Consider the following 223,321-nt stretch of genomic DNA (forward strand, 5'->3'; position numbering starts at 1 on the left):
CCATGCTCACCTCCGATAACGGAAGGGAAGCACGCACCAGCCCCTCAGGGAATCCCCTTTATGGGTTCAGAACCTAGGCCTCAGGCCAGTCCCGGCAAGCTCTGGTCCTCGGCGGGCAAGACCCCCTCGTGGCGCAGCAGATAGGCCTTGGTGGCAAGGCCGCCGCCAAAGCCGGTCAGCGCCCCGGTCGCCCCCAGAACCCGGTGGCAGGGCAGGATGATCGGCAGCGGGTTGCTGCCGTTCGCGGCGCCCACGGCCCGGCTGGCGCGTGGCCGGCCCAGCGTCGCCGCGATCTGGCCATAGCTGCGGGTCTCGCCGAAGGGGATGCCGGCCAGATAGCGCCAGACGCTGACCTGAAAGGCGCTGCCGGACAGATGCAGGGGCAGCGAAAAGCTTTGCAGCCGGCCGGCGAAATAGGCGTCGATCTGGCGGCGAACCTCTGCGAAGGGGGCATCCGAGGGCGACCAGCCCGGTTGCGGGCCAAAGGATTTATGCCCGGTTGGAAAGCTGAGGAAATGCAAGGCTGAGGCATCGCCCGCGACCAGCAGACGGCCGACCGGGCTGTCGATATAGGAATAGCAGAGCGTCATTGCGGCGCCCGCCTGCGGATCGAGGAGGGCGGTCGGCCATAAAGCTTGGAAAAGGCGGTGTTGAACTGCCGGACGCTGCCGAAGCCGGCCCTGAAGGCGATCTCGGTGATCGGCAGGGCGGTGCTGTCGAGCAGCCGCTTGGCCCGACCGATGCGCAGGGTCTGCGCGGTCTGCAGCGGCGAGGCGCCGACATGTTCGGCAAACAGCCGCGACAAATGCCGTGCCCCGATGCCCAGACGCTCGGCCAGCAGATTGACGGTGCCGTCGCCATCCAGCGCGCCCGCCTCGATCAGCCGCAGGGCGCGTTCGACGGTGGTCCGGGTGCCGTTCCAGGCGGCGCAGAACGGGGCGGTCTCGGGCCGGCAGCGCAGACAGGGGCGATAGCCGGCGCGCTCGGCCGCCGCCGCGGTCGGGAAATAGCTGACGTTCCGGGTCAGCGGTTGCCGCACCGGACAGACTGGCCGGCAATAGATCATCGTGGTCCGGACGGCGGTGAAGAACTTGCCGTCAAAGGCCGGGTCGCGCCGCAGTCGCGCATCATTGCAGGTGTCGAAATCTAACATGTAGATAATCTAGCGCAGCGGCCCGCGGCGGGCGAGGCTGTGCAGAGGATGAGGTCCGAAAATGGCCAGCACGGCGACGGCCGCGGTGTTAGGTCTGCCGGCGAAGGCAAGCGTTCCGGAGGGTGCAATGCGTATGACGGCTCAGGACTGGGCGCTTCTGTTTCTGCTGTCGCTCCTGTGGGGCGGCTCTTTCTTCTTTGCCGCCGTCGCGGTGCGCGAACTGCCGCCACTGACTGTCGTGGCCCTGCGCACCGGTCTCGCCTCGCTGACGCTGATGATGATCCTGCGGCTGCGCCGAGAGAGCTGGCCGGTGACCCGCAGCGCCCTGCCGGCCTTCCTGGTCATGGGGCTTTTGAACAATCTCTTGCCCTTCAGCCTGCTGTTCTGGGCCCAGACCACGATCCCCAGCGGCCTGGCCGCGATCTTGAACGCGACGACGCCGATCTTCTCGATCGTGGTGGCGCATTTCCTGCTGGCCGACGAACGCATGGCCGTGAACAAGGCGGTCGGAATCCTGTTCGGCTTTCTGGGGGTGGCGGTGCTGATGGGGGGGAATGTGCTGACCGGGGGCGGGATTGCCACGCTGGGGATGCTCGCCTGCCTGGCGGCGGCGCTGTCCTATGGGGTCGCCGGGGTCTATGGCCGCCGGTTCAAGGCGATGGCCCTGTCGCCGACCCAGGTGGCCCTTGGGCAGCTGGTGGCGACGACGCTGATGATGCTGCCGGTGATCGTCCTGGTCGACCGGCCCTGGGCGCTGCCGGTCCCCAGCCTCCGCGTCGTCGCGGCGGTGGTGGCGCTGGCCGTGGTCTCGACCGCGATTGCCTATGTAATCTTCTTCCGACTGCTGGCCTCTGCCGGGGCGGTGAACACCGCGCTGGTGACCCTGCTGATCCCGGCTAGCGCCATCCTTCTGGGCAGCCTGTTTCTGGGCGAGGCACTGGCGCCGCGCCATTACGCCGGCTTGGCGCTGATTACCCTGGGGCTGATCGCCATCGACGGACGCGTCATCGACCGGCTGCGGCGCTGATCGCCCCCACAGGGCAGGCGACCGGTCAGATCGCCGAGCTGTGGCCGGCCTTGCTCAGGTCATAGGCGTCGAAGGCGCGGGCGATCATCCGGGTCAGCGGATGCGCTTCGTGCCGGATCGCCAGCGCGTCGGGGCCGATGTCCAGCATGCCCGGAAAGGCGCGGGTGACACCGGCGAACATCGCCTGCAGCGCGGTATCCGAAATGCCGAAGTCGGCGCGGATTTCGGCGGCGTCGATGCGGTGATCGCACATCAGCATCTCGATCATCCGGCCCCGCATCAGATCCTCGCCCTGGAAGATATGGCCCCGGTTGGTCGAGAATCGCCCGTCGCGGATTGCCGCGGTATAGGCCGAGGTCGCCGGCGCGTTCTGCGCATAGCCCTGCGGGAAGCGCGAGATCGAGGAGGCGCCGACGCCGATCAGAACCTCGGCCTGATCGTCGGTATAGCCCTGGAAGTTGCGACGGAGCGTACCGCTGCGCAGCGCTTTGGTCAGCCCGTCCTCGGGGCGGGCGAAATGGTCGATCCCGATCTCGGCATAGCCGTCCCAGAGGAACAGCCGCCGCGCGGTGTCGAACAGATCGAGCCGCGCCTCGGGCGTGGGCAGCGCGTCGGAGGGGATCAGTTGCTGCCGCTTGGCCATCCATGGCACATGGGCATAGCCATAGAGCGCCACCCGGTCCGGGTTCAGTGACAACAGCTTCTGCACGCTCTCGGTCATCCGCGCCTTGCTCTGATGCGGCAGGCCGAACAGGATATCGGCGTTCAGGCTGTGAATGCCGCGGGCGCGGATCATCTCCACCGCGCGGCGGGTCACGTCATAACCCTGGATGCGGCCGATGGTCTTCTGAATCTCGGCGTCGAAGTCCTGCACTCCGATCGACGCACGGCTCATCCCTGCCGCCGCCAGCGCGTCGAGCCGCGCTTCGTCGATCTCGTTCGGGTCGATCTCGACCGAGAACTCGGCATCCGGGCCGAGCGGGGCAACGGCGAAGATCGCCTGCGTCAGCTCGGTCATCAGCGCCGGGCTCAGCAGTGTCGGCGTGCCGCCGCCCCAATGCAGCCGCGACAGAGTCACCCCCGCCGGCAACCGGTCGGCCAGCAGCGCCAGTTCGGCCTTCAGCGTTTCCACATAGGCGGCGACCGGTGCATCGGTCTGGGTGCCCTGGGTGCGACAGGCGCAGAACCAGCACAGCCGCCGGCAGAAGGGCACATGGACATAGAGCGAGATCGCGCCACCTTCGGGGATGGCGCCGATCCAGTTGGCATAGGTATCAGGACCGACCGCAGCGCTGAAATGCGGTGCGGTGGGATAGCTGGTGTAGCGCGGAACCCGCGCGTCAAATAATCCCAGCTTGGCCAATTGAGGTTTTACGAACATGCGACTAAGCTAATATAGACCTGAGGCTCCGTGCCTTGACGCAGATCAACTGAGGCCCTGATGTCCGTTCAGACCCACGCATTTGCCGGCAATTGTTCGGAATGCCCGATCCGCCATCGGGCGGTCTGCGCGCATTGTGAAATCCCCGAACTCGAAGAACTGGAGAGCATCAAGTTCTATCGCAGCTTCGAGGCGGGGCAGACCATCATCTGGTCCGGCGACAAGATGGGGTTCGTGGGCTCGGTGATCGCGGGCATCGCGTCGCTGACCCAGACGATGGAGGACGGGCGCACCCAGATGGTGGGGCTGTTGCTGCCGTCGGATTTCGTCGGACGCCCGGGGCGCGACGGCTCGGCCTATGACGTCACCGCGACCACCGATGTGGTGATGTGCTGTTTCCGCAAGAAGCCCTTTGAAGAGCTGATGGCGCGCACCCCTCATATCGCCCACCGTCTGCTGGAGATGACGCTCGACGAGCTTGACGCCGCCCGCGAATGGATGCTGGTGTTGGGCCGCAAGACCGCGCGGGAAAAGATCGCCTCGCTGCTGTCGATCATCGCCCGCCGCGACGCTTCTCTGACGCCGAACGGGCCTTCGGGTCTGGTGGTCTTCGACCTGCCGCTGACGCGGGAGGCGATGGCGGATTATCTCGGCCTCACGCTCGAAACCGTGAGTCGCCAGATGTCGGCGCTGAAGAAGGACGGGGTGATCCAGCTCGAAGGCAAGCGGCATGTCATCGTGCCGGACATGGGCCGGCTGATGGAAGAGGCCGGCGACGACAGCGACGGCGGCCTGATGGCCTGAGCCGCGGCTCCTTCCGCGTTCCCCATATTTCAGATGCTCCCTGCCCGGAGGTCCGCGCCGCCTGCGCGGCGTCGAAGGCCGTCGATCTCACCCGCCCCGAATGCGGGTTCGCCCTGAATGCGGGCGGCCATATCTGTGTCACATGGCAAGACAAAAACGCCCCGCCGTCTGGGCGACGGCGGGGCGGTCTGAGGTCATCTTGTCACGACGCTCAATGCGCCATGAAGATCGGCACCTTTGCCTGTTCCAGCATGTTGCGGGTTGCGCCGCCGAGGATCGCCTCGCGGAAACGGGAATGGCCATAGGCGCCCATCACGATCAGATCGGCGCTGGTATCGGTGGCGTGGCGGTTCAGGATGTCCGAGATCCGCGGCATCGTCTTGCTCAGCACGTCGATCTCGCAGTTCACCCCGTGGCGCGACAGCATTTGCGACAGCAGGCCGCCCGGATCGGACCGTTCCGGCCCGTGCTGCGGCGGGTCGATCACCACGATGCGCACCTGTTCGGCGGCCATCAGGAAGGGCATCGCCTTGCGGATCGCCGCCATCGCCTCGACGCTTTCGTTCCAGGCGACCAGAACGTTGGGGAAGCTGCCCTTGGCGACATTCTTGTCAGGCACCACCAGAACCGGCGCGCGGCCTTCGAACAGCGCGGCTTCGACGATCGGCTCGGCCTCGGCGCCACGGTCTTCACCATAGGGCAAAGGCAACACCACCAGGTCCGAGAACCGTGCGCGATAGGCGACGTGCCGGCCAAGATCGGCGATCTGCGCGACACCGTCCTCGACCGACCAGCGGACATCGGAAAGCCCAAGTTTCTCTTTGGCGTAGGCGAGTGTCGCTTCCGCCTCTGCGCTGGCGCGCTCCAGGGTCTCCTGAAGGATCATCGCGTTGGCGCCGGCATAGTAGTAACCGGTCTGGGTGCGGTCTACGCCCAGGCAGAGCGCCTCGGCGTGGGCATCCTGTGCCTCCGCCAGCGCGACAAGCTGCGCCATGGTGGCGTCTGACACCTTGGGGTCGGTCAGAACGGTCAGCAGGGATTTATAAGCCATTGTAACCTCTTTGCATTCGGCCCTTCCAGAATGAGCAACCTGGAAGCCTCCGGAACTTAGTTTCGATGCCTGCCACGAAAATGGCAAGGGTGTCTTGATGCAGATCAATGCGTGCAAGCTTGACCTCTTGCAGGTAGGCTTAAGTCTGAACCCGTCTGACGCGGCGGCAGAATCGCGTGGGACTAGGCAAAGGGACGAGGAATGTCTAATACAATCAAGCTTATTGCGCTTGGTTTGATCACATTGTTCGCAGCAATGGCGGCAAACTACGCGCGAGACATGGCCTATATGGTCCACGCCATCATCGTGATGCTTGTGGCTGGCGGCCTGTTTCTCTACACATTGCGGAGCACCGGCGAGCCGGTGGTTGCCGCGCCGAAAACCGAATATTTCGACAGCGTCGTACGCGCCGGCGTGATCGCGACCTGCGTCTGGGGCGTTGTCGGGTTCCTGGCGGGCACGTTCATCGCCTTTCAGCTCGCCTTTCCGCATCTGAATTTCGAATGGCTTCAGGGGCATGGCAACTTCGGGCGGCTGCGGCCGCTGCACACGTCGGCCGTGATCTTCGCCTTTGGCGGCAACGCGCTGATCGCCACCTCCTTCTATGTCGTCCAGCGGACCTCTGCGGCGCGGCTTTGGGGCGGCAACCTCGCCTGGTTCGTGTTCTGGGGCTATCAGCTTTTCATCGTTCTGGCCGCGACCGGCTATCTGCTGGGCTCCACCCAGTCCAAGGAATATGCCGAGCCGGAATGGCACGTCGACCTGTGGCTGACGATCGTCTGGGTTGCCTATCTGGCGGTCTTCCTCGGCACGATCATCAAGCGCAAAGAGCCGCATATCTACGTCGCCAACTGGTTCTATCTGTCCTTCATCGTCACCGTGGCCATGTTGCACGTGGTCAACAACATCTCGATCCCGATCTCGATCTGGGGGTCGCGTTCGGTTCAGGTGATGTCGGGCGTGCAGGATGCCATGACGCAATGGTGGTATGGTCACAACGCGGTGGGCTTCTTCCTGACCGCGGGCTTCCTGGGGATGATGTACTATTTCATCCCGAAGCAGGCCGAACGCCCGGTGTTCAGCTATAAGCTGTCGATCATCCACTTCTGGGCACTGATCTTCCTGTATATCTGGGCCGGTCCGCACCACCTGCATTACACCGCGCTGCCCGACTGGGCCTCGACGCTGGGGATGGTGTTCTCGATCATGCTGTGGATGCCCTCCTGGGGTGGCATGATCAACGGTCTGATGACGCTGTCGGGCGCCTGGGACAAGCTGCGCACCGATCCGGTGATCCGGATGATGGTGATCTCGGTCGGCTTCTATGGCATGTCCACCTTCGAGGGGCCGATGATGTCGATCCGCGCGGTGAACTCGCTGTCGCACTACACCGACTGGACCATCGGTCACGTCCATTCCGGCGCTCTGGGCTGGAATGGCATGATCACCTTCGGCGCGCTCTACTTCCTGGTGCCGGTGCTGTGGAAGCGCGAGCGGCTCTATTCGCTGCAAATGGTGTCCTGGCACTTCTGGCTCGCCACCATTGGCATCGTGCTCTACGCCGCCTCGATGTGGGTGACCGGGATCATGGAAGGCCTGATGTGGCGCGAAGTGGATGCCAACGGCTTCCTGGTGAACTCCTTCGCCGATACCGTCGCGGCCAAGTTCCCGATGTACGTGGTGCGGGCTCTGGGTGGGGTGATGTACCTGACCGGTGCGCTCATCATGGTCTATAACCTGTTCATGACTGTCCGCAGGGCGCCGGCCAAAGAGGCCAGCCTCGCGGTCACGGTTCCCGCCGAATAAGGGAGGAGGGAACAATGTCCATTCTTGCAAAGCACAAGATCCTTGAAACCAACGCGACCCTGCTGCTGGTGTTCAGCTTCTTGGTCGTGACCATCGGCGGCATCGTCGAGATCGCGCCGCTGTTCTGGCTGCAGAACACCATCGAGAAGGTGGATGGCATGCGCCCCTACACTCCGCTGGAGCTGGCGGGGCGCGAGATCTACGTCCGCGAGGGCTGTTATGTCTGCCACAGCCAGATGATCCGTCCCATGCGGGACGAGGTCGAACGCTATGGCCATTACAGCCTTGCGGCGGAGTCGATGTACGACCACCCGTTCCAATGGGGGTCGAAACGGACCGGGCCGGACCTGGCCCGTGTGGGCGGGCGCTATTCTGATGAATGGCACGTCGACCACCTGACCAACCCGCAATCGGTGGTGCCGGAATCGGTGATGCCGAAATACGGCTTCCTCAAGCACAAGATGATTGAGGGCGAATACATCGAAGACGTGATGAAGACCCACGCTTTCGTCGGCGTGCCCTATACCGAGGACGACCTGGCGAACGCCCAGGCCGATTTCCTGGCGCAGGCCGATCCGGACAGCGATTATGACGGGCTGGTCGCGCGCTATGGCGAAGCCAGCGTTAACGTGCGCAACTTCGATGGCCAGCCCGGTGTATCGGAAATGGATGCGCTCATCGCCTACCTGCAGATGTTGGGCACGCTGGTCGATTTTTCGACCTTCACGCCCGACGATAGCCGCTGAGGAGTGTCAAGATGGAACTTTACACGCTTCTAAGGCAGTTCGCGGACAGTTGGATGTTGCTGTCGCTCTTCGCCTTCTTCGTCGGGGTGATCCTCTGGGTGTTCCGCCCGGGCAGCAGCAAGACCTATCGCGATACGGCAGAAATTCCCTTCCGGCACGAGGATAAACCCGCGACGGATAAGGAGGCGCGGACATGAGCAAGGCACCCCAACATCAAAAGGGCGACCCGCAAACCACCGGCCATAACTGGGACGGGATCGAGGAATTCGACAACCCGATGCCGCGCTGGTGGCTGTGGACATTTTATGCCTGTATCATCTGGGCGATCGGCTATTCCATCGCCTATCCGGCCTGGCCGGGGATCAAGAGCGCCTCGGCTGGTCTGCTGGGCTGGTCCACGCGTGGCGATGTCGCCCGCGAGATCGAGGCGGCCAACGAGGCCAATGCCGCGATCAATGCGCGGCTGGTGGCGGCCGACCTGACCCAGATCGCCAATGATCCGGAGTTGAACAGCTATGCGGTGTCCGCCGGGGCCGCCGTCTTCAAGACCTGGTGCGCCCAGTGCCATGGCTCCGGCGCCGCCGGCGCCAAGGGCTATCCCAACCTGCTGGACGACGACTGGCTCTGGGGCGGCGACATCGAGACCATCCATTACACCGTTACCCATGGGGTGCGGAACGAGGATGACCCGGATGCGCGCTTTTCGCAGATGCCTGCCTTCGGTCGTGACGAACTGCTGACCGGCGAGCAGATCGACCAGGTGGTGAACTATGTCATGTCGCTGTCCGAGACGCCGAAGGACGCGTCCTTGGTCGCGGCGGGCAAGGTGGTATTCGAGGAGAATTGCGTTTCCTGCCACACCGCCGAGGCCACTGGCGACCGGACCCAGGGCGCACCGAACCTGACCGATGCGATCTGGCTCTATGGTGGGGATTACGACACCATCAAGCAGACTGTCACCAACAGCCGCGGCGGCGTGATGCCGGCCTGGGGCCTGCGGCTGAGCGAGGATCAGGTCCGCGCTGCCGCGATCTATGTCCACCAGTTGGGCGGCGGCGAATGATCTGCTGAAAGAATACCTGCGGGCCACTCGTGGCTCGGAGGGGCGGCGCCGGCTTTTCGATCTGTTCGCGCGTTTCCTGAAAAGCCGGCGCCGATTTGATACATGTGTTACTCAAGTTTCGAGGGCCCGTCCACAGCCTGTGCCGTGGGCGGGCCCTTTGCCGTTCAGCGGCGCCGTAGATTCGGGCAGTCCCGGCGCTGGAGCCACCAGTGCCCCTCGGGCAACCAGCGTTGGCGCCGGGGCGAGGGGGGCCGAGCGCGTCCGGTGCGTGGCGTGTCGGTCTCACCCCCGTTCCGGGTGGCGATAATGAAAGTTCTTGCGAGAATTCCAAGCATGGCTGCATCCTTCCCTGCGTGCGGATCATGCAGCTATTCTTGCGTCTCTGGGGATTCCATGCCATTCATTTCCCTATCCAACATGTAAGCCTGAGTTTCATATGAACTGGCTCTCCATGCCGCCGCTCGCCGCCCTCAGGGCCTTTGCCGCCTTTGCCGAAACCGGCAATCTCGCGCAGGCGGGGGCGATGCTGAACGTCAGCCATGCCGCGATCAGCCAGCAGCTCCGCGCGCTCGAGGCGCATCTGGGCCTGGCGCTGGTGGATCGTGCCGGCCGGGCGCTGGTGCTGACGGCCGAGGGCCGGCAGCTTGCCGATGCGCTGGCGCTGGGGTTCGGCGCCATCTCGGCCGCGGTGCAGGAACTGACGGGGCGGGCCGCCGACAGGCCGCTGCATGTCTCGGTCACGCCCAGCCTGGCGGGCTATTGGCTGCTGCCGCGGCTGGCGGGGTTTTCCCGCGCGCATCCCGGGATCAGCCTGAGGGTCGATCCCACCCCCGATCTGATCGAGCTCGGCCCCGGCGGCATCGACCTGGCGCTGCGCCATGGCGTAGGTGGCTGGCCCGGGGTGGAGAGCGAACCCTTGCTGCCGGCGCCACTGGTGATCGTGGCGGCGCCGCAGCTTGTGCAGGGACGCAGGGTGGCGACCCCGGCCGATCTGGCCGACCTGCCCTGGATCGAGGAGCTTGGCACCAACGAGGCGAGCGCCTGGCTGGCTGCCCAGGGGGGCGCGATCGGCATGGGGCGGAGCACGCAGCTGCCGGGCAACCTGACGCTGGAAAGCGCGCGCTCGGGGCAGGGGCTGTTGCTGATCGTGCGCCTTTTCGTCGAGGCCGACCTGGCGGCCGGGCGGCTGGTCGAGCTTTTCGCCACCCGACAGGAGAGCCAGTATCACATCGTCACCCGCCCCGGCAGCCTGCGCCCGGCCGCCCGCGCCTTCATCGCCTGGCTCAGGCGCGAGGCACGCGCAGGCAGCCCGGGCTGAGCCGGTCTTGAGAACTTGCCCCCGGGCGCCGCGATCGGGGCAAAGTGCCGCGCCCGGGGGGCGGATCCCCGGGAACTCGATCATGGGCAAAGATGTCTGCCCAATGCTATGATTGACCCAAATCAATGTGAACGCCTGTCCGCGATGAGACAAGGCGTGAAACCCAGAGCCAGACCCCGGAGTGAGTTCGTGACCGAAACCAATCCTGCCCCCAGCCTCTACTCCGCCAGGGAGCCGATCTTTCCCCGTCGCGTTTCAGGTAAGTTCCGCAGCCTGAAATGGGTGCTTTTGGCCCTGATGCTGGGCATCTACTACATCACCCCCTGGATCCGCTGGGATCGTGGTCCGGCGCTGCCGGATCAGGCGGTGCTGCTCGATCTGGCGAACCGGCGGTTCTATTTCTTCTGGATCGAGATCTGGCCGCACGAGTTCTATTTCGTGGCGGGCCTGCTGATCATGGCGGGGCTTGGGCTGTTCCTGTTCACCTCCGCTCTGGGCCGGGTCTGGTGCGGCTATGCCTGCCCGCAGACGGTCTGGACCGACCTTTTCATCCTGGTCGAGCGCTGGGTCGAAGGCGACCGCAACGCGCGGTTGCGGCTGCATCGGCAGAAAAAGCTCGATTTCCACAAGGTTCGGCTGCGGCTGACCAAATGGGTCATCTGGCTCCTGATCGGCCTCGCCACCGGTGGCGCCTGGGTGTTCTATTTCGCCGATGCGCCGACGCTGCTGCATGATCTGGTCACCGGCCAGGCGCATCCGGTGGCCTATTCGACCCTGCTGGTGCTGACCTTCACCACCTTCTTCTTCGGCGGGTTCGCGCGCGAACAGATTTGCATCTATGCCTGTCCCTGGCCGCGCATCCAGGCGGCGATGATGGACGAAGACACCCTGGTGGTCGGCTATCGGGAATGGCGGGGCGAGCCGCGCGGCAAGCACCGCAAGGCCGAGGGGGCGGAAGAACTGGGGGATTGCATCGACTGCAACGCCTGCGTCAACGTCTGCCCGATGGGGATCGACATTCGCGATGGTCAGCAATTGGCCTGCATCACCTGCGCGCTCTGCATTGATGCCTGTGACGACGTCATGGCCAAGCTCGGCAAGCCGCGCGGGCTGATCGACTATATGGCGCTCAGCGACGAGGCGAACGAACGGTCCGGCCAGCCGCCGCGCAGCGTCTGGAAACACATTCTGCGGCCGCGCACCATTCTCTATACCGCGCTCTGGTCGCTGGTGGGCTTCGGCCTGATGTTCGCGCTGTTCATCCGGCCCGACATCGACCTCACGGTCGCCCCGGTGCGCAATCCGACCTTTGTGACCCTGTCCGACGGCACCATTCGCAATACCTATGACATGCGGCTGCGCAACAAGCATGGCGAACCGCGAAATTTCAAACTGACGGTGGTGGGCGATCCGCTGATGAAGATCCAACTCGAGGGTGTCGATGGCAACGAAGTCCAGGTGCCCGCGGATACGGCCTATCTGCAGCGGGTCTATGTGACCGCGCCGAAGGAGACCGGCCCCGCGGCGGTCGAGGCGACGCCCCTGCGCTTCTGGGTCGAGGATGTGGCAAGTGGCGAGCGGGCGCATAAGGACAGCACCTTCAATGGCAGGGGGAAATAGGTCGTGGCAGAGCGTGAACTCACTGGCCGTCATGTGCTGATGATCTTCGTCGGCGCCTTCACGGTGATCATCGGGGTGAATATCGCGCTGGCCTATAACGCCGTACGCACCTTTCCGGGGCTCGAGGTCAAGAACTCCTATGTCGCCAGTCAGGAGTTCAACACCCGCCGCGCCGCGCAGGAGGCCTTGGGGTGGAGGGTCGATCTGCGCCATACCGGCGGGTTGGTGATCATGGCCATCCGCGACGCCGCCGGCGCCCCGGTCCGGGTCGCGGGGATGGAGGCCACGATCGGCCGCGCCACCGAGCGGCAGGACGATTTCGTCCCGGCCTTCGAATTCGACGGTCAGGCCTATGTCGCGCCGGCGGAACTGCGCCCCGGCAAATGGGATCTGCGGCTGAAGGCGCTGGCCCAGGATGGCACTGAATTCACCCAGCGTTTGGTCTTTCATGTGAACGAATAGGATGTGCGGGTCGCGTTTCTCTGATGTGGGGGGCTGCCCCCGCCGGACCACCGTCACGGGGCGGCGGGCAGCAGGCATGTCGCTCCGTCCGAACCCGGTGGTGACCCGATGACGGCAGAGCTTCGCCCGCCCTCGGCCGCGGCCTGTCCCGGCTGTCTCGCCACCCCGGTGCAGCCGGTGGAAGAGGCGCCGAAAGACGCCCGTATCGCGCTGTCGCTGCCCGGCGTTCATTGTCAGGTCTGCATCACCACGGTCGAACATGCGTTGAACGCGCTGCCCGGGGTGCATTCCGCCCGGGTCAACCTGACCCTGAAACGCGCGCTGGTCGAGGCCGACCCGCAACTGCGCGCGGCTGATCTGATCCCGGTGCTGGAAGGTGTCGGATACGAGGCGCATGAACTCGATCCCGGCGCCCTGCAGGCGACCCAAAGCGATCGCGCGGGCCGCGATCTGCTGATGCGGCTGGCGGTGGCGGGCTTCGCCTCGATGAACGTGATGCTGCTTTCGGTCTCGGTCTGGTCCGGGGCGACCGATGCGACACGCGACATGTTCCACTGGATCTCGGCCGCGATCACCCTGCCGGCGATCGCCTTCGCCGCGAAACCCTTCTTCATGAACGCCTGGAACGCGCTGCGGGTTGGCCGGCTGAACATGGATGTGCCGATCGTGCTGGCCATCGTCCTGGCGCTGGTCACCTCGATCTGGGAAACCTCGCTGTCCGGCGAGCACGCCTATTTCGACGCGGCCCTGACGCTGACCTTCTTCCTGCTGGCGGGCCGCTATCTCGATTACCGCACCCGCGCCGTCGCCCGGTCGGCGGCCGAGGAGCTTTCGGCGCTGGAGGTGCCCCGGGCCCTGCGGGTGACCGAGGCGGGCAGCGAAGAGGTGGCCGTCGCCGAGCTGAGGATCGGCGATCTGATCCTGGTACGCCCCGGCGGCCGGATGCCGGTCGATGGCGAGATCACCAAGGGTTGCTCGGAACTCGACCGTTCGCTGCTGACCGGGGAGACCCTGCCGGTCTTCGCCGAGCCGGGGCTTGTCGTCAGCGCCGGAGAGGTCAACCTGACCGGTCCGCTGACCATTCGCGCCACCGCGGTCGGCAAGGATACCTCGCTGCACCGGATGGCCGATCTGGTGGCGATCGCGGAATCGGGTCGCTCGCGCTATACCTCGCTGGCCGACAGCGCCGCCAAGCTCTATGCGCCGGGGGTGCATATCCTCGCGGCGCTCAGCTTCCTCGGCTGGTATCTCTATTCCTGGGACGTGCGCACGGCGCTGAACATCGCCGCCGCCGTGCTGATCATCACCTGCCCCTGCGCGCTGGGGCTTGCGGTGCCGGCGGTCACCACGGCGGCCTCTGGGCGGCTGTTCCGCAAGGGCATGCTGATCAAGGACGCCACCGCGCTCGAACGTCTGGCGGGGGTCGATACCGTGGTCTTCGACAAGACCGGCACGCTGACCGCGGGCACGCCGGAGTTGACCAACCTGCAGGACCACACCAGCGCCGATCTTGCCGTCGCGCTGGCCCTGGCCGAGGCTTCTTCTCATCCGCTGTCGGTGGCGCTGTCCCGGGCGGCCCGGGCTGCCGGGATCGTCCCGGCCGAGCTGACCGAGCTGACCGAAGTGCCGGGTTATGGCACTCAAGGTCAGTGGCAGGGCCGTCTGGTTCGTCTGGGCCGCGCCGCCTGGGTTGGTGCGCCGCAGGGCGCCCAGACCGCCGCCTGGCTTTCGGTGGGGCAGGGCGAGGCGCGGCCGTTCCTCTTTTCCGACGCGCTGCGTCCCGGCGTGGCCGAGGCGGTGGCGGCGCTGCAGGCGGCGGGCAAGGAGGTTCTGCTGATCTCCGGCGACACCACCCTGGCGGTGGAGGCGCTGGCGCAACGGCTCGGCATCTCGCGCTGGGTGGCAGAGGCGCTGCCGCAGGACAAGTCGGCCCGCATCGCCCAACTTGCCGAAGAGGGCAAGAAGGTGCTGATGGTGGGCGACGGGCTGAACGACACCGCCGCGCTCACCGCCGCGCATGTCTCGATCTCGCCCGCCTCGGCGCTCGATGCGGCCCGGGTCGCCTCGGACATCGTGCTGTTGGGCCAGGACCTGACCCCGATCGCCGAGGCCTGCGAGGTGGCGCTCAAGGCCACCCGCCGCATCCGCGAGAACTTCCGGATCGCTACCATCTATAACATCATCGCGGTACCGCTGGCGGTGGCCGGGCTTGCCACGCCTCTGATGGCGGCGCTGGCGATGTCCTCCTCCTCGATCACCGTGTCGCTCAACGCGCTGAGGCTGAGGTAACCCGATGGATGTGCTGGTCTTCCTGATCCCGATTTCGCTGTTTCTGGGCGGCATCGGCTTGTTCGCCTTCATCTATACGGTCAAATCGGGCCAATATGATGATCCGGAAGGCGACAGCCAGCGTATCCTCAGCGATGAATGGGACGATCATCCCAAGCCCTGAGAGCTTTTCCTGGCGCCTTTTTCTAGCTTCAAATATCCCCGCCGGAGGCACGCCCCGAAGGGGCGTCCGGTTTCGATCCCCACCTACGGTTTCTTTGGCTAGGCCCAAAAGAAAAAGGGAGCGGTTCTTCCGCTCCCTCTCGACACTCCGGGTCTTGTCGGACGATCAGCTCGGACCGATCAGGTTGCAGGTGACATTGCGTGCCTTCAGCCGGCGGCAGGCCATATCCGCCTTGCCTTCGGTCATGCCGAGAAAATTCGCGTCGAAGCCGCGCGGTCCGTTCACCACCTTGCGAACGGTGCCATCGAGGGTTTCCATCTCGGACAGCGCGGTACGCAGCAGCACCTTTTCGGCGTCATAGCGGTTGGTATAGCGGCCGACGTTGATGCCCCAGTGCCGATCGCCCGAGCCCGAGACGCGGCTGACGACCTCAAGCTCTTCCGGCTGTTGCTCCGCCTCGGCCCTGGCCGCGATCAGCTCGTTGCGCAGGGCACCCGGGCGCATTTCGGGGCGTGGCGCCTGGGCCGGGGCCTCGCCATCCGAAGAGCTCAGGATCGCTTCGGCCACGGCGGCGGCGATGATATCGGCATCCGGCGCGGTATCGGCGCGGGCCACCAGTTCGGTATCGCCCGAGGCGTTGGCGCTTCCCGGGCGGGGCATCGGGCGCAGGCTGGCCACCACCGTGCCTGCGACACGGACGGTCTTGCCGGCGGGAATGCTCTCCTTGTCGCTGTCGCCACCGGCATAGGCAGGGGGGGCCGGCTTGCGCAGCGGCGCCGAGTTCGGCGCATCGCGGAAGCCGAGATCCAGAAGCTGGGCCACCTTGGCATTGCGCGCGCTGGAGGATTTGCCGCCGAAGACGGTGGCGATGATCCGAGTGTCACCACGCTGGGCCGAGGCCACCAGATTGAATCCGGCTGCCTGGGTATAGCCGGTCTTGATGCCGTCGGCGCCGGAATAGCTGTCGAGAATCCGGTTGTGCGAGGTCACCGTCTTGATGCCGGCATTGGTGCTGCGCCGCGAGAACAGATTGTAATATTCGGGATAATCATAGAGCAGATGCCGCCCCAGGATCGTCATGTCATGGGCGGAGGACAGATGCCCCGATTCGGTCAGCCCATGGGCGTTCTTGAAGGTGCTGTTCTTCATCCCCAGCGCCCGGGCGGTCCGGGTCATCCGCTGGGCGAAGGCCGGTTCCGACCCGCCGATCGCCTCGGCGATGGCGGTGGCCGCGTCATTGGCCGATTTCACCGCTGCGGCGCGGACCAGATAGCGCAGGGCGATCTGTTGCCCTGCCTTCAGGCCCAGGCTCGACGGCGGCTCCGAAGCGGCGTGTTTCGAGACGCGGACCATCGTGTCCAAGCTGATCTCGCCGTTCCGCACCGCTTCGAAAGTGACATAGAGCGTCATCATCTTGGTCAGCGAGGCGGGGTGAAGCGGGGTGTCGGCATTCCGGGCAAACAGGACTTGCCCGGTGCGGGCATCCATCACCATTTCGGCCGAGGGTACGGCGCGGGCCGTACCGGGGCTGAGCATAATCAGAAGGGCGCCGCAAAGCGCCGCCATGAGGAGTGCGGAGATGAGATTCAGCCCTGACCGGGCCAACCGAATACGCCGGACCTGCACGATATTGCCTCTGTCTGCCTCGTCGGGCTCGGCTGGTTCCGACCCCGTATTGTGGATTTTCTTTCGGTCAGGCTAACACAGCAAATAGTCAAAATAAACCCGGAGGTTGCGGGGGCATGTTAAATTGCTGCTCCGGCGGATTTCAACATCTTGGGGGGGATGGTGCCTCAGCCTCAACACCGGCCATGAGGGCATTTCGACTGGGCGAAGACCCGCTCAGTTTTATTCAATCTGTGCCGATAATTTATTCAATCTGTGCCACGAGATTCGCCAGTTCACCGAGGTCGGCGATGCTGTGATAGCGTGGCGAGGCAGCGGGGGCCTCGGCGTGCTCGATCTCCCAGACCAGCCCGTGCGGGACATAGACCCCCCAGCCGCCGGCGGCGATCGTTGGCACCACGTCCGAGCGCATCGAATTGCCCACCATCATCGCGCGCTCGGCGCCGTCGCCATGGCGGGCGAAGATCCCGGCATAGACCTCCGGCGTCTTTTCCGAGACGATTTCGACGCCATGGAACAGCTCGCCCAGACCCGATTGCGCCAGCTTGCGTTCCTGATCCATCAGATCGCCCTTGGTGATCAGCACGACCCGATGGGTCGCCGCCAGGGTCTCGACCGCCTCGCGGGCATGCGGCAACAGTTCGATCGGATAGGCCAGCATCTCCTGCCCGGCGCCAATCAGTTCGCGGATCACATTGGCGGGCACGCGGTCCTCGGTCACCTCGAGCGCGGTCTCGATCATCGACAGGACGAATCCCTTCACGCCAAAGCCATAGCGTTGAATATTGCGCCTTTCGGCGGCCAGAAGTCGCTCCGACAGGTGGTCGGCCTCGGCGAAATCCTTCAAAAGTTCGGTAAATCGAGCCTGGGTCAGGCGGAAAAAGCGTTCATTATGCCACAGGGTATCGTCAGCGTCGAAGCCGACCGTCGTCAATTTGCCCGCCATGGCTTGTCTCTCCGCTTACCCTTTTCTAAACCGCCTGGAACGTTATATGTAGGGGAACCAGAAATCTCCATACTCCGGATTAGAGCTTCGCGATGCTGCTACAGCCATTGAGGATGTCGGACAAGCAGGATGACGACGGCGAAACCTCGATCCTGCTCAAGACCCGGCCCAAGACCCAGCGCCCGCCATTATACAAGGTGCTGCTGTTGAATGATGATTATACGCCGATGGAATTCGTCGTTCATGTGCTGGAACGTTTCTTTAACATGACCCACGCTCAGGCCTTCGAGGTGATGCTGACCGTGCACAAGAAAGGTGTCGCCGTCGTGGGAGTCTTTAGCCATGAGATCGCCGAGACCAAAGTGGGGCAGGTGATGGATTTCGCCCGCCGGCACCAGCATCCGCTGCAGTGCACCATGGAAAAAGAGGAATAGGGGCGCCTTGTCTATGCGTCTCGCACTCGCTGCCGGAGAGGGGGGGCTGGCCCTTCCCGAGACCGGCCCGTTGGTGGTGTTCCATCCCCGCGCCGGCACCGATCTGATGGTGCTGCCGCGGGATCGCTGCCTGTTGGTGCAACCTTTCCGCCCGGATTACGAGACCTTCGCCACCGCCGGCTGGACGGTCGACTGGCACCTGCCCGCGGGGCAGCGTTGCGCGGCGGCGCTGGTCTTTGTGCCCCGTGCCAAGCGTCAGGCCCAGGCGCTGATCGCCCAGGCGGCCGCCTGTTGTGACGGGTTGGTGGTGGTCGATGGCGCCAAGACCGATGGCACCGACAGCCTTTGGCGCGAGGTGCGCAAACGGGTGCCGGTGCTGGGCAGCCTGTCCAAAGCGCATGGGCGGATTTTCTGGTTCATGGCCGATGCCGAGGCCTTCGCCGATTGGGTCGCACCCGAGGCTCAGGCCATCGAGGGGTTCGTGACGGCGCCGGGGGTCTTCTCCGCCGACGGCATCGACCCGGCCTCGCGCCTGCTGGTCGAGAGCCTGCCGCCGCACCTGGGCGCCCATGTGGCCGACCTGGGGGCCGGCTGGGGCTATCTCTCGACCCATCTGTTGCAGGACGACCGGCTGAAGTCGCTGGAGGTGGTCGAGGCCGACCGCATCGCGCTGAGCTGCGCCGAACAGAACATCCACGATCCCCGCGCCCGGTTCCACTGGGCCGATGCCACCCGGTTCAAGCCCGACCAGCCGCTTGACGCGGTGGTGATGAACCCGCCCTTCCATACCGAACGCAGCGCCGATCCCGGTCTGGGCCAGGCCTTTATCACCGCCGCCGCCCGTATCCTGTCGCCGCGCGGGCAGCTCTGGCTGGTGGCCAACCGCCATCTGCCCTATGAGACCGTTCTGGCCCGGGCTTTTGTCGAACATCGGGAAGTCGCCGGCGACAACCGGTTCAAGATCCTCCAGGCCGCGCGCCCCGTGCGGTCGCGTGGCTGAACGACCTGCAGGAGAGCACAGATGTCCTTTTCCATCGCTGGCAAGACCGCCATCGTCACCGGCGCCGCCAATGGCATCGGCCTGGCCATTGGCCGGCAGTTCGCCGAGCAGGGCGCCAATGTGATGTTCGCCGATATCGACGAAGCCGGGTTGGTTGGCGAACTGGGTCACCACGTCGAAGACAGCAACATCCGTTATTTCGTTGGTGATCTGCGCGAAAAGCTGACCATCGCCAATCTGCTGTCGGCCACCATCGACGCCTTCGACCAGGTCGATGTGCTGGTCAACGGGGCGCGGCAGGTGGTGTCGTCTGATCCGCTCGATGCGGACGACGATTCCGTGATCGCGCTGCTCAATCAGAACGTGCTGCCGGCGATGCGGCTCAGCCAGCTTGTCGCCCGGCGGATGATCAAGCAGGCGAAGGAACGCCCCAGTCAGGGCAGCGCCGGGTCGATCATCAACCTCAGCTCGATCGCGGCTCGGCGGACCCATCCCGATCTGATGGCCTATTCGGTCAGCTCGGCGGCGCTCGATCAGCTCACCCGCTCGCTCGCGGTGGCGTTGGCACCGCATCGGATCCGGGTCAACGCGGTGGCGATCGGCTCGGTGATGAGCGCATCGTTGAAAACCACGCTGAAGGACAATCGCGAATATCGCCAGGCGATCGAGGATCACACGCCACTGGCGCGCATCGCCGCGCCCTCGGAACTGGCCGATACCGCGCAATTCCTGGCCTCGGACGCCTCGGGTTTCATGACCGGGCAGATCCTGACGCTCGACGGCGGGCGGACGCTGCTCGACCCGGTGAGAGCCCCGGCGCACTGACACAGGCCCCTTTTCCAGCCTGCCCCCCGGTCCAGGCGGGGCACAGCAAGACATCCATCGGGGACAAGACCATGACAGACCCGCTCGACCGCGAAAAAGCCCGCGCCGCGGCCTGGTTCCGCGATCTGCGCGACCAGATCGTCGCCGCTTTCGAGGCGCTGGAAGACAGCCATGCCGAGGGCCCTTTCGCGGACGAGCCGCCGGCGCGGTTCGAGGTGCGGCAGACCCGGCGCAGCGCCGAGGATGGTGGCGATGCCGGTGGCGGGCTGATGAGCGTGATGTGCGGCGGCCGGGTGTTCGAGAAGGTCGGCGTCAATGTCTCGACCGTCTATGGCCGGCTGGCGGAGCGGGCGCAGGCCGCGATGATGGCGCGCAAGGGGCTGCCCGGGATGCAGGACGACCCGCGGTTCTGGGCCTCGGGGATTTCGCTGGTGGCGCATATGCGCAACCCGCATGTGCCGGCGGTCCACATGAACACCCGGATGTTCTGGACGCCGCATGCCTGGTGGTTTGGCGGCGGGTCGGATCTGAACCCCTGCATCGAATATGCCGAGGATACCGCCCATTTCCACGCCACCCAGCAGGCGCATCTCGACCCGCATGGAGCGGGTCACTATCCGCGGCTGAAGGCCTGGGCGGACGAGTATTTCTATATTCCCCACCGCAAGCGGGCGCGCGGCGTTGGCGGCATCTTCATGGATGATTACTGCTCGGGCGACTGGCAGGCCGATTTCGCGCTGACCCAGGATATCGGCCGCGCCTTCCTGCCGGCCTTCCTGCCGCTGGTGGAAAAGCGCCGGGGCCAGAGCTTTACCGAGGCCGACCGCGACACCCAGCTCGTCTATCGTGGCCAATATGCGGAATATAACCTGGTCTATGACCGGGGCACCAAATTCGGGCTGGAAACCGGCCATGACCCCGAGGCCGTGCTGATGAGCCTGCCGCCATTGGCCAAATGGCCGTGATCGGCATCATCGGTTGAGCTGCCGCAGCCTCTCCCCCCGGTCGGGGAGAGAGGGGTTTCGGTCAGTCGAAGGTGCCTGCCACCCGGCCCACCAGCATGAAGGCGCGGGCGGTGCGGGTCTCGGCCAGGGCCGTGATCTCGGCATCGGTGGCCTCTTCGGCGAAGGCGGCGAACATCTGGTCGAACCGACGCAGGAAATGATGCACCGCATCGCGGAAGATCGGATCCTGCTTCATCCGGGCCGCCGTCAGCGCCAGCGAGGATCGGTCGCGCACGCCGCCAAGGGCGGCGACCTCCCTGCCTCGGACGCCTTGCGCGAATTGCCGCCAGACCTCGGGGCGGGCGCGGTCGGGGTGCAGGTCATCCATATAGATGCCGTCCTGGCTGAGCAGGGTCAGAACGTCCTGCGCCGCCTGGATCAACTGGGCTGCCTTGCGGTCCTTCAGCGCCCGGCGCAGCGCGTTGAATCCGACTTCGTCCTCGGCGGTTTCAGGGAAGTGCAGGGCGCGGATGAAATCCTCGTGGGCGAGCGGCGGCGACAACGCCTCGGCCGGGGTGCCCAGTTCAAGTGCGCCTTGGTCGCCCCCGCGCTCTTGCCCTGCGGCGGGGGCCGCCGGGACTGCCGGACGCGGTTCCGCGCCGCGAATGGTGTGGAAGGTCGCCAGCGCGGTTTCGGTTTTCTTCGCGGTCTCGGCGATTTCGTCCAGCTTCTTCTGGATCGTCCCGTCGAGCGGTATCGCGCCGCGTTGCGCCTGGGCGATCTGCGCCTGACGGATCGCATTGAGCGCCGCCTGCAGGCGCTGACTGTCCTCGCGCACCATCCGCGCGGTGCGCGCAGAGGTGGCCGCGACCCAGATCATCGCCACCGGCATGAAGATCGCCACCACACTCACAAGGAAACCGGGGCCGCCGGCAGTCTCATCCGCCGCCGGAAGGCTCAGGAAATAGACCGCGGAGCCCACCAGCCACAGCACACTGAAGGCGGCGGCGATCATTTCGCCGCCGGAGAGCTGCGGCTTGCTCGGGCGATCGTACATGCCCAACGGCGTGCTGCGGGCGCGGCCGGTCTGTGGATCAGGACTGGGGCCGGACATCGCGGGCGACTCCGTTAGATATAGACAATCTTGAGAACCTCGTAGGACCGCTCACCGCCGGGCGTGCGGACTTCGACGCTGTCGCCTTCATCCTTGCCGATCAGGGCGCGGGCGATGGGCGATTTGATGTTCAGCAGGCCGCGTTCGATATCGGCTTCATGCTCGCCGACGATCTGCCAGGTCTTTTCCTCGTCGGTATCCTCGTCCACCAGCGTGACGGTGGCGCCGAACTTGATCGGCCCGGACAGCTTCGACGGTTCGATGACATCGGCCAGCGACAGCACGCCCTCAAGCTCCTTGATGCGGCCCTCGATGAAGGACTGCTTTTCCCGGGCCGAGTGATATTCGGCGTTCTCCGACAGGTCGCCATGCTCGCGCGCTTCGGCGATCGCCTTGATGATCGCGGGGCGCTCGATGGACTTGAGCTGTTTCAGTTCGGCTTCGAGCGCAGCGAAACCGGTCGGCGTCATCAGGATTTTTTCCATGTCTTTCGCTTCCACGCATGAATTTCGCCCCGCCGCGCGAGGCGCCGGGGCGATTGGTAGGTTGTCAGATACCTGACCCAAACGCAGGGCAGAATGCAAGAGGGCTGCGCGGCCGGGGCGGCGAGATGCCTATCGCCGGTACTCCGGCGGCGGCGGGGAAGCGGGAGGCGGACCCCAGCAGAAAGGGGAGGTGGCCAGTGGCAGAAACTCAGTCATCATAGGCCACTATCTCGAATTCGATGCCATTGTCGTCGTCGAAATAGAACCGTTTTCCGGGCTCGTAAGCGGCATGGCTGTGGGGGGTGAAGCCTGCGGCCTTCACTTGGGCCTCGGCCGCGTCGATATCGCGCACGACGATTCCCAGGTGATTCAGCCCGCCTTGGCGGGAATAGCGCGGCTCGCCCGGTTGCAGCGGCGTTGTCGGCCGGTAAAGCGCCAGATAGCTCGTCTCGCTGCCCACATGGACGGTATAGCCGCCATTGAGCGCCGGGCCAGACCAGCGCTTTGTCCAGCCGAACACCTGTTGCAGCCAGGCGGCCGTGGCGTCGGGATCCGCGACGGTGAGGTTGGTGTGTTCCAGTTCAGAGGTCATTGGCCTGTCCTTTCCGTTTTGCCTTGACCTGATCCGGTCTAATTTCTCAACCTAACTTGAGGTCAAGAGATTTCTGAGAGGGATGGCATGCCACAGCAGAACGAGCCTCGGGCAGGGGTGTCGATCGGGGTCCTTGCCGGGCGTACCGGCCTGGCGGTCTCGGCGATCCGCTATTACGAGGATCAGGGGCTGATCACCCCCTGGCGCAATGCCGGCGGTCAGCGGCGGTTCCTGCGCGCCGATATCCGCCGGCTCAGCTTTGTGCGGATTGCGCAGCAGCTCGGGTTCACCTTGCCCGAGATTCGCGATCTGCTGGCCGAATTGCCCAATGGGCGCACCCCGACGCCGGCGGATTGGAGCCGCATGGGCGACCGGTTCCGGGCCCGTCTGGACGCGCGAATCGAAACCCTGCAACGGCTGCGCGACGATCTGGATGGCTGCATCGGCTGCGGCTGTCTGTCCCTGCCGAAATGCGCCCTGTACAATCCCGGCGACCGGGCGGCGCAAAAAGGCGAGGGGCCACGCTATCTTATGGGAGACAGACCGGAAATCTGACCGGATGTGCGAAATCCTCGCCGCCTTTGCTGACGCGGTGTTGCGATTGACCGAAGGGGCTGCCAAAAGGTAACGAGCCACGAAAGATTGTTGCCCCTGACGCGGGCACTTGAAGAAGATCTAGCCAGGGAGCCGCTCAATGGCCGAAATTGAACGCGAAGCGATGGAATATGACGTTGTGATCGTCGGGGCCGGCCCTGCTGGTCTCTCCGCCGCCATCCGCCTGAAACAGCTCGACGCCGATCTGAACGTGGTCGTTCTTGAAAAGGGCTCTGAAGTCGGCGCGCATATTCTGTCGGGGGCCGTGCTGGATCCGGTCGGTCTGACCGCGCTGATCCCGGACTGGAAGGAAAAGGGCGCGCCGCTGAACACGCCGGTGATCGAGGACAACTTCCTCATGCTGGGCGAGGGCGGCAAGATCCGCGTGCCGAACTGGCCGATGCCGCCGCTGATGAACAACCACGGCAACTATATCGTCTCGATGGCCAATGTCTGCCGCTGGATGGCGGAACAGGCCGAGGAGATGGGCATCGAAATCTTCCCCGGCATGTCCTGCTCGGAGCTGGTCTATGGCGACAACGGCGAAGTGAAGGGCGTGGTCGCGGGCGAGTTCGGCAAGAACCCCGATGGCACCCCCGGCCCGTCGTATGAGCCGGGCATGGAGCTGCACGGCAAATATGTCTTCCTCTCCGAAGGTGCCCGCGGGTCGCTGTCGAAAGAGGTGATCGCGAAATATGACCTGTCGAAGGGTCATTGCCCGCAGAAATTCGGTCTCGGCATGAAAGAGATCTGGGAGATCGACCCGGCCAAGCACAAGCTGGGCTCGGTCACCCATACGATGGGCTGGCCGCTGGGATCGAACGCCGGCGGCGGGTCGTTCATCTATCACCTTGAGAACAATCAGGTTTACATCGGTTTCGTGGTTCACCTGAATTATGAGAACCCCTATCTCTTCCCCTATATGGAATTCCAGCGCTTCAAGCATCACCCGATGATCGCCGAGCTGCTGGAAGGCGGCAAGCGGGTGGCCTATGGCGCGCGTGCCATCACCGAAGGCGGCTGGCAGTCGATGCCGAAGATGGTCGCCCCCGGCGTGGCGCTGCTGGGCTGCTCGGTCGGCATGGTCAACGTGCCGCGCATCAAGGGCAATCACAATGCGATGCTGTCGGGCAAGGCCGCGGCCGAGGCGGCCTATGAGGCGATCCAGGCCGGTCGTTCGGCTGACGAGCTGACGGCCTATGAAACCGAAGTGCGCACCGGCGCCATCGGCCAGGATCTGAAGAAGGTCCGCAACGTCAAGCCGATGTGGTCGAAATGGGGTCTGCTGCCGTCGCTGGCCTTTGGCGGGCTCGACATGTGGACCAATACCTTCGGCTTCTCGTTCTTCGGTACGCTGAAGCATGGCAAGAGCGATGCGGCGGCCACTGGCGAGGCGAAGAATTTCAAGCCGATCGACTATCCGAAACCGGATGGCAAGATCAGCTTTGACCGGCTCACCAACGTGTCGTTCAGCTTCACCAACCACGAGGAAAGCCAGCCCTGCCACCTGCAGCTGAAGGACCCGTCGATCCCGCTGAAGGTGAACCTGCCGAAATATGCGGAACCGGCGCAGCGCTATTGCCCGGCCGGGGTCTATGAGGTGGTCGAGGAAGAGGGCAAGGAGCCGCGCTTCGTGATCAACTTCCAGAACTGCGTCCACTGCAAGACCTGCGACATCAAGGATCCCAGCCAGAACATCAACTGGACCACGCCGCAGGGTGGGGACGGCCCGAACTATCCCAATATGTAACCAAGCAATGACAGAACGCGCCCGGAAACGGGCGTGTTCTTGCCCTTGTCTGCGGTTCAGCCTAGCTTGGGGCTGTCGCATGAAGAGAGGCAGATTTCCGGTGACAACCCTTTTTCGTCGCATGGCCACCGCCCTTTTGGCCGTGTCGGTCGCATTCCCGGCGCCACTCTGGGCGCAAACCGCCGAGACGTCTCCGCAACAACCCCTGCTAGAGGTCGGCGCTGGCGCCTATCTCGCCGGGCGATATGCGTTGTTCGAAAGCAATTTCGCCGCCTCGGCAGAATATTTTGCCCGTGCCCTGGCGGATGATCCCGACAATCCGGGGCTGATGGAAAGCCTGGTGCTGTCGCAGCTCGCGCTGGGGCGGGTCGATCTGGCCCTGCCGGTGGCGGAGCGGATGACGGCCAGCGGGCTGCAAAGCCAGGCGGCGCGGATGGCGATCGCCGCCGACCGGATCGAGCGTGAGGATTTCGGGCCGCTGATCACGGCCAACAGCGACAAGGATGGCATCGGCCCGCTGATCGACGGGTTGCTCGCGGCCTGGGCCTATATGGGCACCGGCTCGGTCTCCAAGGCGCTGGAGCGGTTCGATGCGGTTGCCGATGAAAAGGGCGTGCGCAGTTTCGCGCTTTATCAGAAGGCGCTGGCGCTGGCGCTGGTCGGCGATTTCGAGGGGGCCGAGGCGATCTATGCCGACGAGACCACGGGCCTGTCCGGCCTGTCGCGTCGGGCGGTGATCGCGCGGGCCGAGATCCTGTCGCAGCTTGGTCGAGACGAGGCGGCGCTCGAGGCGATCAGCGAGGCCTTCGGGGCGACGCTTGATCCGGCGCTGATGGCGATGGCCGAGCGGCTGAAGGCGGGCGAGGTGGTGCCCTTCGATCAGGTGACCAGCATCCGCGACGGCATGGCCGAGGTGTTCTTTACTATCGGCGCGGCGCTGAAGGGCGAGGCGTCAGAGGACTACGCGCTGATCTATGCCCGCATCGCCACCTATCTGCGCCCCGATCATATCGACGCGCTGCTGCTCTGCGCCGATCTGCTGGACAAGCTGGGGCAATACGATCTGGCGGAGGAGACCTTCAAGCAGGTCCCGGCCAATAGCCCCGACTATCATGCCGCAGAACTGGGCCGGGCCGAGGTGCTGCGCCGCGCCGGCAGAATCGAGGCGGCGATCGAGGTATTGGAGCGGCTGGCGCGCGACTATCCCAGGCTGCCGACGGTCAACAGTGCGCTGGGCGATCTGCTGCGGCAGCAGGAGGATTACAAGGGCGCCGTCGCCGCTTATGACAAGGCGCTGGAATATACCGACGAAGGCGCTCCGGGAGAGTGGTTCCTGCTCTATGCCCGCGGCATCTCGCATGAGCGTCTGAAGCAGTGGGACGCGGCCGAGGCCGATTTCCGTCATGCGTTGCAGCTCTATCCCGACCAGCCGCAGGTGCTGAACTATCTGGGCTATTCCATGGTCGAGCGGAAGGCCAACCTGGACGAGGCGCTGGCGATGATCCAGCGCGCCGCCGAGGCCCAGCCAGACAGTGGCTATATCGTCGATTCGCTGGGCTGGGTGCTTTATCGCATGGGCCGCTATGACGAGGCGGTCAGCCAGATGGAACGCGCGGTCGAGCTGATGGCGGTCGATCCGGTGGTCAATGATCACCTGGGCGATGTCTATTGGGCGGTGGGCCGCAAGCGCGAGGCGGAGTTCCAGTGGAAGCGGGCGCTGTCCTTTATCAAGTCCGACGACAGCGACAACGAGGCCGACCCGGCCCGGATCCGGCGCAAGCTGGAGGTGGGGCTCGACAAGGTGCTGGAGGAAGAGGGGGCGCCGCCCCTGCGTGCCCCCCATGGCGATTGAGCTTGGCGCCCCGGTCAAGATCAACCTGACGCTGCATGTCACCGGCCAGCGCGATGACGGCTATCACCTGCTCGATTCGCTGGTGGTCTTCGCGCCCCTGGGCGATCGGCTCTGGGTGGAGCCGGCCTGTCGGATGGAGCTGGAGGTAACCGGCCCCTTCGCCGCAGGCGTGCCCGAGGATGGGCGCAATCTGGTTTGGCGGGCCGCCGATCTGGCCGGGCAGACCCTGCGGATCCGGCTGGAAAAGAACCTGCCCCATGGCGCCGGCATCGGCGGGGGCTCCTCGGACGCGGCGGCGATCCTGCGGACCTTCGACGCGCCCGAGCGGGCGATCGAACTGGGCGCCGACGTGCCGGTCTGCCTGTCGTCCCGGCCGCAGCGGATGGAAGGCATGGGCGAGCGGCTGAGCCGCGCCACGGGGGTGCCGGCGCTGCCCCTGGTGCTGGTGAATCCGGGCGTGTCCCTGCCGACGCCGGCGGTGTTCACGGCGCTGACGGCGAAGGAAAACCCCGGCATGGAGCGGCTGGGGGACTGGCCCGACAGGGCGGGCTTTGTGGAATGGCTGGGGGCGCAGCGCAACGATCTGGAACCGCCAGCCCGCGCCCTGGCCCCGGTGATCGGCGATGTGCTGGCCGCCCTTGCGGCGGCGGGATGCGATCTGGCCCGCATGTCGGGATCGGGCGCCACCTGCTTCGGCCTCTTCGCCTCTGACGCGGCGGCGGCACAGGCCGCCGAGCGGCTGGCCCGCGCCCATCCCGGCTGGTGGGTTCGCAGCTGTGAGACCATCCCCAGCGCCGACATCTGACCGGCCTGGAGGGAATGTGGCCGGATCGTGGTGCCAAGCCCGATGCGCCCCGTCGGGGCGCAGCCTCCGGCGGGGATATTTTCAGCTAGAAAAAGGGCTCAGGACAGGCGCGAGACCACATAGGCCGCGAGATCGTGCAGCATGGTGCGGAGCTCGTGGTCGGGCAGGGTGGTCAGCGCCGCCTGCGCCTTTTGCGCCCAGGCCTCGGCGTCGAGCCGGGTGGCTGTCAGGGTGTCGTATTTTGCCATCAGGGCCAGCGCCCGGTCGAGATCGCCGTCCTGCTGCTGCCCCTTCTCGATGGTGCGCTGCCAGAAGGCATATTCTTCGTCGGTTGCCTTGGCCACGGCCTTGATCACCGGCAGGGTCAGCTTGCGTTCGCGGAAATCGTCGCCGACATTCTTGCCAGTGGCCGAGCTGTCGCCCTGATAATCGAGCAGGTCGTCGGCGATCTGGAAGGCAATCCCCAGCGCGTCGCCATAGTCGAACAGCGCCCGCACCTGCGGTTCGGCTGCGCCGGCGATGACACCGCCGGCCTCGGTCGCCGCCGAAAAGAGCGCCGCGGTCTTGCCGCGGGCCACTTGCAGATAGACCTCTTCATTGGTCTTCAGATCGGTCGCCGCGGTCATCTGCAGCACCTCGCCCTCGGAAATCGTGGCGGAGGCGTTCGAGAGGATCTCAAGCACCCGCAGGCTGCCGGTCTCGACCATGAGCTGGAAGCTGCGCGAGAACAGATAGTCCCCGACCAGAACGCTCGACTTGTTGTCCCACAACAGGTTGGCGGTGGGACGGCCGCGTCGCTTTTCGCTTTCGTCGACCACGTCGTCGTGCAGCAGCGTCGCGGTATGGATGAATTCCACCGCCGTGGCGAGGCCGATGTGGTGGTCGCCCTGATAGCCTGAGAGTTTGGCGGCGGCCAGCGTCAGCATCGGACGCAGCCGCTTGCCGCCGGCCCCGACGAGATGGGCCGTGATTTCGGGAATGCGGGGGGCGTGATCGGAATGCATCCGCTGCCGGATCAGCCGGTCGACCCCAGCCATTTCGTCAGAGAGCGCGGCCGCCAGGCGGTCATGGGGTTTCGTGACGATACTGATATTCATGGCGCTTTCATCCCCAAGGCTCGACATCCTGCGCGGCTTGCCCTTACATCCCGTGTTATGAAGGAACTTTTGCGCAGCACCGATCCGACCGTCATGGCATTTGCCTCGGCCCTTCTCGAGGGTGAGGGTATAGACTGCTTTCAAATGGACGTAAATATGAGCGTTCTCGAGGGCGGCATCGGCATCTTTCCCCGTCGCATGATGGTGCGGGAGGAGGATTACGAGGAGGCGCTGCAGGCGATGCGGGACAATGGCATCCCGCTGGGCCGGTGAGCCGATTTGCCGAAACGGAGCTGAGCTGTGACGCCTTTCTGGGCGGGCGGCTGCGGCTGTTCCAGCCGAAGGCGGGCTATCGCGCCGGAGTCGATCCGGTGCTGCTGGCGGCTGCGGTTCCGGCCAGGCCCGGGCAGGCGGTGCTGGAGCTGGGCTGTGGCGCGGGGGCGGCGATCCTGTGTCTTGGCGCGCGGGTGGCGGGGCTTGGTCTGACCGGGGTGGAGCTGCAGCCGGCCTATGCCGATCTGGCGCGGCGCAATGCGGCGCAGAACGGGCAGGCGCTGGAGCTTTATTGCGCCGATCTGGTGGTCCTGCCCGAGGCGCTGCGGCAACGCCAGTTCGATCATGTAATCGCCAATCCACCCTATTTCCGCCCCGGGGCGCATTCGCGGGCCGAGGATCCGGGGCGCGCCACCGCCTTGGGTGAGGCGGAGACGCCGCTGGAGCTGTGGATTGCCACCGCGGCGCGGCGGCTGATGCCGAAGGGCTATCTGCACATGATCCAGCGCGCCGACCGCCTGCCTGAGATGCTGTCGGCCTGTCAGGGACGACTCGGATCGCTCGAGATCCTGCCGCTTGCGGCACGCACGGGGCGGGCGCCGGATCTGGTGATTCTGCGCGCCCGCAAGGGGGGGCGTGCGGCCTTCCGTCTGCATGCGCCGGTGGTCCTGCACCAGGGCGGGCGGCATGTGCGGGATGGGGAAAGCTATCGCGCTGAAATTTCTGATGTTTTGCGCGATGCTGCGGGTCTGTTCTGGCCTGCCTGAGCAGTTTGTGAAGAATCGTCACCAAATCGTTTGGGGCAAGATGTCGCTTTTATGACGTTCTCGCGCGTCTGCAGCGTGACAGGTGGGAAAACTTGTGCTCCACTATCTAGGCATCACTGTCAGAGGAGGATTGCCATGAGCGTTAGTTCGTACCTGTCGGAACTGAAGCGGAAGCATGAAAGTCTGAGCTGCGAGGTGGAGCAGGCGCAGCGCGCGCCCGGAATGGATGCGCTGCATTTGGTCTCCCTGAAGAAACGCAAGCTGAAACTGAAAGAAGAGATCGAACGCCTGTCGAACTGATCCCGCGCTGAAAGGCGCTGGATGATTTGACACGCGCAGAGCCCTTCGCCGGGCAGGGGATGTGAACCGCTGTGACGCCGCTCAGATGGGCGTATGGTGCTACTCTCCCTCTCGGCGGGTGGAAGATTTTCGCCCAAAGGGATGGCGATTTCCACCCGTTTGGGTGACCTCTCCAGCAGAAATAACCAGGGCCGGCTTGTGCCGGCCCTGCAAGGACTAAGGTTTTCGGGAACTCGGTCGCAGAGACTCGGTCGTGGCGCCTTGCGCTTCAGACGAAGAACTGGCCACCGTTCGCCGTGAGGGTCGAGCCGGTGATGAAGCCCGCATCGTCAGAGGCCAGGAAGGCGACGCAGCGGGCGATTTCCTCGGGCTCTCCCAGCCGGCCGACGGGGATTTGCGAAATGATCGCCTCGCGAACCTTCTCCGGCACAGCCATCACCATATCGGTGGCGATATAGCCCGGGCAGATCGCATTGGCGGTGACATTGAACCGGGCCCCTTCCTGGGCGAGCGACTTGACGATGCCCAGATCCCCGGCCTTGGTCGCGGCATAGTTGACTTGGCCGAACTGCCCCTTCTGCCCGTTGATCGAGCTGATCACGATGACGCGGCCGAACTTGCGGTCGCGCATGCCGGGCCAGATCGGATGGACGGTGTTGAACACGCCGGTCAGGTTGGTGTTGACCACCTCGTGCCATTGCTCGGGCGTCATCTTGTGGAAGGGGGCGTCACGGGTGATGCCGGCATTGGCCACCACAACGTCGATCGGGCCCAGATCGGCCTCGACCCGGGCGATGCCGGCCTTGCTGTCCTCATAGTCGCCGACATTCCACTTATAGGTCTTGATGCCGGTCTCTGCGCTGAATTTCGCTGCAGCTTCATCATTGCCGGCATAAGTGGCGGCGACGGCATAGCCCTGGGCCTTCAGGGTCTGGGAAATCGCCGCGCCGATCCCGCGCGAGCCGCCGGTGACGAGTGCTGTACGTGCCATTGAGGTTTCCTCCGCTTTCAAATTCTCTTGGTAATGCTGTTACATATTTTGCTTTGTATTCGCAATAATATTTCGCAATGAAATCCCCCGCTTCGGGGGGAATATGTCGCCCGATGAGCAAAACCTTGCTGGACAAAAGAAAAGGGCGCCCGGAGGCGCCCTGTCCGAATTTTGTCTCAGCCGTCGCGTTACGGGCGCTCAAGGCACAGAGCCACGCCCATGCCGCCGCCGATGCAAAGCGTGGCGAGGCCCTTCTTGGCGTCGCGGCGCTTCATTTCGAACAGCAGCGTGTTCAGGATACGGCAGCCCGAGGCGCCGATCGGGTGGCCGATGGCGATGGCGCCGCCGTTGACGTTGACGATTGCCGGATCCCAGCCCATGTCGGCGTTGACCGCCAGCGCCTGGGCGGCGAAGGCTTCGTTGGCCTCCACCAGGTCGAGGTCGGACACGCTCCAGCCGGCCTTCGCCAGCGCCTTGCGCGAGGCGGGAATCGGGCCGGTGCCCATCAGCGCCGGATCGACGCCGGCGGTTGCCCAGGAGGCGATGCGGGCCAGCGGTTCGATGCCGCGCTTCTCGGCTTCCTCGGCGGACATCAACAGCGCGGCGGCAGCGCCGTCATTGATGCCCGAGGCATTGCCGGCGGTGACGGTGCCGTCCTTCATGAAGGCCGGGCGCAGCCGCGCCATCGCGTCCAGCGTGGCGCCGGCGCGAACGTATTCGTCCGTATCCATCACCGTCTCGCCCTTGCGGCCCTTGATGATGAAGGGGATGATCTCGTCGGCGAACTTGCCGGCCTTTTGCGCGGCTTCAGCCTTGTTCTGGCTGGCGACGGCGAACTCATCCTGCATCTCGCGGGTCAGTTGCCATTTGGCCGCGACGTTCTCGGCGGTCTGGCCCATGTGATAGCCGTTGAAGGCGTCCCACAGCCCGTCCTTGATCATCGTGTCGATGAAGCTCATGTCGCCCATCTTGTGGCCGGCGCGCAGCGCGGCGGCATGGGGGCTGAGGCTCATGCTTTCCTGGCCGCCGGCGGCGACGATCGCGGCGTCGCCCAGTTGGATCTGCTGCGCGGCCAGCGCCACCGCCCGCAGACCCGAGCCGCAGACCTGGTTGATGCCCCAGGCAGCGCTTTCGATCGGCAGGCCCGCGTTGATATGGGCCTGGCGGGCAGGGTTCTGGCCCTGAGCGGCTGTCAGCACCTGGCCAAGGATGGTTTCCGAGACCTCCTCCTTGGCGATGCCGGCGCGTTCGACCACCGCTTCGAGAACTGCCGCACCCAGCTCATGCGCCGGGATATTGGCGAACGATCCGTTGAAGCTCCCGACGCCGGTACGCGCCGCCGATGCGATAACTACATTTGTCATGTGATCCGGTCCTTTGCCATCCAGAGGGCGGTATCCTCCTGATCCGGCCACTGGGGCGAACAACGCCGCCACCCGGGGGCCGCCGCCCCGATATGTCAGGTGATACCGGATTGCTGCATCCGCAGCAACAACAGCCGTGCTGCTGCGGCATTCGTTGGGATCAGCCGGCGGCGCGGACCCCGTCCTTTTCGGCCCAGTCGGGCCGCAGCGTCGGGGCGCCGAACAGATAGCCCTGCATGCAGTCGATGCCGAGCGTCATCAGATATTCGGCATCCTCGCTCTGTTCCACCGATTCGGCGATGATCAGCATGTCGAACTCGCGGGCCATGGCGATCAGCGCGCGCAACATCGCCTGGGTGTCGCGGTCGCGGTGCACGCCGCGAATATACTGGCCGTCGATCTTCACCGCGTCGAAGAAGAAATCGCGGAAATGCCGGATGTTAATGGCGCCGGAGCCGAAGTCGTCCAGGGCGAAGGCGATGCCATGGCCCTGCAGCCGATCCATGAAGTCGATCACCAGTTCCGGCACCGTCATGGCAGAGGTTTCGCTGATTTCCAGGGTCAGCCGTTCGCCCAGCCGCTCGTCCCGGCGCAGGGCGCTGTTCAGCGTCTGCATCCAGCGGCTGTAGCCGATCGACCGGGCCGACATGTTCACCGACAGCCGCAGTGTGGGATGCTGCATCAGCGCCTGCAGCCCGGTGTCGAGCGCGAGGCAGTCGATTTCGCGGCCAAGCTCGGTGTTTTCCACCACCGGCATGAAGTCGCGGGCGGGGATCACCCGGCCGGTTTCGTCGAGGATGCGAATCAGCCCCTCATAGAAGGCGACGTTGTGCGGGGCGCGAGCCTGGACCACCGGCTGGAAGGCCAGCAGGCATTGTTTATGACGGACGGCCTGGGCCACCATGTCGAGCGTGGAGCGATCGCGTGCCGCGAGCGCGGCGTTCAGCGGGCTGTCGAAGCCTTCGGACTGTTCGGCAAAGCGGGTGCGGGTGCTGTTCATTCCGGTCTCTCGGATTCTGGTTTAAGGATCAGTTCAAAGAGGAGCGTCCGCGAAATTCCTTTAGGGGCTATTAACGCTGTCGCGATTTGCATGTGGTCGAAGGGAAATGTCATGGACACAACGGGGGAGCGCTGCGGCTGGGTCGGGACGGAGCAGATATATCTGGCCTATCACGACACCGAATGGGGGGTGCCGGAGTGGAACAGCCGGGCGCTGTGGGAAAAGCTGATTCTCGACGGGTTCCAGGCCGGGCTGAGCTGGATCACGATCCTGAAGAAGCGCGACAATTTCCGCGCCGCCTTCGCGGGGTTCGACCCGAATGTGATCGCCGCCTGGGGCGAAGCCGAGGTGGCGCGGCTACTTGCCGAGCCCGGCATCGTGCGCCATCGCGGCAAGATCGAGGCGACCATCGGCAATGCCCGCGCCTGGCAGAAGATCGAGGCAGAACAGGGCTTTGACCGCTATCTGTGGGAGTTCATCGGCGGCGCGCCGATCCAGAACCGCTGGACGACGCTGGCCGAGGTGCCGGCCTCGACCCCGCTGTCCGAGGCGCTGTCGAAGGATCTGAGAAAACGCGGTTTCCGCTTCTGCGGCCCCACCATCGTCTATGCCTTCATGCAGGCGGTGGGGATGGTGAACGATCATCTGGTGGGCTGCCCTTGCCACGCCCGGGTGCGCGATCTGGGCGTGAACGCCTAGCCTGCGTCCAGCAGGTTCAGCCAGCGGGGGCGTTCGAAATCGTCGAGCGTCAGCAGTGCCTCGGGCGTGTCGAAGTCGTGGAAGACGATGCGAAGCGTTCCGCCCTCGTCGAGAAGGTCGAAATCCAGCAGTCGGCGCACGATGATCTCTCGCCCGGAACTCCAGACCAGCGCCGGCCCCTCGTCACTGAGAATCAGGGCGGCGTGGCGATCATGCGACAGGGTGATCTGACGGATGATTTCGCCCGCCGCGGCATCAAGCCAGGCCTCGCGTGCGCTTTCCTCGTCCAGCAGGGCGCGGCGGGGGCGGCTGGCCATATTCAGCATCACCGCCAGAACCGCGACGGCAAGCGAGACCAGGATCACGATAAGATAGGTGGGCATTCCATTCCCCTTTGTGCGGATATAACCCCGGGCAAAGGGCTGCTGTCAAAAGGGAATGGCCGGTTCCGGGCCCATCTGTCCGCCTGCCGTTGCGGCGATCGGCGCTCTGGCTGCGGCCGGCTCAGGCGTCGTCCAGCAGCAGCGCCGCGATGATCGCCTTGGCGCTGTCCGATCCCCAGTCGGCATCTCCCATCAGCCGGCCGATCTCGCGCCCCTCGGGGTCGATGATGACGGTGACCGGTAGCCCCAGCACCGCCATGTCCCGCGCCAGCGCCTGTTTCGGATCCTGGAACCGGGGCAGGTCGGTCACGCCGATTTCGTCGAAAAACTTCTTGATCCCGGCGGGGGTGTTGCGGCCGGTGGCGATGGTGACCACCTGGAAGCGGTCGCCGCCGAAATCCTCCTGCAGGGCGGCGAGCATCGGCATCTCCTTCCGGCAGGGGGCGCACCAGGTGGCCCAGAAGTTCAGCAGGACATATTTGCCGCGGTAATCCGCCAGGGTTCCGGTGCCCGCCCCATCGGCAAGCTGGAACGGCTGATCCGACACCGGTTTCGCGTCGCTGTGCAGGGTCAGCTTCTTCATGTCGCCCTCGCGCAGCCCTTCGAGATCCGAGATGTCGGCGGCAAAGGCTGCGTTTGCACCCAGAAGCAGGGCCATATAAAGGGTCAGGGAACGGAACAGACGCATATTATCCTCGGTGCAGCCATGACAGATCAATCCTCGAACCAGATGTGGGGCGGCCGCTTTGCCGCCGGACCGGACGCGATCATGGAGGCGATCAATGCCTCGATCGGGTTCGACAAGCGGATGGCGGCGCAGGATATCGCCGGTTCCAGGGCCCATGCCGCCATGCTGGCCGCGACAGGCGTCATCAGCGATAGCGATGCCGAGGCCATTCGGGAAGGGCTTCTCACGGTCTTGTCAGAGATCGAGGCCGGAACCTTTCAATTCTCTACCGCGCTGGAGGACATCCACATGAATGTGGAAGCCCGGCTGAAGGAGATCATCGGCGAACCCGCCGGCCGTCTGCACACCGGCCGGTCGCGCAATGACCAGGTGGCGACCGATTTCAAGCTCTGGGTCCGCGATCAGTTCGACGCGGCGGAGGCGGGGCTCATCGCGCTCATTCACGCGCTCCTGGCCCAGGCGGAGGCCGGCGCCGATTGGGTGATGCCGGGCTTTACCCATCTGCAGACCGCGCAGCCGGTGACCTGGGGTCATCACATGATGGCCTATGTCGAGATGTTCGGCCGCGACCTGTCGCGCGTGCGTGATGCCCGCAAGCGGATGAACGAATGCCCGCTGGGCGCCGCCGCGCTGGCCGGTACCTCCTTCCCGATCGACCGCCACATGACGGCCGAGGCGCTGGGGTTTGACCGGCCGTCGGCCAACAGCCTCGATGCCGTGTCGGACCGCGATTTCGCGCTGGAGTTCCTGTCAGTCGCCTCGATCAGCGCCATGCACCTGAGCCGCTTTGCCGAGGAGCTGGTGATCTGGTCCTCGGCCCAGTTCCGTTTCGTGGCGCTCAGCGACCGCTTCTCGACCGGCTCGTCGATCATGCCGCAGAAGAAGAACCCCGATGCGGCGGAACTGATCCGTGCCAAGATCGGCCGCATCTTCGGCGCCAATACCGCGCTGATGATGGTGATGAAGGGGCTGCCCTTGGCCTATTCCAAGGACATGCAGGAAGACAAGGAACAGGTCTTCGATGCCGCCGACAACTGGATGCTGGCGCTGGCGGCGATGGAGGGCATGGCCAAGGACATGACCGCCAACCGCAAAAGCCTGGCCGCCGCCGCCGGCTCCGGCTTCTCCACCGCCACCGATCTGGCCGACTGGCTGGTGCGGGTGCTGAAGGTGCCGTTCCGCGACGCCCACCATGTCACCGGCACCCTGGTGGCCATGGCCGAGAAGAAGGGCTGCGATCTGCCCGATCTGACCCTGGCGGAGATGCAGAGCGTCTATCCCGGTATCACCGAGGATATTTTCACCGTGCTCGGCGTCGACAACTCGGTCAATTCGCGGCTGTCTTATGGCGGCACCGCCCCCAAGCGGGTGCGCGAACAGATCGCGCGGTGGAAAGAGGCGCTGGCATGATCCGGGTGGTTCTGCTGACGCTGGTGGCCTGCGCCGGGCTGGCCGCCTGCGGCGTCGATGGCGCCCCGATCCCGCCCAGCCGGGCGGCCCATTCCGGACCGGCGGCGGCGTTCTGATCTCCCTATCCCTCTGGCCCCGCCCGGGGCCGGAGGCTATCCTGCGCCGGAGCGAGAGAAGGAACCACCGATGTCGCCCCTGCGCATGATCTATCTGGCCCTGGCGATCTGGGGGGCCGCCCATCCGATGGCGCATCTGGCGCGCTGGGCGTCGCAGAACGGTTTCTCCCCCTCCGGGCTGATCGCCGAATGGCTGTCCTCTCCCGCCAGCGCGGCGCTGACCTGGGATCTGGTGATCTCGGCCATCGCGCTGACCGTCTTCATCCTGGCGGAGGTGTCGGTGCGGCGGAATTGGATCGCGCTTGTCGCCATCCCCGCGACCTTCCTCATCGGGGTGAGTTGCGGCTTGCCGCTCTATCTGTTCCTGCGCAGCCGCCCGGTGGTCTGACCTCGGGTCACTTTTTCTCGTTTCTTAACCGGGAAGAGCCAAAAGGCTGCAAGCCGCAGCGGCGGAAAGATCCCGGCGCGCGTTTGCAATTGAACTGTGCTGCGGATTCTCTTAAGCGCGCGGTATGGATCATTTTCTCTACAGAGATGGCGCTCTCTACGCCGAAGATGTCCCGCTGACCGAAATCGCGGCCGCGGTGGGGACGCCCTTCTATGTCTATTCGACCGCGACGCTGCTGCGTCACTTCAACCTGTTCGATCAGGCGCTGGCGGGGATGGACCATCTGGTCTGCTACGCGGTCAAGGCCGCGTCGAATCAGGCGATCCTCAAGACCCTGGCCGAGGCGGGGGCGGGGATGGATGTGGTCTCTCAGGGGGAATACCGACGCGCCAAGGCCGCCGGCGTCCCGGGCGACAAGATCGTCTTTTCCGGCGTCGGCAAGACCGCCGATGACATCCGCACCGCGCTGATCGGCGGCATCCGCCAGTTCAACGTCGAATCCGAGCCGGAGCTTGAGGTGATCAGCGCCGTGGCGCAGGAGCTCGGCGTGGTTGTCCCGATCACCGTCCGGGTCAACCCGGATGTAGACGCCAAGACCCACGCCAAGATCGCCACCGGCAAGTCCGAGAACAAATTCGGCATCCCGATCGCCCGCGCCCGCGCCGTCTATGCCCGCGCGGCTGAGCTGCCTGGGATCGAGGTGATCGGCATCGACGTCCACATCGGCAGCCAGCTCACCCAGCTCGACCCCTTCGAACAGGCCTATAAGAAGGTTGCCGAGCTGACCGAGCAATTGCGCGCCGATGGCCACAATATCCGCCGGCTCGATCTGGGGGGCGGTCTGGGCATTCCCTATACCCGCTCGAACGATGCGCCGCCGCTGCCGTCGGATTATGGCGCGCTGATCGAGCGCACGCTGGGCCATCTGGGCTGCGAGATCGAGATCGAACCGGGCCGGCTGATCGTCGGCAACGCCGGGCTGATGGTCTCCGAGGTCATCTATGTCAAACACGGCGAGGGGCGCGATTTCCTCATCGTCGACGCGGCGATGAACGATCTGATCCGCCCGGCGATGTACGAGGCGCATCACGACATCGTGCCGGTTGTTGAACCTGCCCCCGGGGTCGAGGCGAAGCCGATCGACATCGTGGGGCCGATCTGCGAGACCGGCGACACCTTCGCGCGGCAGCGCCCGATGCCGCCGCTGGCCGCCGGTGATCTGATCGCCTTCCGCAGCGCCGGCGCCTATGGGGCCGCGATGTCGAGTGAATACAACAGCCGGCCGCTGATCCCCGAGGTGCTGGTGAAGGGGGACCAGTTCGCGGTAATCCGCCGACGGCCGACCTTTGACGAAATGATAAATCGCGATACCATCCCGGAATGGCTCTGACCCTCCCGGGGCCGTGATGGAGTGTGATCGCCTATGGCTCGGGCGCCTGATGCCGACCCCGTGATGAAGTCTTTGCGTCTGCCGCTCGCGCTGACGCAGGCCGGCATGCTGGCTGAACGTCTGTTGCGGGCCTTCTGGCCGGTGCTCTCGATCGTCATGGCGGTGCTGGCGGCGCTGATGCTGGGGCTGCACGAACTTGCCCCGATCGAGGTGGTCTGGGTGTTGGGCGTCATCGCCAGCCTGGCCACGCTCTGGTTCACCTTTCGTGGGGCGCGGCGGTTCCGCTGGCCCCGCCGGGCAGAGGCGCTGGCACGGCTTGACGAAACCCTGCCGGGGCGGCCGATCCAGGCGCTGTTCGACAATCAGGCGATCGGTGCGGGCGATGCGGCCTCGGCGGCGGTCTGGCGGGCGCACCAGGCCCGGATGGCGGCCAGGGCGGCCCAAGCGCGGGCGGTTCGACCCGATCTGCAACTGGCCCGCCGCGATCCCTATGCGCTGCGCTATGTGGCGCTGCTGGCGCTGCTGGTCGGGCTGCTCTTCGGATCGATCTGGCGGGTGGGTTCGATCACCCAGATGACCCCGGGCGCGACGCCTGTCGCCGGCGGCCCATCCTGGGAGGGCTGGGCAGAGCCGCCGCGCTATACCGGCCTGCCGACGCTCTATCTGAACGACATCACCGACGACGAGCTGCGGCTGCCCGAGAACAGCAAGATCACCCTGCGTTTCTATGGCGAGATCGGCGCGCTGACCCTGGCGGAGACCGTCTCGGGCCGCACCGGAGAGGTGCCCTCGGCCTCGGATCCTCAGCAGGATTTCACCGTGACCCGCAACGGCACCCTGAGGATTGACGGACCGGGCGGGCACGAGTGGAAGGTTTCGGTCATCCGCGACGCGGCGCCGGTGATCGGCATCACCGGCCCGGCCGAGGTCGCGGCCGAGGGGGCGATGTCGCTGCCCTTCCGCGCCCGTGACGATTATGGCGTCGTTTCGGGCCAGGCGGTGATCGATCTCGACATGGATCAGATCAAGCGCCGCTATGGTCTTGCCGTGGCGCCGGAACCGCGCGAGCCCATCACGATCGATCTGCCGATGCCGATCACTGGCGAGCGTAAGGATTTCAACGAAAAACTGATCGAGGATTTCTCAAAACACCCCTGGGCCAACCTGCCGGTGATCATCACGCTCAGCGCGATGGATGCCGCCGGGCAAAAGGGGATGTCGGAACCCTATGCCACGCCGCTGCCGGCACGACGGTTCTTTGATCCGCTGGCCGCCGCCATCGCCGAACAGCGGCGCGACCTGCTGTGGTCGCGCGAGAACGCGGCGCGGGTGGCACAGGTGCTGCGGGCGATCTCCTACCGCCCGGACGAGGTGTTTCGCTCGCAGACCGCCTATCTGCGGCTGCGCGTCGTGCTGCGTCGGTTGGAGAATTACACCGCCCATGGGCTGACCGTGGCCGAGCGCGATGAGGTGGCCGAGGCGCTCTGGACCCTGGCGATGCTGCTGGAAGAGGGCGATCTGAGCGATGCGCTGGAGCGGCTGCGCCGGGCGCAGGAACGGCTGACCGAGGCGATGAAAAACGGTGCCAGCGATCAGGAGATCGCCGAGCTGATGCAGGAACTGCGCGAGGCGACCGACAATTATCTGCGCCAACTCAGCCGGCAGGCGCGCGAGAACGGCGAGGAGAACGATCAGAACAGCCCTTCGGAAAACTCGCTGGAGATGACGCAGGACGATCTGCAGCGGATGATGGATCGAATTCAGGAGCTGATGGAACAGGGGCGCATGGCCGAGGCGCAGCAGGCGCTGCAGGAGCTTCAGCAGATGATGGAGAACATGCGTGTCACCCAGGGGCAGGGGCAGAGCGGCCCCTCGGACGGGCAACGTGCGATGGACGGGCTGGCCGACACCCTGCGCAATCAGCAGGGGCTGAGCGATCAGGCCTTCCGCGATCTGCAGGAACAGTTCAGCCCCGGCTCCGGCATCGGTCAATCCGAGCAGAACCAGGGCCGCAACGGCGGCCAGGGGCGTGGGCAGAGCCACGAGGGCCAGCAGGGCCAGGGCGGTGGCGAGGGCAACGCGCAGCAGGGCACGCCGGGGCAGCAACCGGGCGAAGGCTCGCTCGCTGATCGGCAGCAGACGCTCCGGCACGAGCTGGAGCGGCAGCAGGGCAACCTGCCCGGCGCCGGCACCCCCGAAGGCGATGCCGCCCGCGATGCGCTTGACCGCGCCGGGCGCGCGATGGACGGCGCCGAAGAGGCGCTGCGCCAGGATGATCTGGCCGAGGCGATCGACAAGCAGTCCGAGGCGATCGAGGCGCTGCGCGAGGGCTTGCGGTCCCTGGGCGAGGCGATGGCGCAAGAGAGCCGGCAGGGCCAGCCGGGGCAGGGAATGGCCGAGGGCGGCGCCCAGGGCAGCGCCCGCGATCCGCTTGGGCGGGACGCCGGCGCCAATGGCGCGGTCGGATCGGATCAAGGCATGCTGCAGGGCGAGGATGTCTATCGCCGGGCGCGCGACCTACTGGATGAAATCCGCCGCCGCTCGGGCGAGGGCACGCGGCCGCCGGTTGAACTCGACTACCTGCGCCGGCTGCTCGACCGCTTCTGAACATTGTCCTGAACGAAAACACCCCCGGAGATCGTCAGGAGCTCCGGGGGTGTCATTGTTCGGTGGTCGGCTTGGCCGGGCGGGCGGATCACTCCGCCCCTTGGCCGCCCAGCTTGGCGTCGATCCAGTAACGCGCCTGGTCGATCATCGCCACATAGGCGCTGAGCGCCGGATCGGCCTGCGGCACGGCGCGGGCGATGCGCGGGGCATTGGCGTAGACGATCAGCAGGAAGGCCCCGAGGATCAGTGCCACGGCGAAGCCGCGCATGAAGCCGCTGCGGGGGCGGTCCTCTGCCTCCATCGCGTTGTCGGCCATCGCGGCGCGGGTCGCGGCGCCGCCGGCGCGCAGGGTCGAGTTGATCTCTTCGATATCGGGGAGCAGATCGCGGCGCGAGACAGCGGGTGACGGGGCTGGGGCGTTGTCTTCGTCCTCATCCTCGAACTTGTCATAGCTGCTGCGCCGGGCCCGGAGCGTCGAATCTGCTGCCTGTCGCGGCCCCAGGTCCTCATCTTCGTAATCATAGCTGTCCAGCCCAAGATCCGGCTGGCTTTCCAGCCCGACGGCTTCCTTGGCGCGCAGCCGCACCTCGCGCTCGGCCTCCTGGCGCAGGATGTCCGAAATGGAGGTATCGAGCGCCGACCGGGCCGGGGCTGCCGGCGGTTCGGCCGCAGGTTCCTCTTCCGCCTCCTCGTCGGGGGGCAGGTCCGGCTCCGGCTCCGCCTCGGGGGCGGTGGGCTCCGGCGGTGTTGGCTCATGGTCCTCGGCGGCCTCGAAGCCCAGCCATTCCTCCTCGTCGGTGATGGCGGTGCGCAGCTCCTCCTCGGCGGAGGTTTCGGCGGCCCAATCGTCCTGTTCCGCCTCGTCGATCGGCGGGGCGGGATTGGCGGGGTGATCCTGGAACCAGGTGTGGCTGCAGGCCGAACATTGCACGTCGCGCCCGTCGAGGGGGATCACCTCGTCCGGCACTTCGTATTGTGCTCCGCAATTCGGACATGTCAGACGCATGCAGCCCTCCTGGCCCCGGCGAAATTCCCTAACGTTTGCCCGATCATAGGGCGCAACTGCGATCCGGGGAAGAGAGGAAACCCGCCCGTTTGGCACTCTGGCCCCGGTCGCGACGCGCTTCCCATTGAAAACAGGTCTCCGCTAGGGCACAAGACCGTGTGGAAACCAGGGGGCAGCGCGTGATCGAGCTGGAGGATGTCGGCTACAGCTATGGCGGTGGTGAGCTGCTGAGCAATGTCTCGGTCAAGCTGGCGCCGGGGTCGTTCCATTTCCTGACGGGCCCTTCCGGGGCCGGCAAGACGACGCTGCTGAAACTCTGCTACGGGGCGTTGAAGCCTACGTCGGGCCGGATTCTGGCCTTTGACGCCGACATGCGCGGGCTCGACCGCGATCAGATGGCGCTGCTGCGCCGGCGGATCGGCGTGGTGCATCAGGATTGCCGGTTTCTCGACCATCTGCCGCTGGCCGACAATATCGCCCTGCCGCTGGTGGTCTCGGGCCGCGACATGCTGCGCGAGGCAGAGAACCTGCGCGAACTGATTTCCTGGGTGGGGCTGTCGGCGCGGGCCGACGCGCTGCCGCCGGAACTGTCGGGCGGCGAACGCCAGCGCGCGGCGCTGGCCCGCGCCGTGATCATGTCGCCCGATGTGGTGCTGGCGGACGAACCCACCGGCAACGTCGATTGGGACATGTCGATGCGGCTGCTGCGGCTGCTGGTCGAACTGAACCGGATGGGCAAGACCGTGCTGATCGCCAGCCATGACCTGTCGCTGATTCGCGCCGCCAAGAGCCAGGTTCAGGCCCGGGTGTTGCGGATTTCCAACCGGCGACTGCAACTGGCGGGGGCGGATCTGTGAATCGGGGAACGATCCGCAGCTATTTCATCGGCGACGCCCAGGCCGACCGTGTGGTGCCGCCCTCGGGCTTTACCGCGCAGCTGACGCTGTTCGCTGCCGGAGCCATGGCCTTTCTGGCGGTCTTCGCGCTGGCGCTGTCGCTGGCCTCTGGCCGATTGGCGCATCGCTGGGCGAGTGAGCTGGCGCGCAGCGCCACGCTCCGGATCACCGCACCGCAAGACCAACTGGCCGATCAGACCGCCATGGCGCTTAAGATCCTGCGCCAGACGCCGGGGGTGGCCCGTGCCCGCGCGCTCTCGCCCGAGGAACAGGCGACGCTGCTGGCGCCCTGGTTCGGCCCGGGGCTGGATCTGTCGACCCTGCCGATGCCGCAGTTGATCGAGGTGACCGAGGACGAGACCGGCTATGACGCGCAGGGGCTGCGGCTGCGGCTCGCGGCCGAGGTGCCGGGTGCCGTGCTGGATGATCACACCCGCTGGCGCAAGCCGCTGGTCGAGGCGGCGACCTCGCTCAGGCGGTTGGGACTGATCTCGATCCTGCTGATCGGCGGTGCGATGGCGGCGATGATCACCCTTGCGGCCAATGCGGCGCTTGCCGCCAACGCCCAGGTGATCGAGGTGCTGCGCCTGGTCGGGGCCAAGGACGCCTATATCGCCAGCGCCTTCGTGCGCCGCTTCACCATTCGCGCGCTGATTGGCGCCGCCATCGGGACCGTGCTGGGGCTGGGCGGTGTCCTGTTGCTGCCGGCCGCCTCGGACGAGGGCGGTTTTCTCACCGGTCTGGGCTTTCAGGGGCTCGACTGGCTGTGGCCGCTGCTGATTCCCCTTCTCGGTGCGCTGGTGGCCTTCGGCGCCACCTGGGCCGCCGCCCGCCGTCGTCTCAAGGAACTGACGTAATGCGCAAGCTGCTGCAACCGTTGCTGTCGCTGATCTATATCGTGCAGGTCTACATCGCCATGGCGGTGCTGGGGCTCCTGTTCACCCCCTGGGCGATCCTGTCGAAACGCGGCGCGCTGGTGGCCTGCAAGTTCTATGCCCGCTACGCGATCTGGACCGCGGGCTGGATGCTGGGGCTGCGGACCGAGGTGCGCGGCACCGTTCCGACCGGCGAGGTTCTGGTCGCGGCCAAGCATCAGTCGTTCTTCGACATCCTGGTGATCTTCAAGGCCCTGCCGCATGCCAAGTTCATCATGAAGAAGGAACTGATGTGGACCCCCTTCATCGGCCTCTTTGCCAAGCGGCTGGGCTGCATCCCGGTCGATCGCAAGAAGCGGGGCAGGGCGATCGCCAAGATGGTCAAGGATGTGGCCGCCGAGTTTTCGGAACCCGGGCAGCTTGTCATCTATCCCCAGGGCACCCGCGTCGCCCCGGGAGAGCATCAGCCCTATAAGGTCGGGCCGGCGGTGCTCTATGAGGGCACCGGCTATCCCTGCGTGCCGGTGGCGACCAATGTCGGACTGTTCTGGCCGCGCAAGGGGATCATGCGTTATCCTGGTCTGGGCGTGGTCGAATTTCTCGACCCGATCCAGCCGGGGGTGGAACGGCATGAGTTCATGACCCGGCTCGAACAGGAGATCGAGACGCATTCGGATGGGCTGATGGCCGAGGCGAGGGGCGGCAATGGAGTTCATTGACGAGATCGAGGCGCTTGAAGCGCATTATGGCGAGCCGCCGGAGGCGGCGATCATCAAGGTCGCCAAATGGCTGACCCCCTGCTACCGGCAATGGATCATGGCCTCGCGGCTGTGCATCCTGAGCACGGTCGGCCCCGAGGGCACCGATGGCAGCCCCCGCGGCGATGATGGCCCGGTGGTGATGGAGCTTGACCCCGAAACCCTGGCGCTGCCTGACTGGCGCGGCAACAACCGGATCGACAGCCTGCGCAACATCGTGCGCGATCCCCGCGTGTCGCTGCTGTTCCTGGTACCGGGGTCGGACAATGTCATCCGCGTCAACGGCACAGCGAAGATCACCGTGGATGACGATCTGCGGGCGAAGTTCGAAAAGAACGGGCGCCTGCCCATCGCCGTGATCGTGATCCGGATCGAAGAGGTCTATGCCCAATGCGCCCGCGCGCTGGTGCGGGCAAAGACCTGGCGCTCTGGCGATGAGAGCCACCTGGTGCCCAGCGTTGGCCAGATGCTGAGCGAGATGACCAAGGGCAGCTTTGACGGCGTCGCCTACGACAAGGCCTGGCCGGAACGACGGGACCAAAACCTCTGGTGAGACATACCTTTCCGGTCCGGTCGGAGAGGTGGGAGCGGGTAGAGGCGCGGGGGCTTTCGCGGGCGCATCCAGACGGCCTTCGGCCTGTCCCTGACCCGGCCGAGGTCGTCTTCCGCAAGATGCAATCCCGGGTCTTCGCACAGCGGGGCGGCGGAGGCGGGGTCATCGGTGATCTCGCTCGTTGCCCCCCCCTCGGGCCCCTCGCGGGGGGCCGTGCGGTTGAACAGGCCGTTCCCAGGGTCATCATCGAAGCCCGTCAGCATCAGGTTGCCGAAACCGGCGACCGTCGCCTTGCCCCGGGCGAGAGCTGCCCTCGGGGTGCGGGGGGATGCATCAAGCTCTTTGAAAGGGACCATCGGAAACGGTGGCGGAGAACAATCCTGATTTGTGGGATCAATGCCTCAGGGTTGTATTTTAAGTTTCCTGTGAAATAAAATTTCTAGCCTCTCTTCCTTCTCTGTTGCGCGTCCGACGGGTAAAAGAGGGTGCCTAATGAAGAAAATCTCCGCCGTAATTCTTTCGCTTTCCGCATTTTTCCTATCGGGTTGTGCGAAAAAAGCAGAAGACATTCAAGCTTCCTATATTTCCCCTTTGGCTTACAAATCTTTCAGTTGTCGGCAGATTCAGGAGGAAAGAACCAGGATCAGCCAGAGAGCCGGGCAAGTCGCCGGAGTTCAGAACAAAAAGGCGCGCGACGATGCCGTTGCGACGGGTGTGGCGATTGTTCTGTTCTGGCCTGCGGCTTTCTTTATCAAAGGCGATCAGGAAACGGCCGGAGAACTCGCGCGTCTGAAGGGCGAGCTGGATGCGCTTGAGCAGACGAGTATTCAAAAGAACTGTGGCATCGTGTTCAAGAAAGAGCCTGCTCCGGAAGAATAACATGGGGCCTGGGCCTCGGGGGAGCTGTTCTGAGGATCGGTCACGATTGGAAACAGGTTCCAAAATAGAACAGGCGAGCACTCTCTGCAGAGTGCCCGCCTGTTCTATTTTTAATGCACCACAGCCCCGAGGCTTCGGTCGATGCTGAACACCCGCCGCGGCGATGCGCGGCGGGCGAAAGGATCAGACGTGGATCAAACGTGGATCGGACCGTCGCCGCAGGCCAGCGCCGCTTCGCGCACCGCTTCCGAATAGGTCGGGTGGGCGTGGCAGGTCAGCGCGATATCCTCGGCCGCGGCGCCGAATTCCATGGCGACGCAGATCTCGTGGATCAGTTCACCGGCCGACGGGCCGATGATGTGGCAGCCGAGGATGCGGTCGGTCTCCTTGTCGGCGAGGATCTTGACGAAGCCCTCGGTCGAGAAGGTCGCCTTGGCGCGGCCGTTGCCCATGAAGGGGAACTTGCCGACCTTATAGGCGCGGCCCTCTTCCTTGAGCTGTTCTTCGGTCTTGCCGACGCTGGCGACCTCGGGGGTGGTGTAGATCACGCCGGGGATCACGCCATAGTTCACATGGCCATGCTTGCCGGCGATCTGCTCGGCCACCGCCATGCCCTCGTCCTCGGCCTTGTGGGCCAGCATCGGGCCGGGGATCACGTCGCCGATGGCATAGATGCCCTTGACGTTGGTCTGCCAGTCGGCGCCGACCTTGATCTGGCCGCGCGGCAGCATCTCGACGCCGAGCGCCTCCAGACCCAGGCCTTCGGTATAGGGCTTGCGGCCGGTGGCGACGAGGACCGCGTCGGCCTCGATCTCATGCTCGCTGTCGTCCTTGCGCAGCTTGTAGGTGACCTTGGCCTTGCCCTTGGCGATCTCGGTCTTCTGCACGGCGGCGCCCATGATGAACTCCATGCCCTGCTTCTTCAGGATGCGCTGGAAGCTCTTCTGCACCTCGCCGTCCATGCCGGGGGTCACGAGATCGAGGAATTCGATCACGGTGACTTCGGCGCCGAGGCGCGAATAGACCGAACCGAGTTCCAGCCCGATGACGCCGGCGCCGATGATCACCATCTTCTTCGGCGTCTTGGCCAGTTCCAGCGCGCCGGTCGAGGTCACGACGGTCTTTTCATCAATCTCGACGCCCGGCAGCGCGGCGGGTTCCGAACCGGTGGCGATGATGATGGACTTGGCTTCGTGCACTTCGTCGCCGACCTTGACCTTGCCGGCCTCGGGGATCGAGCCCCAGCCCTGCAGCCAGTCGACCTTGTTCTTCTTGAACAGGAACTCGATGCCCTTGGTGTTGCTCTCGATCACCTCGTCCTTGTAGGCCAGCATCTGTTTCCAGTCGACCTTGGGCGCCGGACCCTTGAGGCCCATCTTGGCGAAGTTGTGCTCGGCCTCGTGCAGCTCGTGGGTGGCGTGCAGCAGCGCCTTCGACGGGATGCAGCCGACGTTCAGGCAGGTGCCGCCAAGGGCGCCACGGCCTTCGACACAGGCGGTCTTCAGCCCGAGCTGGGCGCAGCGGATGGCGCAGACATAGCCGCCGGGGCCGCCGCCGATGATGATCACGTCATATGTTGCCATGGGTAGGCTCCTTTCGTTGAGGGGGGAGGGGGGCCTTGCCCCCCGGCCTGCGGCCGCCCCCCGGAGTATTTCGACAGAGAAGAAGGGTCATATCAGCGCTGCCAGCAGCATGAAGATGGTGGCGAGAAAGCCAACCGTCCAGATGATCGAGCGCCCCGGCGTCCAGCCACGCGCATAGGCCGGGATATAGAGGACGCGGGCGGCCAGGTAGAGCCAGGCGCAGGCGGCGGTGAAGCGAGAGGATTGGCCCGAGAGGGTGATCACCACGCAGGCGATGGTGAAAAGCACCAGCCCTTCGAAATGGTTGTCAAGCGCGCGCTGCAGCCGTCCGGCCACGCCGGTGAGCTGCTTGGGCTCGTCCCGCGGCGAGGCGGCATAGGCGCCACCGACCTGTTTCTGCGCGCTGACGGCGAAGAGACCGATCTGGACCACCTGCAGCAGGGCGGCGAGGGTGAGAGCGGTGAGTTCCGGCGTCATGGTTCAATCTCGGTCGTTCGGAGGTCCGTCACCGTCTTGGAGAGGTCTTGGCAAGCCATGTTGTCTCCTAACCAATCCGAGGCGCGAGGCGGGAGAGAGCCCGCCTCGCATCGACCGGGCGTTGCCCGGCTCTCTGGTCTTACAGATCCATCAGCAGGCGACGGGGATCTTCCAGCGCTTCCTTGACCCGCACCAGGAAGGTCACGGCGCCCTTGCCGTCGACGATGCGGTGGTCATAGGACAGCGCCAGGTACATCATCGGGCGGATCTTGATCTCGCCGTTGATGACCATCGGGCGGTCCTGGATCTTGTGCATGCCGAGGATACCGGATTGCGGCGGGTTCAGGATCGGCGAGGACATCAGCGAGCCATAGACGCCGCCGTTCGAGATGGTGAAGGTGCCGCCCTGCATTTCCGCCATGCTGAGCTTGCCGTCACGGGCGCGCTTGCCCTTTTCGGCGATCGCCTTCTCGATCTCGGCGAAGGACATCTGGTCGGCGTCGCGGATGACCGGAACCACCAGGCCTTGGGGCGTGCCCGCGGCCACGCCCATGTGGACGTAGTTCTTGTAGAGGATGTCGGTGCCGTCGATCTCGGCGTTGACTTCCGGGACTTCCTTCAGCGCGTGGCAGCAGGCCTTGGTGAAGAAGGACATGAAGCCCATGCGGACGCCGTGCTTCTTCTCGAACTCGTCCTTGTACTTGTTGCGCAGCGCCATCACCTCGGTCATGTCCACCTCGTTGTAGGTGGTCAGGATGGCGGCGGTGTTCTGCGCGTCCTTCAGGCGGCGGGCGATGGTCTGCCGCAGGCGGGTCATCTTCACCCGTTCCTCGCGGGCGGCGTCATCGGCCGGAACCGGGGCGCGCGGTGCGGCCGGGGCCGGCTGTGCCGGAGCGGCGGCGGAGATGCCGGCGGCCAGCGCCTTTTGCACGTCTTCCTTCATCACGCGACCGTCGCGGCCGGTGCCGGTGACCTGCGCGGCCGAGAGGCCGGCGGCAGCCATCGCCTTTTGCGCCGAGGGGGCGTTTTCCACGTCCTTGGCGCCGGAAGCGGCGGCGGCGGCGGCCGGCGCCGGGGCTGCGGCGGGGGCAGCGGCGACACCGGCGGCGGAGCCCGAGATCACCGCGAGCTTGGCGGCGGCGTCGACGGTGGTGCCTTCGGGCGCCAGGATCTCAGCCAGGACGCCGGCGGCGGGGGCGGGAACCTCGACCGAAACCTTGTCGGTTTCCAGCTCGCAGAGCATCTCGTCCTGGGCGACGGTATCGCCGACCTTCTTGAACCAGGTGGCGACGGTGGCCTCGGTCACGGATTCACCCAGGGGGGGGACCATGACGTCGACGCTGCCGGGGTCGCCCGTGGCCGCACCGGCGCCTCCGGCGATGGTGGCGAGCAGGGCGTCGACGCCGACGGTTTCGCCCTCGGCGGCGACGATTTCGCCCAGGGTGCCGGCGGCCGGGCTCGGCACTTCGACGGTCACCTTGTCGGTTTCCAGCTCGCAGAGCATCTCATCGACCGCGACGGCATCGCCGGGCTTCTTGAACCAGGTGGCCACGGTGGCCTCGGTGACGGATTCGCCAAGCGTGGGGACGCGAACTTCGATAGTCATTGTTCCGTTATCCTTCGATCGTCAGCGCTTCGTTCACGAGCGCCTCTTGTTGGGCTTTGTGTTGGCTGGCCAGACCCGTGGCGGGCGAGGCCGAAGTGAGGCGGCCGACATAGCGCGGCCGCTGGTGCTTGGCCCCAATGCGGGTCAGCGCCCATTCGATATTGGGCTCGATGAAGGTCCAGGCGCCCTGGTTCTTGGGCTCTTCCTGGCACCAGATCATCTCGGCCCCCTTGAACCGCTCCAGTTCCTTGACCAGCGAGATCGCCGGGAAGGGATAGAACTGTTCGATCCTGAGCAGATAGACATCGTCGATGCCGCGGGCGTCGCGTTCTTCCAGCAGGTCGTAATAGACCTTGCCCGAGCACATCACGACGCGGCGGATCTTGTCGTCGGTCGCCAACTGGGTGGTCGAGTTGCCGCGTTCCGCATCATCCCACAGGACACGGTGGAAGCTGGACCCGGTGGTGAAATCCTCGGCCTTGCTGATCGCCAGCTTGTGGCGCAGCAGCGACTTCGGCGTCATCAGGATCAGCGGCTTGCGGAACGAGCGGTGCAGCTGCCGGCGCAGGATGTGGAAGTAGTTCGCCGGGGTCGAGCAGTTGGCGACGATCATGTTGTCCTGACCGCACATCTGCAGATAGCGCTCGAGCCGGGCAGAGCTGTGTTCCGGGCCCTGACCTTCGAAACCATGCGGCAGCAGGCAGACCAGGCCCGACATCCGCAGCCATTTGCTTTCGCCCGAGCTGATGAACTGGTCGAACATGATCTGCGCGCCGTTGGCGAAGTCGCCGAACTGGGCTTCCCACAGGGTCAGCGCGTTCGGTTCCGCCAGCGAATAGCCGTACTCGAAGCCGAGCACCGCATATTCCGAAAGCATCGAGTCGATGACTTCGTAATTCGCCTGACCCGCGCGGATGTGGTTCAGCGGATAATAGCGTTCCTCGGTGTCCTGGTTGATCAGGCCCGAATGGCGCTGGCTGAAGGTGCCGCGGGTGGAGTCCTGGCCGGCCAGGCGCACGCGGTAGCCTTCGGTCAGCAGCGAGCCGAAGGCCAGCGCCTCGCCGGTCGCCCAGTCGAAGCCTTCACCGGTCTCGAACATCTCTTTCTTGGAGTCGAGCAGGCGGGCGACCGTCTTGTGCAGCGCGAAGCCATCCGGCACGGCGGTCAGGCCACGGCCGACCTCCTGCAGGGTTTCCGGAGCGATCGCGGTTTCGCCGCGAACGTATTCCTCGCCCTCGCGGTTCAGGCCCGACCAGCGCCCATCCAGCCAGTCGGCCTTGTTGGGTTTATAGTCCTTGCCGGCCTCGAACTCTTCATTCAGGTGCGCCTGGAAGGCGGCCTTCATGTCCTCGATCTCGCCCTCGGGGATCAGCCCGTCCTTCACCAGCGTCTCGGTATAGAGGCTGAGCGTGGTCTTGTGGGTCTTGATCTTCTTGTACATCACCGGGTTGGTGAACATCGGCTCGTCGCCTTCGTTGTGACCGAAGCGGCGATAGCAGAACATGTCGATGACCACGTCCTTGTGGAACTTCTGCCGGAATTCGGTCGCCACCTTGGCGGCGTGAACGACGGCCTCGGGATCATCCCCGTTGACGTGGAAGATCGGCGCCTCGACCATCAGGGCGATATCGGTCGGATAGGGCGAGCTGCGCGAGAAATGCGGCGCCGTGGTGAAACCGATCTGGTTGTTGACGACGAAGTGGATGGTGCCGCCGGTGCGATGGCCGCGCAGACCAGACAGGCCGAAGCACTCCGCCACGACGCCCTGGCCGGCAAAGGCCGCATCACCGTGCAGCAGCACGGTCAGCACGGCGGTGCGGGTTTCCTGATCGTTCAGCTGGTCCTGCTTGGCGCGGGCCTTGCCCAGGCAGACCGGGTTCACCGCCTCGAGGTGCGAGGGGTTGGCGGTCAGGCTGAGGTGGACCTTGTTGCCGTCGAATTCGCGGTCCGACGAGGCGCCGAGGTGATATTTCACGTCGCCCGAACCGTCCACGTCATCCGGCTTGAAGCTGCCGCCCTGGAATTCGTTGAAGATGGCGCGGTAGGGTTTGCTCATCACGTTGGCGAGCACGGAAAGCCGGCCGCGGTGCGGCATGCCGATGATGATTTCCTTCACACCCAGCGCGCCGCCGCGCTTGATGATCTGTTCCATCGCCGGGATCAGCGCTTCGCCGCCGTCGAGGCCGAACCGTTTGGTCCCCATGTATTTCACATGCAGGAATTTCTCGAAGCCCTCGGCCTCGACCATCTTGTTCAGGATCGCCTTGCGGCCCTCGCGGGTGAACTGGATTTCCTTGCCCAGCCCCTCGATGCGCTCTTTCAGCCAGGCGGCTTCCTCGGGGTTCGAGATATGCATGTATTGCAGCGCGAAGGTGCCGCAATAGGTGCGCTTCATGATGTCGACGATCTGCCGCATCGAGGCGAGCTGGAGGCCCAGCACGTTGTCGATGAAGATCGGCCGGTCCATGTCGGCCTCGGTGAAGCCATAGGTCTTGGGATCAAGCTCGGGGTGCGGGTTTTCCTCGCGCATGCCGAGCGGGTCCAGATCGGCGACCAGATGGCCGCGGATGCGATAGGCGCGGATCAGCATCAGCGCGCGGATCGAATCCAGCACCGAGCGTTTCAGTTGTTCGTCAGAGACGGTGACGCCCTTGGCCTCGGCCTTCTTGGCGATCTTTTCGCCGGCGGCCTTGGCCTCGGCCACCGGCCATTCGCCGGTCAGCGCCGCGGTCAGGTCGTCGGTCGGCATCGGCGGCCAGTCGCTGCGCGCCCAGGAGGGGCCCTTTGCCTCGGCCTTCACGTCGATCTCGCTGTCGCCGAGCTGGCGGAAGAACTCGGCCCAGGCGGCGTCGACCGCATTGGGGTCGCCGGCATATTGGGCGTAAAGCTGGTCGAGATATTCCGCGTTCTGCCCCTGCATGAAGCTGGAAGCGTGGAAGAAATCGTTGGGGGAGTGCTCTGTCATTTTGTTACCTCTGAGCGTCTAGCGCACGGATATCTGAATGGGCGGGGTCGGATCGGTCACGCGGCCGGTCCCGGCGGAGCCGGGACTGAACCCTGCGGTCCAAATCCGAACGGTCGTAGCGGAAATCTGGTGGCGGACGCGAATCTCCCCTAGGCTGGGGGCAGTTCCTTGTCCGCAGAGAAGACGGGCCATGACGCTGGCCGGAGCGGGGGCGGGGCGGCCCTGAGGGCCGGCATCGCACCGTGGGGGGAGGGGAACGCTCATGCCGACACCGCGCGCGGGCATGCACGACCGGCAGCGCGTCCTGCGCCTGGCCGGAGGTTGGTCCGTTCCTGCGACATGTCGACTGGCATCAGCCAGGCCTCCAGTGGATTGCGCCGCCCTTTGCCGGGGCGGCGCCAGTCATACAGAACCGTCTCGTCGGGCGATATGCGACCGCCCGACGCTCTTAGTCTTTGTTCAGCCGATTGCCTTCAGCACGGCTTCGCCCAGTTGGGCGGGGCTGTCAGCAACGACGATGCCGGCCGAGAGCATGGCTTCGATCTTGCTTTCCGCGTCGCCCTTGCCGCCCGACACGATCGCGCCGGCGTGGCCCATGCGGCGGCCCGGAGGGGCGGTGCGGCCAGCGATGAAACCGGCGACCGGCTTCCAGCGGCCCTTCTTCTTCTGTTCGGCGAGGAATTCAGCGGCTTCCTCTTCGGCGGAGCCGCCGATTTCGCCGATCATGATGATCGATTGGGTTTCCGGATCGTCCAGGAACATGTCGAGCACGTCGATGTGTTCGGTACCCTTGATCGGGTCGCCGCCGATACCCACGGCCGAGGATTGGCCCAGACCCACGTCCGAGGTCTGTTTCACAGCCTCATAGGTCAGGGTGCCGGAACGCGACACCACGCCGACCGAACCGCGCTTGAAGATATTGCCCGGCATGATGCCGATCTTGCAGGCGTCGGGGGTCATGACGCCCGGGCAGTTCGGCCCGATCAGCCGCGACTTGCTGTCGATCAGGGCGCGCTTCACCTTCATCATGTCGAGCACCGGAATGCCCTCGGTGATGCAGACGATCAGCTCGATCTCGGCGTCGATGGCCTCCAGGATCGAGTCGGCCGCGAAGGGCGGCGGCACATAGATCACGGTGGCATTGGCTTCGGTCACGTGCTTGGCTTCGTGCACCGAGTTGAAGACCGGCAGGCCGAGGTGGCTGGTGCCGCCCTTGCCCGGGGTCACGCCGCCGACCATCTTGGTGCCGTAGGCGATTGCTTGTTCGGTGTGGAAGGTGCCTTGGGACCCGGTGATCCCTTGGCAGATGACTTTGGTATTTTCGTCGACGAGTACGGACATTTTAATGTTCCTCGAAGTGCGACCTGACAAAGTCCGCGACTTCGGACTCTATCGAGGTGATCTTGTTGAGTGCGTGTGTGTAAAGGAGTTTGCCAGGCATGGTCTCCGGGATCATCTCGTCGCTATCGCGACGCGGAGTGATCTGATCGAGCGTCAGCGCACGCGCAGGAGCCGCGCCGACGATCTTTACATCGAGCACAAGTTCCTTGTGCCCGCCGGGGCCAGTCTTGTTGGGGAAGCTCTCGATCCGGGCATCCAGGACCGTGCCGCGTGCGGCAAGCCCGTGCCCGCCGGACATCTGGGATGTCCAGACGAACATCTCCTCTCCGGTCCGGACCGTCGACGCCTTGTAGGGGCGCGCATAGATCTGCGCGACACCGTTTTCAGCGACGGTCAGCGGAGGGTCGATTTTCGCGATCAGCGCCATTCCTCAGCCCTTGACCGCTTTCACGATCTTCTCGGCGCCGTCCTTCAGGTCGTCCGCGGCGATCACGTCGAGGCCGGAGGTGTTGATGATCTCCTTGCCCTTCTCGACGTTGGTGCCTTCCAGACGCACCACCAGCGGAACCTTCAGCCCGACTTCCTTCACCGCGGCGACTACGCCCTCGGCGATGACGTCGCAGCGCATGATGCCGCCGAAGATGTTCACCAGGATGCCTTTGACGTTCGGGTCCGAGGTGATGATCTTGAAGGCTTCGGTCACTTTCTCTTTGGTGGCGCCGCCACCGACGTCGAGGAAGTTGGCCGGTTCGGCACCGTAGAGCTTGATGATGTCCATCGTGGCCATCGCGAGGCCCGCGCCGTTCACCATGCAGCCGATCTCACCATCGAGCGCGATGTAGTTCAGATCGTACTTCGAGGCTTCCAGCTCTTTCGGGTCTTCCTCGGTGGTGTCGCGCAGCTCGACGATGTCGGCATGACGGTAGAGCGCGTTGTTGTCGAAGCCCAGCTTGGCGTCGAGCACCTTGAGGTTGCCGTCGGTCATCACGATCAGCGGGTTGATTTCCAGCATCTCCATGTCCTTCTCGATGAAGGCGCGATAGAGATTGCCCATCAGGGCGACGCACTGTTTCACCTGCGCGCCGGTCAGACCCAGCGAGAAGGCGACGCGGCGGCCGTGGAACGGCTGGTAGCCGGTGGCCGGATCGACCGAGAAGCTCAGGATCTTCTCGGGGGTGGAGGCGGCGACCTCTTCGATGTCCATGCCGCCTTCGGTCGAGCAGACGAAGGAGACCCGGCTGGTGCCGCGATCCACCAGAAGCGCGAGATACAGCTCACGCTCGATGTCCGACCCGTCTTCTATGTAGATCCGGTTCACCTGCTTGCCGGCCGGGCCGGTTTGGTGAGTCACGAGGGTCTTGCCCAGCATCTGCTTGGCCAGTTCGGCGGCTTCTTCCACCGATTTGGCCAGGCGCACGCCGCCTTTCTCCCCCGCTTCCGGTTCCTTGAACTTGCCCTTGCCACGGCCGCCCGCATGAATCTGGGCTTTGACGACCCAAAGCGGACCGTCAAGCTCTCCCGCTGCGGTCTTGGCGTCTTCGGCCTTCAGAACGGCACGGCCGTCGGACACCGGCGCGCCGTAGCTGCGCAGAAGCGCCTTGGCTTGGTATTCGTGGATGTTCATGGATAGAATGTCCCGTCTGGCTGCGATTTAGGGTGTATAGGCACGTATTCCCAGCGTAGATAAAGGGTTTTCAGATCCGGGAAAAGGTTTTGCGGCGAAAATCCGCCGTCTGTGATCACACCCTAAAAGCATGTGATCACAAATGAGATTCCGGTTCTAAACACGAACGCGTGATAAGGAATCAAACGCCGTGAAAGGGCCTAGTCATTGCTGCGCTGCGGCAAAGTCGCACCCCGCAGACAAGAAAAGAGCCGGCCATTGCTGGCCGGCTCTTCTTGCAACCGATTTCTCTGTCAGGCTTACGCCAGCGAGCTGTCGATGCCCTTGCAGGCCTCGACCAGGCCTTTGACGGCCGCGACCGACTTGTCGAACATCTCTTGCTCTTCTTTGTTGAGCTTGATGTCGACGATCTTTTCGATGCCGCCGGCGCCGATCACGGTGGGCACGCCCACATACATGTCTTTCACACCCAGCTCGCCGTCGCAGTAGGCGGCGCAGGGCAGAACGCGCTTTTGGTCTTTCAGATAGGCTTCGGCCATTTCGATGGCGCTGGTGGCCGGCGCATAGAAGGCCGAACCGGTCTTCAGCAGGCCGACGATTTCGGCGCCGCCGTCACGGGTGCGCTGCAGGATGCTGTCCAGCTTCTCTTGCGTGGTCCAGCCCATCTCGATCAGGTCGGGCAGCGGGATGCCGGCGACGGTCGAGTAACGAACCGAGGGAACCATGGTGTCGCCGTGGCCGCCCAGAACGAAGGCGGTGACGTCTTTCATCGACACGCCGAATTCCAGCGACAGGAAGTGGCGGAAGCGGGCCGAGTCCAGCACGCCGGCCATGCCGCAGACCTTGTTCGCCGGCAGGCCGGAGAACTGTTGCAGCGCCCAGACCATCGCGTCGAGCGGGTTGGTGATGCAGATCACGAAAGCGTCGGGCGCGTGTTTGCCGATGCCTTCGCCGACCGATTTCATGACTTTCAGGTTGATGCCCAGAAGGTCGTCGCGGCTCATGCCCGGCTTGCGCGGCACACCGGCCGTCACGATGCAGACGTCGGCGCCGGCGATGTCCTCATAGGACTGGGTGCCCTTCAGCGAGGCGTCGAACCCTTCAGAGGGGCCGGATTCGGCGATATCGAGGGCCTTGCCTTCCGGCGTGCCTTCCGCGATGTCGAACAGGATGACATCGCCGAGTTCTTTCAGAGCGGCGAGGTGGGCGAGCGTGCCACCGATCTGACCTGCGCCGATCAGCGCAATCTTGGGTCTGGCCATGGAACTAATCTCCGGTCGGGTTGGAATTTCGCGTTGCCTAGTGCCAATCGAGCCCGCGCGCAAGGCTCCCGCATGTCGCCCCGCTGTGGGACGGTGGCGCGAAAACCCGCGAGATGACGGGAAATCTGCCGGAATTTCGAAGGGTTAGGGACAGGGGTGTCAGGCGAGGCCGGGCTTTTCTTTTTCACGCGCCGTCTCGCAGCTGTGATCTTTCTGGGCATCTTTGAGCCTTGCCGCCGTCTTGCGGGGGCAGGGGGCAGGTGCACGATTCTGGAATTTTCATCCCGGTTTGGCGGCGGCACCGGTCATTTGTTCCCCGGTTTGCCGCAGCGCTTCGCGCTGCAATGCGGCGATTTCCTCTTGAATTTTCCGGAAAAGAATGCCCCTTTCGCGCGCAACATTATGACCCGAGGAGAGATTCATGGACCCCCGCTCGCGCCCCTACCGTTCCGTCCTCTATATCCCCGGCTCCAAGCCGCGCGCGCTGGACAAGGCCCGCGGCCTGCCGGTCGATGCGATCATCTTCGACCTTGAGGATGCCGTCTCCGCCGATGAGAAGGACAATGCCCGCGACACGCTGAAAGAGGCGCTGGCGCAGGGCGGTTATGGTCAGCGGATCAAGATCGTGCGGATCAACGGGCTCGACACTCCCTGGGGTCACGATGACGCCCGCGCCGTGCGCGAGATGGACGCCGATGTGGTGCTGCTGCCCAAGGTGGGCTCTGCCGCCGATCTCGACGCGCTGGCCGCCATCACTGGCGATCTGCCGATCTGGGCGATGATGGAAACCCCGCGCGGCATGCTGAACGCCGCCGAGATCGCGGCGCATCCGGTGCTGACCGGCATGGTGATGGGCACCAACGACCTCGCCAAGGAACTGCAGACCCGCTTTCGCGCCGACCGCCTGCCGATGATGGCGGGGCTTGGCCTGTGCCTGCTGGCCGCCAAGGCCGAGGGGCTGATCATCGTCGATGGCGTCTATAACGCTTTCAAGGATGACGAGGGGCTGGCCGCCGAATGCGCTCAGGGCCGCGACATGGGCTTTGATGGCAAGACGCTGATCCACCCGGCACAGGTGGATGTTGCCAATGCCGCCTTCGCCCCCTCGCCGGAAGAGGTCGATCTGGCCCGTCGCCAGATCGCCGCTTTTGAAGAGGTCGAGGCCTCGGGGCAGGGCGTTGCGGTGGTCGACGGCAAGATTGTCGAAAACCTGCATGTTGCCACGGCGCGGGAGACTCTGGCAAAAGCGGCTGCAATCGAGGCGTTGCAAGCGGGGTAAGCCGGCATGGGCTTTGCACTTTTGATTCTCGGGCTGGCTCTGTGGTGGGCCGCCCATCTGTTCAAGCGGGTGGCGCCGGCGCGCCGCGCCGCCATGGGCGATAAGGCCAAGGGCGTTGTCGCGCTGCTGCTGGTGCTGGCCGTCGTGCTGATGGTGATCGGCTTCCGCGCGACGCCCTTCATTGCGGTCTGGACGCCGCCGGCCTTCATGATCCACATCAACAACCTGTTGGTGTTGATCGCGATCTTCCTGCTCAGCCCGGCTGGCAAGAAGGGCCGTATCCTGCATGGGGTGCGTCACCCGATGCTGGGCGGGATTCACGCCTGGTCCGTCGCGCATCTGTTGGTGAACGGCGATCTGGCCTCGATCATTCTCTTCGGCGGCATCTTCCTCTGGGCGCTGGTCGAGATGAAGGTGATCAACCGGGCCGAGCCGAGCTGGACCCCGGGACCGGTGGGCACCTATGCCAAGGACGCGATGTTCTTCGTCGCCTCAATCGTGCTGATGGGCATCATCGGCTATATTCACGGCCTTCTGGGCTATCCGGTGTTTGGATCATGACCACACTTTATCGTTTCCTGACCGAGGATGACACCTCGGCCTTCTGTCACAAGGTCAGCAAGGCACTGGCCCAGGGCTGGGTGCTGCAAGGGTCGCCGACCTATGCTTTTGATGCGGCGCGCGGCGTGATGCGCTGCGGTCAGGCCGTCACCAAGGAGGTGGAGGTCGCCTATACCCCTGACCTGAAATTGGGAGAGCAATGATGGCCGCCAAGACCAATCCGGGCCGGTTTTTCGAAGATTACGCCGTCGGCGACGTGCTGAAGCATGCGGTGCCGCGCACCGTCTCGGGCGGCGAGCGGGCGCTGTACCATGCGCTCTATCCGGCGCGGCATGCGCTCTATTCCTCCGACACCTTCGCGCAGGATTGCGGTCTGCCGAAATCGCCGATCGACGATCTGGCCGCCTTCCACGTGGTCTTTGGCAAGACGGTGCCGGATGTGTCGCTGAACGCGGTGGCCAACCTCGGCTATGCCGAAGGCCGCTGGCTGCTGCCGGTCTATGAGGGCGATACCCTGCGGTCTGAATCCGAAGTGATCGGGCTGAAGGAAAATTCCAATGGCAAGACCGGCGTGGTCTATGTCCGCACCCGTGGCCTGAACCAGCGCGACGAGGTGGTGATGGACTATGTGCGCTGGGTGATGGTGCGCAAATCCAATCTCGACGCGCCGGCGCCGGAAACCGTGGTGCCCGCGCTGAAAAAGGCACTGGCACCCGCCGATCTGGTGATCCCGGAAGGGCTGGATTTCAGCAACTACGACTTCACGCTGGCCGGAGAGCCGCATCGCTGGGGCGACTACGCGGTGGGCGAGATGATCGACCACGTCGATGGCGTCACCATCGAGGAGGCCGAGCATATGCTGGCCACGCGCCTGTGGCAGAACACCGCCAAGGTGCATTTCGACCTGACCTTCCGCCCCGAGGGCCGGTTGATCTATGGCGGTCACGTCATTTCGATGGCCCGCGCGCTCAGCTTCAACGGTCTGGCGAATGCGCAGATGATCGTCGGGCTGAACGGCGGGGCGCATGCCAACCCCTGTTTCGCCGGGCAGACCATCAAGGCCTGGTCCGAGGTGCTGGACAAGGCCGAGACCGCCGCGCCGGGCGTCGGCGCGATCCGGCTGCGGCTGGTGGCGACCAAGGGCGGCGCGCCCTTCGAGCTGAAGGGCGAGGACGGCAAGTACAAGCCCGAGGTTCTGCTCGATCTCGACTATTGGGCCTTGATGCCGATGTAAGCCTTTGGCGGCGGGGCTCAGGCCCCGCCGTTATCCTTCTGCCACTTGGCGATGATCGGCCAGGCCTCGGCCAGGGTATGCGATCCCATGAACAGGCCGATATGGCCGCCGGGCACCAGCTTTTCGACGATGTTCTTCTTCGGTGTTCCGATCAGATCGCGGGCGGCGAAGACCTGTTCCTTGGTGGTGATGTCGTCGGATGCGCCAGCCAGCAGATAGGTGGGGCAGGTGATTGATTTCAAAGACAGCTTGCGGCCCAGTGCGGTGAACTCTCCCTTGGCGAAGAGGTTCTGTTTGAACAGCATGTCGATCGCCTGCATGTAATAGACCCCCGGCAGATCGACCGGGTTCTCATACCAGCTCTCGAAATGCTCGGTCCGTTTCAGATAGCTGGGGTCGTCGACATGTTCGTAAAGTTCGACGTATTTTTCCACATACTGCTTGTCGGGATGCATGTTCTTCCAGCCCGCCAGCATGTTTTTGCCCAGCATTCGGCCGCCGCCCTGCTTGACCAGCTCCTTGTAGAAATCAAGCGGCAGGCTGTGGGCCATCTCGCGGATTGGCCCCTCGCCGGCATTGGTGTCGATGGGGGAGCCGGCGAGCACCAGGCTCGCCACCTTGTCGGGGAAGCGGCAGGCGTACATGGCGGACATCCAGCCGCCCTGGCAGAGACCGACCAGGTTCACCCGGCCGCCCAGATCGTCGACCGCGACATTGATCTCGGCCAGATACTTGTCGATGTCGAAATCGCGCATCTCGGGCGTGGCGCTTTTCCATTCGGTCACCAGGACACGACCGATGTCATGGTCGAGCAGGGTCTGCGCCAGGCTCTGACCTTTGGCGAAATCGGCGATGGTAGAACTGTGGCCGGCGAAGGGGGCGTCGATCAGCACTGGCACGCCGGAGGCGCCGGGGGCTGAGAAGTCTCTCAGCCGCATGGTGTCGGTTGCCAGAATCACCGTGTTGGGCGTCGCCCATTCCGGTTCCGGCGGATGATCGACCTTGGTGGCGAGGCCTACGAATTTCATGTTGCGCTGGAACATGTCCAGGGCGGTTTCGCCAAGCTCCACGCCGGCCGCCATCGGCCAGAAGAATGGAACGCTGATCTCATGGGCTGTTTTCTTCTCGTCTGACCGCGTCATCGGAAATCTCCTTTTGGACCGCGCAGCTCCTCCGCTGACAGATTTGGCTACGATCCCCCAGGATGCAAGCGCTGCGTCCTGGTTGCAGCGGAACGCCGCGGGCGAGGGCGGGGAGAGAGACTCAGCCCCTCGTCAGATTCAGCCCGCCGTCGCCTCGGTCGGCGGGTGGGAATGTCGGGAATTTGTGATCACGGCCATGTTTCATGTGATCACGTTGGGAACATTCTGCATTGCCGCGCCAAAAAACCATGGATTTTGATACGGCTCGCGCGTGACAGTTGCCGCAAAAAGAGTAAAAACGGCGCAGCCAACCGGAAAGGAGCCACTATGGCCGATGTCAATCGGGGCAATCGCCCGCTTTCGCCATTCATGCTGGGCAAGTACTACAGGTTTCAGTTCAATTCCGTTACCTCGATCCTGAACCGGATCACCGGCAACGCGATGATCGTCGCCACGTTGCTGATCGTCTGGTGGTTCCTGGCCGCCGCTACCGCACCGGAATATTTCGATGTGGTGGATTGGGTCATTACCAGCTGGCTCGGTGATCTCGTGATGTTCCTGTCGGTCCTGGGCATGTGGTACCACCTGCTCGCCGGCATTCGGCACCTGATCTGGGAAAACGCGAAGGGGCTGGACATGTCCACCTCGGACAAGATGGGCTGGATCGCGCTGATCGGCTCGGTCGTGCTTACCCTCGTCACTGTCGCGGTTATCTGAGGAGACTCCAATGCGTTACCTGACGGACCGCAAACGCGTCGACGGGCTGGGCACTGCCAAGTCCGGCGTTCATCACTTCTGGGCGATGAAGGTCAGCTCCATCGCCCTGATCGTGCTCATCCCTCTGTTCATCTTCACCTTCGGCCCGGCGCTGGGGCAGCCCTATGAAGTGGTCCTCGACTACTATTCGCGGCCCTTCCCGGCGATCGTGGCGGCGCTCACCCTGGTGGTGGGGCTGCGCCACTTCCATCTGGGCGCGCAGATGGCGATCGAGGATTACGTGCACGGCTGGAAACAGCGTGGGCTGATCATCGCGGTGATGTGCCTGAGCTATGCCGCGATGGCGGTTGGGCTCTTCTCCATCGCCCGCATCGCGCTCTAACCCCGAACGGGAGACTATAAGCAATGGCTGCTTACCAATACGAGACGCATAATTATGACGTCGTTGTTGTCGGCGCCGGTGGTGCGGGGCTCCGCGCCACCCTCGGCATGGCAGAACAAGGCCTCAAGACCGCCTGCGTGACCAAGGTTTTCCCGACCCGTTCGCATACCGTCGCCGCCCAGGGGGGCATCGCCGCCTCGCTGTCGAACATGGGCCCCGACAACTGGCAGTGGCACCTTTACGACACCGTGAAAGGCTCTGACTGGCTGGGCGACACCGACGCGCAGGAATATCTGGTGCGTGAGGCGCCCAAGGCGGTTTACGAGCTGGAACACTACGGCGTGCCCTTCTCGCGGACCGAAGAGGGCAAGATTTATCAGCGGCCCTTCGGCGGCCATACCACCGAATTCGGTGAAGGCCCCCCCGTGCAGCGGACCTGCGCCGCGGCCGACCGCACCGGCCACGCCATCCTGCACACGCTCTATGGCCAGTCGCTGAAGCAGAAGGCGGAATTCTATATCGAGTATTTCGCCATCGACCTGATCATGTCCGAAGACGGGCAGTGCCAGGGCGTGGTCTGCTGGAAGCTCGACGACGGCACCATGCATGTGTTCAACGCCAAGATGGTCGTTCTGGCCACCGGCGGCTATGGCCGTGCCTATTTCTCGGCGACCTCCGCCCATACCTGCACCGGCGACGGTGGCGGCATGGTGGCACGTGCGGGTCTCGCGCTGCAGGACATGGAGTTCGTCCAGTTCCACCCCACCGGCATCTACGGCTCCGGCTGTCTGATCACCGAAGGGGCGCGCGGCGAGGGCGGCTATCTGACCAACTCGGAAGGCGAGCGGTTCATGGAACGCTATGCCCCGACCTACAAGGATCTGGCCTCGCGCGATGTGGTGTCGCGCTGCATGACCATCGAGATCCGCGAAGGCCGCGGCGTGGGCGAGCACAAGGATCACATCCACCTGAACCTGTCGCACCTGCCGAAAGAGGCTCTGGCCGAACGTCTGCCGGGGATTTCGGAATCGGCGCGCATCTTCGCCGGTGTCGACGTCACCAAGGAACCGATCCCGGTTCTGCCGACGGTGCACTACAACATGGGCGGCATTCCGACCAACTATTGGGGCGAGGCGATCAACCCGACCGCTGACAACCCCGATGCGATCGTGCCCGGCCTGATGGCCGTGGGCGAGGCCGGTTGTGCGTCTGTCCATGGGGCGAACCGTCTGGGCTCCAACTCGCTGATCGACCTCGTGGTCTTCGGTCGCGCCGCCGCCATCCGCGCCGGCAAGGTCGTCGACCCCGAAGCGCCGAACCCCGAGCTGAACCAGGCCTCGGTCGACAAGGCGTTCGAACGCTTCGACAGCCTGCGTTATGCCAAGGGCAATATCCCGACTGCCGAACTGCGGCTCGAGCTGCAGAAGACCATGCAGGCCGATGCCGCCGTCTTCCGCACCGAGAAGTCGCTGGCCGAAGGGGTGGAGCGGGTCAAGGCCGTGGCCGCGAAGATGGAGGACATCCATGTGACCGACCGCTCGCTGATCTGGAACTCCGACCTGATGGAGACGCTGGAGCTGACCAACCTGATGCCCAACGCTCTGGCCACCATCGTCGGCGCCGATGCGCGCAAGGAATCCCGCGGGGCGCATGCCCATGAGGACTACCCCGAGCGTGACGACGCGGAATGGCGCAAGCACTCGATCATGCATGTCGAAGGCAACCAGGTGGAGCTGACCTATCGTCCGGTTCACATGGACCCGCTGACTGCGGAAGAAGATGGCGGGATCTCGCTGAAGAAGATCGCGCCGAAGAAACGGGTCTACTGATGATGCACCCCGGTTCCCAATCGCTCGGGCTTCGGCCGGCGGTCTGCCCTGTGCAGATCGTCGCCCGGTGCCGGTGCGGCGGGGCCGGGGGCTCCATCAGCCCCAGCGGGCGCGCCCTGATCGGGGCGCCCCTTGTGCGGGGGGCCGTGGCATGACCCGGCTCGTCCTGCATTGCGGTCTGCAGAAGACCGGCACCACGTCGTTCCATCACTTCGTGCAGAAGAACGCCGGCGCCTTGCCGGACGGTCTGCGCATCCTGACGCCGGAAAAGGGCACGGTGACCCGGACTGTCGGGCGCAAGTCGGTTCTCTGGACCAGCGCGCCGGAGGACAAGACCCGGGATGAGTTCATCGCCGCCGTCATCGATCTGCGCCAAGCCGTCGCGGCCGAGGCGGAGGCCGGCGCCGAAACCGTTCTCGTCTCGCACGAGAACCTGCCGGGTGCCATGCCGGGGTATTGGGGCGAGACCGGGCTTTATCCGCATCTGGAAGAGGTCATCGACCTTCTCGACACCCACCTGGCGCCCTTCGTGCCGGAGTATGTGTTCTATGTGCGGGAAATGGCAGGCTGGAAGCGCAGCGTGCATAACCAGGCGGTCAAGTCGGACGGCTATACCGGCGACTGGGACCTGTTCCTGACCGAGACCGCGGCCTATCCCGACTGGGCCAGCCTGCGGACCCGGCTGGAGCGCGCCCTTGGCGATCGTCAGCGCGTCTTCCGGTTGGAGGACGAGGCCGACGCCAGCCGCCCCGGGACGCAGCTTCTGCACCATGTGGGATGCCCCGAGGACGCCCTTGGCGCCATGACCTTCAAGCCGGCGCGGCTGAACCAGAGCCTGAACGCCGGCGCGCTGGAGTTCATGCGCCAGATCAACGCTCAACACCTGGATCGCGTGGCGCGGCGGAAGGTTGCCCAGCTCGTCCGTGACAATCAGGCACTTTTCAAGACGGTAGATCCGTAGAGCACCGCCAACCGTAGAGGAAAGCTCAAAATGGTACAATTCTCGCTACCCAAGAACAGCCGGGTCACCACCGGCAAGACCTGGCCGAAACCGGAAGGCGCCAAGAATGTGCGGACCTTCAAGATCTACCGTTGGGATCCCGATACCGGTGAAAACCCCCGGGTCGACACCTATTTCCTCGACATGGACAAGTGCGGCCCGATGGTTCTGGACGCGCTGATCAAGATCAAGAACGAGGTCGACCCGACGTTGACCTTCCGCCGCTCCTGCCGCGAGGGGATCTGTGGCTCCTGCGCGATGAATATCGACGGTCACAACACCCTGGCCTGCATCTTCGGCCTGGACGAGGTGAAGAAATCGGTGGTGACGATCTATCCGTTGCCGCACATGCCGGTGGTCAAGGACCTGATCCCCGACCTGACGCATTTCTATGCCCAGCATGCCTCGATCATGCCCTGGCTGGAAACCAAGACCAACCGCCCGGCCAAGGAATGGCGCCAGTCGATCGAGGACCGCAAGAAGCTCGACGGTCTTTATGAATGCGTGATGTGCGCCTCCTGCTCGACCTCCTGCCCGTCCTACTGGTGGAACGGCGATCGGTATCTCGGCCCGGCCGCGCTGCTGCACGCCTATCGCTGGATCATCGACAGCCGCGACGAGGCCACCGGTGAGCGTCTGGACGGGCTGGAAGACCCGTTCAAGCTCTATCGTTGCCATACCATCATGAACTGCACCCGCACCTGCCCGAAAGGCCTGAACCCGGCCAAGGCGATCGCGGAAATCAAGAAGATGATGGTCGAACGCGCGGTCTGACCTGACCCGTCGTCATGCTTTCATCAGCGCCCCGGGCCCGGTTAGGGTTCGGGGCGTTTGTTTTTCGGCACATCTTAAATGCTGCAATGCAGAAAACGCATGGCGAGGTTGCGGTTTTTCCGGGGTGTGCCGGGGCCCCCGGCCCATTAGGTAGCCGCTCAGGGAGGACATTGCCCTGCAACGGAGTGTCCGATGGAACGTCGCACCGAAAACACCAAGGTCTCCGCCGAGGCCGCACTGCACATCCTGGAAGAAGCCTGGGCGTATTACACGCCGCTGCCGCTGCCGGCCGAGGCCGAGCATGTGGCTGATCAGGAAGAGCTCTTCCATTATCACAACGCGGCTTGATCTGGCCGCGGTGAGGGCGCTGGGGTAGGTAGGGCATATGGTCTTCCTGCTTCCCCTGCTGATCCTCGCCCTTGTCGCCTATTTCACCTGGCGGCATTTCACCTCTTCGCTGACAAGAGATTGCCGGTGGCGCCTGGATCGCGCCAGCGGCCTTTGGCGTTGTGCCGCCTGCGGCGCGGAGGTGCCGGCAAAGGCCGGGGCGGCGCCGCGATTCTGCGCCAAGGCGCGGGGGTGAAACGCGGCCTGAGTTTTGATCATATTGACATTTAAGCTTTTGATCATATTGGTTTTTCGCGGCTTTCCGGGCCGGTGACGTGCCTGAATTGGAGTATTTCCGCCTGCACGCCTAAAAAAATGACTCGGATGCAAATTTCCTCTTGATCGACTCGTCATTCGCGATGATATGCGCGCTTAAGACGCCAACGCACGCGCCTCTGGCGAGAGGGGGAAAGTCCCCTGCGGTTACGTAGCGACGGTAACGTCTCCCGTGGAAGTGAGCGGCCACTACTGGCCGGGTCTATTGGAGATGACCATGAACGCATACGTGACCGGTTTTCCGGTGGCGCAAGAACTGCGCCCGCAATCCCGCATCGAAAACTTCATTCGTTCGACCCAGTTCGACCGTCCGACGCTGGTTCTGGACGTCGATCGCGTCGCCGATCAATATCATGCGCTGAAGGCCGGCCTGGGCCGGGCGCGCATCCATTACGCCGTCAAGGCCAACCCGGCGCGCGAGATCATCGAGCGTCTGGTGAATCTCGGCTCTGGCTTCGACGCCGCCTCGCGCGCCGAGATCGAGCTCTGCCTGTCGCTGGGCGCGCAGCCGGATCACATCTCTTTCGGCAATACCGTGAAAAAGCCGCGCGACATCGAATTCGCCTGGCATGCCGGTGTCACGCTCTTTGCCGCCGACGCGGAGGAAGAGCTTGAGAAGATTGCAGAGTTCGCCCCCGAGTCGCGTGTCTACATCCGTCTGATCGTCGACGCCTCGGAAGCCGACTGGCCGCTGAGCCGCAAGTTCGGCTGCGCCCGCGACAAGGCGATTGCCCTGATGGATTACGCGGTCGAACTGGGGCTGGCGCCGGTGGGCATGTCCTTCCATGTCGGCAGCCAGACCAAGCGCGCCGAGATGTGGACCACCACGCTCGACCAGGTGGCCGCCGTCTGGCACGCCGCCCGCGAGGCTGGCCATGACCTGAGCCTGCTGAACATCGGCGGCGGTTTCCCGGCCTATTATGGTGAAGAGATCCAGGGCCCGACCTCCTATGCGGCGCGGGTGATGGAACTGGTGGCCGAGCGCTTTGGCGATGTGGCCGAGATCATGGCCGAACCGGGCCGTGGCCTGGTTGCCGAGGCTGGCATGATCGCCGCCGAGGTGCTGCTGGTGTCGCGCAAGTCGAACAATGATCTGCATCGCTGGGTCTATCTGGATATCGGCAAGTTCTCCGGCCTGGCCGAAACCATGGATGAGGCGATCCGCTATCAGTTCGTCACCGACCACGATCACGACGCGATGGGCCCCTGCATCCTGGCCGGCCCCTCCTGCGACAGCGCTGACGTGCTTTATGAAAAGCGCCCCGTCGAGCTGCCGCTGGGGCTGAAGGCCGGCGACCGCATCCTGATCCGCAACTGTGGCGCCTATACCTCGACCTATGCCAGCGTCGGTTTCAACGGCTTCCCGCCGCTGGATGTGATCACCATCTGAGCGACCCAGGTCCAGAGACAGAGCAGCGCCCGGTCCTCCCTCGGCCGGGCGTTGATCGTTGGGGGGAGGGGGGCTCTGCCCCCCACGGCCTGCGGCCTCCCCCCGGGATATTTGTGGCTAGAAAAAGCTGGGTGCTTGCGCTGGCCTGCCGGTCGCGGTTTGCTGTGGGAAAGTCCCACTCGAGGTCGCGATGACACAGCCGCCCCCAGATGCCGATGCCCGCCGCGCCGTGGCGCCGGTGATCTGTTATCCCGCCGAGGGGCTGCCTGCGCCCGATCTGGCGCTTTATGCGCGCGCGCGGAGCGGGGCGCGCAAGCTGGCCGAGGTGATTGCGCCGCCGCGCGAGGCGGTCTGTTTCGAGGTGGCGGCGGGGCAGTTCTTTCGGATCACCTGCACCGAAGGGTCGCAGGTGGGCGATCTGAACCTGTGGAACGCCCAGGATCTGAGCGAGCGGTTCTATTCCGGCAAGACCCGGGCGCTGCATGGCACCCATGTGAGACTGGGGGATCGGCTGTGGAGCAGCTTTCCGTCACTGCGGCCGATGGCGACGATCACCGGGGATACGCTGTCCTGGTATGGCATCGACCCCCATGGCGGCGCCGTGCACGACGTGATCGGAACCCGCTGCGACCCCTATACCCATAATCTGCTGTCGGGCGGCCAATATCACCAGTGCTGTCATTCGAACCTGATCCGTGCCCTGGCAGATCACACCGGGATGAGCTTGGCAGAGGCGGAGCCGCATGTGCACGATGTGCTGAATGTCTTCATGTGTACCGGCTTCACCCGCGACACCGGGCAGTATTTCATGAAGGCGAGCCCGGTGCGGCCGGGTGACTATCTGGAGCTTTTTGCCGAGATCGACCTGCTCGGTGCGCTCAGCGCCTGTCCGGGCGGGGATTGTTCGTCAGAGCATTCCAGCGATGCCGCCGCCTGCCATCCGCTGCGGATCGAGGTTTTCGCGCCGGAAGACGGGGCGCTGGAGGGCTGGGTGTAGCCGCCCGTGAACGGCTATGATCGCAGCCACGGAGGGTAGCGGTCAGCCCGGGAAGGCGGCGTGGAGTGCGATGTCCACCATGTCGGAGAAGCTGCGTTCGCGATGGTGCGAGTGCAACGCCTCGCCGGTTCCGAGGTGGTCCGAGACCGTCAGCACCGCCAGTGCCCGGCGGCCATAGCGGGCAGCCAGCGTGTAAAGCTCGGCCGCCTCCATCTCGACCCCAAGGATGCCGTGGCGGACCATCTGGTCATTCAGATCGGGGCGTTCGTCATAGAAGGTGTCCGACGAATAGATGCCACCGACATGGGTGGGGATGCCCTTGGTCTCGGCTGCCATGGCCGCGGCGCGCAACAGTGACCAGTCAGCGCAGGGGGCGAAGTTCACCTCGCGGAAGATGCTCAAGGAGGGGGAGCTGATCGTGGTTGCGGTCATCGCCAGGATCACGTCGCGCAGACCGATGTGCGGCTGCATCGCGCCGCAGGAGCCGATGCGGATCAACGTCTGCGCGCCATAGTCGCGGATCAGTTCGTTCACATAGATCGACAGCGAGGGCATGCCCATGCCGCTGCCGTGGATGGTGACGCGGTTGCCATGCCACAGGCCGGTAAAGCCCAGCATGCCGCGCACGTCGTTGACCTGCCGGACATCGGAGAGAAAATGTTCCGCCGCCCATTTCGCGCGATAGGGATCCCCCGGCAATAAGACCGTTTCGGCAATATCACCGGGTTCAGCGCCAATATGGATCGTCATGTCCGGCAGTTTCCGTTCAGATTTCCAGATCGGTGATATCGGCGCCACTGCTCAGCGCCTCATGCACCCAGCGCGGCTTGCGACCACGGCCCGACCAGGTTTCTTCCGGATTGTTCGGGTTGTGGTATTTCGCCGGCGCTTTTGATTGCTTCGAGGCCAGCTGAATTTTCCCGTCCCCGGACAGTTCGGCGAGGGAAAAGCCGTATTCGGCGGCAGCAAGCTCTGCCGCTTTCAGAGCTTCGCGACGTTCTCGAACCTCTGCATCCTTGAGAGCCTTTTCCACATTGACGCGCAGTTCCAGAAGTTCCTTGCGGGAAAAGCCCGAGAGGTCGATCGCCATTTGCATCTCCAATATATCGAAAGATGCGTCGGTGGATAACACCGGCGCAATGTTGGCACAATAGCGATCATGGTGACGCTGATCAGCGTCAAATTGTACAGTTACCTATTCCGCTGCAATTTTTCGTGGATCAACCAGGGCCACAATGTCGCTCATAATTACATTTAGCTCAAAATCCTTTGGCGTATAGATTTTCGCGACTCCCATGGTTTTCAATTTCTGAGCATCGCTTTCGGGAATAATTCCGCCAACGATCACAGGAATGTGATCCAATTCGGCATTCTTTAGGCGCTCCATCACCTCTTCGACCAAGGGAATATGGCTGCCGGAGAGAATCGAAAGCCCGATCACATGCGGGTTTTCGGCCTGGGCGGCGGCAATGATTTCCTCGGGGGTGAGGCGAATCCCCTCATAGCTGATCTCCATGCCGCAATCGCGGGCGCGGAAGGCAATCTGTTCGGCGCCGTTGGAATGGCCGTCGAGCCCCGGTTTGCCGACCAGGAATTTCATCCGGCGGCCAAGCCGGTCGCTGACCGCATCGACGGCGGCGCGCAGATCGTCGAGCCCTTCGGTCTTGTTCGAGACCGAGCGCGACACGCCGGTCGGGCCGCGATAGGTGCCGTGCACGGCACGCATCTGTTCCGCCCATTCACCGGTGGTGGCGCCGGCCTTTGCCGCGGCAATCGAGGCCGGCATGATATTGGTGCCGCTCTTCGCCGCCTCACGCAGATCGGCCAGGGCAGTTTGCACCGCCGCTTCGTCCCGCGCGGCGCGCCAGTCGTTCAGCCGGGCAATCTGCTCTTCTTCCACCGCCGGATCGACGACCATGATGCCGCCGTCCTCGGTCTGCAGCGGCGAGGGTTCGCCCTCGGTCCATTTGTTGACGCCGACGACGATGGTTTCATTCCGTTCGATCCGATTCAGCCGATCGGCGTTGGAATCGACCAGCCGCGCTTTCATATAGTCGATCGCGGAAATCGCCCCGCCCATGGAATCGAGGTTGGCCAATTCGGCGCGCGCGCCCTCTTTCAGTTCCTCGACCTTGGCGTCGACCACCGGATTGCCGTCGAACAGGTCATCGTATTCGAGCAGGTCGGTTTCATAGGCCAGGATCTGTTGCATCCGCATCGACCATTGCTGGTCCCAGGGGCGCGGCAGGCCCAGGGCCTCGTTCCAGGCCGGTAGCTGGACGGCACGGGCGCGGGCCTTTTTGCTGAGCGTCACGGCAAGCATCTCGATCAGGATGCGATAGACGTTGTTTTCCGGCTGCTGTTCGGTGAGCCCGAGAGAGTTCACCTGAACGCCATAGCGGAAGCGGCGGTATTTGGCATCCTCGACGCCATAGCGGTCGCGGCAGATTTCGTCCCAGAGGTCGACGAAGGCGCGCATCTTGCACATTTCGGTGACGAAGCGGATGCCCGCGTTCACGAAGAAGGAAATGCGGCTGACCATCTCCGGGAAATCGGCGGCGGCAACCCGGGGGCGCAATTCGTCCAGAACCGCGATTGCTGTGGACAGGGCGAAGGCCAGTTCCTGTTCGGGCGTCGCGCCGGCCTCTTGCAGGTGATAGGAACAGACGTTCATCGGGTTCCATTTCGGCACGTTGCGATAGCAATATTCGGCAACGTCAGCGATCATCTTCAGCGAGGGCTTCGGCGGGCAGACATAGGTGCCGCGGCTCAGGTATTCCTTGATCAGGTCGTTTTGCACGGTGCCCTGAAGCTTGGAAATATCGGCGCCCTGTTCTTCGGCCACCGCGATATAGAGCGCCAGCAGCCAGGGGGCGGTGGCGTTGATCGTCATCGAGGTGTTCATTTGCTCCAGCGGGATCTGGTCGAACAGCATCCGCATGTCGCCCAGATGGCAGACCGGCACGCCGACCTTGCCGACTTCGCCATGCGCCAGCTTGTGGTCGCTGTCATAGCCGGTCTGGGTCGGCAGGTCGAAGGCCACCGACAGGCCGGTCTGACCTTTGGCCAGGTTGCCGCGGTAGAGCGCGTTCGAGGCCTTCGCGGTGGAATGGCCGGCATAGGTGCGGATCAGCCAGGGGCGGTCTTTCTGCGTCTGCGTCATCGGGAGCCTCTTGAATCGGGGTCGCAACAATATTTCGCGTCTGAGTTCTAAATCGTAATTTTCGGCCCCTGTCAATTCGCCGCATCGCGGCATTAGGGGAAGATGCCGCGACGGCGCGCGGCTGTGTCCAGCTTGCCGGGATCCGGTCGCCTTGCCAAAGGGAATCCGCGCGCGGTGCCGGGCTGTTCGGGGACATCGGGTGGGGTGGATCACGGGATAAACTGAAGAAAAATCGGGCACTTCGCAGGTGCGGCGTCAAATCTTGCGGAAATTCTGCATCTGCGAGGTCATAAAATTACAAAATCACAACATAATGTATTGCATTGTTGCGTGGCCATTAGTATCTCCCCCTCAGGGCTGCGATTCTGCGTCGCGGCAGAGAGGATATCTAAGGAGGCCGGCATGGCTCTGGACACCAACGGTGGGATTGCGCCGTATGAGGCGCCCGAAAAAGACCTGTACGAGATGGGCGAGATGCCTCCGCTCGGTTACGTGCCGAAGAAGATGTACGCCTGGGCCATCCGCAAGGAACGCCATGGCGAGCCCGACACCGCCATGCAGCTCGAGGTGGTGGATACGCCGACGCTCGACAGTCAGGAGGTGCTGGTTCTGGTGATGGCCGCCGGCGTCAACTACAACGGCGTCTGGGCGGCGCTCGGCAAGCCGGTCAGCCCCTTCGACGGCCACAAGCAACCCTATCACATCGCCGGGTCGGATGCCGCCGGCATCGTCTGGGCGGTCGGTGACAAGGTCAAGCGCTGGAAAGTCGGCGACGAGGTTGTGATCCACTGCAACCAGGACGACGGCGACGACGAGGAATGTAACGGCGGCGACCCGATGTTCTCGCCCTCGCAGCGGATCTGGGGCTACGAGACGCCCGATGGCTCCTTTGCCCAGTTCACCCGCGTGCAGGCGCAGCAGTTGATGCCGCGGCCCAAGCACCTGACCTGGGAGGAATCGGCCTGCTACACGCTGACGCTGGCCACCGCCTACCGGATGCTGTTCGGCCACCACCCGCACGAGCTGAAGCCGGGTCAGAACGTTCTGGTCTGGGGCGCCTCGGGCGGTCTGGGCTCCTATGCGATCCAGCTGATCAACACTGCCGGCGCCAATGCCATCGGGGTGATCTCGGACGAGGACAAGCGCGAGTTCGTCATGGAACTGGGCGCCAAGGGCGTGATCAACCGCAAGGACTTCAACTGCTGGGGTCGTCTGCCCACGGTCAACACGCCGGAGTACAACGACTGGCTGAAAGAGGCGCGCCGCTTCGGCAAGGCGATCTGGGATATCACCGGCAAGGGGGTGAGCGTCGACATCGTCTTCGAACACCCGGGCGAGGCAACCTTCCCGGTCAGCTCGCTGGTCTGCAAGAAGGGCGGCATGGTGGTGATCTGCGCCGGCACCTCGGGCTTCAACTGCACCTTCGACGTGCGCTACATGTGGATGCATCAGAAGCGGCTGCAAGGCTCGCACTTCGCGCATCTCAAGCAGGCGGCGGCAGCCAACCGGCTGATGCTGGAACGGCGGCTCGACCCGTGCATGTCCGAGGTCTTCACCTGGGAAGACCTGCCGACCGCGCATATGAAGATGCTGCGCAACGAACATAAGCCCGGCAACATGTCGGTGCTGGTGCAATCGCCGAAGACCGGCCTGCGCACTTTTGAAGAGGTTCTGGAGGCCGGCCGGCGCGCCTGAGCCGGACCCGAACGGATTGAAACTCTTGAAACCGCGGAGCCGATGGCTTCGCGGTTTTCGCATCTGGATTGTGATCCTGGGATTGGATATTACTTAAAGTTGTTTTAAGTCAAAACAGCTTCAACCTCAGGGGGTTTCATGCCCAGGGCTCATTGGATCTTGGCCGTTCTACAGGATTTGCGGCGCTATGCGGAGACCAATGGGATGGTTGTGCTCACCTCGGAACTGGAAGCCGCGATCGAGGCCGCGATCGAGGAGTTGCCTCTGGCAGAGGAGCCGCCGGCCACCTTGGAGCGCGGCATCAAGGAAGAGGGCGGGAAGGGCTGAGCCAGCGGAGCCCGCCGTGGTCGGTGCTTGTCTCTGGTGCCGGCAGGAGGCTCGGGGTAGGGTCACGCCATGAGCAAACCGACCGTCATTTTTTCAGAAGATCAGGCTGCCGCCTTCGATCACGTGGCTGAAATGCTGCGCCAGTCCGGTGTCGATCTTGAGGACAGCCTGCTGATCCCCCCGCGTGAGGCGGGCAGCGGGGTAATGGCGGTGATCGGCAAGGCCGGGTCGGGGAAGACGCTTTTGCTGTCAGAGCTTTACAAGGCCCTGCAGCAATCCGGCGTGGATATTGTCTCGGGCGACTACGAAAGCCGCAAGCGGCGGGAGGAACGCCGCACGCTGGCGATCCTGGCCCCCACCAACAAGGCGGCGAGCGTGCTGCGCTTTCGCGGCGTGCCGGCGACCACCATTCACCGCATCCTCTACACCCCGGTCTATGATCCCGAATACGAACGCATCGCCGAATGGCTGGCCGGCAATGACGAGCGGCCCGAGATCGAGGGGCTGAGCGATCTGGCGCTGGATCGCGCCTTTGCCTTCTATCAGAACAACAAGTCGATTCCGGGCGCCCTGGCCGCCGCCGGCCTGCGCGGGTCGGATTTCATCACCGGCTGGAAACGCCGCGAGGATCCGCTGGATATCGGCTTTGTCGACGAGGCTTCGATGCTCGACAACCGGCAGTTCGAGGATCTGAAGGAGATCTTCCCGAACCTGCTGCTGTTCGGCGATCCGGCGCAGCTCGCGCCGGTGAACCAGTCGGGCGCCATGGTCTTCGACGCCCTGCCAGAGGATCGCAAGCTGATCCTCCACCGCATCCACCGGCAGGAGGCGGATAACCCGATTCTCGATCTGGCCCACGCGCTGGCCGATCCCGCGCTTACCTTTGAGGATTTCGAGCGCATGATCGAGGAGACTTCGCGCCGCGACGATCGTGTTGTCTGGGGTCAGCGGGTGGAGGTCGATCTGATGGCACGCAGCCCGGTATTGGTCTGGCGCAATGCCACCCGCATCCGGCTGATCACCGCCTTCCGCAATGTCTATGGTGCGCCGGAGGACGACCTGCTGGAAGGCGAGCCGCTGATCTGCGACGGGATCGAGCTGCCGTTGAAGCACCGCAAGAAACGCCTGGACCTTGAGGCGCGCGGGCTGATCAAGGGGGCGCAGGTGATCTATCTGGGGCCTGGTCGCAAGCCGGGGTTCTCGCGGCTGCATGTGATCGGCGCCGAGGACCCGCAGGTCTCGGCCGCCTCGATCATCAAGATCGAGAAGCCGGACGAGGAAGAGCCGTTCATTCCCTTCGCCGCCCGCATGGGCGCGGCCTTTCTGCATGGGGCGGCGGTGACCATCCACAAGGCGCAGGGCAGCCAGTGGGACACGGTGCAGGTCTTTGCGCCCGATCTCTATGCCGCCGCCCGAATGGGCCGGGTCGAGGCCGGCCAGCCGCTGTGGAAGCGGCTCGCCTATGTCGCCATCACCCGGGCGCAGGAGCGGCTGATCTGGGTGGTGCGGAACCGGCTGTCGAAACCCAGCCAACCGCTCACGGTCGACGATTTGCGGGCCGCACCGGCGGCCACGCTGCAATTGGAGGCGGAAGAGATATGAAGACCATTCTGATCACCGGCGCCAGTTCCGGTATTGGCCGCGCCACGGCAGAGCTGTTCCTGGCCGAGGGCTGGATGGTGGGGCTGTTGGCCAGGCGGGCCGGGCGGTTGGAGGAAATGGCAGTCGGTCAGCCGAATGCCGTGCCGCTGCCCGCCGATGTGACCGATCCGCCGGCGGTGGAGGCGGCCTTTGCCGATTTCATCGACCGCGCTGGCCGGATCGACGTGCTGTTCAACAATGCCGGTATCTTCACTCCGCCGGCAACCATCGACGAGATGCCGCTCGACGATTGGTATCGTTCGGTCAACGTCAACCTGAACGGCATGTTCCTGGCGGCGCGTGCCGCCTTTGCCGCGATGCGGGGACAGTGCCCGCAGGGCGGGCGCATCATCAACAACGGCTCCATCGCCGCCCATGTGCCGCGGCCGGGGTCGATGCCCTATGCGGCGACCAAGCACGCGATCACCGGGCTGACCAAATGCCTGTCGCTGGACGGGCGGCCCTTTGACATCGCCTGCGGCCAGATCGACATCGGTAACGCCCGCACGTCGCTGGTCGAGGATATGGCCGAGAAGCTGAAGGCGGCCGACCCCGATCTGCCCGAGCTTGAGACCATGGCGGTCGAGGACGCGGCGCGTTCGGTCCTGCATATGGCGAACCTGCCACTTGAGGCGAACGTCCAGTTCATGACGGTGATGGCGACCAAGATGCCCTATATCGGCCGCGGCTGAGGCGACCGCCCGGCGCCCCTTGCGGAGCGTCTGCGGTCAGCGGTTCCTGAGCAGGGTGAAGCCTGCCGAGGCGCCCCAGCCGGCGAGGATCGCGATCGCCAGTGACAGCAGCCCATAGAGCACCGCATGCTGTCGCGACAGGATATAGAGCCAGCGCTCCAGCCCCTCCTTGCGGACATTGATCGTGGTCTCGTATTGGGACACCACCTCACCGTTGCGGGTCAGGAAGATGCGGGTGGAATAATCGCCCTCGGTCAGGTTGGCGGGCATGTCGATGGCAGTGCGGAACAGCGTCTGCTGATCCAGCGCCACCTGGCCGTCCAGCTCCTGATAGAGACCGCGCTCTTCGCGGATGCGGATGAGGGCTTCGGTGAAACGGGCGGAATCGGTGATGTTCGCCGGCGCCCCGACCGATCGGATGGCGCGCTTGATGCTGATCTTGTGACGCAGGTCCTCGGTATCCGTCAGCACCTGCTTCAGCGGGCCGGTGGTGGCCACGGCATAGAAGCTCGGGGCGGAATCCACCGTCACCGCCTCGGTATTGATCCAGATGCCATAGCGATGCGCCTTGCGCCGGACCAGCACCGGATGCGACGGGCCGGCGACGGTGATCACGATTTCCAGCGGCTCTTCCTTGATCGGCTCTTCGCGCTTGACCGCGCCGAAGATCAGGATCTCCGATCCGTTGAAGCTGGTGGTGATGGCGACCTTGTCGGTGGACAGGCCCAGCACCACCTCTTCCGCGCAAAGGGGCAGGCTGGTCAGGCACAGCAGCCAAAGGGCAAGGAGGGGGCGCATCATTCCACCACGCCCCCGGTCACCGTGGTCAGGTTGTAAAGCTCGGACGGCTCGATCAGCAGTTCCAGCGCCAGCTTGCCGCAGACCGCCAGCACCAGCGCCGCCAGCAGCACGCGCAGTTGCTCGGCCTTCAGCTTCAGTCCGATCTGGGCGCCGATCTGTGCCCCGATCACCCCGCCCAGGATCAGGTAGACTGCCAGCACGATATCGACCGTCTGGTTGGTGACCGCATGCAGCATGGTGGTGAAGGCGGTGACGAAGATGATCTGGAACAGCGAGGTTCCCACCACCACCTTGGTCGGCATGCCGAGCAGGTAGATCATCGCCGGCACCATGATGAAGCCGCCGCCGACCCCCATGATCGCCGACAGCACCCCCACCGCGAAGCCGACCAGCAGCGGCGGGATGACCGACATGTACTGGCCCGAGGCGCGAAAACGCATCTTGAAGGGCAGCGCGTGGATCAGCGTACGCGACCGTCGCCGTACCGGCTGCGCCGGCCCCTGGCGTCGCGACTTGCGCAGGGCGTTCAGGCTTTCGATGAACATCAGCCCGCCGATGACGCCCAGGAAGACGACATAGCAGAGGCTGACTAGCAGATCGACCTGGCCCAGGCTTTTCAGATAGTTGAAGACCCAGACGCCAAGCGCCGATCCGATCAGCCCGCCGATCAGCAGCACGGTTCCCATGCTCAGATCGACAGTGCGTCTTCGGAAATGCGCCAGCACCGCCGAGAAGGAGGAGGCGACGATCTGGTTGGCGCCGGTCGCCACCGCGACAGAGGGCGGCACGCCGATGAAGAACAGCAGAGGCGTGATCAGAAAGCCGCCGCCGACGCCGAACATGCCCGACAGAATGCCCACAATCCCGCCCAGCCCCAAAAGCAGGACCGCATTGACGGAAACTTCGGCGACCGGCAGGTAGGTTTGCATAAGGGTTGTTAGGATCCCGTGTTCATTGCGTCAATTCACAATCCTGGCTGCCCGGGGGAGGGATGGGAAATTCTCATCGCTCCTTCACATAGGCCTCGCCGCCGGCACGCGGCGGGATCGCCTTGCCGACGAAGCCGGCCAGAATCACCACCGTGAGGATATAGGGCAGCGCGTCCATCGCCTGCACCGGGATCGTCACGCCTCCGATATCGATGTTCTGATACCGCAATGCGACAGCCTGCAGAAATCCGAACAGCAGGCAGGCCCAAAGCGCGTGCCAGGGGCGCCATTTGGCGAAGATCAACGCGGCCAGCGCGATGAAGCCGCGGCCGGCGGTCATGTCCTTGACGAATCCCGCCTGCAGCGCGGTCGCCAGATAGGCGCCGGCCACACCGCAGAGAAGCCCGCAGATCGCCACCGCTGCAAAGCGCAACCGCACGACCGAGACGCCGGCGGTATCGACCGCGGCGGGGTTTTCCCCCACGGCGCGCAGGCGCAGGCCGAAGCGGGTGCGATAGAGGATCCACCAGCTTGCCGGAACGGCGAGAAAGGCGACATAGACCAGGATCGAATGGCCCGACAGCAGTTCGGAATAGACCGGCCCGATCACCGGCACCGGGGCGAGGGTCTGGGCAAGGGGCAGCTCGATCGGGGTGAAGCGGGCTCCGCCGATCAGCGACGGGGTTCGGCCGCCCTGCTGGAACCAGTCCTGGGCGATCAGCACCGTCAGCCCGGCGGCCAGGAAGTTGATCGCGACGCCGGAAATCAACTGATTGCCGCGGAAGGTGATCGCCGCCACCCCATGGAGCGCCGCCAGCATCATCGAGGCGGCCATCCCGGCCAGCAGCCCCAGCCAGACCGATCCGGTGACCGAGGCGATCGCGGCCGAGAAGAAGGCTGCCATCAGCATCTTGCCCTCAAGCCCGATGTCAAAGACCCCGGCGCGCTCGGAAAAGAGCCCGGCCAGACAGGCCAGCAGCAGCGGGGTGGAGAGCCGGATGGTGCTGTCGAGCACCGGGATCAGCGAAAGGAGGTCCATCATGCGCGTCCTTTCCTGAGGCTCAGGAACAGTTTCTCGATCGGCATCCGCACCATATTGTCGAGCGCCCCGGTGAACAGGATCACCAGCGCCTGGATCACCACGATCAGCTCAGCCGGGATCTTGGTCCAGAGCGCCAGTTCGGCGCCCCCTTGATAGAGAAAGCCGAACAGGAGGGCGGCGAGGAAGACACCGAAGGGATGACTGCGGCCCATCAGCGCCACCGCGATGCCGATGAAGCCGGCGCCCTCGGTGGCGTTCAACATCAGCCTTTCGGCCTCTCCCATCACGTTGTTGATCGCCATCATGCCGGCGAGCCCGCCCGAGATCAGCATGGCGACCATGGTGATCCGCACCGGCGAGATGCCGGCATAGAGCGCGCCGGTCTCGGAATGGCCATAGGCGCGGATCTCGTATCCGAGCCGGGTGCGCCAGATCAGCAGCCAGACCAGCACGCAGGCGGCCACGGCGACCAACAGGCTGACGTTCGCAGGCGCGGCCTTGGAAAAGTGGATGCCGATCGGTGCCAGCAGCTCGTGCAGGGTGGGCAGGTGCACGGTGCCGGGAAAGCGCGCCGTGGCGGTGTCCATCGACCCCTTGGGGCGCATCAGGTTGACCAGCAGGTAATTCAGCACCGCCGAGGCGATGAAGTTGAACATGATGGTGGTGATCACGATGTGGCTGCCGCGCTTGGCCTGCAACCAGGCCGGGATCGCCGCCCAGGCCGCGCCAAACAGCGCGGCAAGCGCGCCGGCACCGATCAGCGCCAGGGTCCAATGCGGCCAGGGGATATAGAGACAGGCAATCGCCACGCCCAGCCCGCCCAGCATCGCCTGACCCTCGCCGCCGATGTTGAACAGCCGGGCATGGAAGGCCACCGCCACTGCCAGCCCGGTGAACATGAAATTCGTCGCGTAATAAAGCGTGTAGCCCCAGCCATTGGTCGACCCCAGCGCGCCGGAGACCATCATCTTGACCGCCGCCACCGGATCTTCGCCAATGGCGAGGATCAGCAGGGCCGACAGGATTGCGGCAAGGATCAGGCTGATCAGCGGGATCAGCACCACATCGGCCCATTTGGGCATCTTGTCCATCACGGGGCCTCTGCAAGTGTGTGCGGGTCTGCGGCCTGGTCAAAGAGTTGTCCAATGCGCATCAAGCGGCCTCCCCCGACACGCCGGCCATTAGCAGGCCCAGCTCCCGTTCATCGGTCCGGTCGGGCAGCCGTTCGCCCATGATGCGGCCGTCGAACATCACCGCGATGCGGTCCGACAGCGACAGGATTTCGTCCAGCTCGACGCTGACCAGCAGGATCGCCGCCCCCTGGTCGCGCAGCGCCACGATCTGCTTGTGAATGAATTCAATAGCGCCGATGTCGACACCACGGGTCGGCTGACCCACCAGCAACAGGGCGGGGTTGCGCTCGATCTCCCGCGCCACCACGATCTTTTGCTGGTTGCCGCCCGAGAAGTTCTTGGCCGCCAGCGCCGGATCGGGCGGGCGGACGTCGAATTTCTTCATCTTGGCTTCGGTGTCGCGGATCAGCGCGGCGTTGTCCATCAGCGGCCCGCGCCGATAGGCCGGATCACGATGATAGCCGAAGGCGACGTTTTCCCAGGCATGGAACTCCATGATCAGCCCCTCGCGCTGGCGATCCTCGGGCACATGGGCGATGCCGGCGGTGCGGCGCGCCTGGCCGTCCGAGCCGCGGCCGTCCAGCGCAAGGGCGGTGCCATTCAGAAAGATGCTGCCGGTGCCGGGGCGCATGCCGCCCAGAACCTCCAAAAGCTCCGATTGACCATTTCCGGCCACCCCGGCGATGCCGAGGATTTCGCCCGCCCGCACCGTCAGGTCGATACCCTTGACCCGCTCCACCCCCTGGCGATCGCTCACCCGCAGGCCCTTCACCTCGAGCATGGTTCTGCCGGGGGCGGCGGGGGTCTTGTCGACCCGCAACAGCACCTTGCGGCCCACCATCAGCTCGGCCAGGTCCTCGGGGTTGGTCTCGGCGGTCTTCACCGTCGCCGTCATCTCGCCGCGGCGCATCACGCTGACGGTATCGGTGATCTCCATGATCTCGCGCAGCTTGTGGGTGATCAGGATGATCGTCTTTCCCTCGGTCCGCAGGTTGTCGAGGATGCGGAACAGGTGGTCGGCCTCGGCCGGGGTCAGCACGCCGGTGGGCTCGTCCAGGATCAGGATATCCGCCTGGCGATAGAGCGCCTTGAGGATTTCGACCCGCTGCTGCATGCCGACGCCGATCTGGTCGATCCGGGCGTCCGGATCGACGTTCAGTTCGTACTCCCGCGCCAGATCGGCCAAGACTCTGCGCGCCTTGGCCAGCGACGGACGCAGCAACCGGCCATCCTCGGCCCCGAGCACGATGTTTTCCAGCACGGTGAAATTCTCCACCAGCTTGAAGTGCTGGAACACCATGCCGATGCCGGCGGCGATGGCCGCCTGGCTGTCGTGAATTTCGGTCTTACGGCCGTGGATGAAGATCTCGCCCCTATCGGCCTTGTAGAAGCCGTAAAGGATGCTCATCAGCGTCGACTTGCCGGCACCGTTTTCGCCGATGATGCCGTGGATCGTCCCGGGCATCACCTGGATCGAGATATCCTTGTTGGCCTGCACGGGGCCGAAGGCTTTCGAGATCCCGCGCAGTTCGATGGCCGGAGCAGCAGTCGCCCGCCGCTCCGCTGCGGCTGTGCCGGCCATGCTCAGAAGCTCAGCACCGGGCAGCTGTCGTCGGACATATAGTCATGCACTTTCAGCTCGCCACTGGCGATCTTGGCGGCGGCGGCGTCGACGGCGGATTTCATCTCGGGGCTGATCAGCGGCGCATTGAAGTCGTCGAGCGCATAGCCGACGCCGTCATTGTCGACACCCATCACCATCAGGCCGGTCTTCATGTCAGGACCGTCCTTGAAGGCGTCATAGACCGCATTGTCGACCCGTTTGGTCATCGAGGTCAGAACCTTGCCGGGGTGCATGTAGTTCTGGTTGCTGTCCACCCCGATCGACAGGATCCCCTCGTCGGCGGCGGTCTGCAGCACGCCCACGCCGGTGGCGCCGGCGGCGGCATAGATCACATCGGCACCCTGGCTGATCTGCGCCTTGGTCAGCTCCGATCCCTTCACCGGGTCGTTCCAGGCGGCCGGCGTGGTGCCGGTCATGTTGGAGATCACCTTGGCATCCGGTTTCGCCGCCAGCACCCCTTCGGCATAGCCGCAGGCGAATTTGCGGATCAGCGGAATATCCATGCCGCCGATGAAGCCGACGGTGCCGGATTTCGACGCCATCGCCGCCAGCATGCCGACCAGATAGGAGCCTTCGTTTTCGTTGAAAATGACCGAGCGGACGTTCGGTGCGTCCACCACCATGTCGATGATGACGAATTTGGTATCGGGGTAATCGCCGGCGACTTGCCCCAGAGCATCGGCAAAGGAGAAGCCCGCCATCACGATCGGATTGGCGCCGGCCTCGGCAAAGCGGCGCAGCGCCTGTTCGCGCTGGGCCTCGGATTGCAGTTCGATATCGCGGAAGCTGCCGCCGGTTTCCTTGGCCCAGCGTTCGGCGCCATTATAGGCCGCCTCGTTGAAGGATTTGTCGAATTTGCCACCGAGATCGTAGATCAGCGCCGGCTCTGCAAGCGCGGCGCCGGCCATCAGGGCAGAAGCGGCGGCGGCGCTGAGAAAGGATTTCATGAAAGTCATAAGAGGTGCTCCCGGTTCGATCTTCTTTGGTGGGGCGATGGGGCAAAGCCACAGGCCCGGTCTCGGCGCCTAGGCCGGCCAAGAGCAATTAAGCCCGGAGCCCCGGGAGAGGGTCAACAGGTTTTTGACCGGGTGGTGGAGGATCACGCGGGAGTTTCGCGCAGCAGCGCCCGGCCCATCAAAATCGCATCACTCGCAGGGGCTTGCGGTCGCGGATAATAGCCACACCGCAGCCCGATCCGCTGGTATCCGCAGGCCTCATAAAGCGCGATGGCACCCGGATTGTCGGCCGCGACCTCGAGAAAGGCGCGGGCGGCGCCGCGGGCGGTGGCCTCGGCCTGCCAGACGGTCGTCAGGGCGCGGGCCAGGCCCTGACGCTGGTGGTCCGGATGGGTGGCGATGGTCAAGAGCTCCGCCTCGTCGGCGATCACCCGGATCAGCGCGAAACAGCGGGTATCGCCGCAGGCGAAGGCGCCCGACATCGTGAGAAGATCGGCGAATTCGTCGCTGCGCCAGGGGCGGGATTGGGTGAAGGCGGCGGCATGGGTGGCCGCCATATCCTCGGGCCTCATCAATCCAGCAGAACCGGCGGCGCGTCGCGCGGCGGCGCCGCATCGGCGGGACGCAGGTAGAGCGGGCGGGGCAGGGGGGCGTCGCCGCCCAGGCGCGCCGCTGCAGCGCGGGCGATCGCCTCGGCCAGGGGCCAATGGGGCGGCAGGGCGCAGCCGCCGGTCAGCCTTGCCAGCGCTTCGGACTCGGCGCCGACGACGGCAAGGCCGCTGCGGCGCAGATCGGCGGGAAGCTCTTCGGGCAGGAGCGGGCCCAGCGGTGTCCCGCCGGGGGCCTGCAGATAGACCGCCCCGCGCGGGGCCGTGACCGAGGCCAGCACCGGTTCGGCCAATCCGGTGCCGAGCGCCTCGAAGGTCGATACCCCGATCGCCGGCACCTTCAGCCCCAGCGCCAGCCCGCGCGCGGCGGCCACCGCGATGCGGATGCCGGTGAAATTGCCGGGGCCTTCGCCCACCGCCAGCGCGGTCAGATCCTGCCAGCCTTGGCCGGCCTCGGCCAGCAGCTCCTCAAGGAGCGGCAGCAGCCGTTCGGCCTGGCCGCGCCCCATCTCCTCGGTCCGCGCGGCAACCAGCCGGTCAGCCGAGACGAGCGCGGCCGCGCAATGCGCGGCCGATGTATCAAACGCCAGGATCAGCGGGGCTTGGGTCATGCCGGGCAGGTTCAGGCCGAGACCGAGCGCACTTCGATCACTTCGGGGATGTAATGGCGCAGCAGGTTCTCGATCCCCATCTTCAGGGTCAGCGTGGAAGAGGGGCAGCCGGCGCAGGCGCCCTGCATGTGCAGATAGACCACGCCGCGATCGAAGCCGTAAAAGGTGATGTCGCCGCCGTCCTGAGCCACCGCCGGGCGCACCCGGCTGTCCAGCAGTTCCTTGATCTGGCCGACGATTTCCTCATCCTCGCCGCTGAACTCGGCATGGCCGGAGGCGTTGGAGCCTTCGCCTTCCATCACCGGGGCGCCGGACTGGTAATGTTCCATGATCGCGCCGAGGATCGCCGGTTTCACGTGATCCCATTCGACCGCCTCATCCTTGGTCACGGTGACGAAGTCATTGCCGAAGAACACGCCGGTCACGCCCTTCACGGCGAAGATGCGCGCCGCCAGCGGCGATTTCGCGGCGGCGTCGGCCGAGGGGAAATCGGCGGTGCCGGCCTCAAGCACGGCCTGGCCGGGCAGGAATTTCAGCGTTGCCGGGTTCGGGGTCGATTCGGTTTGAATAAACATCTTTTGCACACCTTTCCTCGGTTGCAATCTATATGCGCTCCGCCCCTGATCGCGTCAAGCTTTGGAACGGTTCTAAATACGTGGCATGGTGCCGCTCGCCGTGCCCTCCGAGCGCGTCGCGTGGGGCCGGTCAGGTGATCGCTTCGAGCTTTTCCTTGCTCAGATCGCCGGGCACGATGGTGATCGGGATCGGCAGGCTGCCCGAGTTCTTCGACAGCTGGGTGACCAGCGGGCCTGGTCCCTTGCGGCCGGTCCCGGCCCCCAGAACAAGCACGCCGATGCTGGGGTCTTCCTTGACCTGTTCGATGATTTCATCGACCGGCTGGCCTTCGCGGATCACCAGCTCCGGATCGACATTCTGCTTGTCGCGCATCCACTTGGCGAAGACCTCGAAATGGGCGTGAATACGCTCCCGGGCCTCTTCGCGCATGACTTCACCGACGCCGATCCAGTGGTTGAACTCATCCGGCGGGATGACCGACAGGATGATCACCCCGGCACCGGTATGGGCAGCCCGCATCGCGGCGAACCGCATGGCATTCAGACACTCGCGGCTGTCATCCAGGACGACCATGAATTTGCGCATCGGGGCAGTTCTCCTTCCGGCGGATCATGCCGCAAGGAGATCGGCCAAGCAAGCGGCAGCGCGCTCAGCGGGTCGAAGCGGCCCAGTCCCAGTACAGTTCGCGCGCGCGGCGGGTGACCGGGCCGATCTGGTAGCTGGTGTCGTCGAAGCCGATCACCGGGGTCACCTTGGTCAGGTTGCCCGAGAGGAAGACCTCGTCGGCGGCATGGAAATCCTCGAAACTCAGCACCGCCTCATGCACGGTGAAGCCATCGGCGCGCAGGTTCTTGATATGGCGCGCGCGGGTGATGCCTGACAGGAAGGTGCCGTTGGCGGCCGGGGTGAAAACCTCGCCGTCCTTGACCATGAAGACATTGGCGGTGGCGCTTTCGGCGACATTGCCCATCGCATCGGCCACCAGCGCGTTCGAGAAGCCCTTTGAGCGCGCTTCGGCCAGCATGCGGGCGTTGTTGGGATAAAGACAGCCGGCCTTGGCGTTGCAGACCGCGTTTTCCAGCACCGGGCGACGGAACCGGGTGCGGGTCAGCGTGGCACCGGCATCGGCCGGCGGCATCGGGATTTCCTCGAGACTGATGGCAAAGCCGGTCCGGTCGGGGCTGGGGATGATGGCGGTCGGATCGCCGTCGATACCCCAGTACATCGGCCGGATATAGACCGCGGCATCGGGGGCATAGGCCTTCAGCCCCTCCTTGACGATCTCGACCATCTCGGCGTCGCCCACCGTCGGGGTCAGCATCAGCGCCTTGGCCGAGCGGTTGATGCGGGCGCAATGCAGGTCGAGGTCGGGGGTCATGCCGTTGAACAGCCGCGCCCCGTCGAAGACGGTTGAGCCGAGCCAGGCGCCATGGTCGGCCGCCTGCATGACCGGAACATCGCCATCATGCCAGGTGCCGTTGAAATAGGTGCGGATATTGGTGCCGGTCGCCATATGCGTTCTCCCTTGGATCGGGCCCTTCAGTGGGGGCGACCCTAGGCCAGAAGACGCCGCAAGGTCCAGACCCCCCGGATGGCGCGGCCGGAGAGGGGGGCGGCCCGCCGGAGCAGGCCGCCGATTGGCTTCAGAGTTCGACCGGCCCGACCATGCCGATGATCTCGTAGGTTTTCTTCAGGATCGGTGCGGTGATCTCGCGGGCACGCTCGGCGCCGCGGGTCAGGATGCGGTCGATCTCGTCCTGATTGTCCATCAGCCGCGACATCTCGGTCGACACCGGGGCGAGTTGAGCGACCGCGAGATCCGCCAGAGCCGGCTTGAATTCCGAGAACGCCCGGCCACCGAAATCGGCCAGCACCTGATCGACGGTCTGATTGTTCAGCGCCGCGAAGATATTGACCAGATTGCGCGCCTCGGGCCGGTCCTCCAGCCCCTTGGCCTCGGAGGGCAGCGGCTCGGGGTCGGTCTTGGCCTTGCGGATCTTCTTGGCGATGGTGTCGGCATCGTCGGTCAGGTTGATCCGGCTGGCGTCCGAGGGATCGGACTTCGACATCTTCTTGGACCCGTCGCGCAGGCTCATCACCCTTGTGGCGGCGCCTTCGATCACCGGCTCGGTCAGCGGGAAGAAATCGACGCCATAATCGTGGTTGAACTTGGTGGCGATGTCGCGCGTCAGCTCGAGGTGCTGCTTCTGATCCTCGCCCACCGGCACGTGGGTGGCGTGATAGACCAGAATGTCGGCCGCCATCAGCGACGGATAGGCGAAGAGCCCGAGCGAGGCCGCCTCGGCGTTCTTGCCGGCGGTCTTGTCCTTCCACTGGGTCATGCGACCCATCCAGCCCATCCGGGCGACGCAGTTGAACACCCAGGCCAGTTGCGCGTGCTCGGGCACCTGGGACTGGTTGATCAGGATGGATTTCTCCGGGTCGATGCCGCTGGCGATGAAGCCGGCGCAAAGCTCGCGCGTCGAGCGGCGCAGATCGGCGGGGTCTTGCCAGACGGTGATCGCGTGCAGATCGACCATGCAATAGATGGTCTCGGTGCCGCGCTCTTGCCACTCGGCAAAGCGCTTCAATGCGCCAAGGTAATTGCCAAGGTGCAGGTTGCCCGAAGGCTGGATGCCGGAAAACACGCGGGGCGTGAACTCGGTCTCGGTCATCAGAGACAACTCCCGTCTGGTAAAAAGACCCTGTGTCGCTTACCCATGCGCCCAGGTGGCGTCAACAGGCGCCATGGTGTCGGCATGCAGGGCCGGCATGATCGACAGGCAGGACAGAGAAGCCAAGGAGCCCGAGCGATGCAGCCAAACGAAAGACACCCCGCGGTCAATCCGCTGCCGCCGGTGGTGGTGGCGCTGTTCCTGGTGATCATGGGGATCGAGATCACCTTCTGGCTCGCCTCGCAGGGGATGATCGGCGGCCCCTCGGCGGTGGGGTGGCGGCTCGAGGCGATCCAGCGCTATGCATTTTCGGCCCAGATCCTTGGCTGGATGATGGAAAGCGGCCATTGGCCGATGCAGCATCTGCTGCGCTTCGTCTCCTATGCCTTCGTGCACGTGAGCTTTACCCAGGCGCTGTTCGTCGGGGTCTTCGTGCTGGCGATGGGCAAGATGGTGGCCGAGATCTTCGGTAGCCTGGCGATGCTGCTGATCTATGTCGCCTCGGCCGCGGGCGGGGCGTTGATCTATGGGCTGATCCTGCCCGATCCGCTGCCGCTGATCGGCGGGTTCCCGGCGGTCTACGGGCTGATCGGCGCCTTCACCTATATCCTCTGGCGCCGGCTGGGCGCGGTGGGGGCGAACCAGCTGCGGGCGTTTTCGCTGATCGCGATGCTTCTGGGCATCCAGCTTCTGTTCGGGTTGATCTTCGGTGGCAATGTCGACTGGATCGCCGATCTGGGCGGCTTCCTGACCGGCTTTGCATTGTCTTTCGTCGTGGCGCCGGGCGGCTGGGGGCGGATCCGCAACAAGATCCGCCACGACTGATCCGCGTTGATCCTGCCAATGCCCGCCCGGCTGCCGTCGGGCGGGGGAGTGATCAATATTCCGGCAGTCGCCTCAGGCGTTCACTTCCTGCTCGGGCAGGTGTTCATCCCGAGGATCTGGTAGAGCGGGCAGTAGCCCACCAGCCCGGTCAGCAGCGGGATCAGGCCGATCAGCCCCCACATGGTCTTGGGGCCGACGAAGACCAGCGCCAGCAGGACCAGGCCGACGATGATCCGCAGGGCGCGGTCCAGGGTTCCTTCGTTACGTGGCATGACGTTCTCCTTGTGATGAGACTCAGGCGGTATGCTTCCGGATGATAGTCTGGATTTGCGCTGCCGTCTCGACCCTCGGCCCCACGCGGCTATCAGCCGCGGCGGCGCCTGAGAGCGCCGGCGAATTCCGCCAGTCGCACGCCGCCGATCACCTGGGCGACGCCGAAATAGACCACCACCCCCAATACGATCAGCCCTGTCAGCGCCAGATAGCGCAGCCCACCGGTATGCAGCGCGGTATCGAACAGCCGCGCCGCGGCCCAGAGGGTCGCGCCCATGATCGCGGCGGCCAGGCAGATACGCCAGATACGGGTGCGGAACCGCGCGTCGAACCGGGCGACATCGCCGAAACGCCGGCCGCCGATCACCAGCAGAACCACCATCGCCCAGCCGGCGGCGGTGGTGGCGATCGCCGGGGCGATCCAGCCGAGGAAGGGCGCGAGGCCGATCGCCACCACTGCGTTCAGTGCCATCGCCGCCAGCGCATAGTGGAACGGGGTGGTGGTATCCTCGCGGGCGAAGAACAAGGGCTGCAGGATCTTCTGCAGCACGAAGGCCGGCAGGCCGAGCCCGTAGACCGCCACCGCCAGGGCGATGGCCCGGCTGTCCTCGGCGGTCATCTCGCCACGCTGGAACAGGACCGAGACCAGCGGCAGCGGGATCGCCACCAGCGCCACCGCCGAGGGGATGGTCAGCGCCAGCGACACTTCGCCGGCACGGGAAAACGCATGGCGGGCGCCGTCATGATCCTCGGCTGACAGCCGGCGCGACAGATCGGGCAGCAGCACCACGCCGATGGCGATGCCGACCACGCCGAGCGGTAGCTGATAGAGCCGGTCGGCGGCATAGAGCCAGCCCACCGCATCCTCGAAATAGCTCGCCACCTGCTGGCCGACCAGCAGGTTGATCTGGACCACGCCGCCGGCCAGGGCCGCCGGAACCGCGATCTTGACCAGCCGGGCCAGTTCCGGCGTCCAGCGCGGCCGCTTGAAGCGCAGCGAAAATCCGGCGCGGGCGGCAGCAAACCAGACCAGCGCCAGCTGCGCCGCGCCCGACACCGGGATCATCCAGATCAGCGCCCGGGCGACATCGCCGCCGAAGAATTGCGCCGCCATCATGCCGCCGATCAGAAAGATGTTCAGCACCACCGGCGCGGCGGCGGCGGCGGCGAACCGGCCGGTGGCGTTCAGGATGCCGGAGAACAGCGCCGCGAGCGAGATGAACAGCACATAGGGAAAGGCGATCCGGCCGAATTCGACCGACAGGGTGAATTGCTCCTGACCGCTGAACCCGCTTGCGGTGGCGAAGATCAGCCAGGGCATGCCCACCTGGGCGATCAGCGTCAGCACGATCAGCACCGAGGCCAGGCCGCTCAGCGCATCCTCGGCAAAGGCGCGCGGGTCTTCCTCGCGTTCGAACTTTTTCGAGAACATCGGCACGAAGGCCATGTTGAAGGCGCCCTCGGCGAAGAAGCGGCGGAACATGTTGGGCAGGCGGAAGGCCACCACATAGGCCTCGTACAAGGGGCCGGGGCCGACCAGTGCCAGGATCATGGCATCGCGGACAAAGCCGAGTATCCGGCTGCCCAGGGTCCAGATGCCGACGGTGAAAAAGCCGGCCATCAGGCGGATCGGTTTCATGAGGTTCTCATCCTACGCGGGGCGCGCGCACGCGCCTGTGCTCAGCGCATGGCCGGCGGCGCCCCTTCTGTTCCTGCTCCACCCAGCAATAGCTGGCCGCCGCGCCCGGGGGAAGGGGCGGCGCAGCCTAGCCGTCGGCGCGCTCCGCCCCTTCGGCAATCGCCTGCCTGAGCTTGGCCTCAAGCGACTTCTGCTTCGATTGCGAATGGTACTTCAGCCCGAACATGTCCTTGACATAGAAGCTGTCGACCACCTGCTCGCCATAGGTCGCGATCACCGCATTGGCGATATAGACGTTGGCCGAGGCCATTGCGCGCGCCAGGTCATACAGCAGCCCCGGCCGGTCGCGGGTCTCGACCTCGATGATCGTGTAGATATCCGATCCCTCGTTGTCGAAGGTGATATGGGTCGGCACGTTGAAGGCCTTTTCCCGCTTCTTGATCTTGTCGCGGGATTTCAGCGCCTCGGTGGTGACGACCTCGCCCTTCAGCGTCTTGTGGATCATCTGGGTCAGCCGCGGCAGCCGGTTGGCCTCATAGGGGTGCCCCTCGGCATCCTGGATCCAGAAGGCGTCGGTGACATAGCCGTCCTTGGTGGTATAGCTGCGCGCGTCGACCACATTGGCGCCGACCAGCGCCAGTGCCCCGGCAATGCGCGAAAAGATGCCCGGATGGTCGCCCATCACAAAGCTGGCGCGGGTGGCATCGCGGTCCTCGTCCGGATGCAGCCGGATGACGATGCCGGCGGGATCGCCCCTTTCCTCCAGCTCGCGCAGCATTTCGGCGAAATCCACATGGGCGGTGACATGCAGCCCCTGCCAATAGGGGGCGTAGTGGCGCGAGGTTTCGGCCTTGAGCATCGCCTTCGGCCAGTTGGGCAGGGCGGCGCGCAGGGCGCGCTTGGCCTCGACCCCACGGTTCTCGCGGGTCAGATCCTCCATGCCGCCCTGCAGCGCCCGGCGGGTCTGATTATAGAGCGCCCGGATCAGCGCCGCCTTCCAGTTGTTCCAGGTCGACGGGCCGACGCCGCGGATGTCGCAGACGGTGAGCACGGTCAGCAGTTCAAGCCGCTTGGTGGTCTGCACCGCCTTGGCGAAGTCGCGCACCGTGCGCGGGTCGGAGATATCGCGCTTCTGCGCCAGATCGGACATCAGAAGGTGATAGCGCACCAGCCATTCGACGGTTTCGGATTCCGACTTGTTCAGCCCCAGTCGCGGCGCCACCTGACGGGCGATCTTGGCGCCGAGGATGGAATGATCCTCGGGTCGGCCCTTGGCGATATCGTGCAGCAGCAGCGCGACATAGAGGATGCGCCGGTTCACCCCGCGCTTGAGGATGGTGGTCGAGACCGGCAGCGCCTCTTTCAGCTCGCCCTTCTCCAGCTTGGCAAGCTGGGCGATGCACTGGATGATATGCTCGTCCACCGTATAGCTGTGATACATGTTGAACTGCATCATCGCCACGATCGGTTCGAATTCGGGGATGAAGGCGGCCAGCACCCCCAATTCGTTCATCCGTCTCAGCGCCCGTTCGGGGTTGCCGTGCTTCAGCAACAGATCAAGGAAGATGCGCTGCGCCTCCTTGTCGTTGCGCATCTCGTCGTCGATCAGATCGAGGTTGGCGGTCACCAGCCGCATGGCATCGGGGTGGATCAGCATGCCGGTCCTCAACCCCTCTTCGAACAGCCTCAGCAGGTTCAGCTTGTCCGACAGGAAGGCCTTGGGGTCGACGATGGCGAGACGGTTGTTGATCACCTTGTAGCCGGCCCGCACCTGCGGCCGGCGGCGGAAGATGCGTTCCAGCAGCGGTTCGCTCTTCAGGTGGATCGCCTCCAGCTTGGTCAGGAAGATCCGGGTCAGATCCCCCACCGCGGTCGCCTCGCGGAAATAGCGCTGCATGAAGATTTCCACCCCGCGCCGGCCGGCCCGGTCGCGATAGCCCATGCGCTCGGCCACTTCGACCTGCAGATCGAAGGTGAGCTGCTCGGTCGCCCGCCCGGTCAGCAGGTGCATATGCGACCGTACCGCCCAGAGGAAATCCTCCGCCTGCACGAAGCGGGCGAATTCGTCGGGACGGAACACGCCCAGCGGCACCAGTTCGGCCGCGTCCTCGACCCCGTGGATATATTTGGCGATCCAGAACAGCGACTGCAGATCGCGCAGGCCGCCCTTGCCCTCTTTCACGTTGGGCTCAACCACATAGCGTTCGCCCTGCTTGCGATGGCGCGCCTCGCGCTCCGACAGCTTCGCCTCGATGAAGGCGCGGGCGCCGTCCGAGAACAGCTCCTGCTTCAGGGTCTTGTTGAACTCAGCCGCCAGCGCCTTGTCGCCGTCGATGAAACGATGTTCCAGCAGCGCCGTGCGGATGGTGAAATCGCCATGCCCCAGCTTGACGCAATCGCGGATGGTGCGGCTGGCGTGGCCGACCTTCAGCTTCAGATCCCACAGCATGTAGAGCATCGCCTCGATCACCTTCTCGGCCCAGGAGGTGATCTTGTGCGGGGTCAGGAACAGCAGGTCGACGTCGGAAAACGGCGCCATCTCGCCGCGGCCATAGCCGCCGACGGCGATCACCGCGATCCGTTCCGAGGCGCGCGGCGCCGGTTCGGGTTGCAGGTGGTTGATCGCGATATGCAGCGCCGCGGTGACCAGATTGTCGGTGAGATAGGTATAGGAGCGCGTCAACGGTCGGGCGGCGAAGGGATGCGCCGCAAAGGCCGCGGCGATCGCCGCGCGGCCCTGGTCCTTGGTCTCGCGCAGGATGTTCAGCGCCTCCGCCCGGAACGCGGTGGTGTCGGGCGCAGAGCGGGCGGCCTGGTCGATGCGGGCATGTACCCTGTCCGTGTCGAAGACGGCCTGCGGATCGCAGATCAGCAGGCCGTCGGGATCAGGGCTGGGCAGGGCGGGGTCGGGCGCTGGTTTAGAAACCAGCGCCGGAGAAGCTTGCGGGAGCCGGGTCAATCACAACCACCTGTTTGTTCTGGATCATGGCCACCGCGAGGCCACGTTCGTTGGTGCCGTCGGACCGCAGGCGGAAGATGCCGCCGACGCCCTTGAAACCGGCGTTCTGGGTGAGCGCTGCACTGGTCAGCGCATTCGATTTTCCGGCGCCGACCAGGGCGCCAATGGCGGCGATGCCGTCATAGGCGAGCCCGCCGATCGGATGCGGCGCGCCGCCATAGGCGGTGGCATAGCGGCTGCGGAACTGGTCCGACATCACCGGATCGGGCATCGCGAACCAGCCGCCCTGGACGCCGGGCAGCGCCAGCGTCTGGGTCGGGACGTCCCAGCGGGTCAGACCGATGTATTGCACCGTTGTCGGCGACACGCCGGCCTCGGGCAGCAGTTGCGAGAACAGCGGCAGCGCGCCGGCGGTGGTCGCGGTCAGGAAGATCGAATCGGCGCCGGTGGCGGCGACGGTATCCCGGATCGCCGGGATCGAGGCGATGACCCCCTGTTGCGACAGCGCGTGTCCCACCGCGCCGGCCTCGTTCAGACCGGCATGGGCCAGCGCCTGTTCGATCGCGGCCTTGCCGGCCTGTCCGGCGACATTGGTGGAATGGATGACGACCACATTGCGCTTGCCCTGGCGGGCGGCAAAGGTCGACAGCCGCTGCGCGGTGTTCAGGAAGGTCGGCCCCAGGACGAAGACGTTGCCGCCGGCGATCGAGGTATTGTTGGAGAAGGACAGGACGTTGATCTGGCGTCCGGCGACGGCCAGGCCGGCGGCATTCGCGGCCTCGGCATAGACCGGGCCAAGGATGATCTGCGCCCCCTCGTCCGCGGCCTGGGTGGCGACGGTCGCGGCGGTGGCGGCATTGCCCTTGGTGTCATAGACGCGCAGGTCGATCTGCACGTTCTGCAGATCGGCGATCGCCAGGCGCGCCGCATTTTCAAGGCTTTGCGCCAGGATCGCATCGCCGCCCTGACCAGAGCCCTTGGGCACCAGCAGCGCCACCCGGACCGGTTTGCTGGGATTGATCGTGGGACCGCCCCCGACCATCGTGGTGGTGTCACAGGCTGCGACCAGCCCCAGCAGGGCAAGAGCGAGGAGTTTGGTGGCGACAATCCTAGTCACCGCCTTGCGGGCGGTGGCGAAACGGGCAAACATGTCCTAATGAACTCCTGAATCCGGCAGCGGCGGGACCGCGTTTCAATCACCTCCGGATAATAGTCGTCAGAAAGGTCCGGTCCAGCGTTGAATCATCAAAAGGTCAGTTTGGCCCCGGGGCTCTATTTCCTCGCCACCCCGATCGGCACCGCGCGCGACATCACGCTCAGGGCGCTCGATATCCTTGCCTCGGCCGATGTGATCGCGGCGGAGGACACCCGCAGCCTGCGCCGGCTGATGGAGATCCACGGGGTGCCCTTGGAGGGACGGCGGATCATCGCCTATCACGATCACAGCGGCCCGGCAGCGCGGGCGCATCTGATCGAGGCGCTGCGTCAGGGCCATTCGGTCGCCTATGCCTCCGAGGCCGGCATGCCGCTGATCGCCGATCCCGGCTATGATCTGGGTCGCGCCGCGGCCGAGGCGGGCTTTGCCGTGACCGTGGCTCCGGGGCCTTCGGCGGCGCTGGCGGCGCTGACGCTTGCCGGTCTGCCCACCGATGCCTTCTTTTTCGCGGGCTTCCTGCCCAATGCCAGCAGCGCCCGCCGCACCCGGCTCGAGGCGCTGCGCGACATCCCCGGCACGCTGATCTTCTACGAATCGCCGAAACGGGCAGAGGCCAGCCTGGTCGATATGGCCGAGGTGCTGGGCCCCGAGCGTTCTGCGGCGCTGTGCCGGGAATTGACCAAGAAGTTCGAGGAAATCCGCCGCGGTAGCCTGGCCGACCTGGCCGAGACGGCGCGCGAGAACCCGCCGCGCGGCGAGATCGTCATCCTGGTGGACCGCAGTCATTCAGAGCCCGTTAACGCTTCTGACATAGAGTCGGATCTGCGTGCGGCGTTGCAGGACCACAGCGTGCGGGATGCCGCCGATCTGGTGGCCAGGATGCACGGGCAGAAGCGGCGCGAAGTGTACCAATTGGCGTTACAATTGTCGAAAGGGTGAGACGATGGCAGGCTTCGGGACAGGGCGGACGACGACTCTGCGTGACCGGGGCCTGAGGGCCTATCTTGCCGGAGAGGCCGCCGAGGCGCGTATCGCCCAGGATTACGAAAGACGCGGCTTCACCATCGCCCGGCGACGCTGGCGTGGTGCGGGTGGAGAAATCGACCTGATCGCGCGTCTGGGCGACGCCGTCATCTTCATCGAGGTCAAGTCGGCCCGCGATTTCGCCGCGGCTGCGGAACATCTCGGCGCGCGGCAGATGGCGCGTCTCTACACGGCGGCCAATGAATTTCTTGGCGGTGAGCCGGATGGCCTCCTGACCGAGGCGCGCTTCGACGTGGCGCTGGTCGACGGGCAGGGCGCCTTTGAGATCGTCGAAAACGCCTTTGCCGCCTGATCCCCATTGATCCCCCGGCCCGGCTGCGCCATGTATCCCCCTGCAGCCGACAGAGGGGAAGCGCCATGAAGATCGCCTTTCAGATGGACCCGATCGGGGCCGTGAACATCAATGCCGACAGCACCTTCCGGCTGGCCGAAGAGGCGCAGAAGCGGGGGCATGAGCTGTTCTATTATGGCCCGGATCAGCTGGCCTATCAGGAAGGGCGGATCACCGCGCGGGGGCAGGATTTCACCGTGCAGCGGGTGGCCGGAACCCCGGCTATCCTGGGTGAGGAACGCGAGGTCGATCTGGCCGATTTCGACGTGGTCTGGCTGCGTCAGGATCCGCCCTTCGACATGCATTACATCACCTCGACCCATCTGCTCGACCGGCTGAAGGGGCAGACGCTGGTGGTCAATGATCCGTTCTGGGTGCGCAACTATCCCGAAAAGCTGCTGGTTCTGAACTTTCCGCAGTTGACGCCCCCGACCACCATCGCCCGCGATCTGCGCACCATCCGCGCCTTCAAGGAAAAGCACGGCGATATCATCCTGAAGCCGCTCTACGGCAATGGCGGCGCCGGCGTCTTCCGGCTGGACGAGAACGACCGCAATCTCGCCTCGCTGCATGAACTCTTCACCGGCTTCTCGCGCGAACCGCTGATCGTGCAGAAATATCTGCCCGACGTGCGCAATGGCGACAAGCGGGTGATCCTGGTCGATGGCGAAGCGGTCGGCGCGATCAACCGGGTGCCGGCGGCGGGGGAAACGCGGTCGAACATGCATGTGGGCGGGCGCCCCGAGAAGATCGGCCTGACCGAACGCGATCTGGAAATCTGCGCCACCATCGGGCCGCTCCTGAAGGAGAAGGGCCAGGTCTTCGTCGGCATCGACGTGATCGGCGATTACCTGACCGAGATCAACGTGACCTCGCCCACCGGCATTCAGGAGCTGGAGCGCTTCGACGGCACCAATGCGGCGGAGAAGATCTGGGAAGCGATCGAAGCCAAGCTCGGATGAGCTGGCAGCGGGCGTTTCTCAATCGCCTGCTGCGGCTGACCGAAAAGCCCTATCTGGCCAGGGTGTCTGATCCCGAGGCCATTCGCGCCCGGTTCGCCCGCCGGGCGCGTCTGTTTTTCCGGCCGCCGCGGCGGGTGCCGGTGACGGCGGTGCCCGGGGGGCTCTGGGTCGGCGGGGAGGCCGGGCCGGGGCCGGTGATCCTCTATTTCCATGGCGGCGCCTATGTCTTTGGCGCGCCCGAGACGCATCAGGGGCTGGCGGCGCGGCTGGCGCAGCTGACCGCGATGCCGGTGATGATGCCGCGCTATCGGCTGGCGCCGGAACATCCCTTTCCGGCGGCGATCGAGGATGCCCGTGCGGCCTATGAGGCGCTTCTGGCGCGGGGGATCGACGGGGGGCGCATCGTGCTTGGCGGCGACAGCGCCGGCGGCGGTGTGGCGCTGTCGCTGCTGGGCGATCTCCTGGCCCGTGGTGTTGCGCCTCCGGCCGGATGTTTCGCCTTCTCGCCGCTCACCGATTTCACCTTTGCGGGGCAAAGCATCGCTGGCAATGCGACCCGCGATGTGATGCTGCCGGCCTCGCGCGCGCAGGACATGGGGCGGATGTACCTGCAGGGGGCGGATCCGCGCGATCCGCTCGCCTCGCCGCTCTTCGCCGATTTTGCCGGTGCGGGGCCGGTCTGGCTGACGGTGGGGAAGACCGAGATCATGCTGGACGACAGCCGCCGGATGGCGGTGCATCTGCGCGATCAGGGGGTCGCCACCACCGAGATCATCGCCGGCAATCTGCCGCATGTCTGGCCGCTGTTCTGGCGCTGGCTGCCCGAGGGGGATCAGACCCTGGGCGCGTTGGCGGGCTGGATCAGGACGGCAGTTGCGCCGTCAGCCGGAAGCTGAGCGCCTCGGCCAGATGCGGCCGGCGCACCGCCTCTGACCCGTCGAGATCGGCAATGGTGCGCGCCACCCTGAGAATGCGGTGATAACCGCGGGCGGAGAAGCCGAAGCGTTCGGCGGCCTTGACCAGCAGGTCGCGCCCCTCGGCGTCGGGGGTGGCGATGTCTTCCAGCAGGCGGCCCTCGGCATCGGCGTTCTGCCGCGCGCCGGGGTGATCGTCAAAGCGCGCCGCCTGCACCGCACGGGCCTTGGCCACCCGTTCGGCGATGACCACGGACCGCTCGCCGTCGGCGGGCAGGTCGAGGTCGGTGAAGGCGACCGGCGGCACCTCCACCCGCAGATCGAACCGGTCCATCAGCGGCCCCGAGATCCGGCCGAGGTAGTCGGCGCCACATTGCGGCACCCGGGCGCAGGCGCGGGCCGGGTCGGAGAGATAGCCGCATTTGCAGGGGTTGGCGGCGGCCACCAGCAGGAAGCGGCAGGGATAGGTGACATGGGCATTGGCGCGGGCGATCATCACCTCGCCGGTCTCGATCGGCTGGCGCAGGGTTTCCAGCACGGTGCGGGAGAATTCGGGAAATTCGTCCATGAAGAGGACGCCATTATGCGCCAGACTGATCTCGCCCGGTCGGGCGCTGCGGCCGCCGCCGACGATCGCGGCCATCGAGGCGGTGTGATGCGGCTCGCGAAACGGCCGGGTCCGGCTGATGCCACCCTCTTCCAGCACGCCGCAGAGCGATTGGATCATCGAGGTCTCCAGCGCCTCGGCCGGGGAGAGCGGCGGCAGGAGGCCGGGCAGCCGGGCCGCCAGCATGGATTTTCCCGATCCGGGCGTGCCGACCAGCATCAGGTGATGGCGCCCGGCGGCGGCGATCTCCAGCGCGCGTTTGGCGCGTTCCTGGCCCTTGACCTCGCTCAGGTCGCGGTCGGGGGGCGCCGTGGTCACCTCGCCGGGGCTGGCGGGGGGGATCGCCGCCTGTCCGGTGGCGTGGCGGATCACCGCGCCCAGATCCTCGGCGCCGATCACCTGGCAATGGCCGACCCAGGCGGCCTCCGGCCCGCAGGGGGCGGGGCAGATCAGGCTGCGGTCCTCCTCTGCCGCGGTCATCGCCGCCGGCAGCGCGCCGGGAACGGCAATCAGCCGGCCATCGAGTGACAGCTCTCCCAGCGCCACGGCGGTTTCGGCGGCGTCATCGGGGATGATGCCGATCGCCGCCAGCAGCGCCACCGCGATCGGCAGGTCGAAATGGCTGCCCTCCTTCGGCAGATCGGCGGGAGAGAGGTTGACGGTGATCCGCTTGGCGGGCAGCGCGATGGAGAGCGCGCTCAGCGCGCTGCGCACCCGGTCGCGCGCCTCGGACACCGCCTTGTCGGGCAGGCCGACGATGGCAAAGCCCGGCAGGCCGGCGGTGACGGCGCATTGCACCTCGACCAGCCGAGCCTCGACCCCCTGGAAGGCGACGGTATAGGCGCGTGAGACCATGCGGGCATCCTGCGGTTGGGGGGTGATCCCTATCGCTAGCGGCAAGGTGGTTTAGGAAATGTTAACGGCACCGCGAGGGCGCCGTCGGCATTCGAGTATTTGGGCAGAGAAGAAGGTTCAGGCCGGGATCGGCCAGTCGGTGGCGGGCAGATCGCAGCGGTAGGGTTCCGGATCGTAGGAGACCTTGAGCCCCTCGGCCCGCCAGGCGCGCACCGAAGCGTCGGACAGCAGCGCCAAGGCATAGGCGCGGGCCTCGTCGCTGACCGGCAGGTCATAGCCGATGATGCGGGCGGCGACCGGGGTGTAGAAGACATCCGCCAGGCTATAGGCGCCGAAGAGCCAGCCCTGGGTGGCGCCGGAGATGGCGCGGGCATGGGCCCAGAGGGTTTCCAGCCGGGCCAGATCGACGCGCACCGCCTCGGAGGGCTCAAACCCCTGGTAGACGCGCAAAAGCTGCATCGGACAGGCGCCGCGCAGCGCGGTGAAGCCGGTGACCATTTCGGCGGCGAGCCAGCGGGCGGTGGCGCGCTGGGCCGGATCGGCGGGCCAGAGGCCGAGGTCCGGGTGGCGTTCGGCGAGCGTCTCGGCGATGGCGAGGCTTTCGCCCACCACGGTGCCCTCAGGCGTGCGCAGCACCGGCACCAGACGGGCGGGGGCCACTTCGGCCAGGTCCCGGGCCATGCTGCCCGAATAGAGGCCCACCATATGGAGGCGGCAGGGGAGGCCGAATTTCTCGAGCATCAGCCAGCCGCGCAGCGACCAGCTCGAATAGATCCGGTCGGCGATATAGAGATCATAGGTCATGGGGCGGAGCCTAGACCGGCGCCAGCCCAGAGGGGAAACGACATTTCGTGACGACCCGCGTCACGGGCAGTGATTGATCCGGCCCAGCCGCCAACCCGTGCCGTCGTGCAGGAGTTCGGTGAGCGAGAGGTTGTCGATCTTCTGGCCGAAGGCCTGGGCGGGGGGGATGGCGCGGGCGCGCTGGTACTGGCTGAGGATCAGGCCGAAATGCGCCACCACCACCAGATCGGCGCCGGGGTGGCGGGCGATCAGCGCGTCGATGGCGGCATCGGCACGGGCGCGCAGATCGTTCCAGCTTTCACCCCGGGGCGGGCGGATATCGCCGGGGGTTTCCCAGAAGGCGCGGAGGCGGTCGGGGTCTTCCGCCTCGACCTCCTTGAAGCGGCGCAGCTCCCAGGCGCCGAAATTCATTTCGCGCAGGCGGGGATCGTGTGGCAGCCGCGGGCGGGCGCCCTGGATCGCGTCGGCGGTGGCGACCGCGCGGGAGAGGTCGGAGGAGATCACCGTCGCATCGCCGGGCAGGGCGGCGGAGAGGCGGGCGAGCGCCGGGGTATCGGAAAGATCGGCAGGCAGGTCTGACCAGCCGACCATGGATTTCGCATGGGTCGGCCCATGGCGGATCAGCAGCAGGCGGGTCATGGCAATTGTCCCTTCAGCACCAGGGGCAGCCCGGCCACCACCTGCACCGCCAGGTCGGCCTCGCGCGCCAGGGCGATGTTCAGCCGGCCCTGCGCCTCGCGGAAGCGGCGGCTCATCGGATCGGCCGGCACGATGCCCTGGCCCACTTCGTTCGACACCACGATGACCGGCGCGCGGCAGGCGGTCAGCGCGGCGATCAGCAGGCTCTGGCGGTCTTCCAGATCGCGTTCGGCCATCATCTGATTGCCGAGCCAGAGGGTCGCGCAGTCGAAGAGGCACACGCAATCGTGATTGAATCGGGCCAGCACGGGTTCGACATCGAGTGGCGCCTCGTGGGTGGTCCAATCGGCGCCGCGCCGTGCCCTATGTCGTTTGATTTTCTCGCTCATTTCCCCGTCGAGAGCCTCCGAGGTGGCCAGATAATGCTTTGCCAGGCCGCAGCTTTCGGCCAGCGCTTCGGCGAATTCCGATTTGCCGGAGGCGGCGCCCCCGAGTATGAATGTGAGTCCGGGAAACATGTTTTTTCCTCGTATCCGCCCTCTCGCGCCCCGGGCAGGGGTAGCAGGATTGGGGCCCAAGACAAGATGCGCCGCCACAGACCGGAAAGGGAAGGGGGACGACATGGCACTTGATCTGAGCGAAAACACCGCGATGTCCCGCCAGGCCAGAAAGGCCGAGCTTCTGGATGCCGAAACCGAACTGGCGCTGGCCCGCGCCTGGCGCGATCAGCGCGACGAGGCCGCGCTGCATCGTCTGATCACCGCCTATATGCGGCTGGCGATCTCGATGGCGTCGAAATACCGCCGTTACGGCGCGTCGATGAACGATCTGATTCAAGAGGCCGGGCTGGGCCTGATGAAGGCCGCTGACAAGTTCGACCCCGACCGCGGCGTGCGGTTCTCGACCTATGCTGTCTGGTGGATCAAGGCCTCGATCCAGGATTACGTGATGCGCAACTGGTCGATGGTGCGCACCGGGTCGACCTCGTCGCAGAAGTCGCTGTTCTTCAACATGCGCCGCGTGCAGGCCAAGCTGGAGCGTGAGGCCAGCGCCGAGGGCGCGGTGCTGGACCGGCATCAGCTGCACCAGATGATCGCCACCGAAATCGGCGTGCCGCTCAGGGATGTCGAGATGATGGACGGCCGGCTGGCCGGCAGCGATTTCTCGCTCAACGCGGTACAGACTGCGGATGAGGATGGGCGCGAATGGATCGACACGCTTGAGGATGACAGCGCCCAGAGCGCCGAGATCGTCGAGGAAAGCCACGATACCGAGCAGCTGCGCCAATGGCTCTTGCAGGCGATGAAGACGCTGAAACCGCGCGAACAGTTCATCATCCGCGAACGCAAGCTGCGCGAGCCGCCGCGCACTCTGGAAAGCCTGGGTGAGGAACTGGGGTTGTCGAAGGAGCGGGTGCGACAGCTCGAGGCCGCGGCCTTTCAGAAGATGCGCAAGAGCCTTGAGGCGCAGTCGGAAGAGGTGCAGAACTTCCTGCTATGAGGAAGCTGCTGGGGGCCTTCGCCCTGATCCTGTCGGCCGCCCCGCTGTGGGCGGCCCCCCTGTCTGACCAGATGCCGGCGGAGGCCCTTGCGGCGATGCGCGCCGCCGATGTGGTGTTTCTGGGCGAGCTGCACGACAATCCGGCGCATCACCTGATCCAGGCCGAGGCGCTGGCGGCGATCGCCCCCAAGGCGGTGGTCTGGGAGATGATGACCGAGGCGACGGCGGCGCGGCTGACGCCCGAGGCTGTCGACAGCCCCGAGAGGTTGGAGCGGCTGACTGGCTGGGCCGACAGCGGCTGGCCGCCCTTGGCTGACTATATGCCGGTGTTCCGGGCGGCCCGCGACGCCCGCCAATACGGTGCCCTGATCCCGCGCGAGGCATTGGGGCAGGTGATCGCCGAGGGCGTCGTTGCCGCCTTCGGGGCCGAGGCGGGGCGCTATGGTCTGGACCAGCCCTTGCCGGTGACGGAACAGGCCGCGCGCGAGGCCGACCAGCAGGCGGCCCATTGCGGTGCCATGCCGGCCGACAAGCTGGGTCTGATGGTCGATATCCAGCGGCTGCGCGATGCCGCCCTGGCGCGCGCCGCGCTGCTGGCGCTGATCGAAACCGGCGGTCCGGTGGTGGTGATCACCGGCGACGGCCATGCCCGGCGCGATCGCGGCGCGCCGCTTTACCTGCTGCGCGCGGCGCCCGAGACAAGGGTCTTCGCGCTGGGCCAGGCCGAGGCCGGGCGGATCGACGGAGCCTTCGACGCGGTGGTGGACAGCCCCGCCGTCGACCGGCCCGATCCCTGCGCCGGCTTCACCAAACCCTGATCGCGGCATTCTCCGCTGGCACTCGGCCTGCGGCTTGCCTAGGGTCCGGGCAAGGGCCGGGACTCGTCTCGGCGATGAGGAGGGTTGAGGGAAGATGCTGACCGGAAAGCGCATTTTGCTGATCGTCGGAGGCGGAATCGCCGCCTTCAAATCGCTGGATCTGATCCGCCGCCTGCGCGAACGCAGGGCCGAGGTGGTGCCGGTGCTGACCTCGGCCGGGGCGGAATTCGTGACGCCGCTGTCCCTGGCGGCCCTGGCCGGGCACAAGGTCTATCAGGAGCTCTTCGACCTGACCGAAGAGGCCGAGATGGGGCATATCCAGCTCTCGCGCAGCGCCGATCTGATCGTGGTGGCGCCGGCCACCGCCGATCTGATGGCCAAGATGGCCAACGGGTTGGCGAATGATCTGGCCTCGACCCTGCTGTTGGCCACCGACACGCCGGTGCTGCTGGCGCCGGCGATGAACGTGCGGATGTGGGATCACCCCGCGACCCGGCGCAATGCGGCGCAGCTCAAGGCGGATGGCATCGGTTTCGTCGGACCCAATGATGGCTCCATGGCCTGTGGCGAATTCGGACCCGGGCGGATGGCCGAGCCGATGGAGATCGTCGCCGCCATCGAGGCGCGCTTTCGCGAGGGGCCGCTCACGGGCAAGCGTATCCTGGTGACCTCCGGCCCCACCCATGAACCGATCGACCCGGTACGCTATATCGCCAACCGCTCCTCGGGCGCGCAGGGCACCGCGATTGCCGCGGCGCTGGTTGGTCTTGGCGCCCATGTGGTCTTTGTCACCGGCCCGGCTGATGTGTCCCCGCCCGATGGGGTGGAGCTGATCCGGGTCGAAACCGCGCAGCAGATGCTGGCGGCGGTGCAGGCGGCCTTGCCCGCCGATGCCGGCATCTTCGTCGCCGCCGTCGCCGACTGGCGGGTGGCGAGCGCCTCGGACAAGAAGCTGAAGAAAAGCCGCGACGGCCTGCCGGTGCTCGAATTCGCCGAGAACCCGGATATCCTCAAGACCGTGTCGCGTCTGACCGAAGGCCGCCCCGGGTTGGTGGTGGGCTTCGCGGCCGAGACCGACAACGTGCTGGAACACGCCACCGCCAAGCGGGCGCGCAAGGGCTGTGACTGGATCGTCGCCAATGACGTGAGCCATGCGACCGGCATCATGGGCGGCAGTGAGAATGCCGTTACCCTGATCACCGATGAAGGGGCCGAGGGCTGGCCGCGCATGGGCAAGGACGAGGTGGCCCTGCGCCTGGCCCATCGCATTGCCGAGGCGCTGGCCGAGTGAGAGAAAGGACAGAACATGGTTGCCATCCGACTGATCTATGATGAGGGCGCCGACCGGGAGGTGCCGCTGCCGGCCTATGAGACCGAAGGCTCTGCCGGGGCCGATCTGCGCGCCAATTTTCCCGACAGGGGAGAGGTGGTGCTGGCGCCGGCCGCCCGGGCGCTGATCCCCACCGGCCTCAGGATCGAGATCCCCAATGGCTATGAGGTGCAGGTGCGGCCGCGCTCTGGCCTGGCGCTGATGCATGGGATCACCCTGCCGAACGCGCCGGGCACCATCGACAGCGATTATCGCGGTCCCTTGGGTGTCATCATCATGAATGCGGGGAGCGAGGCTTTCACCATTTCCCATGGTGACCGCATCGCCCAGATGGTGGTGGCCCCGGTGGTGCAGGCCCGGTTCGAATTGGCCGAGGCGCTGAGCGAGACCGATCGCGGCGCCGGTGGCTTCGGGTCGACCGGACGGCGCTGATGCTGCTGGTTCTGGCGCTGGGCGCGGCGATCTGGGCACTTGGCTGGGCGCTGCGCCTGCCGCAGCGGCTGCGCTGGGCTGGGATCGCGGTGCTTTACGGTGCCGTGCTGGGGTTGCATCTGACCCTGCCGGGCGGCCACCCCCTGCGGCAGGCCACCGGCGAGAGCGCCGCGCTCTGGCTGATCCTGGGTGGTGTGGCATTGGTCGGGCTGCTCTATGCCGGGGCGGTGGCGGCGCTGAAGCGGCGGGCGAAGAAGATGGCTCCGCCGCCGGCGCCGGCCAAACCCGCCGGTAGCTTTTCCGATGCCGAACTGACCCGTTACGCCCGCCATATCGTGCTGCGCGAATTGGGCGGGCCAGGGCAGAAGCGGCTGAAGAACGCCCGCGTTCTGGTGATCGGCGCCGGCGGCCTGGGCTCGCCTGCGCTGATGTATCTGGCCGCCGCCGGAGTGGGGACCATCGGGGTGATCGACGGTGATACCGTCGATGCCTCGAACCTGCAGCGCCAGATCATCCATGCCGAGGCGCGGGTGGGCATGCCCAAGGTCTTCTCGGCCCAGGCCGCGCTCGAGGCGCTGAACCCGCACGTGACCATTCGCCCCTACAATCGCCGGCTGGACCAGGACTCGGCGGGCAAGATTTTCGCCGACTACGATCTGATCCTCGACGGCACCGACAATTTCGAGACCCGCTATCTTGCCAACCGGACCGCCGTGGCGCTGCGTCGGCCGCTGATCTCTGGCGCCTTGGCGCAATGGGAAGGACAGGTGAGCGTCTTCGATCCCGCCCATGGCGCGCCCTGTTATCAATGCATCTTTCCGGAGGCCCCGGCCGAGGGGCTGGCGCCCTCCTGTGCCGAGGCCGGCGTGGTCGCGGCCCTGCCCGGGGTGATCGGCGCCATGATGGCGATGGAGGCGATCAAGGTCATCGCCGACAGCGGCGAGCCGCTCCGGGGGGCAATGCTGATCTATGACGGGCTCTATGCCGAAACCCGCAAGATCCGGCTGAAACCGCGCCCCGATTGCCCGATCTGCGGCGGCCTGCATCAAGCCTGAGCGAAGAGTTTGCCCCGCCTGCGGCGGCGCAAGCCTCCGGCGGGGATATTTGAAGCTAGAAAAAGCCGCAAGGTAGCGCGGCGCGGTCGGGGCCTCTGGACCAAGGCGGGCGGCGCCCCTAGCTTGTGCGGCAAAGGAGATACCCGATGACCAACCCGATCCTCTCTGACTGGAAGACCCCGTTCGAGATTGCCCCCTTCGACCAGATCGGCGACGAGGATTTCGCCCCCGCGCTGGATGTGGCGCTGGCCGAGCATGACGTCGAGATGAAGGCGATCGCCGAAAACCCCGAGGCGCCGAGCTTCGCCAATACCATCGAGGCGCTGGAAGGCGCCGGGCGCGATCTCGACAAGGTTCTGTCGGTTTTCTTCACCGTGGCGGGTGCGGACAGCAATCCCAAGCGGCAGGAGTTGCAGCGCGATTTCTCCCCCCGCCTCGCCAAGCACTGGGCCGAGATTTCGGCCAACAAGGCGCTGTTCGCCCGGGTGGCCGATCTCTGGGCCCGCAAGGACGATCTGGGGCTGACGCCGGAGCAGGAGCGGGTGCTGATGCTGACCCATCGCGGCTTCGTTCGCTCCGGCGCGGCGCTGGAGGGGGAGGCCGAGGCGCGGATGAAGGAGATCAAGGCGCGGCTGGCGGTGCTGGGCACCGAATTCACCCAGAATCTGCTGGCCGATGAGAGCGAGTGGTTCATTGAACTCTCCGAGGCCGATCTTGACGGCCTGCCCGATTTCGTTCTCGCCGCCGCCCGCGCGGCGGGGGAGGAGAAGGGAGCGCAAGGCCCGGTGATCACCCTGTCGCGGTCGCTGATCGTGCCCTTCCTGCAATTCTCCTCCCGCCGCGATCTGCGCGAGAAGGCCTATCTGGCCTGGGCGGCGCGCGGCGCCAATGGCGGCAAGACCGACAACCGCGCCATCGCCGCCGAAATCCTCAAGCTGCGCGAGGAACGCGCGCATCTGTTGGGGTATGAGAATTTCGCCGCCTTCAAGCTGGAAACCGAGATGGCCAAGACGCCCGCCCGGGTGAAGGAGCTGTTGATGGATGTCTGGGGCCCGGCCAAGGCGCGGGCGGAGGCGGATGGCGAAATCCTGACCCGGATGATGCATGCCGAGGGCGGCAATGGCGATCTGGAACCCTGGGACTGGCGCTACTATGCCGAGAAGCGGCGCCGCGCCGAATACGACCTCGATGAGGCGGAACTGAAACCCTATCTGCAGCTCGAAAAGATGCGCGAGGCGGCCTTTGCCTGCGCCAACCGCCTGTTCGGGCTGGAGTTCGAGCCGCTCGACGTGGCGCTCTATCATCCCGATTGCCTGGCCTGGAATGTGACGCGGAATGGCCAACATCTGGCGGTCTTCATCGGGGATTATTTCGCGCGCGGCTCGAAGCGCTCGGGCGCCTGGTGTTCGGCGATGCGCAGCCAGGCGAAATATCCCGAGGTGCAGACCCCGGTGGTGATCAACGTCTGCAACTTCGCCAAGTCGACGCCGGCGCTGCTGTCCTATGACGACGCCCGCACGCTGTTTCACGAATTCGGCCATGCGCTGCACCAGATGCTGTCGAATGTGACCTATGAGAGCATCTCCGGCACCTCGGTGGCGCGCGATTTCGTCGAATTGCCGAGCCAGCTGTTCGAACATTGGCTGGAAGTGCCCGAGGTCTTGAGCGAATTCGCCACCCATGTGGAGACCGGCGCGCCGATGCCCGAGGCGATGCGCGACAAGGTGTTGAAGGCCGCGACCTTCGACATGGGGTTCCAGACGGTGGAATACGTGGCCTCGGCCCTGGTCGATCTGGAATTCCACGACGGCCCGGCGCCCACCGATCCGATGGCGAAACAGGCCGAGGTTCTGGCCGAGCTTGGGATGCCGCACGCCATCGGCATGCGCCACGCGACGCCGCAATTCGCCCATGTCTTCTCGGGCGACGGCTATAGCTCGGGTTACTACAGCTACATGTGGTCCGAGGTGATGGACGCCGATGCCTTCGCCTCTTTCGAGGAGGCGGGCGGCGCCTTCGATCCCGAGCGCGCCAAGTCGCTGGAAGACAATATCCTGTCGAAGGGCGGCTCGGAGGATCCGGAAGATCTCTACAAGGCTTTCCGCGGCCGTCTGCCGGGGGTCGAGGCGCTGCTCAAGGGGCGTGGCCTGGCGGCCTGATTGCGCCTGCGGCGCAAGCCTCCGGCGGCCGTATTTGGACCGAGAAGAAGCCGCGGCCCCGCGTAGGGGCTGCCTCGCGCTGGCAGGGAGGGGCGCGGCGCCTTTCGGCTTCTTCTCGTCTCAAATACGGAAAAACCGACAGGGACGCCGGGCGCCTCAATAGCCGAGAGAGCGGTCGACCAGATGCAGGAGCGGCTCTCCTGCCTCGCCACGCCGGACGTTTTCCGCGACCACCTCCGAGGCGGTGGCGACACGGGTTTCCGAGGCGATATGCGGGGTGACGGTGACCTTGGGGTGGGCCCAATAGGGATCGTCGGCGGGCAGTGGTTCGATCCGGAAGGCGTCGAGCGTGGCATGGGCGATCTGGCCGCTGTCGAGCGCCGCCAGCAGCGCCGCGTCGGTAATCAGCGCGCCACGGCCGGGGTTCAGGACCACGGCGCCGCGGGGGAGCTCTCCGATGGTTTTGGCATTCAAGATGTCGCGGGTCGCCGGGGTGTCGGGCAGCAGCAGCACCAGGATGTCGGCGGTGGCCAGCGCCTCGGTCAGACCGGCGTCGCCCGAGAGGCAGGTGAGTCCGTCGACCGCCTTGGCGCTGCGGCTCCAGCCGGTGACCGGAAAGCCGAGCGCGGCGAGCGCTTGGCCGCAGGCGGAGCCGAGCGTGCCGAGGCCGAGGATCGTTACCCGCCGGTCCTGCGCCAGGGGCGGCGCGACCGGATCCCAGATGCCGGTCTGGCCGAGGATATGGGCATCCATCCCGAGGTGATGGCGCAGCACATGGCCGGTCACCCATTCCGTCATGCCCTGGGTCAGCCCGTGATCGACCATGCGGGCCAGCGGCACCGTGAGCGTGGGGTTCTCGATCACCGTCTCGATCCCGGCCCAGAGGCTCAGCACCGCCTTCAGACGGGGGAATTGGGTGAAATCGTGATCGGTGGCGCCGCCCGGGGCATAGACGATGTAATCGACCTCGGCCGCGGGCAGATCCTCGCCCAGCCGAAAGTCGTTGAGCCCCTTGGTCTCCAGCGCGCGGGTCAGGGGCGCCTGATAGTCGGCCCAGCGTTTCGGGGTGGAGAGGAAGAGGATATTCGTCGTCATGGTCCTGTGGTCTTTCCCTGGGTCAAGGTTCAGCGGGGCCGATGGACATGGGCGCTTTGCACGATGCCGAAGGCGGCCATCAAGACCAGCATGGCCGAGCCGCCATAGCTGACCATCGGCAGCGGCACCCCCACCACCGGCGCCAGCCCCATCACCATCGACATGTTGACGGCGAAGAACAGGAAGAAGGTGATCGCGATCCCCATGGTGGCGAGCGAGGAGAACCTGTCACGTTCCGACAGCGCCGAGGCGATGCAGAAGACGATGATCAGCGCATAGAGCGTCAGCAGCGACACCCCGCCGATGAAGCCGAATTCCTCGGCCAATGTGGTAAAGATGAAGTCGGTGTGCTTTTCGGGCAGGAAGTTCAGCCGCGATTGCGTACCCTGCATGAAGCCGCGCCCGGCCCAGCCGCCCGATCCCAGCGCGATCTTCGACTGGGTGATATGATAGCCCGCCCCCAGCGGGTCGCTGCCGGGGTCGAGGAAGGTATCAATCCGGCGGAACTGGTAATCTTTCAAAAGCTGCCAGGGCGTGCCGCGGGATTCGAAGACCGCGGTGACCAGCCCGACGCTGACCGCCAGGACAAAGGCGAAATAGCCCCAGTGGACGCCGGCCAGGAACATCACCCCGGCCCCGGCGATCAGCAGCAGCAGCGCGGTGCCGAGGTCGGGCTGTTTCAGCACCAGCGCCGTCGGCAGCAGGATCAGCACCACCGGCACCAGCACCCAGAACAGGCGCGAGGTTTTCTGTGCCGGCAGCCAGTCGTAATAGGCCGCCAGCATCATCACCAGGGTGATCTTGGTCAGCTCCGAGGGTTGCAGCCGCATGAACCCGAGGTCGATCCAGCGTTGCGCCCCCATGCCGATCGAGCCGAAGAACTCCACCGCGAACAGGAGCAGCAACGACAGCCCATAGGCCATCGCCGCCATGTTGCGCCAGAACCAGATCGGCACCATGGCGATCACGAACATCACGGAGAGCCCCATGGCAAAGCGCTTGATCTGCGGCTCTGCCCAGGGTGAGAAGGAACCTCCCGCGACCGAATAGAGCATCAGCACGCCGACGCCCGCGACCGAGATCAGCAGCAGTGTCAGCGGCCAGTTCAGATAGAGGATCTTGCGAAAGCCGGTCGGGGCGGATTTGACGGCATATTCCAGATAGCTCATGCGCGGCCGCTTTCTTCTGCGTCGCGACGCTGGCGTTCCAGGCGCAGACGCTCCTGCAGATCCTTGACGCGATCGCGGTCCTTGGCGGGGTAGGCGGTCAGCGGCGGGGTGCCGCCATAGAGCGCCTGAAGCATGATGTCGCGCGCCACCGGGGCCGCGACCGAAGAGCCGCCACCGCCATGTTCGATCACCACGGCGACCGCGTATTTCGGTTTGTCATAGGGGGCGAAGCAGATGAAAAGCGCGTGGTCGCGCCGCTCCCAGGGCAGATTCTCGTTGCGCACGACGCCGGCGGCGCGCTCGGCGGTGGTGATGTTGCGGACCTGGCTGGTGCCGGTCTTGCCGGCCATGCGGAAGGTCTCCTCGATGATCCGGCTGCCATAGGCGGTGCCACGGCGATCGTTCAACACCGCGAACATCCCCTTGCGCAGGGTGCGCAGGTTGCCCTGATTGAGCGCCATCATCTCGCCAGCGCCCGAGGGCTGTTCAACCCCGTCGATCGACTTGATCAGCCGCGGCGTAACCTCACGCCCCGTCGCAATCCGGGCGGTCATCACCGCCAGTTGCATCGGCGAGGCGAGGGTATAGCCCTGACCGATCGACGAGTTGGCGGTGTCACCGATCAGCCAATCCTGGCCATGGACGCGTTGTTTCCACTCGCGGTTGGGCGCCAGGCCGCGGGCGACGGCGGACATCGGCAGATCGTGGCGCACACCGATGCCGAAGCGTTGGGCCATGGCGGAAATCTTGTCGATCCCCACCTTCAGGGCGAGATCATAGTAATAGACGTCGCAGCTCTGCTTCAGCGAGGTTTCCAGATCCACATGACCATGCCCGCCGCGCCGCCAGCAGTGGAAGCGGCGGCCGGCGACCTCGAGATATCCGGGGCAATAGACGGTGTCAGAGGGGCCGATGATTCCCTCTTCCAGCGCCGCCATGGCGGTGATCATCTTGAAGGTGGAGCCGGGAGGATAGACCCCCTGCACCGATTTCGAGGCGAGTGGACGATAGGGGTCGTTGGTCAGCTTGCTGTATTCCGCGACCGAAATGCCGCGCACGAACATGTTGGGGTCGAAGCTGGGGGCGGAGGCGATGGCGCGCAGATCGCCGGTCTCGCAGTCGATCACCACGGCGCTGGCGCTTTCATGGTCCAGCCGGGCGTGAACATAGGCCTGCAGCTCGGCGTCGATGGTCAACTGCAGGTCGGCACCAGGCTGGCCCTCGCGGCGGTCAAGCTCGCGCATGACGCGGCCGGTGGCGTTGACCTCGACCCGCTTGGCGCCGGCCTTGCCACGCAGCATGTCCTCGCATTTCGCCTCGAGCCCGACCTTGCCGATCTGGAAGCGCGGAATGCGCAGCACCGGTTCGGGATCTTCCATCTTGCTGAGATCGTAATCGCTGACCGGGCCGACATAGCCGATCACATGCGCCAGGTCGGGGCCGCGCGGATAAAGCCGGGTCAGGCCAACCTCGGGGGTGATGCCGGGCAGGGCAGGGGCGTTGACCGCGACTTTCGAGATATCGTCCCAGCCCATCTGGTCGGCCAGCGTCACCGGCAGGAAGGGCGGGCTGCGGCGCATCTCGGTCAGAGCCCGGTCCAGCTCCTCCTGATTGAGCGGGATCAACTCGGACAGGTTCTTCAGCACCTGATCGACATCGCCGGCATCCTCGCGCACGATGACGACGCGATAGCTGGGCGAATTCTGCGCCAGCACATTGCCGTTGCGGTCGAAAATCTTGCCTCGGGTCGGCGGGATCAGGCGGATGTTGATACGGTTCTCTTCGGCCAGCAGGCGGAACTGATCGGCCTGATCGACCTGCAGATAGCGCATCCGCATCGCCAGCCCGCCGGCAAAGGCCAGTTGCAGACCGCCCACCAGCAGGGTGCGCCGGTTGGTGGAGCGTTGCAGCAGCGTCAATTCGCGGGGATTGCGTCTCATCCGCGGCCTCCCATTGCTTCGGCATCGCTTGGGGTGAGCTTGCGCACGCCCATCAAGGATTGGGTCACCACGACGACCAGCGGATAGGCCAGCATGGTCATCAGCATCTGGATCAGGCTGAGGCTGAGCTGGGCCTGCTCCACCGCCAGGATCGCCAGGATCACCCGGTTCAGCACGGTGATCACCAGCAATGTCAGGCAGACCGCCAGCCATTCGGCGACAAAGCTTGCCCCGCGCAGCGCCGCCGCCCGGTTCTTGAGGGATTCGCTGCCCAGCACCACCAGAAGCGTCATCAACCCGGGGGGCCGCTGGAACAGCAGGTCGGCCATCAGCATCACTCCGGCGATGATCAGCATCGGGGCATAGTCAGGGCGGCGCAGGCACCAGGCGAAGGCGAAGGCGACCAACAGGTCCGGCGGCGCCCAGCGGCGCGGCTGGGTGTCGAGCGGCAGCAGGTGAAAGAAGATGATCAATACCCCCAGCCCCAGGAAGGCGGCCCGCATCAGCCACAGCCGGGAGGTGGAGAAATTAGCCATCTTTGCCCTTCCCCGGTGGCGTGCCGCCGCCTGTCGCCGCGGGCTCGGTCGGCTTGGCCGCCTCACCCGAGGGCAGGACGACATCGCCCGGGTCGGTCACCGTCTCGGTGCCGTGGTGGCGCAGCACGCGCAGGAATTCCAGCCGTTCGTAATCCGCCGCCAGCCGCACCCGCAGCCGTCCGCTGGGGTCGGCGGCAACCTGGCCGATCAGAAGGCCGGCGGGAAACACCCCGCCGTCGCCCGAGGTCAGCACCCGGTCGCCGGGGCGAACCAGATCGGGGTTTTCCAGAAAGTCGATCAGGGGCGCGGCGGTGTTGTTGCCGGTGATCAGCGCGGTCTGTCGCGACGGCTGGATGATCGCCGGGATCGAGCTTGAGGCATCGGTGAGCAGAATCACCCGCGACGTATTCTCGCCGGTTCCCGAAATCCGCCCGACCAGACCGATGCCGTCCATCGCCGCCCAGCCGTCGCGGATGCCGTCGCGGGCGCCGACGTTGAGCAGCACCGATTGCCGGAAGGGCGAACCCGAGTCGGCCAGCACCACGCCGGTGATATAGGTCAGCCTGGGATCGAGCCGGACATTGTTCAGATCGAGCAGCCGGGCGTTTTCCTGTTCAAGCTGCAGCGCCGCCTCTTTCCAGGCCTTCATCTGCCGCAGCTCGCGGCGCAGTTCCTGATTCTGTTCTGACAGCCGCCGATAGCTCTTGAAGTCGCGCAGCAGGTTGATGGTGCTGGTGACCGGGGCCAGCGCCCAGTCCATCGGCGGCACCACCCGGTCGACCACCTGGGCACGGAAGCGTTCGACGCGCGGGCTGTCGATGCGCCAGACCAGGAAGATGCCGATCAGGCAAAGCACCACGATCCCAAGCACCAGCCGGCGCAAGGGGGCGGTGTAATCGTCGCGCTGCGAACGGTCCCTGGCCAATGGCTTCCTTCCGTCACCCCGGGCGCGGGCGCCCGGTTGGCGTCAAACCTCGCGCCGATCAGCTATCGTAGTCGATGGCGTGGCGCAGTTGCTTTTCGTATTCCAGCGCCTTGCCGGTGCCGAGGGCAACGCAGTTCAGGCTTTCGTCGGCGATCGAAACCGCCAGCCCGGTCTGTTCGCGCAGCGCCAGATCCAGGTCGCCCAGAAGCGCGCCACCGCCGGTCAGCATCACGCCGCGGTCGACGATATCGGCGGCCAGATCGGGAGGGGTGGTTTCCAGCGCGGTCATCACCGCCTCGCAGATCTGCTGCACCGGCTCGGCCAGCGCCTCGGCGATCTGCGCCTGGGTGACCTCGATTTCCTTCGGCACACCGTTGAGCAGGTCACGGCCCCGGATCTGCATCGAGGTGCCGCGGCCGTCGTCGGGCATGCGGGCGGTGCCGATGGTGGTCTTGATCCGCTCGGCGGTGCTTTCGCCGATCAGCAGGTTCATGTTGCGCCGCAGATAGGAGATGATCGCCTCGTCCATACGGTCACCGCCGACGCGCACCGAACGCGCATAGACGATGTCGCCCAGCGACAGAACCGCAACTTCGGTGGTGCCGCCGCCGATGTCGACGACCATCGAGCCGGTGGGATCGGTGATCGGCATGCCGGCACCGATGGCGGCGGCGATCGGTTCGGCGATCAGCCCGGCGCGACGCGCACCGGCGGACAGAACCGACTGGCGAATCGCGCGTTTCTCGACCGGCGTGGCGCCATGGGGCACACAGACGATGATCTTCGGCTTCGAGAAGGTCGAGCGCTTGTGCACCTTGCGGATGAAATGCTTGATCATCTCCTCGGCGGTGTCGAAATCCGCGATGACGCCATCGCGCATCGGCCGGATCGCCTGGATCGAGCCGGGGGTGCGGCCCAGCATCAGCTTGGCATCCTCACCCACGGCGAGGACTTTTTTGACGCCGTCCTTGATATGATAGGCGACGACGGAAGGCTCGGACAAAATGATACCCCGGCCTTTCACGTAGACCAGCGTATTCGCCGTGCCGAGGTCGATCGCCATATCCGAAGAAAAGAGACCGCCCAGATTTCCAAACACCGCCATTCGTGTGTGATCCTGCTGAAATGCTACAGATTTGCCTCACGACTCTCTCGGCCGCTTGACTTTTGCCTTATATGCGTCAGCGCCACCGGGCGAAAGGGTGGAATCCGGTGGGCGCGCCTTTTCGCCGGGTGATCGCGAGACTGTGTGTTTCGCAGGCTGGCGGCGGCGGCATTCGGGCTGTGCAGATATCACGGAGGATGTGCGAGGGGTGGGCCATTCCCTGTCAGCCCTGCCCGAGATAGCCCAGCACGGCGCGGCGGCAGCGGGCGGCAAGGGCGGGGCCGCCGGTCTCGCCGGCGCGGGCGGCGGCGTCGATCATTCCCTTGCAGATCGCGGCGACATCCCTTGCCTCCTCGCGACCAGCGCCGGGCCGCAACCGGCGCACCACATCCAGGGTGAGATCGGCGATCTCCGCCGAGAGGCGGTCGGTTTCGGGCTCAAGCTCCAGCCCATGGTCAAGGGGTTCCAGCGCCAGCGCCAGGGCGGGTCGCGCGAATTGATGCGCCAGCGCCGCCTGGATCAGCCCGTCGACGGCGGCTTCCGGCGGTAGCTCCCCCGTGCCGGAGAGGCTGGCCCGCATCTGGTTGAGCAGGGCGCGCCGCTGGTCGCGGATCAGGGCGGTCAGGATCGCCTCCTTGTTGGGAAAATACTGATAGAGCGATCCGATGCTGACGCCGGCGCGGCGGGCGATCTCGTTGGTGGTCAAAGCCGCCATCCCGCCCGATTCGAGAATGCGAGCGGCCGCCTCGAGGATCGCGGCCTGAGTGGCGCGGGACCGGGCCTGTCTGGCGGTTTTCCTGGGCTGATGCATGGGGGCGCGGCGATTTGGGAAGGCGAGTTGAGAAGGTGAGTATTCGCTCACATTCTTGTCCCGAAGGCAACGGAAGGGAAATACTCATGACGGACCCGATGAAGATGACCGTATTTCTGATGCTCTGGGCCAGCCCCGACTGGCTGCGCCTGTCGCGGGAGGCGCGCAACCGGATCGCGACGGAGGCGATGGCGGCGGCCTTTGCCGCAGGAGAGATCGAAGTGCGCCACTTCGATGCCGAGGCGTTCAACGCAAGGATCAGCGATGTGGCGATGATCACCGCCGGGCGGGCGGAGGACATCTATTTCGCGATCGAACGGCTGCGCGACACGCCGCTGATCACCGAGGGCTATTTCAAGGTGGTGGAGATCGTGCCGGCTTTCGAGGACGGTTTCCGTCGCTTCGAGGTGGCGCAGGCCGCAGCCTGAGAAAATGCCGGCGCGAAGGCTCCCCTCGCGCCGGCGGCACCGGATCAGTGCATGTCTTTATAAGAGATTTCGCGGGCATCCGCGCCGGGGCCGGCCTTTTGACGACGCACCGCCAGACGGTTCAGCGCGTTGACATAGGCGCGGGCCGAGGCGACCACCGTATCGGTATCCGCCGACTGGCCGGTGACGATCATGCCGTCCTCTTCCAGCCGCACGGTGACGGTGGCCTGGGCATCGGTGCCTTCGGTCACGGCGCTGACCTGATAGAGCTGCAGATGCGCCTTGTTCGGGTAGAGCGCACGCACGGCCTTGAAGCTGGCGTCGACCGGGCCGTCGCCGTGTTCGGTGGCGATGATTTCCTTGCCGTCAATTTCCATCTCAAGCGTGGCTTCCGCCGGGCCGCCGGTGCCGCAGAGCACCTTGAGCGAGACGATTTGCAGCTTGTCCTCGCCCGCATCCGCGGTGGCACCGGCGAGGGCAACGATATCGTCGTCGTAAACCTCTTTCTTGCGGTCGGCGAGTTCCTTGAAGCGGATGAAGATGTCGCGAAGCTGGTTGTCGCCGACCTCATGGCCAAGCTGCTTCAGCTTGTCGCGCAGCGCGGCGCGGCCCGAGTGTTTGCCAAGCGGCAGGCTGGACCCGGTGAGACCCACGTCCTCGGGGCGCATGATCTCGAAGGTTTCCTTGTTCTTCAGCATGCCATCCTGGTGGATGCCGGATTCATGCGCGAAGGCGTTCTTGCCGACGATGGCCTTGTTGAACTGCACCGGGAAGCCCGACACCGTGGCGACACGGCGCGAGATATGCATGATCTTGGTGCTGTCGACCCCGGTGGTCCAGGGCATGATGTCATGGCGCACCTTCAGCGCCATCACCACTTCTTCCAGCGCGGTGTTGCCGGCGCGTTCGCCCAACCCGTTGACGGTGCATTCGATTTGCCGGGCGCCGCCAGCGACGGCAGCCAGCGCGTTGGCGGTCGCCATGCCAAGGTCGTTGTGGCAATGGGTGGCGAAGATCACCTGATCGGCGCCGGGCACCGTCTCGATCAGCCGCCGGATCAGCGAGGCGCTTTCCTCCGGCGCGGTGTAGCCGACGGTATCGGGGACGTTGATGGTGGTGGCGCCGGCCTTGATGGCGATCTCCACCACCCGGCAGAGGTAATCCCATTCGGTCCGCGTCGCATCCATCGGCGACCATTGCACGTTGTCGCAGAGGTTGCGGGCGTGGGTCACCGTTTCATGGATCTTCTGCGCCATTTCGTCCATCGACAGGTTCGGAATGGCCCGGTGCAGCGGCGAGGTGCCGATGAAGGTATGAATGCGCGGCTGCTTGGCGTGCCGAACCGCCTCCCAGCAACGGTCGATATCGGCGAAATTGGCGCGGGCGAGACCGCAGATCACCGAATTTCTGGAATTCTTGGCAATTTCGGAGACGGCGTGAAAATCGCCTTCCGAGGCGATCGGGAAGCCGGCCTCGATGATGTCGACGCCCATGTCGTCGAGCAGGCCGGCAATCTCCAGCTTCTCGTTATGGGTCATGGTGGCGCCGGGGCTCTGTTCGCCGTCGCGCAGAGTCGTGTCGAAAATCAAGACGCGGTCTTGGTCGATTGCAGTGGTCATGTCGGTAACTTTCGTATCTGTCCTAAAGCCTCATGGCGCGCAAGCATCCCCCTCTGAGCGGGCGCGCCGAAGGGCACGCTCAGAGGCGGGTTAGGATCAGTAGGCCACGCAGCGACGCGCCGCAAAAAGCGGTCAGGGTCGGGATATGTGCGTGGCTGGTCATGGGGCGGACCATATACGCGGATCAGCGGAAAAGAAAAGACCAAAACATTGCTGCGCTGCGGCAATATTGCTGCGTCGCCGCGGGGTGGTCGGCCTGGGCGGGGCAGGGGGAGAAGAGATAAAAACTTAGCTGTTGAGCTAAGTTTTGATCTCAATATACTGGTTCACATGGGACCTGATCATATTGCACTCGACTCTGTCTTTCATGCGCTCGCCGATCCGACGCGCAGGGCGGTGGTGCAGCGGCTTGCGCAGGGATCGGCGACCGTCAGCGAACTCGCGGGGCCCTTCGACATGGCCCTGCCATCGTTCATGAAACATATCGGGGTGCTCGAGGCCTCGGGGCTGATCGGCTCCAGCAAGACCGGCAGGGTCCGGACTTGCACGCTCAAGCGTCAGACATTGCTGGCAACGGAGCACTGGTTCGAGGATCAGCGCAAGCTCTGGCAAAACCGCTATGAGGCGCTCGACAATCTGCTGGTGACTTTGAATGGAGGAGAAGATGAAAGCTGATCTGCAATTCGATTTCCTGGTCGACAGGGACAAGAGCACCCTCACGATCGTCCGGGAGTTCGCCGCCAAACGGCAGCTTGTCTGGGAGTGCCACACGAAGAGCGAATTGCTCGATCGCTGGTTCGCTCCGACGCCGCTGATGACCAAAACCAAGTCCATGGAGTTTCGTGACGGTGGCCATTGGCATTACGCCATGGTCGATCCGGAGGGGCAGGAATATTGGGGGCGGCTGGATTATCTGACCATCCGCCCGCTCGATGGCTATGCCGCGCTCGACGGGTTCAGCGACGAGACCGGCGCGCTCAACCCCGATCTGCCGCGATCGCGCTGGGACGTCGAGTTCACCGACGCGGGCCCCCATTGTGCCCATTGCCTTGTCCGGACCGTGGTCTCCTATGCGTCGGCGCAGGATCTCGAAACCGTGATCGGAATGGGGATGAAGGAAGGGCTGACAGCTACATTGGATCGTCTGGACGAGCTGCTGCTGACCTTGAATGGCTAGAATGCCCTGCCCCCCAGGGTGGCAAAGCTGTTGCCGCCCCGGGGGAACCCTCCCGCCGATGACCTGGGGCAATTTGATACAGGTCAGGCTGGTCGCATGGCTGATGTGTTATAGTTTCAATGTATAGTTGCGAGGAGGCGCGGCGGACGGAACGATAGGCCGTGTGGCTGGGCGGGTGCGATCCTGTTTGATATGTTTTGTTTTTCGAATATGTTCCGAAACAGGGAGGCCCGCCGGGTGGTCTGGCGCGGATGACCTTCGCAGTGCGGGGAGCCCGGCCGGGATGACAGCGGTCGCGGTCGGTAAGTTGGAGGATAAGATAGAATGACTCATGTGGTTGTCCTTGGGGCCGGTCTGGGCGGGACCATCCAGGCCTATGAGCTGCGCCAGTCGCTGGCCAAGACCGACAAGGTCACGGTGATCTCGAACAAGCCCTATTTCCAGTTCACGCCATCGAACCCCTGGGCGGGGATCGGCTGGCGCAAGAAGGAAGAGATCACCATCGACCTCGCTCCGGTGATGTCCAGGCGCGATATCGACTTCATCTGCGACGGCGCGGTGAAGCTCGATCCCGACGCACAGGTCATCCATCTGCAAAGCGGCCGCGAGGTCAGCTATGATTATCTGGTGATCGCCACCGGCCCCGATCTGGCCTTCGACGAGATCGAGGGCTTCGGGCCCGAGGCGCTGACCAATTCGATCTGCCAGGTCGAGCACGCCGAGATCTCGGGCAAGAACTGGGAGGCCTTCTGCGCCAACCCGGGTCCGATCGTGGTGGGGGCGGTGCAGGGGGCATCCTGCTTCGGGCCGGCCTATGAATTCGCCATGACGCTCGACACCGACCTGCGCCGACGCAAGATCCGCGACAAGGTGCCGATCACCTTTGTGACCTCGGAACCCTATGTCGGCCACATGGGGCTGAACGGTGTCGGCGACACCAAGGGCATGATGGAAAGCATCATGCGGGATCGCGATATCAAGTGGATCACCAATGCCAAGGTCGACAAGTTCGCCGATGGCAAGGTCTATGTCACCCAGGTGGACGACGACGGCACCGAGAAGAAGAAATACGAACTTCCCTTCTCCTATTCGATGATGCTGCCGGCCTTCCGCGGCATCCCGGCGCTGATGGGGCTCGAAGGGCTGGTGAACCCGCGCGGCTTCGTCTTGACCGACGAATTCCAGCGCAACCGGAAATACCCCAATATCTTCGGGATCGGCGTCTGCATCGCCATCGCCCCGCCCGAACCCACCCCGGTGCCCACCGGCGTGCCGAAGACCGGCTTCATGATCGAAAGCATGGTGACGGCGACGGCGAAGAACATCCCGCTGGTGATCGCGGGCAAGGAGCCGACCTATCAGCCGACCTGGAACGCGCTCTGCCTGGCCGATTTCGGCGATCGCGGCGCCGCCTTCCTGGCGATGCCGCAGGTGCCGCCGCGCAATGTCAACTGGGCGGCCGAGGGGCGCTGGGTCCATTGGGCCAAGCTGGTCTTTGAGTGGTATTTCATGCGCAAGATCCGCACCGGCGTCAGCGAGCCGTTCTATGAGCGGTTCGTGATGAAGCTGGCCAAGATCCACAAGCTCAAGGGGGAATGACCCCGGCCGTTGTCGGCCCCCCGTGTTTGCGCATGGGGGCCGGATGGGGACGACCCGGCCCTTGACCGGCCTCAGTTGCCGGTCTGCAGGGCGCCGTTTTCCCAGGTGCCACTGGCTTCCTGGCCGGTGGCATAGCGCATGGTGCCCTCGCCCTGCCGTTTGCCGTTCTTGAAGGTGCCCTCGTAGATATCGCCATTGGCATAGGTCGCGACACCCTTGCCGTTGATCTCTCCGCCCGACCATTGGCCCTTGTAGCGGAAGCCGTCGGCCATGGTGATCTCGCCCTCGCCATCGCGCTGTCCCTGGACGAACTGGCCCTCATAGACCGAGCCGTCGGCATAGGTGGCCTTGCCCTGGCCGTCGCGCTGGCCCTCTTTCCACTCGCCCTCGTACCGGTAGCCGTCGGCATAGGTCATCACCCCATAGCCGTCGTTCTTGGCGTTCTTGAACTGGCCCTTGTAGACGATGCCGTTGGGATAGGTGGCGGTGCCCTCGCCGTCGATCACCCCGGCCTTCCACTCGCCCTCATAGGTCGATCCGTCGGGATAGGTGATCTTGCCGGTGCCATCGGCCAGATCGGCGCGGAACTGGCCCTCATAGACCGATCCGTCGGGATAGGTGACATGGCCCTGGCCCTCGATCTGCCCGGCGACCCAGGCGCCGGTATAGGCATAGCCGTCCTTGCCGCTAAAGCTGCCCTGGCCATGGCGGCGGTCGTCGGCGAAGTCGCCCTCGTAGGTGTCGCCATTGGCATAGGTGACTTTGCCCTTGCCCTCGCGCCGGCCGGCGACCAGGTCGCCGACATAGACATCGCCATTGGCCTGGGTCAGCGTGCCCTGACCGTTGATCTGCCCGTCGGCCCAGGTGCCGACATAAGTGAGCCCGTCTGGCAGCGTCAGCTTGCCCTCGCCCGAACGCTGGCCGGCCTCGATGGCACCGTCATAGACCGCGCCGTCGGGATAGGTGATCACCCCGTGGCCCTGTTTCTCTCCGTTCACCCAATCGCCGCGGTATTCATAGCCGCCGGGGCTGGTCATCACCCCATAGCCGTTGTGCTGGGCGTTGACGAAGCCGCCCTCATATCGCACGCCATTGGCATAGGTCGCTGCGCCCTGGCCATTGATCACCCCGTCGACCCATTCGCCCTCATAGGTGCCGCCGTCGGCGAAGGTGATCTTGCCCAGCCCGTTCGGCTTGCCCTTGGCGAATTCGCCCTCATAGACCGACCCGTTGGGAAAGCGCGCCTTGCCCTTGCCCTTGATCTCTCCGTCGACCCATTCGCCGGTGTATTCATAGCCGTTTGGCAGCCGGTAGGTGCCGGTGCCATGCTGCAGCCCGCCGCGGAAGGTGCCTTCGTAGACGCCGCCGATATCGTCCTCGGTGGTCAGCACCTGTCCGTCCTGCGCCCGTGCCGCCGCCCCGCTCAGGAGCAGCCCGGTCGCCGCCGTCGCCAATGCCATGCCAAGATGTTTCATCGGAAGTCCTGCCTGCCTCAACGTTCTGCCGCGATATTGCAAAGTCACGCAGAAACTAGGCGAGGGGCAGGGGACAGGCAATGTCTTTTCCCCCGGGCCGGCCGCTCTCGGCCTTTCCCTCGGGGCGGGATCTGTTAAATGCCTTGGGAAGACTTGGAACGCACAAGGGGCACGAGGTCAGGATGGAAGAGGGGAAGTCGAGCCGGTTCCGCGTGACGCTGGCGCAGCTCAACCCGGTGATGGGCGATCTGAAGGGCAACGCGGCGCAGGCGCGTGCGGCCTGGGAAGAGGGCCGCGCCGCCGGGGCCGATCTGGTGGCGCTGCCCGAGATGTTCATCACCGGCTACAACACCCAGGATCTGGTGATGAAGCCGGCCTTCCAGATCGACGCGATGGAGACGGTCAAGGCGCTGGCGACCGAGCTTGCCGAGGGCCCCGCGCTGGCCATCGGCGGCCCCTGGGTCGAGGGCGATCAGCTCTTTAACGCCTATTTCATCCTCAAGGGCGGCAAGATCGCCAGCCGGATGCTGAAACACAACCTGCCGAACGAGCTGGTCTTCGACGAGGTGCGGATTTTCGATTCCGGCCCGCTGGGCGGCCCCTATTCGGTGGGCAATACCCGTATCGGCAGCCCGATCTGCGAGGATGCCTGGCACGAGGAAGTGGCCGAGACCCTGGCTGAAACCGGGGCGGAGTTCCTGCTGGTTCCCAATGGATCGCCCTATTACCGCAACAAGCACGACGTGCGGCTGACCCATATGGTCGCCCGCGTGGTCGAGACCGGCCTGCCGCTGATCTATCTGAACATGGTGGGCGGGCAGGACGATCAGGTCTTCGATGGCGCCAGCTTCGGGTTGAACCCGGGGGGCGAACTGGCCTTCCAGATGCCGCAGTTCGACGAGGTCATCACCCATGTCGATCTTGAACGCGGCGCCGACGGCTGGCGTATCCTTCCGGGTGAGGAGCATGTCCATGCCTCGGACTGGGAGCAGGACTATCGCGTGATGGTGCAATCCCTGCGCGACTATCTGCGCAAGTCGGGCTTCTCCAAGGTGCTGCTGGGGCTGTCGGGGGGCATCGATTCGGCGCTGGTCGCCGCCATCGCCGTCGATGCCATCGGGGCGAAGAACGTGCGCTGCGTCATGCTGCCCTCGGAATACACCAGCCGGGAGTCGCTGGAGGATGCCGAGGCCGTCGCCAAGGCGCTGGGGTGTCATTACGACTATGTCCCGATCGCCGAGGGGCGCGCCGCCATCAGCAATACTTTGGCGCCGCTTTTCGAGGGGTTGAAGCCCGACCTGACCGAGGAAAACATCCAGTCCCGTCTGCGCGGCCTGCTGCTGATGGCGATGTCGAACAAGTTCGGCGAGATGTTGCTGACCACCGGCAACAAGTCCGAGGTCGCGGTGGGCTATGCCACCATCTATGGCGACATGGCGGGCGGCTATAACCCGATCAAGGATCTCTACAAGACCCGGGTGTTCGAGACCTGCCGCTGGCGCAATGCCAACCACCGGCCCTGGATGAGCGGCCCGGACGGCGAGGTGATTGCGCCGCGCGTCATCGACAAGCCGCCAAGCGCCGAGCTGCGCGCCGATCAGAAGGACAGCGACAGCCTGCCGGATTACCCGGAGCTGGATGCGATCCTCGACATCCTGGTCGACAAGGACGGCTCGATCGCCGATTGCGTCGCCGCGGGCTTCGACCGGGCCACTGCCAAGCGGGTCGAGCATCTGGTCTATATCAGCGAATACAAGCGCTTCCAGTCGGCGCCGGGGGCGCGGCTGACCAAGCGGGCATTCTGGCTCGATCGACGCTATCCCATCGTCAACCGCTGGCGCGACCCGAGCTGAGGCGCCGTCGTGGTGGCCCCGAACGCTTTCCCCCGTCCCGCGCCGCACGCCTTGCGGCTCTGGTCGGTGGTGGCGGGGGCGGGGCTGGCCTGGGGGTTGACCGGGCCGCTGACCAAGCTGGCGATCTCGACCGGGCACAATGCCGTCGGCATATCCTTCTGGTGCACGCTGGTCGCCGCGCTGATACTGAGCGGCACCCTGATATTGCGGCGGCAGCGGCTGCCCTTGGGCGGGCGGTATCTGCGGCTTTATCTGAGCGCCGGGCTGCTGGGAACGGCATTGCCCAACGCACTATCCTTCACCGCCTACGGGCATTTGCCGATCGGCATCATGATGATGCTCCTGTCGTTGGTGCCGATGGTGACGCTGCTGGTCGCCTGGCCGCTGGGGTTGGAGCAGCCGACGCCGCGCCGGCTTGCGGGGATCGCGCTGGGGGCGCTCGGCGTGGCGATGATCGTGCTGCCGGGCACCAGCCTGCCCGATCCGGCGCAGGCGATCTGGCTTCTCGCGCCGCTGGCGGTGGCGTTGTCCTATTCCGGTGAAAACGTGGTGATCGCCAGGGCCGACATGCGCGATCTCGGCCCGATCGCCACCCTTTGCGGCATGAGCTGGGGCGCCTTGGCGCTGATCACCCCGGTGATGCTGGCGACCGGCACCGGTTTCGATCTGACCGCTTTCGGCCCGTCGGAGCTGGCGGTGCTGGGGCTGGGGATGCTCAATCTGGTGGCCTATGCCGGCTATATCTGGCTGATCGGTCACGCCGGGCCGGTCTTCGCGTCGCAGATCGGCTATGTGGTGACCGGCACCGGTGTGCTGATGGGCATGATCTTCTTTGGCGAGCGGTACGCGATCTGGGTCTGGGGGGCGCTTTGCATGATCGCTCTGGGTCTGACGTTGGTGCGGCCCCGGCCGGAAAATCCGCCGCTCTGAGCCGGTGGAAAAACAATGCTGCGGATGCGAAAAAAACGGATGCGCCCGCCGATGGCAGGACTATAGTCGCCGCCATGCCCGGACCTATGCTTGACCCTTTCGACGCTGATTCCGATCTGCCCGCCCGCGTGGACGTGGTGGTGATCGGCGGCGGTATCATCGGCGCCTCGACCGCGCTGGAACTGGCCGAACGCGGCCAATCCGTCCTGCTCTGCGAAAAGGGCGTGATCGGCGGCGAACAATCCAGCCGGAACTGGGGCTGGGTGCGGCTGGCGATGCGCGACCCGCGCGAAATCCCGCTGATGATCGAGGCGCAGAAGATCTGGGAAGGGCTCGATGCCCGCACCGGGCGCCGGACCGGCTATCGCCGCGCCGGCATCCTCTATGCCGCCACCGACGCGAAATCCTATGACCGGCGCGAACGCTGGTCGCGGCATCTGGCGGCACATGGGGTGCCGGGGGGCATGGTGTCGGGCGCGGCGCTCGACGCGCTGCTGCCGGGGCGCAAGGTGGCGCTGAAGGGCGGGCTTCATACCCCGCTCGACGGCATGGCCGAACCGCAATGGGCGGCGCCCGCCATCGCCGCGGCGGCGCGCGACCGCGGTGCCACGGTGCTGACCGGCTGTGCGGTGCGCTCGCTCGATCTGGTGGCCGGGCGGGTGGCCGGGGTGGTCACCGAAAGGGGCCGGGTCGCCTGCGATGCGGTGGTCCTGGCCGGCGGCGCTTGGTCACGTCTGTTTGCCGGCAACGCCGGGATTGCGCTGCCGCAGCTCAAGATCCTGAACACGGTGATGCGCACCACCCCGGTCGAGGGCGGCCCCGATGTCACCCTCTGGGCCAATAGCTTCGCGCTGAGAAAGCGGGCCGATGGCGGCTATACCGTCGCCTCCGGCGTGGCGAGCACCTATGATCTGGTGCCCGACAGCTTCCGGTTGGCGCGCGCCTTCTTCCCGGCGCTGATCCACGAATGGTCGAGCATGGACTTGCGGCTGACCCGCCGCTGGCTGGAAGAGGCGCGGCAGGCGCGGCGCTGGGGCCCCGAGGATGTGACGCCCTTCGAGCTGGACCGCATCCTCGATCCGGCGCCCTCGGCGCGGGTGCTGCGGTCCTGCTGGGCCGAGGCGCAGCAGGCCTTTCCGGTGCTGGGCACGGCGCAGGTGGCGCAGGGCTGGGGCGGCATGATCGACGTGACCCCGGATGCCATCCCGGTGATCTCGGGCGTCGATCGGCTGCCGGGGATGTTCATCGCCACCGGCTTTTCCGGCCATGGCTTCGGCATCGGGCCGGGGGCGGGGCGGTTGATGGCCGATCTGGTGCTGGGGGCGACGCCGGTGGTGGATCCGGTGGAATTCCGCCTGTCCCGATTCACCGATGGCAGCCGGGTGCATATCGACCCCGGGTATTGAGGGACGGCCGCGACCCTCGGTTCTGTCATCGGGCCGGGTGAAGCCGCATCTCACATCATCTGATAGCTGACCGGGACGAAACGAAACCCGTCTCCGCGCGTCTCGACGAAGCCGGCGGCGGGGAAGGGCATGTGATAGCCGATCATCGGCAGCTTCTCGGTTGCCAGCATGTCCAGCACCCGGCGGCGCGAGGCGGTGGCGGACGATTTGTCCATGTCGAAGCTGACCTCCCAATCGGGGCGGGCGAAACACCAGACATAGTGGTTCGCCAGATCGGCAGTCAGTACCAGCCGCTGGCCGTGGTTCTCCAGCATATAGGACATATGTCCCGGCGTATGGCCGAAGGTTGCTATCGCGGTGATGCCCGGCGCCACCTCGGCCCCGTCCTCGATGAAGCTCATCTTCTCGGCCAGCGGTGTGACATTCTTCGCCACCAGCGCGCCGGCGCCCTTGCTGGCATCGGCTTTCGACCAGAAGTCATATTCCACCCGGCCGGTGACATAGCGCGCATTGGCGAAAGTGGGGGCGCCGTCGGTCATCAGCCCGCCGATATGATCGGGATGCATATGGGTGATCACCACAAGGTCGATCTGGTCGGGGGTGGTGCCGGCCTGCGCCAGCGCCTGGGCGATACCGCCCTGGCCGAGGCCGGTGTCGAACAGCACCCGCTGGCCGTTCACCTCGACCAAAGTGGGGGTGAAATAGAATTGCGCCATGTCGGTGGGAATGAAGTTCTCGGCGGAAACGCGGGCGAATTCCTCTTCCGAGGCGCCGCCGCCGAAGATCGCCCTCGGGTTCTCGCGCGGGGTGGAGCCGTCGAGCAGGGGGATCACCCCCATCTCGCCCAGCTTGAAGCGGCGCGCGCGGGGCAGCGGGGGGGCGGATTGCGCGCGGGCGGTCCCTGGCAGCGACAGGGCCGCGGCGGTCAGGGGCAGGGCGGCGGCGCCGGCCAGGGCGGCACGGCGGGTCAGGCTGGTCGTCATGGTCTTCACTCCTCTGGATCACCGCATTCTATGTAGGGTCGCCGCGCGGCGGGACGAGGGGGGAGGAGTGCGCAAAAATCAGACGATGCGCGGACCAAGCTCGGACGGGTCGGCGTCGGTATGCCAAAACTCCACCGCGCCCGCCGGGCAGGCGGCGACGGCGCGGTCGAAGACGGCGGGCAGCACCGCGCGGCGCAGGGTCCAGGCGGTGGCCTCGATCGCATTGTCGGGCGTCAGGTTGTGATGGGGGCGCAGCGCCTTGGCCTCGACGGTCATCTCCTCGCGGCTGCCGAAGGGCAGTTGCGGCAGCGCGACATCCCAATCCTCGACAAAGATCGCGCGCGGCACGCAGGGCAGCATCGAGGCGAAGATCAGCCCCTGCTGCACGGTGACGCGGCGGCGGAACACGTAAAGCACCCCCTGCAGGGCGGTATAGGCCGAATTGTCGGAAATCAGCCCCATCCGGTCCTTGGCATCGTCCAGCATGGCGCGCCATTCACGGCTGGCCTGGCGGTAAGTGTGCGGCATCGGCATGGCGGAATCCTCCTTGCCGCAAGCCTAGATCGCCGGCCCGAACTGGACAACCGGCCCCCTCTGTGACAAACGGCAGGCAACAGGAGACGCCCAATGATCACCACCCGTTTCGCCCCGTCGCCCACCGGCTATATCCACGTCGGCAACCTGCGCACCGCGCTGATGAACTATATGATCGCCCGCAAGGCTGGCGGCACCTTCATCCTGCGGATCGACGACACCGACCAGGAACGCTCGAAGCAGGAATATATCGACGGCATCCAGCGCGATCTGGAGTGGCTGGGGATCGGCTGGGACCGGATGGAGTATCAATCCAAACGGCTCGACCGCTATCGCGACGCCGCCGACAAGCTGCGCGAGATGGGCCGGTTCTATGAGGCTTTCGAGACGCCGACCGAACTGGATCTGAAGCGCAAGAAGCAGCTCAATATGGGCAAGCCGCCGGTCTATGACCGCGCCGCGCTGGAGCTTTCGGAGGCCGAGAAAGACAAGTTGCGCGCCGAGCGCGGCAATGGCGTCTGGCGCTTCCTGCTGGATCGCGAGCGGATCGACTGGGAGGATGGCATCCTCGGCCCGATCTCGATCGACGCGGCCTCGGTCTCCGACCCGGTGCTGATCCGGGGCGATGGCCAAATCCTCTATACGCTGGCCTCGGTGGTCGACGACATCGAGATGGGCGTGACCAATATCGTCCGTGGCGCCGACCACGTGACCAATACCGCGACGCAAATCCAGATCATCAAAGCGCTCGGCGGCACGCCGCCGGCCTTTGCCCACCATTCGCTGCTGACCGGCCCGCAGGGTGAGGCGCTGTCGAAGCGTCTGGGGGCGCTCTCCTTGCGCGACCTGCGCGATCAGGGGATCAAGCCGATGGCGCTCCTGAGCCTGATGGCGCGGCTGGGGTCGTCCGATCCGGTGGAGCTGCGCAGCTCCATGGACGAGCTGATCGAGGGCTTTGACATCAGCCATTTCGGCGCGGCGCCCACCAAGTTCGACGTCAATGACCTGTTCCCGCTGACCGCCCACCATCTGCAATCGCTGCCGCTGGAGGCCGTGCGCGACGAGATCGACGCGCTTGGCGTGCCGGACGATCTGGCGGAACCCTTCTGGCTGATGGCACGCGACAATATCACCACGCTGAAGGATCTCGATGGTTGGTGGACGCTCTGCCGCGACGGGGCCGAGCCGCTGATCGACGACGAGGACAAGGATTTCATCGCCGAGGCGATGGCGCTGCTGCCCGAGCCGCCGTTCACCGCCGAGACCTGGGGCGAATGGACGGCGCAGGTGAAGGCCGCCACCGGCCGCAAGGGCAGGGGCCTGTTCATGCCGCTGCGCAAGGCGCTCACGGGCATGAACCACGGGCCGGAAATGGCGGTGCTGATGCCGCTGCTGCAAAAGGTGCGGGCAAAGGCCTAAGCCGTAGGCACGACCGCGGCGCCCAATCGGGCGAGGCGGCCGTCGACGAAAGCTGTCTCCGCCGCGCTCAATTTCTGGTGGCGGGGATAGCGGGGCGCCGCGCGATCGTTCAGGATCGGCGCCTCCCATCCGTCGGTGGTGGCGAAGAACCGCGCCGCCCCCTCGGCCCCGAATTCCCGCAGATAGCCCTGCACCACCACATCGAGATAGCTGAGCAGGATCGGATGACGCAGCCCGGGGGCCGCGCTGCTGTCGGGGACGGCATAGACCGCGATCTCGATTTTCCGCGCGATGTCATGGCTGACCGCATCGGTCGCCGGCAGCCGGTCATAGGCCCATTCCCGTTGATCCAGCGCCGCCCAGTCGCCGTTTGGCACATGGGCGATCATCCCCTCGATTGCGCTCTGCGCGTCCGGGATCGCGGTCAGGAAGGCGACGGGGCGCAGATCGGTGTGCCGCCAGGCCCGGCGCCAGCCGGCCAGTCGAGCCGGGCGCGGATCGCTGAAGTCATGGGTCGCCGTGTTCACCAGGCTGCCGTAGCCGAAGAAATAGGGGTCTGTCATGTCGAGCGCTCCAGCATTTCCTCATCGCGGGATTGATGTATGTCAAACCGCCATTTCGCGAAGACTGGCATAACCCCCGAAATCAGCCAAGCCGCTGCGGCAAGACGGCAGCGACCAAGTGAGAGGTTTATCAGTGCGGATCACCAAACGGACCAATATCGCCATCCGGCTGCTGATGTATTGCGCGGCGCATCCTGAGCGGCTTGTCACCAAATCCGAGATTGCCCAGGTTTGCAATGTGTCGGAAAACCATCTGGCGCAGGTGATCAACCAGCTCAGTCAGCTTGGCTATCTGAACACCCATCGCGGCCGCAACGGTGGCATGAGCCTTGCGCGCCCGGCCGAAATCGTACGCATCGGCGAGGTGTTCCGCCTGATGGAAGGGTCGCTTCCGCTGGCCGAGTGTTTCGCCGATGCCGAAAACACCTGCCCCTTGATCAGTGCCTGCCGCTTGCGGCTGGCGCTGATGGATGCGGCGCAGGCCTTCTATGCCTCGCTGGACGAGGTGACGCTGGACGCGCTGATCTGCGACAACCTTGATCTGGTTAAGCTGCTTCAGCCGGTGGGTTGCACCCGCGCCACCGTCGCCGTTACTCCCGCGACCTGAGCACGCGGGCCGGCCGCGCCCTGAGCGGCGGCCAGGCAAAGATCAGCCCCGCGATCAGCGTGGCGAAGATGCCGCCCGTGACCACCAGCAGGGCGGCGGGCCAGATCACGGTGAAGTCGGTCTCAAGTACCCTATGCGCCACGGCCCAGGCGCCGGCGATGCCGGCGGCCAGGGCGACCAGCCCGGCCGCCGCGCCAAGGATCGCGCTGCGCAGCGCGAAGCTCAGCAGGATGCGCGCGCGGGTGGCGCCCAGGGTCTTCAGGATCGCCGCCTCCGTTGTGCGCGCGCCGGTGCCGGCCGCCGCGGCGCCGATCATCACCAGAAACCCGGTCAACAGCGATATCCCCGCGCCCCAGCGGGTGGCACCGGCGATGCCCGACAGCACCTCGGCCACCCGGTCGATGGCGTCGCGCACTCGGATCGCGGTGATATTGGGAAACTCCCCGGCCAGATCGCGCAGGATCGGCGCCTCGGCCGCCGGATCGGCATAGACGGTGGCGATGAAGCTGTGCGGCGCGCCGGCCAGCGCGGCTGGGTCCATCGTCAGGATGAAGCCCATCCCGGCGGTCGAGAAGTCGACCTCGCGAAAACTGGTGATGGTGGCGGGGATGTCGCGGCCCAGCACGTTGACGGTCATGGTGTCGCCAAGCTTCAGCCCCATCTCGGCGGCTTCCTGGGCGGCAAAGCTGATCTGCGGCGGGCCGGCGTAATCCTCGGGCCACCAGTGGCCGGCGGTGATGCGGGTATTGGGGCCGGGGGCGGCGGCATAGGTGATGCCGCGATCGCCCCGGATCACCCAATGGTTGCCGGCGACCTCGCGCGCGGGTTTGCCGTTGATCCGGGTGATCACGCCCCGCAGCATCGGCGCGGTTTCGACCCGGTGCACCCCTGGATCGCCTTCCACCCGAGCCAGAAAGCCGGGCATCTGATCCTTCTGGATATCGACGAAGAAGTAAGACGGGGCGACCTCGGGCAGGTTGCCCGAGATGGCGTTGCGCAGGGTGCCGTCGATCTGCCCGACGGCGGAGAGCACCGAAAGCCCGAGCCCCAGCGACAGCACCACCGATCCGGCGCCTTCCTGTCGCGCCGCGATGGCGTCGAGCGCCCACCGCAGCGCCGGTCGTCCACGGGCGAGGGGGGCGGCACGGCGTGCGATCCAGCGCATCGCCCCGGCGGTGAGCGCCAGCAGCACCAGCGCCCCGGCGATGCCGGCGGCGGTCCAGAGCGTCAACGCCCAGGTCCCTGAGAAGAGCGCCGCCAGCGCGATGAGCAACGCCAGCGCGACCCCGATGGCCAGCAGATAGCGCGGCGCCGGCATCAGCCGGGCGCCCGACAGCGCCTCGCGGTACAGCGTGGCGGCGCGCACCTCCTCGGTGCGGGCGAGTGGCCAGAGGGTGAAGATCAAGGCCGTCAGTAGGCCATAGATCGCGGCCTCTCCCAGGGGTTTCGGATAGAGCGCGAAGATTGCCGGCACCGGCAGTTCGGCGCCGATCACGGGCCCCAGCAGCAGCGGCAGCCCGCCGCCCAGCAACAGCCCCAGCGCGATCCCCAACAGGGACAGCGCCCCGATCTGAAGGAAATAGGTCAGAAAGATCGTCGCCCGATCCGCCCCCAGCGTGCGCAGCGTGGCGATCACCGCCGTCTTGCCCGCCAGATAGCTGCGCACGGCAGAGGACACGCCGATCCCCCCCACGGCGAGGCCCGAGAGGCCGACCAGCACCAGAAAGGCGCCCAGCCGGTCGACGAATTGCTTCACCCCCGGCGCGCCGTTGCGCGAGTCGCGCCAGCGCATGCCGGTTTCGGTGAAGCGCTGACGCGCTTCCCCGGCAAGCCGATGCAGATCGCTGCCCGCCGGCAGAACCAGCCGGTATTTTGTCGAAAACAACGTCCCCGGCGCCAGCAGGCCCGAGCTGGCGAGCGCCCTGGTGGTCACGATGGTCCGGGGGCCGAGGCTGAAGCCCGCGGCGGCGCTGTCGGGTTCCTTCACCAGAGCCGCCATCAGGACGAATTCCTGCGTGCCCAGCCGGAAACGATCACCGGGGGCGAGGCCCAGCCGATCGCTCAGCACCCGTTCCATCACCGCACCGGGCAGGCCGTTCCGCCCGGCAAGGGCCTGATCCAGCGGCATTTCCGGCGCCAGTTGCACCCGGCCCACCAGCGGATAGCCATCATCCACCGCCTTCACCTGGGTCAGCGCCCGGTCTGACCCGGCATCGCCATCGACCACGGCCATGGAACGGAAATCGACGATCTCCGACGTCTTCAGCGCGGTTCGGCCCATCCAGTCGCGTTCCTCCGCCGTGGCGAAGCGATAGGTGAACTCCATCTCGGCATCGCCGCCGAGCAGCGCCGCGCCCTCATGCGCCAGGCCCGCCTCGATCGCGGCGCGGACCGAGCCGACGGCGGCGATGGCGGCGACGCCCAAGGTCAGGCAGGCCAGGAAGATCCCGAAACCGCGCAGCCCGCCGCGCAGCTCGCGCCGGGCAAAGCGCAGGGCGAGGGTGAGCGATCTCATGCCTCGATCACCTCGTGGTCGATCTGGCCGTCACGCAGCCGCACCACCCGGTCGCAGCGCGCCGCCAGTTCCGGCGCATGGGTGACCAGCACCAGCGTGGCGCCATGGCGGTCGCGCAGATCGAACAGCATGTCCATGATCGCGCGGCCGTTCGCCTCGTCGAGATTGCCGGTGGGCTCGTCCGCCAGCAGGATCTGCGGCCGGGGTGCTGCGGCGCGGGCCAGCGCCACCCGCTGCTGTTCGCCGCCCGACAGCTCCGACGGGTAATGCCCGGCCCGATGCGCCAGCCCCACCGCCTCAAGCTCGGCCCGGGCGCGGTCGAAGGCATCGCGGGCACCGGCCAGCTCCAGCGGCGTCGCCACATTCTCCAGCGCGGTCATGGTGGGGATCAGGTGGAAGGACTGGAACACCACGCCCATGTGATCGCGACGGAACCGCGCCAGCGCGTCTTCGTTCATCGCGGTCAGATCGCGGCCCAGGGCCATCACGCTGCCGCCTGTCGCCCGTTCCAACCCGCCCATCAGCATCAGGAGCGAGGATTTGCCCGATCCCGACGGGCCGGTCAGCCCCAGAGTCTCGCCAGCGGCGACCTGCAGGGTGACGCCGCGCAGGATATCGACCCGCCCTGCATTGCCATCCAGCGACAAAACCGCATCTTTGAGCGTGAGGATCGGGTCGGGCATCGGCGGCATCCTTGTCTGGCACCTTCGGGATATGGAGCGCGCGACGAAATGTACAAGTTTATCATGGTATTGATCCTGGCCCTTTGTGGCGCGGCGGCAACGGCCGGGCCGGTGACCGTGGCCGCGCTGGGCGACAGCCTGACGCAAGGCTATGGCTTGTCCGAGGGCGATGGCTTGGTTCCGCAGCTTCAGGGGTGGCTCAACGATCACGGCGCTGATGCGGTGCTGATCAATGCGGGCGTCTCGGGCGACACCACTGCCGGGGGCGCGGCGCGGGTCGCCTGGACGCTGAGCCCCGAGGTCAAGGCGATGATCGTGGCGCTCGGGGGCAACGACATGTTGCGCGGGCTCGACCCGGCGGTGACGCGCGCCAATCTCGAAACGATCCTGACGGTGGCGGATCAGGCGGGGGTCAAGGTGCTGCTGATCGGCATGCAGGCGCCCGGCAACTATGGGCCGGACTACAAGGCTGAGTTCGACGCGATCTATCCCGATCTCGCCGCGGAACACGGGGCGCTTTTTGCCGCGAGTTTCTTCGAGGGGCTGCAGGAGGTGAGCGGCGATCCGGCGGCGCTGCAACCCTTCATGCAGGGCGACGGCATCCATCCCAACGCCGAAGGGGTCAAACGCATCGTCGCGGCGCTGGGTCCAAAGGTGCTGGAGCTGGTGCGCGCGGCACAATAGGGGCGGTCGCGCGCACCCTGCAGGGGGCCGAAACGCCGGGTGGAGGGGCAAAATCAGCCGCCCTTGGGCTGTGCCGGCGCGGCGGGAGGTCAGAGGACTGAGCCCCGCGCGGCCACCGCCCCTTTCCCCCTGCGCCGATATCCGCTAAAGCCGCTCTGACCCTTGACAGACACGCGGACCGCGACCGATGAAATTCACCCTCTCCTGGCTGAAAGACCACCTCGACACCACCGCATCGGTGGAAGAGATCGCCGAGGCGCTGACCGACCTCGGGCTCGAGGTCGAAGAAATCACCAACCCGGCGGAGCGACTGAAGGATTTCACCATCGGCCGCGTCACCCATGCCGAACCGCATCCCGATGCCGACCGGCTGCGGGTCTGCACCGTTGCGACCGGCGCCGGCGAAACCCAGATCGTTTGCGGCGCGCCGAACGCCCGGGAAGGCATCACCGTGGTGGTGGCCAAGCCCGGCACCTATGTCCCCGGCATCGACACCACCATTCAGGTTGGCAAGATCCGCGGCATCGAGAGCCATGGCATGATGTGCTCCGAACGCGAGATGGAGCTGTCGGAGGAACATAACGGCATCATCGAGCTGCCCTCGGGCGAGGTTGGCCAGAGCTTCGCCGACTGGCTGGCCGAGAACGAGCCGGCCAAGGTCGATCCGGTGATCGAGATCGCCATCACCCCCAACCGGCCCGATGCGCTGGGCGTGCGTGGCGTGGCCCGCGATCTGGCGGCCCGTGGCCTGGGCACGCTGAAGCCGCGTGAGACGGTGCCGGTGCCGGGCGAGTTTCCCTGTCCGGTCAGCGTTAGCATCGACGAGGACACGCTGGATGGCTGCCCGGTCTTCGCCGGCCGGCTGATCCGTGGCGTCAAGAACGGCCCGTCGCCGCAATGGCTGCAGGATCAGCTCAAGGCGATCGGGCTGCGGCCGATTTCGGCGCTGGTCGATGTCACCAACTTCTTCACCTTCGACCGCAACCGGCCGCTGCATGTCTTCGACGCCGACAAGGTCGGCGCGGCGCTGCGGGTGCACCGGGCGCAGGGGGGCGAAACCCTTCTGGCGCTCGACGAGAAGGAATACACCATGCCTGCGGGCGCGATGGTGATCTCTGACGACAAGGGGATCGAAAGCATCGCCGGCATCATGGGCGGCGAGGAGAGCGGCTGTTCCGACGCGACGGTGAATGTCTTCGTCGAAAGCGCCTTCTGGGATCACATCCAGATCGCGCTGACCGGTCGGGCGCTCAAGATCAACTCCGACGCGCGCTATCGGTTCGAACGCGGCATCGACCCGGCCTTCACCATCGAGGGGCTGGAGCTGGCGACGCAGATGATCCTCGATCTCTGTGGCGGCGAGCCCTCCGAGATCGTGGTGGCAGGGGCGATCCCCGATGTGTCGCGCGCCTATCGGCTGGAGCCGGCGCGGGTGCAGTCGCTGGTCGGCATGGATATCCCGGAAAGCGAGCAGCGCCAGACGCTGACCCGGCTGGGCTTCCGGCTGGAAGGCAATATGGCCCATGTGCCGAGCTGGCGCCCCGATGTGCAGGGCGAGGCCGATCTGGTCGAGGAGGTGGCGCGGATCGCCTCGCTCACCGGGCTGAAGGGCAAGCCGCTGCCGCGGCTGACCGACGGGGTGTCCAAGCCGGTGATGACGCCGATGCAGCGCCGGCTGCAGATCGGGCGGCGCACCGTGGCGGCGCTCGGCTATAACGAATGCGTCACCTATTCCTTCATCGATCAGGCCTCGGCCGTGCTGTTCGGGGGGGGCGATGACGCCTCGATGCTGGAGAATCCGATCAGCAGCGACATGTCGCATCTGCGTCCGGCTCTGCTGCCGGGGCTGCTGCAGGCGGCGGCGCGCAATCAGGCACGCGGCTATATGGACCTGGCGCTGTTCGAGGTCGGGCCGGCCTTCCACGGCGGCGAGCCGGAGCAGCAGCATGCGCTGATCACCGGCCTGCTGATCGGCAGGACTGGTCCGAAGGACGTGCATGGCGCCTCGCGGCCGGTCGATGTCTTCGATGCCAAGGCCGATGCCGAGGCGGTGCTGGCCGCGATCGGCGCCCCCGCCAAGGTGCAGATCCTGCGGGGTGCGCGGGAATGGTGGCACCCGGGTCGTCACGGCAAGATCTGTCTTGGTCCGAAGAAGGTTCTGGGCATCTTCGGCGAATTGCACCCCCGGGTGCTCGAGGCGATGGATGTGAAGGGGCCGGCGGTCGCCTTCACCATCTGGCCGGCGGAAGTGCCGCTGCCGCGCAAGGCGGGTGCCACCCGGCCGGCGCTGGAGCTGCGCGACCTGCAGGCGGTTGAGCGCGATTTCGCCTTTGTCGTCGATGCCGAGGTCGAGGCGCTGACCCTGGTCAATGCCGCCACCGGTGCCGACAAGGCGCTGATCGAGGACGTGCGCGTCTTCGACGAATTCCAGGGCGGCAACCTGGGCGAGGGCAAGAAGTCGCTGGCCATCACGGTGCGGCTGCAACCCACTGACAAGACCTTGACCGAGAAAGAGATCGAGGCGGTCGCCGCCCGCATCGTCGAGAAGGTCACCAAGGCCACCGGCGCCAGTCTGCGCGGCTGACCCCGGCCCCTCCTGAGGGATTTCAGACAGAGAAAAAGGGGCGCGGTGGCGCCCCTTTTTGCATTTCCGGCTTTGGGGCTGGCCCGGGACAATGGTGCGCGGCATAATCGGCGCGGGTGTCGAGGCAGGGGGAACACATGTTTCAGGATCGTGACGACGCAGGCGCGCAGTTGGCCAGAGCGGTGGCCGAGGCGAGGCCTGACGCCCCGGTGGTATTGGCCTTGCCGCGCGGCGGCGTGCCGCTTGGGGCGGCGGTGGCCGGGGCCCTGGGCGCGCCGCTCGATCTGCTGTTGGTGCGCAAGATCGGGCTGCCGGGCCAACCCGAGGTGGCGGCGGGGGCCGTGGTCGACGGGCCGGCGCCGATCACCTTGTTCAACGAGGGGCTGTTGCGTCACAGCGGCCTGACCGAGGCGGATTTCGCCACCCGGATCGAGGAGCTGAAGGCCGAGATCGAGGCGCGCCGCGCCCGTTACCTGCCGGGGCGGGCGCCGGTGTCGGTGGCGGGCAAGACGGCGATTGTCGTCGATGACGGCATCGCGACCGGGGCGACGATCCGGGTGGCGGTCAAGGCGCTCAGGGCGCAGAACCCGGCGGCGATCTGGATCGCGGTGCCGGTGGCGCCGGCCGATCTCATAGCGCTGCTGGCGGCGGAGGTGGATCGGGTCATCTGTCTGGAGCGACCGCGGGAGTTCTGGGCGGTGGGGGCGCATTACCGCGACTTCGATCAGGTCGAGGATGAGGCAGTCATCGCCTGCCTGCACCGTTTCGATCAGGGGTAGCGCGCCTTTAGCACGTCGGCGAGGCGGAGGACGGCGGCCTCCAGCGCCTCGGGCTCGAAGCCGGCATAGCCCAGCACCAGCCCCTGCGGGCCGTCGCCATCGGGCCAATAGGCGGAGAGCGCGCGCAGCGTGATCCCGGCGTCGCGGGCGATGGCGGCGATCTCGGTGTCGGGCACCTGCTCCAGCGCCGGGCCTGGGCGGCAGAGCAGATGCATGCCGGCCGGGTCGGGGGCGGCGATCAGATGATCGGGCAGGGCGCGGGCCAGTGCCGCCCTGAGCACCGCCTGCCGCTGGCCATAGAGCCGCCGCATCCGGCGCAGATGGGTGGCGAACTCCCCACTCTCCATGAAGCTCGCCAGCGCCGGCTGCGGGATCAACGAGGCGCGCGGCCCGGTTTCCGCGAGCGCCGCCCGCAGCGGGGCGAGCAGGGCCTGCGGCAGCACCGCATAGCCGAGCCGCAGCGCGGGGGAGAGGAGTTTCGAGAAGCTGCCGACATAGATCACCCGTTCGGCGTCCAATGCGGCGAGCGGTGGCAGGGGCGCACCGGTATAGCGGAACTCGCTGTCGTAATCGTCCTCGATCACCCAGGCGTTGGTGCGTCGGGCCCAGTCGATCAGGGCCAACCTGCGCGCGAGCGGCAGGGTCATGCCCATGGGATAGTGGCGCGATGGGGTGACGATGACACCGCGGGCCCGCGCGCCGTCGGGCAGGATCGCCCCGTCGTCGTCCACTGCCATCCGGGTGATGGCAAGACCGGCGCGCGTCAGCGCGGATCGCATCGGGCCATAGCCGGGGCTCTCCACCAGAACGCTGTCGCCGGGGCGGAACAGGGCGCGCGCTAGCAGCTCGAAGGTCTCTGTTGCGCCGGAGGTGATCATCACCTGGGCGCCGGGGCGGTCGAGCCCGCGCCAGGCGGCCAGATGCGCGGCGATGGCGGCGCGCAGCGGCGGCCAGCCGAAGGGATCGGGCAGCGCCAGCAGCTCGGGCGCCGGGCGGCGCCAGGCGCGGTCCAGATGTCGGGCCCAGACGGCATGGGGGAATTGCGCCATGTCGGGCGCGCCGGGATGAAACGGGCGTGCGGGGATCGGCGCCGTCGGGGTGGCGATCGGGGCGGGCGCGGGGGGCGGCGCCAGATGCGGCAGATCCCGCGCCACATAGGTGCCGGCGCCGGGGCGGGTTTCCAGATAGCCTTCGGCCAGAAGCTGGTCGAGCGCGGTGAGCGTGGTCTGGCGGGATACCGACAGATCGCGCGCCAGTTGCCGGCTGGCCGGTAGCCGGGTGCCCGGCGCGGCGCGCCCAGACAGGATCATCTGCCTGAGCGCTTCGGTCAATTGCTGGTGCAAGGGCGCCGGGGCGGCGCGATCGAGGCCGAGGCCGAAGAGCGCCGCCTGCAAATTGGTCTGCTCTGAATTCATGAAACTGGTCATTTCGACAAGACCAATCTCATGCCAGTGAGGGCGGCACAAGCAATTCCGGAAAGGACCGCCATGGATCTGAAGATGACCGACCGCAGCCGGCTGCGCCGCGCGCATGAGCGCGGCCATTTCGACCGCGCCACCATCGACGCCATTCTCGACGCCCAGCCGATGTGTTCGGTGGGCTATGTGATGGAGGGCAAGCCCTATGTCACCCCGACGCTGCAATGGCGCGAGGGCGATCATGTCTATTGGCACGGCTCCAGCGCCAGCCGGGCGTTGCGCGCGGGCAAGGGGGCGGAGGTCTGCCTGAACGTCTCGATCCTCGACGGCTTCGTGATGGCGCGCTCGGGGTTCCATCATTCGGTCAACGCGCGGTCGGTCACCCTGTTCGGCACCGCCTTCGTGGTGCCCGAGGAGGAGAAGCAGGACCGGCTGTCGACCTTCATCGACGGGCTCTGGCCCGGGCGGGCGGCGATGCTGCGGCCGAACAACGCGCAGGAGCTGAAGGCGACGATGATCCTGGGGCTGGAGATCAAGGAGGGCGCCGCCAAGGTCCGCAGCGGCCCGCCGGGCGAGGAGGAAGAGGATTACGCGCTGCCGATCTGGGCGGGCGTCATTCCGATCGAAAGCCGCGCCGGAGCGCTGGTGCCCGATCCGCGCAATCTCGAGGGCGTCGAGCCGCCCGCGCATCTGACCGGGTTTCGCTGGCCGCGCTGAGCACGGCCAGCCAGAAAATCAGGGGCGGGGCGGGATGTTCATCCCGGCCTGCACCGCCGGACGGGCGAGGAAGCGGTCGAGATAGGCGATCACATTGGGAAAGCCGGTCCAGCCCACCACCTCCTTCGCGCCATAGAAATCGAGCGCGTTCAGCCAGGGGGCGATGGCGATATCGGCGATGGAATAGGCGCCGCAGACCCAATCGCGCCCCTCAAGGCGGTTCTCCAGCACGCCGAGCAGCCGCTTGGCCTCGGCGATATAGCGCTCGCGCGGGCGGGGGTCTTCGATCTCGCTGCCGGCGAACTTGTAGAAGAAGCCAAGCTGCCCCAGCATCGGGCCAAGGCCTGCCATCTGCCACATCAGCCATTCGATGATCTCGGCCCGGTCCGAGCCGGTCGCGCCGATCAGTTGGCCGGTCTTCTCGGCCAGATAGATCAGGATGGCGCCGCTTTCGAACAGGCCGAGCGGCGTACCGTCGGGCCCTTGCGGGTCAATGATCGCGGGGATCTTGTTGTTGGGGTTCAGCGACAGGAATTCGGGGCTTTTCACATCGGCATCTGCCAGGGTGACCAGATGCGCCTCGTAAGCCAGGCCGGTTTCCTCCAGCATGATCGAGACCTTCACCCCGTTGGGGGTGGGGTAGGAATAGAGCTGCAGACGCCCGGGATCGGCGGCCGGCCATTTGCGGGTGATCGGGAACTGGGACAGGTCAGTCATCAGAGGCTCCTTTCATGCCAAGTCCGGCTTAGGGGCTTTGTGGCGCGACCGCCAGTCTCGCGGGTGCGGCGATGCGTTCACAGTGCGGTGTAACTGGATTATGGTTGAAAGATCGCGTGGTTAATATGCGCATCAAGTGGACGCTTCGAGAGAGAGCAAGGGACATGATTCAGGAATTCCGCAAGTTTATCTCCAAGGGCAATGTCATCGACATGGCCGTGGGTATCATCGTCGGCGCGGCCTTCACCGCCATCGTCAAATCCATGGTCGACGATCTGATCAATCCGATCGTCGGCCTGGTCACCGGCGGCATGGATTTCTCCGACCGCTATGTCGTGCTGTCGGGCAGCGTGCCCGAGGGCACCAGCCTGGCTGCCGCGCGCGAGGCGGGGGCGGCGATCTTCGCCTATGGGTCTTTCCTCACCTCGGTGATCAACTTCCTGATCATCGCCTTCGTGGTGTTCATGCTGGTGCGTTACGTCAACAAGGTGAAGGAGATTGCCGAGCGCAAGGAGGAGGCCGCAGCCGAGGCGCAGGCGCCGGCCGGCCCGACCGAGCTTGAGGTGCTGTTGGAAATCCGTGACGCGTTGAAAAAGGGCTGAGCCGTGGTTTTTACCGCGGTGGGTTCGAGTATGATTGCAAGAGAGAGGGAGCAGAATGCAGGAAACGATCACCGGATTGAGTGAAGAGATCAGCAATGAGTTGGTCTGGCTGACGCCCTTGCTGATCAGCGCCGGCAAGGCGCTGCTGGTGCTGATCGTCGGCTGGATCATCTCCGGCTGGGTCAGCGGCATGGCGCGCCGGCGGATCAACAAGACGCCGCAGATCGACCCGACGCTGGGCAATTTCGTCGCCAGCACGATCAAGTGGATCATCCTGGCCATCGTTCTGGTGGCGATCATGGGGATCTTCGGCATCGAGGCGACCAGCCTTGTCGCCATCCTGGGCGCCGCCTCTCTGGCCGTCGGCCTGGCCCTGCAGGGCACGCTGAGCGATCTGGCCGCTGGCGTCATGCTGGTGATCTTCCGCCCCTACAAGCTGGGACAGTTCGTCAATATCGGCGGCACCTCGGGCACGGTGAAGGATCTGACGCTGTTCACCACCGAGCTTGCGACCGGTGACAACGTGCAGATCATCATTCCGAACGGCAAGGCCTGGGGAACGGTGATCACCAATTTTTCGGCCAACCCGACCCGCCGGGTCGATCTGACCTTTGGCATCGACTATGGCGACGACATCAATCGCGCGATGGAGATCATCCTCGAGACCGCGCGCGCCGATGGCCGGGTGCTGAGCGATCCGGAACCCTGGGTACGGGTGACCAACCTGGGCGACAGTTCCGTCGATATCACCACCCGGCTGTGGTGCTCGGCGCCGGATTACTGGGATCTGAAGTTCGCTCTGCTGAAAGGGGTCAAGGAGGCCTTCGACAAGGGTGGCATCTCGATCCCCTATCCGCATCAGGTCGAGGTCCACAAGGAGGCCTGAGCCCCTTCTGAGACGTGTTGCGCGCCGGCCGGGATTTTCCCGGCCGGTTTCCTTTTGGCAGGACGCTGGGTGCGCCGGGCCGGTGCTTCCCGCTCGGGTCATCTGCCGGAAATGCAGCAGACGGGTCGCGTCGCGCGCAGCTTTTCCAGTGATGACGTTCCCTTTTTGTTTGCACTCTTGCCGGCGATCCCGAAATGCCGCATCAGGCCGATATGGTCTTTGTTCTCGCCACCCTGCCGATCCTTCTGACGCTGTTCTGCGGCTATCTCGTCACCGTCACAAAGATGGTGCCCCGCGATCATTGGGAGGGGATCAATACCCTGAGCTTCCGGTTGCTGATCCCGGTGGTGCTGGTCAAATCCATCGCGTTTTCTGACCTGTCGGCGGTCTCCGGCGCCTGGGTCTTGGCGCTGCTGGCGACGCTGGGGGTGGCGGCGGCGGCGGTGCTGGTGGTGCGGCTTCTGACCGATCGGCAGCGGCTGTCCGATCCGGCCTTCACCTCCCTGTTCCAGGGGGCGACACGCTGGAACGCCTTCATCGCGCTGGCCGCGGCCGAGCTTTTCGTCGGGCGGGGCGGGCTGGCGCTGCTGGCGGTCGGGATGGCGGTGCTGGTGCCGGTGATCAATGTGGTCAATATCGTCGTGCTGGTGATCTACGGCACCGCGAGAACCAGCCTGTAAGGCATCGTCACCTCGATCCTGATGAATCCGATGGTGCAGGGCTGTGTTCTGGGGTTGGCGCTCAACCTGTCGGGGCTGCCCCTGCCGGGCTTTGCGGTGCAGACGCTCGACCTGATCGGGCGGGCGGCGCTGGGCGTGGGCCTTCTGGCGGTGGGGGCGGGGATCAGCCTGCGGCGGCTGGTCGATATCTCGGCCCCGCTGGCGCTGGGGGTGCTGATCCGCCCGGTGCTGAGCCCGCTGCTGTTCCTGGCGATCGGCGCGGCCGTGGGGCTGACGGTCGAGGAGACGCTGGCCGGCAGCCTGATCTTCATCGTGCCGGCGGCCGCCAACGGCTATGTGGTGGCGCGCAAGATGGGCGGCGATGCTAGTCTCTATGCCGATATCATGACCTGGCAGACGCTGCTGTCGATGGCGCTGATGCCGGCGCTGGCCGCCGGCATCACGCGGTTCTTCTGAGCCCGGGCTCAGGAGCGGACGGCGCTGGCGGGCGACAGCACCTCGAGCCCCTGCGCCGCGCCGACGGCGGCATAGGTCAGATGGCCGGCATGGATGTTCAGCCCGTTCAGCAGGTTGGGATCGTCCAGACAGGCCTGGCGCCAGCCCTTGTCGGCCAAGGCCAGCAGGAAGGGCAGGGTGGCGTTCGACAGCGCGATGGTCGAGGTGCGCGCGACCGCGCCGGGCATATTGGCGACGCAATAGTGCAGGATGCCATCGACCTCATAGATCGGATCGGCGTGAGTGGTGGCATGGGAGGTTTCGAAACAGCCGCCCTGGTCGATCGCCACATCGACCATCGCCGCGCCGGGTTTCATCAGCGCCAGATCGGCCCGGCGCACCAGCTTCGGCGCCTCCGCCCCCGGGATCAGCACCGCGCCGATCACCAGATCGGCCCGGGCCAGATGTTCGGCCAGCACCCCGGCCGAGGAATAGCCGGTGTTGAAGTCCCGTCCGAAGACGTCGTCGAGATAGCGCAGCCGGGGCAGCGAGCGGTCCAATACGGTGACCTCGGCCCCCATGCCGGCGGCGACCCGGGCGGCATGGGTGCCGACCACCCCACCGCCGATCACCAGCACCCGGGCGGGATCGACACCGGGCACGCCGCCCAGCAGCACGCCGCGGCCGCCATTGGCCTTTTGCAGGGTCCAGGCGCCGACCTGCGGCGCCAGCTTGCCGGCGACCTCGGACATCGGCGCCAGCAGCGGCAGGCCGCCGCGGCCATCGGTCACCGTCTCATAGGCGATGCAGGTCGCTCCGGAGGCCAGCAGATCGCGGGTCTGATCCGGATCCGGGGCGAGGTGGAGATAGGTGAACAGAACCTGCCCCTCGCGCAGCAGGGCGCGTTCGACGGGCTGTGGTTCCTTCACCTTCACGATCATGTCGGCCTCGGCAAAGACCTCGGCGGCGGTCCGGGCGATGCCGGCGCCTGCGGCGACATAGGCCGCGTCGTCAAATCCCGCGCCGACCCCGGCGCCGGTCTCGACCAGCACCTTGTGCCCATGGGCGACCGCCTCGCGGGCGGCGTTGGGCGTCAGGCCGACGCGGAACTCCTGTGGTTTGATTTCTTTCGGGCAGCCGATTTTCATTCTGAGTCCTCCCATTCTTGATGTGCTTATAAAATAGGCGAAAACGATCGCAATTTCTGGGAAATTATGGCTCGCGCAGCAGGGTGAATTTCGAATATTCTTCTCGAATAAGTCTGATCTTCGCAAAGGACGTGCGCAAATGTCGCTGGACGATACCGATAAACGCATCCTGACCTTGCTGCAGAAGAAGGGGCGGATGTCGAATGCGGATCTGTCCGAGCAGGTGAACCTGTCTCCCTCGGCCTGTCACCGGCGCGTGCAGCGGCTGGAGGCCGACGGCTACATCCGCGATTACGTCGCGCTGCTGGACGCGCGCAAGATGGGGGTGCCGACGACGGTTTTCGTCGAGATTACCCTGCAGGCCCAGGCCGATGAGGTGCTGGATGCCTTCGAACGCGCGGTGGCGCGGATCCCGGCGGTGCTGGAGTGCCATCTGATGGCGGGCAGCGCCGATTACATTCTGAAGATCGTCGCCGAGGATACCGAGGATTTCGCCCGCATCCATCGGCAATACCTGTCGCGTCTGCCCGGGGTGGCGCAGATGCAGTCGAGTTTCGCCCTGCGCACGGTGTTTCGCACCACCGCCCTGCCGGTCTGATCTCGCCGCTCTGGGCCGAGGCTTCGCCGCCTAGCCTTCGGTGCCGTCGGGGAAGAGGGCGGTGATCGGGGTGTCGCCCTGGCTGTCCGACAGGTGGGCCATGGCTTGGGCGACATCGGCGGCGGCAAGGGGTTCGCCCAGGTCGATCAGGATGGTGTGGCATTCCTCCAGGGCCAGGCGTGCCGTCGTGGCCTGCATCCCGGTCGCGGTGACGCTCAGCCTTCCCTCGGTCTCACGCAGCCTGCTCAGCGCAGCGTTCAGATGGTGCGCGGCCGAATAGAGACCCTCTGCCATGGCGTAGCGGAGCAGCCGCGCCAGGGTTTCCTGCAGCGCGGCATATCTCAGATGAGGCATGTCTGGTCCTTCGGCTCGGGACAGGGAACCGGAGAGCAGGAGTAATCCGTGTCATCTATCTCGTGCTGCAAGGCGCCCATGGGAAATAAACAGATCTAATAAAATACGTTACGTTAGCTTGCCGCAATTCCTGACATGAGGCAACCGTGCCCCAGCGGGGGCGCTTCAGGACGAGTGGCGCCCCCGATGTGGCCCCTTGTATCGCCGGGCAGGGCGATCAACTATCAGCAGAGCCGGACCCTGCCGCGCCGGCGGATGACACCTAGATTTTACATCGGGGCGATAGCCCCCGACCCAGACCCGTCAAAGACGAGAAAAGGAGCCGATCTTGACCGAGGATAACGGGGCCCAGCCGCTGGACTGGCTGGAAGCCGAATTGCAGGACACGTTTGACGAGGATCTCGAAATCGAATTTGCAGAGCCGATGCTGTCGCTGGAGATCCGCAAGATCTATAACGAGGCACATCCGGATCTGCTGGATCGCAAAGTTTATTTCCGCAATCTGCTGCGGCTGCAGGCTGAGCTGATCAAGATGCACTATTGGGTGCAGCACACCGGCGCCAAGGTCTGCATCCTGTTCGAGGGCCGTGATGCCGCCGGCAAGGGTGGGGTGATCAAGCGGATTACCCAACGTCTGAACCCGCGCGTCGCCCGTGTGGTGGCGCTGCCGGCCCCGAGCCGCCGGGAGCAGAGCCAATGGTATTTCCAACGCTATGTGCCGCACCTGCCGGCCGCGGGCGAGATCGTGCTGTTCGATCGCTCTTGGTACAACCGCGCGGGCGTGGAGCGGGTGATGGGCTTTGCCTCGGACGATCAGGTGGAACAGTTCTTCCAGGACGTTCCCGAATTCGAACGCATGCTGGCGCGCTCTGGTATCATCTTGCTGAAATACTGGTTCTCGATCACCGACGAGGAACAGCAGTTCCGCTTTCTGATGCGGGTCCACGACCCGATGAAACAGTGGAAACTGTCGCCGATGGACCTGGAATCCCGGATTCGTTGGGAGGATTACACCAAGGCCAAGGAGGAGATGCTCGCGCGCACCAACATCCCCGAGGCACCCTGGTATATCGTCGAGGGCAACGACAAGAAGCGCGAGCGGTTGAACTGCATCGAACACCTGCTGACCAGGATTCCCTATGAGGAGGTTCCGCAGGAGAAGGTCGAACTGCCCGAGCGCACCTATAACCCCGATTACGAACGTCAGGTGTTGCCGGACGAGCTTTACGTGCCGAAGATCTACTGATCCTTGGTTCCGGCGGGGCCGTCGTCGAAGGCCCCGTCGATATTTTCCAAAAGCCGCGTGAGATAGCCGGTCAACGTGCGAATCTCCGCCTCGGAAAACCCTTTCAGCAGCTTCTTTTGCCGGGCCAGGGCATGGGCCAGGATGCGTTCGTGCAGGTCGCGGCCCGCGTCGGTCAGGTGCCAGCTCTTGCGGCGGTCATCGGCCCCCTCGACGCGCGGCAGGGCCAGGCCGGCCTGTTCCAGTCGCTGCAGGCTGCGGCTGACGGCGGCCTTGTCGATGCCGATGGTGCGGGCCGCATGGCTGACGGTGCTGCCGGGCTCGCGGGTCAGCATCACCAGCATGCGCCAGTCCATCGCCCCGAGCCCGAACCGCGCCTGGTAATCCCGCGCCGCGGCCCGGGTGAAGCGGTTCGACGCAAAGGTCAGCAGCACCGTGGGCGAGCGCCGAAAGCTCAGCGTCGGGCGGTCGGGCGCGGTGTCGCTGCCATCGGGCAGGATCAGGAACAGGTCGTCGGTCAGGTCGCTGTCGGTCATGCGGAGAGCCTAGGGCTCGTGTGTTGACATGACAACGGGCGATGTGTTGACGTGACAACACGGAGCGGACGCGGGGAGGAGGCGGCCATGACGCAAGCACAGGTGTACGAGATCGATCCAAAGGTGTTCTGGGACGATCCCTATCCCGATCTGAAACGCATGCGGGCCTTGGGGCCGGTGGTGCGGGTGCCGCAGCTGGGCGCCACGCTCTTGACCCGGCGCGACGACATCTTCGTCAACGAGAAGAAGATTGATGTGTTTTCTTCCGATCAGCCGGGCGGGTTGATGACAGTGCTGATGGGGCAGAACATGATGCGCAAGGATGGCGCCCCCCATTTGGCCGAGCGCAAGGCGATCTTTCCCACCGTGTCGCCGAAGACGGTGAAACAGGTCTGGATTGATCAGTTCCGCGCCCAGGCGGCCCGCATTCTTGACGATCTGGCACCTCGCGGGGTCTGCGATCTGGTCGCCGACTATGCCATGCCGGTGTCGGCTGAGGCGCTGAAATCGATCACCGGGCTGACCAATATGACCGCGCAGGAGATGAACCGTGTCAGCCAGGGAATGATCGACGGCTGTGCCAATTACGCGGGCGATCCGAGGGTGGAGGCCAATTGCCGGGACTGCACCGCCTCGATCGACCGGCATATCGACGCGATGATCCCGGTGGTGGATGCCGCGCCAGATCAGTCGCTGTTGTCGGTGCAACGACGTGCCGGGCTTTCCGATGACCAGACCCGGGCGAATATCAAGCTGGCGATCTCCGGCGGGCAGAATGAGCCGCGCGATGCGATCGCCGGCACCGTCTGGGCGCTGCTGACCCATCCCGACCAATTGGCCGAGGTGCGCGCCGGGCGGATCGGCTGGTTGCAGGCCTTCGAGGAATATGCGCGCTGGATCTCTCCCATCGGCATGTCGCCGCGCCGGGTCGCCCAGCCGCATGAGCTGCACGGCGTCCGGCTGGAGCCGGAGGAGCGGGTGTTCCTGATGTTCGGGTCGGGAAACCGCGACGAGCGGGTGTTCGACGACCCCGACCGTTTCGATCTGAGCCGGGACGTCAGCGCCGCGATATCCTTCGGGGCAGGGCCGCATTTCTGCGCCGGGGCCTGGGCGTCGAAGGCGCTGATCGCCGAAGTGGCGCTGCCCATGCTGTTCGATCGTCTGCCCGATCTGCGGCTGGTGGGCGCGGCGCGGTTCGGTGGCTGGGCCTTTCGCGGCCCGTTGATGATGCCGGTCGCCTGGGGCTGAGGGTCAGCCCCGGCTGTCCAGAAACGACTCGAAGGCCTCGAGCGTCGCTTGCGAGACGTGATGCTCCATCCCTTCGGCGTCGAGTTCTGCCGTTTCCGGCGGCACGCCGAGCGCGACCAGAACCGCCACCACCACCCGATGCCGCGCCCGCACCCGATCTGCCAGCGCCAGGCCCTCATCGGTCAGGAAGACGCCGCGATAGGGGCGCGATATCGCCAGCCCCTCTCGCTTGAGCCGGGCGACGGCCTTGGTCGCGGTGGGGTGGGTGACCCCCATCCGCTTGGCGATGTCGGTGATTCTCGCCTCGCCCATCTCCTCCATCAGATCGCCGATCATCTCGGCATAATCTTCGAGAATGGCGACCGATTGCGCCGCGCGGGCCTGGTTGAACCGGTCGGCGGCCTCTGATTCGGCTGCGGTGCAGGTCTGCTCGGTCTGCGGCATGGGGGGCAATCTCCTGCGGTTGCGGCGGTCCGCCTCTCCGACGTGGTCGAAAGCGGGGGTACATATTGCAGATGCTACTTCATTTTGCAAACCGGCTTTCAAAATTTTGAGGGAGACGGGGCGACATGTCGTTGCCTCTTGTCAAAAGTGTAGCTTTGGCTTTATTTCATCTTTGCCAGGCCCGAAGGCCAGATGTTGAAGGATGAGTTCAGATGACCACGGACCGCGCACCCAAGCTTTCTCGAAGTACCCGCAAGACCCAATTGGGGATGGCCGAGGTTCTGTCCGGCCGCCGGCGCGGGGTGAGGGCGGCGCTGCTTTTCGCAGGGCCCGCGATCATCGCCTCGGTCGCCTATATGGACCCGGGCAATTACGCGACGAACATCCAGGCCGGCGCCGGCTACGGCTACAAGCTCTTGTGGGTGGTGCTGGTCGCCAACCTGATCGCGATGCTGTTTCAGGGGCTGTCGGCCCGGCTGGGGATCGTCACCGGCAAGAACCTGGCCGAACTCAGCCGCGATCACTTTCCGCGACCGGTGATCTGGGTCATGTGGGCGGTGAGCGAGGTGGCCGCCATGGCCACCGATCTGGCCGAGTTCCTTGGCGGCGCCATTGGTCTGGCGCTGTTGTTCGACATGCCGCTGCTGGCGGGGATGGCGGTTACCGCAGTGGTGACCTATGGGCTTTTGCTGTTCGAGAATCGCGGTTTCCGGCCGATGGAGCTGATCATCGGTGCCTTCGTCGGCACCATCAGCCTGTGCTATGTGGTCGAGATCTTCATCGCTCCGATCGCCTGGGGCGAGGCCGGGGCCGGGCTGATCACCCCTGATCTGCCCGATATCGCGGCTCTGACCATCGCGGTGGGGATCATTGGCGCCACGGTAATGCCCCATGCGATCTATCTGCATTCCGGCCTGACCCAGCATCGGGCGCAGGTCCGTGACGATCGCGAACGCCGCCTGGTGCTGAAATTCTCCAACATCGAGGTGGTGGTGGCGCTGGCGGCGGCCGGGCTGGTGAACATGGCGATGGTGATGATGGCGGCGAGCGCCTTTCACGCCGGCCACAGCGAGGTGGCCGAGATCGAGACCGCCTATCATATGCTGACGCCGCTTCTGGGCGGGGCGGCCGCTGCGGTCTTCCTGATCTCTCTGATCTCGTCGGGGATTTCCAGCTCGGTGGTCGGCACCATGGCGGGGCAGCTCATCATGCAGGGGTTCCTGCGCATTCGCCTGCCGCTCTGGTTCCGCCGCGCGGTGACGATGATCCCGGCCTTCGTGGTGGTGGCGATCGGGGCTAATGCGACGGAAGCGCTGGTTATTTCTCAGGTGATTCTGTCGATTGCCCTGCCCGTGCCGATGGTGGCGCTGATCATCTTCGTGTCGCGCCGCGACATCATGGGAGCGTTCTGCATCAAGCGCCCGACGCAGATCGCCGCAGTGATCGGGGCCGCGCTGGTGCTGTCGCTGAACATGGTGCTGCTGGTCCAGACCTTTGGCGTCAACCTGCCGGGGCTGGGCTGACCCCTGAAAACGACAAACCCCCGGGGCGATGCCGCGGGGGTCGTCAAAACGTCTTTAAGCGCCGGAACTGGCTGCTTTCGAAGGGCTTAGAGCATACCTTCGCGCTGTGCTTTCTTGCGCGCCAGTTTACGGGCACGACGGATCGCTTCAGCTTTTTCGCGCGCTTTTTTCTCGGACGGTTTCTCGAAATGTTGCTTCAGCTTCATTTCACGGAACACGCCTTCGCGCTGCAGCTTCTTCTTCAGGGCACGAAGCGCCTGATCGACATTGTTGTCGCGAACACTAACCTGCATGTGGTTGTCACCACCTTTCTAGATTCGAGTTGCAAGGATTTGCAGGAGGTGGCCGTATAGCAAGCAAAGCCTATTTTGTCTAGTGTGCAGGTAGACCGCGAAGGAGGCCAGATCATGCAATCCGATGACACCCCGAATCCGACCCAGGACGACATCAAGGACCGGCTGCTGGACGCCGCCCTGATCCATGTGGCCTTCGATGGCTGGTCCGAGGCGACCTTCAAGGCGGCGGCCGAGGATGCCGGGGTCGAACCGACGCTGGCGCGCGCGCTTTGCCCGCGCGGGGCGGTCGATCTGGCGCTTGCCTATCACAGGCGCGGTGATCTGGCGATGATCGAACGGATGAAGGTCACCGACATGACCGGCATGCGCTATCGCGACAAGGTGGCGCTGGCGGTGCGGTTCCGGCTGGAAGCCGCGACCGACAAGGAGGCGGTGCGGCGCGGCGTGACCTTGTTCGCGCTGCCGCAGCACGCGGCCGATGGCGCCAAGGCGATCTGGGGCACCGCGGATGCGATCTGGACCGCGCTCGGCGATACCTCGGAAGACGGCAACTGGTATTCGAAGCGGGCCACGCTTTCGGCAGTCTATTCCTCCACCGTGCTCTATTGGCTGGGCGACGACAGCCCCGAACATACGGCGACCTGGGCTTTTCTCGACCGGCGGATCGATGATGTGATGCGGATCGAAAGCTTCAAGGCGCAGGCGCGGCGCAATCCTTTGCTGATGCCCTTCATGGTCGGTCCCGACTGGCTGGCCAGGCAGCTCAAGGCCCCCAAGGCGCGGGGGCAGGATTTGCCGGGATCGGTGCATCCGGGCGCCTGAGGGGGGACTCGTCACGCGGGTTCAACCCGTATATCCCTGAGACGAAATTGCAATTGGCGCGCCGGGTTGGCGCGCCACGGGAAGGGAGAGCCCAGATGTCCGAGACCATGCGCGCCGTCGAGATCACCGAGCCCGGCGGGCCCGAGGTGTTGAAGCTCACTTCGCGTCCGATGCCGCAGCCGGCGCCGGGACAGGTGGTGCTCAAGGTGGCCTATGCCGGGGTCAACCGCCCCGACGCGCTGCAGCGCGCCGGCAGCTATGCGCCGCCGCCCACCGCCAGCGACCTGCCGGGGCTCGAGGCCTCGGGCGAGGTGGTGGCGCTGGGGGTCGGCGTCTCCGACTGGAAGATCGGCGACAAGGTCTGTGCGCTGCTGCCGGGTGGCGGCTATGCCGAATATGTGGCGACGCCCGCCGCCCATTGTCTGCGGGTGCCCGAGGGCATGGGAATGAAAGAGGCCGCCTGCCTGCCCGAGACCTTCTTCACCGTCTGGTCGAATGTCTTCATGCGCGGTGGGCTGAAGGGCGGCGAACGCTTTCTGGTCCATGGCGGCTCTTCGGGGATCGGCACGACAGCGATCCAATTGGCCAATGCCTTCGGCGCCCGGGTCTTCGCCACCGCCGGTTCGGCCGAGAAATGCGCCGCCTGCACCGCATTGGGGGCGGAACGCGCGATCAATTACCGGGACGAGGATTTCGTCGAGGTGCTGCGCGCCGAAGGCGGGGCGGATCTGATCCTCGACATGGTCGGCGGCAGCTATATCCCGCGCAACGTCCGGGCCCTGGCCGATGACGGGCGGCTGGTGCAGATCGCCTTTCTGACCGGTCCCAAGGCCGAACTGAACTTTGCCCAGGTGATGGCGCGGCGACTGACGATCACCGGATCGACGCTCAGGCCGCAAAGCGACCTGGCCAAGGCGCGCATCGCCCAGGAGCTGGCCGAGGTGGTCTGGCCGCTGCTGGATGCCGGCAAGGTTGCGCCGGTGATGGACAGTGAGTTTCCCTTCGAGGAGGCCGCCGCGGCCCATGCGCGGATCGAAAGTTCCGGCCATATCGGCAAGATCGTCCTGAAGATCGGCTGAACAGCCAATTTTCTTGAAAAGAAAACCGCCCGGAAAATTCGAATTTTCCGGGCGAGGGGGCGGGTGTTCGGCCCCCTATCTGACGGTGGCGGGGCGGCTCAGCGCAGCAGCGGCAGGCGGCCACAGAGGCGATCGACCGCCTTGCGCGGACCGCCCAGCAAGATCGCCTGCGGCGCGTGATCGGCAAGCGGGGCGGCGGCGACGCGGGCGCCGTAATCTGCATAATCCCGCGCCTTGAAGGCCGCCTCCAGATAGGTCAGCCGGATCGGCAGGGCCTCTGCCGCCGCATAGATCCCCGGCAGCTCGTCAGCCGGGGCGGCGAGGATCGGCAGGGCGACGGTGGTGATGCCCGCAATCTCCGCCCCGTCCCCGGTCGGTGTCGCGGCCCCCACCAGGTCGGGGCGAAGTTGACCGAGGCTCATGCCCAGGACGGCGGCGAAATTGGCCTTGAGCCCGAGCGGCAGCGTTTCGGCGAGGATGATGACGGGTTTGAATGACATGAGCGGCTCCTTTCGGCGCTGCTCTGCCAGAACCGCGTGCGGCGGGATTGGACGAAATTGACCTTCAGTGCCGGACCAGCGCGCCCGGTGTCACGCCATAGTGGCGGCGGAACTGCCGGATCAGATGCGACTGGTCGCAGAACCCGGCCGAAAGCGCGGCCTCTGCGGCGGTCATCCCGTCCAGCAGCCGTTGGCGGGCATGATCGACCCGGGCGCGCAGCACATGGCCATGCGGTGTCAGCCCGGTCGCCCGGGTGCTGCTGCGGATCAGGTACGAGGGGGTGAGGCCGACTTCTGCGGCCAGTTCCGTCAGGCTCAGCCTGTCGCCGGCTGCGACTCCAGCGGCGATCCTGTCGCGCAGATGGCGGATCGCGCGCGGCTCCTCGCCGGGCGGGCGTAGCCTGGCCCCGCCGTAATGGCCGAAGGCCTGGGCCAGAACCTCGTGAACTGCTTCCTCGACGGCAAGCCGCCAGTCGGGTGTCTCGGGCGCCTTCAGCCGGTCGGCAAGCGTCGCCAGCGCCCGGGTCAGCCGCAGGCCGCGGTCCTGCGGCGCGATGGTCGAAAATCCCTGCAGGTCGCGCAGCCCCAGCACCGTGCGCACCGCCGTCTCGGAGGCATAGAGCATGTTGTAACGCACCCGGCCGGCGGCGGCGTGGCCGGTATGGGCCTCCTCCGGGTTCATCAGCGACAGTGAGCCCTGCGGCAGGATCATGCTCTCGCCCCGGCAGACATAGCCGCCGGCACCCTCGGCGATCGCGCCGATGGCAAAGCCTTCATGCGCGTGGCGGGCGAAGGTCTGGGTGCTGAAGGCGGCTTCGAAAAGCTCGATGCCGTGGTGCCAGCTGAGGTGGTGATAGCGGTTGTGCGGCATGGGGGCAGGATATCATCGCGGCTCAGGGATTGGGAAGGGCTCGGCCCTGCGGCGCCGGCAGGGGGCGGCGCCAATGGTCCCGGTTTCCGGCCCGGCCCGGGGGGGATCGTGTCGCGAGGCATGGACAAGTCGGATGATTTGCGCATGATCGATTTTCCGCGCCGCAGAAGCGCGATGGAAGGGGAGATTTGACCATGACCGAGACCGTCCGCACCGTTGTTTTCGATACCCCCGGTGGGCCCGAGGTGATGCGGATCGAGGATCGCCCTGTGGGCGAACCCGGCCCCGGTCAGATCCGCATCCGCCATCGCGCCATCGGGCTGAATTTCATCGACACCTATCAGCGCTCGGGTCTCTATCCGATGCAATTGCCGCATCCCCTGGGGATGGAGGCCGCCGGGGTGATCGAGGCGGTTGGCGAGGGGGTGACCCACCTCAAGCCCGGCGATCGCGCGGCCTATGCCTGTCAGCCCCCGGGCGCCTATACCGAGGCGCGGGTGATGGCGGCCGATCAGGTCTGCCCCTTGCCGGTGCCGATCAGCTTTGAGCAGGGCGCGGCGATGATGCTGAAGGGGATGACGGTGGAATACCTGTTTCACCGCACCACCCCGCTGAAACGTGGCGACACGGTTCTGTTCCATGCCGCCGCCGGCGGCGTCGGGCTGATTGCCTGCCAATGGGCGCGCTCCGAAGGCATCACCCTGATCGGCACCGCCGGCAGCGACGCGAAATGCCGTCTGGCGCTGGATCACGGGGCGAGCCATTGCATCAACTATCGCAGCGAGAATTTCGTTGAACAGGTGCGCGAGCTGACCGGTGGCGCCGGCGTTGACGTGGTGATGGATTCGATCGGCAAGGATACCTTCGAGGGGTCGCTCGACTGTCTGAAACCGCTCGGCATGATGATCTCCTTCGGCAATGCCTCCGGCCCAGTGCCGCCCTTCGATATCGGCATTCTCGGGCGCAAGGGGTCGCTGAAGCTGACCCGGCCGGTGCTTTTCACCCATCTCGCCGATCCCAAGACTTGTCAGGAGATGGCGCGGCATCTGTTCACCAAGGTGCTCGACGGCGATGTGACGATCCGGATCGACCAGCGGTTCCCGCTTGATCAGGTGGTTGAGGCGCATCGCGCGCTGGAGGCCCGCGCCACCACCGGCAGTACCATTCTGGAGCTTTGACAGCCGGGCTCGCCGGCCGGGGCGGGACGGAAAATTGGACTTTTCCGGGGAATTTTCTTTCAAAGAAAGTTCCGCCCCCCCGGGGCGGGCGTTGCGCCAGGGCGTTCGGGCGCTGGTATCTGGGGGGAGAGGTGAGAGGCTGGACAACGACCCAAGCGGGGCTCGTTACGGCTGCTTCCTTCCGGACCTGACCGGGTTGGCGAGGTGCCTGCCCGCGCCAACCTCTCGCCGGACTACATAGTGGGGCGAGAGGCGGATGGCAAGGCCGCGCTTGTGTCTCGTTTCCGTCGCGTTTGAGTGGTCGCCGGAGCCGACGTTTCCCTCCGGGGCGAGCGGTTCTTTTAGCAATGTCGTCGATCGAAAGCCCCTGCCGACACTGCCGGCCGCCGGGGCCGGTCGTCTCGGTGGCCGTTGGGCGCGAATGGATGGCGGCCCGTCGCGCGGGACGGTGGGGCCCGTGTTGCATCGGCGCGCGGGAAGGCGCAGAAACGGGCGGAAACAGATGGGGAGAGGCCTGGCATGAAAACGGCTGAGCAGGTGACATTCGGCGGATCGGGGCTCAATCGCGCGGCTGAGATCCGCGGCGATCGGGGGCGGCTCGAGGCCGCGCTGGGCGATCCGGCGGCGCGCTGCCTGCCGATGTGGCAGGGCAAGCCCCTGCTGCGCGGCGAGGGGTTTTCCGAACTGGCGCTGCTGCCGATGGATCACGCGATCTTCGCCGCCGGCTATGCCGGGGCGCTGAGCGAGCCGATGTTTCTGGGGCTCGAGGACGATGGCGCGCCGCGCTTTGCCGCCGATCTGTCCGGCTGGCGGCCGGAAGAGGTGGACCTGGCGGCGCTCGGCACCTTCTTTGACCCCAGTGAACAGCGCCATCCCGATCTGCCTGACGACACCGCCTTTGTCGAATTGCGCCGGGTGATGACACGGCTCAGCCCGCGGGGGGCAGAGCTGGCCGCCACCGCCAAGGCGGTGATGGGCTGGCATCGCAGCCACCGGTTCTGTTCCGCCTGCGGTGTCGAAAGCCTGGTGTCCCAGGCGGGTTGGCAGCGCGATTGCCCGGCCTGCGGCACGCATCACTTCCCGCGCACCGATCCGGTGGTGATCATGCTGATCACCCATGGCGACGCGGTGCTGATGGGGCGCTCTCCCGGCTGGCCCGAGGGGATGTATTCGCTGCTCGCGGGCTTTGTCGAACCCGGCGAGGGGCTGGAGGCCGCCGTTCGCCGCGAGGTCTTCGAAGAAGCAGGGGTGCGGGTCGGCGAGGTGAGCTATTTGGCCAGCCAGCCCTGGCCTTTTCCGGCCTCGCTGATGTTCGGGTGCGCCGGTCGGGCCTTGACCCGCGAGATCACCGTCGACCCCAAGGAAATCGAGGATGCGATCTGGGTTGGCCGCTCCGAGATGATGCGTGCTTTCGCCGGCGAGCATCCCATGCTCAAGCCCGCCCGAAAAGGCGCCATTGCGCATTTCCTTTTGCAAAACTGGCTTGCGGATACCCTGGATTAAAGGGACACTCGCGGCCTAGAATTAAGACAACATGGTATAAGTATGCAGTTTTCGAGCAAGGAAGATATCGAAGCCCCCATCGAGACGGTTTTCGCCGCGTTGAGTGAATTCGAGGCTTTCGAGCGTTCGGCCATTCGTCGCGGGATCGAGGTGCAGCGGGCCAACGAGGCTGGCGTGATCGGTGCCGGCATGGCTTGGGAGGCGGCCTTTGATCTGCGGGGCAAGCCGCGGAAACTGCATCTGGAGCTTTGCGAGTTCGACGCGCCGAACGGCATGCGCTTTGAATCGGAAAGCTTTGGTCTGGCGGGGACCCTGACCATCGACCTGGTGGCGCTGTCGCCGAAGCGTACGCGCATGGCGACGGTGCTGAATCTGGCGCCCAAATCGCTGTCGTCGCGGCTGTTCCTGCAATCTCTGAAACTGGCCAAGGCCAATCTGACCAAACGCTTCAAGATCAAGGTCGCCGATTTCGCCAAGAGCATTGAAACCGGCAAGCCGCGCCGGATCTGATTTCGCGCGGATCGGGGCAGAGCTGCCGCCTTGCGATTGAGCTGGGCGGCGGCTGTGGCTAAGGTCGCGGCATGAGCAGCTCCCCCCGATTCATTCATCTCCGAACCCATACCGAATATTCCCTTCTCGAAGGTGCCGTGCGGCTGAAAAAGCTTGCCGGCCTGTGCGAGAAGATGGGGATGCCGGCGGTCGCGGTCACCGACACCAATAACATGTTCTCGGCGCTGGAACTCTCGGTCACCCTGTCGGGCGCCGGGATCCAGCCGATCCTTGGCTGTCAGGTCGATCTGGCCTTTGAACAGGCCGACCCGACCAGCCGCCAGCAGGGCCCCTCGATCGGGGCGATCGTGCTGCTGGCGCAGTCGGAAACCGGGTATGAGCATCTGATGAAGCTCAACTCCTGCCTCTATCTGCGCGACGATGGCCAGGACCCGCATGTCACGCTCGAGGATCTCTCGCAGCATTGCGACGGGCTGATCTGCCTGTCCGGTGGCCCGAACGGGCCGGTGGGCCAATTGCTGCAGCAGGGGCGGCGCGAGGATGCCGAGGCGCTGATGCGTCGGCTGCACGGGTTCTTTGGCGATCGGCTTTATATCGAGCTGCAGCGCCATCCGGGCGAGAATGGCCAGCCCGAGGCCGAGCGGCTGACCGAACGTGGTTTCGTCGAGATGGCCTATGCGATGGAGCTGCCGCTGGTCGCCACCAACGACGTCTATTTCCCCGCCCCCGACATGTACGAGGCGCATGATGCGCTGATCTGTATCGCCGAGGGCGCCTATGTCGACCAGGCGGCGCCACGCCGCCGGCTGACCGCGCAGCATTACTTCAAGTCGCAGCAAGAGATGATCACGCTTTTCGCCGATCTGCCCGAGGCGATAGAGAACACGGTGGAGATCGCCAAACGCTGCGCCTTCATGGCCTATAAGCGGGCGCCGATCCTGCCGAAATTTGCCGATGACGAGGTCGAGGAACTGCGCCGCCAGGCCAAGCAGGGCCTGGAACAGCGCCTCGCGGTGATCCCCCATGCCGCGCCGGTCGAGGAATACGAAAAGCGCCTCGCCTTCGAGATGGGCATTATCGAAAGCATGGGCTTTCCGGGCTACTTCCTGATCGTGGCCGACTTCATCAAGTGGTCCAAGGAACATGACATCCCGGTCGGGCCGGGGCGGGGATCGGGCGCAGGCTCGCTGGTCGCCTATGCGCTGACCATCACCGACCTTGACCCGCTGCGCTATTCGCTGCTGTTCGAACGCTTCCTGAACCCGGAACGGGTGTCGATGCCCGACTTCGACATCGACTTCTGCATGGACCGGCGGGAAGAGACCATCCGTTACGTTCAGGAGAAATACGGCCGCGACAAGGTGGGGCAGATCATCACCTTCGGTGCGCTTCTGTCCAAGGCGGCGGTGCGCGACATCGGCCGGGTGCTGCAAATGCCCTATGGCCAGGTCGATCGGCTGTCCAAGCTGATCCCGGTCGAAGGTGTCAAGCCGGTGTCGATCAAGCAGGCGCTGGAGGACGAACCCCGCCTGCGCGAGGAGGCCCGCAACGAAGAGGTGGTCGAACGGCTGCTGACCTATGGCCAGCAGGTCGAGGGGCTGCTCAGGAACGCCTCGACCCATGCCGCCGGCGTGGTGATCGGCGATCGGCCGCTGGACGAGCTGGTGCCGCTTTATCGCGATCCGCGCTCGGACATGCCGGCGACCCAGTTCAACATGAAATGGGTCGAACAGGCCGGTCTGGTGAAATTCGACTTTCTGGGCCTGAAGACGCTGACGGTGATCCAGAACGCGATGCATCTGATCTTCAAGTCGGGCCGGCCGCTGCATGTGGCGGCCGATGGCACCCAGCTTTACGAACCGGCGCCGGGGGCCGAGAACCAGATCAACGCCATCCCGCTGGATGACGAGAAGACCTATAAGCTTTATTCCGAAGCCAAGACGGTGGCGGTGTTCCAGGTCGAAAGCTCGGGCATGATGACCGCGCTCAGGCAGATGAAGCCCACCTGCATCGAGGATATCGTGGCGCTCGTGGCGCTCTATCGTCCGGGCCCGATGGAGAACATCCCGACCTATTGCGACGTGAAACACGGCCGCAAGAAGCTCGAGTCGGTTCACCCGACGATCGACCATATCCTGGCCGAAACCCAGGGCATCATCGTCTATCAGGAACAGGTGATGCAGATCGCCCAGGTGATGGCGGGCTATTCGCTCGGCGGCGCCGACCTGCTGCGCCGCGCCATGGGCAAGAAGATCAAGGAGGCGATGGACGCCGAACGCCCGAAGTTCGAGGCTGGCGCCGCCAAGAACGGGGTCGACAAGAAGAAGGCCTCCGAGGTTTTCGACCTGCTGGAGAAATTCGCCAACTACGGCTTCAACAAATCCCACGCCGCGGCCTATGGGGTGGTCTCCTACCAGACCGGCTGGCTGAAGGCGAACCACCCGGTCGAGTTCATGGCCGGGATCATGAACTGCGATATCCATCTGACCGACAAGCTGTCGATCTACATGGAAGAGGTGAAGCACGGGCTCGAGATCGAGGTGGTGCCGCCCTGCGTGAACCGGTCGCTGTCGACCTTCGATGTGGTCGATCAAAAGCTGGTCTATGCCCTGGGCGCCCTGAAGAACGTCGGCCACGAGGCGATGGAACTGATCGTTCAGGCGCGGCTCGACGGTGGCCGGCTCTTCGCCAACCTCTACGATTTCGCCCGCCGGGTCGACATGAAGAAGGTCGGCAAGCGGCCGCTGGAGATGCTGGCCCGCGCCGGCGCCTTCGATCAGCTCGACAGCAACCGGCGGCGGGTGTTCGAAAGCCTCGACCCGCTGGTCGCCTATTCCGCGGCGATCCAGGAGCAGAAGCACTCGGCGCAGGTCTCGCTGTTTGGCGAGGCGGGCGACGATCTGCCGGAACCGCATCTGGCCCAGGTCAATGACTGGATGGCGGTCGACCGGCTGATGGAGGAACAGAAGGCGATCGGCTTCTTCCTCTCCGGCCATCCGCTCGACGATTACGCGCCGGCGCTCAGGCGCAAGGGGATCGCCACCCTCGCCGAGGCGCAGGAAAAGGCCGAACGCGACGGCGGCGCCATCGTCAAGGTCGGGGTGATGGTCTCGGGCTTCCGCGAGATGAAGAGCTCGAAGGGCACGCGCTATTTCCGCATGAACATCTCCGACAGCAGCGGTCAGCTCTCGGGGATCGCCATGTTCCCCAAGGCCGAGGAATTCGGACCGGCTCGCGCGGTCTTCGAGAAGACCGACAAGGTGGTGGCGACGCTGGAGGCGCGGTTCCACGACGGCCAATTCGACCCGACCATCCGCGGCGTGGCGCCGGTGGAAAGCCTGGTCGCCCAGGCCGGGGTCACCGGGTTCCGGGTGTTTCTGGAAAGCCCCGGCGCGATCGAGATGGTGGCGACGATCCTGGAGGATGCCCAGGCGGCGGCCCGTGGGACCGCGACCAAGGGGCCTGTGCAGCTCTGCCTGATGGATCCTGCCCTGCCGGGCGAGGTGGAGATGGACCTGGGCCAGGAATTCGTGCTGACCCCGCAGATCAAGGGGGCGTTGAAGAGCATCGACGGGGTGATGTCGGTCGAGGAGCTCTGACGCATCAGGCCGGGGGAGGGGGCTGTCTGCCCCCTCTTGTCCCTTCGGGCCAATTCACCCCCGAGGATATTTTTGCCAGATCGAAGGCAGGGTGCGGCCAGAGACGCCTCCGGAGAACATAGCCCGGCACCGGGGGCCGAGGTTCGTGTCTTCGATCTGGTCAAAATATCCCGGGGGAGGCGCGCGCAAGCGCGGCGGGGGCAGAGCCCCCTTCATCACGCGACATCGGGCGCGATATCGGGACTGCGGGATCAGTAATGCGGCGGGCGTTCGTCGCCGTAGATGACCCCGCCCGAGCCTTCGGCCTCGCGCTGGGCCTCGCGCTCCATCAGCATCTGCACCCTGCGGCTCAGCTTGTCGACCTCGGCCTGCTGGCGCGCGACGATCTCGCTCAGATCCTCGACGGTGCGGATCAGATGGGCGAGCTTTTCCTCGATAGGCTGCATCGGCACCTCCTTCGGGTTGCGGTGGCTCCGAGATAGGCCAGCAAGGCTTCGGGCGCAACGTCAGTTGGCAGGGTGCTTGCCTGGGGGTATGGGCGGAGGCAGGCTGAGGCAAGGGAGAGAGGGAGGCACGAGAATGGGGATTGTCGTTGAAACCGAAGGGCCGGTGCGGGTGATCGCCATCGACCGGTCGCAGGCAAAGAATGCGGTCGACCCCGAGACGGCGCGGGCGCTGTTTCAGGCGTTTCTCGACTTTGATGCGGATGAAACGCTGTCGGTTGCCATCCTGACCGGAACCGGGGGCGCCTTCTGCGCCGGCTTCGATCTGAAGTCCGCGGGCTCCGGCGCGGCGGATGGCTGGATCGCCGAGCTGGATATTCCGGCCGGCTGGTCCGATCCGGCTGCTGATCCGATCCCCGGGCCGATGGGGCCGTCGCGGCTGATGCTGAAAAAGCCGGTGATCGCCGCGATCGAAGGTCACGCCGTCGCCGGGGGGATGGAGCTTGCCGCATGGTGCGATCTTCGGGTCATGGCCGAGACTGCCATCACCGGGGTCTTTTGCCGCCGCTGGGGCGTGCCGCTGATCGACGGTGGCACCGTGCGGTTGCCGCGGCTCCTGGGGCAGGGGCGGGCCAATGATCTGATCCTGACCGGCCGGCCGGTGGCGGCGGCAGAGGCCGGGGCGATGGGGTTTGCCAGCCGGGTGGTGCCGGAGGGGCGGGCGCTGGAACAGGCGAGGGCACTGGCTTGGGATTTGGCGCGGTTTCCGCAGGGCTGCCTGCAGGCGGATCATCTGTCGGCGCGGATGTCGCCGGCCGATCTGGCCGCAGCGCTGCGGCGCGAGTGGGTGTCGGCCTCGATCTTCGCCGCCGAGGGACGCGCCGGGGCGGCGCGGTTCGCCTCGGGCAGGGGGCGGGGTGGAGATTTCTCTTCGCTCTGAGGCAGGGGGCCGACCGGCCGGCTTGCGCGCCGAAACGCGTCTCTCAGCGCTGTAAGGGATGCTCTCGTGCAGCTCCGACGGGGGCGAGGGGCATTTCCCCGGACGAAAACCGCGGGAAATGGCGGCCAGAGCCGCTTGCCGAGGCCGTGCCCGCCTTGCTCCCCGGGGGGGCATGGGATAGACCCCGCCGCGACATCTATTGTGCAGGAGCCCGCGATGGCCAAGCCCAAGAAAACCCCACGCCCCAAGGCCGAGACGCCGAAAGGGTTCCGTGACTATTTCGGTGCCGAGGTCACTCAGCGAACCGAGATGCTGCGCAAGATCGCCGGGGTCTACCATCGCTATGGCTTCGATGCGCTGGAGAGCAGCGCGGTGGAGACGGTCGAGGCCCTGGGCAAGTTCCTGCCCGATGTCGACCGACCCAACGAGGGCGTCTTTGCCTGGCAGGAGGTCGACGAGGACGACAAGGGCGATTGGCTGGCGCTGCGCTATGACCTGACGGCGCCGCTGGCCCGGGTCTATGCCCAGCACCGCAACGATCTGCCGACCCCCTATCGCCGCTTTGCGATGGGGCCGGTCTGGCGCAACGAAAAGCCGGGGCCGGGGCGGTATCGCCAGTTCTATCAATGTGATGCCGATACCGTCGGCACCGCCTCGATGGCGGCAGATGCCGAGATCTGCGCCATGCTGGCGGATACGCTGGAAGAGGTCGGTATCGCACGCGGCGACTATCTGGTGCGGGTCAACAACCGCAAGGTCCTGAACGGCGTGCTCGAGGCGATGGGCGTGACCGACGAAGGCCAGGCGGCCGATGTCCTGCGCACCATCGACAAGTTCGACAAGGTCGGTGAGGCCGGCGTGCGCGAACTGCTTGGCAAGGGGCGGCTCGATGCCTCCGGCGCCTATATCGACGGGGTGGGTCTCAGCGAGGCGCAGGCCGAGCCGGTGATCGCCTTCCTGACCTCCAAGGGGGCGGATGCGGGCGAGACGCTGGCCAATCTGCGCGCCGCGGTGGGCGACAGCACCATCGGGGCCGAGGGCGTGGACGAGCTGGCGCAGATCGCCGATCTGCTGGCCGCCGGCGGCTATGGTGCCGACCGGATCGTGATCGACCCCTCGGTCGTGCGGGGCCTGGGCTATTACACCGGCCCGGTGTTCGAGGCCGAGCTGACCTTTGAAATCCTCGACGAGAAGGGCCGCAAGCGGCAGTTCGGCTCGGTCGCGGGCGGCGGTCGCTATGACGGTCTGGTGAAACGCTTCACCGGCCAGGAAGTGCCGGCGGTCGGCGTCTCAATCGGTGTCGACCGGCTGTTGGCGGCGTTGCGCGAAAAGGGTCGGGTGACCGCCCATGACGTGGGCCCGGTGGTGGTGACGGTGATGGATCGTGACCGCATGGCCGATTATCAGGCCATGGTGACCGACCTGCGCCAGGCCGGCATCCGGGCCGAGGTCTATCTGGGCAACCCGAAGAACTTCGGCAACCAGCTCAAATACGCTGACCGGCGCAAGTCTCCCGTCGCCATCATCGAGGGCGGTGATGAAAAGGCCGCCGGCATCGTTCAGGTCAAGGACCTGATCCTCGGCGCGCAGATCGCCGAGAGCGCGACGCTGGAGGAATGGAAGGAACGCCCGAGCCAGTTCGAGGTGGCGCGCGGCGATCTGGTCGCCAAGGTCCGCGAGATTCTTGCGGCGCATGATCTGGATGGGCTGAGTTGATGGAGGACCGTGCCAGAACGCTGGCGCGCGCGGCCGAGTTGCGCGCCTATTTCGAACAGGCCGGCGCGCTGCCGGTCGAAACTCCGGTGCTGCAGCCGGCGGAACTGCTCCTCGACCTTTATGGCGAGGATATCCGCGGGCGCGCCTATGTCACCTCGGACGCGTTGCGGGGCGAGCAGATGCTGCGCCCCGACTTCACCGTGCCGGTGGTGCAGATGCACATGAGCCATGGGGCGGAGCCGGCACGCTATACCTATGCCGGCGAGGTGTTCCGGCGGCAGGAGCATGATCCGGATCGCGCCAACGAATATATCCAGGTGGGGTATGAGGTCTTCGACCGCAACGATCCCGCGGCGGCGGATGCCGAGGTCTTCACCCTGATCGCCGGGGCGCTCTCGGGGCTGCATCTGCGGGCGGCGACCGGGGATATCGGTATCCTGACGGCGGCGGTGGCTGGGCTGAACACCACCGAGGCGCGCAAGGCCGCGCTGATGCGACACATCTGGCGGCCGCGGCGGTTCCGCGCGCTGCTTGACCGCTATGCCGGGCGCACCCCGGTGCCGGCGACCCGCGCCACCCTTCTGGCCGAGGCCGATCCCTTCGCCGCGGCGGGGCCGGTGATCGGCCGGCGCGGTCGCGCCGAGATCGCCGCACGGATCGCCGCGCTCAAGGCGGATGCGGCGGCCGGGCCGATCTCGAAGCACGAGCTGACCGCGCTCGAGGCGCTGTTGGCGGTGCGGGAAACGCTGCCCTTCGCGCTGGAGCGGCTGCGCGACGTGGCTGTGGATCTGCCACAGATCACCCCGGCGCTCGACCGGCTCGAGGCGCGGATCGCGGCTCTGGCGGCGCGCGGCGTCGATGTCGAGAGCCTTGAGTTCGAAGCGAGCTATGGGCGGACCTCGATGGAATATTACGATGGCTTCGTCTTCGGTTTCTATGCTGCGGGGCGGGCCGACCTGCCGCCGGTGGCCTCTGGCGGGCGCTATGACGCGCTGACCCGGGCGCTGGGGGATGGGGCGGAAATTCCGGCCGTCGGCGGCGTGTTGCGCCCCGGGCTGATGCTGGCGCTGCGGGAGGGCGGGGAATGACGCTGAAACTGGGCGTGCCGTCCAAGGGGCGGCTGATGGACAAGACCTTCGAATGGTTCGAACGTCATGGCATCCAGCTGACCCGCACCGGGTCTGATCGCGAATATTCCGGCGCTGTCGAGGGGATTGAGGGCGTCTCTCTGGTGCTGCTCTCGGCCGGGGAAATCCCGCGCGAACTGGCGGCGGGACGGGTCCATTTCGGCGTCACCGGCACCGATCTGGTGCACGACAAGTTGCCGCGCTGGGAACAGCAGGTCGAGGAGATCGCGCCCCTGGGCTTCGGCCAGGCCGACCTGATCCTCGCGGTGCCGAAATGCTGGGTGGATGTCGATACGCTCGACGATCTCGATGCCGCTGCCGCCGCCTTCCGGGCGGAGCATGGTTTCCGGCTGAGGATCGCCACCAAGTACCACCGGCTGGTGCGGGAGTTCCTGATGGACGCGGGCGTCGCCGATTATCAGCTGGTCGATAGCCAGGGCGCGACAGAGGGCACGGTGAAGAACGAAACCGCCGAGGCGATCGCCGATATCACTTCCACCGGCGAGACGCTGCGGGCGAATCACCTGAAGATCCTCAGCGACGGATTGGTGCTGAAATCGCAGGCGACGCTCTGGCGCAGCCGCGCCGCCCCCTGTGCGGGGGCCGATCAGGCGGTGATGGCGGAATTCCTGCGCCGCGTCGATCACTAAGGTCTGGGGCAGGGGGGCTCTGCCCCCCACGGCCTGCGGCCGCCCCCCCCGGGATATTTCAGGCTAGAAAAAGGCGCGGCCGCGGGGCTGGCGTCGTTCATCTGTCTCTCCGTCAGGAGGGAAGAGGGCCGACTCCTCGCTGCCTTTTTCTAGCTGAAAATATCCCGGGGGAGGCGCGCCGCGAGGCGCGGCGGGGGCAGAGCCCCCTTTGCATGGGGCGTCAGCTCAGAGTACGCCGATCTCGGCCAGCGCGCGGCTGAGCGCTTCGGGCAGCTCGTCTTCGGTCTGATGGCCGGAGGGCAGATCGGCCGGGGCCTCTTCCGGTTTGAGATAGCGCCAGCCCTGGAACGGGCGGCGCGGCGCAGCGCGGGTGAGGACGACCTCGGGGTCGAGCACGATGGCGCAGCGCAGGATGCCGTCGGCGCCCTGGGCTTCCTCCAGTCGCAGGACGCGCTGGCGCGCCAGGACCTCGCCCTTGAAGACCCAGTAGAGCGAGCCGCCGTTCAACAGTTCCGCCTCACGTTTCGGCCACATGCGGGTGATGTGGCGCGGCAGCCCGTCAGGCCAGCGCAGACGGGTTTCGGCCTGCCAGTCCAGCAGATCCTGCACCTGTTCGGCACCCACGCAAAGCTTGATGAGATTGATGCTGTCGCCCAAGTGAGTCTTTCCTTTGCTTGTCTGCATATTGTAGTCTCTCAACTCAAGACTTCAAACTGTTGTGGGTTTCCTTCCCCGCGATTGGATGTCATTGCGCGGCACCGCGAAGGTTCTCAGCGTTATGATTCCCAGTGGGGATGTTGTATCTTGGGTTTCCTCGCCTCTGAAAAGACCTCTGCCAAGGACTGCCGCCATGACCCGTTTCGCCGCCCCAATCGCTGAACAGATTTGGGATATGAAATATCGCTTCAAATCCGCCGATGGGGAGCCGATCGACGTCACTGTCGAGGATAGCTGGCGCCGGATCGCCCGCGATCTGGCGCGGGTCGAACAGGACCCCGAGCTGTGGGAGCAGCGGTTCTTCGAGGCGCTGGAGGATTTCAAGTATCTGCCCGCCGGTCGCATCACCGCCGGCGCCGGCACCGCGCGCGAGGTGACGCTGTTCAACTGTTTCGTCATGGGGACGGTGCCCGATTCGATGTCGGGCATCTTCGACATGCTGAAGGAGGCGGCGCTGACCATGCAGCAGGGCGGCGGCATCGGCTATGACTTCTCGACCATCCGGCCGCGCGGCGCCGAGGTGAAGGGGGTGGCGGCGGATGCCTCTGGCCCGCTGTCCTTCATGGACGTCTGGGATGCGATGTGCCGCACCATCATGTCGGCGGGCAGCCGGCGCGGCGCCATGATGGCGACGATGCGGTGCGATCATCCGGATATCGAACAGTTCATCACCGCCAAGCAGGATGCGGCGCGGCTGCGGATGTTCAACCTGTCGGTGCTGGTGACGGATGCCTTCATGGAGGCGGTCAAGGCCGATGGCTCGTGGGAGCTGCAGTTCGGCGGCAAGGTCTATCAGACCCTGAAGGCGCGCGATCTGTGGAACAGGATCATGCGGGCGACCTATGATTATGCCGAGCCGGGTGTGATCTTCATCGACCGCATCAACAAGATGAACAACCTTGCCTATTGCGAGACCATCGCCGCCACCAACCCCTGTGGGGAGCAGCCGCTGCCGCCCTATGGCGCCTGCCTGCTGGGCTCGATCAACCTGGCGCGGCTGGTCTCCGATTCCTTCGGGGCCAAGGCGGCGCTCGATCTCGAGGCGCTCGGCGATCTGGTCGCCGTGGCGGTGCGGATGATGGACAACGTCGTCGATGTGTCGAAATTCCCGCTGCCGCAGCAGGCGGCCGAGGCGCAGGCCAAGCGGCGGATCGGTCTGGGGGTCACCGGCCTTGCCGATGCGTTGTTGATGCTGGGGCTGCGCTATGGTTCGGACGAGGCGGCGGCGCAGACCGAGGAATGGCTGCATCAGATCGCGCGCGCCTCCTATCTCGCCTCTGTCGAGCTGGCGAAGGAGAAGGGCGCCTTTCCGCTGTTCGATGCCGAGAAATACCTGGCCAGCGGCTCGCTGACCCATATGGATGAAGACGTGCGCGCCGCCATCGCCGAACATGGCATCCGCAATGCGCTTTTGACCTCGATCGCGCCGACCGGGACCATCAGCCTCTATGCCGGCAACGTGTCGAGCGGGATCGAGCCGGTCTTCGCCTATGCCTATACCCGCAAGGTGCTGCAGAAGGACGGCAGCCGGACCGAGGAAGAGGTGGTCGATTACGCGGTGCAGATGTGGCGCGACCTGAAGGGCGATGTGGAGCTGCCCGACTATTTCGTCAACGCCCAGACGCTGGCGCCCTCTGATCACGTCAAGATGCAGGCAGCGGCGCAGAAATGGATCGACAGCTCGATCTCGAAGACCATCAACTGCCCCGAGGATATCAGCTTCGACGCCTTCAAGGACGTCTACATGCAGGCCTATGAAACCGGCTGCAAGGGCTGCACCACCTATCGGCCGAACGACGTGACCGGCTCGGTCCTCAGCGTGTCGGAGACATCCGATACCGCTCCGGGCGAGGCGCAGGCCAAGGGCGCCGGCGTCACCGAGGCGGGGGCCGAGGTGGTCTATATGTCCGAACCGCTTGACCGGCCGCAGGCGCTGGAAGGCCATACCTACAAGCTGAAATGGCCCGACAGCGAACACGCGCTCTATATCACCCTCAACGATATCGTCATCGCCGGCCGGCGCCGGCCTTTCGAGGTCTTCATCAACTCGAAGAACATGGAGCATTACGCCTGGACCGTGGCGCTGACGCGGATGATCTCGGCCGTGTTCCGCCGCGGCGGCGATGTGAGCTTTGTGGTCGAGGAGCTGAAGGCGGTCTTCGACCCGCGCGGCGGCGCCTGGGTGCAGGGCAAATACATCCCCTCGATGCTGGCGGCGATCGGCGGGGTGATCGAACGGCATATGGTTGTGACCGGCTTTCTGGAAGGCGAGGGCATGGGGCTGAAGAGCGATCCCAAGGCGGCCGTCGTCAACCTCGACGCCCCGCGCGGCAAGGCCTGCCCGAGCTGCGGCCAATACGACATGCGCATGATCGAAGGCTGCATGACCTGCGCCAGCTGCGGCTATTCGAAATGCGGGTGAGTGTCTGAACCACAATAGTCAGATGTAGGACCCACTAAATCTTGTCCATTTCCGGGGTGATTTGTCCATTCCGGCACAGGATTAATGACCATCGGCTGCATCGCAGTCGGTGGTTTCTTTTTATTTCAATGGCTTGCCTGTCCGTCGGATTTGCGGCCTTTGGTGCGCCGTCGGAGCGCTCCACCCTGGTGGGCGGCGTTGACGGCCAGCCGCGCTTTCGGCATCCCTCAGGGCCAATCCGGCCGGGTTCTTTCCAACATCCCCCTCCTGCAGAACCTCTGTCCGAGGGCATGGCGCAACGCGCCTGAAAGGACCTCCATGACGAAGATCAAGTTCATCGATGCCCGCTTCGCGGATCCCGACGAGAACGAGTTTGCGCTCAAGCGCCGCTTCGAGTGGCACCTGCGCAAGCTCCGCGCCCTTCAGGATGGGGTGTCCCCGAAAGTTCCGGGAGACTTTGAAGACGAGTTGCGCTGGAACGAGGACCTCATCGCCGTGCCGCTCTCGGAAAAGGACCGCAACAGGGTGCTGCGCCGTGCGCGCCGGATAATGGGCGCGCGCGCCAAGGCTTCCGGGCTCAGCCATCTCAGCGCGGATGACCGGCGCGCGCTCGAGGCGTTCCGTGGCGGGGCGGATCTGGTCGGCATTGCCAGCGAGCACCGTGCCGATGAGATCGCCGCTGCCATTCATGCCGAGATGCCCTGGATGGCGGCGGCCACTGACTTCCTCTGGAAAGCGATGCGCCGCTCGGTACGGGTGGGGGAGCCCGGATTCCGGCTGCCGCCCGTGCTGCTCGATGGCCCGCCGGGGATCGGCAAGAGCGTGTGGTCGCGCGAACTCGGGCGCCATCTCGGGGTGCCGCGCTGTGGCATCGAGGGAACCGCGGAGCAGGCCTCCTTCGTTGTCAACGGCTCGCAACGCGGCTGGGGGTCGGCCTTCCCAGGCCGGCCTCTGCAAACCATCGTGCAGAGCCTCTGCGCGAACCCGATCGTGGTGATAGACGAGATCGAGAAGGCCGGAACGCCGACCTCGACCAAGGGGCAGGCCTACGGCTTGGCTGAGGGGCTGCTACCGCTGCTGGAACGCTCGTCTGCCGTGGCTTGGAAATGCCCCTACTACCAGGTCGGGTTCGACATGTCCTGGATCAGCTGGGTCCTGACCTCGAACAGCCTGAGGACGCTTCCGGCCCCGTTCCTGAGCCGCTTGGACATCCTGCGCCTTGCCGGCCCCGGCAAGGGGGATCTCATCTCCTTCGCGGAGCGCGAGGGCGCAAGACGGGGGCTGTCTGATGCTGCCCTGGCGGCGATCTTCGAGGTGATCGACCAGGTTGCTGAGGCGCATGAGCTCAATCTGCGCCATGTGTCCCGCATGATTACCAAGGCGGAGGCTTTAGCAAGTCGCCCGCAACTCCATTGAGGCGTGCAAGCGCGGTCTACAGACAGAGTAGCCATACCAAGTTTTTGAAGCGGCCAGCAGCAGCAAGAGCGAGTTATCCTAAGTTGCCAAAGCGACCGAAGTCTGACACACCATTTTTCGGCCCGAGAAACGGCTTGCGGGGCTCATCCCCTGGAGCGAGCCTACTACCCCTGTTGGGCGGCACGTGGTGCGCTCGTCGGAATCTTGGGAACTTAGATGTTCCCTTAACGTTTGTCAGGTATGTTGGAGGCGAGCTTGACTAACTGCTCTGAAGCGTTCACAGTTTGTGACTGTATCGAGATGAGTCTGTAATCCTAACCTCTCAAGTCTCTCATCCGTAAGGGTGGGCGCTTTGAGTGCTCCATATCAGGAGTAAGTTGCTAGCTGGCGACAGCCATTTTTCCGGACATTAGGCTTCGAGCTGACCTCTTGGAAAGACAGGGTCACATAGGTGACCAACGCGCTAGGGATGAAGTAACAGACAAAGGTTAATGGGCGCGGATATTCCGCGCCCTTAACTTTTTCAAGGCATTCGAACTACATCATTCGAATATACATTTGCATGATCGCCGCTAACCGAGATTTCGCCTGCTTCAGCGCATTCAAAAACTGCGCTTTTCAGGAGTCTACCTCCTTCTAGGCTCAGGACCCATTGATTTGAGCCGAAGGGCATGATTCACCGCACCCAAACAGAGCGGTGATATGTCTGATCTCTTCTGGCTGAGTGATGCGCAGATGGCGCGTCTGGAGCCCTACTTCCCGAAGTCCCACGGCAAGCCGCGCGTCGATGACCGGCGCGTGTTGAGTGGGATTATCTTCATAAATCGTAACGGCTTGCGGTGGCGCGATGCGCCTGCCGCATACGGCCCCCACAAGACACTCTACAATCGCTGGAAGCGGTGGAGCGACAAGGGCATCTTCGCGAAGATGATGGTGGGACTGGTTGCCGAGCACGGCGAGAAGAAGACCGTGATGATCGACGCCACCTACCTGAAGGCTCACCGCACGGCGTCCAGTCTGGGCGTCAAAAAGGGGGGCGCGGTCGCCTGATCGGACGGACCAAGGGCGGCATGAACACGAAATTGCACGCCATCTGCGACAGCCAGGGACGTCCACTCAACCTGTTCGTCACTGCCGGGCAGGTGAGCGACTACATCGGCGCACGGGCTCTTTGCGACAGTCTGCCGAATGTCGATTGGCTGCTCGGTGATCGCGGCTACGACGCCGACTGGTTCCGGGAAGCGTTACAAGACAAGGGGATACGCGCCTGCATCCCCGGCCGGAAACAACGGAAGGCGCCGGTGAAATACGACAAGCGCCGATACAAGCGGCGCAATCGCATCGAGATCATGTTCGGCAGGCTCAAGGACTGGCGGCGGGTGGCCACGCGATACGACAGGTGCCCCAAGGTCTTCCTCTCGGCCATCGCTCTCGCCGCTATCGTCATCTACTGGCTATGAGTCCTGAGTCTAGGGCCTTCGAGGCCCGAGCTATGCAAACTTAACCCTGTATCCACCAAACCGGCAGCAGCTCAGTCAGTTGCCCGGGAGATTACGCCACCTTCAAATTTCCACCACTTCAGAAACACGACCAGCAGGTCAGTTCTCAAAGACGATCTTACTTGATGCCGGCGGTGAGGAACGCCTGGACAAACTGGCGCTGGAACGCGACGAACAGGATAAGCAATGGCGCGATGACCATAGTGGTTGCGGCGGAGATGACCGAGATGTCGACCCCGCTCTCGGGCGCACCGAATAGCGAAAGGCCTACGGTCAGTGGGCGCGCCTTTTCGGTGTTGGTCACGACAAGCGGCCAGAGGAAGTTGTTCCAGTGGGTCGACACCGACACGAGCGCATAGGCGATATAGGTCGGTCGAGCAGCTGGAACGTAGACCCGCCAGAGAACACCCGCCAAGGAACAGCCTTCGACGCGGGCAGCCTCATCCAGTTCTTTTGGGACACCCTTGAAGGCCTGCCGCATCAGGAAGATGCCAAAGGCCGAGGACATGTAAGGCAGGCCGATCCCCGCAAGCGTATCGGTCAGGCCCAGCCCGGCCGCGATGGCGTAATTCTTCACGATCAACACTTCAGGCAAGATGAAGAGCTGCAGAAGGATCAGCGTGAAGACGATGTTCTTGCCCCGGAATTCCACCTGCGCAAAGGCGAAGCCGGCCAGGGTGCACAGGGTGACCTGCCCCAGCAGGATCAGCGTGACCAGCACGAAGGTATTCAGGAAGTAACGTGGCCAGGGCGCCCCGCTCCAGGCGCTGAGGAAATTGTCGGCCACCAGCGGTGCCGACAGGCGAAAGTTCACCGCGTCGCTGGTGGTGTGAATGGCCGCCCAGAAGACGAAGAACAGGGGCGCGATCCAGATGAGGGCCAGCAAGAAGGCCATCACCGCCTCTATACGGTCGGCGAAACGGCTCATTGGTAATGGGTCCTTCTGTCCAGGAGACCGAATTGCAGGGCCGCGACGATACCCAGAACGATCAGGATCAGCGCCGTCGCCGCCGAGGCCATGGGGCTGTCGAAATAGGCGAACGAGAGTTCCCAGATGTAGTAGAGGATCAGCTTGCTGGCGTCCGACGGTCCGCCCTTGGTCAGGATGAAAAGGTGGTCGATCAGCTTGACCGAGTTGATCAGCGCATTGACCAGGATGAAGAGCGTCGTCGGCATCAGGAGCGGCAGGACGATGCGCCGGGTATAGGTCGCGCGGCTTGCACCCTCGATGTCGGCGGCCTCCTTGAGCTCGGGAGGAATGGTCTGCAGGGCCGCGAGGTAGAAGATCATGAAAAAGCCCGCCTCCTTCCAGATTGTCACGATGCAGACGGCCCAGAGCGCGGTTTCGGGCCGGCCGAGCCAGTTCATGCTGCTCAGTCCGAAGACGCCCAGCAGCTGGTCGAGCACGCCGATGTCAGGGGTATAGAAGAACAGCCAGATATTGGCGGCGGCGATCATCGGCAGCACGGTGGGGGTGAAATAGGCGGTCCTGAGAAAGGAGGTTCCCGGGATCTTCGCATTTGCCCAGAGCGCCATCATCAGCGCGATGCCCATCGAGACCGGGATGGTGACGGCGGCATAGGCGAGGTTGTTCTTTACCACCAGCCAGAAGGTCGGATCATCGAAGAGTGACTGGTAATTTCCCAGGCCAATGAACTCGGAAGGGCGGCGGCGGGTCCCGCGTGAGAAGAAGCTGGCCCAGAGTGTGGCGAGGGACGGGTAGAAGGCGAAGGTGCTCATCAGGACAAGCGCCGGGGACAAAAGCAGCCATCCATGGATGGCCTGTCGCTTGCGACGGGATGTTGACGCGCTTGCCATGACGGACCCTTTCGGAAGATATCCGCGCCGAGGTCGGCGCGGACCGTGGTGACGGGGGCAGGAGATTAGCGATAGGCGCTCAGCAGCCCTTCGGCCGAGGTCTGTGCTTCGTTCAGCGCGTCTGCCGCCGACTTGGTGCCGGTCAGGGCCGCCTGGACCGCGTTGTTGAGCCCGTCGCGGACCCGTGCGGTTTCGAAGGTCGAGAACTCGGCGATCGCGGATTCAAGCTGGTCGCGGGCAACAAGCGCCGGCGGGAATTCCTTGGCATAGGCCTTGAGCGCGTCCGTCTCGTAGGCGGCCGGCGAGACGCCCATGTAGCCGGTGGCGATGGACCATTCGGCGGCCTTTTCCGGCGAGGTCATGAACTGGATCAGCTTGAGCGCGGCGGCCTTTTCCTCGTCGGTTGAGTTCTTGAAGAGGTAGAAGTTGCCGCCGCCGGTGGGCGAGCCGGGCTGCACGTTGGCGGGCAGGGTCGAGACGCCGAAATCGAAGGTCGCATTGTCCTTGACGGCGGTCAGGTTGCCGGTGGTGTGCCACATCATCGCGGTCTTGCCTTCCAGGAAGGCCTGGCGCAGCGTGCCCCATTCGACGGTGCCCTTCGGCATGATACCCTGCTCGGTTGACAGCGATGTCCAGAATTCCAGCGCCTCGACGGCCCGAGGATCGTTGAAGAAGGTCTTCAGCCCATCACCCGACATCAGCTCGATGCCGTTCTGGATCGCCAGGGCCTGGAACATCCAGTAGGGATAGCCGGTCGAGGGGATCATCAGTCCGAAGTGATCGTCATTGGTGAGCGCCTTGCCCATCTCGACCATCTCGTCCCAGGTTGCGGGCGCATGGTCGGGATCCAGCCCGGCTTCGCGGAACATGTCCTTGTTGTAATAGGCGACGATGGTCGAGCGCTGGAACGGGATGCCCCAGGTCTTGCCCTCGATCTGGCCGTTGGCCATCAGGCCCGGGTAAAAGCTGCCAAGCCAGGCTTGGCCTTCGTCGCCCTGGATGTAATCGTCGAAGGGCACGATCACGTCCTGTTCGATCAGGTCGTAGGCGTCGATCGAGAACAAGACGGCCAGCTGCGCGGGTTCCCCCGCGTTCAGCGCGGCGAGGGCCTTGATGCGGGTGTCGTCATAGTTGCCGGCATAGATGGCGTTGACGGAAATGTCCGGGTTGGCCTCCTCGAATTCGGCAACCATGCCGTCGACGACCGCGGTCAGCGGGCCGCCGACAGAGATCGGGTAATACATGGTCAGTTCGGTTTCTGCCAACGCAGGGTTGACGGCGAACAGGCCGGCAGCAAGGATTGCCGCGGCGGAAACGTGACGGGTCATCGGATGTCCTCTTCTGATGATGTCGGTCTGTGGTCTCTCGACTATTGCAGGGCCTGATTGGCCGATCGGGCGCCCTGCAATTCTGCTATGGGTGCTCTTCGCCGCCGGACGCGGCGAAGAGCACCCGATGTTCCTGTGGAAGGCGCAGACCCATGGCCACCCCTTCCGTCAATCTGTGGCGGCCGGGAAGGATCAGACCCAAGCCGCGTGCCTGGGGATGGCTCAGCACCACATGCGTTTCGGACCCGAGGAATTCGCAGGTCTCGACTCGCGCGATCAGGTCCGCCTCGGGCTCTGGGGCGGAGCCGATGCTCTGGAGCCGGATCCCCACCTGGCTTCCGGCCTCAAGGCCCACAGCTTCGCCCGCGATCAGGGCCATCGGCGGGTCGCCGATGAACTCGGCCACAAAAGGCGTTGCGGGGCGGTCGTAAAGCTGCTCGGGCGGGCCGGCCTGCTGCACCGCACCGGCCTTCAGCAGCACGACTTTGTCCGACAGGCTCATCGCTTCTGACTGGTCGTGGGTCACGTAGATCACGGTCAGTCCAAGCCGTTTCTGCAGCGCCTTGATGTCCCGGCGGACCGAGTTGCGCAATTTGGCATCGAGGTTCGACAACGGCTCGTCCATCAGACACAGCGGATGGCCCGCGACCACCGCCCGCGCGAGGGCCACGCGTTGTCTTTGCCCGCCCGACAGGGCGCGCGGTTTGCGGTCCTCGAGCCCGTCGAGCCCTGTCATCGTCACCGCCTCGGCCAGCCGTCGTTTCTGTTCATCCGAGGGGACACGGCGGACCTTCATGCCGAACAGGATGTTCTCGCGGACGGTCAGATGCGGGAAGAGCGCATAGCTCTGAAACACCATGGACAGGCCGCGTTCCGAGGGCGTCGCCTGCGTGACGTCGCGCCCGTCAATGAAGACCTGGCCGCTCTGTGGTGTGTCCAGCCCCGCCAGCAGGCGCAGAAGCGTGGACTTGCCGCAGCCCGAAGGCCCCAGGATCGAAACGAATTCGCCGCGCTCCACCGAAAGGGAAATGCCGCAAACCCCGCCCCGGGCATCCCACTGCCGCCAGATGTCACGCACTTCGACAAAGGGCATCTCAGGCATCGGTTTCCTCCATGGCCAGGATCAGCTGACCTGGATAGCTTGCCAGAAGCGGCTCGAAGGATGGGGCCGGGCGCCCGTCGATCACCGCGATGTCCGCCTCGTTGAACGTCCCGCCGACAGCCACCGTCCGCCGGCCGAACTTGGTGCGATCAGCCACCAGGATTGAACGCCTGGCGTTGATCCGCATCTGCTCGCGCATCTGCACCTCGGCGACATTGAAATCGAGGAGGCTGCCATCAATGTCGATGCCGCCCACGCCGTAGATCGCGAAATCGGCCCGATAGTTCGAGAAGATATCAACTGCCGCGCGACCGAGGATGTCGCGATCGGGAAGCCGCAGTTCGCCGCCCGGCAGAATAATGCGGTTCGACTGATTTTCGGAAAGCGCAAGGGCGGCGTTCAGATTGTTGGTGATGATCGTCAATGACTGTTTTTGGGCCAGTGCAGCGGCGACGATGGCCGGCGTGGTTCCGATTGAAATGAAGATTGTGGTTCCGTCCGGGATCAGCTCGGCAACACGTTGGGCGATCGCGGTTTTCTCGTCGAAATTGAGAACCGCCCGCGCCTGGTAGGGAAGATTGACATGTTCTTCCAGGTAGACGGCGCCGCCACGCAGACGCCTCAGTTTTGATTCTTCACATAGTTGATTGATATCTCGTCGAATGGTGTGCGTGGATACACCGAGATCCTCAGCCAGGCCTTCAACCATGACCTGGCCGTTGCGCCGTGCGGCCTCCATGATGTGTTGCTTGCGATCCATTTTGCTCATTCTAACGTGGGTCTTTCTCATATGAACATGTTATCATGTCAGTATTGCTACATCTGCAGGTATTTCCTCAGAAAAAAGCGGGGTAGCTGTCGGATATTCTTTCATTCGAGCAACGCTCGGGCAGCTTCTCAGCTCCCGGACGAGCACCGGCCTTAGGCGCGTTGGCGGTGCCGGGTTCCCGTAGTGCCGAAACAGGCAAGGCCGCCTGGCGGCGGCCTTGCTCATCTTGCCAAATGGGGCGGATCAGGCCAGCACGATGTCTGTCCAGAGCAGATCGTCGTGATTGACATGGCTCAGAGTGATGCTGCCCCTCGCGCCAAGGTCGATCAGCAGGCCGCCATCCGTTTCGATCGCAGCATCCATCACGGCCCCGATCGAGTCGAACCCGCTGAGCTCCAGCGTATCCACTCCGACCTCGAAATCGGTGATCATGTCCTGACCTGACTGGCCTGCAAAGACGAAGACGTCAGCCCCGCCGCCGCCCGTGAGGATGTCGTCACCACGCCCGCCGATCAGTGTGTCGCGGCCGGCGCCGCCGGTCAGCAGGTCATCCCCCTGGCCGCCGAAGAGGGTGTCTGCGCCCTTGCCCCCTTTGAGGAGATCGGATCCCAGGCCGCCGATCAGAACATCCTTGCCGTTTCCGCCCAAAAGGACGTCATCTCCCGCGGCGCCCCGCAGCATGTCATCGCCGCCAAGCCCTTTGAGCAGGTCATTGCCAGCGCGACCGCTCAGCACGTCGTCACCGGCGTCTGCGACAAGGTGGTCGCGCCCGCTGGTTCCGGTCATCCGCATGTTCTCGACCCAGTTCTGGATCGAAGAGCGCACGACCCCGTTGACCTGGTCCCCGTCCTCGTCGGCAAAAGCTATGGTCGCATCGACGTTGATCTGGTCAATTGGTTTGCCCGAGCTCGCATCGACATGGTCGATCGGACCCAGCAGGGTGGTCACCGCGCCATCCTGTCCATCGATCTCGACACGCAGGACATCCTGACGGCCATCCTCCGCCGCGACATAGGCAACGACCGCGCCATCCTCGAGCGCGAAGGTCACCGGCGCGCCCCCGGAGGTCAGGGTTTCGACCACCTGCGGGCCATCCGCGACGTTGATGTCGACGACGCCTGTGCCCATGGCAAGCGTCAGCTCGCCGGTGAAGGTCGAGGAACCGAAGCCGTCATCGCCGAAATCCACGTCGAAGGCTGTGCTGACGGACACGCCCAGGGCCGCTTCGCTGACAAGGTTGCTGCGCAGCGCTTGCGAAAGCTCCGGGGTGTCGTTCAGCCCGTTGACCGTCACGTCGATGATCCGCTCGACCGTCTCGGTCCCATCCGAAACCGCGATGGCAAAGCTGTCCTCGCCGTTGAAGCCGGCATCCGGCGTGTAGGTCCAGTTGCCCGATGCGTCGATGGCCACATGTCCGTTGGCCGCGCCCTTGCCCTCGGCAATGGCATAACTCAGCGTATCGCCGTCGACGTCCGAGGCGACAATCTGACCCTCGATCGCCATGCCTTCGTCGGTGGTCTGCGGCGCGACGGCCTCGATGACCGGTGCGTCGTTGACTGCCGTGATATCCAGGGTTGCCGAGGCCGCGACGCTCTCCACGCCATCGGTCACGGTGAAGCTGAAGGTCACTTCGGTGTCGTCGTCGGTCTCCGGCGTGAAGGCCCAGGTGCCATCGCCATTGTCCTTGAGGGACCCCGACGACGCGGATAGTTCCGTGATGGACAGATCATCGCCGTCGATGTCGGATGCACGGGCCAGAAGTTGGTCTGTCGTCAGCGTTACCGAGCTGTCTTCGGTCACCACCCCGAGATCGACATCACCGTCGATGACCGGCGCGCTGTTCTCACCCGATGCGTTGCCGACCTTGACGAAGTGCACATCGTCCAGCGCGGCGCCCGCGCCCCAGCTGTCGGCCTCTCCCTTGTCGATGAACTCAAGCCGGTTGGAGCCGTCGCCGGACCCGCCGACCACTTTGATCGTGTGGGTTTCCCATTCGGGATTGACGCCGGTGGTGTTCTGCGGCGCGAGACCGTCAAAGATCACCTCGCCGTTCCACATCACGATCACGCCGTCATCATCGTGCCGCACATCCGAGTCCGAGAGCGAGAAGCTCACCTCGTAGATCGCCCCGGCCTCGACGCCGGCGATGTCCTGACCGATCCGGTCCACGAGCGAGCCGGTGACCGAGTGGTCCATGTCGATCCAGATATCGCCATCCTTGGCCACGACACCGCCGTAGTTGTCCAGGTGTTGCTCGATCCGGTTGTTGTTGACGTTGGTCCAGCCGACAATCTGGCCGTCCTGGTTGCGATAGCCCCAGTCGGATCCGCCGTTGTAGTTGCCGGATTCACTGAGATCCTCGAAACTGCCGTTCACGATCAGATCAGTGCCGAGCGCGACAGATGCATCGGCCGTCTTGACGAAGTGCACATCGTCCAGCGCGGCGCCCGCGCCCCAGCTGTCGGTCGCGCCCTTGTCGATGAACTCAAGCCGGTTGGAGCCGTCACCGGACCCTCCGACCACCTGGATCGTGTGGGTTTCCCATTCGGGATTGACGCCGGTCGTGTTCTGCGGCGCGAGGCCGTCGAAGATCACCTCGCCGTTCCACATCACGATCACGCCGTCGTCGTCATGAGCGATATCCGAGTCCGAGAGCGAGAAGCTCACCTCGTAGGTCGCCCCGGCCTCGACGCCGGCGATGTCCTGACCGATCCGGTCCACGAGCGAGCCGGTGACCGAGTGGTCCATGTCGATCCAGATATCGCCATCCTTGGCTACGACGCCACCGTAGTTGTCCAGGTGCTGCTCGATCCGGTTGTTGTTGACGTTGGTCCAGCCAGCGATCTGGCCGTCCTGGTTGCGATAGCCCCAGTCGGAACCGCCGTTGTAATTGCCGGATTCACTGAGATCCTCGAAACTGCCGTTCACGATCAGATCAGTGCCGAGCGCGATGTTCGACACCACGTTCAGGTTCACGGCCGACTCGATGATGCCGCCGTGTCCGTCATTGACCAGATAGGTGAACCGATCAGCGCCCAGATAATCCGCGTCGGCCGTGTATTCATAGCTTCCATCGGAATTGAGTGCGAGCGTGCCGTGGCTCGGGCCATCGGCCAGGATGAACGCCAGAGTGTCGCCGTTGCTGTCGGTGGCCTCGATCTGGCCCGCGAACGGGATGCTCAGGCTGACCGATTGCTCTGCCTCGGGAGACACCGGCGCGATATTGCCTTCGGTATCGACCGCAGGATCGGCAACTTTCACGAACTTCAGCGCTTCGAATGAGGCCCCGAAGGTCTCGCCGTAGCCCTCGAAGATCAGTTCATTGGCGCCATCCCCGGCGCCGCCGGTGACGAGGAAGGCCAGGCTGTCGCCATCCCCGGACGGGACGCCCTCATAGACGATCTCGCCGCCCCAGAGAACGCGCACGCCATCGGTGCCCGTCGACAGGTCAGCGATCTGAAAGGCTAGGCGATAGGTGCCGCCGTCTTCGACGCCCTCGATCGGGTAGGTGAGGATACCCTCTTCGAAGCCGCTTTCGGCGACCAGGTCTGTGCCGATCTCGTAATGCGTGGCAATCGCCAGATCCGGAGCGCTGGCCAGAAGGCCCTGCAGGTCCGGCAGGGCGGCCGCTACCTCGGCATCCGTGCCCGCAGTGGCGAGCAGCGCCAGCTCCGCTCCGGTAAGTTGGCTGCCATCCGCGAGCGTGATGGTCGCCGGCTGGTGCATCTCGTCCAGCCCGTCGAGCAGCACCAGCGCGTCGTCGCCGACGCGGATGATCAGGTTGCCGTCCGCGCTGATGACGCTGATGTCATCCGGCCCGGCAGCGGTGAACAGGATCGTGCTTGTGCTGTCGAGCGAAACCAGATCTATGCCGGCATCCTTGCCGAAAATGACCTCGTCGCCGGTTGCGACGATGACGTCGTTGCCCATGCTACCGTCCAGCGTGTCGGAGCCTGCGCCGCCGTCGAGGAAATCGGCGCCGCCTCCGCCAACCAGCGCGTCGTCACCGGCGCCGCCGAACAGAAGGTCGTCGCCTTCGTCGCCATAGAGCACGTCATCATAGCCGCCGCCGCGGACGATATCGTTGCCGGACATCGCGTAAACGACATCCTTGCCGCCCACGGTATTGATTTCATTGTCGCCATCGTCGCCGTAGGTGACGGTCGCGTTGTTGAGCAGCTTCTCGAGTGCCGGGCGGGAGTGCTGCGTCTGATCGTTGATGATGCCATCGACGCCCAGTTCGAGCGCGTTGCGGATGTCGGCCTCGGTCCCGACCACGGTCCAGCCGTTGACTTTCAGGCCGGCGTCATGCGCCAGATCGACCAATTCCTTGGTAAGCGATGTCATCTGCGGCGCGATGCCGTCCAGCTGCCCCATCGAGCCGTTCGGGTCGGACGCATCGGCGACCGTCGTCTCATTGACGCTTCCCAGCCAGACCAGCGGGAAATCGACATCGTACACATTGTCCATCAGGTCGCGCAGAACAGTGTGGTCCGTCGCGAAGGTCTGGAAGACGATATGTTGCGGATCGGCGAAATCCGCCGCCACAAGCTTCGAGAGCAGGGCGTCATAGGTCGCATAGCCCGAGCTCTTGGTTTCCACGAGGATGCCAAGCTGACGGCCGGTCTCGGCCTCCATCTGCTTGGTCAGGTCAATGAGCGCCTCCAGCGTAATGATGCCGGGGACCTCTTGGCGGATCTCCTCGAGCGTCATGTTCTCGATGCCTTTGGGGAGGTCGTCGTGATGGGTGACGAGTTCGCCATCCTTGGTCAGGCGGAAATCGGTTTCGGCATAATCGGCACCGTATTTGAACGCCCACATGTAGGAATCGTGCTGGTTGTCCGTATAGGGATCCGTGCCGCGATGGGCATAAAGCTTCGGCGTGTCGGTCATGGTATTTCTCCGGGAAATCGTGATCTTTCGCCGCCGCGTCAGTGTGGCAACGTAAGCGCTTCAAGCTGAGCGATGGGTGGTGATCTGTCTCGTTCGAAGGTTGCTCAAATGAGCATTAAGATTCTCGTTTTATGTTTCTTCTGCAGGAATATGCTCCTGATTGGTGGCATATTCTTCGTGCATGACAGGAGTGAGACAAAGAGAGAGAAAAATATGCTCATTCGAGCTTTTTGCTTGTCGGGGTCACATCGGCCAAGCTGGTGCAATTTCGCGGACGGCCTGCGGGCATGATCAGGCGACTTTTGTTGTGATGCGGAAAATTGGGTCGATCTCCTCTTTGTCGATTGGCGAGAAGACCTTGATCATTATGTAGCGGCTGGCTGCCTGCCATTCGTCATTCTGCTCGAACGGCGCGGTGCCGATGAGGCGCAGGATGGAGGGCTCGTTGGGGAGGATGTCGCCAACGTCGGCGCGGCGCTTCGCCTCAGGGCGCATCCCTGTCCTTCGCTGCGTAAGGCACGAATGGCAGGGATGCTCAGAAGCAGAACCGTGCATCTGCGGCAATGGTGACAGCGATGCGCCGGTAGCGCACAGTGGCGCGTCTGCACATGCTTGGAACGAATGTCAGGGCAAAGTCTCAACCGCACTGCGTGATCGACGCCGGATCACCTGCACCAGCGACATCATGATCAATCCCCCGGCCGCGACCATGAAAGCCGCGGCGAGCGGGCGCTGCAGGAAGATCATCGGATCGCCGCGGGCGATCAGCAGGGCGCGGCGCAGATTGGTCTCGATAAGTGGGCCCAGAACAAAGCCCAGCAGCAACAGTGCGGGATTGAACCGTGCGAGCGAGAGTGCGTAGCCGATGACGCCGATCAGGGCGACGGCAAACATGTCGAAGCTCGACCCGCGCACCGAATAGACGCCAAGGCAGACGAAGATCAGGATTGCTGGATAGAGCCAGCGGAACGGGATGCGCAGCATCGACACCCAGATACCGATCAGCGGCAGGTTCAGGATCAGAAGCAGCAAGTTGCCGATCCCGAAACTCGCGATCAGCCCCCAGAACATGTCGGGGCGTGCCTCCAGCATCAGCGGGCCGGGCTGTACGCCATGAATGACCAGCGCGCCCAGCATCAGCGCCATGATCGGATCGCCCGGAATGCCAAGCGCGAGCGTCGGCACGAAGGCGCTGATCGCAGCGGCATTGTTGGCCGCCTCGGGCCCCGCGATCCCCTCGATCGCGCCGGTGCCGAACCGCTCGGGATGACGCGAGATCCGACGCTCTGCGGCATAGGCGAGGAAGGACGAAATGGTCGAGCCGGTGCCGGGTAGCGCACCGAAGAAGCTGCCAAGGCTGGCGCCGCGCAGAGCGGGGAAGGGGATCCGGCGTAGCTCGCTCCGGCTGGGCAGAAGCTCGCGCAGCGCGACGCGGGGCGGCACGCCGGTGCGCTCGGCGACATGGATGTTGGCGATCACCTCGGCCACGCCGAACAGGCCCATCGCCAGTGCCACGAGGTTGACGCCGTCCATCAGCTCGGTCTGGCCGAAGGTGAACCGTTGCACCCCGGAATTCACATCGGTGCCGACACAGCCGAGGATCAGCCCCAGCACCACCATTGCCAGCCCCTTGGCCGGGTATTGCGCGCCTATCGTCGAGGCCGCGACGAGGCCGAGGATCATCATCGCGGCATATTCGGCGGCGCCGAAGGCGATCGCCGCCCGCGCCAGCGCGCCCGACAGCACGATCAGCACGAAGATCCCGATCATCGAACCGGAAAAGCTCGAGATCATCGACGTGAACAGCGCCACACCCGCGCGACCCTGTTGCGCCAGGGGGTAGCCGTCGAGCGTGGTCACGGCCGATTGCGGCGTGCCGGGCAGGCGCAGCAGGATCGAGGCCACCGCGCCACCATATTGCGAGCCGTAATAGACACCGGCCAGCATCACCAGTGCCGCCTCGGGCGACAGATAATAGGTGATCGGCAACAGCAGCGAGATTGTCGCCATCGCACCGATGCCGGGCAGCACCCCGACAAAGGTGCCCAGCAGCACGCCGAACATGCAATAGATCAGCACGTCAGGTTGTGCCGCGAGGCTCAACCCGTGCAGGAACCCGTCCCAACCGCTCATAGTCGAACGCCTCTCATCGTCCCGGCCAGAGCGGGACGGTCATTTTCAATCCGAAGGAGAACACCGTGACCGACAGGGCGGTGACGACCACTGCAAGTACGATCCGCCAGCCGATCCGTCGGTCGGGGGCCGCGAGCGTTGCGATCAGCACGCTGGCCAATGTCACCAGCACCAGTCCGACGCGGTCCAACCCGGCGGCGAAGACGAGGATCGCGGCCAGCACCGCGAGGCACTCCTTCCACGCGATTCGGATCACCTCGCTTCGTCGCGCGAGCGCGGGCAGCGCGATCATCACCCCCAGAGCCGCCAGAACGCCGCCAAGGAGCGCCGGAAAGAACCCGGGCCCCATCCGGCGCAGCGAGCCGGTCTCGTAATGATCCACCGCGTAGAGGGTGACGAAGAGGCCGATGGCGGCCAGAAGGACGCCACCCGCCAGATCAGGAATGTCGCGCTTCATCGGTTAATTTTTCGCGTCGATCCGGTCGAGCACGGTACCCCAGACCTCGGTGTCCTCAGTGATGCGCTGCTTCAGAGCCTCGGGCGAGCCGCCCGCCGCCTGCCAGCCCATGCCCAGCAGCCGGTTTTGCACCGTCTCGTCCGCAAGGATCGCGTTGATGTCAGTGTTGAGCGTGTCGATGATCGCCGGATCGGTACCGGCGGGGGCGATAAAGGCGTTCCACAGTTCGGCCCGGAAGTCATCGGGCAGCCCCGCCTGACCCGCCATGACCGGCACGCCGGGGGCCTGCGCGAAGGGTTTCTCCGAGGTGATGCCGAGGATCTTAAGCTTGCCGACCTCGACATATTGCATCGCAGCCGAAGGCGCCATGAAGCCGCAATCGATCTCGTGGCCGATGATCGCTGTCGTGACCTCGGCATAGGAGGTGAAGGGGACGTGCAGCATCTCGACGCCGGCGCGGTCGGAGAACAGCTCCGCCGTCAGGTGCGCGCCCGAGCCCTTGCCGACCGACCCATAGGCGAGCGCCTCGGGCTCCTTGCCGGCGGCGGTCACGAAGCCCGCGAGATCGTCGGCGGGGAAATCGGCGGCGACGACAAGCACCAGCGGCGATGTCGCGATCAGTGCGACCGGCGCGATATCCTTGGCGACGTCATAGCCGAGGTTCGGCGTCAGGCGCGGCGCGGTCGTCAGCGGGCCGTTGATCGTGGTGGCGAAGGTGTTCTTTTGATCCTGCGCATTGAGCATCTGCTGAATGCCGATCACGCCGCCGGCGCCGGGCTTGTTCTCGATCACGATGGGTTGGCCCAGCTTGTCGGCCAGCGGCTCGGTCACGATCCGCGCCAGAAGGTCGGGCGAAGAGCCCGCGGGGAAGCCCACGAACACATGTTGGGGCTGGCTCGGCCAGTTGGCACCCTGGGCCAGAGCAGGCTTGCAAAGCGAAATGGCGGCAGCGCCCAAAAGGGCCGCGCGGCGTGAAATGATCATGGTTAAGCCTCCCGGAGACATATTCGGCATAAATTTGAGCAATCGCGCGGAAGATTGCTGAAAGCGCGCGCCTTGGCAAGGCGTTGCCGGGAATCAGGTTGCCGGGGCGCTGGGGCGCGGACCGGGCGTCTGATAGCTCGCTGGCCCGCCTGCGCTCAGGCAGGCAGGGCGAATTGCGGCAGCACCCACAGGCAGTTCCGGGGCCGCCGCGCCGACCTGCAGGGCGCACCCATGGGTCCGGCTGAGGATCGGCCCGCACCTTGCTGAAGAGCCAAGGCCCCAAGCGCCCGGCCAGATCGGCAGCGCGCTTCCCTCATCCGACCAGGGCTTAACGTGCTGCCTCTGTCCGGTTCTGACATTGCGGTCACTTTCTGTCTTGGATGGACGGGCTGTCCCCAATCTCGCGCGATGTGATGATCCTGCGTCGAATATAGTGCCGGGACCAATCGTAAAACCCGCCCCTTCACGGGCCGCCAAAAGGTGAGAACACCGCCCCTGGCGCGCCGTGGAAATGCGTCAGGGGCTGAAGCCAACAGCCGCTTGGAGGTGACGCGATCATCGTCCTGAATGCCGGTCGAGGAAGTCCAGAATGGCCTGGGCCATCTGCTGCGCGACAGGGGCGTCGAGGTGGAAGTGGTGGTCGCCGGCAAGCTCCAGGGTTTCGTACCTCTGGACCAGCTCTGCGCCGAGCCGGGCCAGAGCTGCGGTTTCGGGCCGGGTCCGCAGCACCCCATCCTTGGCCCAGATGTTCAGAACCGGGCATTGGATCGACCGCAGCACGGCCTCCACATCCGCTCGGGTCAGCTTGACCGCAGAGCTTGCGAACAGCCTTGGGTCGCCGCGCATGCGAACCCCGTCCTCTGCCGTCTCCAGCGCGCGGTCCGCCAGCGCCTCGGAGGTCTGCCGCGAATTGCCCTGTTCGCAGCGGCGACGAATGTAGTCTTCCCTGGTCGCGAATGTCCTGGCCGGGCGGGCCTGTTGCTTGCGGGTCTGGTCGATGAAGGCGCGCAGGGTGCTGACGAAATCGTCTTCGGTCGGTTTCGGCACCAGCGAGTCGAGCGACACCAGCGCCCGCACCCTTTCGGGCTGGGCGGCGGCAAAGAGGGCGGCGATATTGGCGCCACGGGAATGAGCGACCAGCACGCAGTCCTGCCATCCGAGCTGATCCAGCAGTCCGGCGATCTGCGGCAAGTCGTCCCAGATATTATAGGTCGCGTGGGCCGCCCGGTGGGCGCTCAGCCCCTGACCGCTGAGGTCGAGCGCGACAACCCGGCAGCCGGTCAGCCTGGGGCCCAATTCCTGAAAGCTGGCGGCATGGTCCATCCAGCCGTGCAGCGCCAGCACCGGCAGCCCGTCTTCCGGCCCCCAGGCCAGACCCTTGAGGCGCAGGCCATCCACATCCCATTCGCAGTCCCGCGCCGCCGCCATGCTCTCCACCTTCATTCATACACCTTGAAGCTTTCCGTCCCTGATTGGGTCATAGCCCATGTTGCCCGGCGATTTGAACCGCTTGTCATTCGGCAGGGGGCGCGCCTGTTGGCGGCTATCGTTCGGGCAGGCGCTCGCGGACGAGTACCAAGGCCTGGCCGCCTGGCCTGTCGCACCTCAAGGCCGAGGCTGGGGCCATGGGCGGGACGGGATGCCCCACCAAAGTCTTGTCAAACGTGTGACCAAGATCGCGGACATGAACGGACTCAAGGGGCGGTTCGAGGGGTTCGCCTCGGCGGTGATGGCCGATTTCGGGGTCTATTCGGCGCTCGACAAGGGGCTGATCGACATCGTGGATCGCGGCGACATCAAGGCCAATTATGAGGAAGGCCTGCAGGACGTGGCCAAGTTCCTGATCCTGCCCGGCGTTCACCAGCCGACCACGGCGACCTCCTGTGTCGCCAACACGCGGACCTATCAGGCGCTGGACGATCAGCCGAAGGCGGCCCTTGCCGTTGCCGCGATCGAGATTGCGCGCAAGCGCCCTGAGGCGATCGTCGTGGCGCTGCATTCCGGCACGGTCGAGACCGGGCTGAGCGCGCCTTATGCCGGCCGGCACCCGACGATTTCGCCGCAGCAGTCAACCCAAGCGCTGCTTTCGGTTATCGACCGCCTGACGCCGGCCGATACCGGCAGCTTCTGGGATTGGAACAGCCAGCAGGTCGAGTGGTGCAGGCGCGGCGCAGATCGGACTTGCCCGTCAAGATCCGCGCGGTCTGCGGGCGTCCGTTCACCTGGCGGCGCAGATGGGCGCGCGACTGGGATCCGCTGCGCTATTGCTCTCGCGGGGGGGGCGGCGGCGGCGCGATGGGCAAATTGTTCCGCCGCGGGTGTGTGGCTCACGTGCCTCGGGGCCAGGACATGCGCGGAAAGCGGGCTCAGCCCTCGGCCTGGTGGGCCGTGAACTGTAAGCCTTGAGTGACGGCTGTTCAGCTTTTCCTCGCCGCGCGGAGAATTACCAGGGCATGAGATCGTCGATGCGGGGTGGGCCCATGGCTATAGCGGTGAGAGCTTCGCCTGGAGGGATGCCGATGATCCGCTCGTCCGTGCATCTCGCGCGTTTCATTGTCCGTCGACAAGGTGGGGCGGTCTCTGATCGTCGGTAAATGAATGCACCCGCATCAGTCGGGTGTCCAAGGGGGCTGTCGCCTGTGATCTGGCGCCGGGCCGAGCCTTGCTGGCGACCTGCCTCGACCTCAAGTCGCGGGTCTCATTCGCCGAACGAACGAGACCCGTATTCCAATCGGTCACTTGAAAGCGAGGCTCAGTTCCGCCGCACCACGGTGTTGCGCAGGGTGCCGATGCCTTCGACCGTCAGCTCCACCACATCGCCGTCGGCCAAGAACTCGAAGCGTTCCAGCCCGCAACCATCATTCACCGTGCCGCCGCCGATGATTTCACCCGGGTGCAGCGTTTCGGCATTGGAGATGAAGGCGATCATCTCTTCAAATCCATGCAGCATCTCGCCGAGGCGACTGTCGGTCACCACCCGTCCATTGATCCGGGCCTCGCACTGCAGCGCGCGATAATCGGCTATCTCATCGCGGGTGACGATCCAGGGACCAAAGACATTGCCGGCATCGAAGCTCTTGCCCTTGGCCGGGCCAAGCAGGCCCTGCATCTCGCGCAGCTGCGCATCGCGGGCGGAGAAGTCGTTGAAGATGGTGAAGCCGAAGATGTGATCCATAGCCTCATCGCGGGCAATGTCGCGACCGCGCTTGCCAATGACCACGGCAACCTCCAGTTCGTAATCCATGTAATCGGAATAGGCGGGCCAGACGATCCGGTCTTCGTGCCCGGCGACGCTGAAACGGTTGGTGATGTAAAAGATCGGCTGCGCCTTGTAGATGTCTGGCACGCTGCCCTCGGCGGGGCCGGGATCGGCTTCGCCCGCAAGGACCGCGGCCATGCGACGGAAACCGATCGGTGCATGCATGATGTGACGTGGCGCAGTGGAGGCATCGCGGATCTGCGGCGGGCAGGGCAGGGGAGCAAGCAGCCGCACGTCCGAGAGTGGCACCTGCACGGCCGCTGCTGACAGGGCACTGCGGGCGGCGTCGAGCCCCGCGTCCCCAGCCTCGATCAGAGTTTGCATCGATTGAAGTTCGGGCAGACCCGTGGAGGAGAGGCAGACAAGGGTTGTGGCATCCTCGGCAAGGGCACCGAGACGCGGGCCGTTGCCACCGTCGAAAGTCGCGAGTTTCATGGAAGGTTCCTTCAGTTATCGAATGATGGCGACAGGGCGACACCAGCCGGCAGAGGCGCCCTTGATCTTGACCGGGAAGCATTGCACCTCGAAGCCGGTTGCGGGCAGCGTCTCGAGGTTGGCAAGCTTCTCGATGTGGCAATAGGCCCGGTCCATCCCGGCCCGGTGGCCTTCCCAGATCAGCGAGGCATCGCCGGTCTCAGCGACTTTCTTTGCCGTGTGGACGAAGGGAGCGTCCCAGCTCCAGGCATCGGTGCCGCAGACCCGCATTCCGCGCTCGGTCATCCAGTTTGTGGCGGCCCGCCCGATGCCGCAGCCGCTGGGGACATATTCTGGCGTCCCATAGCGCGCCCCGGCGGCGGTATTCACCAGCACGATGTCGCCCGGTTGCAGGTCGTGGCCGATGCGGTCGAACTCGGCGGCGACCTCCTCCGGGGTGACCACATGCCCATCGGGCAGAGCGCGGAAGTCGAGCTTCACGCCACGTCCGAGGCACCATTCGAGCGGCACCTCGTCGATCGTGATCGCCCGCTGCCCGCCATCCATGGTGGAATGATAATGGTAAGGCGCATCCAGATGGGTGCCGTTGTGGGTCGAGAGCGTGATCTGCTCCACCGCCCAACCCTCGCCTCCGGGCAGGTCGTCGCGCGAGACACCGGGAAAGAAGGCGAGGATCTGCTCGGCGGTGTCCTGATGCGCGAAATAGGTGATCTTTGGACCAAGCCCCGGAGGGTCGGCGTAATCGGTGTTTTCCAGCGGTCGGGACAGGTCGATGAGACGCATGTCAAACTCCTTTGTTAACGGCCGAGAAGGCCGGTTGAAATTTGCGGAACTAAGATCAGAGCCAGCAGCGTCAGGGCCATCAGGAGGGCAAAGGGCGCGGCGCCGCGAAAGACTTCGCCCAAGGTGATCCCGGTGTCCTTGAGCGTGCTGTGCACGACAAAGACCGAAAGGCCGAGGGGCGGGGTCAAGAGGCCGACTTCGACCGCGAGCACGGTAATCAGGCCGAAGTGGACGATGTCGATACCCATCTGCTGGATGACCGGATAGGCAAGCGGCACCGTCACCAGCATGATCGAGGAGCTGTCGAGCACGGTGCCGAGCAGCACCAGAAGTCCCGCGAAAAGCAGGAGAAATCCGGTCGGCCCAATACCGGAGGCGATGGCCGCCTCGGTGATGGAGGCCGGCAGGCCGGAGAAGGCCAGCATCCGGCTGTAGATCGAGGCGCCGATGATCAGGAAACAGACCGCCGCCGTCACATGGCCGGTCTGTACCGCAATTCGCCAGGCGGCGCGCGCGCCGATGCGGCGCATCAGGGTGCCGATCATGAGGGCGGCGGCGGCGCCGACAGCGCCAGCCTCGGTCGGCGTGAAATAGCCAAGGTAGATGCCCGACAAGACCAGCGCGGCCAGGCCCAGAACGGGCAGGATGCGCCAGGTCGCGGTTTGCTCGTTCACCTCGGTTTCCTCGGGCGCCGAGACGCGCTCGAAGAGCTGCGGGCGCAGGGCGCCGAGGCCGCTCAGATAGAGGATATAGGCCAGCGTGAGCAGGAGACCCGGCCCGACGCCGCCGACGAACAGATCGCCGATCGAGGAATCCGTGAGGATCGCGAAGAGGATCAACAGCAGTGACGGCGGGATCAGCATCCCCAGCACCGAGGAGCCGGCGACCACGCCCACCGCGATGCTGCGGTCGGTTCCGGCGCGGATCATCTCTGGCACCGCGACTTTGGAGAAGACCGCCGCCGAGGCGATGGAGATGCCGGTGATTGCCGCGAAGACGGCGTTTGACAGCACGGTCGCCACTCCGAGGCCGCCGCGCCAGCGCTTGAGCCCGCGCGAGATCACCGCGAATGTGTCCCGGCCCATGCCGCTTTCGGAGACGGCGAGGCCCATCAGCACGAAGAGGGGCACCACCCCGAAGGTATATTCGGCAATGCTGTCTGTGGCGGCGAGTGCCACGAAGTTCATCGCGAGCTTCAGCTTGCCCGTGATTGCCCAGACCCCGAAGAGCGAGACGCCGGCCAGAGCGATGGCAACGTGCAGACCCGCGTAGATGGCAAAGGTGATCGCGCCGAGCGACAGGTATCCGACAAGGATGGGATCCATGGTCATCCGTCCTTCTTTGCGTTGAGGGTGTCGAGGGCGGTCAGCAGGAACGAGGCCGCCAGCAGCACGGAGCCGAGCACGATCAGCAAGAGGAAGGGCCAGACAGGCAGCGTGAAATGCCCCTGCACCCCTTCCATCTCGCCGCGCGCATAGGCGCGCATCGCCTTGGGCCAGACCGCCCAGGCCAGGGTCAGGGCAAAGCCCGCGCCGCAGAGCTGTGCCAGCAGGTCGAGGGTCATCCCCGCCCGGGGCCAGCGACGCCGGAGCCAGGACAGGATCCCGTCCGAGCGGATCATTTCACCCTTGCGATGGGTATGGGCCACTTGCAGGAAGACGATGCCGACGATGGAGTATTTCACCATTTCCGGCACGCCCGCGATCGGATGGCCCATCGCCTCGCGGCCGAGGATGTCGGCGACGATCAGCACCATCAGCCCGAGGATCCAGAGGGTGGCCACGACATTGGCCGCCCCCATCACCCCGTCGGTGATCCGCTCGAGGCGCCCGCGCGCTCCAGTGGCGGTCGTCTCCAGTGTCATTTCGCCGACCAGTCTCGCGGCAGGCTGACGCCCGCGTCCTTCAGATGGGTGATATAGGTGGTCAGCACCTCGGTTCCCGGCAGGCCTTTGGCATCGAGATCGACCGCCCAGTCCATCGCGATATTGGGCAGGGCAGCGGCCCATTTCACACGTTCGGCCTCGGGCAGTTCGGTGATCGTGGCGCCACCGTCCTCCATCGCCTTGAACGCGCCGGCAACGCGGTTGTCGAGGCTCTTGCGGTAGTCGACGGCAAAGACGCCGGCTGCGTCCCGCAGGGCCGTTTGCACCACCGGATCGAGATCGTCGAACCAGCTTTTCTTGGCGACGATGCCGCCTGCAAACTGGGCGCCGAAATGGACACGGGTCACATAGGGCGCAACTTCTTGCAGCTTGGCTGCCGCGGCGGCGGTCGGAAAGACGATCACACCCTCGGCCACGCCGGTCTGGATGTCATTGTAATAGGTGGTCAGATTCCCCGCGACCCCGACTGCGCCGGTGTCCTTCAGCCAGTTCACTGCCGGCCCCGGCGCGTTGATCTTGCGGCCTTGCAGATCTTCGACACGGCTTACCGGGAAGGTGGTCATCAGGAGATAATCCTCCAGCCCGAAGCCGCCGCCGAGGTATTCGAGGTCCAGATCCTCCCAGAGCTTGCGCATCGCGGGAATCTCCTCGTGCATCTGATCGACAGTGGAGAGCACGAGATCGACGTCGGGCGAGCCGAAGGGGGTCACATAGGTGACATTCTGCAGGCTGAGGAGCGAGGGTTCAAACAGGGTCGACACGATGCCAACCTGCGCGAGCCCGTCCTCCATGGCCTCCATTTCGCCGCCGACCTTGGCGAGCGTGCCGCCATAGGCTTCGGTCCAGTCGATGGAAAAATCGCTGCCCTCAAGGGCCGCGTTCACTGCGGGAATATAGGTCTCCGACAGGGTCTTGACCCAGAGAAATACCTGCGGGTGGCCCGCGACGGCGGTCACCTCCAGTTCCTCGGCCCGGAGCGAGGGCGTGCAGAGCATCGCCGCGGCCAGCGTGGCGCTGGCCAACGTCTTGTTGAACTTCATCGGATGTCCTCCCAGTTGCGCCGAAGGGCTAGCTCCGGCATTCTCTCCTCAAAACAAACTATCTGAACGTACGTATAAAAAGTCAATCCTACACCGCCACAGTGCGAGAAGATTGCCCTCCGGAGGTCGAGCGCTTGTCGCAACTGATTGATAAATCTATCCCTTCCCGTTCCACCGACGGCAGGCTCGCGCGTGGGGATGCGACGCGGGACCGGGTGCTGGATGCTGCGGAGCGTTGTTTTGCCGCGACCGGATTTGCCGCGGCCACGATTCGTCAGATCGCCAGAGAGGCCGATGTCACCCTTGGGGTAATCGGCTTTCATGGCGGCTCGAAGGAGGAGTTGTTCGCCACGGTTCTGGCGCGGCGCACCGAGACGTTGAATGCGCTCCGGACCGAGGCGCTGGCCGCGCTCAAGGCGCGGGGAGAGGTCACCATTCGCGACCTCGTGGACGCCTATCTGACCCCCTATCTGGAGATCGCCTCGCGCGGCGATCCGCAATGGCGCGCCTATGCCCAGTTGATCGCGCGGATCGTCTCGGACGATCAGTATTACGACAAGGTCCGTGACCTCTATGATCCGGTAGCACGCGCCTATATCGCGGAAATCAAGAAACTGCGGCCCAAGGCAGGTGCCGAGGCGCTGGCGACCGTTCTGACCCTGACCGTCTCGTCGATGCTGTCAATCGTCGCCTCCCGCGCGCGGATCGAAGGCCTGTCGGGGCAGCCCACCAGCGACAGCCCATTGGCCTATCGGGCGATCCTTGTGGAGTTTTGCGCGGGCGGGATCGAAGCCGCCCTCGCCTAGCGGGGCAGGAGATGCGTCTTCGATCCCGCGGCGCGGACAGAGCTTTCAGCGGAGTTTGCGAAAGCGCAGTTGAAGAAGCACCGCCAGCGTCGCGAGAGCGGCACCGGTCATACTCACCGAGGGCCAGCCGCCGTAGCTGTAGGCGAGGTTCGCGAGGCCCGATCCGATGGCACCGCCCAAAAACATCGTGCCCATGAACAGGGTGGTGACGCGGGCGCGGATGTCGGTGCCCAGGGCGAAGACGGCGTGCTGGCTCGAGATCAACGCTGCCTGTACCGAAAAATCCAGCACCACGACCCCGACGATCAGCCCCGGAAGCCCGAGCCAGAGACCGAAGATGGCCCAGGACGCCAAGGTGAGGACCGCGCCGGCGAAGATCACAGACACCGTGCAGGCCTGTGAGAACGAGGCGGATCTCGCCCGACGGGTTGGCGCCGGACTGGGACTGACACCCGTCCTCAGAGGAGGAGGCGCCGCGTCCGGCGCGCCTCCTCGTTTCCGCTGGCCGGGTGAGATGCGGCGTGGTCAGCGCGAGGAGGCGAAGGCCGCCGCCCCGGTGAGGCAGTTCACGACATGTTCCGAAAACAGGCTCAGCCTTGCCGGCAGCCGTTCGAGCGGCGGATAGTAGAGCGTCAGCCAGAGTTGCGGCGGTGTCCAGTCGGGCAGCAGGTGGAGGAGTGTGCCGTTCGCGAGATCCGCCTCGACCATGAAGCGCGGCAGCAGCACGATCCCCTGGCCGGAGCGCGCCAGCCCTGCCATCAGAGCTGCGTTGTTGACGGCCAGAACGCCGCCCGCGCGGTGTCTGTGCTTTTCGCCCCCGGCCTCAAGCTCCCAGGTTTCGCTCCGGCCCTGCGGGTCATGGGCGATGCAGATGTGGTGCTCCAGGTCCCGGGCGTGGCCCGGCAGCCCATTGGCCGCGACATAGGCGGGCGAGGCGACCAGCACCCGGTCGATCTTGCAGATCTTGCGCCAGATGCTCAGCACCTCGCGCGGGGCCTGGCTGATCCGGATCGCCATGTCGAAGCTGTCGTCGACACTGGCCACGAAGCTGTCGCTGAGAACGATCGAGAAGTTCACCTGCGGATGCAGGATGCGGAACTGCGCGACGATCCCAGGAAGCGCTTCCGATCCGAAGGCGATCGGCGCGTTCAGCCGGATCATGCCCGCGGTATCCCCATGCCGCTCGCGCAGCGTTTCGGTGGCGTGGCCGAGGGATCGCAGCAGCGGCTCGACCTCCGCCGCATAGTCGGCACCCGCCGGTGTCAGCGACACCTTGCGCGTCGTGCGGATGAAGAGCTGCAGCCCCAGCCGATCCTCCAGCGCGGCGATCGAACGGGTGACCGATGGCGGCGGCAGGCCGAGGGCGCGCGCCGCCCCGACGAAGCTCTGCTCCTCGGCCACGGCCAGGAAAACACGCAGTTCCTCGATTTCGCCCATGTCGCCCGCTCCTCTCCCGATCATTCAAGACTTGCCGCCAGGGATCGGCAGAATAGTGGCATGATTACATATTCTGAATGAAATAGTGAATGTCAAATTATGCGCATTCACTGAAAGGGTCTCGGGGGCCATCTTTACGTCACAGCAACAGGAGAGCGATCATGTCCCTTCCGATCAACGGCCTTCACCACGTGACCTCGCTGGCCTCGGACGCCCGCGTGAACAATGATTTCTTCACCAACACGCTCGGCCTGCGCCGGGTCAAGAAGACGGTCAACTTCGACGCGCCCGACACCTATCACCTCTACTATGGCGATGCCGCCGGCACGCCGGGCAGCGTCATGACCTATTTTCCCTTCGCCCATATGATGCCCGGCCGCGCCGGTACGGGCGAGGTTGGCGAGACGATCTTCGCCGTGCCCGAGGGCAGCCTCGGGTTCTGGGCCGACCGTCTCGGCACGGACGACCATGTCACCCGCTTCGGCGAGACGCACCTGCGCTTTGCCGGTCCCGACGGCGACCGCTTCTCGCTCGTCGAAAGCGCGGATGCGCGGCAGGGCTGGACCGGTGCGGTCGGCAGTGACGAGGCGGTGCGCGGCTTCAAGGGCGCTTCGCTGAAGCTGCGCGATGGCGGCGCCACCGGCGAGCTGCTGCGCTTCATGGGCTATGAGGTCGAGGCGACCGAAGGCACCGTCACCCGCTACCGGGTGCCGAACGGCAATGGGGCCGATGTGATCGACCTCGAGGTTCTGCCGGGCACGCCTCTGGCGCGACAGGGCAGCGGCTCGGTCCACCACATCGCCTTCTCGGTCCCCGATCGGGCCGCGCAGGATCTGGTGCGCAAGGCGATCGCCGACACCGGCTATCAGATCACGCCGCCGATCGACCGCGACTATTTCTGGGCGGTCTATTTCCGCACGCCCGGCGGGGTGCTGTTCGAGGTCGCCACGGCCGAGCCCGGTTTCGACCGCGACGAGGCGCCCGAGCATCTGGGCGAGGCGCTGAAGCTGCCGCGTCAGCACGAACATCTGCGCGCGGCGATTGAGGCGCATCTCGAACCGATCGGGGCCTGAGATGCACGCGATCGTCACCAAGGGCCGCCCGCTGATCTTCGCCTTCCACGGCACGGGCGGCGATGAGCACCAGTTCGCCGGGCTGGTGGCAGAACTCTGGCCCGGGGCGGGTGTCGTCTCGCCCCGCGGCACTGTCAGCGAGTTCGGTGCCAACCGCTTCTTCCGCCGCAAGGCGGAGGGGATCTATGACATGGAGGACCTCGCGGCGCGTACCGACGAGATGATCGCATTTGTCCGCGACCAGCTGAGCCCGGGCGTTCCGGCGCGCGCCTTCGGCTATTCGAACGGCGCCAACATTCTCGCCGCGATGACTTTCCGCGCGCCTGATCTGTTCGAGCGCGTGGCCCTGCTGCACCCGCTGATCCCCTTCACCCCACCGGCGCAGCCGGGTCTGGCGGGGCGGCGGGTGCTGATCACCGGCGGCGCGCGCGACCCGATCGCGCCGCTTGCCGGCACCGAGGCGCTGACAGCCTACTACCGCGACCAAAGGGCCGATGTGTCGAGCACCCTGCATGGCGGCGGCCATGAGCTGCGCCCCGAGGAAATCGCGGCGCTGCAGGCCGCCTTTGCACCCTGATCAGAACGGAGGACAGAGCCATGAACATGATCCATGAGAACATGACCCGCGGGCTGACCCGCAAGGGCTGGGCCGAAGCGCGGCACACGTTTTCCTTCGGCACCTTCCTTGACCCGACGCGCATGGGGTTCGCCCGGCTTCGGGTGCTGAACGAAGACTGGATCATCCCCGGTGCCGGCTTTGCACCCCATGATCATGCGGACATGGATATCCTGACGCTGGTCCTGTCGGGCCGGATCCGGCACGAGGACAGCCTGGGAAACCGTGTCGAGCTCAGCCCCGGCGAAGTGCAGCTGATGCGCGCGGGCAGCGGCATCACCCATTCCGAGGTCAACGCCTCGGAGGAGGAGGTCGCGCATGTGCTGCAGATCTGGCTGATCCCGGACCGGCGCGGCGGCGCACCGGGCTACCAGTCCACCCCGCTTGCACCCGGCCTGCTGGCGGGGCCCGAGGGGCCGCTTACGCTTGGCTCGAACAGCACCGTCACCTACCTGCTGCCGAAGGAGGGGGAGGAGACGCCAATCGAGGTCACGCCAGGTCGCGCTGTCTTTGTGCAAATCCTCGACGGTTTCGCACTGATCGACGGTGAACGCGTCACCGCCGGGGACGGGTTGCAAATTTCCACGACACCGCCGGGCCTGCACTGGCAGAGCGATGCTGCTGCCCTGATCTTCGACATGCCTGCCTGAAGGAGGCGATGATGACTGCCACGACGACCCAAGCCGGCGGCGCCTGGAGCCCGTTTCGACAGAGGGCTTATCTGGTGCTCTGGGGGGCGACGGTGGTGTCGAACATCGGCACCTGGATGAACGACGTGGGCGCGGGCTGGCTGATGACAGACCTCGCGCCGTCGCCGCAGATCGTCGCCGCCGTTCAGGCGGCGACCACGCTGCCCGTGTTCCTCTTTGCCGTGCTGGCGGGGGCAGTGGCCGATATCGTCGATCGGCGCAGATTGCTGCTGGTCGTCAACCTGGCGCTCTCGGCGGTGGCGATGGTTCTGGCCCTCGTCGTGCAGGCCGAGGCGATGACCCCGGTGCTGCTGCTGATCTTCACCTTTCTGCTGGGCTCGGGCGCGGCTTTCATCGCGCCGGCCTGGCAGGCCATCGTGCCGAAACTCGTCCCGCGCGAGGATCTGACGGCTGCCGTGGCGCTCAACTCGATGGGGATCAACATCAGCCGCGCCATCGGCCCCGCCGTCGCCGGCATGCTGATCGCGGGGTTCGGGCTGGTCTGGCCCTTTGCATTGAACGCGGTCTCGACGCTGGTGGTCATCGCCGCACTGATCTGGTGGAAGCCGCCGGCCGAGCCTGCGCGCAACCTGCCGCCTGAGCATGTGATCGGCGCGATGGTGGCAGGTCTGCGCTATGCCGTCTTCACCCCGGGGCTGCGGCTGGTGCTGCTCAGGGCGGCCGGGTTTTTCCTCTTCGCCTCCGCCTTCTGGTCGATGCTGCCGCTCTTTGCCCGTGAGGTGCTGGGCGGCGGCGCGGGTCTCTATGGGGCGCTTCTGGCCTCGGTCGGGGTCGGCGCGGTGAGCGGCGCGCTCGGGCTGCCCCGCGTCCGAAACCGGCTGGGCCCCGACCACACCGTACGGCTCGGCACCGTCGGCATGGCGGTGTCCCTCGGGCTGTCGGCGCTCGTCCCGACCATCGCGACCGGCCTTCTTGCCGGGTTTCTGGCAGGCGCCGCATGGATTGCGGTGCTCTCCAGCCTCAATGTCGCGGCCCAGGCGGTTCTACCCGATTGGGTCCGGGCCCGCGGCCTTGCGATCTTTCTCACGGTGTTTTCCGGCGCCATGGCGCTTGGCAGCCTGGGTTGGGGGAGCGTGGCCACGCAGGGGTCGATCGCGATGGCGCAACTGGTGGCGGCCGTTGGTCTGGTCGCGGCGATTCCGCTGACGGCCCGGGCCCGGCTGGCGGCGCTGACCGGCGATCAGAGCCCGGCCAACCCCTGGCCCGAGACCGGTATCGCGCTGCCGGAGGACGGCGACGGCCCCGCAACGATCTGGATCGCCTACGACGTGCCGCCGGCACATCGCGCCGAATTCCTGGCCCTGATGCCCGATCAGCGGCGCAGCCGGCGCGCCCATGGCGGCTATGGTTGGGTCTTGCGCGAGGATGCCGCCGCACTGGGGCGGCTGATCGAAAGCTGGCACGAGGCGTCATGGCTGTCGCACATGCGCCATCATGCCCATGTCAGCCATGCCGAGGCCGCCATGCAGGAGAAAATCCGCGCTCTTCTCGCAACGGCCCCCGAAATCCATCATCTCATCACACCGAAGAAAGGCTGACCCCATGAGCTGGAACCCGAGCCAGGCCCCTGACTGCCCCGATGCGTTGCCCGAAAGCCTCGATGCGATCGAGACGCTGATCATTCCCCGCACCCGCGATCTTGGCGGCTTCGAGGTGCGCCGGGCGCTGCCGGCGCCCAAGCGACAGATGGTCGGGCCCTTCATCTTCTTCGATCAGATGGGGCCGGCAGAGTTCCTGACCGGCGGCGGCATCGACGTGCGCCCGCATCCCCATATCGGGCTGGCCACCGTCACCTATCTCTACAAGGGCGAGTTTCATCACCGTGACAGCACCGGCGCCGACCAGATGGTCTACCCGGGCGAGGTGAACTGGATGATCGCGGGCGAAGGGGTCACGCATTCGGAGCGCACGAGCGAGGAGATGCGGGCAAGGCCCGGGTCGCTCTTCGGCATCCAGACCTGGGTCGCGCTGCCCGAGGAGGCCGAGGACCAGGGCGCCTCCTTCGAGCATCATGGGCGCGAGGCGCTGCCCGTCCTCGACGAAGGCGGCAAGCAGGTCCGGCTGATCCTGGGCGAGGCCTGGGGGCAGCGCTCGCCGGTCAAAACCTTCACTGAAACCTTCTATGCCGATGTCGTGCTGGCGCCGGGCGCGAAACTGCCGCTACCGGACGACCAGGAGGACCGGGGCATCTACGTCACGCAAGGAGAGATCACCGTGGCGGGTCAGAGCTTCCCCGAGGGCCGCATGATGGTCTTCCGCCCTGGTGACCAGATCAGTGTTACCGCCGGGGCGCAGGGCGCGCGGTTGATGGTGCTGGGCGGGGCCACGATGAACGAGCCGCGCTATATCAGCTGGAACTTTGTCGCCTCCTCGCAGGAGCGGATCGACGCGGCAAAGGAGGCCTGGAAACAGGGCGACTTCACCCATGGCCGCTTTCACCTGCCCCCGGGCGACACGTCGGAGTTCACGCCCTTGCCCGAGGGCCTCTAAGGTCTGCCTGCAGGATCAGGCGGACTTGCGCCAGCGCCCGGGGCTGATCCCCTGGGCGCGTTTGAACATGCGGGTGAAATGGCTCTGGTCCGCGAAGCCGCAGGACAGAGCGATGTCCACCAACGGCAGGTCGGTCAGGCGCAGGAGAAGCCGGCCCTGTTCCAGCCGCTCGGCCAGAAGCCACTGATAGGGCGAGGTGCCGGCGGTTTCCCTGAAGGCGCGAAAGAAGCTGTTGCGCGACATGTCGAGTGCTCGGGCGACCTCGTCGAGGTGCAGATGCCCGAACTCGACCGACATCATCATCTCTTTCGCCCGCCTGACCTGCGCCGGCGAGAGCCGGGTGCGTGGCCGCGGGCGGCGGACCATCGCATGGGCTGCGGCAAGGTGCAGGCTCAGCCGCGCGCCCAGTTCCTCCGCTGCCATCGGATCGAAGCGGTCGGGGTCGGCCAGCCAGCCCAGCAGTCCCTCGGCCATCCGGCCGAGCAGCGGATCACTGGCCGCGTTGGTTGGGCGCAGCCGCAGCCTCGTTTCCAGGGGCAGCTCGATCAGCAGGAAGTCGAAGGCGCCCTCGGTTCTTGCCGCATAGTCGACGTCGAAGTCGCGGATGTAGATCGAATGGCGGTCGAAGATCCGGTCGTGGCGGCGGGCGCCCTCGCGGATGCGGCGGCGATGCCCGGGCAGCAGCGACATGCCGACGATCATCCCGCGCTCCTGCGCCGGGGTGGCGATATCGGATCGTATGGCGCCCGAGGCGGTCTTGCGCAGGATCGTCAGATCTCCGGCCCGGGCGCTGTGGTTGTGCTTCAGGGATTTCAGCGCGCAGCCGAGGGTGTCGCGCGACCGCTTGAGCGTCTCTTGAATGTCGGCAAGGGCTTCAGCGGTCATCGCGGGCTCCTCCTATACGGCCCAGCAGGCGCAGCCGAGCGCGCCCCAGAACGATTTCAGGTCCGCCACCGGAAGGGCCGCTCCCCAGGCCGCGGCATGGTCATGACCATGCACGGCACAGGCCGATGCACAACCACAGGCTTGCGCAACATGCGCGGTGGTCGCCATATCGTGATTGCCCCAGCCGGCGTAACCGCCAAACCGCCGCACCGGTGACCAATCGGGCATCGCCGGGGGGATCTCGGTCTCATCGAGATCGGCATAGTCGCCCTTGGCGAAGACGACCCGGCCCCCGACCATGGTCAGGTCGCTGGTGATCCCGGAGATATCCGCCTCGGCGCAGGTGAAGAAATCGCGGTCGGGCATCACCGCATCGGCAAGATAGCCCGGCGCGATCCGCCCCCGCCGCCCGTCGTCACCGCAGAACCAGGCGACCTTCTCGGTCCACATCCTGAGTGCGGTCTCGCGGTCGAGGCAGTTGCGCTCCGGCGTCACCCTGAGGCCGCCGACCGTGCGGCCGGTGATCAGCCAGGAGAGCCCGACCCAGGGGTTGTAGGAGGCCACGCGCGTCGCGTCGGTGCCGGCCGAGGTCTTCACCCCCATCTCCAGCATCCGCGCCACCGGCGGCGTCGCTTCGGCCGCGCGGGGGCCATAGCGTTCGACGAAATACTCACCCTGATAGGCCATGCGGTGCTGCACCGCGACCCCGCCGCCGAGCGCCGCGACCCGGTCGATGGAGCGTTCCGAGATGGTCTCGGCATGGTCGAAGAACCAGTTGATCCCCTCCAACGGGATGTCGCGGTTCACGGTCTCGAAGACGTCGAGCGCGCGGGAAATGGTCTCGTCATAGGTCGCATGCATCCGCCAGGGCCAGCGGTTCTCGGCCAGGATGCGGACCACCTCCTCGAGCTCGCCCTCCATGCCCGGGTCGAGATCGGGGCGCGGCTCGCGGAAATCCTCGAAATCGGCGGCGGAAAAGACCAGCATCTCGCCCGCGCCGTTGTGGCGGAAGTAGTCGTCGCCCTGGCGGTAGGTGACCGACCTGGTCCAGCGCAGGAAGTCTTCTTTTTCCTCCTTCGGCTTCTGGGTGAAGAGGTTATAGGCCAGCCGGACCGTCAGCAGGCCATCATCGGCCAGTTTCCGGATGATCTCGTAATCCTCGGGATAGGCCTGCATGCCGCCGCCTGCGTCGATCACACCAGTCACGCCCAGACGGTTCAGCTCGCGCATGAAATGCCGGGTGGAGTTCATCTGATACTCGGCGGGCAGCTTCGGGCCGCGCGCCAGCGTCGCATAGAGGAGGCCGGCATTGGGCCTGGCCAGCAGCAGCCCGGTGGGATTGCCCCTGGCGTCGCGCTGGATCTCGCCGCCCGGCGGGTTCGGCGTGGTCTTGTCGTATCCGACAGCACGCAGGGCCGCGCCGTTCAGCAGTGCCCGGTCATAGAGATGCAGCAGAAACACTGGCGTGTCCGGCGCGACCGCGTTGATCTCGTCCAGTGTCGGCAGGCGTTTTTCCGCGAACTGGTGTTCGGTGAAGCCGCCGACAACGCGCACCCATTGCGGCGGTGGCGTGATCTCGACCTGCCGGCGCAGCATGCCCATCGCGTCGGCCAGCGATCGCACGCCGTCCCAACGCAGCTCCATGTTGTAGTTCAATCCGCCCCGGATCACATGGGTGTGGTTGTCGATCAACCCCGGCAGCAGCCGCCGCTTTCCAAGCCCCAGCACCCGCGTGCCGGGGCCGGCGAGAGCAAGGATCTCCGCATCGGTTCCGATCGCCGTGAAGCGGCCGTCCGCGATCGCGGCGGCCTGCGCGACAGGCCTTGCCGGATCAAGGGTGGTTATCGTTGCATCGTGCAAAATCAGGCTGGGATGCATCAGCTTGCCTTTCGTGGGTCCACGGCAGCCCCCGCAGTATGAGCGCTGGCCATCTTGCTGGAAACATGATTCGCGGCGGCCTCGAGCCTCCGGCGCCCGGTCTGCTCCCGACAGAACCGCGGCGCCTGCTCTCCGGGCAGCCTGCCGCGCAGACCGATCAGCGGCACGAATGGCGGCGCGGGCGCGCGCAGATGGCCGCAGATGGCGCAGGCGGCAGAACTCGTCAATCAGACGGCCCGCGCCGCATGATACCAGAGAGAGCTTCATCCATCAGTCTCCGCGAGACGGCGCGGAGAGGGCGCGCCGCCCTCAGTCTGCCCGCGCGCTTGGCGGCGATCTTGAAGGTTTGTCCCAGGCAACTCCGCAAATCCGTACAGCCCGGCTGCGTACCGCGCCGAAAACCTCGTCCGATCCTTCAATATTACCCTGCCGGATCGCGCGATCATCGCGATGCAGACAGATCGGAGTCCCTCTGGCTGATCCGCGATTTATTTCACTTTGGGGAATAGTGAAATGGTTATTGCTGCGATTATCGCCGGTCAACTCCGATGGCATAGTCGCTTCACAGACATGATCGCCCCTTCTGAGGAACTTGGACATGACCGGCAAGCTCGACCTTCTGACCCCCGCCAACAGCCAGATCATTTTCATCGACCACCAGCCGCAGATGGCCTTCGGCGTGCAGTCGATCGACCGCCAAGTGCTGAAGAACAACACGGTTGCCCTGGCGAAGGCCGCAAAAGTGTTCGGTATTCCGACCACGATCACCACCGTCGAGACCGAAAGCTTCTCGGGCAAGACCTATCCGGAACTGCTGGATGTCTTCCCCGATGCGCCGCTGCTCGAGCGGACGTCGATGAACTCCTGGGATGACCAGAAGGTGCGCGATGCGCTGGCGCGGGCCGCCGCCGAAGGGCGTAGGAAGATCGTCGTTTCGGGCCTCTGGACCGAGGTTTGCAACACCTCCTTCGCGCTCTCCGCGATGGCTGACACCGATTACGAGATCTACATGGTGTCCGACGCCTCGGGCGGCACCAGCAAGGAAGCCCATGACATGGCGATGACGCGCATGGTGCAAGCCGGGGTGATCCCGGTCACCTGGCAGCAGGTCATGCTGGAGTGGCAGCGCGACTGGGCCAGGCGCGACACCTACAATGACGTCATGGCCATCGTGCGCGAGCACTCGGGTGCCTACGGCATGGGGGTCGATTACGCCTACACCATGGTGCACGGCGCCCTGCACCGCAGCGCCCATACCGGCGAGACCCTCGCCCCGATCCCGGCCTGAGGTTCAGCGATGCGCGACACCACACGCCCAGGGCCCAACCGCCGCGACATCCTCCTTGGCGCGGCCGGGCTGACCGCCCTCGCCACGCTTCCCCCTTTTTCCACCCCGGCTCTCGCAGAGGCCGCCAAACACAGGAAGGACATCATCATGGGATACGTCACCACCAAGGACGGCACCGAAATCTTCTTCAAGGACTGGGGTCCGAAGGATGCCCAGCCGATCGTTTTCCACCACGGCTGGCCGCTGAGTTCCGACGATTGGGACGCGCAGATGCTGTTCTTCGTCTCGAAGGGCTATCGGGTCGTCGCCCATGACCGGCGCGGCCATGGCCGGTCGTCGCAGGTGCCGGACGGCCACGACATGGACCACTATGCCGCTGACGCCTTCGCGGTGGCCGAGGCGCTGGATCTGCGCAACGCCGTTCACATCGGCCATTCGACCGGTGGCGGCGAGGTCGCGCGCTATGTCGCCAAGTTCGGCGAACCGGCCGGCCGCGTCGCCAAGGCCGTGCTGGTCTCGGCGGTGCCGCCGTTGATGCTGCAGACCGATGCCAACCCCGAGGGGCTGCCGATCGACGTTTTCGACGGGCTCCGCTCGGCCCTGGCCGCGAACCGGGCGCAGTTCTTCCGCGATCTGCCGGCGGGCCCGTTTTACGGCTTCAACCGCGAGGGCGCCGAGGTCTTCGAAGGCGTGATCCAGAACTGGTGGCGCCAGGGCATGATGGGCTCGGCGAAGGCGCATTACGATGGCATCAAGGCCTTCTCAGAGACCGATCAGACCGAGGACTTGAAGGCGATCACGGTGCCGACCTTGGTCCTGCACGGTGAAGATGACCAGATCGTGCCGATCGCCGATGCCGCGCTGAAGTCGATCGAACTTCTGCAAAACGGCACGTTGAAGACCTATCCGGGCTTCTCGCACGGGATGTTGACGGTCAATGCCGACACACTGAATGCGGACCTGCTGGCCTTCATCGAGGCCTGACGATCGAGTCCCGTGCCGGAGCGCTCCGGCACGGGACAGCCTTCTGGCGAGGGGCTTGCCGGGACTTTTGTGTCGCCTCGCCCGTTCCCGGCGTCGGGGCCAGAAGCCCGCCTCGGGGGGCTGCCTCGGGGGGCTTGTCGCTGGATGACGTCTGCCCAGTCCGGATGGCGCAGCGACTGCGAGCGGACGAAGGGGCAAAGCGGCACGATCCGCTGACCCTTGGTGCGCGCGCGATGAAAAGCACACTCGACTTGACGTTCTCGCCCGGCGCGCTGGCGGGGCGGCAGCAGCATATCAGCGACAGCTGGATTGATCCGCTGATCGCGGCACGGATCAGCACGCAACTGAACGACCACTGGAGCGTCACGGCCGCGTTCGACTATGGCGGCTTTGGCATCGGTTCGGCATCGAAGGAAACCTGGCAGGCCATCGCGACCCTGGGCTACGCGGTGAACGAAGATTGGACAGTGATGGGCGGCTACCGCCATCTCTTCGTGGACCGACAGAACCAGGGCACCGACTATAGCCTCGAGATGACGGGTCTGATTTTCGGTGCGACCTATCGGTTTTGATCGTGCGGCGATTGCGGAATAATTTCGTTTTCTAGGACTGAACATGGCCGGATATTTTCGACTTCTCCCGTTTGTGATGGCCTGTCTGACCATGCTGACCCTCATCGTGCCGGCGGGGGCGCAGGAGGCCGCAAGTGCCACCGCACGGCCCGAGCCGATGACCCGCGAGGCGGTGCGCGAGATGGTGGCGCGGATGTCGGACGATCAGGTGCGCGACCTGCTGCTGACCCGGCTCGACGCGGTTGCGGCGCAGCAGGCGACGCCGGCATCCGGGGGCTTTGCTTCGCAAACCGTCGAGGTCGCGACGCGGGTTGGCGCCGATCTTTTGGCGGCGGTGCAGGGCATTCCGCAAATCGCCACGCTGGAAACTGTCGCGATTTCCAATTTCGTCACCGGCTACGGGCGCGCCGGGCTGTTTCTGCTCGCCGGTGCGGTGATCTTCATCCTGACCTTCAATAACACCAATGGGGTGCATCTCGGCGACAGCCGGATCGGCTTCTGGCTCAATACCGCAGTACATGCCTATATCGCGCTGATCGCCTGGCGCGCCCGCGACGGGCTGACCCAGATGATGCGCGGCAGAGAACCCGACCGGACCCTGACGGACGAGCGCGTGGCCCGGGCCTACCCCTATTCCGCCATCGTGGTGATCTTCGTGCTGCTGGCGCTCGGCAATATCGGCATCGACATCACGCCGCTGCTGGCCGGCGCCGGGCTCCTCGGCCTCGCCATCGGCTTCGGCGCGCAAAAGCTGGTGTCCGATGTGGTCTCGGGCATCTTCTTCCTGATCGACGACGCCTTCCGCATCGGCGAATATGTTGAGGTCGACGGCACCGCCGGGACGGTCGAAAAGATCTCGATCCGCTCGATGCAGCTCCGTCACCACCGGGGGCCGGTGCATACCATCCCCTATGGCGAAATCCCCAAGCTGACCAACTACAGCCGCGATTGGGTGATCATGAAGCTGAAGTTCACCGTGCCCTTCGACACTGATCCCAACAAGGTGAAGAAGATCTTCAAGAAGATCGGCACCGAGATGATGGACAAGCCGCTCTACAAGGACGGTTTCCTCGAACCCTTCAAGAGCCAGGGCGTGTTCGATTTCAGCGAGGTCGGCATGGTGATCCGCGGCAAGTTCATGGCCAAGCCGGGCCAGCAGTTCACCATCCGCAAGGAGATCTACAACCGGGTGAAGGCCGAATTCGGCGCGGCGGGGATCGAGTTCGCCCGTCCCGAGGTGCGCATCGCCATGCCCGAGGGGCATGAGGAGCCGGGCGATGCCGAGCTGCAGGCCGCAGCAAAGGCCGCCGCCCGGACAACATTCGCCAGAACCGAGACGCCGTAGGCGCCGGCCGGTGGTTGACCTAACTGCCCTGAGCTGAGATCGCCTGCGCCGGTCAAGGCGCAGGCGATGGCTTTTGGCGCCTGCATGGTTTCGTTCGGTCGCAGGTCCTGCAGCGTGCTCCCGGCGCGCTGCAAGACCTGAGGGTCGCGGGCTGTCTTTGGCTCCCCGGGGCAGGGGGCGTCAGCCCTTGGCCGCCATCTGGCCGGCCACGGCGTTGAGCGCGGCGAGCATCCCGGCCGCGTCCTGCTTGTCCTCTGCGTCCTGCAGGGCCTGGGCGGCGGCGGCATAGCGGCCGAAGAACTGGTTCAACTCTTCGGTCGACAGCGGCATGCGTTCGTGCAGATCGACGAATTCCTCGGCGATCTTGCCCAGCAGATAGAAGGCGGCGGCTTGATCGGGATGGGCGCTGGCCTGGGCAAAGGCGGTCTTGGCCGTCGCCGCATAGGCATGCATGCCCCGACCTTTTTCGGTCAGTTCTTCGATGAGGGACATAAACATCAGTGGGTCTCCTGAGGTTAGAGAGTGATCCGGCTGGCACCGCCATGATGGGCGGACCAGTCCAGCGGATCGTCGAGAAAACGCTCGATCTCGGCGAGAGTCGCGGCGTCGAAACTGGCCTGGGCACGCGCCACCTGCAGCACGTCGCGCCAATTGGCCAGCGCATGCAGACGCAAGCCATGGCGCGTCAGCGCCTCGCGGGTCTGGGGGAAGATGTCGTAATAGAAGATCATCAGCACGTCCGAGACTTGCGCCCCCGCGCGGCGCAGCGCCTCGCAGAAGCGGATCTTGGAACCGCCGTCGGTGGTCAGATCCTCGACCAGCAACACCCGCTGACCGGGGGTCAGCACCCCCTCGATCTGGGCGCCTGGCCCGAAACCCTGCGAGCGTTTGCGCACATATTGCATCGGCAGGCCCATGTTGGCCGCGACCCAGGCGGCAAAGGGAATGCCCGCGGTTTCGCCTCCGGCCACGGCATCGACCCGTTCGAAGCCGATCTCGCTGACCAGAACGGTGCCGGCGAAATCCATCATCATCTCGCGGATGCGGGGAAAGGAGATCACCCGGCGCACGTCGATATAGACCGGGCTTGCCAGGCCCGAGCTGAAGGTGAAGGGCTGCCCGGTCGACACTTTCACCGCGTCGATTTCCAGCAGCGCCTGTGCCGTGAGTTCGGCGATCTGGCGACGATCGGCGAAGGAGGTTGTCATGCTGCTCATGTGAGGGGCCGCTCGCAGGTGGGTGTCATGGGGTCATTCCTCCAGAAAGCGGGCCAGAATGGAAGTGGCGACAAGGAAATCGTCAAGCTCCATCGCCTCGTCCGGATTGTGCGACCCGTTGCGGTTGCGCACGAAGATCATGCCGGCGGGAATGCCGGCCTGGGCGAAGACCGCGGCATCGTGGCCGCCGCCGGAGGCCATCGAGAACGGGTCGAGCCCCTTCGCTGCCATCGCTGCCAAGAGGCCGTCGACGATGCCGCGATCCATCATCGCTGGGGCGGTGTCGACGCGCGGGCCGGTTTCGAACCGCACGCCACGGGCGCGGGCGATATCGGCCATTTCCTCAGCCAGATAGATTTGCATCTCGGCCAGCGTCTGGGCGCTTTGCGACCGGATGTCGAGGCTGAAGGCAGCCTCGTCGGGGATGCGGGCGATCGCATGGCGTTGCGGGTCGGTGCCCACCACGCCCGAGGTCAGGACCAGATCGCCGCCGGTGATCAGGATGCGCCGCCAGGTCTCGTCCAGCCGCGACAACAGATCGGCCATGGCCAGCACCGGGTCATGGCGATAGGCGCGCGGCACCGCCCCGGAGTGGCCGCCTTGGCCGATGCAGCGGATCGCACGATAGCGGAAGTTGCCGCGGATGCCGGTGACGACCGCAGCGGGGATATCCTTTTCGACCAGCAGCGGGCCTTGTTCGATATGCAGCTCAAGATAGGCGCGGATGCGGCCCAGATCCGCCAGCGGCCGGCCCTGCGCCACCGCATCGGTATCAATTCCGATATCGGCCAGGTGATCGTTCAGCGGCCGCCCGTCGCCCTTGTGGGCGGCGATCAGATCGGCCTGGGTGACGGTGCCGGTCAGCATCTTCGAGCCCAGGTAGCAGGAGCCGAACCAGGCGCTTTCCTCGCCGCGCATCGCCACCAGCATGACCGGATGCGCCAGCCGGCCCTTGCCGCCGATCAGCACCAGCAGCCCGGCCACGACCCCGGCGAGCCCGTCGAAGTTGCCGCCCATCGGCACGCTGTCGACATGCGAGCCGATCAGCACCCAGTTTTCGGCGGTCTCATGCTCGGGGCGGCAGAACACGCGGTTGCGCCCGGCGTCTTCGGTGACGACAAGACCGTGGCGTTTGCCGAAGTCCGCCAGATAGTCCAGCACCGCCGTTTCCACCGGCGAGAAGGCGGGGCGGCTGACGCCCTCGGCATCGAGGCTCATGGCGCGCACGGTGTCGAAAACCTCGGCGGCGAGCGCGCCCAGATCAGGGGAGGTCACGGTGTTCACGATGCGCTCCCCCACTGCAGGGCGCCTTCGTCGGTTTCGACCAGGACCGACCCGGTGATCTCGTCGAGAGTGGCGATGCCGCGCGCCTCCATCCAGGTGTCGAGCGCGGGGATCAGCCGGGCCATCACCGTGGGCGACCGGAAGGTGGCGGTGCCCACCTGCACCGCGCGGGCGCCGGCGATCAGGAATTCCAGCACGTCGTCCAATTCGGCGATACCGCCGCAGCCGATCACCGGAATCCCGACAGCGCGGGCGCATTGATAGGTCATTCGCAGGGCGATCGGCTTGATCGCCGGGCCGGAGATGCCGCCCATCACATTGCCAAGCTTCGGCCGTCGCGTGTCGATGTCGATCGCCATGCCAAGTGCGGTATTGGCCACCACCAGCGCGTCGGCGCCGGCCGCCTCGGCCGCCTGGGCCACCTCGACCGGCTCGCCCGTATTTGGGGTGAGCTTGGCCCAGAGCGGCAGATCGGTCGCCGCCCGCAGCAGCTCGATGACCTGCCGGGTGCTGTCGGGGCGCATGGCAAAGGCCTTGCCGTCGGCCTCGATGTTCGGACAGGAGATATTGGCCTCGATCGCCGCGACGCCGGGCAGGCTGACCGCCTCGGCCAGACGGGCGAATTCATCGGCCGAATGGGCGGAGATCGACACCACCAGCGGCGCGGAATAGCGGCTCCAGAACGGCAGGCTGTGGTCGCGGAAATAGGCGATCCCCTTCGAGGGAATGCCGATCGCGTTCAGCATGCCGCCGGGCAATTCGCAGACCCGAGGTGTGGGGTTGCCGGCGCGTTCTCCCGCCATGATCGTCTTGAGCACATGCGCGCCCAGCAGGTCGAGATCGAAGACCTCGGCCAGATCCTCGGAAAACGTGCCCGAGGCTGGCATGATCGGGTTTTGCAGCGTCAGGCTGCCGATGGTGGTGCGCAGATCGCTCATGCCAGGGCCTCCGCAATCGGGAAGACCGGGCCTTCGCGGCAGACCCGGCGTTGCACGATCTGATCGCCGACGCGGAAGCTGCGCACGCAGGCCTGGCACATGCCGATGCCGCAGGCCATCTGCTGTTCCATCGCGATCTCACCGGGAATGCCATGGGTGGCGCCCAGATCCTGCAAGAGCCGCAACAGGCGTGACGAGCCGCAGGTATAGAAGGCATCGACCTCGCCCCTGGCGATCCGCGTTTCGATCAGCGCGCGCAGGCTGTCGACCGAGGAAGAGCCATCCTCGTCGGTGACCACGATCACCTCGGCGCCGTAGCTGCGGAACAGATCGGTCGACATCGCGAGATCGGCGCGCCGGGCCGAGCAGATCGCGGTCAGACGGCGACCTCGCTCCTGCGCCAGCTTCGCCAGCGGTGCCAGCGTCGCCAATCCCACGCCGCGCGCGACCAGCAACAGGTTGCGCCAATCCTCGGGCATCGAGAAGCCGCTGCCCAGCGGTCCCAGGACATTCAGCCCATCACCCGGGCGCAGCGTCGCCAGCCCGCGAGTGCCGGCGCCAGTGACCTTGTAGAGGAACTGCAACCGCCCGGCCGCGGCATCATAGCCGTAAATGCTCATCGGGCGGCGCAGATAGGGCTGATCGGCCTCGGTGGTGGGGCAGAGCAGCTGGAAGAACTGGCCGGGATGGCAGGTCAGCACCTCGGAGGGAGCGGCGAGTTCCATCAGCCGGTATTCACCGTTGACGGGGGAATTGGACAATACCTGGGCGGTGACCTCGGCGCAGCGTGGTGCGGAGGCCATGGAGGGATCGTGAAACATTGGGTTTCGCCTCAGCCGTAAATCAGTTTCGGAATGAAGAGGGAAATTTGCGGGATATAGGTGATCAGCAGCAGCACCAGGAGGTTCACGCCGACGAAGGGCCAGACCCCGCGGATGATCTGTTCGACCGGCTTGCCCAGCGTCGAGGAGGCCACGAAGATATCCAACCCGAAGGGCGGCGTGATCATCCCGAGACTGATGTTGAGCGTCACGATCATGCCGAAATGCACCGGGTCGATCCCGAGGCTCTGGGCGACGGGGAAGAGCGGTGGCACCAGGATCAAGAGCGCCGAGTTCGGGTCGATGAACATGCCGGCGATGAAGAAGCAGATGTTCACCACGATCAGGAAGCTGATCCAGCCCGCGTCGATCGAATGCAGGAAGCCGAGGATCTCGGCCGGCACCTGCGCCAGCGTCACGAAGAAGGAGATCAGGCCACCCATCGCCAGCAGGATGAAGATGATCGCGGTATTGATCGCGCTGCGTTCGGTGATGGCGAACAGATCGGCCCAGCTCAGCGAGCGCAGGATGAAGGCTTCGACCACGATGGCATAGATCACGCTGACCGCCGCGGCCTCGGTCGGGGTGAAGACCCCCGAATAGATGCCGCCAAGGATGATCACCGGCATGCCAAGGGCCCATTTCGCGGCGCTGATCACCCGCAGCCGTTCGGACCAGGGCATGCGGGCCTCATGCGTCACGCCGTCGCGCCGCGCCTGCAGGCTGACCAGCAGGGCAAAGGCCAGGCCCAGCACGACGCCCACCGCCAGACCGCCGGCAAACAGCCGCGCGATCGAGGTGCCGGTCATCCAGCCATAGATGATGAAGGTGATCGAGGGCGGGATCAGCAGCGCGGTCTCGGCGCTCGATACCAGCAGGCCAAGGCTGAACTTGTCGGAATAGCCGGCCCGGCGCATCTCGGGATAGACCATGCGGCCCATCGCCGCCACCGTCGCCGGGGCCGATCCCGACACCGCGCCGAAGGCCATCGAGCCGCCGACCACCACATGCCCCATGCCGCCGCGGGAATGGCCGATCAGCGCTTTCACCACGCCGACAAGCTGGTCGGCGATCCGCCCCGAGCCCATCAGGTTCGCGGCGAGAATGAAGAACGGGATGGCGAGCAGGGTGGTATGGTTGATGCCGCCGACGATCTTCTGGATCACCGCCGGGTCGGGAATGGTGGGGAAAAACGCCGCCTTATAGCCGAGCGCGGGCAGCGCCAGCACCATCAGCATTTCGAAACCGGCGACCAGAAGCAGCAGCGCCAGAATGAAGATCAGGGCGAGGATCATGCTTCGGCCTCCTGTTGCGCGGTGAAGCGGTCGATGACGCCGAACAGGCTCAGCCCATAGCGCAGCCCGAGCAGCAGGAAGCCCGCCACCGGAGCCAGATAGATCAGCCCCATCGGGATGTTGAGCGTGGGCGAGCGTTGCCCGGTTTTCATCACGAATTGCACCAGCTCAAGCGCGAGCCAGGCCAGATAGAGCGAAAAGCAAAGCCCGACGATGTCGATCAGCGCCAGCAGCGGGCGACGCAGCCGCGGCGGCAGGGCATCGCGCATATTGGTGATGCTGACGTGCTTGCCGCGTTCCAGCGCGAGCCCCAGCGCGAGAAAGACCAGGAATAGGCTCATCAACCGAACCGCTTCCTCGATCCAGGCGAAATCGCTGGCGATCGTGCCGCCGAATTCGCGCAACACGACAGAGGCGAAATAGAGCGCGACCATCGCCAGGAACAAAAAGATCAGGATCGAGCGCTCCAGAAGCCGAAGCGCGTTCAGGGCTTTCATCGCAATGTCCTCGGGAAAGAAAAAAGGCGCGTCAGGGCGCCGAAGGGGGCGGGGCCGGTTATCCCGGCCCCGGCTGGATCAGCTTGGGTTATTCGCCCAGGGCCTTGTATTCGGCCTCATAGGTGGCGAGCAGCGCCTTGCCGGCCTCGCCCGCCTTGGCGACATAGGCCTTGGTGGTCGGGCCATACATCTTTTCACGCAGCGCAGCGCGTTCCGCCGCATCGGCGACACGCACGTTGATGCCGGACTCTTTGATCGTCTGCAGCGCCGCGGCGACGGCTTCGGCTTTATGCGCGGTCAGATCGGGGATCACCTCGTGGAATGCGTCGATGATGACCTTCTGATAGTCGGCCGGCAGGCTGGCCCACCAGGTCGGGTTGAACAGGATCACGTCTTCCATCGCGCCATGATCCGAGACGACGAGGTTTTTCTGCACCTCGTAGAATTTCATGTTCTTGATGGTGTCGAGCGGGTTCTCCTCGCCATCGACGACGCCGGTCTGGAGCGAGGTATAGAGTTCACCGAAGGGCAGGGCGATGGCCGAGGCGCCAAGCGCCTTGAACTGTTCGATCAGGATCGAGCTGTCCATCACGCGGAACTTCTGGCCGGCGAAGTCGTCGATGGTGTCGAGCGGCTTGTTCGAGGTGAAGCTTTTCTTGCCGTTGGGCCAGAGCGCGATCGCCACCATGCCCTTGTCGCTGAAGCTGTCGCGCAGCGCCTGGCCGAACGGGCCTTCACGCAGCGCCTCGGCCTTGGCGGCGTCGTCAGGCAGCAGATAGGGGATATCGAGGATCGACACGACCGGGTTGAAACCGCCGAGGAAGGCCGCGGGCGCGACCGTCGCCTCGATGGTGCCCAGTTGCACGCCCTCGTTCATGGTGCGCTGATCGCCAAGCTGGCTTTGCGGGAAGATCTGGAATTTCACATGGCCCTCGGTCCGCTCGGCAACCAGCCCGGCGACTTTCTCGAGAAAGACGTTGCGGGTCTGCTGCGCGGCTTCGAGGTGGCCGATCTTGGCCACGAAGTCTTGGGCTGATGCGCTGCCGGCGGTTAGAGCGAGCCCGGAAATCGCCGCGAAGGCGAAGGAGCGAAAGAAAGACATGTCGTGAGTCCCCGTTGATTTGTCTCAGGCAGGCTCGCCCGGAGTGGCGTGGCTGTCAAGAGGGAAGTCTAAAAATTGAGACGGCGCTGCGGTTTCGGTAGATTTCTAGGCGTTTCCATTTTCTAGGCGTTTCCATATTGCCGGATCAGCGCCTCGACGTGATCGGCCGCCTCGCTCCCCTTGAGCGAACTGTCCCAGAGCCGGAGGGCGATCTGCTCGTGCAGGTCGATCGCCTCGGGGGCAGAGGTGATGAAGCCAACGCCGATGCGGATGTTGGGGCTGTGGCCCAGCCGGAACGGGCTGACGGTCAGCGTCGCCTTGCCCCCCTTGCGCACGATCTGGAAGCTGGTGGAGGGGATCGGTTCGCGCGCGACGCCAATCTGCACCCCGATCTCGGGATCGCGCAGCATGTCGACGATGTGGCGCACCTCCTCCACGGCCAGTCGGCGGCGATGCGCCACCAGATCGGCCGGCAGCCCGGTGCGCCCCTCCAGCCCGTCCCGCATGAAGCGCGCCAGATCCGCATCCGATATGATGGAGGCGAGAAGCGGGCGTTTCAGGTTGTATTTTCGCTTTCGTTCCAGAAGGATAGACATGATGCCTTCGACGTCGTCATGGGTGTCCCCCGGCACGCTCTCGTATAGAACCTCTTGCAGGACGCGGTCGTAGTCGCTGGTTGTCACCAGATAGGAGATCGGGCTGAACAGGCCGACGATCTGTTCGCAGTCCTCTTCGATCTGGCGCATCCGTTCGAAGAAACTGATCGCGTTCGGAACATATTCGATGCCAACGCCCAGCAGGGTCGGCAGCGAAACGTTCAGCTCATTCGCAATCGCAGTGAGCATTTCGATCTTGGTGATCTCGCCCTTCTCGGCCCGGTAGAGCGCCGCGCGGGAAATCCCGAGCCGATCTGCCAAGGCCTCCGGGGTCAGCGAACGCCCAAGGCGATGCGCCCGCAGTCGCGCGCCGATTTCGGCAAAGACAATATCTGTCGAGGCAGTCAATCGTACCACTTTCCAAGCTGCTCAACCCTATCGGTAGCCCGGCCATTCCCGAATGTATAGCCGAAGTCTGAGAATAATCTCAATTTTGATCCGGATCGGCGCCTGCTTCGATTGACGTGACAACTCCCACGGGGCTGTCGGCCCGTTGCCGAGGGTCGAGACTGCGCTGCCGTTGCAACGGGGCTTCTCGGAAACGGCCTCTGCAGCCTCTTGCGGCAAAGTCCGGGCGGAAAATGTCGCTGATGCGGGCGAGAAGCGGTCCATTTCACGCCTCGGCCGTGTAACCGTTATCCCCTCAGGAGGGCGTCGATCACGCCCGGGTCGCGCCGCAAGTGCTCGAACCGGGCATCGCCCATATCGTTGATGAGCAATCGCCCCAGAACATCGGCCTTGACGTATTCCGCCACCAGAAGCCCGATCACCGGGGCGTCGGTCCGGATCGCCTCGACCCCTCCATCGGGATGCAACTCCGCGACCAGCGCTTGCGCCCCATCGGCGACCAGTGTCATCAGGCGCCGCCCCGCAAGGCGGTCCATCGCGGAGCGCCCGCAAGCGGTGAGGTCATACCCCTGCGCCGCAGCCAGGCGGGTCTCGCCATAGATCGCCACATGGACCCTGGCGCCGCGCTGCGCCGCCGCTTCCAGCGTGGGGGCCAGGGCCTCCATCTCGTCATCCCAGACCGAGGCAAAGATGCTCTCCCGTGCCTCCGACAGGAATCCTCGCGCCGTATCGAGGACCGCCTCGCGATCCGGCAGCGTCCAGATTGCCCGCGGGCTTTCGGGGCGCTGCAACTTGTCGAGTTCAGCCTCGACCGTCTCTGCCGCGCTCCCCAGGCGAGCCAGCAGATGCGACGATACCTCGGCCCAGGGGCGCGCAAGGTAGCGGGCGGGCTCTTCCTGTGCCTTGAGAATGGCCCCCTTCTCAAGGAGGCGCGCCAAAGTCTCGTAGATCTTCGAGGGCGGCACTCCGGAGGCCCGGGCCACCTCGTGCCCGTTCCCGGGCCCGCTGGCCTGCAGCGCGCAATAGGCCCGCGCCTCGTATTGGGTGAAACCCAGGGTCATCATAGCGGTGAGCAAGGGAGGGTCGGATGTCATCGGTCATCACTCCGGAGTTCACAGATGGATCGCGGCACACTACACTACTCTAGTAGTTAAGCGAATCAAGGTCCAGCATGAAACGCATTTTTTCGGGCTCCCCCTGGGAGCAGCGATCCGGTTACGCACGCGCGGTTGCCGGGGAGAGCATCATCTGCGTCTCGGCCACCGCCGCGACGGACGAGACGGGGAGCGTGGTCTTCAAGGGAGATCTCGCGGGGCAGACGCGCGCGATTTTGCAGAAGATGGCGGGCATTCTCGAGGCGGCCGGATCGGACATGGCGCATGTCCTGCAGACCCGGCTCTATATCACCGATATCGGTCGCGCCGCCGAGGCTGGTGCCGCCCATGCGGAAGCCTTTGCGAGCGCGCCGCCGGCGATGAGCTTGGTCCATGTTCTGCCCTTCGTGGATCCCGAGATGCTCGTCGAGATCGAGCTGATCGCCGAGCGGCGATGAAGAGCGCTCGGCCGGATGGCGCGGCGGTCGCAGCGGCCCTGCTCGCGATCCTGATGTGGGGCGCGGTGCCCGTCGGAACCCGCTTTCTGGTCGACGGGGAGGCGCAACGGATCGACCCCAGGCTGCTTGTCGCCCTGCGCTTCGCTCTCTCGGCCCTTGTCCTCTCCCCGGCCTTGGTGCGCGCGCGTCCCTGGGCCTGGCCCAACCCCGAACGCAGGCTGCTGTTGCTGGCCGCCGGGCTCGGCGTGATCGGTTACAACCTGCCCGTTGCCATTGGTCAGGTCATGGTCGATGCGGGCACAACAGCCCTCGTCATCGCCACCGAACCCCTCTGGATTCTGCTGCTCTGGAGCTTGAAGCGCAGGTGCGCGCCGACATGGGCGCAGATCGGTGGGGCCGGCGCGGGCGCGCTCGGCATTGCTGCGCTGGCGGCCCCGACGTTTTCCGGCGCGGTTCCCGGAGGCGGCCTTGCCTGGGTTCTTCTGGGGGCTTTCTGCTGGTCTGGCTATTGTGTGGGGGTCGTTCCGTTAGTCCAGCGCCACGGCGCCCTCTCGGTGACGGCTAGTACGGTCTGTTTGGGCTGCCTGCCACTGCTGCTCGTCGCGGCGCCTTCGTTCCCGCAAATGATGCGGATCGAGACAGACGATATGATCCTCATCGCGGCGCTAGCGATCGGCAGCACCGTCCTCGCAACCCTGGCGTGGAACCTGGCGGTGGCCCGTCTTCCCGGCCCGGTTTCCGGGCAATTCCTGTTCGGAATTCCCGTCGTGGGCATCGCCGCAGGTCACATCTTGCTGGGCGAGGTCTTCTCAAGCGGGACCTGGCTCGCGCTGAGCTGTATCGTTTTTGGGCTTTGGCTTGGCCGTGGCAGGTCAAAGCTCTGAAAGGCCAAGCAGGCGGCGTCGACGCGGAGAGATCGCAGGCCGCAGCTTGGAGCTCATTCAAGCGTATCCACCCCTTTGCCGGTGGCTGAACTCGACGTCGGGCAGTGTAGCACCCGGCCCAATGACGTTTACCAACCGGCCTGCAGTATGGTTCGACGTCGCAAAGCCGCCAGTCGGGGGCAGGGTCCAGCAGCATTCGGTTTTCTGTGGCAGCGGTGCGGGACTTTCTTGCGGCTTTCATCTTCAATCCGACCATGCCGGGCGGCTCCGGCATGGTCGGACCACGCGATCGGATCAGGCCGTGATGAAGGCCAGGATATCGGCGTTCAGCAGGCCCGCATGGGTGGTCAGCATCCCGTGCGAGAGACCCTTGTAGATCTTCATCTGACCGTTGCGCAGCAGCCTGATCTGCTTCTCGGCGGCATCCTTGTAGGGCACGACCTGGTCGTCATCGCCATGCAGCACCAGCGTGGGCACGGTGATCGCCTTCAGATCCTCGGTCTGGTCGGTCTCGGAAAAGGCCTTGATCCCGTCGTAATGGGCCTTGGCCCCGCCCATCATGCCCTGGCGCCACCAGTTGTCGATCACGCCGGGCAGCACCGTCGCCCCCGCGCGGTTGAAGCCATAGAACGGGCCCGCCGGGACATCGCGGAAGAACTGCGCCCGGTTGGCCGCGAGGGCGGCTCGGAAGCCGTCGAAGACCTCGAGCGGCGTGCCCTCGGGGTTGCCCGCGGTCTTCAGCATCAGCGGCGGCACCGCCGAGACCAGAACGGCCTTGGCCACGCGCCCCTGCGGCTGACCGAATTTCGCGACATAGCGGGCGACCTCACCGCCGCCCGTCGAATGGCCGATATGGACCGCGCCCCGCAGATCGAGCGCCTCGAACACCGCCGCGGCATCGGCCGCGTAATGGTTCATGTCGTGCCCCTCGCTGACCTGCTGCGAGCGGCCATGCCCGCGCCGGTCATGGGCAATGACGCGATAGCCCTGGGCGAGGAAGAACAGCATCTGCGCGTCCCAATCGTCCGAGGACAGCGGCCAGCCGTGGTGAAAGACGATGGGCTGTGCGTCCTTCGGGCCCCAGTCCTTGTAGAAGATTTCCACGCCGTCTTTCGTCTTGATCGTGTCCATCACGATATCTCCTTTGATTTGAGCAAAAATCTCGCGCGGCAGCGCCGAGAGGGCTGCGGCTGCCGCGGCCGTCATCAGCATCTGTCGCCGTGTGTGTTCGATCGCCATCTGTGACCTCTTGCTTTCGACAAGAGGAAACCTAGAACCTGAGGGGCCCGGAGAGGCGTGGCGTAAATGACATTAAGGAAGGCAAAACAGACAATGTCGCGCAAAGCCGCTCCGGTGGCCGAGATCGGCCTGCTGATCTATCCCGACTGTCAGCTGGCCGCGGTGCACGGGCTGACCGATCTCTTTCGCATTGCCGGCGAATGGACGGGGGAGAATGCCGCGCGCCTGCGGGTGAGCCACTGGCGCGCCACGGAGGACGGGGTGGACTGCGTCTGGGACAGTGACCCGGGCGCGCCGCATGCATTGGGGCACGCGATCGTCCCGCCCAGCATCATCATGCCCGATCGGATGGCGCCCGCGCCGGCGGCCGCGAGCTGGCTGCGCGCCCGGCATGCCACGGGGACCGTGCTTTGCTCGGTCTGCGCCGGGGCTTTCGTGCTGGCCGAGACCGGGCTGATGAACGGCCGCCGGGCGACGACGCATTGGGCCTTTGCCGCGCAGCTCGCCGCGCGGTTTCCCGAGATCCGCCTTGCCGAGGACCACATGATGATCGACGAGGGCGACGTGATGACAGCGGGCGGCATTCTCGCCTGGACCGATCTGGGGCTCACGCTGGTCGAGCGGCTGCTCGGGCCGGCGACGATGCTCGCGACGGCGAAATTCCTGCTGATCGACCCGCCGCGCTCAAGCCAGCGGCCCTTTGCGCAGTTCATCCCGCGCTTCGATCACGGCGATGAGGCGATCCGAAGCGCGCAGCATCACCTGCATGCCCATGCCTTCACGGCGCTGCGGCTCGGGGATCTGCATGGCATCGCCGCAATGACCGAGCGCACCTTCCTGCGCCGCTTCACCGCGGCCACCGGCCACCGGCCGAACGACTACCTGCAGCAGGTCCGGATCGCGAAGGCCCGCGAGGATCTGGAGCGCACGATCACGCCGGTGGATCAGATCGCCTGGCAGGTGGGCTATTCCGACCCGGCGGCCTTTCGCAAGATCTTCCAGAAGATCACCGGCTCGACGCCGGTCGCCTACCGGCAACGCTTCGGCATCGCCGGGGCAAGCGGGGCGCATTCCAAAGAACCGGGAAGAGGCTGACGCTCAGCCCATCCAAGTCTCTAGGATCGAGGGCAAGGCGAGGTTGGACTTGCCCGGAAAAAGTGGAGAGCGTTTAGCTTACGTCCTTAGCTTTTCGCTCGTAGGCGTTGGGACTCTGGAAGCCGGGCGATGAATGCCGCCTGACGGGGTTATAGAACCCGTCGATGTCTCTGGCGACGGCGTTTTCGGCCTGCTGGCGGGATTACGGGGCGACCCGCCAGATCAGCTCTGACTGGCGCTGTCACGTTAATCGAAGTAGGTGGTGATCGGCGCCATTGGTGCAGGCGGCCTTGTCGTGTTAACTGGGCGGTGTGGTCGCCTGCTGTACGATTGGAACGTAGACGACAGCGATGCAGACGCCTTCCATCAGCTGCGCGCCACCGGTTCCGGCCCGCGATCATCGCCCATGCGGTATGGCTTTATGTCCGGTTTATTCTGAGCCTTCGAGAAGTTGAGGAGGTGCTGCTCGAACGTGGCATCGACGTGTTACGTGGCATCGCGTGGCCTATGAGACCGTTCGGCGTTGGACCGTCAAGTTCGGGCCGCCGATTGCGAGGGCCCTGCGGCGGCGCCAAAACCGTCCCCGTGATGTCTGGCGTCTGGATGAAGTCGTGGTGAAGAGTGCGGGCGGGGCGTTCTGGCTCTGGCGGGCCGTAGATCAGTATGGAATCGTCCTGGACGAGATCCTCCGTTCTCAGCGGGATAGCGAGCGGCAAAACGGTCGCTGCTGAAGCTGATGAAGTACCGGGTTTATTCCCAAGCGGATCATCACCGACAAGCTCCGCTCATATGGTGCGGCCAAGCGCGAGGTCGCACTCGACCTGGATTATTGGCCGCGCAAGGGCCTCAGAAATTGGGCCGAGAGCACCCATCTACCATTCCGAAAGCGGGAGCGCGTCATGCAGGGATATCGCTCACCCGGCGGGCTGCAACGCTTCGTGATCATCCATTCGGCAACCTGCAACTGCTTTTCCGTTCCGGCTCGCCGCCGTGCCGCCCTGACCATTCGCTACCATCGGCTGGAAGCCTTCGAGGCGTGGAAAGCAGCCGCCAGCCTGGCCTGAGGCCTGCACCAATGGCGCCGATCACCACCTACTTCGATTAACGTGACAACTCCGAAATGGTCGCTCATCGGCCATCCTCGGGTTTGACTGGGGAAAGTGCTGCGAGGTGATCGACACGCCATGGGCATGGATCAAGGCAGCATGGATTTTCGAAGGGAAAACAGCACCCATCGGCGCGGCAGAGGCACCCCTCTGACAAAAAAGGCAGAACTATCTGCTACTTTTCAAACAGGTGAAAAGCTCCTCGTAGTTGTTCCATTTTCTGCCGCGAAAACTCAATGAAATCAATACCTCTGATTTCGGGTCGCGCAGCGACCTGTCCATTTGTGCCACAAACCCTGTCCGGCGTCAGGCGAGAAAACACCGGCCCGAGGGCCGGTGCGGCGGTTTCAGAGGATGTCGAGCACTTCGCGGCGATAGATCGGTTCGGCGTTCTTGCCGAGGTCGATCCGAAATTCCGAGAGCTGGTCGCCCATCAGCGCCAGGGGGTCTCGGTCTTGGATGTGCCGGGCCAGCTCTTTTCTCGACACATACATGTCGGGGAAGGTGTCGATGGAAAATGGGCAGACATAGAGGAGCGGCCTTACGGGGGCTGGCCGCTTGACCGGAACGCTCTCCAGGTGCCGGTGCTTCAGAAGCGCGGAGACGGTGCCGATCGGGAGGCGCAAGAGCTGCGCGGCCCGCGCGGGATGGACCGCACCCTGTTCGGGCAGACCGATGGCGTCGCGCAAGGCCACGGGATCAATCCGAAAATCCCGAAACCCTGCGGCCTCGCCGTGAGGGCTGCGCAGGGCGAGCTTGTGCAGCAGGATCAGCGCAACCGCCTTCTCGGTGGTGATTTTCGTGCGATGTGCAGCGGTTGCAATGTCGGTCCAGCTCTCCTGAGGAGCGGCGTTCTCGCGCAGCTTGTCGAGACGCCCCATGAAGCCGGACAGCGCCGAAACATGATAGAGCGGCAGGGCCTTTTCCGCGCGCAGGAAGACGGGGATCAGGTCGGGCCGCGTCAGCTGGGTGAGCAGGAAAGGCTTGATCCCAAGATAGGCCGCGGCCTCTGTGGCGTTCAACAGGCCGGAAAACTCGGCCGCGATGGTGGCGAGCACGCCCTCCGGGATATAGTCGTGGATATCGAAGCTCAACGCATTCCCGTTGGGTGTCGCCAGCCCCCATCGAGCAGAGCCTGCGACCCAACTGGCGCTTCGTGATGCCGGTTGCGCGAACGGCGGTGGAGAGCGAGTGCGCGAACTGGCGGGGACATTCCTTGCCGAGCACGAGCGCGCCTCTGGCGACGGGGAAGTTTTTCCAGACGAATTCCCGGACCAGATCGCGGATGGTGTCGAACGCGCGGTCGTCGTCGCGGTAGCGCAGCCATTCGAAGAAGAAACGGTAGCGCGCCCGATAGCGCCCGGCGTCGTTGACGTGGCCCCGTTTCATGTCGGCGAGCAGCTGATGGAGGGCCTCCGGTCCCTCGGCAAGGACACGATAGCCCGCGGCGCCTGCCTCGATCCATTGCAGATCGGTGATCTCGGAGCGTCTGGCATCCGGGCCAAGCGTCATGAGGATGCCGAGGTTTTCCGAGGTCTGGGCGGCGACATGGAGCGGCAGCCCGTCGAGCCAGCCGCCGCCGGGGTTTTCACCCGCGATCCGCGCAATGAGATAGTGTTCGAGCGCCATATGCGGTTCAGCGACATGCGCCGGGGCTGCGGGGGCGTATCGCTCCACGATCCTTGCAAAATCGAAGACGTCCTTGTTGCTCGGGGCTGTCGGCATCGGCACCAGGGCGCATCCGTGCCGGGCACAGCTTCGGATGCTGTCGAGCTGCCAGGGCCCCGGGTGCCCGGTGTGCAGGGGAGTGTCCGCCGGGCACTCCGCCAGGCAAAGCGGGCAGGCCCATGTCCGGGTTCGCGACAGCGCGGTGAACTTGAGCCGCTCTTGGCCGAGCTGGAACCAGCCCGGTTCGACCAGTCGCGGTGTCCAAAAGAGCAGCGGCGCGGGGTCCTGCCCCGCCAGCGCGGCGACGCGATGGATTTCAGCCTCCGCACCATTGGTCAGGCCGCGATGGTCGATCCCGAGATCGGAGCAGAAGGTGATGAGCCGGGGCGCGCCGTTGCGCCATGCGAGACGCGAGGCGAGCGAGGTGGCGCTTTCGCCGATGATCGGCTCGACGGAGAGCGGCAGGGCCGCGGTGGCAAACATCATTGGGCCTCCCGGATGAACACCTTGCGGGCGTCGATCCTCTGGTAATCGGTGACGATGAAGGGGTTGAAGGCATCCGAACACGAGGTTCTGTGCTCATAGGCCAGTTCGAAATGCCGGGCCTGAAGGGCCGTGGCCTCTTCCAGAAGCGCCACCTCGATCGCGGCGATGGTGATCTCGATCACCAGTCCGAACTGGAAGGCGGCGGCGTGGATCAGCCGTTCGGCAAGGGCGAGGCTCTGGCTGTCCGGGGCCGCGGAAAGCCCCGCGCGGGTTGCATAGTCCCCGATCAGCCCGGTCACATCCGGCGCATGGGCCACCGGCGAGAGCGGCGCGAAATGCACCGCATCCATCCGGCGGGCGAGCTGCGGATCGTGGTTGAGAACGCGCTCCAGCTCCTCGGTGCCCGAAAGCAGGATGCCGACCGGCCAGTCCGGGTCGGTCATCAGGGTTTTCAGCATGGAGGCGACAGCGTTGAGTTCGTTCGTCGTGCCGCGCGAGCTGAGATCCTGCGCCTCGTCCAGATGCAGAAAGAGCACCCGGCGCTGCTGCAGCTGATGCCGGGCCAGATCCCAGATGTACCAGGCCTGCCGCTCGGCCGAGAGGTTGTAGCCGAGCGCGCGCAGGATCATCTGCCCGAGGAATTTCAGCGTGGCAGGGGATGGCACGCGCAGGCTGATGATCGTGGCATCCGGGCAGGACGAGCGCGCCAGCTCGGCCTGCGCCCGTGCGATGAGCTGCGCGACGGCGCAGCTCTTTCCAGTGCCGGATGCGCCCGAGAGGGCGATGCCATGCGCATCCGCGCTGCGCCCGGCCGCAATGTCCGCGAGGCGCTTTTCGAGGAGCAGGCGGAAGCGGGCTTGCAGCGGCTCGAACCGCTCATGGAGAATGAACCTTGCGCGCAGATCCGCAACTGTTTGCGCGGTTGCCTGGGTGAGATCACTCACCGTCGAACCTCCAGGTTTTGCTCTTGGGAGCCGAATCCGGCGACTCTGCCGGTGTTTCGGCCCCGGGGGACT

General features: G+C 65.3%; 218 protein-coding genes, 1 other RNA gene and 2 pseudogenes (1 of these 221 cut by a window edge). 109 read left to right on the forward strand and 112 right to left on the reverse strand.

What is annotated here, in order from left to right:
- Positions 1-80: 80 nt before the first annotated feature.
- Together ACN0V4_RS16670 and ACN0V4_RS16675 are read right to left on the reverse strand one after the other, a co-directional pair.
- Entirely contained in the window at positions 81-590 is a 510-nt protein-coding gene (locus ACN0V4_RS16670; protein ID WP_417678153.1) for a methylated-DNA--[protein]-cysteine S-methyltransferase, read from the reverse strand.
- Complete coding sequence (locus ACN0V4_RS16675) at positions 587-1,153, reverse strand: bifunctional transcriptional activator/DNA repair enzyme AdaA (protein ID WP_417678155.1); 567 nt, start codon at positions 1,151-1,153, stop codon at positions 587-589. The genes ACN0V4_RS16670 and ACN0V4_RS16675 overlap by 4 nt, the downstream gene beginning before the upstream one ends.
- A 127-nt stretch (positions 1,154-1,280) precedes the next feature.
- On the opposite strand from ACN0V4_RS16675, the gene ACN0V4_RS16680 reads away from it, so the two are divergent.
- Positions 1,281-2,180 carry a DMT family transporter gene (locus ACN0V4_RS16680; protein ID WP_417678157.1) on the forward strand — a complete coding sequence of 300 codons (900 nt, stop codon included), beginning with the start codon at positions 1,281-1,283 and terminating at the stop codon, positions 2,178-2,180.
- Between the two features lie 25 nt (positions 2,181-2,205).
- Here the strand turns inward: ACN0V4_RS16680 and hemN are convergent, their stop codons facing one another.
- A complete protein-coding gene (hemN, locus tag ACN0V4_RS16685; protein ID WP_417678159.1) occupies positions 2,206-3,561 on the reverse strand; it encodes an oxygen-independent coproporphyrinogen III oxidase in 1,356 nt (451 codons plus the stop codon).
- A 60-nt stretch (positions 3,562-3,621) separates the two neighbouring features.
- Here hemN and fnrL point away from each other — a divergent pair, with 60 nt between their 5' ends.
- Entirely contained in the window at positions 3,622-4,365 is a 744-nt protein-coding gene (gene fnrL, locus ACN0V4_RS16690; RefSeq protein ID WP_417678161.1) for a transcriptional regulator FnrL, read from the forward strand.
- 211 nt (positions 4,366-4,576) lie between these two features.
- Here the strand turns inward: fnrL and ACN0V4_RS16695 are convergent, their stop codons facing one another.
- The gene (locus ACN0V4_RS16695; protein WP_417678163.1) at positions 4,577-5,416 is read right to left on the reverse strand and encodes a universal stress protein; all 840 of its coding nucleotides are present in this window, start codon (positions 5,414-5,416) and stop codon (positions 4,577-4,579) included.
- A gap of 201 nt (positions 5,417-5,617) precedes the next feature.
- Here ACN0V4_RS16695 and ccoN point away from each other — a divergent pair, with 201 nt between their 5' ends.
- The 9 genes from ccoN to ccoS all read left to right on the forward strand — a co-directional run bounded on the left by ccoN (position 5,618) and on the right by ccoS (position 14,883).
- Positions 5,618-7,222 carry a cytochrome-c oxidase, cbb3-type subunit I gene (ccoN, locus tag ACN0V4_RS16700; RefSeq protein ID WP_417678165.1) on the forward strand — a complete coding sequence of 535 codons (1,605 nt, stop codon included), beginning with the start codon at positions 5,618-5,620 and terminating at the stop codon, positions 7,220-7,222.
- Positions 7,223-7,236: 14 nt separating this feature from the next.
- Positions 7,237-7,968 (forward strand): cytochrome-c oxidase, cbb3-type subunit II, encoded by a 732-nt coding sequence (ccoO, locus tag ACN0V4_RS16705; RefSeq protein WP_417678167.1) that lies wholly within the window; start codon positions 7,237-7,239, stop codon positions 7,966-7,968.
- A gap of 11 nt (positions 7,969-7,979) precedes the next feature.
- A complete protein-coding gene (locus ACN0V4_RS16710) occupies positions 7,980-8,165 on the forward strand; it encodes a cbb3-type cytochrome c oxidase subunit 3 (RefSeq protein ID WP_417678169.1) in 186 nt (61 codons plus the stop codon).
- Positions 8,162-9,031 carry a cytochrome-c oxidase, cbb3-type subunit III gene (ccoP, locus tag ACN0V4_RS16715; protein ID WP_417678171.1) on the forward strand — a complete coding sequence of 290 codons (870 nt, stop codon included), beginning with the start codon at positions 8,162-8,164 and terminating at the stop codon, positions 9,029-9,031. The genes ACN0V4_RS16710 and ccoP overlap by 4 nt, the downstream gene beginning before the upstream one ends.
- Before the next feature lie 436 nt (positions 9,032-9,467).
- Entirely contained in the window at positions 9,468-10,349 is an 882-nt protein-coding gene (locus ACN0V4_RS16720) for a LysR family transcriptional regulator (protein WP_417678173.1), read from the forward strand.
- Positions 10,350-10,493: 144 nt separating this feature from the next.
- Positions 10,494-11,969 (forward strand): cytochrome c oxidase accessory protein CcoG, encoded by a 1,476-nt coding sequence (gene ccoG / locus ACN0V4_RS16725; RefSeq protein ID WP_417678175.1) that lies wholly within the window; start codon positions 10,494-10,496, stop codon positions 11,967-11,969.
- 3 nt (positions 11,970-11,972) lie between these two features.
- The gene (locus tag ACN0V4_RS16730; protein ID WP_417678177.1) at positions 11,973-12,431 is read left to right on the forward strand and encodes a FixH family protein; all 459 of its coding nucleotides are present in this window, start codon (positions 11,973-11,975) and stop codon (positions 12,429-12,431) included.
- Positions 12,432-12,539: 108 nt separating this feature from the next.
- The gene (locus tag ACN0V4_RS16735; protein ID WP_417678179.1) at positions 12,540-14,720 is read left to right on the forward strand and encodes a heavy metal translocating P-type ATPase; all 2,181 of its coding nucleotides are present in this window, start codon (positions 12,540-12,542) and stop codon (positions 14,718-14,720) included.
- Between the two features lie 4 nt (positions 14,721-14,724).
- Entirely contained in the window at positions 14,725-14,883 is a 159-nt protein-coding gene (gene ccoS, locus ACN0V4_RS16740) for a cbb3-type cytochrome oxidase assembly protein CcoS (protein ID WP_417678181.1), read from the forward strand.
- A 165-nt stretch (positions 14,884-15,048) separates the two neighbouring features.
- On the opposite strand, the gene ACN0V4_RS16745 is transcribed toward ccoS, so the two are convergent.
- Complete coding sequence (locus ACN0V4_RS16745) at positions 15,049-16,449, reverse strand: D-alanyl-D-alanine carboxypeptidase family protein (RefSeq protein ID WP_417678183.1); 1,401 nt, start codon at positions 16,447-16,449, stop codon at positions 15,049-15,051.
- 304 nt (positions 16,450-16,753) lie between these two features.
- The gene (locus ACN0V4_RS16750; protein WP_417678185.1) at positions 16,754-17,455 is read right to left on the reverse strand and encodes an HAD family hydrolase; all 702 of its coding nucleotides are present in this window, start codon (positions 17,453-17,455) and stop codon (positions 16,754-16,756) included.
- Positions 17,456-17,547: 92 nt separating this feature from the next.
- On the opposite strand from ACN0V4_RS16750, the gene clpS reads away from it, so the two are divergent.
- From clpS to hemF, 4 genes are all read left to right on the forward strand, one after another.
- A complete protein-coding gene (gene clpS, locus ACN0V4_RS16755; RefSeq protein ID WP_417678187.1) occupies positions 17,548-17,889 on the forward strand; it encodes an ATP-dependent Clp protease adapter ClpS in 342 nt (113 codons plus the stop codon).
- 7 nt (positions 17,890-17,896) lie between these two features.
- Positions 17,897-18,889: a class I SAM-dependent methyltransferase gene (locus ACN0V4_RS16760; protein WP_417678189.1), complete on the forward strand. Its 993-nt coding sequence runs from the start codon at positions 17,897-17,899 to the stop codon at positions 18,887-18,889.
- 21 nt (positions 18,890-18,910) lie between these two features.
- Complete coding sequence (locus ACN0V4_RS16765; RefSeq protein WP_417678191.1) at positions 18,911-19,714, forward strand: SDR family NAD(P)-dependent oxidoreductase; 804 nt, start codon at positions 18,911-18,913, stop codon at positions 19,712-19,714.
- 71 nt (positions 19,715-19,785) lie between these two features.
- Positions 19,786-20,679, forward strand: coding sequence for an oxygen-dependent coproporphyrinogen oxidase (hemF, locus tag ACN0V4_RS16770; protein WP_417678193.1), 894 nt, complete (start codon positions 19,786-19,788; stop codon positions 20,677-20,679).
- 61 nt (positions 20,680-20,740) lie between these two features.
- On the opposite strand, the gene ACN0V4_RS16775 is transcribed toward hemF, so the two are convergent.
- The 3 genes from ACN0V4_RS16775 to ACN0V4_RS16785 form a co-directional block, all read right to left on the reverse strand.
- Complete coding sequence (locus ACN0V4_RS16775; protein WP_417678195.1) at positions 20,741-21,772, reverse strand: hypothetical protein; 1,032 nt, start codon at positions 21,770-21,772, stop codon at positions 20,741-20,743.
- A gap of 14 nt (positions 21,773-21,786) precedes the next feature.
- A complete protein-coding gene (gene greA / locus ACN0V4_RS16780; protein ID WP_417678197.1) occupies positions 21,787-22,257 on the reverse strand; it encodes a transcription elongation factor GreA in 471 nt (156 codons plus the stop codon).
- A 208-nt stretch (positions 22,258-22,465) separates the two neighbouring features.
- Positions 22,466-22,849, reverse strand: a complete 384-nt coding sequence (locus tag ACN0V4_RS16785; RefSeq protein ID WP_417678199.1) for a VOC family protein — start codon at positions 22,847-22,849, stop codon at positions 22,466-22,468.
- 87 nt (positions 22,850-22,936) lie between these two features.
- On the opposite strand from ACN0V4_RS16785, the gene soxR reads away from it, so the two are divergent.
- From soxR to ACN0V4_RS16805, 4 genes are all read left to right on the forward strand, one after another.
- Positions 22,937-23,404: a redox-sensitive transcriptional activator SoxR gene (gene soxR, locus ACN0V4_RS16790; RefSeq protein ID WP_417678201.1), complete on the forward strand. Its 468-nt coding sequence runs from the start codon at positions 22,937-22,939 to the stop codon at positions 23,402-23,404.
- Positions 23,405-23,543: 139 nt separating this feature from the next.
- Positions 23,544-25,193, forward strand: coding sequence for a 4Fe-4S dicluster domain-containing protein (locus tag ACN0V4_RS16795; RefSeq protein WP_417678203.1), 1,650 nt, complete (start codon positions 23,544-23,546; stop codon positions 25,191-25,193).
- 79 nt (positions 25,194-25,272) lie between these two features.
- Positions 25,273-27,045: a tetratricopeptide repeat protein gene (locus tag ACN0V4_RS16800; RefSeq protein ID WP_417678205.1), complete on the forward strand. Its 1,773-nt coding sequence runs from the start codon at positions 25,273-25,275 to the stop codon at positions 27,043-27,045.
- Positions 27,035-27,850, forward strand: a complete 816-nt coding sequence (locus ACN0V4_RS16805; protein WP_417678207.1) for a 4-(cytidine 5'-diphospho)-2-C-methyl-D-erythritol kinase — start codon at positions 27,035-27,037, stop codon at positions 27,848-27,850. The genes ACN0V4_RS16800 and ACN0V4_RS16805 overlap by 11 nt, the downstream gene beginning before the upstream one ends.
- A gap of 98 nt (positions 27,851-27,948) precedes the next feature.
- On the opposite strand, the gene ACN0V4_RS16810 is transcribed toward ACN0V4_RS16805, so the two are convergent.
- Positions 27,949-28,947, reverse strand: coding sequence for a polyprenyl synthetase family protein (locus ACN0V4_RS16810; RefSeq protein ID WP_417678209.1), 999 nt, complete (start codon positions 28,945-28,947; stop codon positions 27,949-27,951).
- Positions 28,948-29,004: 57 nt separating this feature from the next.
- On the opposite strand from ACN0V4_RS16810, the gene ACN0V4_RS16815 reads away from it, so the two are divergent.
- The 3 genes from ACN0V4_RS16815 (at position 29,005) to ACN0V4_RS16825 (ending at position 30,287) form a co-directional block, all read left to right on the forward strand.
- Positions 29,005-29,220 carry a DUF2007 domain-containing protein gene (locus ACN0V4_RS16815; RefSeq protein WP_417678211.1) on the forward strand — a complete coding sequence of 72 codons (216 nt, stop codon included), beginning with the start codon at positions 29,005-29,007 and terminating at the stop codon, positions 29,218-29,220.
- The gene (locus ACN0V4_RS16820; protein ID WP_417678213.1) at positions 29,217-29,987 is read left to right on the forward strand and encodes a tRNA1(Val) (adenine(37)-N6)-methyltransferase; all 771 of its coding nucleotides are present in this window, start codon (positions 29,217-29,219) and stop codon (positions 29,985-29,987) included. The genes ACN0V4_RS16815 and ACN0V4_RS16820 overlap by 4 nt, the downstream gene beginning before the upstream one ends.
- A 135-nt stretch (positions 29,988-30,122) precedes the next feature.
- Positions 30,123-30,287: a YdcH family protein gene (locus ACN0V4_RS16825; protein WP_417678215.1), complete on the forward strand. Its 165-nt coding sequence runs from the start codon at positions 30,123-30,125 to the stop codon at positions 30,285-30,287.
- 268 nt (positions 30,288-30,555) lie between these two features.
- Here the strand turns inward: ACN0V4_RS16825 and phbB are convergent, their stop codons facing one another.
- The 3 genes from phbB to ACN0V4_RS16840 all read right to left on the reverse strand — a co-directional run bounded on the left by phbB (position 30,556) and on the right by ACN0V4_RS16840 (position 33,642).
- On the reverse strand, positions 30,556-31,278 hold the full coding sequence (gene phbB / locus ACN0V4_RS16830; protein ID WP_417678217.1) for an acetoacetyl-CoA reductase: 723 nt from the start codon (positions 31,276-31,278) through the stop codon (positions 30,556-30,558).
- A 188-nt stretch (positions 31,279-31,466) separates the two neighbouring features.
- Positions 31,467-32,642 (reverse strand): acetyl-CoA C-acetyltransferase, encoded by a 1,176-nt coding sequence (locus ACN0V4_RS16835; RefSeq protein WP_417678219.1) that lies wholly within the window; start codon positions 32,640-32,642, stop codon positions 31,467-31,469.
- A 160-nt stretch (positions 32,643-32,802) separates the two neighbouring features.
- Entirely contained in the window at positions 32,803-33,642 is an 840-nt protein-coding gene (locus ACN0V4_RS16840; protein ID WP_417678221.1) for an EAL domain-containing protein, read from the reverse strand.
- A gap of 111 nt (positions 33,643-33,753) precedes the next feature.
- Here ACN0V4_RS16840 and ACN0V4_RS16845 point away from each other — a divergent pair, with 111 nt between their 5' ends.
- Positions 33,754-34,341, forward strand: a complete 588-nt coding sequence (locus ACN0V4_RS16845) for a DNA-3-methyladenine glycosylase I (protein WP_417678223.1) — start codon at positions 33,754-33,756, stop codon at positions 34,339-34,341.
- Here ACN0V4_RS16845 and ACN0V4_RS16850 read toward each other — a convergent pair.
- Complete coding sequence (locus ACN0V4_RS16850) at positions 34,338-34,724, reverse strand: hypothetical protein (protein WP_417678225.1); 387 nt, start codon at positions 34,722-34,724, stop codon at positions 34,338-34,340. The genes ACN0V4_RS16845 and ACN0V4_RS16850 overlap by 4 nt on opposite strands.
- A 121-nt stretch (positions 34,725-34,845) precedes the next feature.
- Positions 34,846-35,412: a TlpA family protein disulfide reductase gene (locus tag ACN0V4_RS16855; RefSeq protein WP_417678227.1), complete on the reverse strand. Its 567-nt coding sequence runs from the start codon at positions 35,410-35,412 to the stop codon at positions 34,846-34,848.
- An 18-nt stretch (positions 35,413-35,430) separates the two neighbouring features.
- Here ACN0V4_RS16855 and argH point away from each other — a divergent pair, with 18 nt between their 5' ends.
- From argH to ACN0V4_RS16875, 4 genes are all read left to right on the forward strand, one after another.
- Positions 35,431-36,822, forward strand: a complete 1,392-nt coding sequence (gene argH, locus ACN0V4_RS16860) for an argininosuccinate lyase (RefSeq protein ID WP_417678229.1) — start codon at positions 35,431-35,433, stop codon at positions 36,820-36,822.
- Between the two features lie 186 nt (positions 36,823-37,008).
- The gene (locus ACN0V4_RS16865; protein WP_417678231.1) at positions 37,009-37,326 is read left to right on the forward strand and encodes a DUF2834 domain-containing protein; all 318 of its coding nucleotides are present in this window, start codon (positions 37,009-37,011) and stop codon (positions 37,324-37,326) included.
- 124 nt (positions 37,327-37,450) lie between these two features.
- Positions 37,451-38,716: a diaminopimelate decarboxylase gene (lysA, locus tag ACN0V4_RS16870; protein WP_417678233.1), complete on the forward strand. Its 1,266-nt coding sequence runs from the start codon at positions 37,451-37,453 to the stop codon at positions 38,714-38,716.
- Positions 38,717-38,779: 63 nt separating this feature from the next.
- Positions 38,780-41,323: a TIGR02302 family protein gene (locus ACN0V4_RS16875; RefSeq protein WP_417678234.1), complete on the forward strand. Its 2,544-nt coding sequence runs from the start codon at positions 38,780-38,782 to the stop codon at positions 41,321-41,323.
- A gap of 88 nt (positions 41,324-41,411) precedes the next feature.
- On the opposite strand, the gene ACN0V4_RS16880 is transcribed toward ACN0V4_RS16875, so the two are convergent.
- Positions 41,412-42,329 carry a zinc-ribbon domain-containing protein gene (locus ACN0V4_RS16880; RefSeq protein WP_417678236.1) on the reverse strand — a complete coding sequence of 306 codons (918 nt, stop codon included), beginning with the start codon at positions 42,327-42,329 and terminating at the stop codon, positions 41,412-41,414.
- A gap of 179 nt (positions 42,330-42,508) precedes the next feature.
- Between ACN0V4_RS16880 and ACN0V4_RS16885 the strand changes: the two genes are divergently transcribed.
- From ACN0V4_RS16885 to ACN0V4_RS16905, 5 genes are all read left to right on the forward strand, one after another.
- On the forward strand, positions 42,509-43,186 hold the full coding sequence (locus tag ACN0V4_RS16885; RefSeq protein WP_417678238.1) for a cell division ATP-binding protein FtsE: 678 nt from the start codon (positions 42,509-42,511) through the stop codon (positions 43,184-43,186).
- Positions 43,183-44,082: a cell division protein FtsX gene (locus ACN0V4_RS16890; RefSeq protein WP_417678240.1), complete on the forward strand. Its 900-nt coding sequence runs from the start codon at positions 43,183-43,185 to the stop codon at positions 44,080-44,082. The genes ACN0V4_RS16885 and ACN0V4_RS16890 overlap by 4 nt, the downstream gene beginning before the upstream one ends.
- Complete coding sequence (locus ACN0V4_RS16895) at positions 44,082-44,819, forward strand: lysophospholipid acyltransferase family protein (RefSeq protein ID WP_417678242.1); 738 nt, start codon at positions 44,082-44,084, stop codon at positions 44,817-44,819. Before ACN0V4_RS16890 ends, ACN0V4_RS16895 begins: the two co-directional genes overlap by 1 nt.
- Positions 44,806-45,411, forward strand: a complete 606-nt coding sequence (locus tag ACN0V4_RS16900) for a pyridoxamine 5'-phosphate oxidase family protein (RefSeq protein WP_417678244.1) — start codon at positions 44,806-44,808, stop codon at positions 45,409-45,411. The genes ACN0V4_RS16895 and ACN0V4_RS16900 overlap by 14 nt, the downstream gene beginning before the upstream one ends.
- Positions 45,412-45,903: 492 nt before the next feature.
- Positions 45,904-46,290: a hypothetical protein gene (locus ACN0V4_RS16905; protein ID WP_417678246.1), complete on the forward strand. Its 387-nt coding sequence runs from the start codon at positions 45,904-45,906 to the stop codon at positions 46,288-46,290.
- Between the two features lie 194 nt (positions 46,291-46,484).
- Here ACN0V4_RS16905 and lpdA read toward each other — a convergent pair whose 3' ends face one another.
- From lpdA to ACN0V4_RS16950, 9 genes are all read right to left on the reverse strand, one after another.
- Positions 46,485-47,873 (reverse strand): dihydrolipoyl dehydrogenase, encoded by a 1,389-nt coding sequence (lpdA, locus tag ACN0V4_RS16910; protein ID WP_417678248.1) that lies wholly within the window; start codon positions 47,871-47,873, stop codon positions 46,485-46,487.
- Positions 47,874-47,960: 87 nt separating this feature from the next.
- Entirely contained in the window at positions 47,961-48,350 is a 390-nt protein-coding gene (locus ACN0V4_RS16915) for an MAPEG family protein (protein WP_417678250.1), read from the reverse strand.
- A gap of 139 nt (positions 48,351-48,489) precedes the next feature.
- On the reverse strand, positions 48,490-49,956 hold the full coding sequence (gene odhB / locus ACN0V4_RS16920) for a 2-oxoglutarate dehydrogenase complex dihydrolipoyllysine-residue succinyltransferase (protein ID WP_417678252.1): 1,467 nt from the start codon (positions 49,954-49,956) through the stop codon (positions 48,490-48,492).
- 7 nt (positions 49,957-49,963) lie between these two features.
- Positions 49,964-52,921, reverse strand: coding sequence for a 2-oxoglutarate dehydrogenase E1 component (locus ACN0V4_RS16925; protein WP_417678254.1), 2,958 nt, complete (start codon positions 52,919-52,921; stop codon positions 49,964-49,966).
- Between the two features lie 459 nt (positions 52,922-53,380).
- Entirely contained in the window at positions 53,381-54,262 is an 882-nt protein-coding gene (sucD, locus tag ACN0V4_RS16930) for a succinate--CoA ligase subunit alpha (protein ID WP_417678256.1), read from the reverse strand.
- A gap of 1 nt (position 54,263) precedes the next feature.
- Positions 54,264-54,689: a hypothetical protein gene (locus ACN0V4_RS16935; RefSeq protein WP_417678258.1), complete on the reverse strand. Its 426-nt coding sequence runs from the start codon at positions 54,687-54,689 to the stop codon at positions 54,264-54,266.
- A 3-nt stretch (positions 54,690-54,692) separates the two neighbouring features.
- Positions 54,693-55,886: an ADP-forming succinate--CoA ligase subunit beta gene (sucC, locus tag ACN0V4_RS16940; protein WP_417678260.1), complete on the reverse strand. Its 1,194-nt coding sequence runs from the start codon at positions 55,884-55,886 to the stop codon at positions 54,693-54,695.
- Between the two features lie 299 nt (positions 55,887-56,185).
- Positions 56,186-57,148, reverse strand: a complete 963-nt coding sequence (gene mdh / locus ACN0V4_RS16945; RefSeq protein ID WP_417678262.1) for a malate dehydrogenase — start codon at positions 57,146-57,148, stop codon at positions 56,186-56,188.
- Positions 57,149-57,427: 279 nt separating this feature from the next.
- Complete coding sequence (locus tag ACN0V4_RS16950) at positions 57,428-57,571, reverse strand: hypothetical protein (RefSeq protein WP_417678264.1); 144 nt, start codon at positions 57,569-57,571, stop codon at positions 57,428-57,430.
- Between ACN0V4_RS16950 and ACN0V4_RS16955 the strand changes: the two genes are divergently transcribed.
- Genes ACN0V4_RS16955 through ACN0V4_RS16970 form a run of 4 tightly spaced genes read left to right on the forward strand, consistent with a single transcriptional unit; the run spans position 57,570 to position 60,222 of the window.
- A complete protein-coding gene (locus ACN0V4_RS16955; RefSeq protein WP_417678266.1) occupies positions 57,570-58,427 on the forward strand; it encodes an HpcH/HpaI aldolase/citrate lyase family protein in 858 nt (285 codons plus the stop codon). The two genes, ACN0V4_RS16950 and ACN0V4_RS16955, sit on opposite strands and share 2 nt — an antisense overlap.
- Positions 58,428-58,433: 6 nt before the next feature.
- Complete coding sequence (locus ACN0V4_RS16960) at positions 58,434-58,988, forward strand: NnrU family protein (protein WP_417678268.1); 555 nt, start codon at positions 58,434-58,436, stop codon at positions 58,986-58,988.
- Positions 58,985-59,191: a DUF1737 domain-containing protein gene (locus ACN0V4_RS16965; RefSeq protein WP_417678270.1), complete on the forward strand. Its 207-nt coding sequence runs from the start codon at positions 58,985-58,987 to the stop codon at positions 59,189-59,191. Before ACN0V4_RS16960 ends, ACN0V4_RS16965 begins: the two co-directional genes overlap by 4 nt.
- Complete coding sequence (locus ACN0V4_RS16970) at positions 59,191-60,222, forward strand: MaoC family dehydratase (RefSeq protein ID WP_417678272.1); 1,032 nt, start codon at positions 59,191-59,193, stop codon at positions 60,220-60,222. The genes ACN0V4_RS16965 and ACN0V4_RS16970 overlap by 1 nt, the downstream gene beginning before the upstream one ends.
- A gap of 17 nt (positions 60,223-60,239) precedes the next feature.
- Here the strand turns inward: ACN0V4_RS16970 and ACN0V4_RS16975 are convergent, their stop codons facing one another.
- Positions 60,240-61,364, reverse strand: a complete 1,125-nt coding sequence (locus ACN0V4_RS16975; RefSeq protein ID WP_417678274.1) for an alpha/beta fold hydrolase — start codon at positions 61,362-61,364, stop codon at positions 60,240-60,242.
- Between the two features lie 327 nt (positions 61,365-61,691).
- Between ACN0V4_RS16975 and sdhC the strand changes: the two genes are divergently transcribed.
- The 8 genes from sdhC (at position 61,692) to ACN0V4_RS17015 (ending at position 69,116) form a co-directional block, all read left to right on the forward strand.
- Positions 61,692-62,081 (forward strand): succinate dehydrogenase, cytochrome b556 subunit, encoded by a 390-nt coding sequence (sdhC, locus tag ACN0V4_RS16980; protein ID WP_417678276.1) that lies wholly within the window; start codon positions 61,692-61,694, stop codon positions 62,079-62,081.
- Between the two features lie 10 nt (positions 62,082-62,091).
- Positions 62,092-62,463: a succinate dehydrogenase, hydrophobic membrane anchor protein gene (gene sdhD / locus ACN0V4_RS16985; RefSeq protein WP_417678278.1), complete on the forward strand. Its 372-nt coding sequence runs from the start codon at positions 62,092-62,094 to the stop codon at positions 62,461-62,463.
- Between the two features lie 23 nt (positions 62,464-62,486).
- A complete protein-coding gene (gene sdhA, locus ACN0V4_RS16990; protein ID WP_417678280.1) occupies positions 62,487-64,292 on the forward strand; it encodes a succinate dehydrogenase flavoprotein subunit in 1,806 nt (601 codons plus the stop codon).
- A 151-nt stretch (positions 64,293-64,443) separates the two neighbouring features.
- Positions 64,444-65,253: a hypothetical protein gene (locus tag ACN0V4_RS16995; RefSeq protein WP_417678282.1), complete on the forward strand. Its 810-nt coding sequence runs from the start codon at positions 64,444-64,446 to the stop codon at positions 65,251-65,253.
- Positions 65,254-65,283: 30 nt separating this feature from the next.
- Positions 65,284-66,066 (forward strand): succinate dehydrogenase iron-sulfur subunit, encoded by a 783-nt coding sequence (locus tag ACN0V4_RS17000; RefSeq protein WP_417678284.1) that lies wholly within the window; start codon positions 65,284-65,286, stop codon positions 66,064-66,066.
- Between the two features lie 192 nt (positions 66,067-66,258).
- Entirely contained in the window at positions 66,259-66,414 is a 156-nt protein-coding gene (locus tag ACN0V4_RS17005; RefSeq protein WP_169726936.1) for a hypothetical protein, read from the forward strand.
- Between the two features lie 532 nt (positions 66,415-66,946).
- The gene (locus ACN0V4_RS17010; protein ID WP_417678286.1) at positions 66,947-68,119 is read left to right on the forward strand and encodes a type III PLP-dependent enzyme; all 1,173 of its coding nucleotides are present in this window, start codon (positions 66,947-66,949) and stop codon (positions 68,117-68,119) included.
- Between the two features lie 190 nt (positions 68,120-68,309).
- Complete coding sequence (locus tag ACN0V4_RS17015; RefSeq protein WP_417678288.1) at positions 68,310-69,116, forward strand: urea carboxylase-associated family protein; 807 nt, start codon at positions 68,310-68,312, stop codon at positions 69,114-69,116.
- A 42-nt stretch (positions 69,117-69,158) separates the two neighbouring features.
- Here the strand turns inward: ACN0V4_RS17015 and deoD are convergent, their stop codons facing one another.
- The 3 genes from deoD to ACN0V4_RS17030 all read right to left on the reverse strand — a co-directional run bounded on the left by deoD (position 69,159) and on the right by ACN0V4_RS17030 (position 72,372).
- Entirely contained in the window at positions 69,159-69,866 is a 708-nt protein-coding gene (gene deoD / locus ACN0V4_RS17020) for a purine-nucleoside phosphorylase (RefSeq protein ID WP_417678290.1), read from the reverse strand.
- A 16-nt stretch (positions 69,867-69,882) separates the two neighbouring features.
- Positions 69,883-70,206 (reverse strand): H-NS family nucleoid-associated regulatory protein, encoded by a 324-nt coding sequence (locus tag ACN0V4_RS17025; protein WP_417678292.1) that lies wholly within the window; start codon positions 70,204-70,206, stop codon positions 69,883-69,885.
- Positions 70,207-70,311: 105 nt separating this feature from the next.
- A complete protein-coding gene (locus ACN0V4_RS17030) occupies positions 70,312-72,372 on the reverse strand; it encodes a methylmalonyl-CoA mutase family protein (RefSeq protein WP_417678294.1) in 2,061 nt (686 codons plus the stop codon).
- A 309-nt stretch (positions 72,373-72,681) separates the two neighbouring features.
- On the opposite strand from ACN0V4_RS17030, the gene ccrA reads away from it, so the two are divergent.
- From ccrA to ACN0V4_RS17050, 4 genes are all read left to right on the forward strand, one after another.
- Entirely contained in the window at positions 72,682-73,974 is a 1,293-nt protein-coding gene (gene ccrA / locus ACN0V4_RS17035) for a crotonyl-CoA carboxylase/reductase (protein WP_417678296.1), read from the forward strand.
- 204 nt (positions 73,975-74,178) lie between these two features.
- Entirely contained in the window at positions 74,179-74,301 is a 123-nt protein-coding gene (locus ACN0V4_RS17040) for a hypothetical protein (RefSeq protein ID WP_417678298.1), read from the forward strand.
- Positions 74,302-74,370: 69 nt separating this feature from the next.
- Positions 74,371-75,903 (forward strand): ATP-dependent DNA helicase, encoded by a 1,533-nt coding sequence (locus ACN0V4_RS17045; RefSeq protein ID WP_417678300.1) that lies wholly within the window; start codon positions 74,371-74,373, stop codon positions 75,901-75,903.
- Positions 75,900-76,634, forward strand: coding sequence for an SDR family oxidoreductase (locus ACN0V4_RS17050; protein ID WP_417678302.1), 735 nt, complete (start codon positions 75,900-75,902; stop codon positions 76,632-76,634). The genes ACN0V4_RS17045 and ACN0V4_RS17050 overlap by 4 nt, the downstream gene beginning before the upstream one ends.
- 36 nt (positions 76,635-76,670) lie before the next feature.
- Here the strand turns inward: ACN0V4_RS17050 and ACN0V4_RS17055 are convergent, their stop codons facing one another.
- The 12 genes from ACN0V4_RS17055 to trpS form a co-directional block, all read right to left on the reverse strand.
- Positions 76,671-77,435: a TIGR02186 family protein gene (locus tag ACN0V4_RS17055; protein ID WP_417678304.1), complete on the reverse strand. Its 765-nt coding sequence runs from the start codon at positions 77,433-77,435 to the stop codon at positions 76,671-76,673.
- Positions 77,432-78,364 carry a sulfite exporter TauE/SafE family protein gene (locus ACN0V4_RS17060; protein ID WP_417678306.1) on the reverse strand — a complete coding sequence of 311 codons (933 nt, stop codon included), beginning with the start codon at positions 78,362-78,364 and terminating at the stop codon, positions 77,432-77,434. Before ACN0V4_RS17060 ends, ACN0V4_RS17055 begins: the two co-directional genes overlap by 4 nt.
- Before the next feature lie 73 nt (positions 78,365-78,437).
- On the reverse strand, positions 78,438-79,406 hold the full coding sequence (locus ACN0V4_RS17065; protein WP_417678308.1) for an ABC transporter permease: 969 nt from the start codon (positions 79,404-79,406) through the stop codon (positions 78,438-78,440).
- Positions 79,403-80,497: an ABC transporter permease gene (locus tag ACN0V4_RS17070; protein WP_417678310.1), complete on the reverse strand. Its 1,095-nt coding sequence runs from the start codon at positions 80,495-80,497 to the stop codon at positions 79,403-79,405. The genes ACN0V4_RS17065 and ACN0V4_RS17070 overlap by 4 nt, the downstream gene beginning before the upstream one ends.
- A gap of 61 nt (positions 80,498-80,558) precedes the next feature.
- Positions 80,559-82,121, reverse strand: coding sequence for an ABC transporter ATP-binding protein (locus tag ACN0V4_RS17075; RefSeq protein WP_417678312.1), 1,563 nt, complete (start codon positions 82,119-82,121; stop codon positions 80,559-80,561).
- A gap of 2 nt (positions 82,122-82,123) precedes the next feature.
- The gene (locus tag ACN0V4_RS17080) at positions 82,124-83,119 is read right to left on the reverse strand and encodes a BMP family lipoprotein (RefSeq protein WP_417678314.1); all 996 of its coding nucleotides are present in this window, start codon (positions 83,117-83,119) and stop codon (positions 82,124-82,126) included.
- A gap of 143 nt (positions 83,120-83,262) precedes the next feature.
- Complete coding sequence (locus ACN0V4_RS17085) at positions 83,263-83,676, reverse strand: GNAT family N-acetyltransferase (protein WP_417678316.1); 414 nt, start codon at positions 83,674-83,676, stop codon at positions 83,263-83,265.
- A 14-nt stretch (positions 83,677-83,690) separates the two neighbouring features.
- Positions 83,691-84,338, reverse strand: coding sequence for a tRNA (adenosine(37)-N6)-threonylcarbamoyltransferase complex dimerization subunit type 1 TsaB (gene tsaB / locus ACN0V4_RS17090; RefSeq protein ID WP_417678318.1), 648 nt, complete (start codon positions 84,336-84,338; stop codon positions 83,691-83,693).
- An 11-nt stretch (positions 84,339-84,349) separates the two neighbouring features.
- The gene (locus tag ACN0V4_RS17095; protein WP_417678320.1) at positions 84,350-84,913 is read right to left on the reverse strand and encodes a NifU family protein; all 564 of its coding nucleotides are present in this window, start codon (positions 84,911-84,913) and stop codon (positions 84,350-84,352) included.
- Positions 84,914-85,043: 130 nt separating this feature from the next.
- Entirely contained in the window at positions 85,044-85,499 is a 456-nt protein-coding gene (locus tag ACN0V4_RS17100; RefSeq protein ID WP_417678322.1) for a universal stress protein, read from the reverse strand.
- Positions 85,500-85,563: 64 nt separating this feature from the next.
- Positions 85,564-86,427: a branched-chain amino acid aminotransferase gene (locus ACN0V4_RS17105; protein WP_417678324.1), complete on the reverse strand. Its 864-nt coding sequence runs from the start codon at positions 86,425-86,427 to the stop codon at positions 85,564-85,566.
- Positions 86,428-86,557: 130 nt separating this feature from the next.
- A complete protein-coding gene (gene trpS, locus ACN0V4_RS17110) occupies positions 86,558-87,589 on the reverse strand; it encodes a tryptophan--tRNA ligase (RefSeq protein WP_417678326.1) in 1,032 nt (343 codons plus the stop codon).
- A 138-nt stretch (positions 87,590-87,727) separates the two neighbouring features.
- Between trpS and ACN0V4_RS17115 the strand changes: the two genes are divergently transcribed.
- On the forward strand, positions 87,728-88,414 hold the full coding sequence (locus ACN0V4_RS17115; protein ID WP_417678328.1) for a rhomboid family intramembrane serine protease: 687 nt from the start codon (positions 87,728-87,730) through the stop codon (positions 88,412-88,414).
- Positions 88,415-88,494: 80 nt separating this feature from the next.
- Here ACN0V4_RS17115 and ACN0V4_RS17120 read toward each other — a convergent pair whose 3' ends face one another.
- The 4 genes from ACN0V4_RS17120 to ACN0V4_RS17135 form a co-directional block, all read right to left on the reverse strand.
- Positions 88,495-88,686: a DUF2892 domain-containing protein gene (locus ACN0V4_RS17120; RefSeq protein WP_417678330.1), complete on the reverse strand. Its 192-nt coding sequence runs from the start codon at positions 88,684-88,686 to the stop codon at positions 88,495-88,497.
- Between the two features lie 92 nt (positions 88,687-88,778).
- A complete protein-coding gene (gene murJ, locus ACN0V4_RS17125; protein ID WP_417678332.1) occupies positions 88,779-90,326 on the reverse strand; it encodes a murein biosynthesis integral membrane protein MurJ in 1,548 nt (515 codons plus the stop codon).
- Between the two features lie 127 nt (positions 90,327-90,453).
- Positions 90,454-93,285: a [protein-PII] uridylyltransferase gene (locus ACN0V4_RS17130; protein WP_417678334.1), complete on the reverse strand. Its 2,832-nt coding sequence runs from the start codon at positions 93,283-93,285 to the stop codon at positions 90,454-90,456.
- Positions 93,245-94,435 (reverse strand): penicillin-binding protein activator, encoded by a 1,191-nt coding sequence (locus ACN0V4_RS17135; RefSeq protein ID WP_417678336.1) that lies wholly within the window; start codon positions 94,433-94,435, stop codon positions 93,245-93,247. Before ACN0V4_RS17135 ends, ACN0V4_RS17130 begins: the two co-directional genes overlap by 41 nt.
- Before the next feature lie 87 nt (positions 94,436-94,522).
- Here ACN0V4_RS17135 and rsmI point away from each other — a divergent pair, with 87 nt between their 5' ends.
- From rsmI to ACN0V4_RS17155, 4 genes are all read left to right on the forward strand, one after another.
- A complete protein-coding gene (gene rsmI, locus ACN0V4_RS17140) occupies positions 94,523-95,380 on the forward strand; it encodes a 16S rRNA (cytidine(1402)-2'-O)-methyltransferase (RefSeq protein WP_417678338.1) in 858 nt (285 codons plus the stop codon).
- 4 nt (positions 95,381-95,384) lie between these two features.
- Positions 95,385-95,777, forward strand: a complete 393-nt coding sequence (locus ACN0V4_RS17145; protein ID WP_417678340.1) for a YraN family protein — start codon at positions 95,385-95,387, stop codon at positions 95,775-95,777.
- 65 nt (positions 95,778-95,842) lie between these two features.
- Positions 95,843-96,778 carry a glutathione synthase gene (gshB, locus tag ACN0V4_RS17150; RefSeq protein WP_417678342.1) on the forward strand — a complete coding sequence of 312 codons (936 nt, stop codon included), beginning with the start codon at positions 95,843-95,845 and terminating at the stop codon, positions 96,776-96,778.
- Entirely contained in the window at positions 96,775-97,674 is a 900-nt protein-coding gene (locus ACN0V4_RS17155; RefSeq protein ID WP_417678344.1) for an alpha/beta hydrolase, read from the forward strand. Before gshB ends, ACN0V4_RS17155 begins: the two co-directional genes overlap by 4 nt.
- Here the strand turns inward: ACN0V4_RS17155 and ACN0V4_RS17160 are convergent.
- The 4 genes from ACN0V4_RS17160 to cobU all read right to left on the reverse strand — a co-directional run bounded on the left by ACN0V4_RS17160 (position 97,640) and on the right by cobU (position 101,115).
- Complete coding sequence (locus tag ACN0V4_RS17160; RefSeq protein WP_417678346.1) at positions 97,640-99,154, reverse strand: YifB family Mg chelatase-like AAA ATPase; 1,515 nt, start codon at positions 99,152-99,154, stop codon at positions 97,640-97,642. The genes ACN0V4_RS17155 and ACN0V4_RS17160 overlap by 35 nt on opposite strands.
- 117 nt (positions 99,155-99,271) lie before the next feature.
- Positions 99,272-99,958 carry a glutathione S-transferase gene (locus ACN0V4_RS17165; RefSeq protein ID WP_417678348.1) on the reverse strand — a complete coding sequence of 229 codons (687 nt, stop codon included), beginning with the start codon at positions 99,956-99,958 and terminating at the stop codon, positions 99,272-99,274.
- 60 nt (positions 99,959-100,018) lie between these two features.
- Positions 100,019-100,597: a histidine phosphatase family protein gene (locus ACN0V4_RS17170; protein WP_417678350.1), complete on the reverse strand. Its 579-nt coding sequence runs from the start codon at positions 100,595-100,597 to the stop codon at positions 100,019-100,021.
- Complete coding sequence (cobU, locus tag ACN0V4_RS17175; RefSeq protein WP_417678352.1) at positions 100,594-101,115, reverse strand: bifunctional adenosylcobinamide kinase/adenosylcobinamide-phosphate guanylyltransferase; 522 nt, start codon at positions 101,113-101,115, stop codon at positions 100,594-100,596. Before cobU ends, ACN0V4_RS17170 begins: the two co-directional genes overlap by 4 nt.
- Before the next feature lie 103 nt (positions 101,116-101,218).
- On the opposite strand from cobU, the gene ACN0V4_RS17180 reads away from it, so the two are divergent.
- From ACN0V4_RS17180 to ACN0V4_RS17205, 6 genes are all read left to right on the forward strand, one after another.
- Positions 101,219-102,097, forward strand: coding sequence for an RNA polymerase factor sigma-32 (locus ACN0V4_RS17180; RefSeq protein ID WP_417678354.1), 879 nt, complete (start codon positions 101,219-101,221; stop codon positions 102,095-102,097).
- On the forward strand, positions 102,094-102,915 hold the full coding sequence (locus ACN0V4_RS17185; protein ID WP_417678356.1) for a ChaN family lipoprotein: 822 nt from the start codon (positions 102,094-102,096) through the stop codon (positions 102,913-102,915). The genes ACN0V4_RS17180 and ACN0V4_RS17185 overlap by 4 nt, the downstream gene beginning before the upstream one ends.
- 94 nt (positions 102,916-103,009) lie before the next feature.
- Positions 103,010-104,206 carry a bifunctional phosphopantothenoylcysteine decarboxylase/phosphopantothenate--cysteine ligase CoaBC gene (gene coaBC / locus ACN0V4_RS17190; RefSeq protein ID WP_417678358.1) on the forward strand — a complete coding sequence of 399 codons (1,197 nt, stop codon included), beginning with the start codon at positions 103,010-103,012 and terminating at the stop codon, positions 104,204-104,206.
- A gap of 15 nt (positions 104,207-104,221) precedes the next feature.
- Entirely contained in the window at positions 104,222-104,677 is a 456-nt protein-coding gene (gene dut / locus ACN0V4_RS17195) for a dUTP diphosphatase (protein ID WP_417678360.1), read from the forward strand.
- On the forward strand, positions 104,677-105,732 hold the full coding sequence (locus tag ACN0V4_RS17200; protein WP_417678362.1) for a HesA/MoeB/ThiF family protein: 1,056 nt from the start codon (positions 104,677-104,679) through the stop codon (positions 105,730-105,732). The genes dut and ACN0V4_RS17200 overlap by 1 nt, the downstream gene beginning before the upstream one ends.
- A 146-nt stretch (positions 105,733-105,878) precedes the next feature.
- On the forward strand, positions 105,879-107,891 hold the full coding sequence (locus ACN0V4_RS17205; RefSeq protein ID WP_417678364.1) for a M3 family metallopeptidase: 2,013 nt from the start codon (positions 105,879-105,881) through the stop codon (positions 107,889-107,891).
- A gap of 156 nt (positions 107,892-108,047) precedes the next feature.
- On the opposite strand, the gene ACN0V4_RS17210 is transcribed toward ACN0V4_RS17205, so the two are convergent.
- From ACN0V4_RS17210 to ACN0V4_RS17240, 7 genes are all read right to left on the reverse strand, one after another.
- Positions 108,048-108,986: a 2-hydroxyacid dehydrogenase gene (locus ACN0V4_RS17210; protein WP_417678366.1), complete on the reverse strand. Its 939-nt coding sequence runs from the start codon at positions 108,984-108,986 to the stop codon at positions 108,048-108,050.
- 29 nt (positions 108,987-109,015) lie between these two features.
- Positions 109,016-110,155, reverse strand: coding sequence for a rod shape-determining protein RodA (rodA, locus tag ACN0V4_RS17215; RefSeq protein ID WP_417678368.1), 1,140 nt, complete (start codon positions 110,153-110,155; stop codon positions 109,016-109,018).
- On the reverse strand, positions 110,152-112,095 hold the full coding sequence (mrdA, locus tag ACN0V4_RS17220; RefSeq protein WP_417678370.1) for a penicillin-binding protein 2: 1,944 nt from the start codon (positions 112,093-112,095) through the stop codon (positions 110,152-110,154). Before mrdA ends, rodA begins: the two co-directional genes overlap by 4 nt.
- Positions 112,092-112,631 carry a rod shape-determining protein MreD gene (locus ACN0V4_RS17225; RefSeq protein WP_417678372.1) on the reverse strand — a complete coding sequence of 180 codons (540 nt, stop codon included), beginning with the start codon at positions 112,629-112,631 and terminating at the stop codon, positions 112,092-112,094. The genes mrdA and ACN0V4_RS17225 overlap by 4 nt, the downstream gene beginning before the upstream one ends.
- Positions 112,624-113,556, reverse strand: a complete 933-nt coding sequence (gene mreC, locus ACN0V4_RS17230) for a rod shape-determining protein MreC (RefSeq protein ID WP_417678374.1) — start codon at positions 113,554-113,556, stop codon at positions 112,624-112,626. Before mreC ends, ACN0V4_RS17225 begins: the two co-directional genes overlap by 8 nt.
- Positions 113,557-113,614: 58 nt before the next feature.
- A complete protein-coding gene (locus ACN0V4_RS17235) occupies positions 113,615-114,661 on the reverse strand; it encodes a rod shape-determining protein (RefSeq protein ID WP_417678376.1) in 1,047 nt (348 codons plus the stop codon).
- Between the two features lie 223 nt (positions 114,662-114,884).
- A complete protein-coding gene (locus tag ACN0V4_RS17240) occupies positions 114,885-115,472 on the reverse strand; it encodes a TetR/AcrR family transcriptional regulator (protein WP_417678378.1) in 588 nt (195 codons plus the stop codon).
- A 104-nt stretch (positions 115,473-115,576) separates the two neighbouring features.
- Here ACN0V4_RS17240 and ACN0V4_RS17245 point away from each other — a divergent pair, with 104 nt between their 5' ends.
- Positions 115,577-115,900, forward strand: a complete 324-nt coding sequence (locus tag ACN0V4_RS17245) for a darcynin family protein (RefSeq protein ID WP_417678380.1) — start codon at positions 115,577-115,579, stop codon at positions 115,898-115,900.
- Between the two features lie 44 nt (positions 115,901-115,944).
- On the opposite strand, the gene ACN0V4_RS17250 is transcribed toward ACN0V4_RS17245, so the two are convergent.
- Positions 115,945-117,519 carry a 2-isopropylmalate synthase gene (locus ACN0V4_RS17250; protein ID WP_417678382.1) on the reverse strand — a complete coding sequence of 525 codons (1,575 nt, stop codon included), beginning with the start codon at positions 117,517-117,519 and terminating at the stop codon, positions 115,945-115,947.
- A gap of 147 nt (positions 117,520-117,666) precedes the next feature.
- On the opposite strand from ACN0V4_RS17250, the gene ACN0V4_RS17255 reads away from it, so the two are divergent.
- The 3 genes from ACN0V4_RS17255 to ACN0V4_RS17265 all read left to right on the forward strand — a co-directional run bounded on the left by ACN0V4_RS17255 (position 117,667) and on the right by ACN0V4_RS17265 (position 120,295).
- A complete protein-coding gene (locus ACN0V4_RS17255; protein WP_417678384.1) occupies positions 117,667-118,194 on the forward strand; it encodes an ArsR/SmtB family transcription factor in 528 nt (175 codons plus the stop codon).
- On the forward strand, positions 118,184-118,696 hold the full coding sequence (locus tag ACN0V4_RS17260; protein WP_417678386.1) for an SRPBCC family protein: 513 nt from the start codon (positions 118,184-118,186) through the stop codon (positions 118,694-118,696). The genes ACN0V4_RS17255 and ACN0V4_RS17260 overlap by 11 nt, the downstream gene beginning before the upstream one ends.
- A 324-nt stretch (positions 118,697-119,020) precedes the next feature.
- A complete protein-coding gene (locus ACN0V4_RS17265) occupies positions 119,021-120,295 on the forward strand; it encodes an NAD(P)/FAD-dependent oxidoreductase (protein WP_417678388.1) in 1,275 nt (424 codons plus the stop codon).
- A 71-nt stretch (positions 120,296-120,366) separates the two neighbouring features.
- Here the strand turns inward: ACN0V4_RS17265 and ACN0V4_RS17270 are convergent, their stop codons facing one another.
- Positions 120,367-121,755 carry an MORN repeat-containing protein gene (locus ACN0V4_RS17270; RefSeq protein ID WP_417678681.1) on the reverse strand — a complete coding sequence of 463 codons (1,389 nt, stop codon included), beginning with the start codon at positions 121,753-121,755 and terminating at the stop codon, positions 120,367-120,369.
- 197 nt (positions 121,756-121,952) lie between these two features.
- On the opposite strand from ACN0V4_RS17270, the gene ACN0V4_RS17275 reads away from it, so the two are divergent.
- The 3 genes from ACN0V4_RS17275 (at position 121,953) to ACN0V4_RS17285 (ending at position 125,959) form a co-directional block, all read left to right on the forward strand.
- A complete protein-coding gene (locus tag ACN0V4_RS17275) occupies positions 121,953-123,623 on the forward strand; it encodes an NAD+ synthase (RefSeq protein ID WP_417678390.1) in 1,671 nt (556 codons plus the stop codon).
- Between the two features lie 12 nt (positions 123,624-123,635).
- Positions 123,636-124,553, forward strand: a complete 918-nt coding sequence (locus ACN0V4_RS17280; RefSeq protein ID WP_417678392.1) for a DMT family transporter — start codon at positions 123,636-123,638, stop codon at positions 124,551-124,553.
- A 74-nt stretch (positions 124,554-124,627) separates the two neighbouring features.
- Positions 124,628-125,959 carry an NAD(P)/FAD-dependent oxidoreductase gene (locus ACN0V4_RS17285; RefSeq protein WP_417678394.1) on the forward strand — a complete coding sequence of 444 codons (1,332 nt, stop codon included), beginning with the start codon at positions 124,628-124,630 and terminating at the stop codon, positions 125,957-125,959.
- Positions 125,960-126,009: 50 nt separating this feature from the next.
- Here ACN0V4_RS17285 and ACN0V4_RS17290 read toward each other — a convergent pair whose 3' ends face one another.
- Complete coding sequence (locus ACN0V4_RS17290; RefSeq protein WP_417678396.1) at positions 126,010-126,942, reverse strand: MBL fold metallo-hydrolase; 933 nt, start codon at positions 126,940-126,942, stop codon at positions 126,010-126,012.
- A gap of 78 nt (positions 126,943-127,020) precedes the next feature.
- Entirely contained in the window at positions 127,021-127,476 is a 456-nt protein-coding gene (locus ACN0V4_RS17295) for a DUF2267 domain-containing protein (RefSeq protein WP_417678398.1), read from the reverse strand.
- Between the two features lie 93 nt (positions 127,477-127,569).
- Between ACN0V4_RS17295 and gltX the strand changes: the two genes are divergently transcribed.
- Positions 127,570-128,895, forward strand: a complete 1,326-nt coding sequence (gltX, locus tag ACN0V4_RS17300) for a glutamate--tRNA ligase (RefSeq protein WP_417678400.1) — start codon at positions 127,570-127,572, stop codon at positions 128,893-128,895.
- On the opposite strand, the gene ACN0V4_RS17305 is transcribed toward gltX, so the two are convergent.
- Positions 128,892-129,458 carry a gamma-glutamylcyclotransferase family protein gene (locus ACN0V4_RS17305; RefSeq protein WP_417678402.1) on the reverse strand — a complete coding sequence of 189 codons (567 nt, stop codon included), beginning with the start codon at positions 129,456-129,458 and terminating at the stop codon, positions 128,892-128,894. The two genes, gltX and ACN0V4_RS17305, sit on opposite strands and share 4 nt — an antisense overlap.
- A gap of 133 nt (positions 129,459-129,591) precedes the next feature.
- Between ACN0V4_RS17305 and ACN0V4_RS17310 the strand changes: the two genes are divergently transcribed.
- A complete protein-coding gene (locus tag ACN0V4_RS17310; protein WP_417678404.1) occupies positions 129,592-130,065 on the forward strand; it encodes an RrF2 family transcriptional regulator in 474 nt (157 codons plus the stop codon).
- On the opposite strand, the gene ACN0V4_RS17315 is transcribed toward ACN0V4_RS17310, so the two are convergent.
- On the reverse strand, positions 130,049-132,580 hold the full coding sequence (locus ACN0V4_RS17315; protein ID WP_417678406.1) for an ABC transporter permease: 2,532 nt from the start codon (positions 132,578-132,580) through the stop codon (positions 130,049-130,051). The two genes, ACN0V4_RS17310 and ACN0V4_RS17315, sit on opposite strands and share 17 nt — an antisense overlap.
- A complete protein-coding gene (locus ACN0V4_RS17320; RefSeq protein WP_417678408.1) occupies positions 132,577-133,263 on the reverse strand; it encodes an ABC transporter ATP-binding protein in 687 nt (228 codons plus the stop codon). The genes ACN0V4_RS17315 and ACN0V4_RS17320 overlap by 4 nt, the downstream gene beginning before the upstream one ends.
- A gap of 48 nt (positions 133,264-133,311) precedes the next feature.
- On the opposite strand from ACN0V4_RS17320, the gene ACN0V4_RS17325 reads away from it, so the two are divergent.
- The 3 genes from ACN0V4_RS17325 to ACN0V4_RS17335 all read left to right on the forward strand — a co-directional run bounded on the left by ACN0V4_RS17325 (position 133,312) and on the right by ACN0V4_RS17335 (position 137,310).
- The gene (locus ACN0V4_RS17325; protein ID WP_417678410.1) at positions 133,312-133,947 is read left to right on the forward strand and encodes an arylesterase; all 636 of its coding nucleotides are present in this window, start codon (positions 133,312-133,314) and stop codon (positions 133,945-133,947) included.
- A 187-nt stretch (positions 133,948-134,134) separates the two neighbouring features.
- Positions 134,135-136,531: a phenylalanine--tRNA ligase subunit beta gene (gene pheT / locus ACN0V4_RS17330; RefSeq protein WP_417678412.1), complete on the forward strand. Its 2,397-nt coding sequence runs from the start codon at positions 134,135-134,137 to the stop codon at positions 136,529-136,531.
- Positions 136,532-136,668: 137 nt separating this feature from the next.
- On the forward strand, positions 136,669-137,310 hold the full coding sequence (locus tag ACN0V4_RS17335) for a phosphoribosyltransferase (RefSeq protein ID WP_417678413.1): 642 nt from the start codon (positions 136,669-136,671) through the stop codon (positions 137,308-137,310).
- Here ACN0V4_RS17335 and ACN0V4_RS17340 read toward each other — a convergent pair.
- A complete protein-coding gene (locus ACN0V4_RS17340) occupies positions 137,301-138,725 on the reverse strand; it encodes a PLP-dependent aminotransferase family protein (protein ID WP_417678415.1) in 1,425 nt (474 codons plus the stop codon). The two genes, ACN0V4_RS17335 and ACN0V4_RS17340, sit on opposite strands and share 10 nt — an antisense overlap.
- A 72-nt stretch (positions 138,726-138,797) precedes the next feature.
- On the opposite strand from ACN0V4_RS17340, the gene ACN0V4_RS17345 reads away from it, so the two are divergent.
- Positions 138,798-139,445 carry a pyridoxamine 5'-phosphate oxidase family protein gene (locus tag ACN0V4_RS17345; RefSeq protein WP_417678417.1) on the forward strand — a complete coding sequence of 216 codons (648 nt, stop codon included), beginning with the start codon at positions 138,798-138,800 and terminating at the stop codon, positions 139,443-139,445.
- Between the two features lie 18 nt (positions 139,446-139,463).
- Here the strand turns inward: ACN0V4_RS17345 and ACN0V4_RS17350 are convergent, their stop codons facing one another.
- Entirely contained in the window at positions 139,464-140,162 is a 699-nt protein-coding gene (locus ACN0V4_RS17350; protein ID WP_417678419.1) for a glutathione S-transferase family protein, read from the reverse strand.
- Positions 140,163-140,326: 164 nt separating this feature from the next.
- On the opposite strand from ACN0V4_RS17350, the gene mscL reads away from it, so the two are divergent.
- The 4 genes from mscL (at position 140,327) to ACN0V4_RS17370 (ending at position 142,786) form a co-directional block, all read left to right on the forward strand.
- Positions 140,327-140,764 carry a large conductance mechanosensitive channel protein MscL gene (mscL, locus tag ACN0V4_RS17355; protein ID WP_417678421.1) on the forward strand — a complete coding sequence of 146 codons (438 nt, stop codon included), beginning with the start codon at positions 140,327-140,329 and terminating at the stop codon, positions 140,762-140,764.
- A gap of 55 nt (positions 140,765-140,819) precedes the next feature.
- Positions 140,820-141,650, forward strand: coding sequence for a mechanosensitive ion channel family protein (locus ACN0V4_RS17360; RefSeq protein ID WP_417678423.1), 831 nt, complete (start codon positions 140,820-140,822; stop codon positions 141,648-141,650).
- 194 nt (positions 141,651-141,844) lie between these two features.
- Positions 141,845-142,330, forward strand: coding sequence for an AEC family transporter (locus ACN0V4_RS17365; RefSeq protein ID WP_417678425.1), 486 nt, complete (start codon positions 141,845-141,847; stop codon positions 142,328-142,330).
- Between the two features lie 21 nt (positions 142,331-142,351).
- Entirely contained in the window at positions 142,352-142,786 is a 435-nt protein-coding gene (locus ACN0V4_RS17370) for an AEC family transporter (RefSeq protein WP_417678427.1), read from the forward strand.
- A gap of 8 nt (positions 142,787-142,794) precedes the next feature.
- Here ACN0V4_RS17370 and ald read toward each other — a convergent pair whose 3' ends face one another.
- Complete coding sequence (gene ald, locus ACN0V4_RS17375; protein WP_417678429.1) at positions 142,795-143,913, reverse strand: alanine dehydrogenase; 1,119 nt, start codon at positions 143,911-143,913, stop codon at positions 142,795-142,797.
- Positions 143,914-144,052: 139 nt separating this feature from the next.
- Here ald and ACN0V4_RS17380 point away from each other — a divergent pair, with 139 nt between their 5' ends.
- Positions 144,053-144,511, forward strand: a complete 459-nt coding sequence (locus ACN0V4_RS17380) for an Lrp/AsnC family transcriptional regulator (protein WP_028093194.1) — start codon at positions 144,053-144,055, stop codon at positions 144,509-144,511.
- 30 nt (positions 144,512-144,541) lie between these two features.
- Here ACN0V4_RS17380 and ACN0V4_RS17385 read toward each other — a convergent pair whose 3' ends face one another.
- A complete protein-coding gene (locus tag ACN0V4_RS17385; RefSeq protein WP_417678431.1) occupies positions 144,542-144,865 on the reverse strand; it encodes a hypothetical protein in 324 nt (107 codons plus the stop codon).
- 328 nt (positions 144,866-145,193) lie between these two features.
- Between ACN0V4_RS17385 and ppk2 the strand changes: the two genes are divergently transcribed.
- Entirely contained in the window at positions 145,194-146,111 is a 918-nt protein-coding gene (ppk2, locus tag ACN0V4_RS17390) for a polyphosphate kinase 2 (RefSeq protein WP_417678433.1), read from the forward strand.
- On the opposite strand, the gene ACN0V4_RS17395 is transcribed toward ppk2, so the two are convergent.
- Positions 146,105-146,644 carry a MarR family winged helix-turn-helix transcriptional regulator gene (locus ACN0V4_RS17395; RefSeq protein WP_417678435.1) on the reverse strand — a complete coding sequence of 180 codons (540 nt, stop codon included), beginning with the start codon at positions 146,642-146,644 and terminating at the stop codon, positions 146,105-146,107. The two genes, ppk2 and ACN0V4_RS17395, sit on opposite strands and share 7 nt — an antisense overlap.
- An 87-nt stretch (positions 146,645-146,731) precedes the next feature.
- Here ACN0V4_RS17395 and ACN0V4_RS17400 point away from each other — a divergent pair, with 87 nt between their 5' ends.
- The gene (locus ACN0V4_RS17400) at positions 146,732-147,892 is read left to right on the forward strand and encodes a cytochrome P450 (protein WP_417678437.1); all 1,161 of its coding nucleotides are present in this window, start codon (positions 146,732-146,734) and stop codon (positions 147,890-147,892) included.
- A gap of 3 nt (positions 147,893-147,895) precedes the next feature.
- Here ACN0V4_RS17400 and mntR read toward each other — a convergent pair whose 3' ends face one another.
- Positions 147,896-148,336: a manganese-binding transcriptional regulator MntR gene (gene mntR / locus ACN0V4_RS17405; protein WP_417678439.1), complete on the reverse strand. Its 441-nt coding sequence runs from the start codon at positions 148,334-148,336 to the stop codon at positions 147,896-147,898.
- A gap of 212 nt (positions 148,337-148,548) precedes the next feature.
- On the opposite strand from mntR, the gene ACN0V4_RS17410 reads away from it, so the two are divergent.
- Positions 148,549-149,859, forward strand: coding sequence for an Nramp family divalent metal transporter (locus ACN0V4_RS17410; protein ID WP_417678441.1), 1,311 nt, complete (start codon positions 148,549-148,551; stop codon positions 149,857-149,859).
- A gap of 86 nt (positions 149,860-149,945) precedes the next feature.
- Here ACN0V4_RS17410 and rpsU read toward each other — a convergent pair whose 3' ends face one another.
- Positions 149,946-150,152 (reverse strand): 30S ribosomal protein S21, encoded by a 207-nt coding sequence (rpsU, locus tag ACN0V4_RS17415; protein ID WP_008207378.1) that lies wholly within the window; start codon positions 150,150-150,152, stop codon positions 149,946-149,948.
- 114 nt (positions 150,153-150,266) lie between these two features.
- Between rpsU and ACN0V4_RS17420 the strand changes: the two genes are divergently transcribed.
- Both ACN0V4_RS17420 and ACN0V4_RS17425 read left to right on the forward strand, forming a co-directional pair.
- The gene (locus tag ACN0V4_RS17420; protein WP_417678443.1) at positions 150,267-150,977 is read left to right on the forward strand and encodes a COQ9 family protein; all 711 of its coding nucleotides are present in this window, start codon (positions 150,267-150,269) and stop codon (positions 150,975-150,977) included.
- Positions 150,978-151,072: 95 nt separating this feature from the next.
- Positions 151,073-152,056: an NAD(P)H-quinone oxidoreductase gene (locus ACN0V4_RS17425; RefSeq protein ID WP_417678445.1), complete on the forward strand. Its 984-nt coding sequence runs from the start codon at positions 151,073-151,075 to the stop codon at positions 152,054-152,056.
- Positions 152,057-152,154: 98 nt separating this feature from the next.
- On the opposite strand, the gene ACN0V4_RS17430 is transcribed toward ACN0V4_RS17425, so the two are convergent.
- On the reverse strand, positions 152,155-152,556 hold the full coding sequence (locus ACN0V4_RS17430; RefSeq protein ID WP_417678447.1) for a DUF2000 domain-containing protein: 402 nt from the start codon (positions 152,554-152,556) through the stop codon (positions 152,155-152,157).
- A gap of 64 nt (positions 152,557-152,620) precedes the next feature.
- The gene (locus ACN0V4_RS17435) at positions 152,621-153,427 is read right to left on the reverse strand and encodes an AraC family transcriptional regulator (RefSeq protein WP_417678449.1); all 807 of its coding nucleotides are present in this window, start codon (positions 153,425-153,427) and stop codon (positions 152,621-152,623) included.
- 194 nt (positions 153,428-153,621) lie between these two features.
- Between ACN0V4_RS17435 and ACN0V4_RS17440 the strand changes: the two genes are divergently transcribed.
- Positions 153,622-154,605, forward strand: a complete 984-nt coding sequence (locus ACN0V4_RS17440) for a quinone oxidoreductase family protein (protein WP_417678451.1) — start codon at positions 153,622-153,624, stop codon at positions 154,603-154,605.
- Positions 154,606-154,734: 129 nt separating this feature from the next.
- Here the strand turns inward: ACN0V4_RS17440 and ffs are convergent.
- An RNA gene (gene ffs, locus ACN0V4_RS17445) (signal recognition particle sRNA small type) lies at positions 154,735-154,833 on the reverse strand.
- Positions 154,834-155,124: 291 nt separating this feature from the next.
- Between ffs and nudC the strand changes: the two genes are divergently transcribed.
- The 3 genes from nudC to dnaE all read left to right on the forward strand — a co-directional run bounded on the left by nudC (position 155,125) and on the right by dnaE (position 160,217).
- Entirely contained in the window at positions 155,125-156,108 is a 984-nt protein-coding gene (nudC, locus tag ACN0V4_RS17450; RefSeq protein WP_417678453.1) for an NAD(+) diphosphatase, read from the forward strand.
- 42 nt (positions 156,109-156,150) lie between these two features.
- Positions 156,151-156,618, forward strand: a complete 468-nt coding sequence (locus tag ACN0V4_RS17455) for an SRPBCC family protein (RefSeq protein ID WP_417678455.1) — start codon at positions 156,151-156,153, stop codon at positions 156,616-156,618.
- A 71-nt stretch (positions 156,619-156,689) separates the two neighbouring features.
- Positions 156,690-160,217: a DNA polymerase III subunit alpha gene (gene dnaE, locus ACN0V4_RS17460; protein ID WP_417678457.1), complete on the forward strand. Its 3,528-nt coding sequence runs from the start codon at positions 156,690-156,692 to the stop codon at positions 160,215-160,217.
- A 251-nt stretch (positions 160,218-160,468) separates the two neighbouring features.
- Here dnaE and ACN0V4_RS17465 read toward each other — a convergent pair whose 3' ends face one another.
- Positions 160,469-160,663 (reverse strand): SlyX family protein, encoded by a 195-nt coding sequence (locus ACN0V4_RS17465; protein WP_417678459.1) that lies wholly within the window; start codon positions 160,661-160,663, stop codon positions 160,469-160,471.
- A gap of 133 nt (positions 160,664-160,796) precedes the next feature.
- On the opposite strand from ACN0V4_RS17465, the gene ACN0V4_RS17470 reads away from it, so the two are divergent.
- From ACN0V4_RS17470 to hisG, 4 genes are all read left to right on the forward strand, one after another.
- Complete coding sequence (locus ACN0V4_RS17470; RefSeq protein WP_417678461.1) at positions 160,797-161,600, forward strand: crotonase/enoyl-CoA hydratase family protein; 804 nt, start codon at positions 160,797-160,799, stop codon at positions 161,598-161,600.
- A gap of 216 nt (positions 161,601-161,816) precedes the next feature.
- Positions 161,817-163,316: a histidine--tRNA ligase gene (gene hisS, locus ACN0V4_RS17475; protein WP_417678463.1), complete on the forward strand. Its 1,500-nt coding sequence runs from the start codon at positions 161,817-161,819 to the stop codon at positions 163,314-163,316.
- The gene (locus ACN0V4_RS17480; RefSeq protein ID WP_417678465.1) at positions 163,316-164,404 is read left to right on the forward strand and encodes an ATP phosphoribosyltransferase regulatory subunit; all 1,089 of its coding nucleotides are present in this window, start codon (positions 163,316-163,318) and stop codon (positions 164,402-164,404) included. The genes hisS and ACN0V4_RS17480 overlap by 1 nt, the downstream gene beginning before the upstream one ends.
- Positions 164,401-165,093, forward strand: a complete 693-nt coding sequence (hisG, locus tag ACN0V4_RS17485; RefSeq protein WP_417678467.1) for an ATP phosphoribosyltransferase — start codon at positions 164,401-164,403, stop codon at positions 165,091-165,093. Before ACN0V4_RS17480 ends, hisG begins: the two co-directional genes overlap by 4 nt.
- 225 nt (positions 165,094-165,318) lie before the next feature.
- On the opposite strand, the gene ACN0V4_RS17490 is transcribed toward hisG, so the two are convergent.
- The gene (locus ACN0V4_RS17490; RefSeq protein ID WP_417678469.1) at positions 165,319-165,777 is read right to left on the reverse strand and encodes a DUF1489 family protein; all 459 of its coding nucleotides are present in this window, start codon (positions 165,775-165,777) and stop codon (positions 165,319-165,321) included.
- A gap of 166 nt (positions 165,778-165,943) precedes the next feature.
- Between ACN0V4_RS17490 and ACN0V4_RS17495 the strand changes: the two genes are divergently transcribed.
- The 3 genes from ACN0V4_RS17495 (at position 165,944) to ACN0V4_RS17505 (ending at position 171,108) form a co-directional block, all read left to right on the forward strand.
- Complete coding sequence (locus ACN0V4_RS17495; protein WP_417678471.1) at positions 165,944-168,232, forward strand: adenosylcobalamin-dependent ribonucleoside-diphosphate reductase; 2,289 nt, start codon at positions 165,944-165,946, stop codon at positions 168,230-168,232.
- A 318-nt stretch (positions 168,233-168,550) separates the two neighbouring features.
- A complete protein-coding gene (locus ACN0V4_RS17500) occupies positions 168,551-169,648 on the forward strand; it encodes an AAA family ATPase (RefSeq protein WP_417678473.1) in 1,098 nt (365 codons plus the stop codon).
- 702 nt (positions 169,649-170,350) lie between these two features.
- A protein-coding gene (locus ACN0V4_RS17505) for an IS5 family transposase (protein ID WP_417678475.1) occupies positions 170,351-171,108 on the forward strand; the annotation gives its coding sequence in 2 pieces (ribosomal slippage) (positions 170,351-170,672 and positions 170,672-171,108; 759 coding nt in all).
- A gap of 157 nt (positions 171,109-171,265) precedes the next feature.
- Here ACN0V4_RS17505 and ACN0V4_RS17510 read toward each other — a convergent pair.
- From ACN0V4_RS17510 to ACN0V4_RS17565, 12 genes are all read right to left on the reverse strand, one after another.
- Entirely contained in the window at positions 171,266-172,075 is an 810-nt protein-coding gene (locus ACN0V4_RS17510) for a carbohydrate ABC transporter permease (protein ID WP_417678477.1), read from the reverse strand.
- Entirely contained in the window at positions 172,072-172,887 is an 816-nt protein-coding gene (locus ACN0V4_RS17515; RefSeq protein ID WP_417678479.1) for a carbohydrate ABC transporter permease, read from the reverse strand. Before ACN0V4_RS17515 ends, ACN0V4_RS17510 begins: the two co-directional genes overlap by 4 nt.
- 143 nt (positions 172,888-173,030) lie before the next feature.
- On the reverse strand, positions 173,031-174,293 hold the full coding sequence (locus ACN0V4_RS17520) for an ABC transporter substrate-binding protein (RefSeq protein ID WP_417678481.1): 1,263 nt from the start codon (positions 174,291-174,293) through the stop codon (positions 173,031-173,033).
- A gap of 85 nt (positions 174,294-174,378) precedes the next feature.
- On the reverse strand, positions 174,379-175,395 hold the full coding sequence (locus tag ACN0V4_RS17525) for an ABC transporter ATP-binding protein (RefSeq protein WP_417678483.1): 1,017 nt from the start codon (positions 175,393-175,395) through the stop codon (positions 174,379-174,381).
- Positions 175,388-176,164, reverse strand: coding sequence for a DeoR/GlpR family DNA-binding transcription regulator (locus ACN0V4_RS17530; protein WP_417678485.1), 777 nt, complete (start codon positions 176,162-176,164; stop codon positions 175,388-175,390). Before ACN0V4_RS17530 ends, ACN0V4_RS17525 begins: the two co-directional genes overlap by 8 nt.
- Positions 176,165-176,407: 243 nt before the next feature.
- A complete protein-coding gene (locus tag ACN0V4_RS17535) occupies positions 176,408-181,057 on the reverse strand; it encodes a tandem-95 repeat protein (RefSeq protein ID WP_417678487.1) in 4,650 nt (1,549 codons plus the stop codon).
- Positions 181,058-181,348: 291 nt separating this feature from the next.
- Entirely contained in the window at positions 181,349-181,552 is a 204-nt protein-coding gene (locus ACN0V4_RS17540) for a hypothetical protein (protein WP_417678489.1), read from the reverse strand.
- 129 nt (positions 181,553-181,681) lie between these two features.
- Positions 181,682-183,190 carry a tripartite tricarboxylate transporter permease gene (locus ACN0V4_RS17545; protein WP_417678491.1) on the reverse strand — a complete coding sequence of 503 codons (1,509 nt, stop codon included), beginning with the start codon at positions 183,188-183,190 and terminating at the stop codon, positions 181,682-181,684.
- A gap of 13 nt (positions 183,191-183,203) precedes the next feature.
- Positions 183,204-183,647, reverse strand: a complete 444-nt coding sequence (locus ACN0V4_RS17550; RefSeq protein WP_417678493.1) for a tripartite tricarboxylate transporter TctB family protein — start codon at positions 183,645-183,647, stop codon at positions 183,204-183,206.
- Positions 183,648-183,650: 3 nt separating this feature from the next.
- A complete protein-coding gene (locus ACN0V4_RS17555; protein ID WP_417678495.1) occupies positions 183,651-184,631 on the reverse strand; it encodes a Bug family tripartite tricarboxylate transporter substrate binding protein in 981 nt (326 codons plus the stop codon).
- Between the two features lie 555 nt (positions 184,632-185,186).
- Positions 185,187-186,074 (reverse strand): alpha/beta fold hydrolase, encoded by an 888-nt coding sequence (locus tag ACN0V4_RS17560; protein ID WP_417678497.1) that lies wholly within the window; start codon positions 186,072-186,074, stop codon positions 185,187-185,189.
- A 100-nt stretch (positions 186,075-186,174) separates the two neighbouring features.
- Positions 186,175-186,630, reverse strand: coding sequence for a hypothetical protein (locus ACN0V4_RS17565; RefSeq protein WP_417678499.1), 456 nt, complete (start codon positions 186,628-186,630; stop codon positions 186,175-186,177).
- Between the two features lie 158 nt (positions 186,631-186,788).
- Between ACN0V4_RS17565 and ACN0V4_RS17570 the strand changes: the two genes are divergently transcribed.
- Positions 186,789-187,037, forward strand: coding sequence for a DUF2256 domain-containing protein (locus ACN0V4_RS17570; protein ID WP_417678683.1), 249 nt, complete (start codon positions 186,789-186,791; stop codon positions 187,035-187,037).
- Between the two features lie 346 nt (positions 187,038-187,383).
- On the opposite strand, the gene ACN0V4_RS17575 is transcribed toward ACN0V4_RS17570, so the two are convergent.
- From ACN0V4_RS17575 to ACN0V4_RS17595, 5 genes are read right to left on the reverse strand one after another with little or no spacing between them, the layout of a single operon-like run.
- Entirely contained in the window at positions 187,384-188,325 is a 942-nt protein-coding gene (locus ACN0V4_RS17575) for a fumarylacetoacetate hydrolase family protein (protein ID WP_417678501.1), read from the reverse strand.
- Positions 188,326-188,340: 15 nt separating this feature from the next.
- Complete coding sequence (locus ACN0V4_RS17580) at positions 188,341-189,108, reverse strand: cyclase family protein (protein ID WP_417678503.1); 768 nt, start codon at positions 189,106-189,108, stop codon at positions 188,341-188,343.
- 14 nt (positions 189,109-189,122) lie between these two features.
- Positions 189,123-190,439, reverse strand: a complete 1,317-nt coding sequence (locus tag ACN0V4_RS17585) for a TRAP transporter large permease (protein ID WP_417678505.1) — start codon at positions 190,437-190,439, stop codon at positions 189,123-189,125.
- A complete protein-coding gene (locus tag ACN0V4_RS17590) occupies positions 190,436-190,972 on the reverse strand; it encodes a TRAP transporter small permease subunit (protein WP_417678507.1) in 537 nt (178 codons plus the stop codon). The genes ACN0V4_RS17585 and ACN0V4_RS17590 overlap by 4 nt, the downstream gene beginning before the upstream one ends.
- Positions 190,969-192,033, reverse strand: coding sequence for a C4-dicarboxylate TRAP transporter substrate-binding protein (locus ACN0V4_RS17595; RefSeq protein WP_417678509.1), 1,065 nt, complete (start codon positions 192,031-192,033; stop codon positions 190,969-190,971). Before ACN0V4_RS17595 ends, ACN0V4_RS17590 begins: the two co-directional genes overlap by 4 nt.
- A 134-nt stretch (positions 192,034-192,167) precedes the next feature.
- Here ACN0V4_RS17595 and ACN0V4_RS17600 point away from each other — a divergent pair, with 134 nt between their 5' ends.
- Positions 192,168-192,839 (forward strand): TetR/AcrR family transcriptional regulator, encoded by a 672-nt coding sequence (locus ACN0V4_RS17600; protein WP_417678511.1) that lies wholly within the window; start codon positions 192,168-192,170, stop codon positions 192,837-192,839.
- Between the two features lie 45 nt (positions 192,840-192,884).
- Here the strand turns inward: ACN0V4_RS17600 and ACN0V4_RS17605 are convergent, their stop codons facing one another.
- Together ACN0V4_RS17605 and ACN0V4_RS17610 are read right to left on the reverse strand one after the other, a co-directional pair.
- The gene (locus tag ACN0V4_RS17605; RefSeq protein ID WP_417678513.1) at positions 192,885-193,226 is read right to left on the reverse strand and encodes a hypothetical protein; all 342 of its coding nucleotides are present in this window, start codon (positions 193,224-193,226) and stop codon (positions 192,885-192,887) included.
- 138 nt (positions 193,227-193,364) lie between these two features.
- The gene (locus ACN0V4_RS17610) at positions 193,365-194,276 is read right to left on the reverse strand and encodes a LysR family transcriptional regulator (protein ID WP_417678515.1); all 912 of its coding nucleotides are present in this window, start codon (positions 194,274-194,276) and stop codon (positions 193,365-193,367) included.
- Positions 194,277-194,437: 161 nt separating this feature from the next.
- Here ACN0V4_RS17610 and ACN0V4_RS17615 point away from each other — a divergent pair, with 161 nt between their 5' ends.
- From ACN0V4_RS17615 to ACN0V4_RS17635, 5 genes are read left to right on the forward strand one after another with little or no spacing between them, the layout of a single operon-like run.
- On the forward strand, positions 194,438-195,349 hold the full coding sequence (locus ACN0V4_RS17615; RefSeq protein ID WP_417678517.1) for a VOC family protein: 912 nt from the start codon (positions 194,438-194,440) through the stop codon (positions 195,347-195,349).
- 1 nt (position 195,350) lies between these two features.
- Positions 195,351-195,926: an alpha/beta hydrolase gene (locus ACN0V4_RS17620; RefSeq protein WP_417678519.1), complete on the forward strand. Its 576-nt coding sequence runs from the start codon at positions 195,351-195,353 to the stop codon at positions 195,924-195,926.
- Between the two features lie 20 nt (positions 195,927-195,946).
- Positions 195,947-196,615 carry a pirin family protein gene (locus tag ACN0V4_RS17625; protein ID WP_417678521.1) on the forward strand — a complete coding sequence of 223 codons (669 nt, stop codon included), beginning with the start codon at positions 195,947-195,949 and terminating at the stop codon, positions 196,613-196,615.
- An 11-nt stretch (positions 196,616-196,626) separates the two neighbouring features.
- Positions 196,627-198,213, forward strand: a complete 1,587-nt coding sequence (locus ACN0V4_RS17630) for an MFS transporter (protein WP_417678523.1) — start codon at positions 196,627-196,629, stop codon at positions 198,211-198,213.
- 4 nt (positions 198,214-198,217) lie between these two features.
- Positions 198,218-199,165, forward strand: a complete 948-nt coding sequence (locus ACN0V4_RS17635) for a pirin family protein (protein WP_417678525.1) — start codon at positions 198,218-198,220, stop codon at positions 199,163-199,165.
- Between the two features lie 15 nt (positions 199,166-199,180).
- Here ACN0V4_RS17635 and ACN0V4_RS17640 read toward each other — a convergent pair whose 3' ends face one another.
- The 3 genes from ACN0V4_RS17640 to ACN0V4_RS17650 are packed head-to-tail and all read right to left on the reverse strand — an operon-like array spanning position 199,181 to position 202,155.
- Complete coding sequence (locus tag ACN0V4_RS17640; RefSeq protein WP_417678527.1) at positions 199,181-200,050, reverse strand: helix-turn-helix transcriptional regulator; 870 nt, start codon at positions 200,048-200,050, stop codon at positions 199,181-199,183.
- Positions 200,051-200,062: 12 nt separating this feature from the next.
- Entirely contained in the window at positions 200,063-201,928 is a 1,866-nt protein-coding gene (locus tag ACN0V4_RS17645; protein ID WP_417678529.1) for an amidohydrolase, read from the reverse strand.
- Entirely contained in the window at positions 201,928-202,155 is a 228-nt protein-coding gene (locus tag ACN0V4_RS17650; protein WP_417678531.1) for a DUF1427 family protein, read from the reverse strand. The genes ACN0V4_RS17645 and ACN0V4_RS17650 overlap by 1 nt, the downstream gene beginning before the upstream one ends.
- 371 nt (positions 202,156-202,526) lie before the next feature.
- On the opposite strand from ACN0V4_RS17650, the gene ACN0V4_RS17655 reads away from it, so the two are divergent.
- The 4 genes from ACN0V4_RS17655 to ACN0V4_RS17670 all read left to right on the forward strand — a co-directional run bounded on the left by ACN0V4_RS17655 (position 202,527) and on the right by ACN0V4_RS17670 (position 206,117).
- Positions 202,527-203,216 (forward strand): hydrolase, encoded by a 690-nt coding sequence (locus tag ACN0V4_RS17655; protein WP_417678533.1) that lies wholly within the window; start codon positions 202,527-202,529, stop codon positions 203,214-203,216.
- A gap of 147 nt (positions 203,217-203,363) precedes the next feature.
- Entirely contained in the window at positions 203,364-204,200 is an 837-nt protein-coding gene (locus tag ACN0V4_RS17660; RefSeq protein WP_417678534.1) for an alpha/beta fold hydrolase, read from the forward strand.
- Positions 204,201-204,334: 134 nt separating this feature from the next.
- On the forward strand, positions 204,335-204,772 hold the full coding sequence (locus ACN0V4_RS17665) for an outer membrane protein (protein ID WP_417678536.1): 438 nt from the start codon (positions 204,335-204,337) through the stop codon (positions 204,770-204,772).
- A 91-nt stretch (positions 204,773-204,863) separates the two neighbouring features.
- The gene (locus ACN0V4_RS17670) at positions 204,864-206,117 is read left to right on the forward strand and encodes a mechanosensitive ion channel domain-containing protein (RefSeq protein WP_417678538.1); all 1,254 of its coding nucleotides are present in this window, start codon (positions 204,864-204,866) and stop codon (positions 206,115-206,117) included.
- A 180-nt stretch (positions 206,118-206,297) separates the two neighbouring features.
- Here ACN0V4_RS17670 and ACN0V4_RS17675 read toward each other — a convergent pair whose 3' ends face one another.
- The 10 genes from ACN0V4_RS17675 to ACN0V4_RS17720 form a co-directional block, all read right to left on the reverse strand.
- A complete protein-coding gene (locus tag ACN0V4_RS17675) occupies positions 206,298-206,615 on the reverse strand; it encodes a hypothetical protein (RefSeq protein WP_417678540.1) in 318 nt (105 codons plus the stop codon).
- A gap of 17 nt (positions 206,616-206,632) precedes the next feature.
- Positions 206,633-207,325, reverse strand: a complete 693-nt coding sequence (locus tag ACN0V4_RS17680; protein ID WP_417678685.1) for an orotate phosphoribosyltransferase — start codon at positions 207,323-207,325, stop codon at positions 206,633-206,635.
- Between the two features lie 42 nt (positions 207,326-207,367).
- Positions 207,368-208,618 carry a Zn-dependent hydrolase gene (locus ACN0V4_RS17685; protein WP_417678542.1) on the reverse strand — a complete coding sequence of 417 codons (1,251 nt, stop codon included), beginning with the start codon at positions 208,616-208,618 and terminating at the stop codon, positions 207,368-207,370.
- Positions 208,615-209,556, reverse strand: a complete 942-nt coding sequence (locus ACN0V4_RS17690) for a dihydroorotate dehydrogenase (protein ID WP_417678544.1) — start codon at positions 209,554-209,556, stop codon at positions 208,615-208,617. The genes ACN0V4_RS17685 and ACN0V4_RS17690 overlap by 4 nt, the downstream gene beginning before the upstream one ends.
- The gene (locus ACN0V4_RS17695) at positions 209,553-210,377 is read right to left on the reverse strand and encodes a dihydroorotate dehydrogenase electron transfer subunit (protein ID WP_417678546.1); all 825 of its coding nucleotides are present in this window, start codon (positions 210,375-210,377) and stop codon (positions 209,553-209,555) included. Before ACN0V4_RS17695 ends, ACN0V4_RS17690 begins: the two co-directional genes overlap by 4 nt.
- An 11-nt stretch (positions 210,378-210,388) precedes the next feature.
- Positions 210,389-211,672, reverse strand: a complete 1,284-nt coding sequence (locus tag ACN0V4_RS17700) for a TRAP transporter large permease (protein WP_417678548.1) — start codon at positions 211,670-211,672, stop codon at positions 210,389-210,391.
- A complete protein-coding gene (locus ACN0V4_RS17705) occupies positions 211,669-212,169 on the reverse strand; it encodes a TRAP transporter small permease (protein WP_417678550.1) in 501 nt (166 codons plus the stop codon). The genes ACN0V4_RS17700 and ACN0V4_RS17705 overlap by 4 nt, the downstream gene beginning before the upstream one ends.
- Before the next feature lie 88 nt (positions 212,170-212,257).
- On the reverse strand, positions 212,258-213,271 hold the full coding sequence (locus tag ACN0V4_RS17710) for a TRAP transporter substrate-binding protein (protein ID WP_417678552.1): 1,014 nt from the start codon (positions 213,269-213,271) through the stop codon (positions 212,258-212,260).
- A gap of 122 nt (positions 213,272-213,393) precedes the next feature.
- Positions 213,394-214,275, reverse strand: a complete 882-nt coding sequence (locus ACN0V4_RS17715) for a helix-turn-helix domain-containing protein (protein ID WP_417678554.1) — start codon at positions 214,273-214,275, stop codon at positions 213,394-213,396.
- Positions 214,276-214,562: 287 nt separating this feature from the next.
- On the reverse strand, positions 214,563-215,369 hold the full coding sequence (locus ACN0V4_RS17720) for a TrmB family transcriptional regulator (protein WP_417678555.1): 807 nt from the start codon (positions 215,367-215,369) through the stop codon (positions 214,563-214,565).
- Between the two features lie 77 nt (positions 215,370-215,446).
- Here ACN0V4_RS17720 and ACN0V4_RS17725 point away from each other — a divergent pair, with 77 nt between their 5' ends.
- Together ACN0V4_RS17725 and ACN0V4_RS17730 are read left to right on the forward strand one after the other, a co-directional pair.
- The gene (locus ACN0V4_RS17725) at positions 215,447-215,827 is read left to right on the forward strand and encodes a Rid family hydrolase (protein WP_417678556.1); all 381 of its coding nucleotides are present in this window, start codon (positions 215,447-215,449) and stop codon (positions 215,825-215,827) included.
- Entirely contained in the window at positions 215,824-216,711 is an 888-nt protein-coding gene (locus ACN0V4_RS17730; RefSeq protein ID WP_417678558.1) for a DMT family transporter, read from the forward strand. The genes ACN0V4_RS17725 and ACN0V4_RS17730 overlap by 4 nt, the downstream gene beginning before the upstream one ends.
- A gap of 294 nt (positions 216,712-217,005) precedes the next feature.
- On the opposite strand, the gene ACN0V4_RS17735 is transcribed toward ACN0V4_RS17730, so the two are convergent.
- Complete coding sequence (locus tag ACN0V4_RS17735) at positions 217,006-217,842, reverse strand: alpha/beta fold hydrolase (RefSeq protein WP_417678560.1); 837 nt, start codon at positions 217,840-217,842, stop codon at positions 217,006-217,008.
- Between the two features lie 201 nt (positions 217,843-218,043).
- On the opposite strand from ACN0V4_RS17735, the gene ACN0V4_RS17740 reads away from it, so the two are divergent.
- From ACN0V4_RS17740 to ACN0V4_RS17750, 3 genes and pseudogenes are all read left to right on the forward strand, one after another.
- Positions 218,044-219,045 carry a GlxA family transcriptional regulator gene (locus ACN0V4_RS17740; protein WP_417678562.1) on the forward strand — a complete coding sequence of 334 codons (1,002 nt, stop codon included), beginning with the start codon at positions 218,044-218,046 and terminating at the stop codon, positions 219,043-219,045.
- A 614-nt stretch (positions 219,046-219,659) separates the two neighbouring features.
- Positions 219,660-219,944, forward strand: a pseudogene (locus ACN0V4_RS17745) (DDE-type integrase/transposase/recombinase); the annotation flags it as partial.
- The gene (locus ACN0V4_RS17750; RefSeq protein WP_417678695.1) at positions 219,945-220,109 is read left to right on the forward strand and encodes a hypothetical protein; all 165 of its coding nucleotides are present in this window, start codon (positions 219,945-219,947) and stop codon (positions 220,107-220,109) included.
- Positions 220,110-220,498: 389 nt separating this feature from the next.
- Here the strand turns inward: ACN0V4_RS17750 and ACN0V4_RS17755 are convergent, their stop codons facing one another.
- The 4 genes and pseudogenes from ACN0V4_RS17755 to ACN0V4_RS17770 form a co-directional block, all read right to left on the reverse strand.
- On the reverse strand, positions 220,499-221,245 hold the full coding sequence (locus tag ACN0V4_RS17755; protein ID WP_417678697.1) for a hypothetical protein: 747 nt from the start codon (positions 221,243-221,245) through the stop codon (positions 220,499-220,501).
- Between the two features lie 697 nt (positions 221,246-221,942).
- Positions 221,943-222,305, reverse strand: a pseudogene (locus ACN0V4_RS17760) (TniQ family protein); the annotation flags it as partial.
- Positions 222,302-223,249: a TniB family NTP-binding protein gene (locus ACN0V4_RS17765; RefSeq protein ID WP_417678564.1), complete on the reverse strand. Its 948-nt coding sequence runs from the start codon at positions 223,247-223,249 to the stop codon at positions 222,302-222,304. The gene ACN0V4_RS17765 and the pseudogene ACN0V4_RS17760, both read right to left, overlap by 4 nt.
- Positions 223,242-223,321, reverse strand: the end of a protein-coding gene (locus ACN0V4_RS17770; RefSeq protein WP_417678566.1) for a hypothetical protein. It continues 2,059 nt past the right edge of the window; only the last 80 of its 2,139 coding nucleotides appear in the window; the start codon falls outside the window, past its right edge; the stop codon is at positions 223,242-223,244. Before ACN0V4_RS17770 ends, ACN0V4_RS17765 begins: the two co-directional genes overlap by 8 nt.

The organism is Pseudodonghicola sp. (assembly GCF_048268305.1).
GTDB lineage: Bacteria > Pseudomonadota > Alphaproteobacteria > Rhodobacterales > Rhodobacteraceae > Pseudodonghicola.

Bases quoted from the DNA above. Each gene is read 5' to 3' on its own strand.
- ACN0V4_RS16670 (WP_417678153.1), bottom strand. From the start codon at position 590: ATGACGCTCTGCTATTCCTATATCGACAGCCCGGTCGGCCGTCTGCTG.
- ACN0V4_RS16675 (WP_417678155.1), bottom strand. From the start codon at position 1,153: ATGTTAGATTTCGACACCTGCAATGATGCGCGACTGCGGCGCGACCCG.
- ACN0V4_RS16680 (WP_417678157.1), top strand. From the start codon at position 1,281: ATGCGTATGACGGCTCAGGACTGGGCGCTTCTGTTTCTGCTGTCGCTC.
- hemN (WP_417678159.1), bottom strand. From the start codon at position 3,561: ATGTTCGTAAAACCTCAATTGGCCAAGCTGGGATTATTTGACGCGCGG.
- fnrL (WP_417678161.1), top strand. From the start codon at position 3,622: ATGTCCGTTCAGACCCACGCATTTGCCGGCAATTGTTCGGAATGCCCG.
- ACN0V4_RS16695 (WP_417678163.1), bottom strand. From the start codon at position 5,416: ATGGCTTATAAATCCCTGCTGACCGTTCTGACCGACCCCAAGGTGTCA.
- ccoN (WP_417678165.1), top strand. From the start codon at position 5,618: ATGTCTAATACAATCAAGCTTATTGCGCTTGGTTTGATCACATTGTTC.
- ccoO (WP_417678167.1), top strand. From the start codon at position 7,237: ATGTCCATTCTTGCAAAGCACAAGATCCTTGAAACCAACGCGACCCTG.
- ACN0V4_RS16710 (WP_417678169.1), top strand. From the start codon at position 7,980: ATGGAACTTTACACGCTTCTAAGGCAGTTCGCGGACAGTTGGATGTTG.
- ccoP (WP_417678171.1), top strand. From the start codon at position 8,162: ATGAGCAAGGCACCCCAACATCAAAAGGGCGACCCGCAAACCACCGGC.
- ACN0V4_RS16720 (WP_417678173.1), top strand. From the start codon at position 9,468: ATGAACTGGCTCTCCATGCCGCCGCTCGCCGCCCTCAGGGCCTTTGCC.
- ccoG (WP_417678175.1), top strand. From the start codon at position 10,494: ATGAGACAAGGCGTGAAACCCAGAGCCAGACCCCGGAGTGAGTTCGTG.
- ACN0V4_RS16735 (WP_417678179.1), top strand. From the start codon at position 12,540: ATGACGGCAGAGCTTCGCCCGCCCTCGGCCGCGGCCTGTCCCGGCTGT.
- ccoS (WP_417678181.1), top strand. From the start codon at position 14,725: ATGGATGTGCTGGTCTTCCTGATCCCGATTTCGCTGTTTCTGGGCGGC.
- ACN0V4_RS16745 (WP_417678183.1), bottom strand. From the start codon at position 16,449: ATGGCGGCGCTTTGCGGCGCCCTTCTGATTATGCTCAGCCCCGGTACG.
- ACN0V4_RS16750 (WP_417678185.1), bottom strand. From the start codon at position 17,455: ATGGCGGGCAAATTGACGACGGTCGGCTTCGACGCTGACGATACCCTG.
- clpS (WP_417678187.1), top strand. From the start codon at position 17,548: ATGCTGCTACAGCCATTGAGGATGTCGGACAAGCAGGATGACGACGGC.
- ACN0V4_RS16765 (WP_417678191.1), top strand. From the start codon at position 18,911: ATGTCCTTTTCCATCGCTGGCAAGACCGCCATCGTCACCGGCGCCGCC.
- hemF (WP_417678193.1), top strand. From the start codon at position 19,786: ATGACAGACCCGCTCGACCGCGAAAAAGCCCGCGCCGCGGCCTGGTTC.
- ACN0V4_RS16775 (WP_417678195.1), bottom strand. From the start codon at position 21,772: ATGTCCGGCCCCAGTCCTGATCCACAGACCGGCCGCGCCCGCAGCACG.
- greA (WP_417678197.1), bottom strand. From the start codon at position 22,257: ATGGAAAAAATCCTGATGACGCCGACCGGTTTCGCTGCGCTCGAAGCC.
- ACN0V4_RS16785 (WP_417678199.1), bottom strand. From the start codon at position 22,849: ATGACCTCTGAACTGGAACACACCAACCTCACCGTCGCGGATCCCGAC.
- soxR (WP_417678201.1), top strand. From the start codon at position 22,937: ATGCCACAGCAGAACGAGCCTCGGGCAGGGGTGTCGATCGGGGTCCTT.
- ACN0V4_RS16795 (WP_417678203.1), top strand. From the start codon at position 23,544: ATGGCCGAAATTGAACGCGAAGCGATGGAATATGACGTTGTGATCGTC.
- ACN0V4_RS16800 (WP_417678205.1), top strand. From the start codon at position 25,273: ATGAAGAGAGGCAGATTTCCGGTGACAACCCTTTTTCGTCGCATGGCC.
- ACN0V4_RS16805 (WP_417678207.1), top strand. From the start codon at position 27,035: ATGGCGATTGAGCTTGGCGCCCCGGTCAAGATCAACCTGACGCTGCAT.
- ACN0V4_RS16810 (WP_417678209.1), bottom strand. From the start codon at position 28,947: ATGAATATCAGTATCGTCACGAAACCCCATGACCGCCTGGCGGCCGCG.
- ACN0V4_RS16815 (WP_417678211.1), top strand. From the start codon at position 29,005: ATGAAGGAACTTTTGCGCAGCACCGATCCGACCGTCATGGCATTTGCC.
- ACN0V4_RS16825 (WP_417678215.1), top strand. From the start codon at position 30,123: ATGAGCGTTAGTTCGTACCTGTCGGAACTGAAGCGGAAGCATGAAAGT.
- phbB (WP_417678217.1), bottom strand. From the start codon at position 31,278: ATGGCACGTACAGCACTCGTCACCGGCGGCTCGCGCGGGATCGGCGCG.
- ACN0V4_RS16835 (WP_417678219.1), bottom strand. From the start codon at position 32,642: ATGACAAATGTAGTTATCGCATCGGCGGCGCGTACCGGCGTCGGGAGC.
- ACN0V4_RS16840 (WP_417678221.1), bottom strand. From the start codon at position 33,642: ATGAACAGCACCCGCACCCGCTTTGCCGAACAGTCCGAAGGCTTCGAC.
- ACN0V4_RS16845 (WP_417678223.1), top strand. From the start codon at position 33,754: ATGGACACAACGGGGGAGCGCTGCGGCTGGGTCGGGACGGAGCAGATA.
- ACN0V4_RS16850 (WP_417678225.1), bottom strand. From the start codon at position 34,724: ATGCCCACCTATCTTATCGTGATCCTGGTCTCGCTTGCCGTCGCGGTT.
- ACN0V4_RS16855 (WP_417678227.1), bottom strand. From the start codon at position 35,412: ATGCGTCTGTTCCGTTCCCTGACCCTTTATATGGCCCTGCTTCTGGGT.
- argH (WP_417678229.1), top strand. From the start codon at position 35,431: ATGACAGATCAATCCTCGAACCAGATGTGGGGCGGCCGCTTTGCCGCC.
- ACN0V4_RS16865 (WP_417678231.1), top strand. From the start codon at position 37,009: ATGTCGCCCCTGCGCATGATCTATCTGGCCCTGGCGATCTGGGGGGCC.
- lysA (WP_417678233.1), top strand. From the start codon at position 37,451: ATGGATCATTTTCTCTACAGAGATGGCGCTCTCTACGCCGAAGATGTC.
- ACN0V4_RS16875 (WP_417678234.1), top strand. From the start codon at position 38,780: ATGAAGTCTTTGCGTCTGCCGCTCGCGCTGACGCAGGCCGGCATGCTG.
- ACN0V4_RS16880 (WP_417678236.1), bottom strand. From the start codon at position 42,329: ATGCGTCTGACATGTCCGAATTGCGGAGCACAATACGAAGTGCCGGAC.
- ACN0V4_RS16895 (WP_417678242.1), top strand. From the start codon at position 44,082: ATGCGCAAGCTGCTGCAACCGTTGCTGTCGCTGATCTATATCGTGCAG.
- ACN0V4_RS16900 (WP_417678244.1), top strand. From the start codon at position 44,806: ATGGAGTTCATTGACGAGATCGAGGCGCTTGAAGCGCATTATGGCGAG.
- ACN0V4_RS16905 (WP_417678246.1), top strand. From the start codon at position 45,904: ATGAAGAAAATCTCCGCCGTAATTCTTTCGCTTTCCGCATTTTTCCTA.
- lpdA (WP_417678248.1), bottom strand. From the start codon at position 47,873: ATGGCAACATATGACGTGATCATCATCGGCGGCGGCCCCGGCGGCTAT.
- ACN0V4_RS16915 (WP_417678250.1), bottom strand. From the start codon at position 48,350: ATGACGCCGGAACTCACCGCTCTCACCCTCGCCGCCCTGCTGCAGGTG.
- odhB (WP_417678252.1), bottom strand. From the start codon at position 49,956: ATGACTATCGAAGTTCGCGTCCCCACGCTTGGCGAATCCGTCACCGAG.
- ACN0V4_RS16925 (WP_417678254.1), bottom strand. From the start codon at position 52,921: ATGACAGAGCACTCCCCCAACGATTTCTTCCACGCTTCCAGCTTCATG.
- sucD (WP_417678256.1), bottom strand. From the start codon at position 54,262: ATGTCCGTACTCGTCGACGAAAATACCAAAGTCATCTGCCAAGGGATC.
- ACN0V4_RS16935 (WP_417678258.1), bottom strand. From the start codon at position 54,689: ATGGCGCTGATCGCGAAAATCGACCCTCCGCTGACCGTCGCTGAAAAC.
- sucC (WP_417678260.1), bottom strand. From the start codon at position 55,886: ATGAACATCCACGAATACCAAGCCAAGGCGCTTCTGCGCAGCTACGGC.
- mdh (WP_417678262.1), bottom strand. From the start codon at position 57,148: ATGGCCAGACCCAAGATTGCGCTGATCGGCGCAGGTCAGATCGGTGGC.
- ACN0V4_RS16955 (WP_417678266.1), top strand. From the start codon at position 57,570: ATGGACCCCCGCTCGCGCCCCTACCGTTCCGTCCTCTATATCCCCGGC.
- ACN0V4_RS16950 (WP_417678264.1), bottom strand. From the start codon at position 57,571: ATGAATCTCTCCTCGGGTCATAATGTTGCGCGCGAAAGGGGCATTCTT.
- ACN0V4_RS16960 (WP_417678268.1), top strand. From the start codon at position 58,434: ATGGGCTTTGCACTTTTGATTCTCGGGCTGGCTCTGTGGTGGGCCGCC.
- ACN0V4_RS16965 (WP_417678270.1), top strand. From the start codon at position 58,985: ATGACCACACTTTATCGTTTCCTGACCGAGGATGACACCTCGGCCTTC.
- ACN0V4_RS16970 (WP_417678272.1), top strand. From the start codon at position 59,191: ATGGCCGCCAAGACCAATCCGGGCCGGTTTTTCGAAGATTACGCCGTC.
- ACN0V4_RS16975 (WP_417678274.1), bottom strand. From the start codon at position 61,364: ATGACGCGGTCAGACGAGAAGAAAACAGCCCATGAGATCAGCGTTCCA.
- sdhC (WP_417678276.1), top strand. From the start codon at position 61,692: ATGGCCGATGTCAATCGGGGCAATCGCCCGCTTTCGCCATTCATGCTG.
- sdhD (WP_417678278.1), top strand. From the start codon at position 62,092: ATGCGTTACCTGACGGACCGCAAACGCGTCGACGGGCTGGGCACTGCC.
- sdhA (WP_417678280.1), top strand. From the start codon at position 62,487: ATGGCTGCTTACCAATACGAGACGCATAATTATGACGTCGTTGTTGTC.
- ACN0V4_RS16995 (WP_417678282.1), top strand. From the start codon at position 64,444: ATGACCCGGCTCGTCCTGCATTGCGGTCTGCAGAAGACCGGCACCACG.
- ACN0V4_RS17000 (WP_417678284.1), top strand. From the start codon at position 65,284: ATGGTACAATTCTCGCTACCCAAGAACAGCCGGGTCACCACCGGCAAG.
- ACN0V4_RS17005 (WP_169726936.1), top strand. From the start codon at position 66,259: ATGGAACGTCGCACCGAAAACACCAAGGTCTCCGCCGAGGCCGCACTG.
- ACN0V4_RS17010 (WP_417678286.1), top strand. From the start codon at position 66,947: ATGAACGCATACGTGACCGGTTTTCCGGTGGCGCAAGAACTGCGCCCG.
- ACN0V4_RS17015 (WP_417678288.1), top strand. From the start codon at position 68,310: ATGACACAGCCGCCCCCAGATGCCGATGCCCGCCGCGCCGTGGCGCCG.
- deoD (WP_417678290.1), bottom strand. From the start codon at position 69,866: ATGACGATCCATATTGGCGCTGAACCCGGTGATATTGCCGAAACGGTC.
- ACN0V4_RS17025 (WP_417678292.1), bottom strand. From the start codon at position 70,206: ATGGCGATCGACCTCTCGGGCTTTTCCCGCAAGGAACTTCTGGAACTG.
- ACN0V4_RS17030 (WP_417678294.1), bottom strand. From the start codon at position 72,372: ATGCCGCGATGCGGCGAATTGACAGGGGCCGAAAATTACGATTTAGAA.
- ccrA (WP_417678296.1), top strand. From the start codon at position 72,682: ATGGCTCTGGACACCAACGGTGGGATTGCGCCGTATGAGGCGCCCGAA.
- ACN0V4_RS17040 (WP_417678298.1), top strand. From the start codon at position 74,179: ATGGTTGTGCTCACCTCGGAACTGGAAGCCGCGATCGAGGCCGCGATC.
- ACN0V4_RS17045 (WP_417678300.1), top strand. From the start codon at position 74,371: ATGAGCAAACCGACCGTCATTTTTTCAGAAGATCAGGCTGCCGCCTTC.
- ACN0V4_RS17050 (WP_417678302.1), top strand. From the start codon at position 75,900: ATGAAGACCATTCTGATCACCGGCGCCAGTTCCGGTATTGGCCGCGCC.
- ACN0V4_RS17055 (WP_417678304.1), bottom strand. From the start codon at position 77,435: ATGATGCGCCCCCTCCTTGCCCTTTGGCTGCTGTGCCTGACCAGCCTG.
- ACN0V4_RS17060 (WP_417678306.1), bottom strand. From the start codon at position 78,364: ATGCAAACCTACCTGCCGGTCGCCGAAGTTTCCGTCAATGCGGTCCTG.
- ACN0V4_RS17065 (WP_417678308.1), bottom strand. From the start codon at position 79,406: ATGATGGACCTCCTTTCGCTGATCCCGGTGCTCGACAGCACCATCCGG.
- ACN0V4_RS17070 (WP_417678310.1), bottom strand. From the start codon at position 80,497: ATGGACAAGATGCCCAAATGGGCCGATGTGGTGCTGATCCCGCTGATC.
- ACN0V4_RS17075 (WP_417678312.1), bottom strand. From the start codon at position 82,121: ATGGCCGGCACAGCCGCAGCGGAGCGGCGGGCGACTGCTGCTCCGGCC.
- ACN0V4_RS17080 (WP_417678314.1), bottom strand. From the start codon at position 83,119: ATGACTTTCATGAAATCCTTTCTCAGCGCCGCCGCCGCTTCTGCCCTG.
- ACN0V4_RS17085 (WP_417678316.1), bottom strand. From the start codon at position 83,676: ATGGCGGCCACCCATGCCGCCGCCTTCACCCAATCCCGCCCCTGGCGC.
- tsaB (WP_417678318.1), bottom strand. From the start codon at position 84,338: ATGACCCAAGCCCCGCTGATCCTGGCGTTTGATACATCGGCCGCGCAT.
- ACN0V4_RS17095 (WP_417678320.1), bottom strand. From the start codon at position 84,913: ATGTTTATTCAAACCGAATCGACCCCGAACCCGGCAACGCTGAAATTC.
- ACN0V4_RS17100 (WP_417678322.1), bottom strand. From the start codon at position 85,499: ATGCGCAAATTCATGGTCGTCCTGGATGACAGCCGCGAGTGTCTGAAT.
- ACN0V4_RS17105 (WP_417678324.1), bottom strand. From the start codon at position 86,427: ATGGCGACCGGCACCAATATCCGCACCTATTTCAACGGCACCTGGCAT.
- trpS (WP_417678326.1), bottom strand. From the start codon at position 87,589: ATGACCGAGACCGAGTTCACGCCCCGCGTGTTTTCCGGCATCCAGCCT.
- ACN0V4_RS17115 (WP_417678328.1), top strand. From the start codon at position 87,728: ATGCAGCCAAACGAAAGACACCCCGCGGTCAATCCGCTGCCGCCGGTG.
- ACN0V4_RS17120 (WP_417678330.1), bottom strand. From the start codon at position 88,686: ATGCCACGTAACGAAGGAACCCTGGACCGCGCCCTGCGGATCATCGTC.
- murJ (WP_417678332.1), bottom strand. From the start codon at position 90,326: ATGAAACCGATCCGCCTGATGGCCGGCTTTTTCACCGTCGGCATCTGG.
- ACN0V4_RS17135 (WP_417678336.1), bottom strand. From the start codon at position 94,435: ATGTTTGCCCGTTTCGCCACCGCCCGCAAGGCGGTGACTAGGATTGTC.
- ACN0V4_RS17145 (WP_417678340.1), top strand. From the start codon at position 95,385: ATGGCAGGCTTCGGGACAGGGCGGACGACGACTCTGCGTGACCGGGGC.
- gshB (WP_417678342.1), top strand. From the start codon at position 95,843: ATGAAGATCGCCTTTCAGATGGACCCGATCGGGGCCGTGAACATCAAT.
- ACN0V4_RS17155 (WP_417678344.1), top strand. From the start codon at position 96,775: ATGAGCTGGCAGCGGGCGTTTCTCAATCGCCTGCTGCGGCTGACCGAA.
- ACN0V4_RS17160 (WP_417678346.1), bottom strand. From the start codon at position 99,154: ATGGTCTCACGCGCCTATACCGTCGCCTTCCAGGGGGTCGAGGCTCGG.
- ACN0V4_RS17165 (WP_417678348.1), bottom strand. From the start codon at position 99,958: ATGACCTATGATCTCTATATCGCCGACCGGATCTATTCGAGCTGGTCG.
- ACN0V4_RS17170 (WP_417678350.1), bottom strand. From the start codon at position 100,597: ATGACCCGCCTGCTGCTGATCCGCCATGGGCCGACCCATGCGAAATCC.
- cobU (WP_417678352.1), bottom strand. From the start codon at position 101,115: ATGTTTCCCGGACTCACATTCATACTCGGGGGCGCCGCCTCCGGCAAA.
- ACN0V4_RS17180 (WP_417678354.1), top strand. From the start codon at position 101,219: ATGGCACTTGATCTGAGCGAAAACACCGCGATGTCCCGCCAGGCCAGA.
- ACN0V4_RS17185 (WP_417678356.1), top strand. From the start codon at position 102,094: ATGAGGAAGCTGCTGGGGGCCTTCGCCCTGATCCTGTCGGCCGCCCCG.
- coaBC (WP_417678358.1), top strand. From the start codon at position 103,010: ATGCTGACCGGAAAGCGCATTTTGCTGATCGTCGGAGGCGGAATCGCC.
- dut (WP_417678360.1), top strand. From the start codon at position 104,222: ATGGTTGCCATCCGACTGATCTATGATGAGGGCGCCGACCGGGAGGTG.
- ACN0V4_RS17200 (WP_417678362.1), top strand. From the start codon at position 104,677: ATGCTGCTGGTTCTGGCGCTGGGCGCGGCGATCTGGGCACTTGGCTGG.
- ACN0V4_RS17205 (WP_417678364.1), top strand. From the start codon at position 105,879: ATGACCAACCCGATCCTCTCTGACTGGAAGACCCCGTTCGAGATTGCC.
- ACN0V4_RS17210 (WP_417678366.1), bottom strand. From the start codon at position 108,986: ATGACGACGAATATCCTCTTCCTCTCCACCCCGAAACGCTGGGCCGAC.
- rodA (WP_417678368.1), bottom strand. From the start codon at position 110,155: ATGAGCTATCTGGAATATGCCGTCAAATCCGCCCCGACCGGCTTTCGC.
- mrdA (WP_417678370.1), bottom strand. From the start codon at position 112,095: ATGAGACGCAATCCCCGCGAATTGACGCTGCTGCAACGCTCCACCAAC.
- ACN0V4_RS17225 (WP_417678372.1), bottom strand. From the start codon at position 112,631: ATGGCTAATTTCTCCACCTCCCGGCTGTGGCTGATGCGGGCCGCCTTC.
- ACN0V4_RS17235 (WP_417678376.1), bottom strand. From the start codon at position 114,661: ATGGCGGTGTTTGGAAATCTGGGCGGTCTCTTTTCTTCGGATATGGCG.
- ACN0V4_RS17240 (WP_417678378.1), bottom strand. From the start codon at position 115,472: ATGCATCAGCCCAGGAAAACCGCCAGACAGGCCCGGTCCCGCGCCACT.
- ACN0V4_RS17245 (WP_417678380.1), top strand. From the start codon at position 115,577: ATGACCGTATTTCTGATGCTCTGGGCCAGCCCCGACTGGCTGCGCCTG.
- ACN0V4_RS17250 (WP_417678382.1), bottom strand. From the start codon at position 117,519: ATGACCACTGCAATCGACCAAGACCGCGTCTTGATTTTCGACACGACT.
- ACN0V4_RS17260 (WP_417678386.1), top strand. From the start codon at position 118,184: ATGAAAGCTGATCTGCAATTCGATTTCCTGGTCGACAGGGACAAGAGC.
- ACN0V4_RS17265 (WP_417678388.1), top strand. From the start codon at position 119,021: ATGACTCATGTGGTTGTCCTTGGGGCCGGTCTGGGCGGGACCATCCAG.
- ACN0V4_RS17270 (WP_417678681.1), bottom strand. From the start codon at position 121,755: ATGGCATTGGCGACGGCGGCGACCGGGCTGCTCCTGAGCGGGGCGGCG.
- ACN0V4_RS17275 (WP_417678390.1), top strand. From the start codon at position 121,953: ATGGAAGAGGGGAAGTCGAGCCGGTTCCGCGTGACGCTGGCGCAGCTC.
- ACN0V4_RS17285 (WP_417678394.1), top strand. From the start codon at position 124,628: ATGCCCGGACCTATGCTTGACCCTTTCGACGCTGATTCCGATCTGCCC.
- ACN0V4_RS17290 (WP_417678396.1), bottom strand. From the start codon at position 126,942: ATGACGACCAGCCTGACCCGCCGTGCCGCCCTGGCCGGCGCCGCCGCC.
- ACN0V4_RS17295 (WP_417678398.1), bottom strand. From the start codon at position 127,476: ATGCCGATGCCGCACACTTACCGCCAGGCCAGCCGTGAATGGCGCGCC.
- gltX (WP_417678400.1), top strand. From the start codon at position 127,570: ATGATCACCACCCGTTTCGCCCCGTCGCCCACCGGCTATATCCACGTC.
- ACN0V4_RS17305 (WP_417678402.1), bottom strand. From the start codon at position 129,458: ATGACAGACCCCTATTTCTTCGGCTACGGCAGCCTGGTGAACACGGCG.
- ACN0V4_RS17315 (WP_417678406.1), bottom strand. From the start codon at position 132,580: ATGAGATCGCTCACCCTCGCCCTGCGCTTTGCCCGGCGCGAGCTGCGC.
- ACN0V4_RS17320 (WP_417678408.1), bottom strand. From the start codon at position 133,263: ATGCCCGACCCGATCCTCACGCTCAAAGATGCGGTTTTGTCGCTGGAT.
- ACN0V4_RS17325 (WP_417678410.1), top strand. From the start codon at position 133,312: ATGTACAAGTTTATCATGGTATTGATCCTGGCCCTTTGTGGCGCGGCG.
- pheT (WP_417678412.1), top strand. From the start codon at position 134,135: ATGAAATTCACCCTCTCCTGGCTGAAAGACCACCTCGACACCACCGCA.
- ACN0V4_RS17335 (WP_417678413.1), top strand. From the start codon at position 136,669: ATGTTTCAGGATCGTGACGACGCAGGCGCGCAGTTGGCCAGAGCGGTG.
- ACN0V4_RS17340 (WP_417678415.1), bottom strand. From the start codon at position 138,725: ATGAATTCAGAGCAGACCAATTTGCAGGCGGCGCTCTTCGGCCTCGGC.
- ACN0V4_RS17345 (WP_417678417.1), top strand. From the start codon at position 138,798: ATGGATCTGAAGATGACCGACCGCAGCCGGCTGCGCCGCGCGCATGAG.
- ACN0V4_RS17350 (WP_417678419.1), bottom strand. From the start codon at position 140,162: ATGACTGACCTGTCCCAGTTCCCGATCACCCGCAAATGGCCGGCCGCC.
- mscL (WP_417678421.1), top strand. From the start codon at position 140,327: ATGATTCAGGAATTCCGCAAGTTTATCTCCAAGGGCAATGTCATCGAC.
- ACN0V4_RS17360 (WP_417678423.1), top strand. From the start codon at position 140,820: ATGCAGGAAACGATCACCGGATTGAGTGAAGAGATCAGCAATGAGTTG.
- ACN0V4_RS17365 (WP_417678425.1), top strand. From the start codon at position 141,845: ATGCCGCATCAGGCCGATATGGTCTTTGTTCTCGCCACCCTGCCGATC.
- ACN0V4_RS17370 (WP_417678427.1), top strand. From the start codon at position 142,352: ATGAATCCGATGGTGCAGGGCTGTGTTCTGGGGTTGGCGCTCAACCTG.
- ald (WP_417678429.1), bottom strand. From the start codon at position 143,913: ATGAAAATCGGCTGCCCGAAAGAAATCAAACCACAGGAGTTCCGCGTC.
- ACN0V4_RS17380 (WP_028093194.1), top strand. From the start codon at position 144,053: ATGTCGCTGGACGATACCGATAAACGCATCCTGACCTTGCTGCAGAAG.
- ACN0V4_RS17385 (WP_417678431.1), bottom strand. From the start codon at position 144,865: ATGCCTCATCTGAGATATGCCGCGCTGCAGGAAACCCTGGCGCGGCTG.
- ACN0V4_RS17395 (WP_417678435.1), bottom strand. From the start codon at position 146,644: ATGACCGACAGCGACCTGACCGACGACCTGTTCCTGATCCTGCCCGAT.
- ACN0V4_RS17400 (WP_417678437.1), top strand. From the start codon at position 146,732: ATGACGCAAGCACAGGTGTACGAGATCGATCCAAAGGTGTTCTGGGAC.
- mntR (WP_417678439.1), bottom strand. From the start codon at position 148,336: ATGCCGCAGACCGAGCAGACCTGCACCGCAGCCGAATCAGAGGCCGCC.
- ACN0V4_RS17410 (WP_417678441.1), top strand. From the start codon at position 148,549: ATGACCACGGACCGCGCACCCAAGCTTTCTCGAAGTACCCGCAAGACC.
- rpsU (WP_008207378.1), bottom strand. From the start codon at position 150,152: ATGCAGGTTAGTGTTCGCGACAACAATGTCGATCAGGCGCTTCGTGCC.
- ACN0V4_RS17420 (WP_417678443.1), top strand. From the start codon at position 150,267: ATGCAATCCGATGACACCCCGAATCCGACCCAGGACGACATCAAGGAC.
- ACN0V4_RS17425 (WP_417678445.1), top strand. From the start codon at position 151,073: ATGTCCGAGACCATGCGCGCCGTCGAGATCACCGAGCCCGGCGGGCCC.
- ACN0V4_RS17430 (WP_417678447.1), bottom strand. From the start codon at position 152,556: ATGTCATTCAAACCCGTCATCATCCTCGCCGAAACGCTGCCGCTCGGG.
- ACN0V4_RS17435 (WP_417678449.1), bottom strand. From the start codon at position 153,427: ATGCCGCACAACCGCTATCACCACCTCAGCTGGCACCACGGCATCGAG.
- ACN0V4_RS17440 (WP_417678451.1), top strand. From the start codon at position 153,622: ATGACCGAGACCGTCCGCACCGTTGTTTTCGATACCCCCGGTGGGCCC.
- nudC (WP_417678453.1), top strand. From the start codon at position 155,125: ATGAAAACGGCTGAGCAGGTGACATTCGGCGGATCGGGGCTCAATCGC.
- ACN0V4_RS17455 (WP_417678455.1), top strand. From the start codon at position 156,151: ATGCAGTTTTCGAGCAAGGAAGATATCGAAGCCCCCATCGAGACGGTT.
- dnaE (WP_417678457.1), top strand. From the start codon at position 156,690: ATGAGCAGCTCCCCCCGATTCATTCATCTCCGAACCCATACCGAATAT.
- ACN0V4_RS17465 (WP_417678459.1), bottom strand. From the start codon at position 160,663: ATGCAGCCTATCGAGGAAAAGCTCGCCCATCTGATCCGCACCGTCGAG.
- ACN0V4_RS17470 (WP_417678461.1), top strand. From the start codon at position 160,797: ATGGGGATTGTCGTTGAAACCGAAGGGCCGGTGCGGGTGATCGCCATC.
- hisS (WP_417678463.1), top strand. From the start codon at position 161,817: ATGGCCAAGCCCAAGAAAACCCCACGCCCCAAGGCCGAGACGCCGAAA.
- ACN0V4_RS17480 (WP_417678465.1), top strand. From the start codon at position 163,316: ATGGAGGACCGTGCCAGAACGCTGGCGCGCGCGGCCGAGTTGCGCGCC.
- hisG (WP_417678467.1), top strand. From the start codon at position 164,401: ATGACGCTGAAACTGGGCGTGCCGTCCAAGGGGCGGCTGATGGACAAG.
- ACN0V4_RS17490 (WP_417678469.1), bottom strand. From the start codon at position 165,777: ATGCAGACAAGCAAAGGAAAGACTCACTTGGGCGACAGCATCAATCTC.
- ACN0V4_RS17495 (WP_417678471.1), top strand. From the start codon at position 165,944: ATGACCCGTTTCGCCGCCCCAATCGCTGAACAGATTTGGGATATGAAA.
- ACN0V4_RS17500 (WP_417678473.1), top strand. From the start codon at position 168,551: ATGACGAAGATCAAGTTCATCGATGCCCGCTTCGCGGATCCCGACGAG.
- ACN0V4_RS17510 (WP_417678477.1), bottom strand. From the start codon at position 172,075: ATGAGCCGTTTCGCCGACCGTATAGAGGCGGTGATGGCCTTCTTGCTG.
- ACN0V4_RS17515 (WP_417678479.1), bottom strand. From the start codon at position 172,887: ATGAGCACCTTCGCCTTCTACCCGTCCCTCGCCACACTCTGGGCCAGC.
- ACN0V4_RS17520 (WP_417678481.1), bottom strand. From the start codon at position 174,293: ATGACCCGTCACGTTTCCGCCGCGGCAATCCTTGCTGCCGGCCTGTTC.
- ACN0V4_RS17525 (WP_417678483.1), bottom strand. From the start codon at position 175,395: ATGCCTGAGATGCCCTTTGTCGAAGTGCGTGACATCTGGCGGCAGTGG.
- ACN0V4_RS17530 (WP_417678485.1), bottom strand. From the start codon at position 176,164: ATGAGCAAAATGGATCGCAAGCAACACATCATGGAGGCCGCACGGCGC.
- ACN0V4_RS17535 (WP_417678487.1), bottom strand. From the start codon at position 181,057: ATGACCGACACGCCGAAGCTTTATGCCCATCGCGGCACGGATCCCTAT.
- ACN0V4_RS17540 (WP_417678489.1), bottom strand. From the start codon at position 181,552: ATGCGCCCTGAGGCGAAGCGCCGCGCCGACGTTGGCGACATCCTCCCC.
- ACN0V4_RS17545 (WP_417678491.1), bottom strand. From the start codon at position 183,190: ATGAGCGGTTGGGACGGGTTCCTGCACGGGTTGAGCCTCGCGGCACAA.
- ACN0V4_RS17550 (WP_417678493.1), bottom strand. From the start codon at position 183,647: ATGAAGCGCGACATTCCTGATCTGGCGGGTGGCGTCCTTCTGGCCGCC.
- ACN0V4_RS17555 (WP_417678495.1), bottom strand. From the start codon at position 184,631: ATGATCATTTCACGCCGCGCGGCCCTTTTGGGCGCTGCCGCCATTTCG.
- ACN0V4_RS17560 (WP_417678497.1), bottom strand. From the start codon at position 186,074: ATGAAGGTGGAGAGCATGGCGGCGGCGCGGGACTGCGAATGGGATGTG.
- ACN0V4_RS17565 (WP_417678499.1), bottom strand. From the start codon at position 186,630: ATGCAGCGCCACGACGATCGCCTCAGGGCGCTTGCGCGCAATCTCGAT.
- ACN0V4_RS17575 (WP_417678501.1), bottom strand. From the start codon at position 188,325: ATGAAACTCGCGACTTTCGACGGTGGCAACGGCCCGCGTCTCGGTGCC.
- ACN0V4_RS17580 (WP_417678503.1), bottom strand. From the start codon at position 189,108: ATGCGTCTCATCGACCTGTCCCGACCGCTGGAAAACACCGATTACGCC.
- ACN0V4_RS17585 (WP_417678505.1), bottom strand. From the start codon at position 190,439: ATGACCATGGATCCCATCCTTGTCGGATACCTGTCGCTCGGCGCGATC.
- ACN0V4_RS17590 (WP_417678507.1), bottom strand. From the start codon at position 190,972: ATGACACTGGAGACGACCGCCACTGGAGCGCGCGGGCGCCTCGAGCGG.
- ACN0V4_RS17595 (WP_417678509.1), bottom strand. From the start codon at position 192,033: ATGAAGTTCAACAAGACGTTGGCCAGCGCCACGCTGGCCGCGGCGATG.
- ACN0V4_RS17610 (WP_417678515.1), bottom strand. From the start codon at position 194,276: ATGGGCGAAATCGAGGAACTGCGTGTTTTCCTGGCCGTGGCCGAGGAG.
- ACN0V4_RS17615 (WP_417678517.1), top strand. From the start codon at position 194,438: ATGTCCCTTCCGATCAACGGCCTTCACCACGTGACCTCGCTGGCCTCG.
- ACN0V4_RS17620 (WP_417678519.1), top strand. From the start codon at position 195,351: ATGCACGCGATCGTCACCAAGGGCCGCCCGCTGATCTTCGCCTTCCAC.
- ACN0V4_RS17625 (WP_417678521.1), top strand. From the start codon at position 195,947: ATGAACATGATCCATGAGAACATGACCCGCGGGCTGACCCGCAAGGGC.
- ACN0V4_RS17630 (WP_417678523.1), top strand. From the start codon at position 196,627: ATGACTGCCACGACGACCCAAGCCGGCGGCGCCTGGAGCCCGTTTCGA.
- ACN0V4_RS17635 (WP_417678525.1), top strand. From the start codon at position 198,218: ATGAGCTGGAACCCGAGCCAGGCCCCTGACTGCCCCGATGCGTTGCCC.
- ACN0V4_RS17640 (WP_417678527.1), bottom strand. From the start codon at position 200,050: ATGACCGCTGAAGCCCTTGCCGACATTCAAGAGACGCTCAAGCGGTCG.
- ACN0V4_RS17645 (WP_417678529.1), bottom strand. From the start codon at position 201,928: ATGCATCCCAGCCTGATTTTGCACGATGCAACGATAACCACCCTTGAT.
- ACN0V4_RS17655 (WP_417678533.1), top strand. From the start codon at position 202,527: ATGACCGGCAAGCTCGACCTTCTGACCCCCGCCAACAGCCAGATCATT.
- ACN0V4_RS17660 (WP_417678534.1), top strand. From the start codon at position 203,364: ATGGGATACGTCACCACCAAGGACGGCACCGAAATCTTCTTCAAGGAC.
- ACN0V4_RS17670 (WP_417678538.1), top strand. From the start codon at position 204,864: ATGCTGACCCTCATCGTGCCGGCGGGGGCGCAGGAGGCCGCAAGTGCC.
- ACN0V4_RS17675 (WP_417678540.1), bottom strand. From the start codon at position 206,615: ATGTTTATGTCCCTCATCGAAGAACTGACCGAAAAAGGTCGGGGCATG.
- ACN0V4_RS17680 (WP_417678685.1), bottom strand. From the start codon at position 207,325: ATGACAACCTCCTTCGCCGATCGTCGCCAGATCGCCGAACTCACGGCA.
- ACN0V4_RS17690 (WP_417678544.1), bottom strand. From the start codon at position 209,556: ATGAGCGATCTGCGCACCACCATCGGCAGCCTGACGCTGCAAAACCCG.
- ACN0V4_RS17695 (WP_417678546.1), bottom strand. From the start codon at position 210,377: ATGTTTCACGATCCCTCCATGGCCTCCGCACCACGCTGCGCCGAGGTC.
- ACN0V4_RS17700 (WP_417678548.1), bottom strand. From the start codon at position 211,672: ATGATCCTCGCCCTGATCTTCATTCTGGCGCTGCTGCTTCTGGTCGCC.
- ACN0V4_RS17705 (WP_417678550.1), bottom strand. From the start codon at position 212,169: ATGAAAGCCCTGAACGCGCTTCGGCTTCTGGAGCGCTCGATCCTGATC.
- ACN0V4_RS17710 (WP_417678552.1), bottom strand. From the start codon at position 213,271: ATGTCTTTCTTTCGCTCCTTCGCCTTCGCGGCGATTTCCGGGCTCGCT.
- ACN0V4_RS17720 (WP_417678555.1), bottom strand. From the start codon at position 215,369: ATGACATCCGACCCTCCCTTGCTCACCGCTATGATGACCCTGGGTTTC.
- ACN0V4_RS17725 (WP_417678556.1), top strand. From the start codon at position 215,447: ATGAAACGCATTTTTTCGGGCTCCCCCTGGGAGCAGCGATCCGGTTAC.
- ACN0V4_RS17730 (WP_417678558.1), top strand. From the start codon at position 215,824: ATGAAGAGCGCTCGGCCGGATGGCGCGGCGGTCGCAGCGGCCCTGCTC.
- ACN0V4_RS17735 (WP_417678560.1), bottom strand. From the start codon at position 217,842: ATGGACACGATCAAGACGAAAGACGGCGTGGAAATCTTCTACAAGGAC.
- ACN0V4_RS17740 (WP_417678562.1), top strand. From the start codon at position 218,044: ATGTCGCGCAAAGCCGCTCCGGTGGCCGAGATCGGCCTGCTGATCTAT.
- ACN0V4_RS17750 (WP_417678695.1), top strand. From the start codon at position 219,945: ATGCAGGGATATCGCTCACCCGGCGGGCTGCAACGCTTCGTGATCATC.